Here is a 230,686-nt window from a genome sequence, read left to right on the forward strand (position 1 = left end):
TTTCTTTTATTTTATAACGCAAAGCATGGACGATTAAAGGAAATCATCCGCATGGTAAAGACAAAGCCAGGAAAAATGCTTGTGATCGGGTTCTTATTAGGCGGGCCGATCGCAAATGGGGCTTATCTTGTTGGTTTAGCAATGGCTGGCGCTTATGCGATCCCAATTTCCGCTACCTGTAGTTTGTTCGGCGCATTGTTCTCATGGATTTTCTTAAAGCAGAAGCCGACAGCAAGAATTGTTTTGGGAATGGTGGTTTGTGTGATGGGGGCGATCGTGATCAATATGGTCAAACCAGAAGGCGCACCGAATTTTACATTAGGAATTATCTGTGCGTTGATTGCAGCTGTTTCTTGGGGCTTAGAAGGAGTCTTTTCAAGTTTCGGCGGTGCGATGATCGATACAGATGTAGCAGTCAACTTACGTGAATTAGTATCTGGTTTATTCGTGATGATCTTGGTTTTGCCGTTTGTTGGTGGTGTAGGCTTATTATTTAAGACGTTAGCTGCTGGGACACCAGTGATGTGGTTGTTATTATCTGGACTAAGTGCAGGAATTTCTTTCTTGACTTGGTATAAAGCGAATGCAATGGTGGGGACTGCTGTTGGGATGTCGCTGAATGTAACGTATGCATTTTGGGGCGTGATCTTCAGTGTGATCTTCTTAGGCCAAACAGTTACACCGACCATGGTCATCGGTTCGATCGTAATCGTGATCGGAGCGATTTTAGTTACCATGAATCCGTTGGACTTCTTTAGAAAGGGGGAAGCGTAAATGCTTTTACCTAGCCGGACAGCAGTACTGAATCAAATGTATGATCAACGAGAATTAGACGTAAAAAAGATCATGGAGGAATTGAGACCTCAGTATGGGCATGAGAAGCAGTTCAATGAGAAATTGTATTTAGAGCATTTAATGGCTTTAGAAGCCAATGGTCTAGTTGAATTGACGAATTATTGTTTAGATGATCAGGAAGAATTGATTATGTCGTATACGATCACAGAGGAAGGCCGAACGACAGTTGAGAAATATGTAGATAAAGTATATAGAGTGATGTAATGATTTAGCTTGTTATGTAGAGAAATTTCTCTGAGAGAATGTGAATTGTGAATGAGCCAAAGGTGTCTCAGTTGGGATTTACTATTTTCTTTTGAAATTATTGAGTCAGCTTGGCTCTTTGATTGTTCAGCTTCATGGGCTAGCTCTTCGGAAAAAAGAGAAAATTGGTTAGTGACAAAGAGAGTCACGATCAAATTTTTCTATTTTTCGGTCAGAGCTGAATGAGCCCATTCAGCTTTTATTTTATCTAGTTTCGTAGGCTAAACTCTCGGAAAAAAGATAAATTTGAAATGAGCCAAAAAACGACTCAGTTAAAATTTCCTATTTTTCAGTCGAGTTTTATTGAGCCTACTTAACCTTTATTTTATCTAGCTTCATGGGCTAGCTCTTCGGAAAAAAGACAAAATTGGTTAGTGACAAAGAGAGTCACAATCAAATTTTTCTATTTTTCAGTCAGAGCTGAATGAGCCCATTCAGCTTTTATTTTAGAAATGGGGGATTGTATTTGGTTTATCGTGGTGAAGAGGCGTTGGGGCTTATTGAGACTGTTGGTCTGGTTCCGGCGTTGAAAGCGTGTGATGAAATGTTGAAAGCAGCAGATGTTGAGCTGGTTTCCTATGAAAATATTGGTTCTACTTTAGTTACGATCATGGTCAAAGGGGATGTTGCTGCTGTTGAAGCTTCGGTTTTAGCAGGTACTCGGGCAGCTGAAGCGATCGGCACTTTGACTGCGCAAAATGTGATGGCAAGACCGATTCCGTCTGTTGGGGGCATTGTTTCTGTCCATGCAATAGATGTGTAGATTGAGGGGGAAATAAATGAAAACCTTTGAAGCGATTGGAGCCATTGAAACTTTTGGCTTAGTGTTTGTCTTAGAAGCGTGTGATGCGATGTGTAAAGCGGCGGATGTTGAATTAGTTGGTTATGAGAATGTCGCATCCGGCTATATTTCAGTCATTGTGCAAGGAGATGTAGCTGCTTGTCAATCTGCTGTTGATGCAGGGATCAAAGCAGTAGAAAACTTAGGTGCGGAGGTATACAGCTCAGTTGTGATCGCTGGTCCGCATATCGATTTGAACAAAATAATCAACCGTTATCAGCTAAATAACCTTTTAACTGAAGAGGAGGGAGATGCAGTTTAGATGCAACAAATAGATAAGGATCTGCTATCGATACAAGAAGCGCGAATTTTAGTGGAAACAGCCAGAGATGCACATTATTTGATCAAAGATTACGGACAAAAGCATTTTGATCAAATCCTCAAACAGCTACTGGAACAAATAAAACCTGAAATCAGTAAGTTCGTAGCATCTGAAATGAATGAAACAAATTTAGGTAATTCAAAAGATAAGGAAGCATTGATCAATCAATTTCTAGAAGCGTTGACTGAAGATTTGCCAAAACAACAATGTATTGGAGCACTTGCGAAAGATTCTGCGGGGAATATTTTACAAGTGGGTGTACCAGTCGGTGTGATTCCTGTCATTTTATCAAATGAAAATGTTGTATTAAATACATTATATAGCTTGATCATCGGTATTAAATCAGGAAATGCACTAGTGGTGATTCCTCATTCGAATGCATGTAAGACAACGTATCAGATCGTCAGAAAAGTGAAGCAAATTTGTGAATCAAACGGTTTACCAAAAGGCTGTTTAACTTGTTTAGAGCAAGTGACGGAAAATAGTGTACAAGAAGTGTTGAACCATCAAGATACTGCGATGATTTTGGTTATCGGAAATTCAAAATATACAAACGCGACCACCAACCAAAAACCAATTATTTATGGCAGTTCGGGCGCAACACCTGTTTTTATCGAACGCTCAGCTCCGATCCAAACAGCTGTGAACGCGATTATTCAAAGTCGTTCTTTTGATGGCGGCTTATTACCTGGTGCAGAACAATATTTGATTGCTGAAAGTGTGATCGCCTCAGAAGTAAAAACGAAGATGAAACAATCAGGTGCTCATTTTTTATCTAAAGAAGAAGAGCTTAAACTTTTACATTTACTTCAGCCAAAAGAGAATCAGATCAATCCAGAGTGCATTGGGAAAAGTGCATTTTGGTTAGCACAAAAAGCTGGCTTCTCTGTTGACTCACAAATCAAAGTGTTAGTTTCGGAACAACAATACCTTCATGAAGAAGACCCGTTTACTAATGAAATGAAATGTCCAGTTTTAGCCTTTTATTTGGAACCAGATTGGATCCATGCTTGTGAAAAATCTATTCGTCTATTGAAAGAGAAAAATCATGGTCACTCTTTAGCGATTCATTCCCAAAATACGACAATTTTAAATGAATTTGCTTTAAAAAAACCTGTCGGGCGAATGATTGTCAATGCACCAGCTGGATTTGCCAGTCTTGGGCTGAACTCTAACTTACCGTTATCAGTTATCTTAGGCGGGTTTACGACAGGGCGAGGGATCAGTGCTAAAAATATCACAGCAGCTGATTTAACTTACAAACGGCAAATCAGTTATCCGATTCAGATCGCTGAGTCAACAGTAACAGCAGAATCTGTTGATAAACAATTATTAGAAAAAGTATTGAGGAAAATATTGGAAAAATAAAATGGCGTAAAGTGAGGGAATAAAATGGATATCAAAGAGTTTTCAGCAAAATTAGCTGAAGCAACAAAAGAATTAAGTCCGGAAGAACAAACAGCTTTAATGAAGATGTTTGCAACCGTTTCAGATGACTTAAATACTCCAAGCTCAACGAGCGGTGGATTTGCATCTGCTGGTCAAACGACGATCCCAGCAGGAATCACACCTCGTTTAGAGGCACTAAAAGAAAACTACTTAAAGCAAGTGCCGACGATCACTACACATAGAGCAAGAGTGATCACTGAGATCGCTAAAGAAAATCCGGGAATGCCTAAGAATATTTTAAGAGCAAAATCATTCAAACGCTGCTGCGAAACAGCACCTTTAGTGATCCAGGACAATGAACTGATCGTTGGTGCTCCTAATGGTGCTCCTCGTGCGGGTTCATTTTCACCAGACATCGCATGGCGCTGGATGGAAGAAGAAATCGAAACGATTTCCAGCCGTCCGCAAGATCCATTTTTCATTTCTGATGAAGACAAGAAAATCATGAGAGAAGAACTATTTCCATTCTGGAAAGGAAAATCGATCGACGAATATTGTGAAGATCAGTTTCGTGAAGCAGGAGTTTGGGAACTATCAGGAGAGTCTTTTGTCTCTGATTGTTCCTACCATCAATTAAATGGCGGTGGTGACTCAAATCCAGGGTATGACGTGATCTTGATGAAAAAAGGGATGCTGGATATTCAAAAGGAAGCGCAAGAACAGCTTGAAAAAATGGATTATGAAAACCCAGACGATATCGAAAAAATTTATTTTTATAAATCTATCATTGAGACAGCAGAGGGTGTCATGATCTATGCACGCAGAATGTCAGAGTACGCAGCACAGTTAGCACAAAGAGAAACGGATCCTAAACGTAAAGCAGAGCTTCAAAAGATTTCTGAAGTCAATGCAAAAGTTCCTGCACATAAACCAGAAACCTTCTGGGAAGCGATCCAGGCTGTTTGGACGATCGAGTCATTATTAGTCGTTGAAGAAAATCAAACAGGGATGTCGATCGGTCGCGTGGATCAATACATGTATCCATTTTTCAAAAATGATTTAGCAACAGGCAAAATGAATGAGTTTGAAGCTTTTGAATTGGCAGGCTGTATGCTGATCAAGATGTCTGAAATGATGTGGATCACAAGTGAAGGCGGTTCTAAATTCTTTGCTGGCTATCAGCCATTTGTCAATATGTGTGTCGGCGGTGTGACGCGTGAAGGACATGATGCGACGAATGAGTTGACCTATTTATTGATGGATGCTGTCCGCCATGTCAAAGTCTATCAACCATCCTTGGCTTGCCGAATCCATAATCGCTCACCGAGAGAATATTTGAAAAAAATCGTTGATGTTGTTCGAGCAGGAATCGGGTTCCCAGCTTGTCACTTTGATGATACACATATCAAAATGATGCTGGCTAAAGGTGTATCGATCGAAGATGCCCGAGATTATTGTTTAATGGGCTGTGTAGAGCCGCAAAAATCTGGACGTTTATATCAATGGACATCAACTGCCTATACGCAATGGCCGATTTGTATCGAGTTAGTGCTAAATAAAGGCGTACCGCTATGGTATGGTAAAAAAGTTTGTCCTGATACAGGCGACTTAGCGAATTTCAAAACATTTGAACAGTTTGAAGATGCAGTCAAAGAGCAAATCAAATACATCACGAAATGGTCATCGGTAGCAACCGTCATCACGCAACGAGTACATCGTGATTTAGCACCTAAACCGTTGATGTCATTGATGTATGAAGGCTGTATGGAAAGTGGAAAAGATGTTTCAAGCGGTGGTGCGATGTATAACTTTGGTCCGGGAGTTGTCTGGTCAGGCTTAGCAACTTACGCTGATTCAATGGCTGCCATCAAAAAACTGGTTTTCGATGAGAAAAAATATACGTTAGAAGAATTGAATCGTGCATTGAAAGCTGATTTTGTTGGTTACGAGCAAATTCGTACAGACTGCTTAAATGCACCTAAATATGGGAATGATGATGATTATGCTGACTTGATCGCAGCAGACTTGATTCATTTTACAGAAAAAGAGCACAGACAATACAAAACCTTGTATTCAGAATTGTGTCACGGAACATTATCGATCTCAAATAATACCCCACTAGGTCAAATGACTGGTGCCTCTGCCAATGGACGTAAAGCGTGGATTCCATTATCAGATGGAATCAGCCCGACGCAAGGAGCCGATTTCAAAGGACCGACAGCGATCATCAAATCGATCTCAAAAATGGCGAACGATACGATGAATATGGGGATGGTCCACAACTTCAAGATCATGTCAGGTTTGTTAAGTACACCTGAAGGGGAAGAAAGTCTGATCACGTTATTGAAGACTGCCAGTGTTCTGGGCAATGGCGAAATGCAGTTTAACTATTTAGATAATGAAACATTGTTGGAAGCACAAAAACATCCGGAAGAATATCGTGATTTGATCGTTCGAGTAGCAGGCTACAGTGCCTTCTTCGTTGAATTATGTCAGGATGTACAGGATGAAATCATCAGCCGGACAATGTTGACCAAGTTTTAACTCTGGAGGATGAAAAATGAATAACCCAAGCACGGAAACAATAGAAAGACAAGTCATGATTTTTAATGTACAAAAATATAGCTTATACGACGGTCCTGGCATTAGAACGATCGTATTTTTTAAAGGCTGTCCACTGCGTTGTCAGTGGTGTGCGAATCCAGAAGGTTTGGAGCGCAAGTTTGAAGTAATGTATAAAAAAAGTGTTTGTAGTGACTGTCGAGCATGCGTCGATGTGTGTCCAGTGGGGATTCATTATATGGATGAAAATGGCGATCATCAAGTGAATCGGGATATCGCCTGCACAGGCTGCCGCGCTTGTTCAGATGTCTGTCCAATGGCTGCCTTGAACATTACAGGTGAAATCAAATCGATTTCAGAAGTCATGGAAATCGTTCATGAAGATGATGAATTTTATGAACAATCTGGTGGCGGTGTGACACTTAGCGGAGGTGAATGTACGGCTCAGCCAGAAGCAGCGCTTGCATTACTACAAGCTTGTAAAGCGGATGGGATCAATACAGCAATTGAAACCTGTGGACATTCTAGAATGGAACGATTGCTCAAAATCGCTGAATATGTAGATCTTTTCTTGTTTGATTTAAAACATATGGACCCTGTCCGACACAATGAATTGACTGGAATCAGTAATGAAAAAATTTTGGCAAATTTAAAAGAAGTTTTAGAACTGGGGCATGACGTGCAAATTCGGATGCCGATACTAAAAATGATTAATGACAGCCAACAAGAAATTCAGGCGATCATCGAATTTTTACTGCCGTATAAAGATTATCCTAATTTTCATGGGATCGATTTGCTACCTTATCATAAATTAGGGGTGAATAAATACGGACAACTCGGTATGGAATATCCTGTTGCTGGAGATCCTTCGTTGACAGATCCTGAACTGGATCAAATCGAACGCTGGATCAAAGACTATGATTTTCCGGTGAAGGTGGTTCGTCATTAGAAAAGTGAGAAAGGAAGCGATCTGATGCTGGAAAGTAATGCACAGCGGGTGATAGAAGAATCTGTTCCAGGAAAGCAAGTAACCTTGGCTCACGTCATTGCTTCGCCGATCACAGAAGTATATGAGTCACTAGGCGTCGAAGATACGGGAGCAATCGGTATCTTAACCATTTCTCCATTTGAGACAGCGATCATCGCTGCGGATATCGCTGGAAAAAGTGCAGACGTAACAGTCGGTTTCCTTGATCGCTTTACTGGTTCAGTGTTGTTGACGGGCGATGTTCAAAGTGTAGAAGTAGCTTTAGGGGCTGTCGTGACTATTTTAAAAGAACGGCTGGATTATGAAGTTGTTCAGGTCACAAAGACATGAATAAACGTTTGTTGATCATAGGCCCAAAGGGAAGCGGCAGTCGTATCATTGCCCAAGCAGTCGAGCAAACAGACAAGCCGATTCGGAAAGTTGCTAATCTACTTTATACCCAAAAAACGATCATTGTTCCAAGTCAGTATCTTGAGAGTCCTTGGATGCATAAACATATCATTGCATTGCAGCAAGAAGCTCATCAAGCCTTGTTTCTATTACCTATTCAGAGTATGAAAAAAAGTTATCCACCTAATTTTGCTCAAGTTTTTAGAATACCGTTAGCGGGTGTCATTACTTATAAAACTAGCGACTACTCCGAAGAAAGAGTACTAAAAGCACAGCGATCATTAAAAGAAATAGGGATCAAAAGAAGACACATTCAAGTTGATTTGACTGATAAAAACGATTTATTAACCGTTGAAAAGTATTTGAACATGAAATAAGTAAGAAAGGAGGCTATTTTTTGTTTAATCAATTTAAAATGCCGACCAAAATCATTACAGGAGCAGGAAGTTTAGCAGAACTACAAGCACTATCCTTAAAGAAAGTCTTGATCATCTGTGATCCATTTATGGAACAAAATGGAACTGCTGAAAAAATTGGAAAGCTGCTGAAAGAAAAAAAGATTGGCTATAGTATTTTTTCTGAAATCATTCCAGATCCAACGATTGATGTCGTAACGAAAGGGCTGATTGCAGCAATTAAGTCAAAACCTGATGGAATGATTGCTTTAGGCGGCGGCTCAGCGATGGATGCAGCAAAAGTGATTCGACAAATGTATATCACAGCTGAAAAAGAAAGCTCCGTTCAGTTGATCTGTATTCCTACAACGAGTGGTACGGGTAGTGAAGTGACCGCTTTTGCAGTGATATCTGATCCTGTTGTACAAAGCAAATATGCTTTGGTCGATGATCAGATGATTCCTGATTATGCAATATTAGATCCCCTGTTAACGATGAGTGTTCCCAAAAATGTCACAGCAGATACAGGGATCGATGTTTTTACTCATTGTATGGAAGCTTTAGCTTCAACAAATGCTACTGACTTTACCGATGCTTGTGCTGAAAAAGCAATGAAAATCATTTGGAATGACTTGGTTTCAGTTTTTAATGATGGCGAAAATAGTATGCTGCGTGAAAAAATCCATAATGCTTCATGCCTAGCTGGAATCGCATTCAGCGAAGCTTCTTTAGGAATTTGTCATAGCTTAGCACATGCTCTAGGCGGTCGTTTCCATATTCCGCATGGTCGAGCGAATGCGATGCTACTGCCTCATGTGATCAGTTACAATGCCGGTCTAGAGATAGAAAAAGAAATTCCGCTGTTACTGATTTATAAAAATATAGCGGAGCTTTTAGGCTTTAAAGCTGGGACCTCAAAGGCAACCGTTCATGCGATGAATACAGGGATTCAGCGTCAGTTTAAACAAATGGGTATTCCAAAGACCATCAATGAATGCGGGATCGATCCAGAAGAATTTATTACGGCGATTCCTGAAATGGCTGAGAAAGCTTTAGAAGATAAATGTACGCTGACTAACCCAAGAACACCGAAAAAAGCAGAACTAGAATCGATTTATCAGAGGCTGTTAAGAGGTGGTTATTGATGCACTTTATTACTGAAAGTGAATTACGAACCCATTTCCGCAAGGAGCCTTTTACACATATGACATTGGCAGAAACAGAGCGATTAACACCAGGAGCAAAGCAATTTTTGCAGGATAAACGAATCGAATTGGTTCTTACAAACAAACAGTCAGCAAAAGAAAAAAAAGAGAGAGACACACGGTCTAGTTTGATCGCCTACCAGGAGATTCTTTCTGCAGAATTACTTGAAGCTGCTATTTTAGCTAAGGAAAAGCAAATAATACTTGGACAAAAGTTACTCGTATTACAAAAAAAAATCATGACCGTTTTTTCTAATGACTGTTCAGGCTCAGAAGAATCAATAGAATCAGTGGAATCATCATTATTTCAATTTGATGCTATTCATATTTTTAGTGAACAAGGTCTGTTGTTGATCAAACTCAAGAAAATCTATGGTCTCATTACTCTGATTTCAATTGAAAATCCACAATACGAATCTGGGCTAACAGCTGTTGCTCAAGAACTTAGTGTGTTAGTCAAACAACTAGTAGGGGATGCCGATGAATAAACAAATGCTAAAGAAATGCAATCAATTTATTGCCGATTTTGAAAAAGTGATCCAAAAACCAAAAAAACATCCTTCGAACGTTTACTATACAGGAGTTGATCTGGGAACAGCATGTATTGTATTAGCAGTCTTAGATGAACAGTATCAGCCTGTTGCGGGAGCGTATCGCTATGCCGATGTTGTTCGAGATGGCATGGTGGTTGATTACATTGGCGCAGTTGAAATCGTCAGTGAGCTAAAAGCAGAGCTGGAACAACAACTGAAAACAGAACTAGTCTATGCAGCGGCTTCGTTGCCTCCTGGAACGGATGAATTAGATGGTGGTGCGATCAAAAACGTTGTTCAAAGTGCAGGTTTTGAACTGACCAACTTGCTGGACGAGCCGACAGCAGCCAATCAATTGCTGAAAATAGCTGACGGAGCGGTTGTTGATATTGGTGGAGGAACAACAGGTATTTCGATCATCGAAGCAGGAAAAGTGGTCAAAGTTGCAGACGAGGCGACTGGTGGTACTCATCTATCTTTAGTTTTGGCCGGTGCATATAAATTTTCCTTTGACGAAGCTGAGCAGTATAAGCGAGAAGCTAAACACCATGATGAGTTATTACCAGTCCTAAAACCAGTGATCGAAAAAATTTCATCGATCATTATACAGCAAACTTCCGGGTTTACTGTCAACGGTATTTATCTGGTTGGCGGTACAGCTTGTCTGAAAAATATCGAAACAATCATAGAAAAAACGACAGGCATCCCAACATTCAAGCCAATCAATCCGATGTTTGCAACACCTTTAGGAATTGCCTTAAGTTGTACAGATGAAGTATTAAAGTAGGAGGTAAGGTCATGGATTGCCGCATTATCAAATCACCAGGGGAAAATACATTAGCGATTTTAAATCGCCGAAAGGGCTCAAAGGAAGAATTAGGTACACCAGATGCAGTCGGATTAGTACAAGGAAAATTGATTGAGATGATTTGTGCCACAGATGTTGCTGAAAAAGCAGTCGGTGTAACGATCGAAGATATTCGGGGCAGCTGTCCGCAGAATATGATCTTGTTAGCAATTTTTGGTGATACCGCTTCGGTCACAGCTGCAATCGAAGAAATCAAACGAAGAGAGAAGAATGGCCAATGGTAACTGCAACCTTGATGGATAATATTTGGGCTACGCGCAAATCAGAAAAATTAAATGGCTTAAAGTTGATGCTGGCGCAAGTCACTGGCGGTTCTAGAGATGGCGAACGGATGGTAGTCTGCGACGTGATCGGTGCCGGGATCGGTGATCGCGTGATTATCGCTACAGGATCGGCTGCCAGACGGATGCTGGAAGATGACCTGATTCCGATCGATGCAGCTGTTGTCGGGATCATTGATGAAAGTTGTGAGTCTGTATAAAAGAGAGTGTGGCAAAATGAAAAAATTAATTTGTGCAGAAGATATCGAAACCCTTTATAAAGAGGGAAAACAGTGTCTGACAGTAACAAAACAAACAATTATTACACCTTCTGCAAAAGATTTAGCAGAAGAGTACAACATTGTATTTCAAATGCAAACAAAACCTGTAAGAACGATGAATCCAGCTGCCTGTGAAACGATTTCTAAAGAAGGATTGGTCTCCTTATTAAGGCAATTATTAAATGATGCTGGAATCGATAGTTTTTCAGACGTTCCTTTTTCATATGAAAAACATAGCAGTGGATTGAAGATCATCAAAGGTTCTACTGTAAAGCTTAGTCCTTTGAATCTAGATGATCCCAAAATTCGTTATCAAGAATTGATCACACCAGCGGAAAGTCGATTCAGTTGCGGAATCATGGAAATACAAGATAGTTGCTTTTATGATGATCAAACGCTGGAGTCATTCAATTACATCATTGAAGGCGAACTTCAATTGACGATCGGCGGAGCAACTTTTACAGCAACTAAAGGGGATACGATTTTCATTCCAGAGAATCAAGCAGTCAGCTGGTCTACACCAAACAAGGTCACGATGTTCTGTGGAAAATCGAAAGGTGTTGGTAAAGAATGAATCAAGCGATCGGAATGATTGAGACAAGAGGCTTACTTGCGATGATCGAAGCAGCTGATGTCATGCTTAAATCATCAGAAGTACAACTTCTAGGTAAAAATAAAGTCGGTGGTGGGTTGAATACTGTGCTGATCACAGGGGATGTAGCGGCAGTTACCACAGCTGTTCAAGCAGCTGCAGCAAGTGTGGAGCGTTTAGGACCAGGTTTGTTAGCGGGTACGCATGTGATTGCCCGTCCGGAAATTGCTCCTGAACAGTTTATCCAAACGAAAATGCTCGAAGAGCCGATCACTGAAACTGTCGATGTGATCGAAGTCATTGAGGCAGAACCTATCGAAGAAGCTTATGACATAGAAACAAATGAAGTCGATAAAAAAGAATCGCTGCTACAAGAGCTTAGTCAAATGAAGGTCGTTGATTTAAGAAAATTAGCGAAAGAGCAAACCAACTTTAGCATTGCAAAAAAAGAAATCTACCGCACCAGTAAAGAAACACTGATTGCAGCGTTGATTGACTTTTTAATAACAAATGAATAGAGGATCAGGAATGGAAACTTTTGACAAAGATTTACGTTCTGTCCAAGAAGCGCGCGATTTAGCCCGCAAAGGTCAAATCGCTGCAGAACAAATCGCGACTTTCTCGGAAGAACAAATCGATAAAATTTTATGTAATATGAAAGAAACGGCAAGCAAGCACGCAGCTTGTTTAGCTGAGCGGGCAGTTAAAGAAACTGGTTTTGGAAAAGTATTAGACAAAACGTATAAAAATCATGCGGCATCAACCTTACTTTATGAAGAAATCAAAAATGAAAAGACAGTCGGCATTGTTGCCGAAGATCCGGCTAAAGGGACCTTTGATGTTGCTGAACCTGTTGGCTTAGTTTTGGGGATCATTCCCTCAACCAATCCAACATCTACTGTGATCTTTAAAGCAATGATCGCGATCAAATCAAGAAATGCGATCGTCTTTTCACCACATCCAGCGGCTCTTGAGTGTACGAAAAAAACAGCAGAAATGTTGAATCGTGCAGCTGTTGCTGCTGGTGCACCAGAAGGGATCATCAGCTGTTCAGCGATTCCAACAATGGCTGGAACCAATGAATTACTACATGCTCCAGAGGTAAGTTTGATCATTGCCACTGGCGGTCCAGGTATGGTCAAAGCAGCGTACAGTTCTGGCAAGCCTGCTTTAGGTGTCGGCGCGGGAAATTCGCCGGCCTATATTGAACGAACAGCTGATGTAAAAAGCGCTGTCGCAAAAATCATGGCATCAAAAACCTTTGACAACGGAACGATTTGTGCCTCTGAGCAATCGATCATTTGTGAAGAAGGCAATAAAGAAGCAGTTATTCGCGAACTAAAAGCTCAGGGCGGCTATTTTATGTCTAAAGAGGAAACAGATAAGGTTTGTCAGCTGTTATTCAAAAATGGATATGCAATGAATGCTAAATTTGTCGGGCGTTCTGCCGATGTGATTGCTGAAGCAGCTGGAATAACAATTCCAGTGGATACAAAAGTTTTGATCGGTGCACAAGACGGCGTAGGTGCCGGCTATCCGTTATCTTTTGAGAAGCTGACAACGGTATTGGCATTTTATGTGGTCAATGACTGGGAAGAAGCTTGTCACTTGAGTATCGAGCTATTACAAAATGGTATTGGACATACCATGAGTATCCATACGAATGACCGTGATATTGTGATGAAATTTGCAGCAAAACCGGCTTCAAGAATCTTAGTCAATACTGGCGGCAGTCAAGGCGGTACAGGGATCAGCACTGGCTTGCCGATATCCTTTACCTTAGGTTGTGGAACATTTGGCGGTAGTTCAGTCTCAGAAAATGTTGGACCGAAACACCTATTAAATATCAAAAAAGTAGCGTACGGCTTAAAAGATGTCACTACTTTGATTGAAAACGATCCAACCTTTACGTTTGAAAAAACAATTGATGATCAGACTTGTCCAACAACTTCTGTACCGGATACAAAGGTGACTGGAGGAAGTCAGATAGCTAATGATGATCTAGAAACATTAGCCAAAGTTGTTCGTCAAGTGTTGGCTGGGATGAATCAATAAAGAAATGAGCTGAATCAATGAATAATTATGAAGAGTTATTAGGCCTAATACTAGAGAAACTGGCAGAAGGCGGACTAAAAGAAACAACCTCTAACAGCAATGCAATTCCTTTAGGGATTTCCAACCGCCATATCCATTTATCGCAAAAAGACGTGGATAAACTATTTGGTCAAGGATACCAATTGACCAAATTAAAAGACCTATCTCAGCCAGGGCAGTATGCGTGTAAAGAGACACTAATGATCTGCGGTCCTAAGGGGATGATCGAAAATGTCCGAATTTTAGGACCGGTCAGAAAACAGACACAAGTCGAAATTTTACAAAGTGATTCGTTCAAAGTTGGTGTCAAAGCTCCTTTGCGCTTGTCTGGTGACTTGGCTGGAACGGCTGGCATCACATTGATTGGACCGCATGGTTCAGTTGAATTGACCGAAGGTGTTGTTGTAGCAAAGCGACACATCCATATGCTGCCAGCTGATGCTGTGCGTTTAGGTGTACGTGATGGTGAAGCTGTAACGATCACCTTTACTGGCGAGCGTGGCGGAACACTGAGCAATGTTATTATTCGAGCGGTTGAAAATTCTGGCTTAGAGTGTCATATCGATACAGAAGAAGCAAATGCTCTTGGGGTAAAACCCGGCGCAACGATTGTTATCCAAAAAAATTAATATATATCTTTAGGAGGAAATTATAATGAAATCTGATGCTTTAGGAATGATCGAAACAAAAGGACTAATTGGTTCTATTGAGGCGGCTGATGCAATGGTCAAGGCTGCAAATGTTTCACTAGTAGGAAAAGAATTAGTTGGTGGCGGAATCGTGACAGTGATGGTACGTGGGGATGTAGGTGCTGTTAAAGCGGCGACGGATGCTGGCGCTGCCGCTGCTCAGCGTGTTGGTGAGCTATTATCTGTTCACGTGATTCCGCGTCCGCATTCAGAAGTAGAAAATATTTTACCGACAGAAGCATAATCCATAAAGTTGAAAAGGTGAAGCATAGAAGTCAATTGTGCCTCACCTTTTTATTTAGCAGTAACGGGAAAGGGAGGAAAAAATGAATAAAACAGTGATCATTGGTTCAAATCATGCAGGAATCGCAGCGGCAAATACATTGCTGGATCAGTACCCAAACCAAGAAGTAGTGATGATCGAAAAAAATTCTAATCTTAGCTATTTAGGCTGCGGCACAGCGCTTTGGGTCGGTCGACAAATCGATTCTTATGAAGGGCTATTTTATACAAAGAAAGAAGACTTTGAAGCGAAAGGAGCTAAAATCTATACCGAAACAACTGTAGAGAAGATCGATTTTCAACAAAAGAACATTCAATGTCAGTCCAGTACAGGAGAACGTTTTTGTGAAAGTTATGATACGCTGGTTTTAGCGACAGGTTCTAAACCGATCGCACCAAATATTCCAGGAGCTGATTTAGAAAATATCCATTTTTTAAAACGATTCCAAGATGGTCAGGCAGTAGATAAACGAATGTCAGAACCAAATATCAAAACAGTTGCGGTGATCGGTGCCGGTTATATTGGTGTAGAAATTGCTGAAGCGGCAAAACGCAGAGGGAAACACGTTCTACTTTTTGACGGAGCTGACCGTTCACTTCCTAGCTACTATGACAGAGAATTTACCGAAAAAATGGATAAAAATTTGTCAGAAAATGGCATTGAGCTGCATTTTGGTGAGTTAGCAAAAGAATACAGAGGAAGGAAGGCTGTTGAAGCGATCGTAACGAATAAAGGATGCTACAACGTTGACCTAGTGATCAATGCGATCGGTTTTTTGCCAAACAATGAACTTGGAAAAGAGCATTTAGAGTTATTTCATAATGGCGCTTACGTAGTAGACGAATATCAACAAACGAGTGATCCTTCTGTGTATGCTGTTGGAGATTGTGCCACGATCTATTCAAACGCACTTAAGAAGATCAGCTATATTGCATTGGCAACAAATGCTGTCAGAACAGGCTTGGTTGCAGGCCATAATATTGGTGGAACCAAGCTTGCTTCTTCAGGTGTTCAAGGCTCAAACGGGATCTCGATATTTGGACTGAATATGGTGTCAACAGGACTTTCAGTAGAGGCTGCGAAAAAAAATGGAATCGACGTATTGCATACAGATTATGAAGATTTGCAAAAACCTGGATTTATGGCTGATAATGCTCAAGTGAAAATCCGAATTGTCTATGAAAAAAGCTCACGTAGGATCATCGGAGCACAAATGTGTTCACGAGCAGAGATTTCAATGGGGATCCATTTATTTTCATTAGCGATCGAGCAAAATGTAACGATCGATGAATTAAAATTATTAGATATTTTCTTTTTGCCGCATTTTAATCAGCCCTATAACTACATTACGATGGCGGCTTTAACAGCAGAATAATCAACAAGACACTGACGTATTTTACGTTCAGTGTCTTGTTATTTGCTAGAATGACGAGCCTGGTTCTTTTAAAAAGGCGATCTCTTCTGCCGTAGAAGTTCTACCTAAAATGTCGTTTCGATGCGGATAGCGACCAAATCGGACTAAAATGTCACGGTGTTTCTGTTCAAAATCAAAATTTTGTTCCATTCCTTTTTCTGCAAAGCGTTTGACTGCTTCTTCATGAATCACCAAAGATTCAGAATGCATCAAAGGCATATAGAGAAAGCTGCGTTCTTGAGTAGTCAACTCATCTAGTTTGCCTGAAGTCATTGCTTCTTGAGCTAAAACAAGCGCCATTTCGTCATAAGCAAAAGATTGAGGCTGCTCTCTAAACAAATTGCGGGAAAACTGATCTAAAACAATGATCTCAGCTAAACGCCCGTGAATGGTTTTTCGCCAGTCTGATTTTTCTCCTTGAGCTACCTGTTCGTGAATAGCAGAAAACCGTTCTTTGATCAACGCATCAAAAGCCAAATCCTTTTTGAACCACTGGCTGGGTTCAGTTTCTTCGAACCAAAAATGTAAAATATCGTGAGCGTTCATGTGTCATACCTCCAGAACTGAGTGATATCTTTTATTGTAGCATATATAATGAAGCTGAGACAAAAGTGTCTAGCTTCGAGAAATAAGAAGAAACTGCTTTTATCTCGGTGTTTATTCGGAATAAAAGCCCTGGACAAAACTGTTTTTAAGTTTTGTCCAGGGCTCAATATCATCGACTGATTATTTTAATTTAAATTTTACTTTTGTATTATCATTGAATTGTCCTTGGAATTGGAATTGTTTGTAGTTTGAACCATTTCCTAGTTTGTTTAAGATATGAGTAGTTACTTCTTTTTGACTAGCTGTTTTCAAATCCAAGCCTGCAATGATTCCTTCGATCTTTGTTTGTGCTGCGCTGCCTTGCAATTGAATTTTCTTTGATTTGTCCTGATATTGTGCTTTCACTGTTCCATTAGATTTTACTTCGTATTGTAGCTCAACTTCTTGACCATTTTTGTAATCTACTTCTATTTCAAGTTTTTTCAAATCAGACTGTTCAGGAGCTTCTGGTGTTTCAGGGGTTTCTGGTTCCTCAGGTGTTTCAGGAACCTCTGGCGTTTCTGGTGTTTCACCAACATAGTAAGATTGTAAACCAAACTCAGCTTTCACATAGCCTTTTGTAATTAAGATCACTTTTAAATGCAAGTCATCTTGATAAGTCATTTTTTTCAAAAGGTTGATCGACTTAGAATAGTACAAACCAAAATCACGAGCGATCACACTTGCCTCAGAAGCACTATAACCTGCAGCTTCCCATGTATCAGCCTTTTTCAATTCGTTGTATACCTCAGTTACATTTTTACTTGTCAAAGACAAACCAGTGTACTCTAATAGATCTGCTTTGTTAAATAGAGTGATTGTTTTCGCGTAGTTTGACTCAACAACAGTTGCTGCGTCGACAGAATGTACTGCTGTTCCTAAACTTGCTGCACAAAAACTCATTGCTAAACTTGCTGCTACGATACCTTTAAAAAATTCCTCCTTTTTCTAGCTACTATTTTATGAATAATAGCTTGATTACATTATTGGACAGATAGATCATAAAGTAAAGGGTTATTAATCAATTCTCATAATTTTAAGTAAAATTTAATGTTCTTAGAGAAATGAATGTATGACTATTATTTATTTATAATACTAGATAAGTGATACATTTTATGATTGGCATCAAACGTTAAAAAAGATATGGAATGCATTTATTTGCATTTTTTTTATTAATTTTAATAGATTATTGCAAAACAATGCATTTGATGTTACCTTTAAATAAAGGAAGTGATGATAATGCTGATGGAAGAACGGCTAGTGAAAATCAAAGAACACATTGATGAACATAAAAGTGCGACGATTGAACAGTTAGCGGACAAACTTCATGTGTCAAAAGACACGATCAGAAGAGATTTGATCAAATTAGAACAACAAAATGTTATTCGCAGAACGCATGGTGGCGCAATAGCTGCCAATCGTGAGGCGTTGATCTTGAATTATGAAGAGCGCTCAAGTAAATTCACCATAATCAAAGAAAAGATCGCGCAAAAAGCAGCAATGCTCATTAAAGATAATACAAGTGTGTTATTCGATTCCTCAACGACAATTGAAGCGGTCATCAGAGAGTTGAGCAATCAGACAATGTACGCAATTACTAATTCATTGACCCATGCGACGCTTTTAGCGAAATATGATAAAACTCAAATCAGCATACTGCCGGGCAAACTTCACAAACAACAACTTTTTTTATATGGCGCTGAAACTGTAAAGAAGATCGAAGAATATCAGGTCGATTATACGATCTTAGGCATTTTTGCTATTTCTAAAGAAGGTCTTTTTATCCACACAGAAGAAGAAGGGCTGGTCAAACGCCAAATGATTGCGCAAGGTCAAAAAGTCATTGCTCTTGCAGATCATACAAAAATAAATACTACTGGTTTTTTCAAGATTTGTTCGTTAGCTGATATAGATATATTGGTCACAGACGAGCCTTTGGAGAAAGCCTTTATGCAGAAGTTAGAGGAAAATGATGTCGATGTAGTCATAATAGCAGAATGAAAAGGAGCAAAAAAAGATGGACAAAAAAATTGTACTTGGGCAGGTAAAAGAGCCGACTCTCTTTGAACATGTCGCACCTGTTTTTTTAACAGATGATACGATCAATGAACGGAAAGAAAAATTGCTGAAAGAAATGAAAAAATCAAATTTTGATGCGGTCGTCATTTATGCAGATAAAGAACACGGCGGAAATTTTGAGTACCTGACAGGTTTTATTCCGCGCTTTGAAGAAGGGCTGTTAGTGGTTGAGGCTTCAGGAAAAAGTACAGTCATTTTAGGAAATGAAAATCTAAAGATGGCAGCAGTTTCCCGTATTGAAGTGACACTAAAACATAGCCCACTTTTTTCATTGCCGAACCAACCTATGGATAATGATGCTGATTTAGAAGATATCTTTAAGGAAATCGGTCTGGCTGATCAACAAAAGATCGGGCTAGTTGGCTGGAAAATGTTTACCACAACACTTCATGATCCGAAAGGATTCTTTGATATTCCATATTTTATTGTGTCAGCGTTGTTGAATTGTTTAACAGAAAATAGTGAAGTAGTCAATGCAGCTCATCTATTTATCGGTGGAGATTCCGGTGTACGTACGATCAATAATGCCAATGAAATCGCTCATTATGAATATGGAGCAAATTTAGCCTCTTCGTGTATTTTGAATGCGATGAACGCAGTAGATGTTGGTGTAACGGAGGCTGAACTTGGTGCATGTCTGACGGCAGAAGGTCAGACAAATACAGTGGTAACGATCGCGGCGACAGGCCAGCGTTTTGAAAAAGCAAATGTGTATCCTACACATAAAAAAGTCCAATTAGGTGATCCACTATCGATGACGACTGCCTTTAAGGGTGGCTTGTCAAGTCGCACAGGCTTTGTTGTCGAAACACAAAATCAGCTCCCAACGAATCAAAGAGATTATCTGGAACGAGTAGCAAAACCTTACTATAATGCTGTTGTACATTGGTTAGAAGAGATCAAGATCGGAATGAAAGGACGCGTATTATATGATAAAATTGAAGCTGTTTTTCCTAAAGAAAAGTATCACTGGCATTTAAATCCGGGCCACTTAGTTTCAGATGAAGAATGGATGTCTTCGCCAATTTATGCTGATTCAAGAGAAACGATCAAGAGTGGAATGATTTTCCAAATCGATATCATTCCTTCCATCAAAGGCTATACAGGAGTTAGTGCAGAAGAGTGTATTGCGATTGCAGATGTCAAGCTTCAACAAACAATGGAAAAGCAGTACCCAGAACTATGGAAACGTATCATAGCTAGAAGAGCATATATAAAAAATGAATTAAATATTGAACTTGCTGATGAAGTATTGCCATTATCAAATACGGTTGCTTATTTACGTCCGTTTTACTTGGCAAAAGAACAGGCTCTACTTGTGAGTAAAAGGAAAAACTGATATTTAATAATGCTGAAACTTTTGCTATAATAACAATGAAAATGTCTATTTATGTGCAGGAGGAAGGATCTTTAAATATGAAAAATGCAACGATCACCAAAACAGTCGATTTATTAGATGGCGGCTGTAATGTTTGTGGAATAATCGAAAATGAAAATTATATCTTGGTTATCGATGAACAAGCAATCCCGTTAGAGGAATTGACAGTGAATGCTTTGGTCACAGGAATCGTTTTACAAGAAGGATTCAAAAGAAGTTATGAGTCGGACGAAGTAGATGACTTTGTATTGTATAAAAAAGAGCAGCAGGTAGTCAGATTGAAAGAAGAATATGATTTTCTGACCTATTCTAATGATAAAACCACTATTTCTACAAACGATCAATTAATAGATAAAGTGAAATTAGTCGAAAAAGTAAACGAAATTTTGAGTACTATTTTTAATTTAGAAGAATTAGACATTCATTTTTGAATAAAATCTTGGACGATAACATAACTTTTTGCTTTAAAAAAGAGAGTTCTTATAACGTATCTCACATGAAAAATGCTGAAGATAGATATAGGAGCTCTCTTTTTGTTTTTTTTGATTAGTTAATTCGTTGGATTAGTTATTTTTATTGATATTATTTTTGTAAAAACACCTGTGCATTCGTATAAGCGTTGGTATCCCCAGGGAACCAGCGTTTCAATTTAGTTGCCAATTCAACGGCGCGTTCATTATTTTCGATATTGATGATTTGTAGATAAAATTTGCCATCGCTTTGTTTGCCATAAGAAACACGAGTTGATAGAAAATATTGGCAGAATTTCTCACGTAAGTTACCACGCAAACGATTACTAATGGCTTGCCAGTCTTTTGGTAAATTATCGATTTCGACCCAGTTGTATTTTTTATCTGCTTGAGGGACGACTTTCATGTCACGCTGGTCGTAAGTAGGGATTTGTCCTTTTGTTAATCGTAGACACTCAGACGTCATGTAGTCTGTCCATTCCGGTTTGATACCGACGACTTTGACCATTAAATGTGTAGGGTATTCGATCAAAAAGACATTGCCGTTGGTCAACATCGGGCAAGTGTTTTGACGGACGAATTCAGCCATGCTTTTTGCGCCGGATTCCAGTGGAATATCATTGATGATCGTTTTGTACAAGGACCCGTTTTTGACTTCCAGATTTTGGTTGTGCCCCTGATTCATAAAGGGTTCATTAGTGATGAACCAAATCGTCCGATCCATTAGATCCTGTTCTAAGACCCAGAGGTTTCCTAATGTGGGACTACTGATCAGGTATTGATAAGGACTGCGGGATTCAGCGGTAGGTGCGACTTGACTGATCGTGTATTCTTGTCCCAAGTATTTTTTCTCTAATACGCGTCTGCTCCAATGGATACTGGCATTCGTTGCAGCAGTGCTTAGTCGAACTTTTAGCCCAACGTTGAATTTAGCTGCTGGAGCCAGAGATAGGTCTTGTTCGTAGATCCATTTGCGGTAGCTTGTTTCATTGGAGCTGATCAAGACTTCATATTCGGAGCTTTCCCATTTTGAGCTAAGAGCATGTATTTCTTCAACTTTGTAATATTGATTGACACGATTAGCTGGGATCGGTTCGTTAGAAGACCATGGAGACGTGATTTTTGCGCCGCCGGATAACAACACGATATTTCCAACTTTTACTTTGCAAGGTCTGCTTGGAAAAGGTGCTTCTAAAAAAAGTGCTGCTTCTGCAGCTCTACGATTCACTAAGCCTTGTAAAATTTGTCCATTACTGTAAACATATCGCTTCATCTCAGTTGCGGCTGCTTGCCATTGTTGACTATTTAGATAAGAAAGCAGCGCTGAATTATATAAAATATCAGGTCCTAAATTAAAGTGAAAGCTCGCAAGTGCATCAAATTGATTTTGATTCAATTGAACTTTTACATATTTAAAGATTCCAGAAGCATGAGTCAATAGATCTTCTTTCAAGAAAGCTTCTGCTTGCGCTTGTGTAATCGACATGCCTGCGTAGACCCCCTTAGTATGTCCGTAACCGATCGTCCAGACACCAGCTGAATCTTGATAGGCAGTTAAACGAAGCCCTTCAAATTGTTTTACTAAAGTAACTCCTTTTTGTGAAATAGTCATTCCTTCATTTGCCATAATATTGTTCCTCCATTTAATATAGTTGGTTGTATCTCAAAACTAGATTTAAGATCATTTGAATCGATAGCACGTCTGCTAGAGTGGAATTCCTAAATACAGTTTATATTTTTTTAATAGAGCAGAACTATCGAGAATCTGTCGTTTTTCTTTGTGTATTCCGTTTAAAAAAATAGAAAGTAGTTATTTTGAGCGGTTTTATAAGAAAATGTAAAGAGGATTTATACAGTAACTTTTGTTATTATTTGTTGTGGAAAGGATAGTGGTGAGCATAATCAAGTTTTGTTACAAAAAGGGTAGTAAAATGAAATATTTTTTATAAAATTTAATTTGACTTTGTGAAGCGATACGCTTATAGTTTTAAATGAAATAAATACTTGTTAGGTGAGGCTCCTATGTAAACACAGGCTGCTGCTCAGAAATGTCGAAAGACAGGTACGGGTAGGACAAAAATCGTCGAATTAAGGCGTTTTTCTAAGCAGCTAAAAGCAATGCTTTTTACGTTATATAGTGCTAAAACTCAACGAAGAGAAGAACTAGGTCGATCTGTCTGCGTTTATTCAGTTCTCAGATAATTATCCAAGTACTTTATCCCCTTCGCTGAGTGTTCTTGGTGAAGGATTTTTCTTTTCCAAAGGAATACATGTGAGCTGTAGAAAGGAATGTACAATGAAGAAACCGATACGAATATTGATCATCACGCTGTTATCTATCCTTCTTGTGATCGTAAGTGCGGGCTGTTATGCGGCAATCTCATTTCAGTCAGCAAGAGAAGAAAGTGAAGCAAAACTATCCCCGATCAATCAAAATTTTACTGGTGATGAACAAACAAGTGATAAAGAACTGACTGTTATGGTCGTAGGAAATGATTCGCGCGACGATGATGAGGATCAAGGACGTTCTGATACGTTGATGGTGGGTCATTATGACGGTAAAACGAAGCAACCAAAATTGATTTCTATTATGAGAGATAGTTATATGACATTTCCAGATGGCAGCCTCGATAAAATCAATGCAGCATATGCCTATGGTGGAGCGCAGATGACAAAAGAAGTCCTCAATACTAATTTTGATCTACCGATCAACTATTACGTTGTGATGGATTTTAAAGAGTTTAGTGATATCATTGATGAACTTTATCCAAAAGGTGTGAAAATAGATGCTGAGAAGGATATTAATTTAGATGGTGTCGATATTCTAAAAGGAGAACAAGTCATGGACGGCAATACTTTATTGCAATATGCCCGCTTTAGAATGGATGAAGAAGGCGATTTTGGCCGAATCAGACGACAACAGCAAGTAATGGATGCGTTGATCGACCAATCGAAAGATTTGATCCCAATTTGGGAACTGCCTCAGGTCGCAGGAAAAATCGTCGGGAAAATCGACACCAATGTTCCGACAAGCTTGTTTATTGATCTAGCGAAGGATTTTCTGACAGGAAAAGTCAAACCATTAGAATCACTTTCAGTTCCGATAGAAGGCAGCTGGAATTTCAATGATGATACTCCTTCAGGCAGTGTGATCGAGCTGGATGCACCTAAAAATGCCGATGCGATCCAGGAATTTTTGAAAGATACTAAATAGAACTATTTAAAAGGAGCAGTATATAACTCTATGAGTTATGTTCTGCTCTTTTTTTCGTTTTAGTTTATTTTCATGCGTTTTGGTTACGCATATGCTATTCTTTAAGAAAACGGTTTAGTAATTTTTGAAAGAAGGTCATGCAGTGAAAGTTGTGATTATTGGTGCATCATTCGCAGGAGTTTCAGCAGCTCTTACGATTCGAAAAAAATACCCTGAAGCTGTGATTTATCTTGTTGAAAAACAAGCGACAGTCGGTTATCTGCCAGGTGGATTGACTCTCTATTATAACGAAGCTGTAGATACGGTCGAAGAGCTTCGCTTTGTTTCAGAACAGCAATTGAAAGAAAACAGGATCGAGTTATTGTTGAATGCAAAAGTAGTGAGCATGGATTCAAATCAGCAGGTCATCCACTATCAACGATCAGACGAGCTCAATATCTTATCCTTTGATAAGTTGATTTTAGCTACAGGTTCTAGCCAATGGTCAACGAAAATCATGGGGAGCGATTCTGAGAAGGTGCTCAAGTATAAATTTTTACCTGGCGTCAAGCAAGCGATCGCTCAGCTGGAAAATTGCAAAGAAGTTGCATTGATCGGCGGTGGTCAAATTGGTGCAGAAGCTGCTGATACGCTGTTAAGTAAAGGGATAAGTGTTCATTTATATGAACGAATGGACTATCTATTATTTAAATATTTTGATCAAGAGATGATTTTACCTGTGCAACAGGAGATGGAAAAAAGAGGGGTAGTGTTTCATTTTGATGAAACGGTTGAAAAAATAGTAGAGAAGGACGATGGATTACAGATAGAAACGCAACATTCTCGTCGAACGGTCGATCGAGCTGTTTTTGCGATGAATGTCCGGCCAGACTTAAGTTATTTGGATGAAAAAATCGATAGCCACACAGACCAAACTGTTTATGTGGATCACTATTTACAAACATCTCATCAAAATATCTTTGCAATAGGTGATTGTATTCAAGTACCATATAGCTTAACAAATGATTCTTTCTATATACCCTTAGTGAATAATGCAGTTAGAGCTGGAGCTGTAGTTGCTCAAAATCTACTAGAACCTACGACAAAATTTATTGGCTCGATTCGTACGATCGGTACGAAGCTTGTTGATTATTATGTGGCAAGTACAGGTTTGACTGAAGCAGAAGGCCTTTTTCATGATCAGCCGATTGAAGTTGCTCATTTAAAGCAAACGAGTTCTTTATTCTCTGGAGAAAAAGAGATTTCCGGGAAAATTATTTTTGAAAAGGAAAGTCATCGAATTTTGGGTGCTCAGCTGGTATCAAAAGCTGATATTCTGGATAAGATCAACACGCTTGCGTTAGGCATTCAGACAGAGCAAACATTAGAGCAATTTTATCAAAAAGATTTTCTGTACCATCCTTATTTTTCGACAGTTATGGATATCACAAATCAACTCGCGTTTACTGCTTTATGGAGTGATGCCGATGAAAACTGAAGAATTACTAGACAAAAAAGAAGCAAGAGAAATCCAAATCCTGAAGAAAGTGATCTTAGCCGGCGGTCGTATGGAAGACACTGAGCTGTTGAATCATTTAGGTGTATCAAAGGCATCTTTTGAAAGTGATTTAAAAGAATTAGGTTATTATTTAAATCCATATAGTAAAGACTGTCGCTTATTTTATGATGGACAATGGGTTTCTGTAGAAATGTCCGATCGATTTTCAGTCAGTAAAGTCGTTGATGATTATATACGGGCATCGATCAAGTTTCAGCTGATCGACCATCTGTTTCATTATCGAGAGTTTACGATGGCTCAGTTGACAACAAAATTTATGATCAGTGAATCTTCCTTATTTCGAAAAATCAAAGAGTTGAACCAGCTGCTGACTGAATTCGGTCTGAAAATCCGAAATGGACAGCTAAAAGGTGAAGAACTGCAGATTCGATATTTTTATTTTCAAGTTTATTGGTTTTTGACACCATACGAACAGCACAGGGAGCGCACCTTGACACAGCAGAATATCCGAATTATCGAAGCGCTGGAAAAAGCCCTGTCGCTCTCCTTTGAGGAATATGGAAAACTGAAGATCAGTCTGTGGTTGACGATCAGCAAAAAAAGGTTGGCAGTTCAGTCTAAAACATTTAAAGAAGTCCGAAATAAAAGCCTGAACCTTGAGCAGGATCCTTTTTTTAAAACGATTCGTTCGTTCGTATTGCGTTTTTTTAGTCGTTATCCGCTTGAGATCGATGAAGAAGAAAGTATGCTGCATTTTATTTTTTTAACAAGTATGTCTGTTTTAACTGAAACTGATTTTATCCAGTATAGCTTGGTACGCGGACGGCGGACACCGTCTTCACTAGCGGACACATTTGTTTTGGAACACGTGATTTTATACTATCGTCCACAAAAATTTTATCCTGAATTGGAAAAAAAGATCTTTTATTACTTCTCACAGATTCATAGCAGGCTTTATTTTTTTAAAGGAGAATTAGAGCTGTTCGACAAGGAGAATATTTGGCAAAAAGAGCAACAATTATCCAGTCATCGTTTAGGTGAATTTGCCCATGTTCTTTTGGATAAAAGTCTTAGTTACTTGGGTGAACGTTATGAGCCTGGAAATAGTCTGCATGAATGGTCGTTGGTGAAATATTTAAGTGTGCTTTCGATCATTGATTTTGAAATCATTGGAGAAGTTCGTGTAGGCATCGATTTAAAAATGGATTTGCTATACAAAGAAGCAATGACTCAAGTATTGGTTTTAAGCTTGAAAAATTTGAACGGCTTAACGATCGAACCGTATGATCCGAAGTATACTTATGATCTTTTGATAACTAATGTAATGAACCCGCCAGTTTACCGATCTGTTGGAGAGATTTATATATTATCCGAACTTGGATCAACGTATGACATCGAGCAAATTCGTAAGAAAATCCGAGGGTATCACGGAAATAGGAAAAAAGAAGGCTGAGTGAAGTTGAGGAAAATTTTTCAGCTTCTTCCTTGTCCTTAGTGGATTTTTAGTAAAAACATTCATTTATTTTAAAAATAAAAAAAAAGATGACATTTTTAGGAATCAATTTGCGTATATTATAAGTTCATGAAATATAAAGCGTTTTCAATTTTGTTTAGGATTACATTTTGATTCTGAACGAGCCCATTACACTTTTATTATTATCTAGTTCCACGGGCTTGTCTCTCGGAAAAAAGATAAAAAATAGAAGCGGCGAAAAGCACCGCTTAGATTTTTTCCTATTTTTCTGTCGAGCCAGGACGAGCCCACTACACTTTTATTATTTAGGAGGAATTACAATGTCAGAACAAAAGTACATCATGGCGATCGATCAAGGGACTACTTCATCACGAGCAATTATTTTTGACAAAAAAGGGAACAATGTTGGAAGTTCACAGAAGGAATTTACACAGTATTTTCCAAAAGCAGGTTGGGTCGAACATAATGCAAATGAAATTTGGAATTCAGTACAATCGGTTATCGCAGGCGCTTTGATCGAATCTGGCGTTCGTCCAACAGACATTGCTGGTATTGGGATCACTAATCAACGTGAAACAACCGTTGTTTGGGATAAACAGACTGGTCTTCCCATTCATAATGCAGTGGTTTGGCAGTCACGTCAATCTTCGCCGATCGCAGATCAGCTAAAAGAGGATGGACATGGTGACATGATCCATGAAAAAACTGGTTTGATCGTAGATGCTTACTTTTCTGCCACAAAAATTCGTTGGATCCTAGATAATGTCGAAGGTGCTCAAGAGCGTGCTGAAAAAGGTGAATTGCTTTTTGGAACGATCGATACATGGCTAGTTTGGAAGCTGACAGGCGGAGAAACACACGTAACAGATTACTCGAACGCCAGCAGAACAATGCTATTTAATATCCATGACTTAGATTGGGATCAAGATATTTTAGATATTTTAAATATTCCGCGTGTGATGCTGCCAAAAGCAACTTCTAACTCTGAAGTATATGGCTTAACGAAGAATTACCATTTTTATGGTAGCGAAATTCCGATTTCTGGTATGGCTGGAGACCAACAAGCTGCATTATTCGGTCAAATGGCTTTTGAACCTGGAATGGTCAAAAATACGTACGGTACAGGCTCATTTATTGTAATGAATACAGGAGAAAAACCACAGCTTTCAGATAATAACTTACTAACAACGATCGGTTATGGAATCAATGGAAAAGTCTATTATGCTTTAGAAGGAAGTATTTTTGTCGCTGGTTCAGCTGTTCAATGGCTGAGAGATGGCTTAAAAATGATCCAAACAGCTGCAGAATCAGAAGCAGTCGCAAATGAATCTCATAATAAAAATGAAGTATACGTAGTGCCTGCATTTACCGGACTGGGCGCTCCTTACTGGGATTCTGATGCTAGAGGAGCGGTCTTCGGTTTGACTCGCGGGACAACGAGAGAAGATTTTGTTAAAGCGACACTACAATCAGTGGCTTATCAGGTACGAGATATCATTGATACGATGAAAAATGATACAGGCATCGATATCCCGATCTTAAAGGTAGATGGCGGTGCAGCCAATAACGATTTATTGATGCAATTTCAAGCAGATATTTTAAATACCTCTGTTCAAAAAGCTCAAAATCTTGAAACAACTGCTTTAGGTGCAGCTTTCTTGGCAGGCTTAGCAGTTGGCTTCTGGAAAGATCTGGATGAATTAAAAGCGTTCTATGAAGAAGGACAAATTTTTGAGACAAAAATGTCAGATGCTGAACGCGATGATTTGTATGAAGGCTGGCAGCAGGCCGTTGCAGCAACACAAATGTTTAAGCATAAATCGAAATAGAAGGAAGAGGTGAAAAGTGATGACATTTTCAATAAAAACAAGAGAAAAATCGATCGAAACCTTGAAAAACGAACAATTAGACTTGTTGATTATTGGCGGAGGAATTACAGGAGCAGGTGTTGCGCTGCAAGCAAGTGCTACTGGAATGAAGACCGGTTTGATCGAAATGCAGGATTTTGCTGAAGGAACCTCTTCACGTTCTACGAAATTAGTTCATGGCGGGATTCGTTATTTGAAAAATTTCGATGTCGAAGTTGTGGCGGATACAGTACAGGAGCGGGCGGTTGTTCAAGCCATTGCTCCTCATATCCCCAAACCTGATCCTATGCTTTTACCGATTTATGATGAGCCGAAGGCGACTTTCAACATGTTTTCAGTCAAGGTTGCAATGGATCTATATGATCGTTTAGCGAACGTGATCGGCACCAAATATGAAAACTATACATTAACAAAAGAAGAAGTCTTAGAGCGTGAGCCCCAACTTAAACGTGAAGGGCTGCAAGGTGGCGGTGTCTATCTAGATTTTAGAAACAATGATGCTAGACTAGTGATCGAAAATATCAAACGCGCATCTCAAGATGGCGGAGCAATGGTCAGTAAAGTCAAAGCAGTCGGATTTATTTATGATCATGGGAAAATCAGTGGAGTCAAAGCAAAAGACTTATTAACAGGTGAAGAGTTTGAGATCAAAGCCAATATCGTGATCAATACAACTGGCCCATGGTCTGATAAAGTTCGCGGACTGGATACGAAGGAAAAATTGACTCCGCAAATGCGTCCGACTAAAGGTGTTCACTTAGTTGTCGACAGCAGTAAGCTGTTTGTGCCCCAACCAACATATTTTGATACAGGGAAGCATGATGGCCGAATGGTCTTCGTTGTTCCAAGAGAAAAGAAAACGTATTTTGGTACGACGGATACGGACTATACAGGTGATTATGAACATCCAACAGTGACTCAGGAAGATGTAGATTACTTGCTGGAAATCGTCAACAATCGCTATCCTGAAGCAAATGTGACGATCGATGATATCGAATCAAGCTGGGCTGGACTGCGTCCGCTGATTTCTGAAAATGGTGGTTCAGATTATAATGGCGGGAATAATGGAAAGGTCTCTGACCAAAGTTTTGATCAGGTCATTGATATCGTTGAAAAATATCAGCAAAAAACAGCCACTCGTTTTGATGTAGAAAATGTCTTGAATCACTTAGAAGATTCCTTGTCTGAAAGCAAAGAAAACCCATCAGCTGTTTCTAGAGGAAGCTTGCTGGAGCGTTCTGAGGATGGTTTGTTGACCTTATCTGGCGGGAAAATCACTGATTACCGTAAAATGGCTGAAGGTGCACTTAAAGAAATTCAACGTATCCTAAAAGACGAATTTAATAAAACTATTGAGCTGATCGATTCGAAAACATATGCAGTCTCTGGTGGAGATATCGATGCTGCCAATGCTGAAGCAGAATTGAAAGCGTTAGCAAGATATGGCGTTGAGCAAGGATTATCTGAGGAGGATGCAGAATATCTCGCTCATTTATATGGCTCAAATGTGACACAGCTCTTTGAAAAAATCTCTGAGACAACACCAGTTGAAGGATTGACTTTAGCAGAAACATTGGGCTTGCATTATGCCCTTGAAAACGAAATGACGTTGACTCCTTCCGATTATCTCATTCGCAGAACGAATCATGTATTGTTTATGCGAGATACACTGGACACAGTCAAACAAGGGGTTATTTCTGAAATGGCCAATTACTATGATTGGTCTGAACAACAAAAAGCAGACTATGAACAAGAATTGAATCAATTAATAGCGGAATCTGATTTAACGACATTGAAAGAAGGAGCGAAGTAAAATGGATACTTCTAGTATGACACAGATTTTTAGTGAGTTTTTAGGAACAATGATTTTGATTCTTTTAGGGGATGGTGTGTGTGCTGCTGTTAATCTGAAAAAAAGCAAAGCAGAAGCTTCCGGCTGGATCGTGATTGCTTTTGGTTGGGCAATGGCGGTAACGATGGCGGTTTATATCTCTGGCTTTATGGGACCGGCACATTTGAATCCTGCTGTAACGATAGCGATGGCTATGGCCGGCAATTTTGAATGGGGATTAGTTGTTCCATTCATCATTGCACAGGTTCTAGGAGCTGTTGTTGGCGCGTTCTTAGTTTGGTTGGCTTATTTGCCTCACTGGAATCAAACAGAAGATCAAGGAGCTGTGTTAGGGACATTCGCGACAGGACCTGCGATTCGTAACTATCCAGCAAATATGATCACAGAAATCATTGGTACATTCGTTTTAGTTTTAGGACTGCTGTCATTTTCACAAAATACTATCACTGATGGTTTGACTCCTCTGATCGTTGGTGCATTGATTTTAGCGATCGGTCTATCTCTTGGTGGACCAACAGGCTATGCGATCAATCCAGCTCGTGATTTTGGTCCACGTTTAGCCCATCAATTACTACCGATCTCAACAAAAGGAACCTCTGACTGGGCGTATTCATGGGTACCGATCGTCGGACCTGTTATCGGGGCAGTGATCGCTGCTGGTGTGTATATGTTGATGGTTTAATGAAGGAATAAAATGAAAAGCCTGAGACAAAACTAAAAAACAGTTTTGCTTCAGGCTTTGATTTTGAATAAACGGCGAGAAAAAAGCAACTCCTTCTTAATTTATCGGAGCTAAACGCTTTTTATCTCAGCCTTTTTTCATGTAGAGTATTTCAGTGGCTTGCAGAAAATGAAGAACCATGAATTTTTAATGAAAATAACAATATTTTATTTACAACTTATGGATTTTTCTGTACTCTTAAAAGTGAAAACGTTTTTGTGTAATGCGTAACAAAGTAAGAAGTCAAGGTAAGAGGAGGAACACGTGTGTCCTATCAAGAGGTTTTATTTCCTTTTCTAGGCGGTTTAGGAATATTTTTGTTCGGTATGAAGTATATGGGAGATGGTTTGCAAAAGTCTGCTGGAGATTCGTTGCGGGAAATTTTAAATACATTTACTTCGACACCTTTACGTTCTGTTTTAGCAGGTTTGATTGTGACAGCAATTATTCAAAGTAGCTCGGGAACAACGGTTTTGACCGTTGGTTTGGTCAGTGTCGGCTTTATGTCTTTACGTCAGGCGATCGGTGTGATCATGGGAGCGAATGTCGGTACGACGGTCACCGCATTTATTATTGGATTCAATTTAAGCTCATATGCCTTACCGATCATTGGCGTCGGTTCGATATTACTTTTCTTTTCAAAACGGGAGACAGTCAATACGATCGGTCAAATCCTTTTTGGTTTTGGTTGTTTATTTTACGGATTGAAACTGATGGGAGATGGAATGGCGCCGTTAAGTGATTTGCCGCAGTTTTCTGAGCTGATGGTCAATGTGTCTCATCATCCAGTTTTAGGGGTAGGAATCGGGACGTTATTGACAATGGTGTTGCAAAGCTCCAGTGCGACGATCGGAATTTTACAACAGCTCTATAGTCAAGGGAGTTTAGCGATCGGTTCAGTGCTGCCGATTCTATTTGGTGACAATATTGGTACGACGATCACGGCGGTCATTGCTGCTTTAGGTGTCAGCGTGGCTGCAAAGAGAACTGCCGCAGCGCATGTGATTTTCAATTTGATCGGGGCGATTATTTTTACGACATTGTTGACACCATTCACAGCTGTTGTTGTTCGTATTTCAGATGTGTTTAATCTTCAGCCGGCAATGCAAATCGCTGTTGCTCATGGTCTATTCAATGTATCGAATTTATTGATCCAATTTTGGTTTATCGACAAAATAGAGTTACTTGTGCGAAAAATCATTCCAGGAAAAGATAAGAGTATTGATTTCAAACCATCGAATCTGAATGAATCCATTATTCAAAGCTCAACAACTTTAGCACTTAATCAAGCGAAGATCGAATTGTTGCAAATGGGTGATTATGTTCTTGGCGCTTTCGATGCAACGAAAGCCTATTATGAAAATCAACATGAGATCGATAAAGAAAATGCTGGTCAATATGAAACAGCTATCAATGACATCGACAACCGTTTAACGGAATATCTCGTTCAGCTTTCTGCTGTAGAATTATCGATAGCTGAAAGTCATGAACAAACGATGATGCTGGAGCTGACGAAAGATCTTGAACGGATCGGTGATCATTGCCGAAACATTATCCAAAATCTTACAGAAGCCATTCAGCTTGAAAAGAAGCAAAAAGCAAAAGACAAGAAGGCTGGAAAAGTGTCTGAACGGGACTCTCTGATTTTATATGATGAAGATGTGGTCGACCTATTTGAAAAAGTCATGAAAAATATTCGTGATTCTTTGGTTGCCTTTGAAAATGATGACAAAGAGATGGCTGCTCACATGCTGGATCGAGAGGAACAAATCGATCAAATGGTCAAAAAGCTCCGGAAAAAATATATTTCAACAATGAACAGTGGTAAAGGTCGTGCCGCAGATGGCGTTTTATTTATTGACATTGCGTCGAATTTGGAACGAATGAGTGATCGGACGATCCATATTGCGAAATACATTTTAGGGGAACGATACGGGACCGAGGAGATCGTGGTCGATCAATCAGTCAACCCTGTGATCACGCTGCAATCAGAATGAGATCGAATAAAGGAAGAAGCTGATACCAACAACATGTAGCTCGGTATCAGTTTCTTCTTTTATATTGCTTGTGAAATGCGTCAATGATTAAGTGATGTAATGTTTCTAAGGAATTATCACTATTCAGCTTTAGCACCGGACTTGCTGAATGTTCAATTTGGTAGCGGTGCTCAGCATAGGTTCCGATATCTGAAGGCTTCTGAGCAGTATAGTAGGTTTTGCACCATTCTATAAACTCATTTGTTTGCTCACCATTTTCATCAAGGATCAGTGCAGAATCACCGCCTCTTTCGATTTCTCTTTTTTTCAGGCGCTCCATTCGCAGATCTTCATCGAGAAAAAGAAAAACCAATAGGTCACGATCCATAAAGCCTTCAGGATTCCAGCCAAAGACGGAGCCGGAAGCAATGAAGTCTTTAAATAATTTGCGGTCATTTTGATAGCGTTTCAAACGTTCAGGGATAGCATAATCCTTTGTGAAGGTGTCGTCTTGCCAAATGTAGCGGTCAGTATCGATCCATTTCACTAGTTCTTTTTCAGCAATATATTGGCCCAAAGTACTTTTTCCGGTGCCGGAAGCACCAATGATTTGAATTTTCATCATGTCACTCCTTTCTTTAAAGGCACTGCCTGTATTTTTTGTAGCTAAAACTAAAGATGGGTAGTAATTCGCTCAGTGCTAACATATAATATATAGTATCAATCGAGAAGAGGGATGGCAATGGAACATCAAACTTTTTTGTCAGCAGATCAGAAGACAGACAATCATTTGATTTACTGGACAACAGAGAAAACACCGGTCGCAACGATCCAACTGATTCATGGGATGGCAGAATATATCGAGCGTTATCATGATTTTGCCGTTTACTTAAATGATCTAGGCTTTATCGTTGTTGGTCATGACCATTTAGGACATGGAGAATCGATTTCTGCAGAACATTCAACGCATGGTTATTTCGGCAAGGGTGATTCGATCGGATTCGTGCTAGAGGATATCGATCAGGTCAACAGCTGGATCGCAGAGAAATATCCTGAACTTCCGCATTTTATGCTTGGTCACAGCATGGGCTCGTTTGCTTTGCGGACGTATTTACAGGAATATAACCCTCAAATCAACGGGGCTATTTTCATGGGAACGGGCCAAAAAGCTGCAATGCTGCCGCTTGCATTATCCTTAACAGGCGGATTAAACAAGACATTTCCTAAAAAAATCAATAAAAAATTGGATCAGCTAGCATTTGGTTCATTCAATAAACATTTCCCAGAACCAGGATTTTTTAACTGGTTAAGTAAAAATCAGGAAAATGTTCGACGATATGAGCAAGACCCTTTGACAGGTTTTACTTTTACCAACAACGGCTTTTATACACTATTTCGATTGGTCGATAAGGCAAATCGAAAAGGCTGGGCTGAAAACATTGAGAAAAACATCCCGATATTGGTTATTAGCGGAGAACAAGATCCAGTCGGTGACTTTGGTAAAGGACCTAGAAAAGTTGCCAAAGAATTAGACCAAGCAACTATCGATGTAGCGTTGGTTCTCTTTGCTGAGCTGCGGCATGAAATTTTGCTGGAAGAAGAGAAAAAGGAAGTTTATAAAGCGATCAGCAGCTGGCTGCAAAAAAAGTTGCTTGATTCTAAAAATCACTAAGCATCTGTTTGCTATTTCGGATATTTTTCTATAAACTTATAAGGTAAGTCAAAAATTGAGATAAGAAGTATTGGAATACTGTACTTTAGGGAATTTTCTATCTAGGAGGGGTTGGATGGAGAAGGCACGTTTAAGAACATTAGGCTTGGCGAATTTGACATGGCTCCATGATCATCCAGCACTAAAAGAACAAAAGGAATACTTGATCAGTCAACAGTTATTCAACGATCCTCTCTGGCAAAAAGCGCAAACGATCGCAATCACGAAGCCGATGGATTTTGAATTTGATACGCATATTTTGTTAAAGCAGGGCTGGGCAGAAGGCAAGTTGATGCTGATGCCTGTTACAAATACTGAGCGGCGTCTGTCCTTTCATTCAGTTGGGCCGGAAACCAAATTTACAAAGACTGCTTTTGGTGTCGAAGAGCCCGTTGATGAACCTGAGGTAGGGCGTGAGGCGATCGATTTATTGATTGTACCGGGAATCGTGTTTACTCGTTCGGGGTTTCGGATTGGTTTTGGCGGCGGATTTTATGATCGATTTTTGCTGCAGTTCCAAGGAGAAACATGTAGTTTGGTATTCAGTGAACAAATTCAAGAGCACTGGCCGATCGAGTCTTTTGATCAGCCGGTAAAACGATTATTTATCAGCTAGGAGGAATACATGAATTATCAAACTCAAATGAAATTAAAACGACTATTCAATCAGCCGTTGGTGACATATCTATTGCTTGGTATCACGACACTGGTATTTTTGGGGATGGAGCTTTCGGGTGGTTCGACGAGCAGTCAGGTATTGATCGGTTGGGGCGCGATGTCTCGCGCTGAAATTATTTATTTGCATGAATATTGGCGTCTTTTCACTCCTATGTTTTTGCATATTGGCTGGCTGCATTTTGTCGTAAACATGGTTACCTTGTATTATGTCGGTTCTCAGGTTGAAAGCATTTATGGACATTGGCGTTATTTAGCAATTTATCTGCTTAGCGGAGTGGCAGGAAATATTGCCAGCTTTGCTTTTGGTTCACAAAATGCAATTTCAGCAGGTGCTAGTACGTCATTGTTTGGATTATTTGGGGCATTTGTTATTTTAGGTCGCCATTTTAGAAACAATCCTGCGATTTCCTTTATGGTACAACGCTATGCAACGTTTATCGGTATCAATCTGATTTTTAATTTGTTTAGTAGTCAAGTAGATATCATGGGCCATATTGGCGGATTGATCGGTGGTTTTTTGACTGCCACGGCGTTATCGGTACCGGATCGTTCAGATGAATTCAATATCCATGAACGAATTATTTCAGGAATCTTTTTTGTATTTTTACTAGGCGTATGCTTCGTCTTGGGTTTTAAAAAATACAGTTAGCTTGTATAATGATTGAGTGGATCAATAGATGTATGGTGGTCGATCTGCTCTAGTTTTTATAAGGAAGTGCAGGTAAAATGGAAACGTTATACGATGTGCAGCAGTTATTTAAACAATTCGGGATCTATATTTATGTTGGTGCGAGAATCTATGATATCGAGCTGATGATGATCGAATTGAAAAATATTTATGAAAGTCGTTTGATCGACAAAGACACCTATCTTCATGCAAGAAGTGTCTTGCAAAGAGAACATCGAATTGAAGAAAGCAGAGCAACTGAGAAAGGAACCGAGTAAATGGACAAGAAACTGATAGGGATTGATTTAGGCGGGACAACGATTAAGTTTGCGATTTTGACTGTAGACGGTGAGATTCAGCAAAAATGGAGCATCGAAACAAATATTCAAGAAGAAGGCAGTCATATCGTGCCGGATATTATTGAATCGATCAATCATCGTCTGTCGCTTTATGGAATGAAACATGAAGATTTTGTTGGCATCGGCATGGGAACTCCAGGCAGTGTCGACATTGAAAAAGGAACAGTTGTAGGGGCTTATAATCTCAACTGGACCAAAAAACAGATGGTCAAAACACAGATTGAAGAAGCAACAGGAATCCCTTTTGTTTTAGATAATGATGCCAATGTAGCTGCTTTAGGCGAACGTTGGAAGGGAGCCGGCGAAAATAATCCTGATGTTGTGTTTATCACACTTGGAACTGGCGTCGGTGGCGGAATCATCGCAGAAGGTAACTTACTGCATGGGGTGAACGGCTGTGCTGGTGAAATCGGACATGTTACCGTAGATCCTGGTGGTTTTGAATGTACATGTGGAAAACGCGGCTGTTTAGAAACTGTTTCAAGTGCAACTGGAGTTGTGCGTGTTGCCCGCCATATGTCGGAAGAATATGCAGGTGATTCTAAGCTGAAACAAGCAATCGACGATGGACAAGATGTCTCAAGTAAAGATGTCTTTGATTATGCACAGGCGGATGATCCTTTTGGTCTGATGGTCGTTGATCGTGTTTGTTACTTTTTAGGGCTAGCGGTTGGAAATGTCGGAAATACCTTGAATCCATCTAGTGTTGTTATTGGCGGTGGTGTTTCTGCGGCAGGGGAATTTTTACGTAGCCGCGTCCAAGCCTATTTTGAAGAATTTACTTTTCCTGAGGTTCGCAACAGCACACAGGTCAAACTAGCACAATTAGGGAATGAAGCCGGTGTTATCGGAGCAGCTTCTTTAGCTTTACAATTTATGGAGAAACAGTAAGAAAGGGATTTTGGAATGAACGTTTTATGGATTATTAATATTGTTTTAGCAACGATTTTACTAGCAATGGGATTAAATGAGTTATATCTGCGAATTATGGCAAAACGTTCTGCCAAAACGATCACAGAAGCAGAATTTAAAGAAGGCATGAGAAAAGCACAGATCATTGATGTCCGCGAAAAAGATTCTTTCGATGCAGGTCATATTCTTGGTGCGCGTAATATGCCTTATACAACGATCAAAACGACATTGAATTCGATTCGTAAAGACCAACCAGTTTATCTTTATGATCAGAAAAAATCATTGAGTATCCGTACAGCGAACCAATTACGTAAAAATGGCTTTAGCGATGTCTATATTTTAAAGGGCGGCTATGAAGGCTGGACTGGTAAAACGAAGAAGAAAAATATGTAATGAATCAAAACACAGCAGAAATAAACGGTGACTCTATTCAGAACGGCGTTTGTTTCTCTGTGTTTTTTCTTTTTAGTGAACAGCATAATCATTTCTTTTTTTAGCAATTAAGATAAAATAAGAATGAGGTGATTAAAATGATTCAATTGAAGCGAGCCTATGAACCAGCTGGAAAAGAAGATGGTTTTCGAATATTGGTCGATCGATTATGGCCACGAGGAATGTCAAAGGAAAAAGAGCATCTGGATTTATGGTTGAAGGAAGTTGCACCTAGTAAAGAGTTAAGACAGTGGTTTAATCACGAACAAAATAAATTTCCAGAATTTGTAGAAAAATACCAAGTAGAATTACAGAACGGTGACGCCAAAACAGCCTTACAAACGCTTTTGAGGATCGTACAGAATTATCCGGTCGTGACATTTATTTATGGTGCGAAAGATCAAACGCACAATAATGCCGTTGCATTGAAAGACATTATAGAAAATAGGTTGGACTAAAAAATTGTATTCAGGGAAGGGAGGGATAAGATGAAAATAGCAATCGTTGGCGGAGGACCGCGTGGACTTTCAGCGTTGGAACGAATCATTGAATGGTCCAGAGATGAACAGGTAGTCCAAATTACAATGTTTGATCCTTATGGTCCAGGAGGAAAAGTGTGGCGTATAGATCAATCAACGGCACTATTGATGAACTCAGTCGTTTCACATGTCACTCTATTTACCGATGAAACTTTAAGTACAGCAGGTCCAATAGCAAAAGGCCCTAATTTATTTGAGTGGCTAAAGCAGGAAGCAATACCATTTATCAGAAAACTAAATAGTGAAAATAGTGCTTTCTTCATCGAAGAATGTGAAAGATTAGGTCCGAACGATCATTGTTCCCGAGCTTTATATGGCGTATACCAGCAATGGTTTTATGAGTATGTTCAAACACGAATGACAGAACAAACGTCTGTAAAATTTTTCAAAGATACTGTACGTGCAGTCCGAAGAGATGGTGAACTTTTCCAAGTATACACCAAAGCTGTTGAGACAACTGCGGATAAGGTGATTTTGGCATTAGGTCATCAAGAAAATGAACTGACAGGGGAAATGAATAATTTAGCAGCATATGCCAGTGAACACCGCTTGTATTATTCTGCTCCTAAAAATGCTGCTGATGCTCATCTAGAAGCGGTCAAAGAGCAAAAACCGCTTTTGATAAGGGGACTAGGCTTGGCTTTTTTTGACTATCTTACCTTACTGACAAGTGATAGAGGTGGTACCTACACCGAAAAATCAGGAAAATTAGTTTATCATCCTTCTGGAAAAGAACCGAAAATCATTGCAGGAGCAAGACGGGGAATCCCATATCATGCCAGAGGATTAAATCAAAAAGGGTATGGGGAAGAATATCGTCCTCGTTTCTTAAAAGAGAAAAGCTTGAATCGATTCAAGCGTAAACAAAACCTATCTGCAGAGCAATTTTTCTTTTTGTTGAAAAAGGAAGTTGAATTTGCCTATTATTCGGTATTGCTCAAAGAACACTATCCAAAGGTAAATAGGAGTAAGTTTACAGACGATTTTATTCGGACCAAAGGGCATGAAACTGTTCTTCAGAAATTTGGGATCAAGGAAGAAGAGTGGTGGGATTGGTCTTTTCTTGAACAACCAAAACAAGCAATCAAAAAGAAGGAGTCTTTCAAAAAATTTATACAGGACTATTTATTATGGGATGTTGAAGCAGCTAAAAAAGGAAATGTCTTCGGGCCATTTGCAGCAGCTTTGGATAGTCTGAAGGATTTGCGGGATGAAGTGCGCTTTATGCTGGATCATGACCTTTTTACAGATGACGAAACGAAAGAATGGCTATGGGATTGGTTTACGCCGTTGAATGCTTTTTTGTCGATCGGTCCGCCGCTTGAGCGGATTGCTGAGTTAGAAGCATTGATCGAAGCAGGGATCGTGAATATTTTAGCCGGAGAAATGCAAATAGAAATGCGAAATGAAACATTTATCGCATTTTCTAAAGACGATCCAGAAAATGAATATGCGGCTCATTTTCTGATCGAAGCTCGTCTGCAAAAAACTGAAAATCAGCTGAGTTTAAATCCGTTAGTACAGCAACTTCTAAAAGATGGTTTAGGAACGATTCATTATTTGACCTTATCCTCTGGAGATATTTCTCACACGGGTGCTCTTTTAGTAGATAAAAAAAACAGTCAAATGATCGGAGCGGATAAAAAGGTCATCAACGGTCTGTTCTGTTATGGGATTCCAACAGAGGGACTTCATTGGCTGACTGCGGCGACAGCTAGACCAGGTACAGATCCCTGGAATTTAAGGGAAGCTGATAGAATTGCCGAAACGATTTTTAACTGATATAGTAATAAAGCATGTGATTCGATTGATGAAAAAGGAGAGAAAGCTTATGCATAGCGGACAACAGAAATTTTTAGCGTTTTTCTTAGAAAATACATTATCAGAAAAACAAGAAGAAGCCAAAGCGATCCTTGTACAAAGTTTTGCTGATCAACAAACGAAAAAAATGACTTTAGAGGATTTCCATGCATTACAAGCAAAAGTACTGCCTTTGGTCAAACCTGAGAAACTGGATGAAGTCAAAGGAGCAATGGCGCATTTCTCAAGAAATTTATCCTAAAAAAGAGCAATACTAAAAGAGGTTGAGACAGAAGTGTTTAATCCCGAGAAATAAGAAAGAATTCACGAAAATTGTTTTGCAAATTTTTGTGAATTCTTTCTTATTTTCGAAGGGATTACTTCTGCTCTCACCGTTTATCCGGATTACAGGTGACTGGGATTTGACTCGCAGAGTTTTGTCTCAGTCACTTTTGTGATCCTAAAGACTCTCATTAGAGTATCAACTTCTATTTTTTGATTAGATGGGTAATAGGATAGGGTTTACCAAATCCATCACGTTCATCTTCAGATTCAATAGTGAATCCATGATGTAGGTAGAACGCTTTTGCCTGTTCATTTTGGGTGTTGACGTCGATTCTTTTTATCCCATCATTGTTGATCAAATGAGTGATTATTTTGCTGCCATATCCTTCTCCAATAAAATTCGGATCCAGAAATAATATCACTAACTCATCCTCATCGATTCCGCTAAAACCGATTACATGCTCATCATCGACCCATAAAGATAAATCGACACTTGCTAAACTTTCTGGAATGATTTTTTTATAAAAAGCCACATCTTCTTCTGATAAAAAATGGTGAGTCGCTTTTACAGATCGTTCCCACATTTCTATAATTAAATGATGATCACTATTATTTGCTGTTCGTTTTTTTAACATCGTACATCCTCCGTTATTTGATTTTTATCCTCTCCTTTCTGTTAGTAAAGTAATTATTTTCTGAGTATAGCCCCAATTAAAATAGCTGTTCATTATAGAATCTCCTGTCTCTCTTTTATTATAATGTCTATCTTAAAGCGGATTGACCGGTCTGTCAATTGATGTAAAGAATGGTAATGATTCGTTCCTATATTGGCTAATCAGGATAGACTGTCCAGAAAAAAAGAAACCCAGTAGCTGACGAAAGTCGTCCTTACTGAGTTTATCGTTCTTCACTCTAACGTGAAATACGTTTGCGCATTGCTTTTTTACGGTTTTCCTCGATCATATCTTCTTTTTCTTCAATCGGATCGATGACCGTTTTTTTGATCGTTGCAGCTAAGCCGGCTACTGCGGCACAAGTAACAGCAGTTCCTACTAGCATACCAGAAATAAATTTTTTCATAATGATAATGCTCCTTTCCATTCATTTAGACACTTCTATTATGAACTAAAAATCAAAAAAAATCCAATAGCTTGAAAAAATCAAGGTAATTAAAACTATTGATAAAATTTAGTAAATATTTTATAATAAATTTACTAAACGAAAAAGAAGGAGAATAGACATGAAAAAAGAGCTTGAGCAATTATTTCGATCCACCTTTGGAAAAGAAGCACAAGAGAATTACTTTGCTCCAGGACGAATCAACTTGATCGGTGAACATACGGATTATAACGGAGGACATGTTTTTCCTGCCGCGATCACGATCGGGACATATGGTTTGGCTGGAAAACGTGATGATCGATTGTTCCGCTTTTACTCAGAAAATTTTTCTGAGTTGGGGATCATTGAAGTTTCATTGGATGACTTGAGCTATGATAAAAGACATGATTGGACGAATTATCCGAAAGGAATGATCAAGTATTTGATCGATGCAGACTATCAAATCGATCAGGGAATGGATCTTTTATTTTATGGAACGATCCCAAATGGAGCCGGACTTTCCTCTTCTGCTTCTATAGAGCTTTTGACGGGTGTGATTGTAAACGATTTATTTCAACTGGAGGTACCGATGCTGGACTTAGTTAAAACGGGCCAAAAAGTGGAAAACCAATTTATCGGTGTCAATTCTGGGATCATGGATCAATTTGCGATCGGTATGGGACAAAAAGATCAGGCTATTTTGTTAGATACCAACACACTAGAATACGAAATGGTTCCAGCAGCTTTTGGTGATTATGTCATTGTGATCATGAATACCAACAAGCGTAGAGAGCTAGCTGATTCAAAATATAATGAGCGGCGTGCAGAGTGTGAGAAGGCGTTGCAGCTTTTACAGACACAGTTACCGATCGACTCATTAGGTGAGTTATCAGAAGAGACCTTTGAAGCAAATAAACAACTGATTTCTGATGAACGTTTGATTCGGCGGGCGAAACATGCAGTTACAGAGAATCAACGAACGATCAAAGCAAAGAATGCATTGGTCCAAAATGATTTAACTGCTTTTGGTCAATTGCTGAACGCTTCCCATGCTTCTTTAAGAGAGGATTATGAAGTAACTGGAGTAGAACTGGATACACTAGTTTTTGCTGCTCAAGATCAACCAGGTGTACTTGGCGCAAGAATGACTGGAGCAGGTTTTGGCGGATGCAGTATTGCTTTGGTACAGAAAGAAAATGTTGAAGCTTTTACTCAAAAAGTGGGGCAAATCTATTTAGACAAAGTAGGGTATTCGGCGGATTTTTACGTAGCAAAGATTGCTGATGGCGCAAAAAAGCAGTAAAATAGGAGCTATGTTAAAATGAAGAGGATAAGAAAATCCAAGGAGGCAATACCATGTCAATTTTAGTATTAGGCGGTGCCGGTTATATTGGTTCCCACGCAGTGGATCAATTAATTAATAAAAATTATGAAGTTATAGTCGTTGATAATCTTCAAACAGGTCATAAGCAGGCGGTTCATGAACAGGCTGTTTTCTACCAAGGAGATATTCGAGATAAAGCATTTATGCAGGATATTTTTAAGAAAGAATCGATTGACGGCGTCATTCATTTTGCAGCAAGTTCTCTTGTTGGTGAGTCGGTTGAAAAACCGTTGATTTATTTCAACAATAATGTCTATGGAACTCAGGTTGTATTAGAAGTGATGGCGGAGTTTGGTGTAAAACAAATCGTCTTTTCTTCAACCGCTGCAACCTATGGTGAACCTAAAGCAATGCCGATCGTAGAAACAATGCCTACGAATCCGGAAAATCCGTATGGGGAAAGTAAACTAATGATGGAAAAAATGATGAAGTGGTGTGATCAAGCATACGGAATGCGCTATGTTGCGTTACGCTATTTTAATGTGGCTGGGGCAAAAGCTGATGCATCGATCGGAGAAGATCATGATCCAGAGACCCATTTAGTGCCGATCATTTTACAAGCGGCGTTAGGTCAACGAGAATACTTAGGAATTTATGGCGATGATTATGATACGGCGGATGGGACGTGTATCCGTGATTATGTTTACATCGAAGATTTGATTGCTGCTCATATTGCTGCATTAGAGTATTTACAAAACGGCAACGAAAGCAATATCTTCAATCTTGGCAGCAATAATGGCTATTCAGTGAAGGAAATGCTGGAGGCAGCTCGTGAAGTGACAGGAAAAGAGATTCCAGCAAAAATTTTACCGCGCCGAGCTGGAGATCCTAGTAAATTGGTTGCTTCAAGTGAAAAAGCAAAAGAAATTTTAGGCTGGCAGCCTAAAGTAACAGATATCAAAGAAATCATCAAAACAGCTTGGGACTGGCATATCAGTCATCCGAAGGGCTATGAAGACTAGGAGGAACAATGATGTCGATGAGTCAAACGATTACCGACTTTGTAACACTTGCGATCCAAGCAGGCGGTTGGATGGACCTTGACCGTTTATATTTGCAAAATCGAATTCTCGGAATGATCGGAGCAGAATCTATAGAAACCGTTGCTCCTCAAGTGGTCAGTAAAAGCTCATTAGAGTTACTGGATGAATTAGTAAGCGAAGCAGTAAAAAATGGAGCTGTAGAAAATGACGTTTCTGCACGAGAGATTTTTGAAGCACAACTAATGGATTTTCTAACACCGCCGCCATCTGTTGTTAATGCACTTTTTGCTCAGCATTATGAGAAAGATCCTGCCGCAGCAACTGATTATTTTTATAAATTAAGTAAGGAAAATGACTACATCAAAACGCGCGCAATCGCTAAGAATATTCTTTTTCCGGCAAAAACAGAGTATGGCGATCTTGAAATCACGATCAATTTATCCCGACCGGAAAAAGATCCCAAACAGATTGCAGCAGAGCGCCAAGCAGTAAAAGTTGATTACCCTAAATGCCTATTATGCATGGAAAATGAAGGCTATAAAGGACGTATCGATCATCCGGCAAGAACGAATCATCGTATTATCCGAATGAACCTTGACGGAGAGAGCTGGGGATTTCAATATTCTCCATATGCATATTATAACGAGCATGCGATCATTTTGTCAGAGGAGCATCGGCCGATGGTGATTTCTAAAGATACTTTTCGTCGTTTGCTAAAAATCACAGAAGTGCTGCCTCATTATTTTGTTGGTTCAAATGCTGATTTGCCGATCGTTGGGGGTTCTATTTTAAGCCATGATCATTACCAGGCCGGCCGTCACGTGTTCCCTATGGAAAAAGCAGACATCGAATATTATTTTGAATTAAAAGAATTTCCATTGATGAATGCTGGAATCGTCAAATGGCCAATGTCAGTCATTCGGTTGCAAAGTCCCAACTCTGAGGATCTAATCGAAGCAGCAGCATATATTTTAGAAAAATGGCGTCATTATTCCGATGAAGATGTATTGATTCAAGCCTTTTCTGAGGATGGCACCCCTCATCATACGGTCACACCAATTGCTAGACGTAAAGGCCCGTTGTTTGAATTGGACTTAGTTTTACGTGATAATAATGTATCAGCTGAGTATCCAGATGGTATTTTTCATCCTCATCAGGACGTGCAGCATATCAAAAAAGAAAACATCGGTCTGATCGAGGTAATGGGACTAGCTGTTTTACCTCCGCGTTTAAATGAAGAATTGCATGAAGTCGAAAAATATGTTCTTGAACAAGACCATCAAATAGCGGATTATCATAAATTATGGGCAGAACAAATGAAAGAAAAGTATACGTTCGATGATCAGAATGCGAAAGAAATCATTCAAACAGAAGTGGGTCAAATTTTTGCTCGTGTCTTAGCAGATGCAGGTGTATATAAACGGACGATAGAAGGCCAGGCTGCCTTTAAGCGATTTATAGATATTTTATAAGAAGGCAGGTGAGAAAATGGCAACGATCAAAGATATCGCAGAGTTAGCGAACGTTTCACCAGCAACCGTGTCTAGAGTATTAAATTATGATCCTACGCTTTCAGTAGGACTTGAAACCAAACAGAAAATCTTTGAAGCAGCTGAAAAGTTGAACTACACCAAACATAAAAAAGTAAGTAAAAAAGCGAAGGCTAAGCTTCTATTTATTCAGTGGTACGACGAGGCTGAAGAGCTAGAAGATATTTATTATCTCTCGATTCGTTTAGGCATCGAAAAAAAAGCAGAAGAACTGGGGATCGATTTGATCAAGCGTTCAATGGAAGAGCTGAATGATGAAGCTGTTGATGGTATTTTAGCGTTGGGTAAGTTTGATCAAGAACAGGCTGATGCCTTATTTGAGTTAAACAGCAACCTGCTATTTGTTGATTTTGATGCGTTAGATTGGGGCTATAACTCGCTTGTCGTCGATTTTCAGCAAAGTGTATCCACTGTTTTGAATTATTTTATTCAGCAGGGACATCAAGAAATCGGTATTTTATCTGGTGAAGAACATACCAAAGCCTGTCTGACGCCTTTGGAAGATAAACGTCTAACGATCTTTAGAGAAATATTAGCATCCAAAGAGTTATTGAATGAAGCATATATCTTGAAAGCACAATTTACTGTCAGTAGTGGGTATGAAGTGATGAAAGAGTACTTAAAACAGCATCCGAAAGAGTATCCTTCTGCCTTTTTTGCTTCAAGTGATGCACTAGCGGTCGGTGCTTTAAAGGCGATTCAGGAACTGGGTTATCGAGTGCCGGAAGATATTTCACTGATTGGCTTTAATGACATCAGTGTAGCAAAATATGTGAGCCCAGCATTGACTACAGTGAAGATTCATACTGAATGGATGGGGGAACTGGCAGTAGAAACCATTTTTTCCATTATAGAAGAAGCAGCACCAGTGGCAAGAAAAATCACAGTTGCTACCGAATTGATCAAAAGAGCATCTACGAGATAATATTCGTAGATGCTCTTTCTTATTTATAAGCAATGACAAACAAATTCACATCATCATTGATACAGCTTTGTAAGGTGATTCGTTCACCACCACCAGTACCAACCGTGAAATCCCAGTAACTGGTTCCAGTACCAATTTCGTTGCCATAATCGTCCAGCTGCAATAACGTCTGTACAGTGTAAGTTGTTGGTGCACCATTTGCATCAGTCACAACGATTTGGCTGCCTGCGCCTAAAGAAAATACATTAGAGAAGATGCCGGGATTGTGTCCGATGAAGTGAGTATTTTGTCCGTCATCTCCTGATTGGACAGCCGCACCGCCCCAAGTGGAAGCAACTCCGCCGGGATTTGAATCGATAATACTTTGACCACTGCCTTGACCGCCATTTTGATAAGGAATCGTTTGTCCATTCATCGTCAATGTCATAGGTGCATAAGCAGGAGTTGACACTGGTTCAGGGGCTGCTGTGGCAGAAGCAGCGGTTGTTTGTGCTTCAGGAGTTGGTGCGATCGTGGTATCTTCGACAGGAGCTGGAGTAATAGCAATAAGTTCGTGTTTAGCAACAATATGATAGAGTCGATCAGCATGGCCGGTGTTTCCATTTTGATCTGTAACAGAAAAGTGAACCGTTTGATCGCCAATAATTGAAGTATCTAACGTATTTTCTGCTGACACTTTGGCTGTAAGATCACCATCATGATCGTCGGTTGCGCTAACGCCATCATAAATATCGATCTGTGCGTCTTGTTCGACTGTTACTTCTGAAACGTCGATCAAAGGAGCGATCGTATCTTTTTTTACATTGACTGCTACTATTTTTTCTTTCATTTGTTTTTTCTTAGGCGTTGTGACTAATTTCTTCATATCCTGGTCCGTCGGTACATTTTTTATAAGGTGGATTTTTGCTGTTTTAAATGAAGGGTTCGGAGTGTTTGCTCTACTGATAGTATCTGTCCAAATATAGCCGCCGATAAATAAGGCTACACCTAAAATAGTGATGAAACCAGCGATGATCGTTTGTTTTATTGTGTTTTTTTTCATGTCTAATCCCTCCAAAAAAGTGGTGAGATTTTCCATTTATCGATAAACTTTAAATCCTCGTTTTTTACACTTATATAATAAAAGCTGTTTTTGAATAATCCAATTGAGTTGCGCTTTCAATCGATTCAAAAAAGAGCAAAATAATGCTATACTTATTGTCAAATAAGGATTTCTTCAAAATATTCCTCATCATTGGAAAAATTTGAAGAAATGTACATTAAATTGAAAAGAGGGGGAAAAATGGAAAGATTATTGTCACCAGCAATGCACCGTAGAGTTCTGTTATTGAATTTATTGGATGAACCAAATGGATGGGTCACATCAGAAGAATTGGCTGAAAAAATCGATTGTTCCAAAAAAACAGTTATGCTGGATTGTCAGTACATAGAGGATCGTTGGTCAGACTATTTTACATTAGAAGTTTCAAGAAAATACGGTATTCGGTTGATTACATCACCGTACCATTCGATACATGATATCTATATAGAAATCATCAAAGAATCGAATGCGTTTACATTACTAGAAGCGATTTTCTTTCAACCGAATCAAGCTGCAGCGTATTGGGAGGAAAAATTTTATTTAAGTAATTCCAGCTTGTACCGTCTGTCGAATTCGATATTGTCTGCGCTGAAAGATCGAAAAATCAACATGAGCCGTTCGCCATATTATGTTTATGGAAAAGATGAACGAAAAGTTCGTTACTTTTTTACCTCGTATTTTATAGAAGTTTATGGAACCAGAGACTGGCCTTTTCCGTTTGACCGAGCAAAAATATTCGCTCTTGCGGATAAAATAGTTGCTAAATTTGATTTAGAATTGAATGATGGTCAGCTTGTTCATTTGGTCAACTCAATTGCAGTAACGATCATCCGTGAATCTCAGGGATTTTTGATCAAGAATAGAAGAGATCCCATCCACAGCTTTGTCAAAAAAACGATCGATATCAAAAAATATCAGAAAGATGTCGAAGAAATCTTAACGCCCTTAGAGATCGTTTTACCGGAGAATTGGTATGAAGATTTTTGCTATTCGATTTTTTGGTGGGATTTTGGTTGGGATAATTTACAGGAAAAAGAAAATATACTCAATCAAGGAAATGATTTAGTCGATACGATCAAGAATGCATTGAAGATCGAGATTTCAGCTGCGAGTAGAGCGAGCATCGTTAATTTAGTTGAACACATTTACGCAAAACATAAAATGTTTCCCTATAAAAAGTATATGGTATATGATCGTTTTTTATATTCGAGCAAAATAATTAGACAGACTTATGTAGTTTTAGGTGCTGTGGTAACGAAAGCATTGAGTGATTTGGAGAAAAAGACGAAATTTCCTTGGGAGTCGATGTATTTTAACGAAATGCTGCATGAAATATCGATTCGATGGGATCAGTTAACAGAGCAATCTGATGCAAAACGTCATCAAGTATCTGTTTTGGTTCTTAGTGATCTGGGAAAAGATCATGCGAAGCTGTTAGGCTCGATTTTACACGATAATTTTAGAGATAAAATTTCAATGACGATCCAAGAATATCATTATTATGATCAACCGCCACAAACAGAAGATAATACATTCGATCTGTACATTTCAAATTATGCACTAACTCACATAAACGAGGGAGTCAATATGATCGTAGAAGATATTCCTTCCTTTAAAAATATCATGGATCTAAGAAGTTTCATTGATAGAAAAAGATTAGTACTACCGAAAGATGTGCAATATTTGAATTCATAAGAACGATTATTTTTTTGATTTTAAAATAACGCGTGTTTGTTAATTGCTTATTAGAAAATGGTCTTGGCAGCTGGATCGGTTTAAGAGTAGGAACAAAGGACTCCAGAGAGGGACATAGGAAAACTATCTCAGCTTTAACATTTTTTTAATGCCTTATCTGTAAAAATCACGTATAATAGTAACTAGTGAAATTTCGAGGGAGGGGTAAATCATGGCTTATCAAGCTTTGTATCGTGTCTGGCGTTCGCAGCGCTTTGATGATGTAGTAGGACAAAAAGCAATTACTCAAACTTTAAAAAATGCCATCGTGCAAAAGAAAACCTCACATGCCTATTTATTTACCGGCCCCAGAGGAACAGGAAAAACTAGTGCGGCGAAAATTTTTGCAAAAGCCATCAACTGTAAGCACAGTGTGGATGGCGAGCCATGTAATGAATGTGAAACATGTATCGCGATCACTGAAGGTCGTTTAAATGATGTCATCGAAATCGATGCGGCCAGTAATAATGGTGTGGAAGAAATTCGTGATATTCGTGATAAAGCTAAATATGCGCCGACCCAAGCTGAATATAAAGTCTATATCATCGATGAGGTACATATGCTGTCAACGGGCGCTTTCAATGCACTATTGAAAACGCTAGAAGAACCGCCTCAAAATGTTATTTTCATTTTAGCGACGACAGAACCTCATAAAATCCCATTAACGATCATCTCTAGAACACAGCGTTTTGATTTTAAGCGTATTGGAACACAAGATATTGTCGATCATATGGCATACATTTTAAATCAAATCAATGTAGCGTTTGAAGAGCAGGCATTATATGTGATCGGTCGCGCAGCCGAAGGCGGGATGCGGGATGCATTGAGTATTTTAGATCAGACGATTTCCTTTAGTGACGAAAAGGTTACACTGACAGATGCGATGCAGGTCACAGGTAGTTTGACGTATGAAATGATGGATCAGTACATTTCAAGCTGTACCGCAGGTGACGTCGAAAAAGCGTTGGAAACGTTAGAAAGTATTCTGGGTTCAGGAAAAGAGGCCCGACGCTTTTTAGAAGATTTACTATTATATTGCCGTGATTTATTGATGTTCCAGCAAGCACCAAAGCTCTTGGCGGAAAAAGTCGGAAATCTGACGGATCAGTTTAAAGAATTGGCTGGGCAAACAGATGCTGAAAAAATTTATCAAATGATCCAAATTTTAAGTGAGACTCAAAACGATATTCGTTTTACAAATAATGCCAATATTTATTTAGAAGTCGCAACGGTCAAGCTGGCTAAAGCAGTCAAACCTGCGATCATGACAAATGAAAATATCCCGCAGGCAGCCACTGAAGATATCAATGGACTGCAACAACAAATCGAACAGCTGCAAAAAGAATTGATTGATTTGAAGAAAAACGGTGTTGCAGCTAAAGAAGCTGAGCCTGTTAAAACAACACGGGCCACAAGCAGTAAGAGTACCTTAAGGATCCCGACAGAAATGGTTTATAAGGTCTTGAATGAGGCAACTAAAGATCATTTGCTGAATGTTAAAAATGTGTGGGATGATCTGCTGCAAATGATGTCAGTAACACAACGGGCAATGCTGAAGGCTAGTGAACCGGTCGCAGCAGGTCCCAAAGGTTTAGTGATTGCTTTTGAATACGAAATCGTTTGTGGACGTGCTATGGAGGACGAAGAGTTGCAATTAGCATTGCATAATAATCTTAGTCGTTTAGCTAATTATGCACCGGAGATGGTCTGCATCACAAAAGAAAGCTGGCCAAAATTACGACAATCATTCATTAGTCAAAACAAAGACAGTGGTAATGATCAGACAGCAAACGAACAGGATGCATCAAGCGAAGGTGCTAATTTACTAACAGACGAAGAAGAATTACCGCAAGAAGTAAACAATCAAGTAGTAGACGAAGCGATTGCCATTTTTGGCTCAGAGCTCGTTGAAGTAATAAATGATTAAGAGGAGACGATAAATATGATGCGAGGCATGGGCAATATGCAAGGAATGATGAAGCAAGTCCAAAAAATGCAAAAGGACATGGAAAAAGCGCAAGCTGAATTAAACGAAAGAGAATTTATCGGTGCATCAACCAACGAATTAGTCACAGCAACTTTCACTGGTGACCGTAAAATGAAAGACATCTCTATCAAAGAAGATGTTGTAGATCCAGAAGATATCGATATGCTTCAAGATCTTGTGATCATGGCAGTCAATGATGCTTTAGCTAAAGTTGACAAGGAATCAGAAGCAACAATGGGTAAATACACTAAAGGATTACCAGGATTTTAAACGAAATAAAAACGTAGAGCCAATCGCATAACTGCATGGTTCTGCGTTTTTTTGTCTAGAAAAAGGGAATAAAAGGAGTGTTGAAGCGTGAGCTATGAGTATGTGATTTTTGATTTTGACGGAACGTTAGGAGACTCAAAAGAATGTGGGTTTAAAGCAACAGAAGAAGCGTTTAAAAAAATGGGACTGACGATCCCCAAAAAAGAAACGATTGAATATTATATGGGCATACCGATTGAAAAATCATTTAAGGAAATGTCGAACCGAGCTCTTTCACAAAATGAATTTGACGAACTGCTCGGCTTATTTCGAACCAGCTACAAAGAATACGAAAACGACTATTTAAAGATTTTTCCAGGGATCAAAGAGTTAATAACAACGTTAAAAACACATAAAAAAATGCTGTTTGTCGTATCGAGCAAAAAGACAGATGTACTAAAAAGAAATTTAGAGTCGTTGACTATTAGTGATTATTTTGTGGAAATCGTGGGTTCTGACAAAGTGTCTAACTATAAGCCCGACCCGGAAGGTATTCATTATTTACTAAAAAAATATTCGATGAATCCAGTTCAAACGCTAATGGTAGGCGATGCTATTTTTGATATCCAAATGGGCAAAGCAGCAAAAGTCGGAACTTGTGGAGTGACATGGGGTAGCCACGCGAAGGCAGAATTGGCGAAAGAACGACCTGAATTACTGATCGATGAACCAAAGGAACTTCTTTCTTGGATCGGTTAAAAATAGTTCATGAAATTTTCGAAATGCCGTGATAAAAAATAAAAAAGGATTTGTTTAAAGGTATTTTTTGATTTGAATCCATAAAATAATCTCCAAAGGTTGTACCTGAAAAATACAACTTTTAGAGATTATTTTAATTCACACTCTTTTTTTATTCATAGTTATTGTTTTGTTGTTCAAGATACATAGAAATTCGTTTTAAATGGTCAATCAAATCTACAAAATTTTTACTACCATCCTGTTCTTCTAAATAATTTTCTGTCGTTTCAATAGCTTTTCTCATGTCGATTACTAGCTGCTTACCAGAGTCACTAAGAAATAGATTATAAGAACTTTTCTTTTGTAAACTCTGTTTTTTTATGATATAGCCTTTTTCAGTATATGTTTTAACTATTCTAGCGACCAAACCTTTATCGACCATTCTTTTTTTTGCAAGAAAATTTTGAGTACAACCGGGATATTCTTCAATAGTGAGAAAATAATTGTAATCCGCTGGGCTAATATCAAATTCTTTGATTTTTGTTTTGTTTACATGTAAAAGTTGACGATAAACACGGTCAATCCATTTACCAAGGATAGCATCGTTATTCATTAGAGAAACCTCTTTTCCACTTATAGATTATGTTGCGAGCGGCAATTTTTGTTTTTCAAATTCCTTGAAAGCGTCCTCTATCCCAAAAATGACTTCTTTTATTTTAAAGTAGCTTTCAGCATAAAGATCTGTATCACGTATTTCTTCCCACATAAAATGGTAAGCTGCTAAATCGGTTGTTTCACAAATCGTAAAATCTGTGTAGTTAGCACCTGGAAAAGCTTCTGCGTCGAAGAACCGAACTGAAATAGCTGGATATCTATCAATAATAGAAAGTAATTTTTTAGCCTGTTCATTTCGAACTTTTCGAGAAAGCTTTAGCCATTTTGGGTAAAATTCTAATAAAACAATAAATGTATATTTCATAAAAAACATCCCTTCTCATTAATATATGATAATAATAAAACATTTAGTTGACTTAGTCAACTAAATGTTTTATTGAAGTAGAGTTAAGATCGATGAAAAATACTTATCAGTTTTTTAGTTACTTAAAGTGAATATTATCTATCTAAAAAAATAGGCTCATGATATTATTATTGCATGATATATTTTATAAAAAGGTGGATAATTTTATGACGATACAAAGTGATTTTACTGGAGCAAGCCAAAAGGCTACTGCTTTAAAGGGTGCAACAGATAAATTGATACAATCAGTTTCGATTATTAAAGATACTCAGACGACTGTGGCAGGCAATACAAATGCGCAGGAAGCAATCACTACAGCTCAAGAAACAGCTACAAAAATTGCACAAGCAGTTTTTCAAGCTTCTAGTAATCTTCAAAGCGTAGCAAAAGAGTTTGAAGCGCTGGATCAAAAAGTAGCGAACACGATGATTCGAGGTCTAGGCAAATGAAGGAACTTGAATTACTTCAACTAGAAGAACAGCAAATACAGACAAAAGAAGAATCGATTGCAAATGAAGAAAAGCAGGTAAGGCGGATAAAAGAAAGCTATGAACAACACTTTCATGAAGCACGTCATTTTTTAGATGATTTATGTTATCTATTCCATAAAAACGAGCAAGGCACATTTTATCAATCGTTGATGGATGAATATTCTCAAGAATCAGGGAAAATACTAGAGCATTTAGAAATAGATGAAACAGAACTCCATGATCAAAAGAAGAGAGTAGTAGATCAACTAGAGGATATCGATTATGAAAAGAGAAAATTATTAGTAGAGAAGGATACGAATGAGTGTTGATATGTATGTTTCATCGTCTCAAAGTCAAGCTTCTAGTGTGTCTTCCATGTGTAAGGCGCAAACAGAAGGGTATCAAGAATTACAAAAAGCAATCACTGATTTTGTAGTCGCAAGTCCTTTCTTGACGGGGAAAGCGTATGATTCGGCTAAAGCTTATTTTAATACGGTGCTATATCCTTTAGCACAAGGTGGCATATTATTATCGGAAGCCGTTGAACAAGCCGTTAAAAAATTTCCAGAAGAATATATTTCTCAAGTGGATAGTGGCGATCTGAAACAATCAGAATTGGAAGAAAATATTCGTAAAGCAGATCAATTATTGAGTCAGGCGGAAAATATTCGTAGAGAATTACATTCGTCCAAAACACCAGATGCAACCAAAGCATTTCAGTTATTAGGAAATGCAGCATTGATTGGTATGTATAGTGCGACAAAACAAAAGCTAGAAGAACAGCTACAAAAATTGTTGGCATTTAACGGAAGTTCCCCTTCTATTTTTTCTGAAATCGCTAGTTTACAGCAAGCGGTCAATCAAGGATTGGCACAAGCTAATACCGCTTGGAATGGGGCGACAGGAACGTTTATAGTGCCGAAAAATCTTTCGTGGAAAAATACGATCTCTGCGAAATGGGCAGAGTATGAAGAACGACATGCAGATAATTTAGAAGTGAAAAAAGTAACGCTTCAAAATGGCGAAACATTTTATGAAGTCTATAGAAACGGTAAGCTAGATAAAGATGCAACGAATGAATTAGCAGTTGAAATCGCAAAAGACGATTTAAAATCATTAAAATCTTTTCTAGCTGGAGCAAGCTATCAGGTTTTAGAAAACAATGGTGTGAAAGCATTGTTGGATGGTCTTTTTGGAGAAAGAGATGTAAAAGACTCCCTGCAACAGCATAAAGGGTATAATGAAGGTGTGTTTGTAGGGAACTTATTAGGTGTATTTCAAGCTGGAGCGGAATACGTCGGTGGTGCTATGTGGTTATTTGGTGGTACGGCTGGTAGTCTCGTAACCGCACCTGCAACTGGAGGGGCTAGTCTAGGTGCAATTCCAGCAGTGGGGGCAAATACATTAGCTGTTTGGGCTCATGCAACAGCAGTTGGTGGTATGAGTGTCCAAAATATATTGAGTGGTGATAACTACAACCATAAAGCAAAATCGGTTGAAAATATGGATGAATTTTTTAGAACTGAATTCGGTTCAAATGTTAAGAATAATGTATCAAAGATAAAAAAACGTGTTGATGGTCAGAATGTTTATAAAGTTGGGAACAAAAAACTTAAAGAATACGGATTAAAAAATGGAGATCAAATCTATTTGGACGGCTTACATAAAGATCATTTAGAAGTATTTAGCAGTAATGGTAAGTTTCAAAAGGTGCTAAATTTGGACGGATCATTGAATGTTGAAAAAACAGCAAAAGGGATAGGGAGAGTTTTAAAATGACAATAAATTCACAAATTTTTCTTGACTTATTGAAAATATATGAACAAATAAATAACAAGAATGGTAATAAAATTGATTTAACAGCCTTTAAAATAGATGATGATGTTGCTGAAGGAGAAAATGCTATTGTATCGGATTTAAAAGAAGATGTCATAGAGGATATCATTGAGGAGTTACAAAATTTGAGAGAGATAGTGAAAGAATTAAACAATGTAGATATGAGTAAAAGCTTAGATGAGCTTAATTACATGCATAAGTTTAAATTAAATATTGTAAAACTAAATAGTGTATACTTGAGTTTAAGTAATGATTTTGATGATTTATACGAGTTTCATAGTAAATTTATCCAAAGTTTACCAGAAGGACCAAAGGATGATTCTGAGCTTATCTAAAATATCGATTTTTTTTTACTTATTGGAAGGGAAGTGAAGTAACGGATGGTAATTAATTTAGAAGATCAAAATACAACTGAAATATATTTGTCTATTGTCTCTTTAGGACTATTGAAATGTATTGAGGAAGGAATATTAAATTATGATGATGCGATGGCATTGTTGTATCAGCCTTTTAATATAGAAAAATTAGAAGCTAAGTTTCCTGAATTAGGTTCAGCGATTCACTTAGGCAGTGAATTAGAAGATGTTGCAAGCTTAATTCCTGAAAAATTAGAAACATCAATTAGAGAAATTGAAAAAATGAACAAGGAATTGATAATAAGTAATATAAATAAATTTAGGGAAGATGATGGACTAAACTCACCTATTTATGATATTAATTGATTAGGTATACGGAAATCTTTAGCAAAAAAAGAGCTGAAAATTTTCGTATACCTTTACTATTAGTAAAAAAACTAACACTACTAGAATGTATAATTTAAGTGCAACACTATAATTTGAAGGTGCAAAAGCCTGTTATAATGGTGTTGACGATTTACATCGACTAGGAGGTATTTAGCTATGACTTCATATACTCACCTTACGATACGTGAGCGAGAAATGATTTTTCTCTATCATGGTTTTGGTTTTACTATTCGTAGAATTGGACGTTTGATCAAAAGAAGTCCTTCAACTGTTATGAGAGAGCTTAAGAGGAATACTACAAAGTTTAAACCCTATTCGCCTTCTCAAGCACAAAAATCGTATCATAAGAATAAGCAGAAATGTGGTCGAAAGAGAATGTTAGATCAGTCCCCCTATAAGGAAACCATTCGTAAACTACTTTTTGAAGACCAATGGTCTCCAGAACAGATAGCGAATAGAATTAACTTAGAGAGCAATGAATCGGTTGTCAGTTACCCGACGATTTATCGTTCTATTTACAATGGTCTATTTGATGAAGGTTTTCCTGTAGGTAGTCCAGGGGCACGAAAAATGTTAAGACGAAAAGGAAGAAAATCAGTGAACAAAAGAATTGGTGATCGCCGTGGACGATTTACTGATGTGAAAACGATTCATGAACGTCCGACAAAAGCTGAAACTAGAGAAGAACTTGGCCACTGGGAAGCGGATACTGTCTTGGGACACCGTGGAAAATCATGTCTCGTCACACTCGTTGATCGGAAATCTCGATTTTTATTAGCTGGAAGAATTCCTAAAAATGATTCAATTTGTGTAAGGAATATGATTGTAAAACTACTGTCACCTCTAAACAAAAGACATCGCAAAACCATTACACCAGATAGAGGACCAGAATTTGCTAAATACAAGTACTTCAGCAGATTATGTGGTATTGACTGTTACTTTGCAGACCCCTGGTCTCCATGGCAGCGCGGAACAAACGAAAATACAAATGGGCTGATACGAGAGTATTTGCCTAAACGGACGGAAATGACTCCAGTTTCAGAAGAGTATATTCGCTCAGTTGTTCATAAATTAAATAACCGACCAAGAAAGTGCTTAAATTGGAGAACACCGTATGAAATATTTTATGATAGATCATTAAATTTTATTTTGTGACAGTGATCACTTATTTAAGGTTCGTTTAAGTTTTTTTTGTTACTGTAATACAGTCAACAAGAAACTTAAGTATTATGAAAGACTAACTATAAGAAGTCAAGTAAAGAATAAAAGAATTAGTCCAAAATTTAATAACAAAAAAGTGCATAACAAATAAGAGAAAGCAAAGATGTTTTTTTGAGTTACATTCGTATTTCGTAAGGTTCGTTCTTTTTGAGAATCGCATGAACGATGTAACATAACTTTCTGGAAACTGCTCCAAGAGCTGTGAGGTGGTGTTTCCCTTCAGAACGTTTCTTTTCGTAGAAGGCTTTAAGAACAGGATCATGTTGTACTGCAATTAAAGCAGCTGAAAATAAGGCTTTTCTAAGATAAGGGGAACCACGTTTACTCATAACGTTATGTGTTGCTTGATATTGACCAGACTGAGAAACAGTCGCGTCTAGACCAGCGTATGCGACTAATTTTGTAGGATTGGAAAATTTACTAATGTCTCCAATTTCCCCAAGAATAGTAGCGCCATTGATTGGTCCGATCCCTGGGATCGTTTCAATGACAGAATGCAGAGTAACCATGATTTTTTTGATTTCAGTTTCAGTATCTTTAATTTGGGCTTCCAGAAATTTAAGTTGTTCAATCATTGATCGTAATTGGAAAGTAAAGGTCTCTTGAGCAAAAGTAATACCAAAAGATCGACTCGCAGCACTTTTTAAGGCATTGGCTTTATCTATCCCTAAACGATTGTGACTCGCTTCTTTAAGTAGTTTCGCAAGAGTATTCGCAGAGATATCATGGAGTGTTTCAGGAGAACTAAATTCAAGTAAAATTTCTTTTGATGCTTTACCAAAAACACCTGATTTACCGAATACTGAGTTATACTCAGGGAAAACTTGGTCTAATACGGCAATGATTTTACGTTTAAAGTCACTCGCTGTCCCAACTAGGTAAGTACGATAACGGGAAAGCTGTTTAAGAGAAAAAATATTTTCATCAGAGAGTGTCGTTTCAACAAAGGAACCGAAGCGAATCAGATCTGCAATTAAAACTGAATCAATAATATCATTCTTACGTTTACGAATTTCTGTCCCTTTACGCCACCCATCCGTTTGGATGGGGTTAAGAACATGAATTAAAAATTCTTTTTCATGTAAGTATGAAAAAACCGTTAACCAATAATGACCGGTAGCTTCCATACCTACAGTAAAATCATCTGATGAAGAAGAAAAATCATGAATTTTTCCAAGTAATTTTTCTCCACCTTCAATGGTATTCGGAAAAGAAAATCCTTTAAGAACAACCTTTCCTTCATCATTCATGATTGAAGCAACATGGGAACGTTTCCCAATATCAATTCCAATGTAGAACATAATTATACCACCTTCATAAGGATTTGGATTGAAATCCACTCAACTGAAAAGCGTTACTACCTTGTTCTAGATACGGAGTAAAGCCAGAAGGCTTTCAACATCTAACTCATTCGTAAACAGCTAAACAGAGAGAGGTGTCAGTCTTTCGATGACGAGCTCATAGACTCAAGCAGAAAACGACATAGCCTCTCAATCCAGTAATTATATTATCTCAAATTTATTGAGTTAATACCTAATGAAAAATAACAATGGTTCATAAGGTTATCCACTAAAATCGGAAGATTAAAACCTTAAATATAATATACAAGGAGATTAAATTTATGAAAAAAATTAGACTATTTACTGGCTTCGTTGCCATATCCTTATTACTTGTGGCATGTGGTGAAGAGGCTACGCAACATGCCAGTTCATCAACAGAGAATAACGCATTACAGGTAGAGCAAAATACCAGTCAAAGTACAGCTTTATCAGGCGATACTTCAGAATCATTGATCAAAACCAACACAGATGATCCTACTGAGGATCCATCTCTAGATATTGTATTGAATGAGGTTCAAAGTAAATTCAAACAGTTATCATACACTGATGAAGAAACTGGCGTAACGTTAGCATATAATCTTTATGTTCCAGAAGACTATGATGAAGATACTAAATATCCAATGGTTTCATTTATTCATGACGATTCTGTTGTAGGTAGCGGTGTAGCTGGGGCATTGACCCAAGGATATGGTGGTGCAATCTGGGCAACTGAGGCAGAACAGGCAAAACATGCTAGCTTTGTGTTAGTTCCATACTTTGAAACTTCGACAGTTGAAGGCGGAATGGGGCAAAGCGGCTCGTCAGTTGTAGAGGCGCAAGTCCAAACCTATTATGATCTTTTACAAGAGTTACAAAAAGAATACTCTATTGACACGAATCGATTATATCAAACTGGTCAATCAATGGGTGGAATGACTTCGTTCTACCTAAACGCAACGTATTCTGATTTATTTGCAGCAACTCTTTATGTTTCTTCTCAATGGGACGTGAATCAATTGAATGCACTCGAAAACCAAAAATTCTTTTATATAGTGGCTGGAGGAGATAATCAAGCAATGACTGGTCAAACAGACTTGATGAATTTATTAGAGAACGATGGAATTTCATACAGTACTGCTGAATGGGATGCCGTATGGTCCGCTGAGCAGAAAAACACTGCGGCTAATGAAATGATTGGTGAGAATACAGATCAAAACTTTGTTCACTGGGCAACTGGATCGGTATTAACAGATGGAGAAAATATGGAGCATATGGCATCATTTGATTATGGTTATACTGTTCCTGCTGTTCGAAATTGGTTATTTAATCAATCTAAAGCTGACGAAAGATAACTCAATTATTAAGAAAATTGTTTTATGGATTAATTGTAATCTTTGATTTTTAAAATCTACAGTGATTATTCTGATCTAGTTTTACTAAATAAAAGAATCGAACTACTATTATCAATTAAGTAGTTCGATTCTTTTATTCATTTTTTATCTTTAATCAATTTAACTAAGAATATATGCGAGCTAAAAAAAATTCAACAATCAACCCTCACATCTGTGATTTACTTAGACTTTATGAAGAAAAGATAGAAAGTTTCGCACAATAATCTTCTGAATAGATGTTCCGTTTCTATATTTAAAGAATCTTGCACCTATACTTAATAAATAGTGTTGCACTTAATTAGACAATTCTAGAATGCAATTAAAACGAAAGATGGAGCAAGAAAGGATATTCCACGATTACCGCAACAAGATTTGTTAAACATAGAAAAGTGTCTAGAAGTTTCTATTAAGCAAAACAAAGTTCTGAAAATACAGAAGTGAAAGTTAAATCAGGATGGAGTAATCCTTAGGAGGTATGGATATGGAATTAAAATTTAGTGTTATCAAAAAGAATGAAGCAGAGAGATTGATATTAGTTACGGCTATAGGACTTTTAGAATCTTTGGAAAATGAGTTGTTAACAATTGAGGATTGTGAAAATTATTTGTTCAGTCCGTATTCTGTGAGTATTCTAGAGGAAAAAGGATTAAGTGAAGATGTTATTGAAATTATAGAGTTAGGATGCGAATTAGAAGATATTCAATCTTTAAGACCAGCTAAATTAAAAGATGGAATACGAGAGTTGAAAGAGCAATCAAAAGAATGTTTGAAAAAAATAGCGCCGTTTGATGATCCGTGTAGTGTAAAGAAGTGGTTAGATAATAATTGAGGTAAGTAAAATTTTCATTTAGGTATACGAAAATTTTTAGCAAAAAAATGCTATGAATTTTCGTATACCTTTATTATTAGCAAAATATGTCGCCTTACTAGAATTCATCATTATTTAAACTAAACGAAAAATCACAGACAAAACTTCTCATTACAATGGTGTTGACTAATCATACTCAGCAGAGTATGTTAAAATGGAAAATATGAAAATAAAGAGATGTTAGTAGTAAAAGTAATTGAGAAATTATGGTAAAAAGATGGTACAATATACGTTCTGAGAAATAATGTAGAAAAAAACTGCTTGAAAAAATAAAGATCAATGAGTGATTTCCTAGATAGACTTCCTGAATATATAAGCGATATTCTTGATTCTTATTAGTTTTTTAATAAACGTTGTTACTGTTTTTGTTACCGCCTGAAATCATAGGCACTATCAACACTTGATGTGAAAGGAAGTTTAAAAAAATATGCATTATCCTGAACCTATTGCTAAACTAGTTGAAAGCTATATGAAATTACCTGGAATCGGGCAAAAAACGGCTGTCCGTTTAGCTTTTTATACCCTTGATATGAAAGAAGAAGATGTCAATGCTTTTGCTAAGGCGTTGATCAGTGTGAAGCGCGATTTACATTTTTGTAGTATATGCGGAAATATCACAGAAGAAGATCCGTGTGAGATTTGTCAGGATAAAACGCGTGACCGCAGTATTATTTTGGTAGTTGAAGAGCCCAAGGATGTCATGGCAATGGAAAAAATGCGTGAGTATCATGGTTTATATCATGTTTTACATGGAGTTTTATCACCGATGGAGGGAACTGGACCAGAAGATATCAACATTGCGCCATTGATCCAGCGTTTACATGATGATGAAGTCAAAGAAGTTATTATTGCAACGAATGCGACGACAGAGGGAGAAGCTACAGCCATGTATCTTTCCCGCTTGATCAAGCCTGCTGGAATTACTGTAACTCGTCTGGCACATGGACTATCTGTGGGTAGTGATATTGAGTATGCAGATGAAGTGACCCTATTAAAAGCAGTCGAAGGAAGACGAGAATTATAAAAAGGGTTAATATATTGTTGATAGAAAATCAAGCATTAGTTTCTCCTTTGTGTTACACTGTATAGGTAATCAATTTTGAAACGTAAATTATAGTGTTATACATAAATAATATAATTCTTTTTTTTGCTTATCAAACATTTTTTGCAATAGATAGCATATTTGATATGCAACAGGAGGAATATATATGAATAACGGTACAGTAAAATGGTTTAATGCAGACAAAGGCTTTGGTTTTATCACAGGAGAAGATGGTCAAGATGTGTTTGCCCACTTTTCAGCTATTCAAGCGGATGGATTTAAATCACTAGACGAAGGTCAAGCAGTAACTTTTGATACTGAAGAGGGTCAACGTGGAATGCAAGCTGTTAACATCCATAAAGCATAAAAAAAGCCGCCATTGTGTGGCTTTTTTTTATGTGAGATGATAATGTTATCGCAGAAGTCCAATGTGGACACAAACCATTAATATTTATAAAGTATAATTAGTTAAATGTCACAAGTTATTGTGGCTTTTTTTACTGAGAGTAAAATAATAAATGGGATTTGGATAATAGATAAAGGTCATTAGTAAAGTTTAGATGAAAGAATTGGTGATTGTTGCGCAATATTTCGGGTTGAATTTCAATTTTCCGATTCAATAAAACGAATAAAATCTGATACATAACTTTTTAAACTTACACATTTTAACGTGGAAAGGTGAATTCAAGCGAAAAAAAATATAGCTCTTTTCTGTTTTTTATGAGTATTCTCTTATAGATAATCGTATCATTTGTACCAAATAATTTTAGTCTTTATAGTAATAATTGTACAAATGGTTTGAATATTTTATGAAAGGATGGAAATTATGGAAAAGAACACAAGAAAAAGAGGACTTGTATCTTATTTGGCACCTGATGAAGGCGCGGGCGTGAATATTTCGTGGGGAGCAATCGTAGCTGGCTTAGTTTCATTCCTTGCAATCTTTATTACATTAAGTTTGATTGGTTCAGCAATTGGTTTTGGTATAGTTAAACCAACCTCTGATAATCCATTGGATGGTGTTGGTACTGGATTAACAATTTGGACAGTTGTAACGTTTATTTTAGCTCTATTTTGTAGCGGCTTTGTTGCCGGAGTAGCAGCGCGAAGAATAGGGTTACTCCATGGTTTTCTAACTTGGGCAACGAGTGTTTTAGTTTTAGTAGCTATTCTTTCGTATACAGCAATTGGAGCTTTTTCAGCAGTAGGATCTTTATTTGGCGATATCGTCTCAGCAACAGGAAGTGGCATACAGACAGTAGCGTCTGGGACTGCAGATACAATTGGTAAATCTTTCGATAAAGTTACTGAGAATGTTCAGTCAGTGAATACAGATGAACTTCAATCTCAAGTAAAAAAAGTATTGTCCGATACTGATGTCCCTGAACTACAACCAAATTATTTAGAAGATCAAATGAAAGAAGCAACTAATGAAATTACGGATGCAGGCAAAGAATTAGTAAAAGATCCAGAAAATGCTGATAAAATCTTTAAAGATACTGGGAACTCTTTAAAAGAAAGAGCAAAAAATATAGGTGATTCTGTTGATCGTGAAGCGATTGCAAATGCTGTCTCAGCAAATACGGAACTTTCAAAAGAAGAAGCTGATCAAGCAACAGAGAATATTTATAATGAATTACAAAAAGCCTCTGACGAAGCACAAAAACAAATTGAAACAGCCCAAACTAATCTTGAAAAAGCTAAGGATGATTTGGATGAAACGATCAAAGAAGCGAGAGAAAAAGCAGAAGATGCTTCAAATACGGTGGCAAAAGCTTCTATTTGGAGTTTTATAGCTATGGTCCTTGGAATGGTTATTACTTCTTTTGCAGGTATGTGGGGCGCTAATTTAGTAAAAAATCCAGAAACAGAAAGTAAACTGTGATTAATAAAAATATTTTAGAAAAAATATAACAGAATTCAAAACTGAAACTCCAGATACAAATCCGTGTGATTTGAGTCTGGAGTTTTTTATTAAAAGTTTTCTTTAGACATAATTTTAATGAGTAAATAATTTTTATTCGGTTTTTCTTAGAGAACGACTATCAAAATTCAACAATACTGATCGTGAAGCCGTCATATCCTTTAACACCAACGGTTTCTATGGCTGTTGAGCTCAATTCAGGATGGGCAGCAAGATCATCGATGAATGAGCGTACACCAATCACTCGGCCATCTGAGCTATTTGCGTCTAGAACAGCACCATCACGTACGACATTATCGCCAATGATGATTGTTCCTGATTTGGCTAATTTCAGTGCATATTCTAAGTAGACAGAGTTGTTTTCTTTATCCGCATCGATAAAGATCAAGTCAAATGGAACAGTTTCAGAGACTGCTAAGTAATCGAGATTTTCTGCAGCTGCGCCGATCAGAATCGTTACTTGCTCAGAAACATTTGCCATCATTAAATTTTCTTTGGCAACAGCCGCGTGTTTGGGATCAAACTCAAGAGAAATTATTTCCCCATCAGGTTCAAGAGCCTTAGCAAACCATAAGGTACTGTAACCGCCTAGGGTACCGATCTCTAGAATCCGTTTAGCTCCTTTGATTTTTGCAAGAAGATAGAGAAATTTTCCTTGACTGGGAGAGACATCGTGCGGCGGTAATCCATGCTTTGCGTTATTTTGTAGGAGTTTGTCAAAAAGTGGGTCGCTTCCTACCAATTTTTCACTAAAATAAGCATCTACATCAGAGAATGAATGTTCCAATGGATTCACTCCTTTTTCTTTATAGCATCAGTGTATCATGAAAGTAAATAAATGAAAGTCTATTCATCTCGGACAATTCAATTAGACTGATTGTGATAGATAAAGTATAATAGGTAGAAGGAATCAAAGTAAGTTAGGGGATTAGTAAAGTGCAAGGTATTTTTATAACGATCGAAGGACCAGATGGCGCTGGAAAAACAAGTGTCTTGAATGAATTATATCCAAGATTGGATTTGGCAGCAGAAAAAAGTATCATCAAAACAAGAGAACCAGGCGGCATTCCTATAGCTGAGAAGATCCGCAAAATCATTTTAGATCCAAAAAATCAAGAGATGGATGAACGAACAGAAGCGTTGCTTTACGCAGCAGCTAGACGTCAGCATCTGATGGAGAAAGTGTTGCCTGCGCTTGAAGCTGGCAAGATCGTTTTATGCGACAGGTTTGTAGACAGTTCATTAGCCTATCAAGGAGCTGGCCGCCGTATCGGCGTTGAAGCTATTGCCTCGATCAATGAGTTTGCGATCGAAGGAACAGTTCCTGATTTTACGATTTATTTGGATGTCGATTCTGATACAGGTTTGAACCGAATCAGGAATAATCGTCAACAGCAGATCGATCGATTGGATTCCGAGGGATTGGAATTTCATCAGCGTGTGCGTCATGAATACTTGAAGTTAGTTGAAGAAAATCCGCAGCGAATCACCAAGATCGATGCTAGAATGAGCTTAGAAAATGTTGTCGAAGCGACTTTTCAGGCAATTGTAACTCGTTACCCAGAATATTTTAGAATTTAGGAAGGTGTTTGACTATGAAAATTATTTTAGCGATCGTCCAAGACAAAGACAGTAACCGTTTAGCCAATGAGTTTATCGATGCGAATATTCGTGCAACGAAGTTGTCATCGACCGGGGGCTTTTTGAAAGCTGGAAATAGCACATTTATCGTTGGTATCGATGATGAGCGTGTAGAAGAAGCATTAGAGTTGATCAAACAAACCTGCCAGTCTCGTAAACAATATGTGTCAACACCAGTGACATTAGATATTACGATGGATGGTCAAGTACCTTATCCTGTAGAGGTCGAGGTTGGAGGAGCAACAGTCTTTGTACTCCCAGTAGAAGGATTCCACCAATATTAAGATGAACGAAGCACAATATTTAAGTGAGCAGCAGCCGTTGCTTTACCAACAACTTCAAAAAAGCTTTGAGCATGGTCGTCTTGCCCATGCTTATCTTTTTGAAGGGGATACAGGAACTGGTAAAAAAGAATTCGGGTTGTGGATGGCTAAACATGTTTTTTGTACCAATTTAATAGATAGTACTCCATGTAATCAATGCAATAATTGTTTGAGGATCAATGACAATGAACATCCTGATGTGTTGCGTGTAGCTCCTGAAGGTCAAACGATCAAGGTCGATCAGATCAGAGCATTAAAAGCAGAGTTCAGTAAAAGCGGTGTGGAAACAGCGCAAAAGGTTTTTTTGATCGAGCAGGCAGATAAGATGAGTATTGGCGCAGCGAATAGTTTGTTAAAATTTTTGGAAGAGCCGGAAGGGAAAATATTGGCGATTTTAGAAACAACTTCATTAGCAAAAATTTTACCAACCATTCAATCCCGTTGTCAGGTACTGCATTTTCAACCGCTTGTAAAAGAAAAATTGATTCATACATTGACAGAAACAGGTATCAGTAAAAATAGTGCAGCTCTTTTAGCAGAACTCACAAATAGTTTTGACAAAGCAGTTGAATTATCCAAGGATGAATGGTTTAATGAAGCTAGGGAAATTATGCAGCAATGGTTTGATTACTTGATCAAAGATGATCTGCAGGCCTTTGTATATGTTCAAAAAAAGATGGTCAAAGTCTTTAAAGAAAAAGAACAGCAAGCATTGAGTTTTGATTTACTACTTGCTTTTTACCGCAAACAACTCACTGACAGTGTCTCTAAGGAACAGCTCAAGCGTGTGATCGAACAACAGGCACAACGGCTCGAGCTGATTTTAAAAGCACGCCAAAAATGGGAAGCAAATGTCAGTTGGCAAAGTGTTTGTGAGCAATTAGTGATTCGAATGATCCACCCTAAAACATAAATAGGAGGAAGAAAATGGTAGAAGTAGTAGGAGTTCGTTTCCGTGAAGCTGGTCACATCTATTATTTTGCTCCTGGAAAATCAGAGTATTTTTACAATGATAAAGTTCTTGTGGAATCACAGCAGTCTAAACAGCTGGCCACAGTTGCGATACCTAAAAAAACGGTCGATCCGGAAGATTTGCCGGAAGAATTGAAGCCTATTTTAAATAAAGCATCAGAAACTGATTTAGAAAAAGAACAAAAAAATGTGGATGATGCACAAGCGGCACTAAGTGTGGCGAAAGAGAAGATTCGTGCGCATGAATTAGAGATGAAATTGATTCGTGTCGAGTATACATTTGACCGTAGCAAAATGATTTTCTATTTTACAGCAGATGGACGAATCGATTTTCGTGAACTAGTCAAAGATTTAGCTGCAATTTTCCGTACAAGGATCGAATTGCGTCAGATCGGTGTTAGAGATGAAGCGAAAATTTTAGGCGGAATCGGTCCATGCGGCAGACAATTATGCTGTTCAACTTTTTTAGGTGATTTTATGCCTGTTTCGATAAAAATGGCAAAAGATCAAGGACTATCTTTAAATCCTGTAAAAATTTCTGGCTTATGCGGGCGCTTGATGTGTTGCTTGAAATACGAAAATGATGAATATGAAGCAGCGAAAAAAGAATTGCCTGACTATGGAAAAGATGTCATGACACCAGATGGCAAAGGCCGAGTAGTCGGTTTGAATCTTTTAAGTAGAATTATCAAAGTTCGTTTAGTCGGACGTGAAACGGCCGTCGAATACGACTATGAAGAAATCAAAGAAGCAACAGAAAAAGCACAAGCTGAAAAAGGTGATCAGAATGGATAAGCGTTCTTTATACGATGGACTGAGTTCTCTTGAAACAGATTTACAGGGAACTTTGGGACAATTATCCGAAATCAAAGAAGCACTTCATGAGCTAGTCGAAAAAAATACAACGCTTGAGATAGAGAATCAGCGATTACGTGAGCATTTACAGGAAGTCACGAAGCTTTCAGAAAATACTGATGATCTTACTGATCCAGCAAAACAAGAGCTATCTAAATCTCGTATGAATTTAGAAAAGCTTTATGAAGAAGGGTTTCATGTGTGTAATATCTTATATGGTTCTCGTCGTGAAAACGATGAAGAGTGTGCTTTTTGTTTAGATGTTATTTATGGTGAACGATACAAATAAAGAGTTGACATGGAAAGTGTAGGACAGTGGTTATGTACATTTGTTTTGCACTTTTAGACTTTGAAGAGGCTGGGAGTGAAACATTTGTCCCACCTTTTTTGTGTAAAAGGAGAATGTATGCAAAAGCAAAAAAGTTTTGATTCAGCTAATCAGGGGCAGCTTTACTTAGTGCCGACCCCTATTGGAAATTTAGAAGATATGAGTGTTCGGTGTATCAATATTATGAAAGAAGCGACGATCATTGCGAGTGAGGATACCAGAAATACACAGAAGTTATTGAATCATTTTGAGATTTCTACTCCTCAGATCAGTTTTCATGAACATAATTATAAAGAACGAATTCCGCAATTCATTGAACGTTTAGCTTCTGGGGAAATGATCGCACAAGTGAGCGATGCAGGGATGCCATCCATCAGTGATCCGGGTCATGAATTAGTGACTGCTTGTATTGAAAATGACATTAAAGTCATTGCACTCCCTGGTCCAACAGCTGGCATCACAGCGCTGATCGCATCAGGATTATCTCCACAACCGTTCACTTTTTATGGTTTTTTGCCTAGAAAGAAAAAAGAACAGCTCGAGTGTTTAGAGCAGCTGAAGCAGGATCGTCCAACACAGATATTTTACGAATCTCCTCATCGAATCGCAACCACAGTGAAGCATGTTGCAGAAGTTTTTGGAGAGGAACGGAAGGCTGTGATTTGCCGTGAATTGACAAAGCTTCATGAAGAATATCTACGAGGAACGTTAGCTGAATTAAGAGATTATTTGGCTGATCACACCTTAAAAGGAGAATGCTGTCTATTAGTAGAAGGGTTTTCTGGAGAAACACTTGACCAAGAAGAGCTTCATTTATCGATCAAAGAACATATCGAACTTTTGATCGATGAAGGACTTTCTTCAAAAGAAGCGATCAAAGAAGTTGCGAAACAAAGAAACTTGAAAAAGCAAGAGGTCTATAAGGAATATCATATTAACTAAAATTTAGAAGAGTTTAATTAGTAGCGTGTCTTTTCTCTTCTTTTTCTATAATTTATGAAATGGAACAACGATCATTTTTTTGATTTTTGTCCCATTTTTTTCTCTTGAATTTATCATTTCTGAAAAAAATATGATACAATACGTCTTTTTTTTATTGTAAAATAGGGTATTAAGTTTTTTTAAAAGAAAAAAGCTTGATAAATATGCTGAGAATAACAAAGGAGAAGAAGGATGGACAAGAAAAGAATAGTTACTTTAATTCTAATGATTTTGGGCATTGTTGTGTTTGGGGAAACAACGGAAGCGGCTCAACTTGATTTACCAGTCAATACAATTACAGGTTCTGTTTATCAAGATATCAATGAAAATGGTGTGATGGAGCTGAAAAATTTTGAGATCACAGTTCCAAAACAACAGGTTCGTTTGTATCATTCATTGGTAGATGCACAACAAGATCAAAATGTCATTAGTGCGACTAATACGAATGCAGTAGGTATGTTTAGCTTTAGTAAACTAAAACGAGGAAATTATTATATCCGTTACGACTTTGACAAGGCTTATCGTCCGGTCAACTTTGCTCAAAATGTATTAGATGATGCTGGTATTCAAACCAGTGGTATCGCTAAAATAGATGCAACAAATCGTTCTAAATTATTATATACAATCGACCTTCCGCAAAAGCGTGTGACCAATTTAGAAATTTTACCTTTTGAAGATAAAAACTGGAACGGGTTAATGGATCCAGAAGAAGCAATTATGGATGGTAAAACAATAATCATTTTGAATGTTCGTCGTTTTTCTGAAGTTATCAAGAATAAAGAACTTGATGGTTTGGATGTATCCAAATTACTTTCGGGTGCTCTAGGAGGCAATCTCGACATCTCAGATGCGATTTATTTTAGAACGACAAAAAATGGTCAGCTCATAAATATGCCGGATGTCACTTCAGATTTATATATTATTATTCGCTCTCCATTCGATCTGACTTTGACCTCGATGGTTGGTAACATCACCAAGATCAATGCATTGTTGGCTATTATACAAGGTGGGGATATCGAGGCGATTTTGAATGATCCGGAATTGATCGCGGCAGGTGATATCGATACAAATTCAGATAATGAATATATCCATCTGTTAGCATCGATCTTACCAAAAATAGCTGATGAAGTGGATAAAATCAACTATAATGAGATCAGTGGAGAAGATAATGCTGCCGTGATCACGAAAACGACCAATCAGTTACGAGCAATTGAAACGTTACTTAATAAGATTCCTGCGATGCGCTTTGTCAAAGTAGATCATTTCGGAAATAGCTATGATTTGACAGGTCTGAAATTCAAACGTACAAATCAGTTTTTCTTTGGCATCAAAAAATATGCAACCTTATCAGGATATGCATTTAATGATAAGAATAAAAATGGTAAAAAAGATCTATTAGAAAGACTACAATCGACTGATCTAACTATTTATGATGCTAAAGGAAATGTTTTGAGCACTGTGAAAACACCAGCTAGCATCGGTGAATACAAATTGATCAACTTACCTTATGATCAAACTCTTTATCTAGGAATCCCTGAAAACCTAACGAGCACGACAGCAATGACTGTAGATAAACCAGCAGCATTAACAGACAAGAATATCATTGGTGAATACTATATAGAAGGAACTTCAGGAAACGCTAGTTTAAGACAAGATATCGGTATCATCAATTAATTAGAGAAATAAAATATCTCGGCACAAAAAAACAAGGACTGAAATCATTGTCATTTCAGTCCTTATTTTTGGTGAAATCGCTCTATTGGTATAGATGTCATTTTTCATCACGTGAATTGTCAGAAAAATCAAATTATTTTTTATTTTCAAGATATTTTCATAGGAAAATGAAAACAAGGATGCTAAAATACCGATAAAGCTAAATGAAGGTTGGCTTAATTTATTGATGGAGGGGTTTAATATGGAGGCAGGAAATATTGCGTTTATTTTGATATGTTCGGGTATGGTTTTTTTGATGACGCCTGCGTTGGCTTTTTTCTACGGAGGTTTGGAACGGCGCAAGAATATTTTGAATACGATGATGATGGTCATCTGTGTAATGGGACTGGCTTCAGTATTATGGGTGATGATCGGCTATTCTTTATCTTTTAGCGGCTCAAATGATTTTATTGGGAATCTTGACAAGCTATTCTTTAACCATGTATCGCTGACAGAAGGAGAAAAAATTCCGGAGGCATTATTCGCTGGTTTTCAAATGATGTTTGCTCTGATCACAACAGCAATTATTACTGGAGCGGTCGTTGGTCGAATGCGTTTTTCAGCAATTTTTTTATTTATTGGGATTTGGTCGCTTGTCGTTTATTATCCGATGGCTCACATGGTTTGGGGCGGAGGATTTTTAGATAAAATCGGATCGATCGACTTTGCTGGTGGAAATGTAGTTCATATCAGCTCGGGAATCTCTGGTTTAGTTTTAGCAATAGTTCTAGGGCAGCGTCGTGAATATCATCAAACGGAATATAGACCGCACAATATTCCTTTCGTTGTTTTAGGAGCCGGTTTACTTTGGTTTGGCTGGTTCGGATTCAATGCGGGTTCTGCTTTAGCAGCTGATAGTTTAGCTATTCATGCGATGTTGACAACTAATACTGCGGCGGCAAGCGGGATGCTGTCATGGATGCTTTTAGAGAAGTGGAAAATTGGTAAGCCAACAGTTGTTGGTGCTTGTACAGGAGCAGTCGTTGGTTTAGTTGCGATCACACCAGGAGCTGGCTTTGTTTCTCTTTGGAGTTCTTTTGTATTGGGCGCATTAGTTAGTCCATTTTGCTATTTTTTCATTTCTTTTGTCAAACATAAAATTGGGTATGATGATGCGTTGGATGCTTTTGGCTGTCATGGTGTTGGTGGTGTATTTGGCGGGATCATGACAGGAATTTTTGCTGATCCGGCGATTGGTGGCAAAACAGGCTTGCTTTATGGCGGAACAGAATTATTTATGGCACAGATTGCTAGTATCGTCTTCACGCTGATATTTGCAGGAGCAGCCAGCTTTTTGATCATCAAAGGAATTCAGCTGTTTATGCCGATTCGTGTTTCAGCTAAAGAAGAGGCATTGGGATTAGACCGGATCGAGCATGATGAAACAGCATATCCTACGTTTATGGGATTAGATTCATAGGAGGAAAAGAAATGAAAAAAGTGGAAGCCATCATTCAGCAAGAAAAGTTAGAAGAATTGAAACTCGCATTAGATCAGAAGTTGGATACGACAGGAATGACTGTCACACAAGTATTGGGATGCGGCAATCAAAAAGGATTAAAAGAGTATGTACGTGGACAAGAAATCATTACCACTCTTCTACCTAAAATAAATGTTAGCTTTGTTGTCTTCGATGAAAAAGTAGAAGACATCATTCAATTGATCTTGACTATTTGTCAGACAGGAGAAGTTGGGGATGGGAAAATTTTTATCTCTCCAATAGAAGAAGCTATTCGAATCAGAACAGGTGAGCGAGGAAAAGAAGCAATATAGTTTAAAAAACAGAGCATTCTGAAAAGATTGCTCTGTTTTTTTCCACTTATTAAGCAGTCGATTTTGACTAGAATGTATAATTTAAGTGCAACACCAGGAATTGAGGGTGGAAAATCTTGTTATAATGGTGTTGACGAATTATATCGACTAGGAGGTATTTAACAATGACTTCATATACATACCTTACGATACGTGAGCGTGAAATGATCTTTCTCTATCATGGTTTTGGTTTTACTATTCGTAGAATCGGACGCTTAATCAAAAGAAGCCCTTCTACTGTTATGAGAGAGCTTAAAAGGAATACTACTAAGTTTAAAGCATATTCACCTTCTCAAGCGCAAAAATCGTATCATATGAACAAGCAGAAATGCGGGCGAAAGAGAATCTTGGATCAATCACCTTATAAAGAAACCATTCGCAAACTCCTTAAATTATGCGGTATTGATTGTTACTTTGCAGATCCTTGGTCTCCATAGCAACGTGGGACTAATGATAATACGAATGGATTAATATACGGGAGTACTTATCGAAACGGACGGATATGACTCCAGTTTCAGAAGAGTATATTGAATCCGTCATTCATAAATTAAACAATCGTCCTAGAAAATGTTTGAACTGGAGAACGCCTTATGAGATATTTCATGATAAATCATTATGTTTAATTCAATAATACTAGTTAGATAAATTTTTCTCTTGCTATAAAGTGAACTTCAGAGTCTACAATAAGTGTACATGGAAGATATATTTAAGAAAGTAGTTGGTGGCATAGTGAAAACATTATATTTGATGAGACATGGTGAAACGCTGTTTAATCGACAGAAAAAAATCCAAGGTTGGTGTGACTCTCCTCTTACATCAATAGGAAAGAAACAAGCACTCATTGCAAGAAACTATTTTAAAGAGAATAATATCGTTTTTGATGATGCGTATTCCTCTACCTCTGAGCGGGCATGTGATACCTTGGAATTAGTTACTGATACCTCTTATAACCGTATAAAAGGGCTTAAAGAGTGGAATTTTGGTGATTTAGAAGCTGAGCATGAATATCTAAACCCACCACTTCCATATGGAGACTTCTTTGTTTCATATGGTGGAGAAAGTGAACAAGACTTTCAAGACAGGGTTTCTTCTAGTTTACTTACAATGATGAAACAGACTTCTGGAGAAATTATTTTAGGTGTCTCTCATGGAGCTTCTTGTCGTCAATTTATGCGGAAATGGCAACATACAAGCAACATAGATCAAAAAGAGCGAATCGGAAATTGTTGTATTTTGAAGTTCAATTTTGAAAAGGATACATTCTATTTAAAAGAAATCATTAATCATGATTTCTCTATGTTAAAGTAAAGGGGTCTATTAGAATGAATATAAAACAAGTGGCGGATATGTTCGATTTAACAGTTGAAACAATTCGCTATTATGAACGTGTAGGAGTGATTCCGCCAGTTAAAAGGGACAAAAATGGTTATCGCATATTTACAAAGCGAGACTTGAATTGGGTTTTTCTTGCTAGGAGTTTAAGAAATGCTGGGTTATCCATTGAATCATTGATTGAGTTTGCCACGCTGTCTCAATTGGAAGGCGATGAGCGACTCGCTCAAAAGGATATTCTAAAAGATCAATTAAAAGAGTTAGATGAGAAAATTGAAGAACTTACACAAGTTCGTAAGTTGCTTCAATATAAAATCACAACTTATGATGAACATATTGCAAAGTTTAGAGCTGGAAATATATCAGATGATGATATAGAGGAACTTTGGACAATGAAGCATATAAATAAGGACAATAAAAATGAAACGGAGGAAATAAATGATGCAAACAATTAAACTAAATAATGGAGTGGTTATTCCTGTATTAGGCTTTGGTACTTATCAGATAACAGATCCAAAAGAAGCAGAAGAAGCAGTTTATATGGCTATTCAAGCTGGTTATCGTCATATCGATACGGCGCAATCTTATATGAATGAAGAAGCCGTTGGTCGTGGTATTGCTAAGTCTGGAATTTCACGTGATAAGCTGTTTGTAACTACTAAAATTTGGGTCGAAAATGTATCGTATGAAGGTGTTATGAAATCCTTTCAAGAATCTTTAGATCGTCTGGGAATGGAATATATAGATTTACTGTTATTACACCAACCTTATAATGATGTATATGGTGCTTGGCGTGCAATGGAAGAATTACAAGCTAGCGGGAAAGTCAGAGCGATAGGCGTATCTAATTTTGCTGTTGATCGAGCAGTAGATCTATCCGAGTTCAACAAGATCACTCCACAGATAAATCAAATAGAAATCAACCCATTCAATCAACAGATTGAAAATATCCAAGCACTAAAGGAAGAAGGCATTCTTCCAGAAGCATGGGCTCCTTTTGCTGAAGGTAAAAACAATATATTTAAAAATGAACTTCTTATGAATATTGGAAATAAATATAATAAGACAGTGGCACAAGTAATCATTCGCTGGTTGTTAGAACAAGAAATTGTTGTTCTTGCTAAATCAATAAAACCTGAACGAATGATTGAAAATTTAAATGTTTTTGATTTCTCCCTATCTGATGATGATAAGCAAAAAATTGCAACCCTGAACGAAGGAGAAAGCCAATTTTTCTCACATGCAGATCCAAAAATGATCAAATGGATGGCAGGTAGAAAACTAGATAAATAAAAATATAAACATTTTTATTATTTTACATGTGTTGCACTTAATTGGACAATTCTAGTGATTGTAAATGAACAAACGTTCGTATATAATAAAGACATAAATGAAAATGTAGACAGGGGATAATTCATGAGAATCGGAGACGTTTTGTATGGACATTTTGAAGTAGAAGAAGTTCTAGAACAGCTGATTTTGTCAAATGAGGTTCAGCGTTTAAAAGATGTACATATGGCTGGCCCAGCCTATTTACAAAATCCATTGTGGAATGAGACACGTTATGAACATTCTGTTGGTGTAATGCTATTGATCAGAAAACTAGGAGGTACGTTGGAAGAACAGATAGCAGGATTACTTCACGATGTTTCGCATACAGCATTTTCTCACGTGATCGATCTTGCTTTGGAAAATGAATCAGATGATTATCATGAAAAAATCAAGGCAGATTTGGTGGAACATTCAGAATTACCTAAGTTATTGCAGGCATATGGTTTTGATTATGAACAGATTTTATTTGACGATCAAAAATGGACACTACTAGAGCAAGAAGCACCAAGACTGTGCTGTGATCGAATAGACTATACACTTAGGGAGGTACACCGTTATTTTGATGTTCCTCTTTATGAAATAAAACAATTCATCGAAGATATTCAGATCGATGACGGGCAAATCACCTTACGATCGATCGACTGGGCTGTTTGGTTTATCGATCAATACCATAAAGTTGTGATCGACTTTTTCTATGATCCTCGGAATATTTGCAGTTATGAATGGATGGCTCAGATCATTCGTATCGGTTTAGCCGAGGATATGATAACGATGATGGACTTGATGGTGACAGACACAGCGTTTATCGAAAAAATCAGAAGGATAGACTCTGAAGTGATTCAATCCTTGATAAAGCGAATGGAAGCACCAGCTTCTTATGTTGTTTGTAAGAAAGAAGATAATTATGATATCTATCAAAAAAAGAAGACACGAATCGTAGACCCTGTTCTTATAAGAGATAAGCAATTAGTTTCAGCATCCACTGTATCTGAAAAAGCAAGGAGCAAGGTAGAGCAGCTGCGTTCGGATAGTGAGCAGGGAATCTATCTTAAATTGATTTGATGATTGCTTGAGTGAATTTGACCAAAGGAGGATAGACTGATGATCAGTGAATTGCGTTTCCCTTTACGAAAAGATACATCACGTAAGATTATCCATATCGATATGGATGCTTTTTTCGCTTCAGTTGAAGAGCGTGATCATCCTGAATTAGTTGGTCATCCTCTCGTGATTGCCCGTCATCCCAGTGATACAGGAGGAAAAGGTGTAGTGACGACAGCCAATTATGAAGCAAGAAAATTTGGTATCCATTCAGCGATGAGTGCACAAAAAGCTTTTGAACTTTGCCCGCAGGCTATTTTTAAAGCAGGTGATCATCAAAAATATTCGGAAATTTCTCAGCAGATTCGTGCAATTTTCCGGAGATATACGGATGTCATTGAACCTGTTTCGATCGATGAGGCTTATCTTGATGTCACCGTCAATAAAATCAATAGTAAATCAGCGATCAAGATCGCGAAACTAATACAGTTTGATATTTGGAATGAGCTGCATTTAACTTGTTCGGCAGGTGTCAGTTACAATAAATTCTTAGCAAAACTAGCTTCAGATTTTCAAAAACCAAAAGGCTTGACTGTTGTGATGCCGGATGATGCAGAAGCTTTTTTAAAAGCACTGCCTATTGAAAAATTTCATGGTGTTGGCAAAAAGACAGTACCGAAAATGCATGAATTAGGTATTTTTACTGGAGCAGACTTATACGAAAAAGATGAGATGGAACTGATCAGCAAGTTTGGTAAAATGGGGTATTCACTCTATCGAAAAGTTCGTGGGATCCATGATTCACCTGTCAATGTCACGAGAGACCGTAAATCAGTTGGCAAAGAGCATACCTATGGCACGCCATTGACCACACAGGCGCAAGTGACAGCTCAATTGAGGCAGTTGGCAGAACGGGTGGAAGCGTCCTTGGAGCATGTTCAAAAGCATGGGAAAACGGTCGTTCTAAAAGTTCGTTATACTGATTATACAACCGTGACGAGAAGGCAAACATTACCTGAGTATATTTCAACAAAAGAAGAACTATTTTATCAAGCGAATTTGATATGGGAAGAAATTTTAGGCTTAGAACAAGGGATTCGATTATTGGGTATCACGCTAACCAATCTAGATCCTATGGCATATGAAAATATTATTTTACCTTTATGGGAAAAGAAAGAAGAATAAAGCGAAGCTTTCGTTTTACTCTTCTTTTTATGCTACACTCAAGAATAAAGGTAGGGGAAATAGATGAGCAAAACAATCATGTGGTTTAGAAAAGACCTGCGCTTAGATGACAATACAGCGTTTATCCAACTGTTAGAACAAACAGCTGCAACTGAAGAGCTTATTTGTATTTTTCAATTGAATCCAGCACAGTTTATCCCGAATAGCTATAATCATGATGCATTCTTTTCTAGTGTAAAAGCATTTCGTGAGCAGCTTAAAACAAAAGAAATTCCGCTTCATTTTTTATATGGTGATCCAGAAGAGAATTTTTCAGAGTCGAAGACTGCTTTTCATGATTGGCAAACTATTTTTTTTAATAAAGATGAGCGAGGCTTTGGTCGAAAGCGGGATCAAAAAATGACGGACTTCTTTAAAAAGCAGAAGATCCAAGTTCATGCTTATCAGGATAGCCATCTGCATGGTGTTGAGGAAATCAAAAAGCCTACGGGAGAAAAGTATAAAGTCTTCACACCTTATTATCGAAACTGGAAAAATCAACCAAAAAAAGCGTATGAAAAGGTATCGACAATCGATCGTACGTTTTCAAAAATATCCCATTCGTTATTTCTTGAGGGCGAAAATAGATTTAATGAAATAGTAGAAAAGATAGATTTACCCTTTACTTATGATTGTGGTGAAGCCAATGCAGAAAAAGTTTTGAAAGCATTCATCAAAAATGAATTACATGCATATGAAAAAAATAGAGATTATCCATTTATAGATCAGACAAGTAAGCTCTCACGATTTTTAAGAACAGGAGAATTATCTATTCGAAAAGTTTGGCAGGCAGTTATTGCTGAGCCAGATTCTGATGGTCGGCAAACATTTATTTCTGAACTTTGCTGGAGAGATTTTTATAATATGATTTATTTTGCGAACCCTGATCAAAAGAAACAAGAAATCAAGGAACAGTATCGTCAGCTCCAATGGCAGTACAATAAGCAGTTGTTTGAGCGTTGGCGAAAAGGTGAAACAGGTTATCCGATCGTAGATGCAGCTATGCGCCAATTGAATCAAACTGGCTGGATGCACAATCGTTTGAGGATGATCGTGGCATCATTCTTAACGAAAGATTTATTGATCGACTGGCGGTTAGGAGAGCAATATTTTCAAAAACAATTGATCGATTATGACGCAGCCAGCAATATTGGCGGTTGGCAGTGGGCCGCTTCAACTGGGACAGATGCGGTTCCATATTTTAGGATTTTCAATCCAACGACTCAGAGTGAAAAATTTGACTCTAAAGGAGAGTTTATCCGTAAATATCTACCAGAATTGAACAAAGTTCCTAATAAATTTATTCATGAACCGAGTAAAATGCCGAAAGAATTACAAGAATCACTCAATGTTTTCATCGGGAAAGACTACCCGAAACCGATTGTTGACCATAGTAAAATGCGGGCAGAGATCCTTACTTTCTTTAAGGAAAATCATTAAACGAGATGAAGGCTGGGACAGAAGTGTTCAACTTCAAAGGGACTGGGATATAACTCCACGAGTTACAACCCAGTCCCTTTGGAAAATCGCCAAAGAATCTGACTTTTGGCATCGATCATTGTGTTTTAAAGTGCGAAACAAAACCGATTTTTAGTTTTGTTCCGCACTTTTTTTAGCTAGAGTGAATTATATCAATTCAGATTTTTTGATTTGCTCATAGGCCTGTTCTCCATCATGGCATTTATCCCAAATGACTGCTTGGCCGCAAGCTAAGGATTTTTTTACATCGATGATTCGCTGGTTACTGCTTCCTCGGAATTGTAAGTTCAAATTCTTTTTTGATAGCTCAAAGCGTCCATCGACTAAAATATCGATTTTACTCAGTAACTCTAATTTATCAGGAGATTCCAGCAGCAGTTCTTCAAAGGTATAGCCGGACCAGGACCAAATATCTTTAGCTAAACCAAATTCTTTATGAACACGATCGACAACAGTTAAGCAAACCTGTGTATTTAAAAAAGGCTCCCCACCTAATAAAGTCAATCCCTGAACGTAATCGTGAGAGAGATCTTCAATAATTTTATCCTCTAACTCTTTTGTAAAAGGCTTTCCATACCGGAAACTTTGCACGGCTTGATTGAAGCATCCTTCACAAGCAAACAAACAGCCACTGACGTATAAGCTATTTCGAACTCCTTCGCCATCAACGAAATTGAATGCCTTGTAATCAGCAACATAGTTTTGACTAAGCTCATCTGCTAGCCACTCTTGAGGTTTAGGATTTCTCATGATAGTTCCTTCTTTCAAATAAAAGTAAACAACATTTCCATAGTAGTTCATCTAAATGACGATTATGAATAAGAAGTACAATAAATAGCTAAACAACTGAAAAGGTGAGACTATTTTTCCAATTGCTTAGCTGAATGGTTTATTTCATATGCTTCACTCGTGAAGAGATTTCTTTGTGTCGTCCATGAACCATCGGTCTTGCTTGTGGATTACCAAGATAGCCGCAAGTCCGTTTTACAACATCACAAGATTTTGGATCATGATTGCCGCATTGTGGACATTCAAAACCTCGTTCAGTTGGATTGAAATCTCCCTCAAAGCCGCATTCATAACAATGGTCGATCGGTGTATTTGTTCCGAGGTAACCAACTCGGTCATAAGCATAATCCCAAACTGATTCTAAAGCTTTAGGGTTTTGTTGTAAGACAGGATACTCACAATAATGAATGAAACCACCAGAACAATATTGAGGATAGTCTTTTTCAAAATCTAGTTTTTCAAATGGCGTTGGATTTTTACGTACATCATAATGGAAGCTATTTGTGTAATACTCTTTATCGGTGATATTCTCTACTACTCCAAATTTTTCAGCATCCAAGCGGCAGAAACGGTCAGTCAGACTTTCACTAGGCGTAGAATAGACACTGAAATGATAACCATAATCATTGCCCCATTGATCGGCATGGGCTTTTAGATCTTTCAAGATTGCAAGCGTGAAATCTTTTGCTTCAGGATCGTTTTCCCAATCGCCACCATAAAAAGCAGCAGCGACTTCATACAAACCAATGTAACCTAATGAAATGGTTGCACGTTTGTTTTTGAATAATTCATTGACTGATTCTTTTCTAGATAAACGTTTCCCAAAAGCGCCATACATATAAAGGATCGGTGCATTGGCTGGGATCGCTTCTTTACAGCGTTCCACACGATAGACTAAAGCGTCTTTCATGATACCTAAACGTTCTTCTAAAAGTGTCCAGAATTTATTTAAGTCGCCGTTTGCTTCCATTGCGATTCTTGGTAGATTCAACGTAACTACCCCAAGGTTCATACGCCCGACATTGATTTCTTCTCCATGTTCATCTTTCCAGCCCTGTAGGAAAGAACGACAACCCATAGGTACTTTGAAGCTGCCAGTCAATTCAACGATTTTATCGTAACTCAAAACATCTGGATACATCCGCTTCGTTGCACATTCCAGCGCTAATTGTTTTACATCATAGTTTGGATCAGTTTCATTTAGATTGACACCGCGTTTCAATGTGAAAATCAACTTAGGAAAGATCGCTGTTCGTTTTTCACTACCTAATCCATTGATCCTGATTTGTAAGATCGCTTTTTGAATTTCACGCTCAAACCAGTTTAATCCCAAACCAAAGCCCAAAGAAGTAAAAGGAGTTTGCCCGTTTGACGTAAACAGTGTATTGATCTCATATTCTAAACTTTGCATCGCATCGTAGATATCTTTTTGCGTTTTAGCTTTGGCAAATTCTTCTTGGCGTTCAGTGCCGTCGATCCATTCTTTCGCATCTGCCAAATGTTTTTCATAATTTAATTTTGCAAAAGGAGCAAGCAACTCATCTACACGGTCAGCTGAGCAGCCGCCGTACTGACTTGAGGCTACATTAGCGATGATTTGAGAAATTTGAGCAGTCGCTGTTTGGATCGATTTAGGCGATTCAACCTCTGCATTACCAATTTTAAAGCCGTTATTCAACATGCCCTTAAAGTCGATCAGGCAACAGTTTGTCATTGGGGTATATGGATGGTAATCTAAATCATGATAGTGGATATCTCCTTTTTGATGGGCATTTGCCACATGTGGAGGAAGCATCTTCAATCCAATCGATTTCCCAACGATCCCTGCAGTTAAATCACGCTGTGTATTGAATACATCGCTGTCTTTATTTGCATTTTCGTTGACGACCGTTTGATCCTTATTGATCAATTTACCGATCGTAAAATTGATATCTGTTGATTTGCTGCGTTCAAAATCACGGCGTGTACGGTAATTGATATATTCTTCTGCAAGCTCGTACTCATTTTTAGCAAGTAAAATATGTTCTACGATATTTTGAATTTCATAGATTTTGACATTATCTGCAAAACGTTCCGCAATTTCTTGATCGATTCGTTCCACGATTTCCTGAATGCGCTCATGAGCAAGGGGGTCTAATGAACCACGAATTTTTTGTTCAGCTTTGATCAAAGCATCATAAATTTTCTGGTCATTAAAATCAACTAGACGTCCATCTCTTTTGATAATTTTCATCGTATGCAAAGGTAAATCAGTAGCACCCACGTCATTTTTAGCTTGCTTAATCTCCATCATTTATAACCCATCTCCTCATAGATTTATTCCTTTCCTATCATAAATCAAATTATCGAAAGTTTCAACTATATATAGTGGCTATTTTTTATTTTTTATCAATTGAACAACTATATATAGTGTTTATTGAAAATGAAAAAAGTATGAAAACGACTGCCTAAAAGGTTTGTGGAAAGTGTCACAACTTTTTGTCAGGAAAAATAAATACTTCCTAAACATTTTATTATCATTACTTAATTGTAAGAGGAATCGATGTTCACCAGTTCAAAAAATTGGTAGAATAAGGACAATGAATAAACTGGAGCGAATCAGATGAAAAAAATTTTAGAAGTGAATCATCTAAGTAAATCTTATGGCTATCGAAATAATAAGGTTCAGGTCCTAAACAATATTTCCTTTTCTGTAGAACAAGGCGAATTTGTTGGGATCATGGGACCAAGCGGAGCGGGGAAGTCAACATTGCTGAATGCGATTTCGACTATCGCTTTGCCAACGACTGGCACAGTTAAGATCGATGGTCAGGATATTTTAAAAATGCGAAATAATCAAATCAGCGATTTTCGCCGCAAAGAATTAGGGTTTATTTTTCAGGATTTCAATTTGCTGGATACGTTGAATGTGAAAGACAACATTTTATTGCCGTTAGCGATCGATCGAATACCGCTTGAAAATATGGAGCAGCGTTTGAACCATGTGGCTACTATTTTGGGAATTGAGCAATTATTGGAAGAATATCCTAATACGATTTCGGTAGGTCAAAAGCAGCGGGTTGCTGCAGCTAGAGCATTGATCACAGAGCCCAAATTGATTTTTGCGGATGAACCTACCGGCGCACTAGATTCTAAGTCGGCTGCGGAGCTGCTCCAATATATGACGAATATGAATGTTGAAGATGATGCAACGATCATGATGGTGACGCATGATCCTTATACGGCAAGTTACTGTAATCGTATTTTATTTATCAAAGATGGGGTGATTTTTTCAGAAGTCGTACGCCAAGGATCGAGAAAGGAATTTTTCAATCGAGTGATCGATATGCAGGCCACGATTGGCGGAGGTGGTCGTGCCAATGATTTTTAACTTATCCTGGAAAAATTTTAAAGGGCAATTTTTGAATTATTTAGTTTATTTTGTCAGTATGACGTTTGCGGTAGTTGTTTATTATTGTTTTAGCGCAATTACATACAATCGTTCATTGACGAATCGGCTAGGGCAGGAAATCCATATAGATGGTGCAATGAATCTAGGTGGTGTCTTGATTGTTATCATGATTTTAGGTTTTATGTTTGCAGCAAATCATTTCTTCTTATTGAAACGTCGAAAAGAGATCGGGCTGTATCAGCTGGTTGGAATGAAAAAGGCGCAGATATCCTTATTGTTTTTTATTGAAACATTATTTTTAGGCGCTATTTCCTTGATCACCGGCTTGTTTTTAGGTGTGATTTTTTCGAAGCTCTTTTCGATGATTCTTGCCAAAGCGATGTTTATACAGGTAGAAAGCTTGTTTTCTATCTCGATTCCTTCGATGATTCAAACGAGCGTTGTATTCGTTTTTATGTTACTGGCCGTATCGATTCGAAGTACTTGGCTGATTTATCTGTATCAGGTGACCAATTTACTGACACCTGAAAATAAACGGTTCGCTACTTCTAGTCGATTATCCGGATTTAAAGCGGGGCTTGGTGTTTTCGGTGCGTTCTTGATTCTTTTGGGTTATTTTTTATCCTATAATATTGTGCGGTTCATTGCACTTTTGATGAAAACTTCACTGGGATTTAGCGGTTTTTTTATTGCTCCTCTAGTTATTTTAGCAATTTGCTGTATTGGTACTTTTCTATTTTTTAAATATACGATGCATCTAGTGGTTTATTTATTTACAAAAAATCGCTCAGCTTATTATCGAAATTTGAATATGGTTACTATTGGAAATACAAAGCTTCATATGACAAGAGTGGGCAATACGCTTTTTGCAGTCACGATTTTTATTGCCATTGCATTGGGTATGATCGGAGGCTCAGCCTCTGTTTATACGATCGGCATGAATTCTGTGAACATTGTTGCTCCAAATGACTATATCGTAGCGGAGGATGATCTTGATAAAATAGTGGGGGCAATCGAAAATGAGCCAGATGCCTCAATAAAATCGCAAGTAGAATTGAATTATAAGCTGATCGGCAGCCGATATAGTCTTAAGATTGGTCAAGATGCGAGTCAAAGTAATTTAAGCCCAGTCAATATAATGGCTCTTTCAAATTACCATGAATTTCAAAAATATAACCATTACTTAAAGAATATCGACTTGAAACATCCGACCGATCTGGTTGTTTTGGATAGTATTCAAAACACATTGGCTGGCGTTATTCGTTATGATTCTGACTTTATTTTTCCCGAGAATACCAGATTTCAGATTGCCGATGTTCGACCGGATTATTTAGGTCAGGATTTGCTTCGTTATGGTTTTCCAACAGTGATTATTTCAGACGAAGAGTTCAACAAAATCAATACAGGGCTCAGCTACTCATTATATGCGATAAATGTAGAGTCGAAAAATGAAGAGGCCCTCTCTGATAAAATAGCTGAAGAAATAAAACCAAAATGGATCGCACCTGTTTATTATAATTATCAGTGGAAAAATCAGAAAATTGAAGGTTACACTTCAAAAACAAGTCAGCCTGATTCAGACGAGCAAGAGTATTGGCAATTAAATTATACCAGTCGCTTTTCTGATTTGAGATACAAAAGAAGAGAGATGGGCTTATTTATCTATGTTGCTATGTTTTTGGGAATCTTAGCATTGATCATTACAGGGAGTATTCTGATGCTGCATCAGTTTTCGGAAGCTGAAAGAGAAAAGGAGCGCTATGAGCTATTAAAGAAAATCGGAATTTCTGAAAAAGAGATTCGAAAACTTGTCTATCAACAAAATAGCATCATCTTTTTTCCACCAATGATCATTGGCGTTCTCCATGCGAGCTTTGCTATTTATGTTTTTAGTAAAATCGTTACCAGTTCAGGCTATTGGTTAGCCTATTTATCTTGTGGTCTGTTGATTTTAATATATTTAGCGTATTATTTTTTAACTTCAGCGATTTATATTCGAATCGTACTTGAGAAAGATTAAATAAATGAATGTAGTAGAAGGTTAAAAAAGGATAATAAAATAAAACTGTGCTTCATTTTCTAGGCATTCAAGTATATAATAGGTAAATGTGTTTAATATAACTAAGAAAATTCGAATAACCTTAATGATTTCTTAAAAAAATGATGATGCTAAAAAATAAATTTCTAACGTTTCCAAATACTCAATCAAGGGTGGAGCAAAGCTTATGACTTTTGTCCACCCTTTTTTTATGGAAGTGACAAAACTGTTAGTAAAAAACAGTTATTTGTTAGCAAATTGGATTTCTTTTTTCATTTTACTTTATTACAATTACCTTACAAAAAAAGGTGATAGGTGACTGTTTAGGAGGGCTAAAAATTGAAAGAATTTTTGAATAGGACCAATGTCCAATATTGGAGCAAATTTATCGGAAAAACAATTTTTTATTTTGGCATACTATTGATGCTGATTTACTTGTATCATTATAAAAATATTGATGGTGGATCATTTATTTATAATGAGTTTTAGAAAGGAGAGACTTCAACATGATTACTGATATTATTGAAGCAGTCGATCGTTGGGGAATAAATGAGCCAAATCGACCTGTGTATATTGAAGCTGATCAAACATATACTTACGGAGAATTAAAAAGAGACTCCGATGCTGTTGCTGGATATTTACAGCAAAACATAGAACGCTCTCGTCCTGTTGTTGTTTATGGGGAACTAGAATTTGATATGTTAGCCTGCTTTCTTGGCGCCTCTAAAGCTGGTCATGCCTACATCCCGATCGAAGCTCATACACCGGCTGAACGGATCGAAATGATTTTAGATGTTGCGGAGCCAGCGTTGATCTTTTCTATAGCAGACTGGCCGGACATCGCGACCCAAGCTGAAATTATTTCTTTAGAAAAAGTGAAGGAAGAGCATACGATTTCTATTTCAGCAGACACGCTTCGACCAGTTGAAGGATCACAAACCTACTATATTATTTTTACCTCTGGAACGACAGGTATTCCTAAAGGGGTTCAAATCAGTCACACCAACTTATTGAGTTTTGTAAACTGGGAGCTGGCAGATTTTGGCATCACTGAAGGGATGCGCTTTTTATCGCAAGCGCCGTATTCCTTTGATTTGTCGGTGATGGACCTCTATCCTGCATTAGTTTCAGGAGGCTCTTTGACGCCAATGAAGAAAGAAATCATCACCGATTTTAAACAACTGTTCAAGGTTCTTCCGACTCTAGAGATAGAGGTTTGGGTTTCGACTCCTTCATTCATGGATATCTGTTTGATGGAACCAAATTTTGAACAAAAAAATGTAAAGAGTCTGAAAATTTTCTTATTCTGCGGAGAAGAGTTACCGAAAGCAACTGCGCAAAAATTACTGGAGCGTTTTCCAGATGCTCATATTTTTAATACCTATGGGCCAACGGAAGCAACTGTGGCTATTTCCGGAGTTGAGATTACACCAGAATTGTTAGAAAAGTATGATCGAATACCGATCGGATATGTAAAAGAAGACACACACGTATATATTATGGATGAAAATACTGAACTGCCAGAAGGCGAAGTAGGAGAAATCATCATTGCAGGACCAAGTGTTTCTAAAGGATATATGAACAACAAAGAAAAAACAGAAGCAGCCTTTTTTGAGTATCAAGGCCAGCCTGCATATCGTACAGGCGACGCTGGAAAGCTGGAAGAAAGCATGCTGATCTATGACGGACGAATCGATTTTCAGATAAAAATGCACGGTTACCGCATTGAGCTTGAAGATATCGATCACCATCTGGCTAACGTTTCCTACGTAAAACAAGCTGCAGTCGTACCAAAATATCATGAACATAAAGTCCAGCAGTTAGTTGCGTTTGTCGTTGCTCATCCAAATGAATTTGAAAAAGAATTCAAATTAACAAAAGCAATCAAAGAAGAACTAGGTCAAACGGTCATGGATTATATGATTCCACAAAAATTTGTTTACGTGGAGCAGTTGCCGCTGACTCCCAATGGAAAGATCGATCGTAAGGGATTGATGAATGAGGTGAATGTAACATGATGGGCTTTCCGCATATGATTCCCTACGCGAATCCGCTCTATTTTATTTATTTGCTAGTCGCACTGTTGCCAATGATTTTGACCTTATTGATCAAAGGAAAGCGCTGGTCATGGTATCAAGTGCTCGTTACACTATTTTTCTTGTATATGAGCTTTGGCGGAGAGGATTGGAAGCAAGGCGTTGCCTTGATCGGTTATGTGATTTGGCAAACGATTTTGGTTTGGTTCTATTTTCATTATCGACAAAAACAAAACGCCGCATGGGCTTTCTATTTAGCTGTTTTTCTGGCCATCTTACCATTAGTACTTGTTAAAGTAGTGCCGTTTGTATCAGGTCATGCCTCATTGTTGGGCTTTTTGGGAATTTCTTATTTGACATTTAAATCTGTTCAAATCATCATGGAAATGCGGGATGGTTCGATCAAGGAGTACAATGTGTTTCGATACATCCAATTCCTTTTGTTCTTCCCAACGATATCTTCTGGCCCTATTGACAGGTATCGCCGTTTTGAGAAAGATGTCGAAAATCCGCCAGCACCTGAAAAATATGTTGATTTTTTAGGAAAAGGAATCCATAATTTCTTCCTAGGCTTTTTATACAAATTTATTATCGGGTATTATTTTGGTCAGGTTTTGATGCCTGTTGCAGCTAAAATAGCTGAAAAAAATGGCGGCTTCTCCTGGGCATTGGTTGCGTACATGTATATTTATAGTATGTATCTATTTTTTGATTTTGCTGGTTATAGCCTGTTTGCAGTTGGGACAAGTTATTTGATGGGCTACGATACGCCAGTCAATTTTAATAAACCTTTCTTGAGCTGGAATATCAAAGAATTTTGGAATCGTTGGCATATGACTTTATCTTTTTGGTTCCGTGATTATATTTATATGCGCTTGATGTTTACACTGATAAAAAAGAAAGTGTTTAAGAGTCGGATCGTTGCTTCTAATGTCGGATACTTCGCTTTGTTTTTACTGATGGGCGTTTGGCATGGACTGACTTGGTATTATTTAGCTTATGGTATATATCATGCAACATTGATTTGTGTGACGGATGCTTGGCTGCGTTTTAAGAAAAAACACAAAGAAAATATCCCATCCAATAAGTTTACGCACGCATTGGCAGTATTTTTAACATTTAATGCAGTATGTTTCAGTTTCCTGATTTTTTCAGGATTTTTGGATACGTTATTTTTCAAATAAAATATGAGTTAAAGGAGAATGGATCATGAATGTAGAAGAAACAGTTTTAGATATTTTAGAAGAAATCACAGGTACGGATGAGGTAAAAGAAGATAAAGAGGTAAATTTATTCGACGAAGGACTGATGGATTCATTAGCAACGGTTCAATTGTTAGTCGAAATCGAAGGACAATTAGGTGTACAAGTCCCTGTTTCAGAATTTGACCGCGAATTGTGGAACACACCTAATAAAGTCATTGAACAAGTGAAAGCATTACAGTAATGACAATGAAAAAAAAGATTTTGGGAATCATTGGGCCGATTCTGGTTTCCGCGGTTCTTTTGGCTGTATTTTTCTTTGCGCCGTTCAAAATAGATGTAGATAGCAAGCATGTTTTAGCTGATGCATCTACATCGATGGCGACGAATGTTTTAAAAGGAGATGCAATCAAAAATAAAGCGATTGGCTCAAAGGAATACGTCCCATTTTTCGGTTCTTCTGAACTGAGCCGGATCAGTCCGTTTCATCCTTCTGTCTTGGCGGAAAAATATGACCGAGATTATCGGCCGTTTTTATTGGGAGCGCCAGGTACGCAGTCATTGACGCAAGCCATGATGATGCAGTCGATGGGAAAAAATCTTTCGCATAAAAAGGTAGTTTTTATCCTTTCTCCTCAATGGTTCGTTGAGCAAGGAGTGACGAATGACTATTTCAATGCTTATTATTCAGAACTACAGACGTATCAGTGGGTGAGTGATTTAAAGACAGTTACAGAAGATGATAAATATTTTGCGGAGCGTTTATTAGATTTCCCCAAGGTAAGAGATGATAAACGCTTAACAAGCGCATTGTCCGATATCCGAGCAGGAGAGTTGCCGGATACTTCTGATAAAAAATATATTGAATTGATGCTGAATATGTTCTCAAGAGAAGATGAATTGTTTAGTAAAATTGGGATGGTCAGCAAAAATCAAGCCATCGAAAAAGCAGAGAAACATCTGCCTAATGTCTATGATGAACAGGCACTTGATGATCTAGCGATTACGATCGGACGAAAAGCAACAAGTAATAACCCGTTTGAAATTGCTAATCCTTTTTATACAAAGCGCGTGAAGAAGAAATTAAATCATTTAGAAAATTCTCAAAAGAATTGGAACTACCTTTCCTCACCGGAATATTCAGACTTACAGTTAGCTTTGAGTCAATTGTCGCAAGACAATGCAGAGGTTTTATTCATTATTCCGCCAGTCAACAAACGCTGGACAGACTTTACTGGTTTGTCTCAGGAAATGCTGCAGGGCTTTTCTAAGAAAGTGAAATATCAGCTGGAAAGTCAGGGATTTACGAATATTGCTGATTTTTCAAAGGAATGCGACACACAATATTTCATGGCGGATACGATTCATTTAGGCTGGCGCGGCTGGTTAGCAGCAGATCAGCGGATTCGGCCATTTCTTGAAGACAAGAAAGTAACTACACCAAATTATCAGCTGAATCCAGCCTTTTATTCAAAGGAATGGCAGGAACAAGACCCAGCTGATTTATAGAAACAAATGTTAGGCTCCGAATAGAAAAGAACGAAGAATGAAACAACGCAGCAATGGCTCTGTTTCATTCTTCGTTCTTTTTTATAAGCAAAAGTAAGTTAAATCCAAACATCATTTTCTGCTGTCAGCTCGCCACTGTTATCGCCAGTGTTGACCACATCTTTTGGCTCGATCAGCAAAATTTGACATTCCTTTTCTGAGAAAGGTCGATGTTCCACTCCTTTTGGAATAACAAACATTTGTCCTTGCGCTAATTCAACTTTTCCATCTCGAAATTCAATAGTCATTTCTCCATCCAAAACTAAAAATACTTCATCTGTGTCCTCATGTTGATGCCACACAAAACGATCCAAGATTTTCACTAATTTAAATTGATAATCATTCATTTCTGCGATGACTTTTGGCGACCAATGTTCATTAAAAAGAGCTAATTTTTGTTTTAAATCAATAGCTGTATACTTCATACACTTGTTTTCCTTCCCTTATTCATTTTTCTTTTATTGAGTAAAGCCAACTAGTAAATTTGTATCATTATAGCATATCAAACGATGCTGAAAATGAATCATTTAAAGTAAAAACAAATAGTTTCTTTATTTTTATTTAAAAATGAATGGTATAATACTAGAGGAACTATTCAGGAAGGGAGTTTTATACTGTGGATCAAAAAGAAGAACAAATGCTGATCGAGCTTACAAATGCCAAAGGTGTACCCGGAAATGAAGGAGAGGTCAGAGATCTGTTCAAAAAATATGCGGAGCCTTTTGCAGATAAGATCATATATGACGGATTAGGCAGTATCATTGCTAAACGTATCGGTGATAAAGAAGGACCAAAAGTCTTTTTCTCAGGTCACTTGGATGAAGTTGGTTTTATGGTGACTCAAATCACGGATAAAGGTTTTATCAAATTTCAAACGCTTGGCGGCTGGTGGGGACAAGTGATGCTGGCACAACAAGTACAGATCAAAACTACAAAAGGCAAGCTGTTTCATGGAGTGATCGGATCGAAACCACCTCATGTATTAACACCGGATGCGCGAAAACAGCCATATGAAGTGGCGGATATGTTTATCGATATTGGTGCGTCAAGTTCAGAACAAGTTGCTGAATGGGGCATCAGACCTGGGGATATGATCACACCATATATTGAATATCGTCGAATGAATGATACAAAATTTATGTTGGCTAAAGCTTGGGATAATCGTATCGGGACAGCGGTATCATTGAAAGTGTTGGAAAATCTAGCTGAGCAAGGGCACCCTAATGTTATCTTTGCTGGAAGTGATGTACAAGAAGAGGTCGGTCTGCGTGGTGCTCAAACCAGTACTCATTTAGTTGATCCGGATATCGCATTCGCACTTGATACTGGAACAGCAGGAGATACACCGGGCATGACACCGAAGGAAGCTGATTCTGAATTAGGTAAGGGACCACAAATTTTGATTTTTGACGCATCGATGATCCCGCATAAAAAACTGCGTGATTTTGTGATTCAGGTAGCGGAGGAAAATGATATACCTTTCCAATATACAGTTATCACAGGCGGAGGAACGGATGCTGGCAGAATGCATTTGACTCGAAACGGTGTTCCTTCATTGGCGATTACAGTACCGGTTCGTTATTTACATTCACATACATCAATGATCCATGAAGATGATTATTTGAATACAGTTAAATTAGTAACAGAAGTGATCAAGCGATTGGATCAAGAAACGGTTGCGAAGATCCGTGAGTATTAATTAAGAAAGGTTTTTGTTTATGAAAAGTCAAATTACAAATGCTATGCATCGAGAGCAAGCACGGATTTCCTTGAAGAATCAATGGGGAACGATGGCTTGGATCACCTTTTTGGCGGTTTTTATTCGATTTATTATTGGTTCAGTCGTGGGAGGGATCGCTAACTTCCCGCAAGATAGTGCAGGAAATAATGTGATGTCTTTTTTACTGAATAATTTTCTGTTTTTTGCGATTACGTATGGTACGTATTTTTGTGCGCTGCAAGTCCTTCGCGGCAAGCGTGTGCAGGCAAATATGCTGACAGCGATTTTTCAAGGGAAGTTCTATTTGCCAATGCTATTGATCAATTTTACTCAGACTATTATTGAGCTTGTGTTGAACGTACTTGTGTTATTGCCGATTTTCATCTCATATGGTGCGACGATCTATTTTGGCTTGATGTTCAATACAGTGACAGTCGACCAATTTAGAACTGAAATGACTGGGGATATTTCCTTAGCTTTGTTATTGATCATTTTTGGTTTGTTGATGATCTTGATCAGTGTGTTTGTTAGCGGAGTGTTCCAATTCGCTGTTTGGGTGAAAATGGATGATCCTGAGCTGTCAGTTAGTGATGCACTTAAATACGCGCTGTTCTTGATGAAAGGCCGTTTTGGTCAATATTTACTTTTACAGCTTTCATTTATTGGGTGGTTTATTATTGGAACATTAGTGTTTGGTATCGGATTACTATGGGTGATCCCTTATCATGATGTAGCAATTGCAAGCTTTTATGATACATCCCGTGATGAAAAAGGAGCACCAAAAGTTATTGATTAATATAAACTAGAGCTGTCTTTCAATAGGCATGCTCTTTTTTTGTTTCCTCAGTTAATTCTTTCCCGTTATTTTCCATTTTTATGTTACCATAAGGATGAGAAGAATGAAGGAGGTCGATGGAGTTGAACATTACCGTTTTAGGCTGTTTAGGCGCATATCCATATAAAGGCGAAGGAACAAGTTCGTATTTGTTGGAATCGGATGGGTTTCAGCTTTTATTAGATGCAGGAAGTACAACGCTTGTAAATTTGGAGGAGCATATCGATCCTTTGACCCTTGATGCTGTGATTTTATCTCACTACCATCATGATCATATCGCTGATCTAGGTGTATTGCAGTATTACCGCCAATTATATCCGGTGATGGAACCGACACCTATTTTACCGATTTATGGACATACAGATGATCAAATTCATTTTGAGGCATTGAATATGCCGAATGTGTCAAAAGCGGTGCCTTATTTTGAGGCTGAAGAATTAAAAATAGGGCCATTTTTGATTACCTTTATGAAAACGATCCATCCAGTTCCTTGTTATGCTATGCGTTTTGTAGAGGAAAAAACAGGCAAGGTTTTTGTTTATACGGGAGACTCAGGTTACTTAGAAAGCTTTATTGATTTTGCTGAAAATGCGGATGTCTTTTTAGCGGATACGTATTTATTTGAAGGAAATGAACAACATCATGCTCATTTCACGTCCAAAGAATCAGGAGAAATCGCTAAAGCTGCTCATGTTAAAACGCTTGTTTTGACTCATTTGCCTCAACATGGCTCGTTAGAAGAGCTAAAAGAGCAAGCGCAAAAAGCAGCTGGAGATCAAGTAGAAGTTTGTTTAGCAGAGAAAAATTTAGTTATTACTATTTAAGGAGTGAGCGAGTGTGATTTTTGTACCAAATGAAAATAATGACCCAAGAGTAAACTTAGCAATCGAGACATATCTTCTAAAAGAAAAGCCATTGGATGAACCGATATTATTATTTTATATCAATGATCCATCGATCATCATTGGTCGTAATCAAAACACCATCGAAGAAATCAATAAAGAATATGTAGATGAAAAAGGGATCCATGTTGTTCGTCGTTTAAGCGGTGGTGGTGCGGTGTATCATGATCATGGCAATCTGAATTTCAGCTTCATCATGCCGGATGATGGCAATTCCTTCCGTGATTTTGCTAAAGTCACGCAGCCGATCATTCAAGCCTTGCATGAGCTTGGTGTTTCCGGAGCTGAATTAAAAGGTCGTAATGATTTAGTGATCGACGGCATGAAATTTTCAGGCAACGCGATGTACGCGACTGCCGGTAGAATGTTTGCTCATGGAACATTGATGTTTGATAGCGATATTGACGAAGTAGTCAACGCTTTAAAAGTTCGCAAAGATAAAATTGAATCAAAGGGAATCAAATCTGTTCGTTCACGTGTAACGAATATCAAACCATTCTTACCCGAAGAAAAACAAGGAATGACGACAGAAGAATTTCGTGAGGACATTCTATTGAAAATCTTTGGAGTAGATTCTGTGGATCAAGTAAAAACATACGAATTGACTGATGATGACTGGAAAAAAATCAATAAAATATCTGATGAATATTACCGTAATTGGGATTGGAACTACGGCAAATCTCCTGCATTCAACTTAGAACGCCGCCATCGCTTCCCAATTGGTGCAATCGATGCTCAAATGAATGTAGAAGACGGTGAAATCAAAGAAATCAAAATTTTCGGTGATTTCTTTGGCTTAGGTGAAATCAAAGATGTCGAAGAAATTCTAACTGGCACAAAATATGAAAAAGCAGCGATCGAAGAAGCTGTCGACAAAATCGATGTGAAGAAATATTTCGGTAATATCGAAAAAGCCGATCTAGTCTCATTGTTATACTAAATAGGACAACACAGAAAAGAAATCGACCTTATAAGCCAAGTAGAGGTCGCTTATCGACTGCTTTTTGTTAGCTGTTTACTTAAATTTAAAGAGTGTGGAACAAAACTGATTTTTGGTTTTGCTCTACATTCTTTTTTGACATCAATGCTATCTCTTCGTATAATAAAGAAGCGAAAAGGAGCGAAATGTATGCGAAATGAAATGATGCATCGACCAGTTGTCAAAAAGGAACTTGTCGATTTTATGCGAGATAAACAAAAGAAAATCGAAGGTGAATTAGGTGTGATCGAAGAAGAAGCTCACGAAGCTGGAGTTCCGGTCATTCCTCATGAAACAGTGGTTTTTTTACAATTTTTTTTAGATCAAATGAAGCCCAAAAATATTTTGGAAATCGGGACTGCGATCGGTTTTTCTTCTAGTTTGATGGCACAGTATGTCGGGGAAGAAGGACATGTCACGACGATCGATCGATTTGATGTCATGATCAGAAAAGCGAAAGCTACTTATGAACGCTTAGGTTTAGAGGAGAAAGTCACACTACTTGAAGGACAAGCTGCTGAGATTTTACCTACATTAACTGGTCCATATGATTTTATTTTTATGGATAGTGCAAAATCAAAGTACATTGAGTTTTTACCTGAATGTTTGCGTTTATTACGTGTTGGTGGTGTTTTAATGGTGGATGATGTGTTTCAGGCAGGAACGATCTTAGATCCAATCGAAGAGATCCCCCGCAGCCAGCGGACGATCCACAGAAAGCTAAATCAATTTTTAGATACTGTGATGACTCATCCAGATTTGACTTCAACTCTGTTACCGTTAGGTGATGGTGTGATCATGATCACTAAAAATAAAGAGCTAACTGAATAATTCATCTACTCAGATCAAAATAGCATCATTTGGTCTGAGTTTTTCTACATCCACAATCAAATAATAGGAGGAAAGAGGAATGAAAGCGGTTGTCATTTATGAAGCAGGAGGACCTGAAAATTTAGTTTATGAAACTGTTCCAACGCCAACACTTAAAGAAGGTTGGTCATTGATCAAGGTGATGGGGTTTGGCATCAATCATTCAGAAATTTTTACAAGAGAAGGAAAGTCTCCTTCAGTCAAGTTCCCTCGCATTTTAGGTATTGAATGTGTGGGTGTGATCGAAGAAACAACAGATCCAGTTAAGTTGCCGCTAGGGCAAAAAGTCGTTTCGATCATGGGAGAAATGGGCCGAGCCTATGATGGCAGTTACGCAGAATATGTGCTATTACCAAATGAACAGATTTATCCAGTCTGTACTAAGCTTTCTTGGGAAACCTTAGCAACGATCCCAGAAACCTATTACACAGCGTTTGGTTCTATGCAAAACTTAAATATACAGCCAACAGATAAGGTGCTCGTAAGAGGTGCAACAAGCGGAGTAGGCAATGCATTTCTTAAATTACTAAAAGGAAAATATCCTAAAATCGTGGTAGACGGGACCAGCAGACAGATGGATAAACAAACGAAATTGCTCGCAGCAGGTTTTGATCATGTGATCGAAGATCGAAATGGGTATTTACAAACAGCTAATTCTTACGACAAAATTTTAGAATTGATTGGTCCGGCAACGATCAAAGATAGTTTTAACTATCTTAACGAAGGCGGTATTTTATGCAGCACTGGTCAGTTAGGAGGAAAGTGGTTCCTTGAAAACTTTGATCCAATCATTGATCTGAAAAGGAACAGCTACTTAACAAGCTTTTATTCTGGGAATGTCGATAGTGAAAAATTAACTCAATTATTGACTTATATAGATAAAAATAAGATAAACATCAAACCAGAAAAAATTTTTCAACTCAAAGAATTATCAAAAGCACATGAATATTTACAAAGCAGCGGTAGCTTGGGGAAAGTGATTATCTTAAATGAAGGAATCGAAATTGATGAAAAATGATGAACAAAAAATAAAAATATTGAATAATTTAGTGGCTCATTACGGATATCAGTATTGGTGGGAACAGGAGAATCGAATCGCTGACTGGGTATCGATGATTTTGATCCAGCAAACAACTGAAAAAAATGCGAATAAAGCATTAGATAATCTGACACCTCATCTTACTGTGGAGTCTCTACTGATGATTGATCTAGACACGTTGCAGGAATTGATTCGTCCAGCAGGCTTTTACAAACAAAAAAGTAGCTATATCAAGGCGTTGATCGAGTGGTTTGCTTCACATGATGCTGATCTTGACAAATTTCGTTCTTATCCGACAGATATACTTAGAAAAGAACTTTTAGCAATCAAAGGTGTGGGAGGAGAAACCGCCGATGCGATGCTTTTATACATCTTTGAAAGAAATGTCTTTATTGCAGATCAATATGCTATGCGCTTGTTTGCCCGCTTTGGTTACGGTCCTTACAAAAATTATGAAGCGATGCGTAAAGAATTCAATCATTTGACTGAGCAAATTCCCCATCATTTATGTAAAGAATGGCATGCAGCAATTGATGTTCATGGAAAACAGTTCGCTAGAAATAAGAAGATGGATGAAAACTTCCTTTTAGCATAAAAAGAAGTTGTATCCTAGTATTTTAATGTTCATTTAAGTTTCAAGGTATATGCTCTTTTGGAACAGGAGGTATCGCAATGAAGCAGGAGAGAACAGTTAAAAGCTGGATGATTCAACTTTTTTCAATGGCAACGATCATGTTGCTGTTCATTTTTTTAGGACAAAAAAGTCTGACGGTATTTGCTGATAAATCACTAGAAAATAATCAGCCAATACCCATTCAAACACCAACGATCATGGTTCCTGGAACTAACAGAACAGTGGATCGCTTTGATGGCTTGATCAAAGCTTTAAAAGTAAATGAACAGTCAGAAGTTTTAAAAGTAACAGTAGCAACTGATGGAACAACTTCTTTCAGTGGAAAACTTTCACCATCATCTGAGCATCCGATCATTGTGATTGCTTTTGAAGATAGTAGTGACGACACATTAGCTGTTCAGGGAAAATGGTATCAACAAGCATTAACAGCTATTCAAAAGAAATATATCTTTAAGACCTATAATTATTTTGGGCATTCCAATGGCGGATTGGTGATCACTTCCTATTTAGAAAACTTTATTTTAACAGAAAATCCTAAATTGAATAAGCTGATCACTTTAGGAACACCGTATAATGGAACTTCTGATAAAGAGAATGATACAGTAACTAATGCTGGCGAAGTGAAGCAAGTTAGTCAGTTACTAAAGAGCTACGTCCAAAATCGTCATGAGATTCCTTCAACGATCGACATGTTGAACATTGCTGGAGAAATCGAAGATAGTGCCACAGATGGAACTGTTCCAGTTCAAAGTGTTTTTTCTGGAAGTATGATCTACCAAGAAAATGTGTCTGACTACCAAGAATTATTGATTCAGGGAGAAAGGACTAAACATAGCGAGCTGGTTGAAAATGAAGAATTCATCAAACAGCTACAAGCCTTCTTTTGGGAGACGTAATGCAGCAGAAGTAGAAATGAAAAAACGTTCATTTCTATTTCTGTTGTTTTTTTATTTAAGCCAAGAGAAATGGTTCATTACTTTATGTAAAAATCAATAGGATTCTGTTTAAGCTCCCTTTTTTGATGTTATTGAGAATGAAGCTTGTATATTCTCAAAGAGAAGCTTGAAATATCAAAGATAAAATAACTAAATTATAATAATTCTATTGACACAATTATTTCAAACTGATAGGCTAAGATTGTAGGAAAAAAAGTTTGCTGAAGTCAGTTTGTCTTTTAATTTTATAAGAGTCAAGCTTTCATTCAGTACATAAAAATTAGGAGGAAAAATAAATGAATTTAATCAACACAAAATTATTGGATTTTGAATGCGACGCGTACCAAGATGGAGACTTTATTAAAGTTAGTACAGCAGATGTTTTAGGCAAATGGAGCATTTTCTTCTTTTATCCAGCTGACTTTTCATTTGTTTGTCCAACAGAATTAGGGGATATGCAAGATCACTACGACCACTTAAAAGAGTTGAACTGTGAAGTCTATTCTGTATCAGAAGATAGCCATTTTGTCCACAAAGCATGGGCAGATGCAACAGACACGATCGGCAAAATCAAATACCCGATGTTAGCTGATCCAAACGGTAAAATCGCTCGTTTCTTCGGTGTTTTAAATGAAGAGTTAGGTCAAGCATACCGCGGCACATTCATCGTCAGCCCGGAAGGCGAAATCAAATCATACGAAATCAACGATATGGGAATCGGCCGTAACGCAGACGAATTAGTTCGTAAGCTGGAAGCTTCTCAATTTGTTGCTGAACACGGAGATAAAGTTTGTCCGGCAAACTGGAAACCAGGTGAAGAAACGATCGCGCCAAGCTTAGACTTAGTTGGTAAAATCTAATTTTTTAATAGTAAAACTTAGAGGCTGAGACAGAAGCGTACAAACTTCTGGTTCGGCTTCTTTTAAAAAAGGAGACAGGAGAAAATATATGAGTCAAGAAATTTATGATTTGATCGTTATTGGCGGAGGCTCTGCTGCTTTATCAGCTGGGATCTATGCTGGACGGGCGATGTTGGATACATTGATCATCGAAAAAGATAAAATCGGCGGACAAGTGACAACTACATCTGAAATCGTGAATTACCCAGCGATCAGAGCAACAACAGGTCCAGAATTAATGGAAGATATGCGGTTACAAGCTTTAGATTTTGGTGTGGATTTTACAACAGATGAAATCATTGATGTTGATTTGAGTCAGACAGTTAAAACAGTAAAGTCTGCAACTAAAACCTATCAAGCATATGCAGTGATCATTGCTACAGGGGCTTCTGCACGTAAAATCGGTTTTCCTGGAGAAGTCGAATTTACTGGACGTGGAATCGCTTATTGCTCAACCTGTGATGGTGAATTTTTCCAAGGACTAGACATTTTTGTTTTAGGCGGCGGTTATGCTGCGGCAGAAGAAGCCGTTTATCTAACTCGTTACGGGAAATCAGTAACGATGATCATTCGTGAGCCTGATTTTACTTGTGCAAAGCTGACAGCTGAAGCAGCAAAACAACATCCTGATATCAAGATCGTCTATAATACCGAGGTAAAAGAGATCACAGGAGATGATTTTGTCCGTAAAGCAGTCTTTTTCAATAATGAAACAGGTGAAGAAACAACCTATGAAGCACCAGAAGGCAGCACATTTGGCATGTTTGTCTTTGCTGGAAACAAACCTAGCACAGAAATCTTTGAAGGCAAAGTCGAATTAGATCGCGGCTATGTGCCAACCAATGAAAATATGGAAACAAATGTACCAGGCGTTTATGCAGCCGGAGATCTTAGAATCAAAGAATTACGCCAAATCGTCACAGCTGTTGCAGATGGTGCAATTGCAGCAACAAGTGCACAAAAATACGTGACAGAAGAAAAGACAAAAGCTGGTTTGCCAATCGTTAATGCACGTTTGGAAGCCCGTTTAGAAAAACAACGTGCTGAAAAGAAAGAAGTAAAACCTAAAGAGCAAAAGCCAGCAAAAACAAGCGGAAGCAGTACCTGGTTCCCAGATGCGATGAGAGAACAGCTTGGCGGAATCTTCGGCAAGCTAACAAAAAATGTAACATTGCTGCAAGTTATGGACAGCAGTGCAGAAAAATCACTTGAATTGAATTCATTCTTAACAGAGTTCGCTTCACTAAGTGACAAAATTCTTTTAGAAACGATCCAAAAAGGTGAGAAAACTGACCTAGAAGAGCAATACGGCATTGATAAATTACCAAGTGTAGTTGTTTTAGATGATCAAGGAAAATATACTGGTATCAAATTCAGTGGTATTCCAAGTGGTCATGAAGTCAACTCGATCGTGTTAGCTGTCTACAATGTAGGGAGCGAAGGGCAGCCGATAGAAGAATCGGTAGTTGCTAAAATAAAAGGATTGCCTAAGAAGAAAGTTCAAATTTTTGTCTCTTTGACTTGTCATTATTGCCCAGATGTCGTAGCTTCATGTCAGCGAATTGCATCACTGAATCACAATGTCGAAGCAGAAATGATTGACATCGGAGTTTTCCCAGAACTAAAAGAAGAGAAAAAAATCATGAGTGTACCAGCAATGATCATTGATGATAAAGACATTGTTTTTGGATCTAAAAACATGGAAGAAATCATTGAGATTTTAGAAAAATAGAGACTTCTGTATAGATAAAGAGTTCGGGAAATACCTTCTAAAGAAAAAATCCAGCTATCAATCATCAAAAGATTGGTAACTGGATTATTTATTGATTATGGATTAGATTTAAAAGTTTTATAAGATAACTTGTTTGATCGTAAAAATTTTTGTTTTTTTATCGTATACTAGTGTTTATTTGCATTATTAACTATATAATGAGTAAGGATTGACAAACATAGTCAGTGGAGGCAATAGACTAGAAGGAATAACATTTTTCTTCGATAAGTTGAGCCATCAAGGTGAGAGGAACATTAATTAATATAAGTTGAAGAATAGGAGGGGAATTATGAAACTATTTATCAATGATACCGATAATAGAAAAATAGAAGTACTTGCATATTTAATCAAGGAATTGAAAGAAGTAAAAATCTCAGATTTAGTTGCAGCTACAGGCTTGTCAGATAAAACAGTTAGAGGAATCGTTCTTTCTTTGAAAGATAATATGTATCTTGATGAAACAAAAATGACGATTAATTATAACGAGAATGGTAAAATAATTTCGATTATTGTATCTAATATTTCTTTAGCTGATACAGCGTTTTTTTATTTAGAAAAATCAATCATGTACATTATGATCAAAGAATTACTTTTACGAGGATACCTTGATAAAAATAAAATTTGTACTACTTATTTTATTAGTGAAGCAACGTTTACACGATATAAAAACCAGCTAAAAAAAATTTTGGAAACATTCAATTTTACACTGTCTAAAGAAAACGTCTTGATTGGGGAGGAATACCGAATTCGCAATTTCTATTTCTTATTTTTCTCATTTGCCCATTCAAAATGGTTATTTTCAGAAGAAAGCTATAGTGATATAGAGCGGTCCTTAACCAATTCTTTGTTTAAGAGTACGCAATTTGATAGGTCAAAAAAAAATATGATATGTTTGTTGATATTTATTTGTAAAATCAGAAATAGTCAAGGTTGTTACTTAGATCAAAAAACAGAGATCAAATTTAAAAAGGAGGGGATATATGAACGGATTTACAAAGGAATTTCTAATTATGTAGATACATATTGTCCTTATTTCAAAAATAAAACAGAGGAAATTCAGTTCCTTTTTTTCTTTTGTATCCGAGGACAACTAATTGTACCGCCCTCTTACTTAGAAGAAGCAATGGTCATTGATATCAAGCGATTTAAACATTTCAAAGAAACTAGAGATTACCTTGTTCAAAAGATACTATCGGAATTTTTCGATAATGATAGTGGTCGACACCAATTAATCAATCAAGATGTAACAACATTTCTGTTATATACTTATTTTAGTTTTATCGATTCCAGACTATTTCTATATGTATATGATGAGAACTACTATTCTCGTACACGTTATGAAAAAGAGTTACTAGGAAAAATTAAAGACTTTATGGACGCAAAGAAACAAAAAACTCCTAATAATTTATTTTTTGACAAATGGTTTCATGGGGAAAAAGGGGAAGTATTGGCAAACCAACTTTTCTTATTGGTGTATAGTCTTATATCTAGGGTTGAACTGGAAAACATTATCACAGTTCGCATACATGTTCAAGTTTCTAAAGTCTATGTAGCCGATATTTTAAAAGCAAAGATAAAGCAAGTGTTTGCTGAAAATGTAGAAATTGTTGCTGTTTATGATGAATCAACCGATATAATTGTTTCTGATAAAAATTACTTGAGCCAAGAAGATTATATACCGAAAATTTATGTACCAACATTTTCTGATCCGCAATATTTTGATATTTTATGCGAAGCAATATTGAAGGAAATAACAAAAAAAATCAGTAAGAATAAATCTTGGTCAAGAGTACTAAACGATAATATGAAATAAAATTATTATAGTATCACCTACTCAAAAAAAAATAAATCATTATTTCCTCTACGTAGAGGAAATAATGATTTATTTTTTGCGGAAAAAAAGTGTATAAATGAATTGTATCAAAAAAGATATAATATTGATAAAAATAACGGATAAAAGAGTCTTTCGATTTAGACTTACGTTATTTTATGATTGCGTATTTCATTTTTTACTCTTGGTAAAAATGGAAATAGATATGTATGATTTCTCTGAATTATACATAAAATTTAGAAAGAAAGGAGGGTGAAATGATTAATACTGTAAAGAAAAAGGGGACTAAAACCATTTTATTCTCAGTCATAAGTATCATATGTATCTTAGTTGTTGGTTTATTCATCTCAAAAAATGTAACACAAATCAAGGCAGAAAACCGTTCTACATCAAGAATTATTGAGAATACCAACTACAAAAACTGGGAAGTAGGGGACCTATCTACCGCTAAAAATGAAATCAAAAGCTTTTTAGATAAACAAAAAGGCGCAGATAAAAATAGACCATACAAAGAGAACAAGGTATGGACAGAGGGGGCGTTGGCGGCCTTAGACAAGGCATTTCAGTCAAGTTTGACTGCAGAATCTGGTGTTAGTTCAGATTTATCTCGAATGTTGCTTATAGAATCGGTGAGAAAACTAGAAACAGCTACTACGCTAGGAAAAACAGATCCTTGGGTTAAAGCGTTGAATAACTTTCCAAATGCTGCTGGTCAATATGATTTGGAATATAACTTGCCGACTGTATTGAGTTTACCAGAAAATAAGAAAGTGAAATATGATGTGATGTTTGTCTTGGACTGGTCAGGTTCGATGAATAGTCCAACACTTGCAGGGCTAGTTCCTGCCATACCTCGTTTTCACGGGAAAGAAATGATCATCAACTTGTCGAAGCTGGTGTTAAATGATTATAGTGGAAGCCGTATTCGAATATTTGGTCTAAATTCGCCTACGCGAAATAGTACAACCATCAATGATGATGTTAATCAAAAAGAATTTTTGGGAAATGTCGCTGGCTGGGAACAAATAATAGATAAATCCTTCGAAAAAGATAAGACCTATGATGAAGATAATCAAGTTGGTAACTTGGAGTATATCGTGCCAATCATGGAGAAGGAGAGGAATCCCGATGCCATTCCTGTTATTATCTATTTATCTGATTTTCAACTTTCAGCTCGACCAACGAATACTATCGCTAAAAATGTGGTCACTGACTACAAAGACATTTTGACAAGGTTTAACAACATACCTGTGCCGGGAGATCAAGGTCCGATTTATATTGCAGTTAGATACGATCACTCGGGAAATTATAATCCTAGAACAGGAGCACCACGTTGGGCTGGAGGAAATGTTGAAAGTCCAGGTCAAACTGGAACATATAATAGTTTACAAGATGATGTAACAAAAGGCAGAAAGTTCTGGAACTGGATGGCTGTAACGGCGACAAATAAGACAAGTACAGATCCACACGCAGTTCAGGCACCAAATGCAACAGCTCAATTTATGAAGCTTTTTACTGACTCACTGCCAATCAATCCGTCAAGAGCATATCAAGCAGATTTAAATTTTGGGAAATTTGGTTATGTAGCATCTTCGTTAACGTCAAAAAATAATCCAGTTCTAACATCACCTACGAAAAAGTCATTAACGATTGCAAATAAAAATGATGGAGATACGGACATTGTAGATTCAGGCTCATTTAAAGCAGTTTTTGATGATACGATTTCTTCTGTAATGGGAACAACAAGCACATTAGGAACGAAAACGAACGGAGTAACTTTTTCAGCAGTGGAATATCAAGCACATAATAGCCCATTCAAAACACTACCTAACTTGTTCCACCCTTATACAGAAGCAGCTGTAGAAGTCTATAAATATAAAGGAGCAGGCGCTGCTACTAGTGCGGATAATTATGAACTGAAACAAACGATTGTTGGTTCTAATTATCAATTATATAGTGGTAAAGACTATTCATTAAAAGATTCAGGTTTATCCTCATTAAAATATGGAGAAAATTTGACAAAAGCTAAAGCCTTAAAAATTGTTAGCGATCGACTAGGGGCAACCGAGTACAATAAATTAGATTTTAATGGATCGGGTGCTAGTTCTTTGACTGCTGCAACTCATAAGGTAACATTTGATGCTGCAAAAAATGTTTATAAATTATATGCAGAATCAAATGAATCAAGTGTGGTAGTTGAATATTATGATGATTCAACTGGCTTAAAGGTCAAAGAGAATAAAACGATTCCGGGTATTATTGGAGATTCCTATACAATTGATCCGCTTGATGAAGAAGTTACGGACTTTGATTATGTACGTTCAGAAGGAGCTCCGTTAGCAGGAAGCTTCAAAAAAGAGGCTCAGAAAGTCAAATTATTCTATCGTAAAAGTGAAGTCGAATTAAACATTTATTTTAAAGACGAAGATAACAGAGAGATCAAACCTGTCGTTACACTTTTAAAGAAACCAAAAGAATTTGTTGATTTAACTGCAGAAATAGAGGTTTCAAAAGTTTTAAAAGCAATCACTGACGATCTGTATGAACTAATAGCACCTCCAGCTGATGAAAAGGAAGTTGAAATACTTGTAGGAGAAAATGAAAGAACCTACATCTTCAAAGGACAAGTAGTCTTAGGTGCAACAGATGAAATGATTTTTAAAACAGGTGTGATTCAGTCTCGTGATCAAGAATTAGATTATGCTTCGACAGGTCCATTTAAATTGAATATAGCTGATAAGCGCGGAACTACAGCGCCGGGTGATGGTTTTAAGCGAGGGCAATTTACAATTAATGGTTTACTCTCGAAACCCTTTACCCATGAAATAAGTGGTGACGTATTAAAAGATGCCGAAATCATTTACAACAATGGAGAGACGGATCAAGCTATATCAAGTAAGGACAATGTCATCATTTATAAGAATAGAACAGCACGTCCACAAACGAATTATGAATTAGAATTGGCGAATCAAACAGATAAAAAAGAGGGTTTGAAACTACTTGTTCCTAAAGGAAGCGGAGCTATTAAAGGAAGTTACAAAGCTGAAATCACTTGGGAATTAGTTCAAGAACCATGAGACAAGGGGATCAAGAGATGAAAAAGAAAAGAATTTATTTACTGTTCCTTCTGTTGATTAGTATATTCGTTCTAAATAGTATGACGGTAATGGCTGCTCAAGAAAATGGGAAAACAGAGGGGCAAATCGGATTTATTGATGGCGGTAAGAAAAAGCCAAATAAACCCAAAGATCCAAAAGATCCTAGGAACCCCAAAAAGAAAAATAACGGACTGTTACCAAAAACCGGAGAAGTAGTTCTAAGATATATAACAATAATTGGAACGATTTCATTGGTCGCAACAGTGATTATCGTCTTAATAAAGAGACGAAACAAACAGGGTTTCTCGTAGACAACATGTCTAGTTTAACAATAATAAACATTAAAGAAGAGGAGTACAAAATGAAGAAAAGAATGTTAGCAAGTCTATTATTGAGTGCTATGGTTTTATCAGTTGGTGCACAAGTAGCTTCTGCTGAAGCCTTAGAAAGCAGCAAAACAACTGGGGAAGTTGGTTTTACTCATGGGGAAAAACCAGGAACAACGAAACCAGAAAAAGGTCCAAAGGATGGCGAAGATCTTGAAGATGATAAAGATAAGGACGGTAAGCCTATCCCATTACCAAATAGCAATGGGATTTATGTAACTCATTTACCGAACTTCGATTTTGGCAAGGATAATAAAACAAGTGTCAAAACGACTGAATATCCAGCTTACACAGAAAAGCGTACATTGAAAGCTGATGAGTCAGGCAATTCTGATTATTTCCATATGCCACATTCAGTTCAAGTAAGTGATGTTTCAGGTAATGAAAAAGCGACGTGGAGTTTATCAGTTGTACAAGATACACCGTTTACATCTGCTGACAACTCGACATTACCAAATTCGCGAATTCGTATTTTTGGGAACACCTTTACTAATTCACTGCATGATGATGTAACATTAGCAGAAAAAATTACTGGTGTTGGTTTAAATACAACAGATAAAGATTTCGGTAGCCATTCTGCTATTCCAGTAAAAGGGGCTGAAGAAGGAGAACTAACTGTATTGAAGAGTACGGTAGCTGGCTTTACCAATGCTTCAACAACATCAGCCGTTTTTAGCGATGGGTATTTAGCGGAAGATTATAATCCTGAAAAAACAAAAGAAACAGCAACGTATGATGGTGTAAAACTAAATGTACCAGCTGGTGACCAAGCAAAAGCGAAAGAATATACAACAAAATTAACTTGGACACTAATTGTAGAACCAGGAGCATCAGAATCAGAACCGTCTGAACAATAGCAAGTTGTTACAAACCAAGCGGTATTTATTTAAAGGAATTTTGAAATCAAGGAGGAAAAAATGAAAAAATCAATTATATATAGTGGAATTTGTGCAGTGGCATTAACTAGCTTAATTGCAACAGCGCAAACAGCATCAGCTGAGTCTGTAAAATCAGATGGAAAAGCAAACTTTGAGGTACCAACTACGATTCAAGATCCTGTCAAACCTGGAACGGATGAAGAGATCGTAATCGATGGTGAGAAAACACAAGTTAAAGGTGTGCAATTACTACATGCACCGACTTTTGATTTTGGAACAAATGAATTAAAAGCAAAAGGGGATGACTTAGAAGTTATCCATGAATCCTATGCACACAAAGGTGATGAAGAAACGAAGTACGCTGTACCGTTATTTGTCCAAGTTGGAGATTTTTCAGGTCAACGCCAAACAAATTGGAACGTTTCTGTGAGCCAAGATGCAATGTTCAAGGAAGCCGCTGGTCATACGTTGGCGAATTCACGTATTCGTATTTTTAATCAATCATTTACGAATAACTTAAATAATTCTAATGCTAGTAATATGGTAGCAGGTGTAGCAATTCCTGAAAATGGACATGCTGTGATTCCTGTAGCTAGTGAAACTCCAGATTCTTTAAACGTATTCTCTTCAAAAAAATTGGATACAAATGAGGGAACAACGAATGGTTCAATTTCATCTGTTGTTTTCAAAAAAGACTATGATGAAAGTCAGTATGGTTCAGGTGCAGCTTCAGCACCAGCTTTAGATACACGATATGATGATGTACAATTAAATGTTCCAGCATCAGATAAAGCACAAGCTAAAGCTTATTCAACAAAACTTACATGGTCTCTAACTGTAGAACCATAAAAAGAGAAGCACAAATAAAAGATTAAGAGGGCTGTGGTGAAACGTGAACGTGTTTCGCCGCACCCTCTAAATACGAATAAATAGTGGTGTAAAAGCAGTTCATTTCTTGTATCAATACAACATACAAGAAGTTTTAACCTTTTACACCTATCTTTTTCATTCATAAATCAAGCAACCGAGAGGAAAATAATCATGCAAAACCTAACTCTGAAAATACATACTTCTTTAATGAAGAAGAGCTTTTTTTTATTTTGTTTAATCACAGCCTTTTGCTCTTTTATTCCAGTAAATACCTATGCAGAAGGTGAAGAATCTAATCTATCTGTTAAAGCCGAATTACCAGATAATCAAGTGACCAAAGATGCGGGGTATTATGACTTAGAAGTAAAACCAGGCCAAACGCAAGAATTGACGTTGAAAGTCTACAATATGGGAGACAAAGAAACAACGGCAAAAATTGAAATCAATCCAGCTTATACAGGTGCGAGTGGTTCGTTTGTCTATGCTTTGGATGCTTCAAAACGAGATGAAAGCATGAAAATACCATTATCTGATATCGCTAAAACGGATGAATTCATAAGTATACCTGCTAAAAGTGAAGCCGATGTTAAAATTAATCTAACGATTCCGTCAGAACCTTTTGAAGGAATTATATATGGCGGGGTTCGAGTAACAGATGCTGAAGGAGAGAAAGACGATAAAACAAAAGCCGAAAAAGAAGATAGCGGTTTTAGCATATCAAATAAATATGCGTATACGATCGCTCTAAGACTGCGTGAAAATGAGAAACTTCCAAAATCAGATTTAAAAGTAAAGAAAATCCTAGCTTCCCAAGTGGTTGGAAGAAATGCGGTAAAAGTGAATCTACAAAACCCTACTCCAACAATTATTGATAAAGTAACATATGATGCAAAAATCATGAAGAAGGGGAGTTCTGATGTACTTCATGAACAAAAGGTCAACGATTACCGAGTAGCACCCAATACAAACTTTGACTACGCAATTTCATGGGAGAATAAACCATTTGAAGCAGGTAGCTATCAATTAGAAATGACAGCCAAATCAGAAGCTACCGGACAAACGTGGGAATTCAAACAAGACTTTACCATCAGTGCTAAAGAAGCTAAGGAATTAAACGAAAAAGCTGTTGACTTAGAAAAAGATTATATGAAGTACATTATCTATGGTGTGATTGTGTTCGGAATTTTGCTAATTATAATCGTTATTTTGTTAATTGTTTTATCAAAAAAACGGAAGAAAAAACAGCGTAGAAAAAAAGGAAATGGCAAGAGAAAACCTTCTAACGCTAAAACTAAAGGAAAGGAAATAAGAAATGGAGCCGGTAAAACAAAACGAAAACCACCTATCCAATCAACAAAACGAAAACCAAAGTAGTCCAAATGAGCAGGTGATAAAGACAACTTTCATTCAAGAGGAAGAAAATATTTTGGACGAGGATGGGTTTGAAGAAGTTAGTGTTAGATCGCGAAGTTTCTATTTTTTACTTGTCTTTTTAGGACTATTAATTATCTTACTAATGGTTGGAACTTATTTGGTCTATCCATTTTCAGGAAAAATCAGAGGAACATGGGAAAACACTACTATGGGAATGATTTTAACAAGTAAAGGTAATTTGTGGTCAGCGAAAATAGAAGATTTTCAAGGTGTATCTGGATATACACTTGTTTATAAAGGCGAATGGAAAGCTAACGGTGTAAATATATATGACAGCAAAAAAACAAAAGTACAAATTCACTTAGATAAACAAAAAATTCCAGCAGAAGAAATTAGTAAATTACAAAAAACAAATTCGCTTTATAAAAAAATTATAGACAATAAAACGCAATTACAACTAGAATATACAGAAGCGGGCATAAAAAAAATATACAATAAAAAGTCGATTGATAATTATTTCCATTTTTCACTTGAACCAATCACGTTGAATAAAGAAAAAAGAGTGCTCTATTTAAATCATTCTTATTTTTCGAATGAGCGAATTCCGTTTAAAGAAATTAAATAGTTTAAAAAATTTATGATAGCAATGAAATCAGGCTCACACTAATGGCCATTCTTTTAAGGAATGAAAAGCTAAGTAAGCTATCAAGCAAGGCTGAGTTCTCTCAGAAATAAAAAATAGAAGAGTGAAAATTAGATAAAGGATTTTCACTCTTCTATTTTTTGGTTTTAGGTGCTATAAACCAATCTGCTGTTTTTTTGTCAGTCCGTATTTATCTCCTAAATAATCGGAAAAAGGCTTTTCAATCGTCTGAAAAATTCTTTTTGCGATTTCTTCGTGTCCTTTTGTATTAGGATGCATATCTTTTTCAATTTCTTTTCTATCAATAATGTTCGGATACTTTTTTGGATCGATAGTATCCGTTTGAGTAGTCCATAGACCACGAATGTTTGCGACTGGAACACCATATTTTGCTCCTACTTTAAAAAGAACGTCATCATAGCGCTGGGATAGTTTTTGATCGCGATTCCAAGTAGTCACTAAAACGATAAAAATGTGTTCAGCCTGCAACTCTGTAACGATATGAGAAATATTTGCTTCAAACTGAAGTAAGCTTTGATCATCTTTATAAGCTAAAATATCATTGGTACCATATTCGATCGTTACCAAATCTGGTTTTTGTTCCTTTATGTCTTCGATGCTTGATATTCCTAGGCCGCTTGCTTTTTCGCCTGCTTTGAAAATGCCTTTCTGATCGATGTTTATATCAAACTCTTCTGAAAGTTTAGTTGCTAAAACAGAAGTAAATTTCTCGTCTTCTTTTTCAACGATCCAGCCAGCACTCAAGCTATCGCCCATCGGAGCATATATCAGTTTTTCTGGTAGGCTTGTTGAAACTTCATTGGTAGTTGACGTTGACTCGTTTGTTTCAAATGTGCTTGACTCGGCAGCTTCCATCGTTTTTTCTTTTGCAGGATTTGTGGCAAAGAAAAAATAGAGGATAAATATAATGATAGGGACAGCAGCACCAGCCAATGCATAACTAAATTTTTTCATCTAGAACATCCTTTTTTTGTAGTAGTCTAGAGTATACCAAAAAAAGACCGCTTCCTACAACTTGAAAATCAAGTGAACGAAGCGGAGAAAGCCGGATTATTTGATTGTTACTAATTTTTTCAAGGGTTCTACACCGAAATGTTTTTCCTGATAAAGTAAGATTTCAGCACAGGCACGACTATCTTCAAGGGCGTCGTGGTGATTGTTCAATTGAATATTTAAGTTCTCACAAACAGTATTCAACTTGTGATTTGGCATTTCGGGAAAAAGTTTGCGGCTTGTTTTAACTGTGCATAAGGATAAATAGTTCGGCTGATTTAATCCATAATAATCTAAACAGCCAGCAAGAACACCGCAGTCAAACGGAGCATTATGAGCAACAACTAAACTGTTTGGTTTGAAACAAGCTTGAATTTGCTGCCAAACATCTGGAAACTTGGGTGCATCAGCCACATCTTCTGGTTTGATTCCATGGATTTGAATATTTTTCCAGAAGAAATCTGTTTCTGGTTTGATCAGTGAATAATATTCATCAACGATCTTACTATTTTCTACTTTTACTAAAGCGATGGAACAGGCACTATGTTTAGCATAGCTGGCTGTTTCAAAGTCTATGGAATAAAAGTTCATGGTCATTATCCCTTTCGATTAACAAAATTAATTCATACATGCAGTATATCAAAAGATTAGACAGATGGTAAGGCAAATTGAAAAATATTAATAAAATTCGTTAAAGACTATGAAAAAGCTAAATCGACTTCGACTGGACAATGATCACTACCTATAATATCAGTATGGATTTTTGCATCAGTCAATTGCTCTTTTAAGCCATCAGAAACAACAAAATAGTCGATTCTCCATCCAGCATTATTTTTCCGCGCATTGAAGCGATAACTCCACCAAGAATATACACCTTCTTGATCTGGATTGAAATAACGGTAAGTGTCAATAAATCCACTGTCTAAAAGCTCAGTAAACTTCTGACGTTCTTCAGGCGTGAAGCCAGCATTTTTTTGATTCGTTTTCCAGTTTTTTAGATCGATATTTTGATGAGCTACATTTAAATCACCGCATAAGATCACAGGTTTTTCTTTGCTTAATTCATTCAAATACGCACGAAAAGCATCTTCCCAAGTCATGCGATAATCCAAACGTTTCAATTCGTTTTGAGAATTAGGCGTATAGCACGTGATCATAAAAAATTCTGGATACTCTAATGTGATCAGCCGACCTTCCTGATCGTGTTCTTCAAGCCCCATGCCGTAGCGAACGCTCAGCGCTTCTTTTTTCGCAAAAATCGCTGTGCCGGAATAGCCTTTTTTTTCAGCATAATTCCAGTATTGATAATAACCAGGAAGCTCCAAATCGATTTGCCCTTCTTGTAATTTTGTTTCTTGTAAGCAGAAAAAGTCCGCATCTAATTCATTGAAGACGTCCATAAAATTTTTCTTCACAACAGCCCTCAAGCCGTTGACATTCCATGAGATACATTTCATCTTTACAGCACCTTTCTAGAGTAATGATTTGATAGTCTTAGTTTAACATAAAGAAGAGGAATATCGAGAGAATAAAACTTTTTATATAAGGTATAAGTGTTGTTGTATTGAGAAAATATAGTATGATAGAGCTATCAATTAATGATTGTGAGGAAATCAGATGAAAATCGGAGTGATCGGTTTAGGGAATATTGCCCAAAAAGCTTATTTACCTGTATATGCTGAATTGAGAGATCAGGCAACCTTTATCTTATCTACCAGAAATGAGGCAACGCGTCGTGAAGTTAGTGAAAGATATGGATTTACGGAGACAGTATCATCCATCGAGGAATTGATCGAAAGAGGGATCGAAGCTTGTTTTGTCCATGTAGCGACTAAAGTGCATGGACAAGTAGTAAAGCAATTGCTTGAAGCGGGTGTCCATGTATTTGTTGATAAACCGTTAAGTGAAAATTTGGCTGAAGTGCAGGAAATCCAAACATTGGCAGTAGAAAAAAACTTACTTTTGATGGTGGGCTTCAATCGCCGGTTTGCACCTTTAGTAGATGAACTAAAGGCAGTGAAAAATAAAAATATGTTATTCATCCAAAAGAATCGGACCGCTGCACAGCAAACGACAGATTTTGTCATCTATGATCTATTTTTACATGTTGCAGATACACTAGTTTACTTACTGGATGATTCAATCCGCCAGGTTCAGACGAAGATCATCGAGGAAAAAGGGTTCTTAAAAAGAGCTGTTCTTCAGGTTGAAACAGAAACAACAACAGCGATTGCTTCGATGAATCTTTTTGCTGGAGCCAATACAGAAACGTATCAATTGATGAGTGATGAGGGAACGTATACTTTAGAAAATCTAACTGATTTGACAGTCAAAACTATTCAGGGGACAGAACAAAAAGGGTTTGGTGATTGGACGTCGACTTTAGAAAAAAGAGGATTTCAGCAAATGGTGACGACATTTATTGCTGCAATAGAAAACCAAGAAATAGAAACGTTACGGCAAGCGGACATTTTCACAAGTCATGAGTTATGCGCCAAAATGATTCGTCAGCATCAACAGCATATTTTATAGAATCGGACTAGAAAGTTTTCCTTAGGCATGCTAGAATAAATAGGATGTTTGAAAGAAAGGAACGACTTTCGATGAATAAAAATGAAATGATGACTAAATTAAAAGATATAAAACTACTATTTGATGAGCCTTTGATGAATTTTACTTTTACGAAAACGGGAGGCCCGGTCGATGTTTTGGCTTTCCCAAAATCAAAAGAAGAAGTCGCTTTATTAGTTGCTTATTGTAAAAATCATGACCTTCCTTGGCTTGTTTTAGGAAATGCCAGTAATTTGATCGTGCGTGATGGCGGGATTCGCGGAATGGTCATTATGTTGGAAGAAATGAAGCAAGTGTCGGTTTTGGATGATGGATTAGTGGTCGAAGCTGGAGCAAAATTGATCGATACGACCTACGTTGCGCTGGATCATGATTTGGCTGGTTTTGAATTTGCCTGCGGGATTCCGGGAAGTGTGGGTGGCGCTATTTATATGAATGCTGGCGCTTATGGTGGAGAGATCAAGGATGTTTTTACATCTGTCGATATTTTATTAGAAGACGGCACAATCAAGACTCTTACAAATGAAGAAATGGACTTTTCTTATCGCCACAGTGTGATCCAAACAATGCATTGTATCATTCTTGAAGCTAGATTTAGCCTGACGAAAGGTGACCATAAACTGATCAAAGCGAAAATGGATGAGCTGACAGAGCTGAGAGTTTCTAAACAACCGCTAGAATATCCTTCTTGTGGAAGTGTATTTAAACGTCCGGAAGGGCATTTTACTGGAAAGCTGATTCAAGATGCAGGTTTACAAGGACTAAAATGGGGCGGTGCGCAGATATCTGAAAAGCATGCCGGCTTCATTGTAAATATCGATCACGCCACTGCAACTGACTATGTGGAATTGATCGCACATATTCAAGCAGTCATTAAAGAAAAATTTGATGTTTCATTAGAAACAGAGGTTCGAATCATCGGGGAAGAAAACTAAAGAATGATCGAAGATAAAAAAAGAGCTTGCACCGTGCAAGCTCTTTTTTTATCTATTCTGCATTATTTGCTTTTAAATCTTCGATTTCAACAACTTTTAAGTTTTTACGCTCTAGATTTTCAACTATTTGAGCACAAGTTTCTTCAGTTGTTTCAGCTGGTAAAGTAATCAATGTACGGCGGATAAACTCATCTTCGCCAATATCTAAAGTGATACAGCTAGCAATACTACTGTGTTTAGCAATGATTTTCGTCATTGCAGCTAAATCGCCTTGTCTTCCAGTTGTTGCGATCGTCAAAACATAGCTTCCGCGTTCGATATTCCAAGATTGCGCCAAGATATTTAATAACGTACTATGTGTTAAAATGCCGTAAAAATAATTGTTTTCATCTAGAACTGCAATGTAAGGCAACTCTTTGATCGTGAAAAATACTTTGAAGAAAGAAGTATTCACAAAAATAAACTTAGTGGCATTCTTCAATAAATAAGTCACTGGTAGACTCATGTCTCCGCCGTTTGCTTTATGGCGATAGATATGCATTTTATAGATATTTCCTCGGAAGATTTTTTCTGATTCATCAAGAATCGGCACACAGCGGTAACCTGAATCTTCAAGGATGTTCAATGCTTCTTCTAATGTACAAGATTCATTGACAGTTGTAAGGTTTTTCTTTTTGATAACAACGGATTTTAATAACATGATAAGCCCCCCGTAGGATAAATTCTTCTGACAAGCTAATCATACCATAATTCCCTTGAAAACCATAGTTTATTGAGTATAGATTGACATTCTGTCAAAAGAATGATAATGTTAGTTAGTAAATTTTTGAATAGAGGAGGTTGAACAATGGCAACCAAAAAAGCAGCACTTGCATGTTCAGATTGTGGCTCCAGAAACTATTCTAAAGCCGTCAGTGAAGGAAAACGTGGAGAACGGTTAGAAATCAAAAAATTCTGTAAATACTGTCAAAAATACACGTTACATAAAGAGACGAAATAGATATTGGAGGGACTCAAATGAAGTTTTTACGTAGTGTTAAAGATGAGATGAAACAAGTAACTTGGCCATCAAAAAAACAATTACGCAAAGATACATTGGTCGTTATTGAAACGTCAATTATTTTCGCAGCATTGTTCTTTGTCATGGATACTGCAGTTCAAACAGTGTTTGGCTGGATTCTTAAATAATAAAACTAGTAATTTAGCAGAAACGATGCTATAATTGCAGTGGAGAAAAACTTCGGGGAACTGAGGTTTTTTTATTTTCACTTACAAAAGAAAATGAGTTTTAACTAGACGTTTACGATTCTTGAATGATCATTTTTACTATAAAATCAAAGGAGCTGCATCAAAATGGAATCATTTGAAAAAAATTGGTATGTACTTCATACATACTCTGGTTACGAGAATAAGGTCAAAGCAAACATTGAATCACGTGCGCAAAGCATGGGAATGGGTGATTTTATTTTCCGTGTTGTTGTTCCAGAAGAAACAGCCACAGAAATAAAAAATGGGAAAGAAAAAGAAATCGTCAATAAAACATTCCCAGGATATGTTTTAGTAGAAATGACGATGACGGATGATTCTTGGTACGTTGTCCGTAATACACCAGGTGTTACGGGATTTGTCGGCTCACATGGAGCGGGGAGTAAACCAGCACCGTTATTACAAGAAGAGATCAACCACATTTTGCGTTCGATCGGCATGAGTACTCGTCAGTCTGATCTAGATGTTTCTTTAGGAGACACAGTTCGAATCATTGAAGGAGCATTCTCTGGTCTTGAAGGAGAAGTGACTGAGGTAGATGAAGAACGCCAAAAACTGAAAGTAAATATCGATATGTTCGGTCGTGAAACAAGCACAGAGCTAGACTTTGAACAAGTAGATTCAATTTAAAAGATCCAATATACTAAAGCAGGTCAGGACTGGAGATTCGGTTTGGCTTGCTTTTTTGATTTTATTGTTATGGAGGTTCGGTTATGAAAAGAAAAAAGATGTTTTATACAGTTCTGATTTGTTTAGCGCTTCTTTTTACAGGCTGTACAAGTAAAAAAATAGTGGAGAAGCAGCCTTCATCAGACCCGACAAGTTCTAGTGTAACTGAGTCAAAATCAGCAGTTCCTACACTTTTTATTCATGGTTATAGTGGCGGCAGCGGTTCTTTTGGCGGAATGATCAAACGACTAGAAGCAGATCGCGTCACGAAGAAAGAACTTGTTCTAACGGTAAGTGTTGAAGGAGAAGTGAAAGCTTCAGGAAATCTTACGGGAAAACAGGACAATCCAAGTATTCAAGTATTATTTGAAGATAATAAAAATAATGAATGGAACCAAGCAGAGTGGATCAAGAATTGCCTGATTTATCTTCGAGATACATTTGACATCGATCAAGTCAATCTTGTCGGACATTCAATGGGCGGCATCAGTGCGTTAAGGTATTTGACGACATATGGCGATGATCCAAGCTTACCGGCAGTTCAAAAATTTGTTGCGATTGCCGCTCCTTTCAATAATTTTGTTGAATTGTCAGAAGGGGAGACGATTGATGGATTGCTTACAAATGGACCGTCTGTTCAAAGTGAACGCTATGCAGATTATGCAAACGGGATCAATAAAGTTTCAACAAGAATGCCTATACTGATTCTTGCCGGAGATATAGAGGACGGTAGTCTAAGTGATGAAATTGTTCCAGTAGCAGATGCACTAAGCGTAGTAGCCTTATTTAAAGCACATGGAAATAGTGTTCAAGAAAAAATTTTTTATGGGAAAAACGCACAGCATAGTCAGCTACATGAAAATAGAGAAGTAGATCAGACTGTTGCAAACTTTTTGTGGCTGTCTGAAAAATAAAACTGAAAAACTGTTGCACTCCAGATGAAACTCAATGGGGACTGCAACAGTTTTTCAGTTTATTTTGTTTGATTATTTGCGATTTCTTTTGTCAGCCGTTGAGCAGTTGGTGTCATCGCTAATCCGCCTTCGGCAGTTTCTTTGAAGATTTGAGGCATTTGACGTCCCACTTGATACATTGCTGCTACGACTTCATCTGGTGGTATGACACTGCGGATGCCGGCAAGTGCCATGTCTGCTGAGATAAATGCTTGTGAGGAACCTAAGGCATTGCGTTTCACACAGGGAACTTCAACAAGTCCAGCGACAGGATCACAAATTAACCCCATCATATTTTTTAAAGTGATCGCAACCGCTTGAGCAGACTGATCGGCGGAGCCGCCGGCAGCACTGACTAAAGCAGCACTGGCCATTGCACTGGCTGAACCAACTTCGGCCTGACAGCCGCCTTCTGCACCACTGATAGAGGAATTATTAGCAATCACTAAGCCAAAAGCACCAGCAGTAAATAAGAAATCCAGCTGTTGTTCATGTGTTAAATGTAATTTTTCAATAGCTGCCATCAAAACACCGGGAACGACCCCAGCACTTCCAGCTGTCGGAGTGGCGCAAATCAAGCCCATGTTGGCATTGACTTCGTTTACAGCAACCGCATTTCTAACAGCGGTTAAAATCGTTTCACCGCTTAAAAAATTTCCAGCTTGAATGTATGTATTTAATCGGGTTGCGTCCCCTCCCGTGATACCAGTGACTGATGTCACACCAGCGACACCTTCCTCGATCGACTGCTTCATAACTGCAAGGTTGCGTTCCATTGTCTCAATGATTTTTTCACGACTATGACCATGATTTTCGATTTCTGTTGCGATCATCAATTCAGCCACAGAAGGGTAAGCTGCTGCTTGTTCTACTAACTCTTCTATTGACAGAAACATATTTTTACTGCTCCTTTCGTTTAATCAAAATAATTTACACTGAAAATATGAGGGATCTGGACTAGTTTCATAGTAATGTCCCCAATATCTGCATGATCGATCTCAATGATCATGATAGCTTTTTCACCCTTCGATTCCCGTGTGACAGTCATTGTGCCAATATTGATATTTGTTTCAGAAAGAAGGTTGGTCACTTTAGCGATCATTCCAGGAACATCTTGATGGACGATGATAAATGTCGGAGTTCCCATAGTCAACGAAATCTTGAAACCATTCAGCTCGGAAATTTGAATATTACCGCCGCCGATCGAAATTCCAGTAACTGACAATTTACGATCTCCTTTAGAGACGAGTAATTTTACTGAATTGGGATGCTCTGCTTTTTCTTTGAGTGGCACAAATAGGACTTCCATATTTTGTTCATGAGCGATTTTTAATGAGTCTGCCAATCGTTCATCATCAGGCTCCATATCCAATAATCCTCCGACTAAAGCAATATCGGTCCCATGCCCGCGATAGGTTTTAGCAAACGATTCATATAAATAAATATCGACAGTATCAGGCTGTTCTCCGAAAATACTGCGGACGATTTTACCGATACGTGCTGCTCCTGCAGTATGGGAACTGCTAGGACCGATCATTACTGGACCAATAATGTCAAAGACACTTTTATAACGTAAATTTTCCATTTGATTATTTCACCTATTTTCTTAGTTAAACTCAGATTTTTACTAACGAAAGTCTATCATAATTATTCAAAGAAAACTAGTGAGTTGAAATGTTCCTTTTTTCAATTTTAATTTTTTCCTTAGGTACGTTGAAAAGTGATATATATATAAGCTATGAATTAAAAAAATAGTCTTAAAGAAAGTTTTTTCATTTATTTATCACACGAATAAAAAACTTGGTAAAACATTTAATTTATTTTTGGTAAAATGTAATGGACAGAAAGTTATTTACTTTCTAAAAACATAGAAGGAGTGACAAATGTATGGCAGGCGACAAAATTAAATTATCCCCACAGGAGCTACGCACTTCAGCAACAAAATACACAGATGGTTCAAATCAGGTAAATGATATTCTCCAAAAGTTACAATCAGAACAAGATACAATTCAAGGTAACTGGGAAGGTAGCGGTTTTGATAGCTTTAACAATCAATTCACTGCTTTAAAACCAAAAGTAACTGAATTTGCAGAGTTATTAGAGCAAATTAATAAACAGCTGAATGAAGTTGCAACTATTATGGAAGAAACAGATCAAAATATTTCTTCTGCAATTGGACGAGGTTTGTAATATAAAAGCAGTGAGACTCTCTTGGTCTTGCTGCTTTTTGTGTCTTTATTTCTACTTAGGAGGATTATAAATGGAAAAAACTGAATTTTTACCATTAGGTACAATTTGTATTGTCAAAGGAAATACGAAGAAATTGATGATCATTGCTCGAGGTCTTGCAACGGTGATTGAAGGGAGTACTGTCCATTTTGATTATGGTGCTTGCTTGTATCCAGAAGGTCTTTTAGGAGATAGTTTGATTTATTTTAACAGTGAGGATATTCAAAAAAAAGTACATGAAGGTTTTACAAATGATGAAAATGAATTAGCGCTAGAAAGTCTGAACGAAGCACTTACAGAAGCTGACTTGCCTAAAGGAAATGTTAAACAGCTACAACAAGCTCAACGAAATGGAGGATAATCATCATGGGCAAAAAAGATGCTGAGATTTCCCAGTTACAAGGTCAACAAAGAAGACAACAGTCTGAGCTAGATCAAGCTGAAATAGATAAAAAGAATATTGAGGAAAAATTGCAACGACTAGAGCAAGCAAAAAAAGATGTAAATGCTGTTCAGCGATCGATTGGTTCTATTAAGCCTGAAGTTGCAAAAAAGAAAGAGCAGGACCCATGGAAGGGTAAAAATAAAGAGAATTTTGAATCAATGATGACGGATTTAGATGGAAATTATAAAACATACTATAACGGTGTTGATGACCTTTATGACGCAATCTGTGATGAAATCACTCGATTAGAAAATGAGGCTAATGATGCTACTGGCGTTATCGGTTGGCTTCAAAACAGTTTAAATAATATTGGCAATGAACTAGAGAAACTATTTCACTTATAAGGAGGGAAAGAAAAAATGTTTGGTGTCATACAAATCAACCAACTAGAATTTCTATCAGCAATTAGCCAATTACAAGCGACTAGTTCAGAAATAACTTCTGGTCTGGAAGACTTTCCAGATTATCAATCAGATTCTCAAGCATTGACGCAATACAAAGAGGAATACCAAGCACTTAAAACAGCTCTATCGAACTACCAAGAGCTTTTAGCAAGAGACTTGACTATGATTTTACAAGCAGGAAATGCATTGCAACAGGCAGAAAATCAATTATTAAAATAAAGAAGGTGAAAAAATGGGTTATCGAATTCTTTTCGATGATTTAACTGTAGCACAGTCTGTAACCACACAATCCTTTAATGCTTGTGGCGAAACGCTTGGAAAGCTCTCAGAACATGTAAATTTCTTTGCAAATCTACCAAGCTTAAGCGGACAAGCTGCCGATCGAATGAAATCATACCTCGCTGAGGTTCACGGAACGCTTTTTGCAAGTATAGGTGAATTATTGACAGAATATCAGACACGCTTCATCCTTTATAAAGATGATACATTTCAGCTAGATAGTAATTTACATGCCGAACTGGATGAAGAAACGTTTAATTCGTTACTATCCTATCTCCCAGGTTCACAAGGAGATTTTCAAACAGAGGCTGAATCGTTAAAAAGTGCAGTAGATACGATCTCAGATTTAGTATCCAATTATGGACCAAATGATATGTCAATAAATAATAATTATGGGGAACTCATTCAATCAATTTCAGATATTCGAGAAAAAGTTGGTACAAATGAACATACGCATGCTTCAAATGATTTGACAGCTTTTAAAGAACTATTAACCTCATTTGAGGGGCTCATAGCTTCTTATATGAGTCAGAATAAATCAATTGCCATCGACTACCGTTCAGGTTCAATTGCTGAAATACCAGCAGCACAAGAACTTGTTGCTGCATTTGATAAGACTCAACAAGGACGTGCAGGATTAGAAGCAAAATTAGTAGAAGTTGGCAAACGTGAAGAACAGCGTTATGAAGCACTCACCGCTGAAGCGGCACAAGCAAGAGTTGATCAAGGAATTTGGCAAGCTATTGGAGCAACATTAGCAGTTGTTGCGGGAGTCGCAGCTATTGTACTTACAGCTGGAATGGCAACTCCCATTGTTGTAACAGCTTTTGTTGCGGGAAGTGCTTCAATGGCATATGGATATTCTAATCTATTTGAAGCAGGACAAAATATTGGCTATGGCTTAGCTGGAGATGCAACAAGTGCTGCCTTTAATCCTCTTAGAGACACGATATTTATGGGAAACCAAACAGCGTATGATGTTTTTGGGTTCACAGCAACATTTGTGGCGGGCTCAATGATTCCTATCGGAAATGCAGTGAATATTGCACAAAAATTTGGAGGATCTATCTCAAAAGCTGTTATAATGGGAACTGGACAAAGCGTTGCAACAGCAGGTGCTGGTTATTTCGGTGGTAAGCTAGGATCAGCTGCTGGCTACTCTATTAGCAAAGATTGGTTTGGTGTTGATGAGCGAACTGCTCGCAATATAGGCAATGCAACAGGAGTAGTAAGTGCTGTAAGTACTGGAATTGCTGCATACAAATTCTCTGGAAATATTGTGGCAAATTCAATCAAAAATAGTACATCTAGTCGTTTAGGAAGCGGGAAAGTAGGAGATTTTGGTGATTTAAACGGGATGAAAGTAAGGGAAATCTTATCTAGAATACCAAAAGATGCAACTAAACGGATTTTAAAACCACAGTCTGGAAAAGTTACAGAGGGATTTGAATATAAATGGACTGCTGATGATGGATCAACAATGCGAATACGAGTTCATGGTCCAGACCCATCAGCTCCAGCAGGTAGTTATGCATCTGAAAACTGGATTGTTAGAGTTCAAAAAGGAAAGAAATTCCTTGATTTTGTTTCAGGTGAGTTCCAGCCACCGGGTATAGTGAAACCCAATAGTCCCAACTATAACGAATCAGCTGCTAATAATACTCATATACCTATTCAGACACCAAAATAATCGGAGGACCGACTCATGGAAATCGAAAAGAAAATAGATCAAGTTCTTACTAATTTAAAAGTGACGAAAAGCACAAAAATGAAAACACTTGGTGAGATAAGTGACTATATCGAGTATGGAGATATACAAAAAGAAGAAGTTATTAAAGACTTAAATCTATTAATAAGTTTTTTAGTCACACAAACGGATGATGGAATAAAAGAAGAAGTATTAGATATTATTTTAAGAGGCGAAAACTGTCAAGGAGTTGATAAAGAAATAGATTTGTCTCCGATTATTTCGAATTTATCAACTTTCAATGAACAATCTATCAGCTATATATTGTCATTGCTGGGATATTCTGGAAAAAAAGAATACAAAACTTATATAGAACAGTTCAAAGATAATGCTAGTTTAAAAGAAGACGTTGAAGATGCGTTGTATGAGCTTAACTACAGAATGTCGCAACAATGAATGAAATTATAAAAATGCAATGAAAATATAATTTAAGAAAAGCAGCAGTCAATTGCTTTTTTCTTGAATCATATTTTTTTCTATTGAAGTTCAACTAAAAACAGTGTATACTATTTTAGTGTGCAATTTTGTACATCATAATTCTTTGCTCAAACAAAGAAGGACTGACGTGGGAGGAGAAATCTTCATCTCCAATTAACCACATCACGGACTCAAGGAGGTATGTCTCGTGGCAAAAAAAGTAGAAAAATTAGTTAAATTGCAAATTCCTGCAGGTAAAGCAACACCAGCTCCGCCAGTAGGTCCTGCACTAGGTCAAGCGGGTATCAACATCATGGGATTCACTAAAGAATTCAACGCTCGTACAGCTGATCAAGCTGGTTTGATCATTCCAGTAGTAATTTCTGTATATGAAGACCGTTCATTTACATTCATTACTAAAACACCACCAGCTGCAGTATTATTGAAAAAAGCTGCAAAAATCGACAAAGGTTCTGGTGAGCCAAACAAAACTAAAGTAGCTAAAGTAACTAGCGATCAAGTAAAAGAAATCGCTGAACTTAAAATGGCAGACCTAAACGCAGCTAACGTTGAGTCAGCAATGCGCATGGTTGAAGGAACTGCACGAAGCATGGGAATCACTGTAGAATAATTTTATTCTATCGTCCCGAAGAAGTAGCTTCTCAGTTTATTTCATATTTAAAGATATGAATTACGTGGGAGGTTCTACCGTTATAACCACAATCAAGGAGGAAACAAAATGGCTAAAAAGAGCAAAAAAATGCAAGAAGCATTGAAAAAAGTTGAATCAACAAAAGTTTACCCAGTAGCAGAAGCGATCGCTTTAGCTAAAGAAACAAATATTGCAAAATTCGACGCAACTGTTGAAGTTGCTTACCGTTTAAATGTAGACCCTAAAAAAGCAGACCAACAAATTCGTGGTGCTGTAGTATTACCTAACGGAACTGGTAAAACACAATCTGTTTTAGTTTTCGCTAAAGGCGAAAAAGCAAAAGAAGCTGAAGCAGCTGGTGCAGATTACGTAGGCGATGCTGACATGGTTCAAAAAATCCAAGGTGGATGGTTTGACTTTGACGTAGTTGTAGCAACTCCAGACATGATGGCTGAAGTTGGTAAATTAGGTCGTGTCTTAGGTCCTAAAGGTCTAATGCCTAACCCTAAAACTGGTACAGTAACAATGGACGTAACAAAAGCTGTCAACGAAGTAAAAGCTGGTAAAGTAACTTACCGTGTTGACAAAGCTGGTAACATCCACGTACCGATCGGTAAAGTATCATTTGATGATGCAAAATTAGTTGAAAACTTCAATACGATCAACGACGTATTGTTGAAAGCTAAACCATCAGCAGCAAAAGGTCAATACATCAAAAACATTTCAGTAACAACAACATTTGGACCTGGAATCCACGTTGACCAAGCTTCATTTTAATTAGAAAAGCTGAATGAACTCGTTCGAGACTGACAGAAAAATAGAAAATACTATTTGTGACGTTTTTTGTCACCAATAGTATTTGTCTTTTTTCCGAAGTTTCAGTTCATAAAGCTAGATCAATAGAAAAGCTGTATGATTTTTAAAATTATTCTTGACTCACTCACTTACCTTATGGTAAAGTGAGTGAGGTTAATAATTAACTGTACCGAAGACAGTAGGTGACGCAAGTCTTAATTTCCTACCGAGGACAATGATTGATGAAATAGATCAATGGTCCCTCTATGTCAACGGTGGCATGGAGTTTTGTTGTTTTACACGACTTTTTGAAAAAAAGACGATGTAAAACAATACTTGGCGAACAAAGTGAGCGAAGTTTCCGTTATTGTTACTAACTTTTTGTGGCAAAATAGATTTCTTTGCTACATATACGTCGAAACTCCACCATCACTATTCAGGAGGTGAAAATAAATGAGTGAAGCAGCAATCGCTAAAAAAGAAACCCTAGTTGAAGAAGCAGCAGCGAAATTCTCAGCAGCATCTTCAGTTGTTATTGTAGACTACCGTGGTTTAACAGTAGAAGAAGTAACAAACCTACGTAAACAATTACGTGATGCAAACGTTGAAATGAAAGTTATCAAAAATTCTATCCTTTCACGTGCAGCTAAAAAAGCAGGTCTAGAAGGTTTAGACGAAGTATTTACTGGTCCAACTGCTGTCGCTTTCAGTAATGAAGACGTAGTAGCACCAGCTAAAATCATCGACGAATTCGCGAAAGATGCGAAAGCATTGGAGATCAAAGGTGGCGTTATCGAAGGGAAAGTTTCTTCTATCGAAGAAATCACAGCTTTGGCAAAACTACCAAGTCGCGATGGATTACTTTCTATGCTATTATCTGTATTGCAAGCGCCAGTCAGAAACGTGGCTTACGCTGTCAAAGCAGTGGCAGAAAAACAAGAAGAAGTTGCTTAATCGCAGCCTAATTTACACAAACTAAAAAAACAATTTTAATTTAAATGGAGGAAATTCAAAATGGCATTAAACATTGAAAACATTATTGCTGAACTAGAAACAGCAACTATCTTAGAATTAAGCGAATTAGTTAAAGCTATCGAAGAAAAATTTGACGTATCAGCAGCAGCTCCTGTTGCAGCAGCAGCAGGTCCTGCAGCTGGCGGCGGCGAAGAACAAACTGAATTCACTGTAGAATTAACTGCAGCTGGAGATCAAAAAGTTAAAGTTATCAAAGCAGTTCGTGAAGCAACTGGTCTTGGCTTGAAAGAAGCTAAAGCTGTAGTTGATGGCGCTCCTGCACCAGTTAAAGAAGGCGTTTCTAAAGACGAAGCAGAAGCTTTAAAAGCTGCTTTAGAAGAAGTTGGCGCTTCAGTAACAGTAAAATAATTCATTTTGATTATTTAAAGTCAGAATCCTTAGTAATAAGGATTCTGACTTTTTTTGTTTTGATGAACTTGATTTTTTATTCTTTCATATAAATAAAGAAATATACTTCCAGTGTGTAACAATGATCGATTTATCTTGATGAATTTTTAGTGAGCAAACTTTTTACAGGATCATAGTATCTTTAAGCAATAAAGATGGCAGATAATAGTATTTATTTGAATTTTTCTATAAATGAAATATAGAAATTTAGCTTTATTGGAACAAGTTACTTGAAAAATTGTTGTTTTTACAATAAAAAAAGACCCGAAGGCCTTTCTTTATTGTAAGGATTCTTTCATACTCTTTGTCATCTCAGTTAAGCTATCTCTGTAAGAAATAAGGAAATCAACAAGCGTATCTTTTCCAGCTAGTTTCTTATTACCATAGCTAGAATATTGTTTCTTTTGTGATTCAAGAGCTTGGTCATATTGTTTTTTTTGTTCTTCAAAAGATGCTTGATCATAAAGCACAGTATCTTTTACAGCAGCTTCATATTCGGATAAGAAGTTATTGATGATCGCTTGATACATCACTAGATAATCTTCATAGGTTTTGATCGATTTAATTGTTTCATTAGACACATCAGTAGGCTTAAATGCAGTTGATTCAGATTTTTCAGAAGCTTTTGTCTCTTCTTTAGTGCTAGAAGGAGTACTTTCTTTAGAACTAGAAGAAGGAGCTTCTTTTGAACTAGAGCTTGAAGTATCCGTATCTTTACCGCCCATATATTTTTTGAAATCTGAATCATTTAAAAAGCTCACTGTCCAAGAGCTTGGAGAGTAATTATCATCAAAAGTGATCGTGTCACCTTCTTTTAAGATCAATCGTTGTTTGGCTCCTACATCTCTAAGCATTTCACTTTTTCTAGTATTACCACGAACATTCATGCTCACATAAGCATTTTTGTCAGTATCTCTTTCTCCATGGCTTAATTCAGTCAAAACAGCATAATAAGTTCCAGACTCAATATCAGTCCCTACGATATAGTCTCCTTTAGCGACAAATTCAACTGACTCAGGTTCATCTTTAGTTTTGCTCTCTTCTTTTGAAGAACTGGTCATTTCCGTAGTTTCTTTCGTCGAACTATTTGTTTTAACATTTTCTTTTTTTCCGCCAGAACTACATCCAGCTAAAAGACTGACCCCAACAGCTAACAAAATAAATTTTTTCATTTTACTCCCCTTTTCATTGTGTGATATTTTTTGGATATTCTCATAAAATCATGAGTAAAAACAAGTCAATAGCCAACTATTAACTTGTTTTTTATATTATATCAGTCATAGTAAGCGATAACAATATCATGAAAATGAGACTTATTTAGAATTTTATATTCTTTAGACATTTTAGTAGATTCGATTGACAATAGAACTAAAGTATTATATAAAATTGAAGCTTCTAATCATCTATTGCAATGGAAAATTTCATTATTTTCTCATTTTGATGCATATCTTTCGCATGAAATAATAGAATTTGTTAGCATAAATAAGTACTCATTTTTATTTTTAAATTTTATTGTGAAGGAGGACATGAATATGCATTGGTTATGGACATTAATCGTCGGTGGTGTGATCGGCGCAATTGCTGGCGCAATCACTAGTAAAGGCAAATCTATGGGCATAATTTTCAACATTATCGCAGGTTTAGTCGGTTCATCGATCGGTCAAGCTTTACTTGGTAGCTGGGGTCCTCAGCTTGCTGGAATGGCTTTGATTCCTTCAATCATCGGTGCGGTGATTTTAGTAGCAGTCGTTTCATTCTTTTTAGGTAAAAAATAAGTATTTTCAGTAAAAACCGCTTGGAAGCATTGTTTCCAAGCGGTTTTTTGTGCTAATCAAATAATTTTTCTATAAAAGCTTCATAATTTTGGACTAGTAACAATTGTTCTAGTTTTTCACTTGTAGAAAATGTATCTATCATAAAATCAAATAATTGCCGAAACTTTTTCATATCTCTTTGGTTCATGACGATCATTATGATGACTTGAACGTAATGAGTGCCCCACTGAACTGGCCGATCATTCAGAATGATCGAAATGCCCGTTTTTTTTGCGCTCATTTCAATTGCATGAGGTAATGCAACTGAGTTATTGAAAGAGGTTGCGGACATTTTCTCACGCTCTTTGATCAGCTCGATGAAAGAAGACTCGATATGCTGACTTTCAATCAACTTACTCCCTAGATAGTCGATATAGTCATATTCGGACGATAGATAAACATTTCGCTCAAAACGTTCTGAAGTTAGATACTTGCCAATACTTTCTTTCAAATCAGTAACAAGTTTTTGTTGTTTCAACCTATTGATCGCTTTTTGAACTTTATCAATATCTTTCCCAGACAAAAAAGGTGAGAGTTGAACTGTATTAGAAAATTCCTTGAGTTCGATCGTAGATAAAACTAAATCGGAATTGCTCATCTCTAAGCGACTCTGCTCATCTAAGAGATAGAATGCGCCTGTTATGTTTATACTTTTCTTAAAAATATCGCTGATCTTATAAACTAAGCGTTTGTGCATGTCATAGTATTCAGGTGTATAGATCACACAATTCAATTTATTCTCTGTTTCGAATTTTTCTTCAAAATAAGAACCAATATGAAGTGCAATAAACGTGATTTCATCATCAGAAATGGGAATATTGATTTGTTTTTGAATTTGTTTGGCAATAAAAATCGCTACTTCGTAAATAAAAGCATAAGACTGTTTGATTTCTTCGGAAAGAGGATTACTGACTTGTTTGCCTCTTTTTGCTCGTGAAATCAAATTTGAAACGTGTAAGGCTAAGTTCAAAATCAATTCTTCTGAGATATGAGTAATAAAATATTTTTCTGCAACAGTTTCCATTGTTTGGGAAATAAAGGCATAAATGCTGGTATCCATATACTCTCTTAAAAAGGTTTCATTTGCAGGAGAAATTTTTGTCATCAGTAAAAGAGCCAAGTTATGAATTTCATAAAGATCCATTTCGATAGATAGAGCTTGATGGAGGTCTTTTCCAATATCAGTGGCAATCTTATATTCTAACTGATCTTCTGAGAGAAGCTCTGAAGTCATTTCTATATCTGAGCGTTGATGATGTAAGAGACGATCGATAGCAATTGCAATATGTAGTAATAGACTATTGATTGCATAGCCGTTGACATAGAGATGCTGATTACTTAGACGCTCGACAACGATTTTTTGGATCGTTTCAATAGGAACATCTGGAAAAATCGTCTGAACATAATCAAGTGACTGGAAATTACGTAATGCTTCATCTTGCAGCAAATCACTCGTAAGCTTTCTAAAATCGATTTCCTCTCCGATCATCGTAAGATGCTGTCCGTTTTTAATGATTTTTAAACGATATTTTTCCATTTTTTTACGTAAACGAAGCAAGTCTTTTTCAATGGTCGGAATGCTGACAAACAATGTTTCAGCGGCCTCAAAATAATTTATAGTATGATGCTGGATCAATAAGTTCACCAAATAATTTATTCTGTCTTTAGGTGTATTGATTTCCTTTTTGCTTAGAGAGAGAATGTCATCGATTTGGACGGCATCATTGATTTTATAGCCTTGTCTGGAAGAACAGATTATTTCATGCTCAGTCAATTGATTGATTCGAGTAACGTAATTGCGGATCGTTCGAGTCGAAGTAGATAACGTTTCAGCTAAAAAAGCGGCAGATAACCAGTCATGATGCTGGGACAATAGTTTGATCAGTTCTGCTTCCTTTTTGTTTAACGACACATTTTTCACCTTCTTTCCCTTTTGTACTTCTTATTATTGAGATTTTCAAACGGCAAATCAAGTATAGTTGTTTCCGCTAAAACTCTTGTGAGAGGAAAGAAGTGTATTTGAAACTGTTTAAAAAAAAGTTGAAGATGAAAGTGTAGCAAAGAGCTGTTTCAATTAAGTGATATACCGTTTGTATGCAGCAGCCTAGTTACGTAAATACGTCGATCTTGAAAAATAGGAGGAATAAAGATGAGTGAATTGAATGTGTTATTAGTTTGTGGATCAGGTGCCAGCAGTGGATTTATGGCAGCAAATATGCGGAAGGCGGCTAAGTCCAAGGACCTGAATATGAATATTGTTGCTAGAAGTGAGTCGGAAATTGAAAATTATATTGAAGAAATCGATGCGTTGATGGTTGGGCCTCACCTTGAGTATATTATTGACGAAATCGACGAAATCATTCATGGATTTCCAGTAAAAGTAATTCTGATGAAGAAAGAATATTATGCAACACTTGACGGAGAAGCTGCAATCGAGCACTTATTAGCATCAATGAAAGAAGAAGAATAAAAAAGGAGGAGTAAATGATGAACAAATTGATTTTCTGGCTGGAAAATAGTTTTTCACCAAAGATGAATAAAGTGAACAACAATCCTTGGATCGTTAGTATCAAAGATTCGATCATGCAAACATTGCCGTTTATCTTTTTAGGATCAGTCTTTTCAATGCTGGCGATTCTAAATGATTACTTTCCGGCATTACCAAGTTTTTGGGTACCGTTTGGCTGGACTATGGGGAAAATTTCATTATTTGTTGCTTTTTTGATTCCATTTAATTTAATGGAGAAAAAAAGATTAAGAAAACAGCGGATCGTTGCTGGTATGAGTGGTTTGGTCTTATTTTTGATGATCATTTCACCGCAAGTGGAAAAAGATAGTGTCATTGGTTTTGGTCATGATGCTTTGGGCGCTGGTGGAATGTTTGTGGCGATCGTAGCTGGGCTGATCGCAGGATTTGTTTTGGTGACGCTAGGCAAATTCTCTTTCTTCAAAGAAGAATCGGTGATTCCGGATTTTGTTAGAGCGTGGTTTGATTCGATGCTGCCGATCGGAATCATTGTGATTTTCGGCTGGGTCGTTGTCTTGATCATGAAAGTCGATCTGTACAATATCGTTTTAAGTATTTTTATGCCATTATCAAGTTTTATGGAATCACCAGGCGGTTTTGTCGGTATGATGTTCTTGATTTGTTTCTTGTACTCAATGGGGATCTCAACGTGGGTCTTGACGCCAGTTGTACAGCCGGTTTTATTAAAAGCGATCGCTGAAAATATCACTCTTGTTCAAAATGGTACAGCAAGTGTTGACACATTGAATTTGGTAACTAGCAGTACGTTATATTCTGCGTATCTTTGGATTGGTGGAATCGGTTGTACGATGCCGCTTGTTTTGATGATGATGCGGGCGCGTTCAAAAAAAATCAGTGCTTTGGGGAAAGCCTGTATTGCACCTTCGATTTTTAACATCAATGAACCAGTGATTTTTGGTGCGGTTGCTTGGAACCCGCTTTTAATGATCCCAATGTGGCTTCAGGGGATTATTTTACCGATCGTGATTTATATTTTTACGAAAGTGATCCCATTTGCACCGATTCCTAAAGTTCAATTTGAACTGTGGTATTGTCCGTTTCCGTTTGCGACATGGTTTACCACTGGAACGATCACAGGTTTGATTTTGATGGTCGTGATTTTTATGCTCTCGGCTGCAATTTGGTATCCATTTTTCAAAGCATACGACGATCAAGAAGTAAAAGCAGAAAACCAATCATTGAAGGAGGCTTAAAAGGATGGATGATCTATTATCAGAGCAAGCCATGAAAATCATTTTATATGCTGGAGATGCCAGAGTCAATTGCCGAAATGCACTTGTTGCTATTGAGAAAAATGATTTTGATACAGCAAATGAAGAAATGAAGCTTGCAAAAAGCAATATCACACAAGCACATCAGGTACAGACAAAAGCGATTCAAAGTGAAATGGGAGAAGAAGCAGAAGAACATCCTCATTCACTACTGTTTACACACGCACAGGATACATTGATGACGATTTATAGTGAGATTAATATGGCGAATCATTTGATCAAGATAGCCAAGCAGATCGATGAAAGACTACAGCAACTTGAAAAACAATAAAGAAAAGAGGTAAGACGGATGTATCAAGTACCAAAAGGGTTTCCAAAAGATTTTTTATGGGGCGGCGCTGTTGCAGCAAATCAATGTGAAGGAGCCTATGAATATGAAGGCAAAGGCACAAGTGTTGCTGATATCAATGAATTTAGAGCAGATTTGCCTTTAGAAAAGCGCTCAAATGCAGAGATATCGACTAGTTATATTGAAGAAGCTTTGAACAGCAAGACGGGAGTATTTCCGAAAAGATGGGGGATCAACTTCAAAGAAACGTATCCTGATGACTTGAAGCTCTTAGGCGATATGGGCTTAAAATTGTTTAGAACATCGATTGACTGGTCACGGATTTTTCCAAATGGCGATGAGTTGGAGCCAAATGAGGCTGGACTCCGGTTTTATGACAAACTGATCGATGAAATCATTGCAAATGGAATGGAACCGATGATCACTCTTTCTCATTATGAGATTCCTTTGAACCTGACATTGAAGTATCAAGGTTGGTACTCACGGGAAGTTGCAGACTTTTTTATTCGTTATGCCAAGGTCATTTTAGATCGTTACAAGGGAAAAGTAAAATATTGGATCGTGATCAATCAGATCAATTTGATCGGGCATGAATCCTTCAATCACTTAGGAATTGCGGAGGATAAAGTAGATAATTTACTGGAGGCAAAATATCAAGGGGTGCATCATATGATGGTGGCTTCTGCTGCAGTTACTGAATATGCGCATCAAGTAGATGAAAATTATGAAGTTGGCATGATGCTATGTGGAGGACCGGAATACGCTGCGACTTGTCAGCCGGAAGATGTATTGGCAACATTAAAAATCAATCAAATGCAGTATTTCTTTGCGGATGTATTGTTGAGAGGATACTATCCAGGCTATGCGTTTCGCTATTTTGAAGAGCAGGGAATCAAGCTCACATTTGCTGAAGATGATGAAGCAGTTTTAAAAAATACAGCTGATTATATGTCCTTTTCATACTACTATACGCAAATTTGTGATGCAAAGCATGATGAACCTTACCGAAATAAAGAATTACCAGCAAATCCTTGGGGCTGGACGATCGATCCCTTAGGACTAAGAACCTTGCTGAATTCTTTTTATGACCGTTACCAGTGTCCGATCTACATTACTGAAAATGGGATCGGCTGTTATGACAAGCTGGAAGCAGATGGAACGATCCACGATGATTACCGAATCGATTATTATAAAGCGCATATCGAACAAATGAAAGAAGCAATCAAAGACGGTGTGGATCTTAGAGGCTATTGCGCGTGGGGGCCGATCGATATCATCAGCTGTTCTTCTTCAGAGATGAGTAAGCGTTATGGATTTATTTATGTGGATCAGGATGATTATGGTAAAGGCAGTCAAAAACGCTATTTGAAAGATAGCTATGACTGGATGAAACAAGTGATCAAGACGAATGGGGAAGCTTTATAATCGATTGGAGGAGTTCGATAGTGAAAAAGAGTTGGGTAGTATTTGTTGGTTTAGTATTTTTATTGAGCGGCTGCAGTACTGGAAAAACAACTGAGAAAACAAACGCATCTGAAACGAAAGCGGCACAAGAAACAACCTTATATTTTATCCGGCATGGCAAAACGATGTTCAATACAACAGGCCAAGTTCAGGGCTGGTCTGATACGCCGCTGACTGACGAAGGGGTGCAAGGAGCCAAGGAAATAGCGATAGGATTAAAAGAAACACCCTTTGTTTTAGCATACTCGAGTGATTTAGGCCGAGCGATGTCTACTGCAAATCATATACTCGATGAAGGCGATTGCAAAGGAGTAACGCTGGAGACCTTATCAGGATTAAGGGAATGGAATTATGGCGGTTATGAAGGTCGGGATAATGCAGATATGTGGATACCGATTTTTGAAAAAAATGGGCTGAAATTTGATGAGGAATGGACTCAATATGGAGAATTAACAAGAAAATTAAGTGATGAAGAGATCGCTGATGAAATTGCCGCAAATGATAAAACTGGCACTGCTGAAAATTACAAACAGATCGTTAAACGATCGAAAGAAGCAATGGACCAAATTTTAGTAGAAGCGAAAGTAAAAGGCGGCGGGAATGTGTTGATCGTGGCTCATGGTAGTGAAATCCCGACGATTTTGGAAATATTAGTTCCAGGAGGCTATCAAGGAGAAGACATCAAAAATTGTAGTGTAACAACAGTCAAAGTCAAAGATGATACATTTACGATTGATAAAATCGGTGACCTAAGCTATTTGGAAAAAGGAAAAGAATAGAACATACAGATGTAAAAGAATAGAGAAACCGTACGATGCATGCCTTGCATTGTACGGTTCTTAGTTTATTCTACTCTGAAAAAGCTGACTATTTTCTAGTCAATTTTACCACAGCTTCACAACGTGCTGTTTGCGGAAACATATCTACTGATTGTAAATAATCGATCTCAAAAACTTTAGCTAGATCAACTAGATCTTTTGCCAAGGTCGATACATTACAAGAAATATAGACCATTTTTTTAGGCGGCTGCTTCATGATCGCTTTGAGCAGCTTTTGATCTAATCCAGTTCTAGGTGGGTCAACGACGATCGCATCGGGTTTAAAGCCAGCCTGCAGCCATTTCGGCAACAATTCTTCTGCTGTGCCGACTTCATAATGCGTGTTGGTGAAACCTAAGCGCTCGGCATTGAGTTTGGCATCTTCGATCGCCGCAGGAATGATGTCCATTCCCCGAACTTCCTTAGCTTTTTTAGCAAGGCTTAAACCGATCGTACCTACACCGCAATAAGCATCGACAACGGTTTCGTTTTCCTGTAAATCTAATGCTTTGATCGCTTCATTATATAAAACCTCGGTCTGTTCCGGATTTAATTGGAAAAAGGCTCTTGGTGATAAATCAAAAGTGACCTCGTTGATTTTTTCTTCAATGCTTTCTTTGCCCCATAAATGGATCGTTTCGTCACCCATAACGATCGATGTCCGCTTGTTTTGAACGTTTTGCATAATGGACACAACTTCGGGAAGCTGCTGGGTGATTTCATCGATCAATACATGTTTTTGCGGGAACTTTTTTGATTGAGTGATAAAAACGACTTGAACTTCATTGGTTTTGATGCCGACACGAACCATCAATGTACGGAAGATGCCGCTATTTTTGCGTTCATTGTAGATCGGCAGTTGATATTTATTCAATAATTCGACTAAAGCGTTCATAACCTTTGTTGTAGCGGGTTGCTGTACGAGACAATCATCGATCGGAACTAAGTGGTGTGAATCCGCTTGATAGAGTCCCGCTTCAATTTCTCCGTCGATTTTCCGTAACTGAAATTGTGCTTTATTCCGATAATTCCAAGGATTTTTCATTCCGATTGTTTTTCGCAATGGATACTTCTCAAAATTTCTTGGTTTAAATTTGTTCAAGGCTTGTTTTAATAGATCCTTTTTAAACGTCAATTGAGCTGGATAAGCAAGGTGCTGTAATTGACAGCCGCCGCATTCTTCATAGACAGGACAAGGCGGTACCACACGTTCAGGTGCGGATTTAATGATCTTTGTTAGTTGTGCTTCCACGAAACGGGGAGCGACTTTTGTGATTTTCGCAGAAATGTCTTCTTTAGGTAGAGCACCTGGAACAAAAACGATCGTCTTTTTATAATACCCGATACCTTCTCCGTTGATACCTAAACGCTTTATCTTCAAAGAAATACTTTGGCCTTCTTTTAATTGATGTGTGGTCATGGTTTCATCCTTTTATTTCATGATTTTATTAAATACTGTGTAGTTGTTCTAAAACTTTGCTTTTTTACTTCATCCTATTTTAGCACAATTTGACTGGTTTAGCTTCTGTCATTTATATGTTATAGTAGAATATATGTTCTCACTAGAAAGGCGGAGGAAGATGGAAACAATCACGAAAATCACGAAGGACAAAGGGCAGTTTTATTTAGTCTGGCTGTCTTCGGGAGAAAAATTACGCGTATCAGAAGATACACTCGTCCGTCAGCGCTTATTAAAAGGACAAGAACTAACTGAAACAATGATCGAACAAATAAAAAAAGCTGGTTCGTATGACGTTGGTCTGCAGCTGTCTTTGAATTACCTGAGTTATCAATTACGTTCGAAAAAGGAAATCCTTGATCATTTGAAAGAGAAAGAGATTTTGCCGGAAGATCGGAAAAAAATCGTTACTCGGTTAGAAGAGATGAATCTGCTGGATGATAAATCTTTCAGTGAAAGTTATGTACGGACTTTGATGCGAACCAGTGATAAAGGACCTAAGATGATCGAACAGCAACTAAAACGCAAAGGGCTGAGCGATGAAGATATTCGGCATGGTTTGACTTTTTATGCAATGGAAGATCAAGTTGAAGTCGCTGCCGCTGCCGCTCAAAAGGCAATGAAACGCTATAGAACGAAAAGTTTTAGAGAGGCATTGCAGAAAGTTCAAATTCACCTGATGCAAAAAGGATTTAACCGTGAGGTGATCGATCTAGCGCTTGAAGGGTTAGCTTTTGAACGGGATGAGGAACAAGAGATAGACGCAATCAAAAAAGAAGGAGATAAGCTTTGGGAGAAACATCGTAAGCTTGATCCTTATAAACGCTCGATGAAGGTCAAACAAAGTCTGTTTCAAAAGCAGTTTGATTCCGAATTGATCCAGCAATATTTTGATGAAAAGGAATTAGAGGATGAAGAATGAAAAATATTGGGAGACGTGGAGCACAGAAAAACTTCAGTCTTTTCAAGAAGAATTTATTGATTGGTATGAAAAAGAAAAGCGTAACTTGCCATGGCGCGTCAATTTAGATCCATACCGTATTTGGATTTCAGAGATCATGCTGCAGCAGACACGTGTCGATACTGTGATCGATTATTATTATCGTTTTATGGAGTGGTTTCCGACGATCAAAGACCTGGCTGAAGCACCAGATGATCGTTTACTGAAAGCTTGGGAAGGGCTTGGCTATTATTCCCGAGCTAGAAATTTAAAAGTGGCAGCGCAACAGATCATGACAGAATTTGATGGCCAAATGCCCCAAACGATAGAGGAAATCAGGCAATTGAAAGGAATCGGACCGTATACGGCAGGAGCGATCGGCAGTATTGCCTTTCAACTGCCAGAACCAGCGATTGACGGAAATGTGATGCGTGTGGTCAGCCGTTTATTTGAAATCAGTGATGATATTGCAAAAGCTGGCAGCCGCAAAGTTTTTGAAGAAGCGATGTATAAAATCATTGATAAGGAGCGGCCGGGGGATTTCAATCAGGCAATGATGGATCTAGGCTCAGCAATCTGTACACCAACGTCGCCCAAGTGTGAGGAATGCCCAATTCAGCAATATTGTTTGAGTTATGAGATGAATACAATGACTGATTATCCAGTCAAATCAAAGAAACAAAAACCGAAAGATGTTTATTATGTAGGTGGGATCATCGAAAATAATCAACAGGAGTTCTTGCTGGAACAGCGTAGTGCTAAAGGGTTATTAGCGAATATGTGGCTATTTCCGATAGAGGAAGTCAGTAAGGAACGATTTGATTTTCTACAAAAATCACGGGTAAAAGAAGAACAACAGTTATCTCTTGAATTTGAAGAAACACTTTTTGTCGCAGAAGAAAATTCAGAGATTTTTGAAGAGTATCCTCAGGTTGTTTGGCAAAAGCGAAATTTGGGAGAAGTCGTTCATATTTTTAGCCATTTAAAATGGCATATCTTGGTGTTTTATGGAAGACAAACAGGTCCAATTTCTATCAATGACAATCAGAATTGGACAACTCCAGAAGAATTTTCAAACTATGTATTTCCAAAGCCGCAGCAAAAAATGGTAGAACTTTATCAAAAAGAATTTAAAATAAAGAAATAATTAGTTGGTGCGAACCTTAAGTGCCCATGAAATAGCTAGGAGATTCGCACCGAAATTTTTTAAGATTTCAGCTGTAAAAGGCTGTTTTCTCATTTATATTTAATGTTATAATTATTTTAGTCGTGGAATGGCTGAAATATGTCGGATATTTTAGCCAATTTCACAGTCTAGCTCTGTTTAGAGCTAGTGGATTGAAATGATCAAACTAAGCACGATCATGAAAATGATGGAACATGTCTAGCTCTGTTTAGAGCTAGTGGATTGAAATGATAAACACATTAGCAAAACAACCCGAATAAACTTGTCTAGCTCTGTTTAGAGCTAGTGGATTGAAATTGTTTTTGTGTAATACTCGGACGTAATTAACGCCGGTCTAGCTCTGTTTAGAGCTAGTGGATTGAAATGGTTAAAGGTTTAATGTGTTGCAAAACTCCCAAAACGTCTAGCTCTGTTTAGAGCTAGTGGATTGAAATTCATTAGTTTCAATAATTGATGAATCAAGTGTTTCCGTCTAGCTCTGTTTAGAGCTAGTGGATTGAAATCGAACTTCTTTTGAAGAAAGTTTCACTGGGGTCGGGTCTAGCTCTGTTTAGAGCTAGTGGATTGAAATTTCTTGCGTTAACCCAGAAGTTGCTTGTTTTAGTGTCTAGCTCTGTTTAGAGCTAGTGGATTGAAATTCTTTAGTTTGCGGTGTAGATTCTTTTGCTAGTGTCTAGCTCTGTTTAGAGCTAGTGGATTGAAATTATGGTCAACTAAATTACTAAGCTTAATTAAATACGTCTAGCTCTGTTTAGAGCTAGTGGATTGAAATGATTCCGAAAACCTTATTGCACATGAAGTGTCGACTGTCTAGCTCTGTTTAGAGCTAGTGGATTGAAATTAAGACCATAGCGTTGTTGGCTTCGTCGGCACTCTGTCTAGCTCTGTTTAGAGCTAGTGGATTGAAATATGCAATCACCTCTATCTGCGATGAAACGTAAGCGTCTAGCTCTGTTTAGAGCTAGTGGATTGAAATTTAAAATGTTAAGCTCCGGAGAAGTTGGGATGATGGCTAGCTCTGTTTAGAGCTAGTGGATTGAAATAGCAAGAGTAAAGCCACTGCCACTACTTCCACCGCGTCTAGCTCTGTTTAGAGCTAGTGGATTGAAATAAGTCCTTGCCTATTTGTTTAACCCAATAAAACGTCTAGCTCTGTTTAGAGCTAGTGGATTGAAATATAAACAAATGACACAACTTCATATATTTTCTTTGTCTAGCTCTGTTTAGAGCTAGTGGATTGAAATGCTCAAATCTTTGCCCATTTGTTTGATCCAGTAAAAGTCTAGCTCTGTTTAGAGCTAGTGGATTGAAATAGGCATTTCAAGTTTTGTTTCAGAAACATCTGTTGTCTAGCTCTGTTTAGAGCTAGTGGATTGAAATTCTCTATGAACCGTTGGTCTGTCATCACGATCCAAGTCTAGCTCTGTTTAGAGCTAGTGGATTGAAATATGAAAGTGATTGGGTCGATTTAAGAGCTAGTTATGTCTAGCTCTGTTTAGAGCTAGTGGATTGAAATAACATCTTTCACCGTTACTTTCTCTTTAACTTCGTCTAGCTCTGTTTAGAGCTAGTGGATTGAAATTCAAATTCTTCTGTTGTATATGGTTTACTCATTCGTCTAGCTCTGTTTAGAGCTAGTGGATTGAAATAGCCACCAAAAGAACGACAATTCGGGATGATAGCAGTCTAGCTCTGTTTAGAGCTAGTGGATTGAAATATCTATTTCATTTAATTCAAGACAGGAATATCTGGTCTAGCTCTGTTTAGAGCTAGTGGATTGAAATACCTCGACAGCATATTCAGGATGTTTCTGAAAAAGTCTAGCTCTGTTTAGAGCTAATGGATTGAAATAAAAAAAGTAAACCTCTCGTCACCGGCCGAAATTTCGTCTAGCTCTGTTTAGAGCTAGTGGATTGAAATCGATTTAAAATAATCTGACATGTATAAGCCATGTAGGTCTAGCTCTGTTTAGAGCTAGTGGATTGAAATACTGATATAAGACATATAATAGTTCATAACTATAAGTCTAGCTCTGTTTAGAGCTGGATTTTTTATTATGAAATATAATAAGACTAAAAGTTGTTTAAAAATAACTTTTAGTAGTTCTTTTGAAACAGTCGTAAGAAATCAAACTCCTTAGTATGCAAAGTTGAAAATTATGATATAATTATAGTGATATCGGTGTAATGAACACCCAAACGAAGCGCAATCAGCTTTGATATGCGATTTTTCGTACGAGGGAAAGTTGGGGGACTATGGCAATTCCAAAAGAAGGTGAATTTGTAACGATCCAAAGTTACAAACACGATGGACATTTGCATCGAACATGGCGCGATACTATGGTATTGAAAACAAGCGAGTATTCTTTGATCGGCGTTAACGATCATACTTTGGTGACAGAGTCTGATGGGCGTCGATGGGTTACTCGGGAACCAGCGATTGTTTATTTTCATAAAAAATACTGGTTCAACATAATAGCGATGATCAGAGAAAAGGGGGTTTCTTATTACTGCAATCTTGCGTCACCATATCTTTTAGATGATGAAGCATTGAAGTATATCGATTACGATTTGGATATCAAAGTTTTTCCTGATGGAGAGAAACGTTTGTTAGATGTAGACGAATACGAGTTTCACAGTAAAATCATGGAATATCCGGAAGATATCGATTTTATTCTAAAAGAAAATGTGAAGACATTAGTGGATTGGATTAATAGTGGAAAAGGTCCGTTCTCTGAAGACTATGTGAATATCTGGTACCAACGCTATCAGGAGCTATCTAGAAAATAGCGAATGTAAGATGTTAAGTGAATAATAAAACAGCAACTAAAACAAGTGATGTTTTGGCTGCTGTTTTATTATTTTTTTACTGTAGTGTTTTATTCATTTGATAATGCTCTATATTAGCATCAAGGAACATCTCGCCTTCTTTAACGTAACCCATCCGCTCATAAAATCCTAAAGCAGTGATTTGTGCACCTAAAGTGATCACTTTATATCCTTGCTCTTTTGCAAACTCTTCGGCTTTTTCTACAATGATCCGGCCATATTCTTTACCTCGATACTCTTTTCGAACAGCCATTCGTTGCAGTTTTATTCTATCATTTTCAAGTGGTAATAGGCGACAAGTAGCGATGGGTTTGTTATCATCACCATATAAAACAAAATGAATGCACATTGCTTCATATTTATCGATTTCTATCTCGCTAGGAACTCCTTGCTCCAGCATGAATACTTGATGACGGATTTGAACGGCATCTAAATAGATGTCACTCATCGTATCTCTTGTTTGAACGATTTTCATTTGGCACCTCTAACTCTTATTATTTTATTTATTATACCTTAAAATCACTGTTGAAATAAAGATTTGTAACTTTTTTAGTTATAGATCAGTTATAATGGAAATCTTAACTATTCTGTTGAATAAATGAAAAGGAGGGATAACCTTGAACGCAAAATTTGTGTATATTTTGGGGATATTTACTATTCTGTTTATCATTGTTGCTATTATTATCAATATCTCACCTTATCCCGTAATCTTTTTCGCAAAGCATACAGCGTTTAAAATTCCTAAGGAAACAAGAGCAAATCAATATGAGGATGGCAATGTAACAGTTTTTGTAAATGAGTCCTATACATCGGCTTATAAAAATAATCAATTTGATCTCTATTTGCCTAAAAAACAGATGGCAGGAAAGCCCGTTATTGCATGGGTACACGGCGGTGGCTTTGTTGGTGGAGATAAATTGGAAGAAAAAGAATTTGCAACAAAACTAGCTGAAGAAGGATATACAGTTGCTGTAATGAACTATGCACTTGTTCCAGAAACTAAATATCCTATACCAGTCGTTCAGACTTCAGAATTTTTAGCCTATTTAAAAAAGCATGCCAAAAACTATTCGATCAATTTGGATAATCTTTTTATTGCAGGTGATTCTGCCGGCGCTCAAATCGCAAGTCAATTTATCACAACACAAACGAACGAAGCATACCGTGAACTTATGAATATCGATCAAGTAATAAAAAAAGATCAAATTAAAGGTAGTTTACTTTATTGTGGAGTATACGATGTACCAGAGGTCGTCCACTCCTATTCAATACCGCCAGTTAAATTTATGTTTCAAAAAATCGGTTGGGGCTATGCACGGGATAAAAACTGGCTTCATGGTAAATTGGCAGAGAGTTCTGTAATATCCAATTTTGTTACTGCAGATTTTCCACCTGCCTATATCACAGACGGCAATACGCTATCCTTTGAGAACCAAGGTAAAAAGTTAGTCAGAACATTGGCTTCTAAAGATATTTCTGTCAGTCAACGATTCTTTCCAAAATCAGAATATAAAACAGCTCATGAGTACCAATTTGAAATGAAATCAGAACCTGCGAAAATTGCATTTAATGATACAGTGGCCTTTTTGAACAAGTATAAACAGAGGTGATTTTTATAGGTCCAAAGAAGTATTGCTATCTTATATAGGAAAAGGTATGCTAAAATCTATAGGTAAGAAATTGAACTTTTTCAGATATAAAATAGTACTAGATCTTCGTAAGAGAGTATTGATCATTTGCCGAGAATCACAACGAAAAAATTTGAGTTGATGATGAACAGTACAAGACTTTCGTAAGAAAGTGTTGATCATTTGTTTTATCTAGCTGCACAAATCAATCCTCAGGAAAATAGATAAATTGTCAGCGTGACAAAGGACGTTACAAAGCTAATTTCCTAATTTTGTACAGGATTAAGCGATTTGTTCCGCTTTTGCTGAGAATCACAACGAAAGAATTTGAGTTGATGATGAACAGTACAAGACTTTCGAAGAAAGTGTTGATCATTTATTTTATCCAGCTACACAGGTCAGCCTTTCTGGAAAAAGATAAAAATGAATTGTGGCAAAAAGCACCACATTTCATTTTTCCTATTTTCCTCTCAATGCTAAGCGACCTGTTCCGCTTTTGCTGAGAATCACAACGAAAGAATTTGAGTTGATGATGAACAGTACAAGACTTTCGAAGAAAGTGTTGATCATTTATTTTATCCAGCTGCACAAATCAATCCTTAGGAAAATAGATAAATTGCCAGTGTGACAAAGGGCGTCACAAAGTCAATTTCCTAATTTTCTACAGGATTAGACGATTTGTTCCGCTTTTATTTTAAGGAGGAGTATTTGTGTTTGAACGTTTAAGGCAATCTAAGTTATTTTTTTGGTCAGCGGAGTTATTGGTTATTGCTACGTTGATTTTTGTCTCTTCAAAAATCAATTTTATTTTTGCACCAGTAGGGACGTTTTTCTCGACATTATTTGCGCCAGTACTTGTGGCAGGGTTTCTTTATTACATTTTGAATCCGATCGTCAATTTATTGATGAAAACTAAGATGAAACGAATTTATGCGATTTTGATTGTGTTTTTGCTTTTGATTGCAGCAATCGTATTGCTTTTAGTCAGTGTTATTCCTAGTTTGGTTTCTCAATTATCTAGTTTAGCATCGAATATGCCTGAGGTATTCAAGGGTGTGGAGGCTTGGGTCACTCAGATGTCTGAGCTGCCGATCTTCAAAGAAGCAGAATTGACGAAATATATTGAGCAATTGGATATTTCATATGGCAATATCATCCAGCAGTTTTTGAGTGGTTTATCAAGTAGTTTAGGCTCGATCGTTTCAACGGTTGCCTCAACGACGATCATTATTGTGACAGCTCCATTCATCCTGTTTTATATGCTAAAAGATGGTGATCGCTTAGTTCCTGGGATCAAGCGTTTTTTACCGAAAAAACGTCAGGATGACATCGTTGAATTATTAAATAAATTAAACAAAACATTATCAAGTTATATTAGCGGACAAGCAATCGAATGTTTATTCGTTGCTACATTTACTGTGATTGGCTATTCTCTGATCGGTGTACGCTATGCCTTTTTATTCGGTGTTATCGCTGGTATAACCAATTTGATCCCATATTTAGGACCGTATTTAGGTTTAGCCCCAGCTGTATTTGTGACCGTTTTTGACGAGCCATTCAAAGCATTGCTTTGTTGTCTAGTCGTATTGGTTGTACAACAAATTGATGGAAACATCATTTATCCAAATGTGATCGGTAAATCGTTACAGATCCATCCTTTAACGATTATTATCATTTTACTTGTTGCTGGAAATATTGCCGGACTGTTAGGGATTTTCTTAGGTGTTCCATTTTATGCGATTTGTAAAACGATAGCAATTCATGTATATAGCATGGTGCGTAAGGATAAAATGGCTGAGGATTTAGTGCTGGATTTAAGTGGCGAAATAAATTCACCATCAAGTAAGGAAAAATAGGGTGAGAATATTGAAATCACTTTCTATTTGTGATACGATTTCATCGTGACTACATTGTGTAGTCACGTTTTTTAAAACGAAAGAGTGATCTTTCAAAATACTAAAATAGTTAAATGACCTGTTTAACTATTTTACAGACATTTAAGGAGAGAAAACATTATGAACAATGCTGACCCCGATAGTCAGTCGCTTATCGCACAAGTCTTATTATTGATCGTGTTAACCTTGATCAATGCATTTCTTGCGGCATCAGAAATTGCGGTAGTTTCTGTAAATAAGAATCGTGTTGAACAAAAGGCAGAAGAAGGAGATAAAAAAGCGATCAAGCTTTTAAAAGTCCTTAAAGATCCGACCAGTTTCCTATCAACGATCCAAGTTGGTATTACCTTAGTCAATATTTTATCTGGTGCATCTTTAGCTGATTCTTTGTCTGCAAAATTAGCCCCAATTTTAGGTGGAGGAGCTGCAGCAAAAAATCTTGCCAACATTATTATTTTAGCTTTACTGACATATGTTTCGATCGTTTTTGGTGAATTATATCCTAAACGAATCGCTATGAATAAATCTGAGGAAGTTGCTCAATTTACGTCTGGCTTTGTCCGTACGATCGGTGTTGTTGCTCGACCATTCGTTTGGTTGCTTTCTGCATCGACAGATTTACTTTCGAAGCTGACACCAATGAAGTTTGATGATGCTGATTCTAAAATGACGCGTGATGAAATGCGCTATATGCTGGAATCAGAAGGTGTGCTGGACAATGACGAATTGGAAATGCTCCAAGGAGTCTTTTCTCTAGATACAAAAGTTGCTCGTGAGGTCATGGTTCCACGAACAGATGCCTTTATGATCGATATCGAAGATGATATCCACGAGAATATCAATGCTGTTTTATCAGAAAACTTTTCAAGAATACCTGTTTACAACGAAGATAAAGATAAGATCGTAGGGATTCTTCATACGAAAAACTTATTGAAAGCTGCTCATAAGTTGGGCTTCGATAATGTTCAGCTAAAAAATATCATCCAAGAGCCATTGTTCGTACCTGAAACAATTTTTATTGATGATCTATTGTATGAGCTGAAAAGAACACAAAATCAAATGGCGATTTTGCTTGATGAATACGGTGGTGTCGTTGGACTAGCTACCTTAGAAGATTTATTAGAAGAAATCGTTGGAGAGATCGATGATGAATCTGATGAAGTCGAAAATCTATATACAAAGATCAATGAACATGAATACTTGATTCAAGGTAGAATGCTGATCGATGAGTTCAATGAAGCGTTTGAAACAGATCTTCATATGAGCGATGTTGATACGATGGCTGGCTACTTGATCACAGCTTTAGGAACGATTCCGGATGAGGGAGAGAAATTATCCTTTGATGTTGGGAATCTGACATTGACTTCTGAAGAAATGGAAGGAACTAGAGTGTTAGCTTTAAAAGTTGTTTTTCATGATGAAGAAGAGGTTGATGAAGAACCAGAAGAAAATCGTCGTTTTTTCCGTAAAGAACTGGAAGAAGATGAACCAAGAAGATAGAGTTAAAGAAGACTAACGTTAGATGTTAGTCTTCTTTTGTTGGATTAAATTACTTCCTTTTTGATTATGAACATCTTTGATTGCTTGATAGAGACTGAGATATTGTTCATCACTATTTACAGAAAAACGAAAGACAAATGAAGGTAAAGGACAATCTTCGGGAATCAAGAAAGAAGAAGTCGTTACCATAAAATCAAAAGAGGAAAATTCACCATATTTGTACGCGACTAACTGAACGAAAGGAATATCTTTTATGAATTGCGTCAATGGTTCAACCAAGAGATAGTTTGACTCTGCTACTAAAGCAATTCGAATAAGATTATTCCCTAAAAAAGATTCATAAAGTGGAACAAGTAAAGCCGATAGTGTGTCAGATAAAGCATCGATATTTGTTTTTAGCCAAGCGTAGTTTTTTCTGTTAGAAATTTTTTGAAATAATGCTTTGAATTCAGTAAATAATTGATAATAATATTTATTTTTTGAATAAATGTTATTATCAGTCAAGTGAAATAAGGTAGGAAATTTTTGCTGGATAATGCTATGAGAAAAAAGAATGTTGGCAACATTTCCAAAAAGGATTACCTCATTGTTCCAAGAAAAACCAACAGGCATAAACTTATCTCTAAAAAAAACAGTAAATTCTTCCAGTAATTTTGTAGCACTATTTGAATGTTCTTCCAAATAAGAATCTAGAAGTAATAATCGATGTTCACCTTCTCTAAAGAAATTAGGGGATGCGATCAATAAGAATGCTGCAAATTGAGCTTCAGCAGCTAAAGCATCTGGATCTTTTATCAGGTTACCAAAATGAGTAATAGTGTATACTTCAGGAACACTGATATACGGTTCGATTTCTGTTTTTTCTGTTAAAACATTTCCTTTTCGTATTCGTAAATAGACGATATCAAGCATTAAAGAAATCTGTTTGCGAGCGCCATAACTAAAAGTATCTGGAAAATAGGGGCTGACAATTTTGCTGACTTCGTCATAAGTGATTGGGTTACGCTTGATTTTTGGCAGGTTGGTTCCTTGAGTGGTCATCCAAATGAGATTATAAAATAAGATCCGAATGATACGTTCATCACCTGAGAGACTCAATTGAGAAATATTTACTCTGATTGCAAAGTGTTTGAAGTAATCGATCAACAGTTTTGATTTGCGAACGACGGTTGTTCTGCTTTGATAATGTTTATCGCAAAATCGATCTAGATTATCTTCAGGAAAATAGAGAAAAGAGATCAATAATTTGTATGGGATGCTTTGCGTGATCAAATATTGATAATACATATCATAAGTGATATTTTGCTTGTGATGGACACCACTTTTTGTGAGCAGATCGACTTTTTTACCAGTCATATCCGTTAAATCTTGCTGAATCAGTTCAAGAAGATAGACAACTCGACTATACGAATAATCAAGTTTACTCTCAAAAAATTTGATGCTATACCTCTTATCAGAGAAAAGGGTTAGTAGTCGAAAAAGAGTTAACTTACGTTTATCAGTGTTTTCCAACATCATTGCGTCTAACATTTCTTCACATCCTTGTATAAAATATTTATCAATAAAAACAAGTTAGTTAGTTTTTTTTGAACAATTTGAATAAAAGAGCGTCAATTAATAACGCACGTTCGAAATTAAGGCTTGAAAATCAAGATATTTTTGGATAAAATAACAAAAATTATTTTTAGATAACTAAAATAGTGTGTCTATGCGCTTATTTGCACAATTATAACTCTGACTTTATACTTGTTTTATGGTTACAAAGTAATTTCTATTTAAATTACTACTGTTTTTCCTAGGTAACTTATCAAGAGGTGTTTCTTCCCCTATTATGAAGTGTCAGGCATGGTCTTTAGACTTTGTCTGACTCTTTTTTTGAAACTTAGCTAAAGCCTTTGAAAACTAGGGTAATTACATGATATACTACACTAGTTGAATAATAAAGACCAAGGAGAATATTCCCATGTAGAAGGATTCTTAAAAAATAAATGATTGATCTGTTATACCTATTTAAGAAAAAACGATAGATTGGAGCAACAAATGAAAAATTCACATTTAAAAGAACAAGTTGACAGCCGCCGTACATTTGCGATCATTTCCCATCCGGATGCCGGGAAAACGACAATTACAGAGCAACTATTATTATTTGGCGGAGCGATTCGTCAAGCAGGGACTGTTAAAGGGAAAAAGACCGGAAACTTCGCTAAATCAGACTGGATGGAAATTGAAAAACAAAGAGGTATTTCCGTTACCAGTTCTGTGATGCAATTTGATTATGATGATAAACGTGTCAATATTCTAGATACCCCTGGGCATGAGGATTTCTCCGAGGACACGTATCGTACGTTGATGGCGGTAGATAGTGCTGTGATGGTCATTGATAGTGCAAAAGGGATCGAGGCGCAAACGAAGAAATTATTCCAAGTGGTCAAAAAACGTGGGATTCCGATTTTCACGTTCATTAATAAATTGGACCGTGATGGCCGTGAACCTTTAGAGTTACTGGAAGAGTTAGAAGAACTGCTTGATATCGAATCTTATCCAATGAATTGGCCGATCGGTATGGGGAAAGGTCTGGAAGGACTTTACGATATCTATAATAAACGTGTAGAAGTGTATCGACCTGAGACAAACAATGATGAGCGTTTTATCCCATTAGTAGATGGGGATATTCCAAGTGATCATCCACTGCATAAAGAAAGCGTGTACCAGCAAGTATTAGAAGAAGTCGAGCTATTGGTGGAAGCGGGAGATGAATTTGACACAGAAAAAATTGCCCGCGGAGATCAAACACCTGTCTTCTTTGGTTCAGCTTTAACGAATTTTGGTGTACAAACATTTTTAGAAACCTTTTTACAATTTGCGCCTTCACCGTACAGTCATAAAACAGAAGATGGACAAGAAGTCAGTCCTTATGAGGAAGAGTTCTCAGGTTTTGTTTTCAAGATTCAGGCGAATATGAATCCGGCTCACCGTGACCGTATCGCATTTGTTCGCATTTGTTCAGGAACTTTTGAGCGTGGGATGGATGTCATCTTAGGAAGAACTGGAAAGAAAATAAAATTAAGTAATGTGACGCAATTTATGGCGGATTCTAGAGAAAATGTGGAAGAAGCTGTTGCTGGTGATATCATCGGTATCTATGATACAGGAAATTATCAAATCGGTGACACATTATATGAAGGTAAATTGAAAGTCGAATATGAAGAGCTGCCTTCATTCACACCTGAGCTATTTATGAAAGTTGTCGCTAAAAATGTGATGAAACAAAAATCATTCCATAAAGGAATTTATCAGCTTGTACAAGAAGGTGCGATCCAATTATATAAAACCTATTTGACAGAAGAATATATCATTGGAGCAGTAGGACAATTGCAGTTTGAAGTGTTCCAGCATCGGATGCTGAATGAATATAATGCAGAAGTCGTTATGACGCCAATGGGTAGTAAAATCGCTCGCTGGATCAAGCCGGAAGACTTAGATGAACGGATGAGCTCAAGTCGAAATATTTTAGCAAGAGACCGTTTTGATCAACCATTGTTCCTATTTGAAAATCAATTTGCTGAACGTTGGTTTGCAGATAAGTATCCGGATGTAGAATTAAAGAGTTTATTATAAAATAGAAAAGGGACTGGGTCATAGCTCATAGAGTTATGACCCAGTCCTTTTTAAAACGAATAAACGTTGGAAGCAGAAGTAACTCCTACACTACACTTCGTTTCGATCTCATTAACTTCTACGCATGAAACATGCTAGAGTTAAAGGCCTTCGCTTCGATCACATCAGCTAACGCATACAGTTTCACTATTGTTCAAAGAACAAAGCGAAGCTAGCAAAATTCTAAGTGCTAAAGTACTAAGAGTTGAAGGCTTCGGAAATAAGCTGAATACTTCTGGCCCATCCTCTTTTAGTGTAGAAAGAACAAATCGCTGAAAGTCTAGACTTTGCGTTTGATCAACTCTCTCACATAGTTGATTCCAATGACCAAAAAGATGATGATCCCTGTAAAAATGAAGAAGAAACCAATTGGTAAAAGATAAAAATTTTCATGCAAAATGCCCGATTGGTCGATATATTCGACAGAGTTTGCTTTGATGAAGAAACAGGCAAAACCAAAAAACAATAAAAAAGCGCCAATCAATGTTGTGATCATATTGAATCTTGCCCGCCTTGTTTCACTACCATCCTGAATCAATTTTTCAGCTATATTATTCACAGTATTTCCTCCTAATATCAATTCATCAAGTGAAATATGAAATGAACGAGCAATGAGGATCAACATTTCGAGGTCTGGTAAATTTCGATTATTTTCCCAGTTTGAAACGGCTTGTCTTGTAACATTTAAACGTGAGGCAAATTGTTCTTGTGTTAATTGATTTTCTGTTCGTAATACTTTGATTTTAGCTCCAAATTCCATCGTCTAAATTCCTTTCACTGATGTTTCTTAAGCATAAAGAGGATCACATGAATTAGCAAGAAAGCAGTGCTTGCAAGAGGGAAAGCGTCACTTGCAGTTGTGATAATCACGTGTTTGGCAAAATAAAAAGACACATTCTACTCAAAAGAATAGAGTATGCCGTTTTATCTACTGTTCAACTAAACTAGAGGTTACAGGAATTGAAATTTCAGTCACATCTTTTAATTCGATGATCGAAATATCTTCTTGACGGTATTTTTCTTTAGGAATACGTTTTAAGAAGTAAGCTAAAATTTCGTTGATCTCAGTTTTGCGTACTGCACGTTTTTTATTGACGATCAATATTTCTGCATGCTTGGTTGCCTCAGAATAAACGACAGTGGTATTACCTGCTGAGTATACTTTAACAAAGTAGGCATCAGTATTTTCCAATTGTTTATTGACTAATTGCTTGTAGCTGTTGGTTACATTGACTAGCTTCATTTTTTTCACCCCGACTTATTTCTATATTTTAGATTGATACTTAAAATGTGCTAATTTCGCTTAAAATAGACATTTTTGACATTTGTTGTAGATTTACTCACTATTATTATAAATTTTTTTAGCCTAAATAAAAAGAATTTTGACTCAAAAAAACGAAAAAAAGACACTGAATAAACAAAAAAAGCAATCGTTTTCATCTTGTTTGTGCCATAAAAGACTAAAAATAGTTTGAAGTGAGGGGAATGCTACATCAGAGAAGGAAGCTACTAAAAACGACTATTTAGAGCGGAATTCTTTGACATATGCCCTCTGGAAATAAATATCGTTTGGCTGAACGATCGATCTAACCTCGGATAGATCATCAATTAGATGAAAGAGGCTGGCATGCTATGATGTGTCTAAACGTTTGTAGATGAAAAGCCAGAAGGTACAAAGATCAAGAAGATTATAGATTGGATTGAGCACAAGACCTTATTGATGATCTGAAAAAGCAATTGCGGAATTAGAGCAGGTACATGTGATTTTCCATGATGATGAAAGTAAAGAGACCTATGGCTTTCCCCATTAAAACAAAAAATGAGATCAGCGTTCATTCGCTGACCTCATTTTTTTATTCTTCTATTGTTTGTTCGCTATCAGGAGAATCAGATAAAGGAGCTTCTTCAGAAACAGTTTCAGTTGCACCAGTTACACTGATCTTCCCATCATCATCCAATTTAGCCACTAAATCATGATCTTCTGGATGATCCAAATAATATTCAGCAATTCCGTCTTCGATCTGTTCTTGGATCGTTCGACGCAATGGTCTTGCACCCATAGAAGGATCGTAGCCTAAATCAACTAATTTTTCTTTTACGTCTGTTGGAACTTCGATATGGATTTTTTGATGAGCAAGTAAGCCGTTCACTTCATCCAGCATCAAGCTGACAATATTCATCAAGTTTTCTTTGCTCAAAGCTTTGAATTCGATGATACCATCAAAACGATTCAAGAACTCAGGAGTAAAGAAGTTATTCAATTGTCCTAAAACAGATTTCGTCACGCCTTCACGGGCAGCGCCAAAACCAACGTTGGCTTCCACATTCCCAGTTCCAGCATTACTTGTCATAATGATGATCGTATCTTTGAAGCTGACTGTTCGACCTTGAGCATCTGTCAAACGTCCGTCATCAAGGATTTGCAAGAACATATGCAAAACATCTGGATGTGCTTTTTCGATTTCGTCAAGTAACACTAGGCTGTATGGATTGCGGCGCACTTTTTCAGTCAATTGTCCAGCTTCATCATATCCAACATAGCCAGGAGGTGAACCGATCAATTTAGAGACACTATGTTTTTCCATATATTCACTCATGTCAAAACGAATCATTGAATCTTCTGATCCAAATAGTTCAAAGGCCAATTGTTTTGCTAATTCCGTTTTACCAACACCAGTTGGCCCAACAAATAGGAAAGAACCGATTGGTCGATTTTGTTTACCCAAACCTACACGGTTACGGCGGATCGCTTTTGAGACTTTATCGACAGCATCATCTTGTCCGACAACATGAGCTTTCAAGTCGACTGCTAAGTTCTTCAATTGTGTTTGTTCTTTTTCTTTCAGATCACCAACTGGAATCCCGGTTTTTTGTTCAACGATCGCTTCGATATTTTTCTCATCGATCACAGGTGTTTCTTCATCGCTGATTTGTTTTTCCTTCATCGCTTGTAACTTATTGATTTGATCACGGTAGTAAGCCGCTTTTTCAAAATCTTCTTCAGCAGAGGCTTGTTGTTTTTGCTGTTCTGCTTCGGCTAATTTCTTTTCGATCGTTTTTGGATCGACGATTTGAATCGTCAAATTCATTTTAGAGCCTGATTCATCTAATAGGTCGATCGCTTTATCTGGTAAGAAACGGTCTTGGATATAACGATTAGATAAGGTTGCAGCCGCTTTGATCGCTTCATCTGTATATTTTACGTGATGATAATCTTCATAGCGTTTTTGCAAACCTTTCAAGATCTCGATCGTTTCATCGACAGTGGGTTCGTCTACACGAACGGGCTGCATCCGACGTTCTAAAGCAGCGTCTTTTTCGATGATGCGGTATTCATTCAATGTTGTTGCCCCAACCATTTGGAGTTCTCCACGAGCAAGCGCAGGTTTTAAAATGTTACCGGCATCCATATTGCCGTCACCAGCAGCACCGGCACCGACGATTTCATGGACTTCATCGATAAATAAGATAACATTTTCAGCTTGCTTGATTTCTTCGATCAATTTTTGCATGCGTTCTTCAAATTGTCCGCGAATGCCTGTTCCTTGAACTAATGAAACAACGTCTAAACGAATCACTTCTTTGTCCAATAGTTTCTGCGGAACATCACCATCGACGATTTTTTGAGCAAGTCCTTCGACAACGGCTGTTTTACCAACACCGGGTTCGCCGATCAAGACAGGATTGTTTTTTGTCCGGCGATTGAGGATTTCGATAACACGCTTGATTTCTTCATCACGACCGACAACAGGATCGATATCGCCATTGCGAGCTGCTTGAGTGATATTGATACCATATTCTCCAAGTAAGCCGTCCGCTTGTCCAGCACCACCGCGAGGAGGTTGTCCGCCATTGAAGCCGTTACCGTCACCAAACTGTGTTGGAGGGACTTGGCCATTCGGGTTACCTTGTTGTTCCTGCATTTGACGAGATAAAGAGCGGTAGAGATCATCTAAACTTCCAAAACCAAATGGATCTTGCTGAGACATTGTTGGTTGATTATCATTTGCTTGTGCTTTTAATTTTTGGTAGCAACTTTGGCAATAGTCTAACTGTTTTCTTTGACCATTGACATTCGCATATAAATGGATCGTTGCTGGATTTTGCTGACAATTTTGACAGATCATAGGATAAAACACGTCCTTTCAAAATAAGACTAATCATGTATCAAAGTCATTAATAAGAAAGTCAAAAACCAATTGACCATTTTTGACCTTTGAGAATATTATAGCATCTTTCTCAGAAGAATCAAGCAATTGAACTTTAAATAGAATCCGATCACACATATAAAAATCGAGAAATAGCTTAGACAAATACTTCATTTTGTCATACAATAACCTCAGTCTAAAAATATACAGAAAGCGGTGAATAAATAATGGTCGAAAATTCGTTTGAACAACAAATCAATGCGCTGAAGGAAGGAACGATCTCTGAGCTGATCGTCGATCCGCAGGATTTTCCTGCGTTTAGGGAAGCGTGGAAGAATTTACCAGATCGGATGTCGATTGTCGGAGAAGCTGGATTAAATGGACGAATTATATATCATTATATGAAAGAAGAAAATTAAGAGGGCCGTTCAATCAATAAAAAATAGGTGAAAAGTGTTGTATCTACCTTAAAAAAATGGTAATCTTAAAAATTGAAAGGGTCTTTTCTTGATGTCTGTTTTATTCGAATCAAGCAGAGAAAGGAAAACCCTAACATAAAAAATTATTTTACTTACGAAGGAGACCGATTCATATGGAAAAGAAAGATTTTCACATCGTAGCAGAAACAGGGATTCACGCTCGTCCAGCTACATTATTAGTACAAACTGCAAGTAAATTCAACTCAGATATCAACTTAGAATACAAAGGTAAATCTGTTAACCTTAAATCAATCATGGGCGTTATGTCTCTAGGCGTTGGCCAAGGTTCAGACGTTACTATCTCAGTTGATGGTGTAGACGAAGCTGATGCATTAGCAGCAATCGTTGACACAATGAAAAAAGAAGGATTGTCAGAATAATGTCTGATATGCTAAAAGGAATTGCCGCAAGTGATGGTGTCGCTATCGCTAAAGCTTACCTGTTAGTTCAACCTGATTTATCTTTCGACAAAAAATCTGTAGAAGATACTGCTGCGGAAGAAAGCCGTTTAGATGATGCTTTAGCAAAATCAACGACTGAACTGCAAGCAATCAGAGAAAAAGCAGCTCAAAGCCTTGGCGAAGAAGAAGCGCAAGTTTTTGATGCGCATTTGATGGTTTTATCTGACCCTGAAATGATTGGTCAAATCAAACAAAACATCCAAGATAATAAAGTAAATGCTGAAGCAGCATTAAAAGAAGTGACTGATATGTATATCGGTATGTTCGAAGCAATGGATGACAATGCCTACATGCAAGAACGTGCAGCAGATATTCGCGATGTTGCAAAACGTATTTTAGCTCACTTACTAGGGGTTACGCTTCCTAATCCTTCAATGATTAACGAAGAAGTGGTTGTGGTTGCTCATGACTTGACTCCAAGTGATACTGCTCAGTTAGACCGTACATATGTGAAAGCATTTGTAACGGATATCGGTGGACGTACGTCTCACTCTGCTATTATGGCGCGTTCTCTTGAAATTCCTGCGATCGTAGGAACAAAAGAAATCACTGCAAAAGTGAAAGAAGGCGATATTTTAGCGGTAAACGGGATCGATGGCGATGTGATCGTTCATCCAACGGACGCTGAAAAAGCTGATTTTGAAGCAAAAGGTAAAGCGTATGCTGACCTTAAAGCTGAATGGGATAAATTAAAACATGCTGAAACAGTGACTGCTGACGGCAAACATATCGAATTAGCTGCCAATATTGGTACACCTAAAGATTTAGAAGGCGTACACAACAATGGCGGAGAAGCTGTTGGTTTATACCGTACAGAATTCTTATACATGGATTCTCCGGACTTCCCGACAGAAGAAGATCAATATGTTGCATACAAAGCTGTACTAGAAGGCATGGACGGCAAACCTGTCGTGGTTCGTACAATGGATATCGGTGGAGACAAAGAATTACCTTATCTTCAATTACCGCATGAAATGAACCCGTTCTTAGGTTACCGTGCATTACGCATCAGCTTATCTGAACGCGGCGATGATATGTTCCGCACACAAATGCGTGCATTATTACGTGCTTCTGTTCATGGTAACTTACGTATCATGTTCCCAATGGTTGCTACATTGAAAGAATTCAGAGCAGCGAAGAAAATCTTCGATGAAGAAAAAGCAAAATTAGTTTCTGAAGGAACAAGCGTATCTGATACGATTCAAGTCGGTATCATGATCGAAATTCCTGCAGCAGCTGTGATTGCGGATAAATTCGCCAAAGAAGTTGACTTCTTTAGTATCGGAACAAATGACTTGATCCAATACACAATGGCAGCAGACCGTATGAACGAACGTGTTTCTTACCTATACCAACCATACAATCCTTCAATCTTACGTTTGATCAAAAACGTGATCGATGCATCTCATGCAGAAGGCAAATGGACTGGTATGTGTGGAGAAATGGCGGGTGACCAAACTGCAGTGCCTCTATTAGTAGGGATGGGCTTAGATGAGTTCTCTATGAGTGCAACATCTATTCTTAAAACACGCAGCTTGATGAAACGTCTAGATACTAAGAAAATGACTGAACTTGCGGATCGTGCGTTGAATGACTGCGATACAATGGAAGAAGTTATGGAATTGGTTGAAGAGTTCACAAAATAAGAATTTAAAGCTTCTGTTGTTTAGACATGTGTCTAAACAACAGAAGCTTTTTTTGTATAAGAACTCTTTTATGATTTGATATGCTGCTTGATCTTTTTTATTGCCCATTCGTAGTGACTGGAAGTTGCGGAAACACAGTAGCTTCCTAGTGTAGATGTTCCAGTCCAAGTCAATGTATTTTTAGCGAATAATTCTTCATTCGTGAATGTCTCAATCATTTTTAATACCTCAGCATGGCTATTTTTTAGAAGTTCCTTTGCCTCATTCAGAGAGGTATTTTGGTGTTTTTCTATAAATTCTTCATTGAGTTTACCGTAAGTTCGCCAATTATAGGGAGTGGGTATGAAAGGCTTTGCTTCGCCGTTTTGATTAGAGTCTACCCAATTTAAAAGCAATTGATGCCATTCATATAAATGAATCAGCACATCCCGCAAATTCTTATCACGTTGCCAGTGAGCTTCCTTTCTTTTTTCCAAAAAGGTTTCACTAAAGACAAATGATGCATTCTGTTTTTCAGCAGACATAGAATCGATCAGCTGCCATAATTTCGAAAACTGTTCGTCTGCTGTTGTGATCAAGTCTATTTTAGTTGTAGGTCTGGGCATAATATACACTCTCCTTTGCATTTATATTTTCATAGTAGCATAGGTAAGGTGACAGCTGTTTGTCACTTTATAGATTTAAATAATTTTTCTTTATCTCTTCGACCTGAGTCAGTAACTTTTTTTCTACATGTGCTGGTGAGAGGACTTTGACTGAAGCACCTAAAGATAAAAGAAAAGAGTATAGCCAATAATCTTCCGGTAATAGCGCATCTACAAGCAAAGAGCCGTCTTGATTGATCTGGATATCCTGCATATCAAATTCATCATACGCTCTGAAAGCAATCTCTTTTGTGAATAAAAGAGTTAAATGCAATAAAGTCGGGCTGTCTTTTTCTTCAAGAGCAGGAACGGTGTAGCTACTTCTAGAAAAAGCTTCGTCAAGTATTTCCAAATCAGTGATCCTATTGATTTTATAAGTTCTGTAATCTTGTTTTGAAATGCAGTAAGCTTGTAGATACCAGGCTTTAGATTTAAAGAGTAATTTTAATGGATAAACGATTTTTAAACTTGTTGATCCGTAAGAGGTTGCATAGGAAAAAGAAAGAGCTTTATCTGTAAGGACAGCATTTTTCAAAAGTTCAAATTTTTGATTGTCGGGATCTGTTTTCCCCCAACGGGAAAAGTCAACTTCGATCCAACTAGTGTCAGTCTTTTTAAAAAGAGTTTGAAGTTTTGATAAAGTCGTTGCAGCATTTAAATGATGTGTCACATCTAAGCTTTGAAGAGCAAAGAGAATTTGATCTTGTTCGTCAGCTGAAATCATCGATTTGTCTAACACGTAATGATCAAGCAGAGAGATCCCGCCGCCTTTTCCTTTAGTTGTGTAAATTGGAATACCAGCGATAGATAACGCTTCTATGTCACGTAAAATCGTCCGTTTAGAGACTTCGAAATGTTTTGCTAACTCCATTGTCGTCATCTTTTTTCTTTCGAGTAGAAGATAGACGATTTCAAACATTCTATTTAGTTTCATAATATATCACCCACTTATTTTGAATATACATAAAAAAACAACTATCCTACAGAGGAGAACAAATTTTTAAATTCAATAAAGGTAGTACTTTGAACAGAAAAGATAAAAATTACACAACGTTTATTGATGACTTATGAAAACTGCTGAAAAAATTGTTCTCCTAATCGAGTTAAAGTGACACTCCGGTTGTCTGAATTCTGATAAATATATTCCTTCCTAATAATCATCTCCAGAAAAGCTTTCCCTAAATTTCCGCCTAAGTGGAATGTTCGTTCAGTCCAATCTAAACAAGGTTTAGCGAAGATCCCAGCCCTTTTTTTCACTTCATTAGTGTCTATTTCAATACGATTTAAAAAGAGTAAACCTTCATGTGTGAGTTCGACTTGGTTATTTGCTAAGATCAGATAATTTTTTGCAATCAGAAAATCAAAAAATGTGACACCTAAAGCTCCTGCCAGATGGTGGTAACAGGTTCGACCACATTTTAATTCCTGAAACTCTTTATTTTGATTATAGGAGCTGATTTTTTTGACAGGACTGATCAGCATCAAGCTTTCCAGAAGCTCTGCTACCGCAGGATTTATCAATTGGTAGTAAACATGGCGGCCTTGTCTGTAATAAGTCACCCATTCCAAAGCTTCAAGTTTCTTCAAGTGGTAAGAAGCTGTTTGGTCTTTTATTTTCACTGCTTGCGCGATTTCATGGACCGTGTGAAATGTTCCGTCCATCAAAAGTGTCAAAATTTCTAAGCGTGACTGATCGGCTAATAGTTTCGTTGTCTGCTGTAAATCTGGAAAACCATTCATTTTTTTCTCCTTTAATAGTTCGATACGCATCGAGGTTTATCGTTAGTATACTATATTTAGAGGTGAAAGATATGTTTAAAAAAGTAGAAAAAACAAGTTTTTATTATGGATTTCCAGTCGTGTTGATGACAACGAAAGATTTAGAGACTGATCGAGACAACATCACTCCGATCAGTTCTACTTGGACATTAGGCAAGTCAATTGTTCTAGGGATCGGTTTGCATAACAAAGGATTTTTGAATCTCAAAGTAGGGAGTGAAGTGACACTTAATCTTGCTGATAAAACCCTTTGGAAAAATATTGAACGAATTGCGCAAGTTACAGGAACTAAACAGATTCCAGAGTATAAGAAGCAGGCAGGCTACTCATATTGTGCAGATAAATTTGATTTAGGGAACTTCACTAAGCTAGCTGGTCAAGAGGTTCAAACAGTAAGGATCAAGGAATGTCCGATTCAAATAGAAGCAATGGTCGCAACTATTTCCCTCAGAGAAGAGTTTGCAATCGTTGAGTGTACGATAAAAGGGATTTTTATTGATGAAAAAATCTTGCATGATGAGCGATACATAAATGTTGATCTGTGGCATCCGCTTATTTACAAATTTAGAGAATATACGACGACGACGCAAGGAATCGGGAAGAATTTTCGGTTCCAAGAATTTGATAGTACTATTTAGATGAAACCGATAATAATTAGAAATTAGTATAACAAAAACGCAAGATATCTCCTAAAATTTTCTTAAAACGGAGCCTCCTTAAAGCATATTGAAAAAGATTACTGTATAGTAATATGCAAGAACAAGTTTTTATAGGAGGATTTTTATGAAACATAAACAAAAAAAACTCGCACTTGCGATGACCTTACTTTTGATTTCAGCAGGTGTCTATAATGGAACCACAGCTTTTGCCACACAACAAACGTCAACTGATAGTACTGCAACTAGTGAATCAACGACAACAACAAGCAGCTCTGAAAAAGTACTTCAAATCAATGCAGTTGCGTTAGGAAATGCTTTGACTCAAGAACAAAAAGACTATACCTTGAAAGCACTTGGTGCAAAGGGCGAAACACCAACCTATACAACGAATGGATCAGATTTGATGAGCTTCATCCCAGATGGTGGTTTTAACGCAGAATGGGCAGTGTATAGCTCAGTTCGTATGGAAACTCAAAAGAAAGGTTCAGGAATCACAGTGGATATCGCGACAACTGAAAATATCACGAAAATCACTGCCGCTCAATACCAAAATGCCGCCTTGACGGCTGGTATCTCTGATGCCAAATTGACGGTTGCTTCCGCTGTACCGATCGATGGTTCTGGCGCATTGGCAGGTGTCTATAAGATCGTTGAAGAATCTGGCGGCATCATCAATCGTGACCGTGTTGGCGTAGCGCAAGATGAAATGGACGTTTTATCTAAGATCACAGAGGAAAATAAAGACAAGGAAGGTTATTCCGATGAAGCGCTAAATGCAGCTCAGGAAGAAGCCAAAAAAGAATTAGCAGCTAAAACAGCTGATGGCACAAAGTTAACCAAGGAAGATATCCAGCAAGCAGTTGATAATGCATTAAAAAGCCAAGGCATCCAAGATGTCATGACCTCAGATCAAGTCAATGAATTGACTACCTTGATGAGTGACATGAAAGATAAAAATATTTTTGATGATTTTGTGAACCAACTAGATTTAACCAAAACGAAAGAACAACTTCAAGAAAAATCTAAGGGACTTTGGGAAAATATCAAAAGCTTTTTCAGTGGTCTTTGGGATTCGATCACAGGGAAATAGTTTGGCGAATTAGTCTAGAAAATAATCTAAAACAGACATACAAATAAAAAGAGATGAAATGAAAGTGAAAACTTTTATTTCATCTCTTTTTTTGTTTTGATTTAAGTTGAAATAGGTTTATTGTTCTAACTTTCATAATGTAACATTAAAATTGCTTTTTAAATCATTTGTAGTGTGTGATATTTAGAACATAACCTGATTAAAAGATGGAAAGAATGTTTTAAAGATAGGAAGGATTGTATGAAGATTGGACAATTGATCAAAGAAAGTAGAGAAAGGAAAAACATGACGCAACAACAATTAGCTGATCAGTTTCACGTAACAAGACAAACAGTGTCACGATGGGAGAATGAACAGTCGTATCCGAATTTAGATACATTGGTCGAATTAAGTTTCTTTTTTGAATTTTCTTTGGACGAAATTTTAAAAGGAGAAGGAAAAGACTAGATGAAAAGGAAATAAACTGACTTAAAGCTTTGAATATAAAAGAGGATCATGGAAGAAGTTCTTTGGTTCTCTTTTTTGTGGTGCTTAGGAGATTTGAGGGGATGGAAGTAGAAAAGATGTTTTTTTATGAGACTTTAAAATGGAAAAACAGTAATCTTTCTGATTAAAAATGGGTTCTAATGAAAAAAATATTGTTCTATTAGTTATTTATTGATATCATTATAAAGTATGGTTTTAGGAAATGGATCATGAGTAGATCAAGTAATTTAAGTATCGGTGGCATTGTGAGTCAATCGACAGTGCTTTAAACAGTATCAAAATATCAATGACGAATTCCAGTACAATGTTGCAGAAAATAGGCATACGATGCAATTGATCAATGATTTTCAACGAGGTGAAGTTAATTGAAAGATACTGACATTAACAAACGAGAACTTTCAGAGATAAAAAAAATAAAACGGAGGACATTAGTTGCCTTTCTAGGGGTGTTTTTAATAATTGTTATTGGAATAGTAGGGAAACTATATATGGATAATAAAATGTTTCATAATGAGATGGTGAATGTGGTAAAAAGCGATCAAGCTAAAAAATTAATTGAAAAAGGATTGCGCAATTTAGATTCAAAAGCATTAACATATGAGGGAGTCATTAAATCATATGAAATAGATTATGAAAGTATAGAACAGAATCCTATGGGTGGGATTATGTTTGATGTGATTGTAAATGATGAGATGGAACTTAGAGTATATAATATTTTGGCTAAAGATGCTGCCAAAGGAACTTTAGAAAATTCTGGTGGTGGAAATACAGCTAAGTTAGAGGAGTTATTAACTTCCAGAGGGACATCCTATAAAAATAAATAATAATAGTAAAACAATAGGATACATGTCAAAAGTAGTCAATGAAAAAAACAGGCAAACAAGCATACCTTATTACAAATGATAGTCCCAAGGTATAAAGACCAAAAGAAGTGAAAATAACAAGCAAATCTTAAATAATACCTGGAAAATTTATGATAATACCAATATTTAGAAACATAACAGGAATCATTTTCCTTATAATCTACTTATAGAGGTGAAACTAAATGAATGACACAGAAAAGAATGAACAACAAGTTTCAGAGATAAAAAAAATAAAACAGAAAACAATAGTTACCTTTCTCGGAGTGTTTTTGATAATTATTATTGGAATAGGAGGGAAAATATACATGGATAACATAAGATTTCATGATGAAATGGTAAATGTAGTAAAAAGTGGGCAGGCAAAAGAAATAATTGAAGAAGGATTAAAAAATTTGGATTCAAAAGCATTAACATCGGAAGGGATCATCAAATCCTATAAAATTGATTATGAGAGTGTTGAACATAATCCTATGGGCGGGATCAATGGTAAGTTATATATAAATAGTACAGAAAATTTATATGTGACTTTTATTTTAGACGTGGATTCAGAAGGTAATTTAGACAGAAATCATGGGATTTCAAGTTATTCGTCTGAATTAGATAATATGCTGAAGGAGAGAAATAATGGGTAAAACATATACAGATGATGAACGTGTCCAAATTGCAAAAAAAGAGTATGATAATTTGAAAAAAATGATCCAGTTACTATTAATAATGGAAAAACAACAATAGGTTATGTTTCAAAAGTAGTAAATAACAAAAAAACAGGCGAACAAGCATATATCATTACAGACGGCAATCCAAAGGTACAAAGACCAGAAGAGGTAAATCATGTAACGGTACTGTTTCAAGGATCAACGGGGATAGATAAAATCGGTGAAAATCCAAAAGAAGTCAAAAGTGACTGGCTGGATAATAATGCCAAGATTTTAAACAATATTAATAAAAGCTACAGAGTATCGGATGCAATACTAGAACCTACCAAACAAATGAAATCTTCGGCTGAAACATTGAACAATGCGATGAATAAATATTCTAATGCAACATTTGATATATATGGACATTCTCAATCGTCAACTAATGGGCAGTACGCGCTAGGTTCTCTTGATTCAAAAAAGAAACTAAATCGGATAAATGGCGCATTCTTTTACCAAGGACCAAACGCTTATTGCATGATGGATAAAGAGCAACGAAAAATGGCAAATCAACTAAAAGATCGAATTTTTAATTTTGTTGATGATAAAGATCTAGTCCCAATTGGTTACGAACTTTACCCTAATCATATAGGAACGCTGATTTATGTGAATTCTAAAAAAGTTGGCAAAATTGATCAACATATGTGGGGTGGCTATCAGTTCAAAAATGGTGAGTTGAACGTGTCAAAAGAATCGCTAAAACAATTCAGACAAGCAAAACATGCGTATAATATGCGGGTAATAAAGGGGCAGCTGACTGCATTAGAACGATTGAAGAAGAAATTAACGAAAAGCGGAGGCGGTCTTTCTTCTGGAGAACGTATCTATTTAGAAGATAGCAGAGCCTTAGCCGTTGTCAGTCATGCGTCAGCGGAATTTGAAGCAGCCATGTTGTCTGTTGTCATGATCTATCAAAAAGGGATACAAGAAGCAGAAAAACTATGGACAGAAACACTGACAGATGCTCGCACAATTGGGGTCGATCTATCAGAAGGAGAAATTCTCTCTGCCCTAGAAAGTGTGGGCTGCTCGAAACAAAGTATTGTGGCAGAGCCGACGAATGACTATAAAGAAAAAATACATAAAGCGAAAACAATGAATGATAAGTTCCGGCAATTAGCACAAGAAATCCGAAGTAAAATCAATACATTCGTTCAAAAAGATCAAGAATTATCGAAACAATTAAAAGGGCTTGTTTCGTAAGCGTTAGGAGAAAGAAGATGGATACAGAAGAAGCCGTGCGACTAGAATGCCAAAGAAGTAGAGCAGATTTAGAAGAACAAGAAGATACAGTAAAATTCTTAATCCGTAACGGACAAGAGTACACGGAAGATATTTTCGCTCACACCCATCATTTGTTAAGCAAACGAGGATATTCGCAAGAGATAGTCCAAGATATGCAGCGGGCGTTACAATGGGATGAGGCCGATTATTTAGAAGAATTAGAACTAGAGCGCAGAGAACTTCTCATGCAACAAGAAGAAGTGGAGCAACAGTATCGGAAAAAGCGTCAAGAACTAGAGGAGTAGGAGGAATAAAGGGGTGTCAAAAAAGGGAAAAGAACGGGAAAGAAAAGAGCGAGAAAAAGCGTTTCGGAAAGAAAGTCAAAAAATAGCAGTGCAAGCTCTTGGAAGAAGTGCAAGTGAGCAGAAAATTTCAGATAAAAAGTCCATAAAAACAAAAGGAGAAAAAGAAATGAGTGAAGCAGCTGCTATGATTGGAAAAACAGGAAGCTCATTTCAAGAATCTGTGCAGGGACAATTTGGAACAAAAATAACCGAAGTATTTGACCAGCAGAAACAAATGTTAGATTCTTTCTAAAATTGAAGCATGTCAGGGCATGAACCTATATTTGATAACAAAGTTATTCAATAAAGGTAAATGAGATTCAGGAAAACAAAAAAATAGAAATCTTGAATTAATAAAAATAAGCTACTAAAATAAATCAACTTAACCGCTATTTATGGCGGTTATTTTTTTATGCAGAAATGAGATAGTAGGATAAGGTGAAAAACATTTTATAAAACTGTTTTAAATTGTAAAAAAGTATCGATTTAATAAGCCAGATAGTTAAATAAGAATAAATAGATAGAAAAATATTTTGATGTGGAATGATAGGCTGAGTTAGTTAATATAAAGTATAAAAGCTATTGTTAGAAATTACTTACTCATGATATACTTATATTGCAATATTTACGCTTGATTACTGCGTAAGTTAAATTATTAATGAATATAAGATAGTCATTTTTCAAAAAATGTATACATAATTAACGAAAGGAAGTATTTAATTGGCAGAGGCAAAATTTGAAGAAGCTCTAATTAAGAAACTTGAAGCAGAAGGCTGGACATATTGTAAAGATTTTTCCAATGTTAGTATAAAAAAACTTGAACAACATTGGCGTGATATTTTGAATGAAAAAAATGCCCATAAATTAAATGGAACACTATTATCTGACACTGAATTTAGTCTGATTCTTCAAGAAATACAACGCATCCGCACCCCCTATGATGCTCAACTTTTATTAGTAGGTGCTGGGGGAATTGGATCGATTCCAATTACTCGTGATGATGGTTCTAGTTTAGAAGTTGAAATTTTTTATGAAGATGATGTGGGAGCTGGGCGCTCAAAATATGAAATCGTCAATCAAATAAGGTTTGATGATTTACCTAAAGGTCTGACAACAAAACGAATAATTGATATAGCACTACTTATTAATGGTATTCCTGTTGTCCATATTGAAGAAAAAGATGAACATATTCAAAATCAATGGCAAGCTTTTGAGCAACTTAAAGGCTATCATGGTGATGGATTATATGAAGGCTTATTTGCATTTGTACAAGTACAATTTATAATGAGTCAACATTCAGCGCATTATTTTGCTCGACCAAATGCTTTTGAACATTACAACAAAACATTTGTTTTTGGTTGGCGAGATGAAAATAATAATGATATTACTGACGCATTTGAATTTGCTCAGCAAGTCATGGGGATTCCAAAACTTCATCGTTTGGTTACAGTCAATATGATTCCAGATGCATCAAATGACAACTTGATGGTGATGCGTAGTTATCAAATTCAAGCGACACGTGAAATCTTACAGCGTGTGCAAAATATGGAATCAAGTGGTCTGATTCAAAAGGAAGGTGGCTATATTTGGCATACAACTGGTTCTGGGAAAACTGTTACTTCTTTTAAAGTTGCTCAACTTTTGGCATCAGTAGGAAAGATTCGAAATGTATTATTTATCGTGGATCGCGTCGATTTAATTGACCAAACACTTGAAAATTTCAAGGATTTTGCTTATATGCACTTTAAAAAGCGTATTAAGAAAGTGGATGGTCGAGGATTAAAACAGGCATTAAAACATAAAGGAGCATCACAAATTTTGTTGATTTCTGTTCAAGGATTAACAAAAGCTGTTAAGCGAGGACTAGAAAACGATGATTGGAACGTCATTATTATGGATGAAGCTCATCGAAGTGCAAGTGGAGAGTCAGTACAGTTAATAAAACAGGCGTTTAAGAAAACGACATGGTTTGGTTTTACTGGTACGCCTAATTTTTATAGCGATGAAATAAACGATGTTAAAACTACTCGTGATATCTCAACACATGATATTTTTGGTAAACGTCTACATACATATACCATTAAAGACGCAATTGGAGATGGAAATGTTTTAGGTTTTGATGTGACGTATTTCAAACCTCATTGGGTTGTTGAACATCCACAAACTGATTTTTCTGAAAAAGATTACGAAAAGGAAGTTTATCAAAGTGATGTCTATCGTCAAGAAGTAGTGCAAGATATTCTTTCTAACTGGCGAAAAACTTCTAGTGGAGCATTGATTGCAGGAAGACGTGAAGAAAATACTTTTCAAGCAATGCTTGCGGTATCTGGTAAACAAGCGGTTGTACATTACTACAATATTTTTAAGGCGAAAGCTCCACATTTAAATGTGGCAATGACTTTTTCTCGTGATGAATCTAATGAGCATGGTACTAAAGAGCAAAATGAAGCACTTAAAAAGGCAATCAAAGAATATACAAGAAAATTCAATGTTCCGAGTATTTTGGATGCAAAAGATCCTGCTCGAGCGTATATGCAAGATATCTCTAAGCGACTAGCTCGTAAAAAGCCGTATAACCAAGGAAAAGAAGAAGATCGACTAGACTTAGTTATTGTTTCAGATCAATTATTGACCGGTTTTGACTCGAAGTATCTTAATATGATTTATATGGACAAAATGCTAAAAGAAGGAATGCTCATTCAGGCAATGTCTCGGACTAATCGAACATACGACCGTAATAGTAAACCTCATGGAAAAGTCCGTTTTTATCGTCAAGGGGATGAAATGCAAGAATTTGTTGAAAATGCATTACGCATTTATACAAGGGGAGGAAATGACACTCTTCAAGAGGCTGAAAAAGAAACCGAAAAGCAGCCACCAAAAGAGCTAGAGGATGATGATATCTTAGCTAAGCCACAAAGTCACCAAATAAATGATTTGGAAAAAGCAGTTTCTAGATTAAAAGAGCTTGCTGGAGTTGATTTTAGTCAAATTCCTCGTGGAGAAAACGATTTAAAAGAATTTGTAAATCTTGGATTAGCAACACAAAATAAAATTCAACGATTAGTGCAGCAAGGATACGAATTAGGTAGCGAAATTGAAGAATTAGATGAAAATCGCAAACCAACTGGAAAGAATGTTCAACTCGATATTTCAAGTATTGAAGAATTTGGCGCATTACAAGCTAGACTGAATGATGCTAGAGAGAAGCTACCGCCAAAAGATCGTCCCGACCTCACTGAAATCAAAATTGGCATCAAATTTTATGATCATCAAATTATCGATTATGATATGCTAGTGGAGCTTTTGAATGCGTTTATTGATGATAAAACTGAAACAAATAAAGAAGCAATCGATAAACATATTACGCCTATGGACGATGAAAGTCGTCAAGAAATCAATGAGATTGTTGAAGATATTGAATCTGGTGATATTACGGAACACTTCACGAGTGAATCTCTTCAAGAAACACGAAAAAAATATCGTACAGAACGACGGGAATTAAGAATTCGAAGATGGGCAGCAAACCAAGATGTGAATGGAAATCGGATTGTAGAAGCATTTGATTTATTTCTTCCAGGGCATACACTCATTGATAATCAAAGACTTGCAGATCTTGTGCATGCGATTGAAGAGGAAGAAAATATCGGATTCTTTGGAGCATCAGACTTCGAAGAATCTTTGATGACCTTTTTTAATTCATTATAAGTAAATAAGTACTTCTTATAAATAATAGAAAGTAGGAAAAATGTAATGGCACTTTCGAATGAACAGCAAACCAAGATGTGGGCAATGCTTAATCAAACACGAGGGCAAATTGGATTAACAGCGTACAAAGACTATATATTTGGTATTTTATTTTATAAATTTTTATCAGAAAAAGCAACTCATTGGTTAGAAGGTGTTTTGCGTGGTGAAACGTGGGAAAAGATTTATTCTCAAGATTCTACGAAGGCTCTAGATTATATGAAAAAAAATCTTGGCTATGCGATTCGACCAAATGATTTTTTTGAAGATTGGAAAAAGGCAATTGATGCAGATCGTTTCAATATTGGAATGATGACTGATACTTTTGGACATTTCAACCAGCAAATCGCACCAGCAGCTAAAGGAGATTTTGAAGGTATTTTTGATGGTATGCGTTTTGATAGTGCTGACTTAGGAGCGAATGCACAAGCTCGTGCTAGTGTAATGATTTCTATGATTGAGTTACTATCGGCTCCTGAATTTGATTTGTCTGGTAGCGACGATACTGTTTCAGATATTTATGAATATTTAGTTGCACAGTTTGCGACTGTATTGGCATCTGATATGGGACAATATTACACACCTAAAGAAATTTCGGATGTAATGGCACGTATTTTAACATTCGGTAAAGAGGATAGTGAACGATTTTCAATTTATGATCCGACAGTTGGTTCAGGTTCACTTTTACTTACAACAGCTAGCTATATGAAAAATTCGCATAAGCGTGGAATGATTAAGTACTATGGTCAAGAAAAAGATGCTACGCCGTACCGCTTAGCAAGAATGAACTTGATGATGCATGGTGTTGAATACAACGATATAAGTATTAACCATGCGGATACACTTGAAAGTGATTGGCCAGATGGGGTTGTAGAAGGAAAAGACACTCCGCGAATGTTTGATGCTGTAATGGCAAATCCACCTTATTCGGCTCATTGGGATAGCAAAGATCGTGAAGACGACCCTCGTTGGCGTGAATATGGTGTTGCGCCTAAAACAAAAGCTGATTACGGTTTCTTATTGCATTGCTTATATCATTTAGAAGACAGTGGACGTATGGCGATTATTTTACCACATGGGGTACTATTTCGTGGCGCAGCAGAAGGTCGTATTCGTAAGGCATTAATTGAAAAACACCAAATTGAAACTATAATAGGTTTTCCAGATAAACTATTTTTAAATGCATCTATTCCAGTGTGTGTCATAATTTTAAGGAAAAATCGAGCTGAATCAGATGTTCTATTTGTCGATGCAAGTAAAGATTTTGAGAAATTGAGAAGCCAAAAACAGTTACGTTCTGAAGATATTGAAAAGATTGTTAAGACAGTGATTGAACGGAAAAAAATTGAAAAATATTCTTATATTGCAACATTGAATGAGATTAAAGAGAATGATTATAACTTGAATATTCCTCGATATGTAGATACTTTTGAGGAAGAAGAACCTATTAACATCATCGAAGTTAGTAAAGATTTGATGAAGTTGAATGCTGAGATTAAACAAGCAGAAAATAATTTTTTGTCTATGTTAAATGATCTCGCAGTGACTCCCGAAACTAAAGATTTGATAGAAGCTACAAAAGGAGTCTTTTATGATGGATAAAAAAGATGCTCCAAAACTACGGTTTAAGGGCTTTTCCGACGCTTGGGAACAGCGTAAGTTGGAGAAAATTGCTAGCTTCTCTAAAGGTAATGGATATACTAAGAATGATTTAATTGAATCTGGAGACCCAATAATTTTATATGGCCGTTTGTATACAAATTATGAAACGGTTATTGAAAGTGTAGATACATTTGTATCAAAAAAAGATAAATCAGCTATAAGTGAAGGAAATGAAGTGATAGTCCCGGCTTCAGGAGAGTCATCGAAAGATATTTCAAGAGCTTCGGTTGTTGCTGCTCCAGGCATTATTTTAGGAGGAGATTTAAACATTATTAAGCCTGTAACTTATATAGATTCTACTTTTTTAGCTTTAACAATTTCTAATGGATCACAACAAAAAGAAATGTCTAAAAGAGCACAAGGTAAATCTGTAGTACATCTTCATAATTCTGATTTAAAACAAGTTAATTTATTATATCCAAAAATTGAAGAACAACAAAAAATTGGTGCTTTTTTTCAGAAACTCGACAACACTATCACTCTTCATCAACGTAAGTTAGAAACCTTAAAACAGATGAAGAAAGGGTTTCTACAGCAGATGTTCCCAGTAAATGATGGAAAAGTACCAAGGGTACGGTTCGCTCACTTTGAGGAAGAATGGGAACAGCGTAATATAAAAGTAATATCAAAAGTTTTTATTGGTTTGGTTACTTCGATGACTGAAAACTATCGTAATGAAGGAACTCTTTTAATTCGTAATTCGGATATTAAATCAGGAAAATTTGAATTTGCGGATAATCCTATCTATCTTGATGAAGCTTTTGCAGAAAGGAATGCTTCCCGACGCCTAGAATTAGGTGATGTTGTTACAGTACACACAGGTGATATTGGAACATCCACAGTTATTGGTGAACGAGAGCGCGGAGCAATTGGATTTGCCACAATTAATACTCGCCCGAATCAGGATGTACTAAATTCAGATTACTTAAGTACCTATTTCAACACAACAAAACACAAAGAATGGGCTATTAAGATGTCTACTGGCGATGGTCGAAGTAATTACAATCTATATGATTTTAATCGTTTGATGATCCCGCTACCAAATTTAGAAGAACAACAGAAGATCGGTACATTCTTCAAACAGCTCGATAGCACTATCACTTTTCATCAACAAAAACTAGAGCAACTTAAAACCTTAAAAAAATCCTACCTCCAGAACATGTTTATCTAATCAAACATTTACACCCACAACATCTCCCTAGATAATAAATAGAGATGATGAACTCATCTATCAATTATCTGGGAGGTTTTTTATGAAGACAAAAAGAAGAAAAGAGCAACTATTTCATGAGTACTTTAAAGAATGGGTGAATCTTTACAAAGTGGGGGCTATTCGTTCTATTACTTTGCAAAAATACTATGTAGCCGAACAAAAATTACAAGAACTTGCACCAAATCTAAAACTAAAAGAATTAGATCGATATAGCTATCAACAATTATTAAATGATTATGCGCTTACTCATGAAAAACAAACTACTATGGATTTTCATCATCATTTGAAAGGTGCTATTTTAGATGCAGTAGATGAAGGTGTTCTTACACAAAATCCTACAAGAAAAATTGTTATAAAAGGAAAAGCTCCCCGGCCTAAAAAAGCAAAATTTCTAAATCAATTTGAAGTTCAAGCCTTATTAAAAGAGTTGAATTTAACAGAAGAAATTAATTGGGATTGGTTTATCTTGTTAGTTGTTAAAACAGGTCTTCGCTTCTCAGAAGCATTAGCTTTAACACCTTTAGATTTTGATTTCTCCAAACAAAAAATAGAAATTAATAAAACTTGGAATTACAAAAAGGCAACTGGTTCTTTCCAACCAACAAAAAATGAATCTTCCAATAGAAAGGTTCAAATCGACTGGCAATTAGCTATGCAATTTTCACAATTAATCAAAGCGAAAGAATCAGATAAACCAATTTTTGTTAAAAGCAGAGTATTCAATTCCACTATTAATAATCGTTTGGGAGTATTGTGCACTCGTGCAAACATCCCAATCATTACAGTTCATAGTTTACGACACACCCATGCATCATTACTGTTATTTGCAGGTGTCTCAATTGCCAGCGTTGCAAATCGTTTGGGACATTCTAGTATGACGACAACACAAGAAACATACCTTCATATTATTCAGGAATTGGAAAATCAGGATAACGATAAAATTATCCGACATTTATCAATGTTGATGTAATAAATAAACCCCATTAAGCTAGCGGAAAAACTTGATGGGGTTTATTTTATATGAACATATTTTGTAAATAGGCTTTTTTTTAAATTTTGAGTTGATCTAATTTTTGTTGATGAAGGGTGATAGTTTTATCCATAGACTTGAAAAATTGTCCAAGTCTTCGCTGCTCAATAACATCTTGAGGTATCGAGAGCTGCAATTCACGCAAATCTTGAATTCCGACTGACTGACGAGTGGAGCCGTTACTAAAAGACTTAAACTGCTTTTGAAACGCTGGTGTATTCATTGTCGAATAAAGGAAATCAAGGACATTTGTATTATAAAATTGTATAACGGACATTGTTGGTGAAACCGCGTATTTCCCAATGTCAGAGCGGAGTCGAATAACTTTACCGAGAGATGCAACCCTTCCAATTCCGATAGAAGGCACGCTTAAATCATATCTAGCGTGATGTTCGTCATAAATATGTTCACTCACTATCCTCGCATAATTGTGGTTGATGTTTCCTAATTCATCAACATCACCAATTCCAATGAAAGGAATGCCTTCGTTAATTGCTTCTGGAGCTCTATGACTAGGGTGCGGGTCAATAACTTTTGAAATTTCCCCCAACTTACGCTGTTCCCATTCTTCCTCAAAGTGAGCGAACCGTACCCTTGGTACTTTTCCATCATTTACTGGGAACATCTGCTGTAGAAACCCTTTCTTCATCTGTTTTAAGGTTTCTAACTTACGTTGATGAAGAGTGATAGTGTTGTCGAGTTTCTGAAAAAAAGCACCAATTTTTTGCTGTTCCTTATTATTTGGCAATGCTATTTCTTGATTCCGTACTAACTCAGAATTTAAATTTACTTGGCTACCTGGTTGTCCATATTTTTGCCATTTTGGTCTAAACGCTTCAAGCCATTGAAACATACATTCTCTTTCAAATATAGGATTTAAAAATATTAAAAAACCATCATGAACACCAGTTTTAACATAATTTACCACTGGCTTTCCAACTGTTCCAGCAATACTTAACAATAAATGTGGTTCAGTTAAAACTCGTGTCTTTTCTTGACCTAATTTTGATATATTTTGTTCAAGATAATGTATCCTTCCGTCTTGCTCAGTAACATCAGCGATTCTTAACCAACCAACATCACTTTCAGTATCAAACCATTTTGGGTCTTGTATAGGTCTTGGACTTGCTCCACGAACAATAGTTGCTAAATCTCCTAACTTACGCTGTTCCCAAGCTTATCATAATATTGGGAACAGTGATATTGAAGTACTAATTTTCAAACCAGTATGTCATCTATTAACTTATTCTTCTTCGCGCATTGACTCAGGCAACTTTAGTTCAACCTGCAACACAAACGACTTTCATCTAATTCCCTCAAGCCTTGCTGTATCTGTGTTACCATCTGCTCAACATAAAACAAAAAAACGCTATTGGAGTTTGTGGACTACCAATACCGCCATCAATTCCTAGAAAAAACGCAAGAACTAACTAAAATACCTTCTTTAAACTAAAACTTTCCAAATGTGCTAGAAAATAAAAGAAAAATTAGGTACAATAAAAGAACTAGTGCGAAAGTGCTAGTAATTGGCAACTTGTATAGATAGTTTGCGCTGTCTATGCAAGGCTTCATCATTTGATTGCTGTCAGATGATGAAGTGCCTTTTTGTTTTATATTAAAAAATACCTCCTTTCATTAAATTGTAGAATAGAAAAAACGATACTAGGTAAACTCACCCAATATCGTTTGCAATAGTCCTCAAGAAACAACAATCACTTTTTTCTGTACACAAAAACAAGATCTCCATAAAAATAGACGGATTTTAGGTACGCTGAAAAAAGCTAGTATCTGCTGCTAGCACTATTGGCAACTTGTTTGGGCAGTTTGCGCTGTCATTACAAGACTTCATCTATCTGGTTGCTGCCGGACAGTGAAGTGCCAATTCAATTTTATATTCTGATTTCAACAGTTCATTTCCACATGAGCTGTTTTTTATTGCTGATCATAACATTTTTTTTAGCTGATGATTAGCAATCCTTGATGACAGAAGGGAGAAAGTTCTCCTTTCTATTCTACTTCCTCAGTATATACAAAAAGTACAAGAGAAATCTAGTCACTTTTGTAAAAAATAGTATTAAATAACAACTTGATTTGTTCTCTTATATATAAGGAAAAATAACAGAGAAATAATTTTTTGAAAGCTTCATTTTATAGATATAATCATGGCAAATGGAAATAAAATCGCGCGTTTAAAAGTTTAATTTAGTATGATATAATTAACTTATAGAAAAGTTATGACGGTGGCTACTTCTGAAAGGTGGTGGTGCTTATGGATGTAAGTACTGAAATCTATGGAGGGAGGATGCCTTTTTCCGCATTAGACACAATTAAACTGATATTAAGCTTTGGTATGTTTACCATTGCTTTGATCCGTTTAGTTGTAGAAATGCATAAAAACGACAAAAAGAAATAACCAGTCATCAACTTTAGCAAGTGAACTGGTTATTTTTTTAATAAAAAACTTTCCTACCGTCTTAAACGGTTCTATATAAGAGAGGTATGTTCGAGCATATCTCTCTTGCTCAATTTAATTATAGCATAGTATAAATGAGACTTGAAGTATTCTTCTCGTTTATTTTTTATATAACAATGGTACGTCATATTTTTTACACAAAAGGAGCAGACAAATGAAAAAAGTGATTTTACTGCTTATGTTTGTATTGGTTTTACTCGTTGGTTGCAACAGTAAACGATACCCAGCCGAGATAGAAGCCAATGGTCAACTGAATGAAAATAAAATCAACTATAATAAATTAGTAAGAGCGATCGATCAGTCAAATTTTAATCAAGCAAGAGAGACCATCTACAAAATGGAGCAGCGTTACCCGAATGACTATATGTTAAACAGAATATCAAACCAAGTAGAACACTATTTAAGTGCAGACTACAATTTTCATTACAATAGAGACTGGGAAGCAACATTAAAAGATGTAGATATTGTCGAGGAAAACGTTGGGTCAAAAAAATTAATAAAAGATGCAAAAGAACTCAGAAAACAAATCGATGTTACTAAAAAGACGTATGACGGTCATTCAACAGAACGTGAACGAATGTTTCAAGCTGGAGCAACGCCAGAGAATATTGACAAAGTATCAGATCAAGAAGTAAACAACATTCAAAAATTATCCAAAAACAAAGGGCAACCAGAGCCGCACAAAGGAGAATATCTTTTTATCCAAACAATGGCGGAAGAACATCCCGAATTGAACATGTCTATTAAAAAATATGAGGAATATTGGGGTAAGGAGTAATGAGGCAATTAGAAAGTTAAGAAGTTATTTCAAATAGATGAATGCCACGCAAATACGAATGATTAAGAAAAAACACCAATTTTGAGGAGAAATCGGTGAAAGGCTATTATTTGTGAAAAGGGGAGATCATGAGAGCCTCTTTATTCAGTCATTAAACTAGAAAAATCGAATATCATATTAACGGTTTGAGCAGTTTCTCCTAGTTCTTTCAGCGTTGCTCTTTCTATGAAGCGGACATTTCTTTCAGGAGCAGTAAAGTCAAATGTTTTAACTTGTAAAGGATTTATATGTCCTTTCACTTGGTGATCAGCGCTCAGTTCGATAAAATGACTTTTCACATTGATAGTTGATATTATCGGACAAACGGCAATCATTCCAGTCACGGCATTGTACTCGTCGCTGCTAATGACGATACCTGGTCGTTTCTTTTGGATTTCCCGACCAATACTAGGATCAAAATTGATGACTACGATATCTCCACGTTTAGGTGTGTATCCTTGAATGCTGAAAACCATTAAAGTTGTTCCTTTCCAACAGGGGTGTCGTCTGGAAACCCATCGCCGACTTCTATTTCTCGGTTATCTTCAAACGCTGTCTTAAATAAGTTGGCTTTCTTTTTAATGAAAGTAATGCTGTCATCATCACCCTTAATAGCGATATAATCAATATTTTCTTCTATTCCGAATTTTGCTGGAATCGTCAAGACAATTGCGTTCCCTTGTTTTCTAGTCTTCAAAATATCCCCTCCTGAAATTCTTTTCTGATACTATTATACAACAAGCAATTAGTAAATACAACGTAATTACTTTTTTCTTGTAGTCATTCCTTTACTTCTTTTAATTTCTGTCAAATCAGATAGTTTTTTTATCCAAAAAAAGAACCAATACATGATTGGTTCTTTTCGATTCTATTTCCAAATTTCAGTCATCGATTTGTTGATTACTGTATTTGATTTCGTCGTATAATTTATATAGCGTGCTGACATTCCCCAGCCATCAGCTAGAATGATGAAATCGTGATTTTTATTATTTTTCTTTCCAGTCCATGTTCCTTGAACCGACACCGAATGTCCTTTGGTACTACTAATAAAATAACTAAAAATGACATCGTGTTTATTTGATATTGCATTTCTTATTGTTGTAAAACTAGGGTTGCTAGCATCTTTATATTTGAGATTAACTTTTTTATCCTTACCCAAACTTACTAAGGCAGGACCGATTTTATTTACAGGTGTTCCACCGTAAATAATTGTTTTACCATTCTTAACCGTTCTACTTGTTTCTTTAGTCGATGATTTAGACCAAAGGTTATTGTATGTTGTTTTTAAATTAGATGGCACCCATGATTGACCAAGTCCATATCTATCTGCAACAATTGTCATTGCTGTTACTGCACATGCGTATTTCCCGGCAGCAGATTCTGATTGCCCTTGGGTCATCGAAATAAAATATGGCAACATATGGTTTGCTTGGAAAGAGTAATCACTAGGATAATTTTGCATAACGTCACCTGTGTGACCATATTGAGAGGCTGTTGTTATACTTTCTCCAATAACATCAAAAACTTCTTCTTGATACATTTCAAGTTCATCAGCATCCATCACTTTACCTGAACTTGTCAATGCTGTATCTTCTACAACAACTGAATATTCATTTGGTAAAGTTTCAATCAAAACTTGTTCTGATTCTGGAATATCATCTTTGTTCACATTTTCATTCGTTCTTTCGTCTACATTTTGTATCATTTGTTCATAAAAATCAGGTACATTTTTTTCTAAATTGAATTCAGAAATATAGTCACCATCTAAACTCATATCTACAATCACATATCCGTAATCCACATCATTTTCAGATAGTTTACAATCATAAGAAAGAATCTCATTTTCACTATTCAATATAGGTGTCATTGCAGTAACAGATAAATTTTTATCAGGTAAAATACCATTGGCAAAATCAAGTGCTACCCTAGCATAAACTTCTTGTGTAATTTTAGTTGTAGTTTCAATTTTGGCTGTATTTTCTTCTGTATAGAAAACTTCTGATGCATACGTAACCGTGTTACTTGAGAAAAGAATACCACTAAACAGTAAACCCAACATTTTCAATTTAAACATTTTTTTCATTTGTCCCATGAACCTCCAATTTTTAAATTTGACAACGAGTTTACTCTTAAAACATGATTAGACAATAGTTCATTTGAGTTGGATAACAGTTCTACATGATCGCCAACTTCAACAGTTTTCATATAATTAAATAGAATTTCTTCAGTGGCATCATTTCCATGTTGATCAAATGTTGCATTTCTAATATCGATTTTTAATAGTGAATCTGTTTTGATCTCCATAAATTCACTAGAGATAACTTTTATTGTGAAATCAAGTTCATTTTTAGAAGCGACATCCCCAATAATCAGTTCAGGAGGAATTGTATTTACAATCAAGTCTTGAGAAGGTACTTTCTTTTTTTGGTAGAAATATCCTCCAATACAAATAATAATAAAAACAATGATTAAAACTTTCCATTTCATGTTACTTTATCCCCAATCTTTTAAACTAAAATAATCATCATATATTAAAGAATAACTCATTTAACTAATGTTATTTTAATTTAAACTAAAAGTCAATATTTTTTTGTTTTAAGTAATTAATAGTGAGTGTGGATGGAAAAGTTAGATAATGAAAGAGAGAGGAGGTCGGGAAAATCGGGAAAAAGTGTTCAAATCGGAAAAATAAGAAGGAGACATTTCTGCTCCTAGGGCTTATTCGTTTTCTTCTATTCTGAATTTTACTGGAATCTTCAAAACAATCACTATAACCTTAAATAATTCTATATAGCAAATCGACCTAAACATATCTTCATATAAAAATCTTTCTAAAAATAACCCCCTCAAGCAAATTTATCACGGTTTTCCAACACAAACCTGTATAATAAAAAACAGCAAGCAATCGAAAGGAGAGCAGTAATGAAAGATGGTTTATACTACGCAAAACAATTCCGAGAAAAGAAGCTAAGTGTCACCGAATGGATCGATGAGCGAGATCAGCAAGTAAAAAAGCTTAATCCTGATCTAAACGCCTTTGTCGACTGGGATGCTGAAGCTGCCAAAAAGCACTTTGAAACGACTCAAATAGCTGATGGTCCTTTTTCTGGTCTACCAATTCCGTTGAAAATGTTAGGGCAAGACAAAGTGGGCATGAAATCGACTTTGGGATCTCGTTTATTCAAGGAGCATCGAGCAGCAGCAACGGATAATTTTGTTCAAGGGTTAGAACGTTTAGGTTTTATTCCGTTTGGAAAAACCAATGCACCTGAATTTGGATTTAAGAATATTTCTGATCCGACGATTTATGGTCCAGCGAGAAATCCGTGGAATTTGGCTTATTCTCCTGGTGGTTCTAGCGGTGGTGCGGCCGCTGCTGTGGCGAGCGGGTTGTTTCCAATCGCTGGTGCAAGTGATGGCGGTGGTTCGATTCGGATTCCTGCTTCGTTTAGTGGGTTGATCGGTTTAAAGCCGACAAGAGGAACGATGCCAGTTGGTCCCAATGGCTGGCGGGGGTGGCAAGGGGCTTCAATCGATTTTGCCTTGACTGTTTCGCTGAGAGATACGGAGACGCTTTTTTATCATCTGCGAGGGACAGAAAAAGCAGCACCGTATCAAGCGCCAAAGGTAGAATGGTCTCATCAAACGGCATCGGATAAAAAACGTTTGAAAATTGCCTTTTTGACTGAATCACCGGTTGGTACGCCTGTTTCATCAGAAGCTGTCAAAGCTGTGCGCAAGGCGGTTGCCTTTTTAGAGCAGCAAGGGCATGAAGTGACCGAAATTTCGTATCCAGTCAATGGACATCAATTGATCGACAGTTATTACGCAATGAACGGCGCAGAGACCGCGGCAATGTTTAGCGGTATCCAGGAAGCAATTCAACGTCCGTTAACGATTTCTGATATGGAGCTGATGACGTGGGGAATCTACCAATATGGACGACAATTACCTGCGAGCGAGTATGTTCAGTCACTGCAATTATGGGATCAGGCTGCCTATCAAATGGAGCAATTATTTGAAGAATATGATTTATTTTTAACACCAACGGCAGCAGATATTGCACCGAAAATCGATGCAGAGCTGCAAAGTGATCAGATTCGTCAAGACTTAGCTCAGGCAGAATCTTTATCAGTAAAACAGTTACAGAGGTTGATCTATGAGATGTTTGAAAAGAGTTTGACGATCACGCCTTTTACACAGCTGGCAAATTTAACTGGACAGCCGGCGATCAATTTACCTACCCATACCGCTGATTCTGGTTTACCGCTGGGGATTCAGTTTATGGCTTCAAAAGGCAGAGAGGATCTACTTTTCCAAGTAGGAGAACTTTTTGAGCAGGAACAGCAGTTTTTATTACCTAAATTTTATCGTGAATCATAGGAGGTTCTAATGAAAAAGATTATTACTAGTTTAAGTGTGATGGGCTTATTGTTTGTTTTAGCAGCGTGTGGGAGTTCGAAAGAATCATCTTCAGGTAAAGATCAAAGTTGGGAAAAAGTAGAAGAAGCGAAGAAGCTGACCGTTGCGACATCTGGTACCTTGTTTCCTTCGTCTTACTACAACGATCAAAATGAATTGACTGGCTACGATGTGGATGTGATCAAGGAAGTGGCTAAACGGTTGGATTTGAAGGTTGAATTTAAAGAGTACAATGTGGATGGACAGATCACATCTGTGGCAAAAGGAGAGTCAGATTTAGCAGCAAATGATTTTAGCTTGACGGGAGAAAGAAAAGAGAAGTTCAGGTTGTCTTCACCGATCAAATACTCTTTTGACAGCATGATCGTGCGGAAAAGTGATGATTCAGGTATCGCTTCTCTGGAAGATTTAAAAGGCAAAAAAGCAGCAGGTGAGCCAAACACAAATTATATGAAAATCGCAGAGAAATACGGAGCAAAACTAGTAACATATGATAATGCCACGAATGATCAATATTTGACAGATGTTGCCAATGGCCGGACAGATGTGATCTTGAATGATTATTACCTGCAAAAAATGTCTGTTGGGGCACTGCCGGATATTCCAGTGAAAATTTTAGAGGGTGTCTATTTTAACGCCAATTCAACCGGCTTTTTAATGAAAAAAGACAGTGTAGCGCTTAGTGAAAAGATCAATGAAACGCTAAAAAAAATGGCGAGTGATGGCACAATGAAAAAAATCTCTGAAACGTATTTCCAAACGGATGTTTCAGTAGAACCAAAGGAAAAGGTTGAAGAAAGTGTTTCGGTGGAGTAAATGTATATTCCAATGATCGATCTTCGTTTAATGGTTGACTCCATACCATTTTTACTGACGGGATTACCTTATACCATTGGCATCAGCGTGTTGACTTTTTTTGATCGGGAATATGTTAGGTATCATAATGACGATGCTCGGCATGTTGCCGTCAAAAATCGTAAAAGGGTTTGTTCGTTTTTATATTTCCTTTTTGCGTGGTGTGCCAGGGCTGGTTTTGCTTTTCCTACTGTATTTTGGTTTGCCCTATCAGTTAAATGCATTGACCGCGGCATGTATTTGCTTTAGTTTGACCAGCAGTGCCTTTATTGCTGAGATTTATCGCGGATCGATCGCGGGTGTAGGTACTGGACAATGGGATGCGGCGTATGCGTTAGGCTTACCTTTTGGACGAGTGATGCGTAAAATTATTTTACCGCAGGCGTTTCGAATCTCTATTCCGGCATTGGGCAATGTGGCGATGGATTTATTAAAAGGCACTTCGCTGGCGGCGATGATCACGATTCCGGATATTTTCCAAAAGGCTAAAATCGTCGGTGGTAGAACGTTTGACTATATGTCGATGTATATTTTAGTAGCTGTGATGTATTGGTTACTGTGTATTGGGATCGGTTGGGGACAAAATCGTTTGGAACAGTATTATGCAAAGCGGTATGAAGGGAAAAGTAGCGTTCGTATATAGTATGCTTAGCCAAAATAATACATTTTTTATAGATAGAATCAGTGATTGTTAAATCATTACTGCGAAAAGACAAATAGTGTTTAAGAAGCTATGCTAGCACAGTTTCTTAAACTTAACGCAGTTTACAATGATGACTTGAAAAATAAGATGATCATTGCACCGTTAACCATAAATCTTTTTTACTCCTTTTTTCAGAACAGTACAAAAATTACTTGAAAAAAATACTGACACAATGTAAACTATTGTAATGGAGAAAGGAGTATTTTATGAAAACTATTGAAGAAACAGGGAAAGTTTCATTTCCCCAAGCAGTAAAAGATTTTTGGAAAGGTTATGCTGATTTTAGAGGGCGCTCAACTCGTGCAGGTTTTTGGTGGGCGAATTTGTGTATTGCTATTATTTATGTTGTTTTATTTATCATCATAAGCACTAATTCTGCCAGTCGATCTTATTATGAGTCATCTGTGAGTCCTGTTCTATTATTTATCATTGTCATTTTTTCTCTGGCATTAGTTGTACCCATGTTGGCGCTGACAGTGAGAAGATTAAGAGATGTAGGATTAAAGAGCAAAGCGATACTTGCATTGATGGTCCTTTATTACGGATTATATCTTACATTTGTTTTGAGCTTTTATTCATCATTTTTAAGCTCGATCACAAGTATGCTTTATCAATATTCTGATAGTTATTCAGTACCTACTATTATGAGTAGCAGCTCACCATTGTTTATTTTCTTGTTTATGACATTAGCCACATTCGTCTCTGTATGTCCATTTTTACCGACAAATATGTTGGCGACTAAAAGCAATAATCCTATTTTAAAATCTATTTTTTCTAGTGCGCACGAAAATATCACAGAATAGTTTAGATCAAAGCAATAAGTTGAGAGCTATAAATGATAAAGTATGTAGCTTATTTCTGATTTTGATATTTATTTAAAGACAGGGCTGTCCCTGTCTTTTTTGCATATTATAGTCATTTATCCAAGGTTTTTTAGTACGTATTTTGATATATGTATGGTGAGGAAAACAGTAAATCGTATGAATCAAACAAATTTGAAGGTAAAAAAATTATCAATAGATTTCAACATTTATAAGTAGTAAACTAGATTTACAAATGTTTTAAAGAAGTTATTAGGAATAAGAAATTTTAAGAATGTGATAGAAAGGAAAATGATATGACAAAACATAATACAGAAATCAAAATCGTTAAGACAAACTCAGAAGACGAACATTTTCTTTATCTATGTCGATTGTTGGATGAAGACTTAGATCATCAAAGCTACAATGAAAAAGATAAAGAAGCTTACTCTCTTTTTAATGAGCCTCTTAAAAATCAATTGGTATTTATAGCATATGATCAAGAGCATCCTATTGGTTGCGCATCACTTAAAAGGTTTGACCAAGATCATGCAGAGGTCAAGCGAGTATTTGTCAAAAATGAATACCGTTCAAAGAAGATTTCTTGGCAATTGATAGATATTTTGGCTGATGAAGCGAAGAAACAGGGGTTTCAGAGGTTGATTTTGGAAACGGATATTTATTTTTTTGGTGCAATCAAATTTTATGAAAAATATGGCTTTACGAGAATTCCAAATTTCCCGCCTTATGAAGAGATGGAGACATCGATTTGTATGGAATATGAATTGTGATAAATAAAAAATACAGTTGACTGTTTATGTTGGTTTAAATAGAAAGCAACATGGTGCTTTAATTAGTGAAAACTTTTTCATTAGTTACGCTATGTTGCTATTTTTGATAGAAAGTACTGCTGCGTAAAGGATTATTTAGCGACAAAAGACATGGTCATTTTAGTTGCTAGAAGAAAACCTTTAGTATTTAAAGAAAGAGCCTGTTGATGATTAGGGATTTGTTGTCTATAATATGAATGACTTTACATATCTAAAGTGGGACTGAAATTTTTATCACCTATACTTTTGTTCCATTGAAAGCACTATAGATCATTTGATACAGAGAAGACAAAAAATATCTTTCTTTAACTGAAAGCTATGACTCATTTCAATCGGAGGGGAAAATGGAAAACGCACATCTGATTCAAAATAAATGTAAGACTTGCGGCGCGCCCATGGCTGATCCTAATGCACAAAGATGTTCTTACTGCATGATGCCGCAGCAGGAGAACAGTGATCAACAAGCATTTCTGTGTTCAAATTGCGGCTCTTATCTTGATCACTACATGGGGGGATTCAAGTGTGCCTATTGTAAATCTACGTTCTCTTTGAATGATCAAACGGGCTTAGACAAAGCTTTTTTTGGGAAACAAGAAAAGCTGGATTTAGAGGTTTCACAAGATCAGGCAAAAACGGCTTTTTATGAATGGTTGGCTAAGAATGATTTATCTCAAGGAGAAATAGAAAGTATAGAGATAAAGCCGTTATATGTTCCTTATATGATCGCGACTATTAAATATCAGGCAATATTTAGTGCGGATATCGGTCAGGAAACGTGGGGACCATACGTTGAGATAAATGGTGTTGAGAAGAAAAGAAAAGTGATGGAATGGCAAACCGTACAGGATCATTTTGAAAGTTCTTCGATCAAGAGTTATCTGATCACAACAGAGCTTTCTTTAGAAGTTCAAAGTTTTGCTAAAAAAGTTGAGTGCAAAAAATTCATGGAAAGAGCGAGAGCGCTCAAAAATGAAGAGCGGGAAAATGGTTCATACTTAACTGTATCACCAAAAAGTGTCGAAGCGATCACAAGAATAGTAAAAAAACATATTCCGATCTCTGCAAAGAAGCTAGCTAAATCCAAGCTATCGAGCAGTGAGGTAAAAGAGTTGAACATCGATTCTTTAAAATATGAAATGGCTTCCGATTATCTTTATGTCCCATTTTGGCAAGTTTTTTACAAATATAAAGGGAAAAATTTCCAAGTATTGATCACTGGAATGGATCGAACAGAGCTAGTTATAGACGGGAGTCGGCCAACGATTGAAAAAGCACGCACGATTGCCGAAAAAAAGGAAGTTCAGTCCTATAAAAATCCGTTCAGCTTTACTATTTTACTTATTTTTCTAGCAGCTATCGCTATATTTAAACCAATCAGATTGATCATCTCTGTTTTACTTGGTGTTTATCTGCTAGGGTGTCTAGCAACAGCTCTCAAGAACGCTAAAGCTAAAAAAAATAATCTATGAGAGAAAAAATACAAAAATCCGTGAATATTTTCGCTTCTTCCCGCCTAAAATGTTTACATTTAACTAGCTATAGTGTACTATTTAAAGGTATGCATAACATCAATTCATGTATAAAATTAAGTTATTCGGAGGGAAACAAATGTCTGCGAAATGGGAAAAAAAAGGCACCAACGATGGTGTGTTAACTTTTTCAGTTGATCAAACTCTAATTGAAAAAGGCTTGAAACAAGCATTTGATAAAGTCAAAAAAAATCTTAACGTTCCAGGATTCCGTAAAGGAAAAGTGTCACGTCAAGTATTTAACCGTATGTACGGTGAAGAAGCATTGTATGAAGATGCTTTGAACGCTGTATTACCAGAAGTTTACGAAGCAGCTGTGAAAGAAGCTGGGATCGATCCAGTATCACAACCAAAAATCGACGTTGAAAGCATGAACAAAGGCGAAGACTGGGTCGTAACTGCAGAAGTAACAGTAAAACCTGAAGTAAAATTAGGCGAATACAAAAACTTAACAGTTGAAAAACAAGATCGTGAAGTAACAGATGAAGACGTAGATGCTCGCATCCAACGCGAATTAGAAGCACAAGCAGAATTAGTGATCAAAGAAGACGAAGCTGCTGTTGAAGGTGACACAGTTGTCATCGACTTTGAAGGCTTCAAAGACGGCGTTGCTTTTGAAGGCGGCAAAGGTGAAAACTACTCTCTAGAATTAGGTTCTAATTCATTCATTCCAGGCTTTGAAGACCAATTAGTTGGTAAAAAAGCTGGCGAAGAAGTTGAAGTAAAAGTAACTTTCCCAGAAGATTATCAAGCGGAAGACTTAGCTGGTCAAGAAGCTGTTTTCCAAGTGAAAGTACACGAAGTAAAAGCAAAAGAATTACCAGAATTGGATGATGAATTTGCGAAAGACGTTGATGATTCAGTTGAATCATTAGACGAATTAAAAGAAAAATACCGTAAAGAATTAACAGAATCTAAAGAAGCTGCAGCAACAGAAGCTAAAGACGAAGCAGCAATCCGTCAAGCTGTTGATAATGCTGAGATCGTTGATCTTCCACATGTCATGGTACATGATGAAGTACACCGTTCAATGGATGAATTCTTGAATAACATGCAACGTCAAGGAATCGCGCCTGATATGTACTATCAATTAACTGGTACAACAGAAGCTGACTTGCACAAACAATTTGAAGCAGAAGCAGAAGTTCGTACGAAAACAAACCTTGTGATCGAAGCGATCGCTGCTGCTGAAGATATCGAAATTACTGAAGAAGAGATCGAAAACGAAATCAAAGATCTTTCAGAACAATATAACATGCCGATCGATCAAGTAAAACGTGTCTTAACAGAAGATATGTTGAAACATGATATTCGCATGAAAAAAGCAGTAGAAGTTATTACTGAAACAGCAACAGAAAAATAATTCAACTAAAAAAGGCATTCCTTTTCATGAGGAATGTCTTTTTTTGTTTTGCTGAAAATCATCATTTTGAGGTAATTTGATCTAACCAACCGATCAATAGTTGATAAATACGCAGCCCTTCTCCGTTGTTTAGGTCACGATCGAAATCATGTGGCAAATCTGAGACTTCTTCATAAGTCACTGCTGGGATAAGAGTAGCTGCTTTTCTAGATATTTCAACAGGTACATCCTGATCACCAGAGCTATGAGTTAAGAAAGCCGGTGGTAAGCTTGCTAAGTCTGTTTCAGATAAGCTAAAAGTATTTTTTTCACTAGGAGTTTTCACTAAATAATTTAACCAATTCCCAAATTGTCTACCTGATAAGTAAAGAGAAAAACGTTCGTTGATCGATATGGTTGCTTTGGGTTTAGGAGAGATCAACGCTTGTGCTGCTAGTGGTACTACTTTAGCAAACTGGTTATAATAACTACTAGGCTGGCTAAAACGAGGATCAGTCAAATCGTAGTACCCATAGAAGCTGATCATTCCTTTTTGTTCGGTTTTTTGGTATTTTGAAGAGAGTAAGTAAGCCAAATAGCCGCCAGCAGATCGCCCAAATAAAAAATAATCAGCGTTAGATAATCCCAATGTAGTTTGATGATTAGCCAAAAACCAATCGATTGCTTTTTGAAGATAAGAGTCGATCTCAGTAAGTTTACATTCTGGTGCTAACGGGTAATCAACAGTCAATAGATTGTAGCCATTTTCTACAAGTAGTTCACAATAAGAATTAGGTAGATCATCCCGTTCACCGTAAACTAGACCACCACCATGGAAATAGAGTAGTGTGGCTTTACTTTCAGTTGTGTGTTCATCAGAATAAAAGGTCATAGATAACAGTAAATCGTCTAATTGAGCATAGCAAAATTCTTGTTTTAGCATGAGAATTCCTCCGTAATTTTAAATAGTTTCACGAACTTATTTCTATTTTAACCCAAGTAAACCCAATATTTATGTTTAATGCGCACAAAGATAAGAGTTAATTTGTGAAGGTTGGATAGTGTGTGAAAATCAGGAACCGCTTACAATGAATATGATAACAAAAGAGGGAGATGTATCAAATGGATTTAAAGAAAGTGTTACAAGAAAATATCGATCACTTGTCTAGTATCGGCAATGATCCAACCGGCGGAATGACACGCTTGTTATATTCTGATTCATGGTTGGCAGCACAAACATCTGTAAAAGAAAAATTAGAAGCAATCGGTCTGACCGCTTCATTTGATGAGATCGGGAACCTCTTTGGCAGAATAGAAGGAACAGAGTTTCCAGAAGAAACGGTTCTATCAGGTTCACATATAGACACCGTTGTAAATGGAGGAAACTTAGATGGTCAGTTCGGTGTGATCGCAGCCTATGTAGCGATCCAGTATTTGTTAGAAACACACGGAAAGCCAAAACGTTCATTAGAAGTCATTTCGATGGCAGAAGAAGAAGGCAGTCGTTTCCCGACAGTTTTCTGGGGCAGTAAAAACTTTGTTGGTGAGGCAAAGAAAGAAGACGTCGTAGACATCGCTGATTTTGAAGGCTTGAAATTTGTGGAGGAGATGCGCCGCCATGGCTTTGACTTTAGAGATGAAACAAAAGCTGTGCGCAATGATATCAAAGCATTCGTAGAAATTCACATCGAGCAAGGAACAGTTCTTGAAAAAGAAAATCTTCAAATTGGTGTCGTCAATAATATTGCCGGACAAAGAAGATATACGATCGTCTTAAAAGGTGAAGCAAACCACGCTGGAACAACACCAATGGGCTACCGCAAAGACGCAGTCTACGGTTTTGCCAAAATTTGCTCACAAGCAATCGATCGTGCGCTTGAGGTCGGTGATCCTTTAGTGTTGACTTTCGGAAAAGTCGAACCAAAACCAAATACAGTGAACGTTGTTCCTGGTGAAGTCTTATTCACGATGGATTGTCGTCATACGGACAGTGGCGAACTACATGCATTTACGCAAGAAATCGAGGCGTTGATGAGAAAAATCGCTGCGGAGCATGAATTAGAAATCGATATCGATTTATGGATGGATGAAGCGCCAGTACCAATGGATCAAGAAATCGTAACAGCGATCGAAGCAGCTGCTAAAGCAGAACATATGGAGTATAAAGTCATGCACAGTGGTGCCGGTCATGATTCTCAAATCATCGCTCCTAATTTTCCAACTGCCATGATTTTTGTTCCAAGTATCAATGGAATCAGTCATAATCCAGCAGAAGCGACAGACATCGATGATTTAGTCAATGGCGTAAAAGTATTAGCAAGTACGTTGTACGAATTAGCATATAAATAAGAAAGTAGGCAAAATAAAATGGGATACAAAAATAATCAAACAGGCTATCTTGACGGTTTATTATCCTCAAGAGCAGTCATCAAAAAAAATAATTACGCACTGATTCCTCACGATGGATTAGTGAACAATGTGATTCCAGGTTTTGAAAATTGTGATTGTTCGATTTTAGGTTCAAAACAATTAGGCGCAAATTTTGTCGATTACATCATTACCCTTCATAAAGATGGTAAAAATGAACGTGGTTTTGGCGGTGAAGGAATCGAGACGATCGTCTACGTGATCGATGGTGTCCTAAAAGTCAGCGATGGCACTGAAACTCACGAGATAACTAAAGGCGGTTATGTTTATTTACCAGCAAGCACATTGATGTATTTAGAGAATGGTCAAGATGCTGATACAGAGATTTTCTTGTACAAAAAACGGTATCAACCATTAGAAGGCTATGAAGCACATAAAGTTGTAGGAAATGTCAATGACATTGAACCGATTGAATATGAAGGAATGAAAGATGTTTTATTATGGGATTTCTTACCGAAAGATTTAGGTTTCGACATGAATTTCCACATCCTTTCATTTGAACCTGGGGCTAGCCATGGGTATATCGAAACACATTACCAAGAACACGGAGCGTACTTACTTTCAGGACAAGGCATGTACAATTTGGATAATGAATGGATGCCGGTCGAAAAAGGGGATTACATCTTTATGAGTTCTTATGTACAGCAAGCGGCATATGCTGTTGGCCGTGATGAGCCTTTGATGTATGTCTATTCAAAAGATTGTAACCGTGATCCAGAAATTTAATTTAGTGAAGAGGAAGTTTAAGAATGAATGAAACTGTTGTAGTGAAACCAGAAGAATTGCATGCATTGATTGAAAATAAATTAGAAAAAGCAGGTCTGAAATCAGAGCATGCAGAGGAAGTGGCGACACACTTGGTATTTGCAGATGCTTGCGGTATCCATTCACATGGCGCCGTTAGAGTGGAGTATTACGCAGAACAAATCGACAAAGGCGGCGTAACCCTTGATCCAAAAATTGAATTTGAAGAAACTGGACCAAGCTCAGGAATCGTCCACGGAAAAAATGGAGCTGGACAATACGTAGCAGATGTCGGTCTCGGCTATGCGATCGATATGGCGAAAAAATCTGGCGTAGCTGTTGTCGGCATTTCTAAAATCAGTCATAGTGGTGCACTTTCTTATTACGTGAAAAAAGCTGCACAACACGATTTAGTTGCGATCGCAATGTGTCAGTCTGATCCAATGGTCGTACCGTTTGGCGGGAAAGAAAATTATTTTGGCACGAATCCGATTGCATTTGCTGCTCCTAGAAAAGGTCATGAGCCGGTCGTTTTTGATATGGCAACAACAGTTCAGGCATGGGGAAAAGTATTAGATGCTCGTTCTAAAAATAAAGACATTCCTGATACTTGGGCAGTCGACAAAGATGGGAAACCTACAACAAATCCGCATAAAGTAAATGGTCTATTACCGATCGCAGGACCAAAAGGATATGGACTGATGATGATGGTGGATATCTTATCCGGTATGCTTTTAGGCTTACCATTTGGGAAACATGTATCATCGATGTATGATGACATCACTAAAGGCCGAGATGTTGGTCAAATGTATATTTTGGTCGATCCAAGATGTTTCACAGATCTAGATATGTTTAAGAATTCTGTGAATGAGATGGTGGAAGAGCTTCATGAGATTCCAGCCGCTGATGGTTTTGATCAGGTCTATTATCCAGGTGAAATCAATCAAATCAATTATGAAAAATCAATGGCGAATGGTATTGAGATTGTCAAAGATATTTATGATTATCTGAAAAGTGATACGCTGCATTATGATCGGTATGAAAATACGAACGCTTTTGGCGAAAAGAAATAATTAGATTGAACTAATGTAAAAAAGTAAAAGGACTTTCACAAGAAAGTGTTAAATATTAATGTTATCCAGCTACACAGGCTAGCTTTTCGGAAAAAAGAAAAAAATAGAGTGAGACAAAAAGCGTCTCAATCGATTTTTCCTATTTTTCTGTCAGAGCTTGTCGAGCCTGTTCCGCTTTTAAATGTTATCCAGCTACACAAATCAATTCCTAGGAAAATAGATAAATTGCCAGTGAAACGAAAAGCGTCTCAATGTCAATTTCCTAATTTTCTACAGAATTAGGCGATTTGTTTCGCTTTAAATGTTATCTAGCTACACAAATCAATTCTTAGGAAAATAGATAAATTGCCAGTGAGACAGAAAGCGTCTCAATGTCAATTTCCTAATTTTCTACAGGATTAAGCGATTTGTTCCGCTTTTACTGTTATCCAGCTGTACAAGCCAACCTTTCGGAAAAAAGATAAAAATAAATTGTGGTAAAAAACACCACATTTTATTTTTCCTATTTTTCAGTCAAGGTTGAACGTCTTGTTCCGCTTTTATTAAAAGGAGGGATTCACTTATGAGAGTTACGAAAGCAGAGTTACATCAATTGATCCAAGACAAAATTGCAAAATCAGGGTTATCAAATGAGCATGCAGCGATCGTCAGCGATGTGTTGACTTTTGCCGATGCTAGAGGGATTCATTCGCACGGGGCAATGCGTGTAGAATATTATTCCGAAAGAATTGCAAAAGGCGGGATTACAAACGATCCAGCTTTCTCCTTTGAGCAGACTGCACCAAGTTGTGGAATGTTTGAAGGTGATAATGGCTCAGGTTTTGTGGCAGCGAAATTCGCTATGGATCATGCGATTGAAATGGCAAAAGAAAATGGCGTGGCAGTTGTTGGTGTGCGTAATATTTCTCATAGTGGAGCCCTCGCTTATTATGTGGAACGAGCGGCAGAACAAGATATGGTTGCTTTATCTGTTTGTCAATCTGATCCGATGGTCGTTCCTTTTGGCGGAAGTGAGCCTTATTTTGGTACAAATCCGATTGCCTTTGCAGCACCAAGTAGTGATGAACGCATCATCACGTTTGATATGGCAACGACTGTTCAGGCATGGGGCAAGATTTTGCATGCTCGTTCGAAAAAAGAAGCCATTCCAGATTCGTGGGCAGTCGATGAAAAAGGTAATCCAACAACGGATTCTACAGCAGTTAATGCTTTATTACCGATCGCAGGACCAAAAGGATATGGTTTGATGATGATGGTCGATGTCCTGTCTGGGATTTTATTAGGTGTACCATTCGGCAAACATGTTTCTTCAATGTATCATGATTTGTCTAAAGGACGTGAATTAGGACAGCTTCATATTGTGATCAATCCAGAATTTTTCATTGGAATAGATACATTCAAGGAAAATATTTCTGCAATGCTGGATGAAATCAAACAAATCAGTCCTAGTCCTGGATTTACAGAAGTAAATTATCCTGGTGAACGAGGACGGGCACGAGAAAAAAATTATGAAGAAAATGGAATTGAGATCGTCGATGATATTTACCAATATTTGATCAGCGATGATATTCATTATGATCGCTATGATCATAAAAATAAATTTGCTGAATAGCTTTTCAATTTTGCTGAAAATCACAGCGAAGATGCATGAGCTGATGATGAACAGTACAAGACTTTCGTAAGAAAGAGTTGAACCTTTTTTCGATAAAAGATGAATAAGCCTATTACACTCTTAAACGTATCCAGTTTCATAGGCTAACTCTTCAGAAAAAAGATAAAATCTGTATGTGACAGAAAGCGTCACAGACATATTTTTCTATTTTTCAATCAGAGTTGAACGAGCCTACTACACTTTTAAACAAATGGAGGAATTTCAATGCTGCATACTATAATCAAAGCGAACAGCTATCAGGATTCCATCGTATTGATGTTATTGACGAACAAATTAAATACGATTGATGGTGTTCATAATGTCTCTGTTATGATGGGGACTCCAGCGAATAAAGATATTTTTAAAACTGGTGGCCTATATACAGATGAATTAGAAAAAGCGTCATCAAATGATATGGTGATTGTTTTAGATATCGAAGATGATTCGTTGATCGATCAGGTATTATCAGAGATCGATGTATTTTTAGAAGAGCAAACAAAAGGCGGCGGAGATGGCGCTGGAGAAGAAGTTGCCAAAACTTGGGACAAAGCTTTTGAGTTAGGAAAAGAAGCTGGCGTAGCTGTATTCTCTATTCCTGGAACACATGCAGCACTTGAAATCGAACGAGCGTTAGATGAAGGGAAACATGTCTTTTGCTTTAGTGACAATGTAGCGATCGAAGATGAGAAGCGCTTGAAAGAAAAAGCGCATGAAGCTGGACTTTTACTAATGGGGCCAGATTGCGGTACGGGTATCATTAACGGTATTCCTGTAGCTTTCACAAATGCTGTACGTAAAGGAAAAATCGGTGTCGTTGGTGCTTCAGGTACAGGTATTCAAGAAGTAACAACGATTATCCATAAATTAGGCGGTGGTGTGACGAATGCGATCGGTACAGGAGGTCGCGATTTAAAAGAGGAAATTGGCGGTATCACGCTTAAAGACAGTATCATGACGTTGGAGAAAGATCCTAATACAGAAGTGATCGTAGTGATTTCTAAACCACCAGCAGCCCAAGTTCGTGATGAAGTACTGAACCTTTTAAGAAGTATTTCTAAGCCTGCAGTGACGATTTTCCTAGGAGAGAAACCAGGTGCACATGAAGAAAATCTCTACCGTGCATACACACTTGAAGAAGCTGCTCAAATCGCCGTTCAACTGTTGAATAAAGAAGCTGTTACACCAAGAGAAGAAAGCTTGAATGTACCAGCACATACGCTGAAACCTGAACAAAAATATGTGAAAGGTTTATACTCTGGCGGTACACTGGCTTATGAAGCAGCAATGCTCATTAAAGAAGGTTTACACTTATCAGAGGGAGAACATGCACCAGAAGGTTTCATTTTGAAAAATCAGGGGCACGAAATCATCGATCTAGGTGATGATATTTATACTCAAGGGAAACCGCATCCAATGATCGATCCAACAAAACGTAAAGAAATGCTGGAAGAAGTAGGAAAAGATCCCGAAACAGCTATTATTTTATTAGATGTTGTACTAGGTTATGGTTCCCATGCAAATATGGCACAAGAACTTGCTCCTACGATCAAGGAATTAAAAGTAGAAGCAAAAAATCAGGGAAGAGAATTGTTTGTCATTGGTACAGTTGTCGGCACTGACGAAGATCCTCAAGATATTCATGAACAAGAAACGATCATGAAAGAAGCTGGAGTGATACTTTGTGATAGTAATGCTCAAGCGGTTTGCATGGCGCTAGCAATTTTAGAGCACCCACTGACAGTAGAAGTAAAAGAAGTTTTACCGCAGTCAGCAGTGACTCCTGTTTCGATAGCACCATCTGAAGCAATGTTGGCGTTATTGACAAATCAAGGATTTATCAATATTGGCTTACGTAGTTTTTCTGAAGCAATCACAAATCATGGCGGTAAAGTCGTTCAATATGATTGGCAACCAATTGCAGGTGGAAATATCACACTACAAAAAGCATTACAATTTCTAAAAAAAGTAGAATTAGGCAAATAAGATTATCAAGCTATTCAAGCTATTAAAAGAAATACAGCTTGTTCAGCTTTAATGGAGGCTAACAAAAAATGTCATATAAAACAATCGATGAAGCAAATCAGGCAGTTGCAGCTAAAATCGTTGCCGGTTCTCCTTTTTTATTAGATGTAGTTCCGGCAAAATCAGTGATCAAAGAATTAAATCAAGGAAAAGTCTTGCTACATGCTGGACCGCCAATTACTTATGATAAGATGGTCGATCCTATTCAAGGCGCTTGCGTTGGCGCTGCCCTATTTGAAGAATGGTGCGATACTGAAGAAGAAGCTAGAGAAATGCTGGAATCAGGGGAAGTGAAGTTGATTCCTTGTCATCACGTAAATGCTGTAGGCCCAATGGGCGGTATCACATCTGCGAATATGGCGGTATTAGTCGTTGAAAACAAAACAGACGGTAATCGCGCATTCTGTACAATGAATGAAGGAATCGGTGCTGTATTGCGTTTTGGTGCCTATTCAGATGAAGTGATCACTCGTTTAAGATGGATGAGCGACACGTTGGCACCTGTCTTGAGTGCAGCCTTGAAAACAAAAGAAGATGGTTTGAATATCAACGTTTTAATAGCAAAAGCAATCGCTATGGGAGATGAATTTCATCAACGAAATATTGCAGCTTCATTGGCTTTCTTAAAAGAAATGGCGCCAATCATTGTTGGTTTAACAGATATCGATCAAGTGAAACGCGAAGAAGTTGTTCAGTTTTTAGCTGATACAGATCAGTTCTTCTTAAATGTGATGATGGCTTCGGCAAAAGCGGTGATGGATGGGGCTAGACAAATCCAAGAAGGAACGATCGTGACAGCTATGTGTCGAAATGGACATGAATTTGGGATTCGAATTGCTGGAATGGGTGATGAATGGTTTACAGGTCCAGTGAACACACCACAAGGATTATATTTCTCTGGTTTCAGTGAAACAGATGCAGCACCAGATATGGGCGATAGTGCGATAACGGAAACCTTCGGCGTTGGGGGCATGGCAATGATTGCAGCACCGGCAGTAACTCGTTTTGTCGGTTCAGGCGGCTTTTATGATGCATTGAATACAAGTGATGAAATGACAGAGATTTGTATCGACACGAATCCGAATTTCCCTGTTCCAACTTGGGATTTCAAAGGCATCTGTTTAGGAATCGATGCTAGAAAAGTTGTCGAAACAGGAATACTTCCTGTGATCAATACAGGAATTGCTAACAAAAAAGCTGGCTTAGGTCAAATTGGTGCAGGAACAGTCACACCGCCAATTGATTGTTTTGAAAAAGCCGTCTTAGCTTATGCGAAGAAGTTAGGTTTTACAGAATAATCCATTTAGAAGAGACTGGGACATAACTCTACAAGTTACAATCCAGTCCCTTTAAAAACGAATGAACGGTGGGAACAGAAGCTACTCCTTTTATTTCTAGGATCTGAACACTTCTGTCCCGACCTCTTCTAATGAAAAAGATAGATCAACTTAGACCACTTACTATTGTTGTTGAAAAGGAGGCAGCTTTAGCAAGCGTTATTTGTTATGCCTAAATATTCAATCTCGTTTAGTAAAATGACAATCAAGAAAATGGAGGAAGAAAAATGGCAAATCGTGTCGTGATCGCATTGGGAGGAAACGCGATCTTAAAACCAAATCAAGAAGCAACATTAGATGTACAATTAGAAAACGTAAAGCTTAGTGCAGAATTGATTGCTAAAATAGAAGAATTAGATTATCAAATTGTGTTGACCCATGGAAATGGTCCGCAAGTAGGAAATATTTTAAGACAAAATGAAGAAGCCAAAGATGTCGTTCCGCCATTCCCGTTAGATGTTTGTAATGCTGAATCTCAAGGGTTTATCGGATATATGTTGGAGCAAAGCTTGAAAAATTCTTTGGAAATAAAAGGTTTGACAAGTAATGTCGTTACTCTTTTGACACAAACAGAAGTTTCAGCAGAAGATGAGGCCTTTGAGCAGCCAAATAAACCAATTGGCATTTTCTATTCTGAAATAGAAGCCAAAAAGATGGAAAAAGAAAAGGGTTGGGTCATGATGGAAGATGCTGGTCGAGGCTATCGTCGTGTTGTACCATCACCGCAGCCAAAAGCGATTCATGGCGTAGACGCTATCGTTAAGTTATTAAATCAAAATACGATCGTGATTGCCGGAGGAGGCGGAGGGATTCCTGTGGTCCGCTGTCAAAATGGTTTACTGAAAGGAATCGAAGCTGTGATCGATAAAGATCGTACGGGTAAAAAATTAGCCGAGCAAATCGACGCAGATACATTCATGATGTTGACCGATGTAAGCAATGTTTATATCAATTACGGTAAAGAGAACCAAGAGAAGCTTGAAACGATTTCTGTCAGTCAAGCTCAGCAGTATATGGATGAAGGACATTTTGCTGATGGCAGTATGGGTCCGAAAATGGAAGCTGCGATTGCATTTGCTAAACAGGGAAAAACAGCGATCATTTGTTCATTAGAAGAGGCAGACCTAGCTTTATCAGGACAAGCAGGAACAAGAATCACAGGCTAAAAAAAGAAGTTGACCGAATCTTTCTGATAGGTCAACTTCTTTTTTTAATGTTGATTTGAACGTTCGGATAATTCTAATGCCAGGCGTAAGTTTAGGCTGTTGATAGGGTCTTGAATATTTTTGCCTAATAATTTAGCACAGTGATCGATCCTATATTTGATCGTATTTCGGTGTAGGTACATTTCTTTGGCTGTTTTAGAAATCTCACATTGAAAACTCAAGTAACATTTGAGTGTTTTTCTGAGCTCTATAAAGGAATCTTCAGTTGGATAAGCGAGCTCTTTCAAAGTCGTTTCGCAGAAATAATGAATGTCCTCGGCACTCATTTTTTCAAAAAGACTCTTCATTCCTTTAGGGTGATAGCGATGGATCAAAGGTGTCTCCGTCATCGCTAAAGTTTCTTCATAAGCGGTTTTTGCTTCAATAAATGAGCTGGCGATTTGTTCAGCCGTTTCATATATATTTCCTAAAGAAAAAGTAAGTGTGATCGGTAATTTATCAGAGAGTTCAAGCGAAATTTCCGGTAAGATCTGCTCCAAGTCATTGACTTTACTTTGGATCAGAATAGCAAGATGATTCGTGTTTTTTACTTTGAAAATACTTGTATGTTTTACTCTGTGCGGTAAACTTTCTTGAAGCCATTGAAAAGCAACATCACTTTCTTCCTGCTGGTACTTGATTTTTGTTGCGGTTGTGGTCGTTTGGCTACAGACGGCATAGACGATTTGGTATTGCGTGCTTTTCTTCAGTCCATAATTAGCACCTAAATCAAGCCAGTCACGTTGTACTTGGTGAGGTGTTTGCTGATGTTCGATCAGCTGACCTAAAAAATCACTCTTCAAAAGCTCAAGTGATTCTTGGACTTTTTGATTTTTGTACAGCATGAAAGACAGCACCAAGCAAGCCTGCTCCACTGCAAATTCAGACATTGGGTAAGGAACTTGTTCTGGGTTTAAAATCAATAAATAATGCGGAAAATAGGTATTGACTGTTACTGAAAAGCCTGCAATTTGAAGAGGGAGTTGATTTAAGTCATCGATAATAAATGAAGCATGACTATCTTCGTTCCAAGACTTGTATTTTTCAACTAATTGTTCAACGTAATATTCAGCAGGTTTAGACGTTTGGGTAAAGTGCTTAGAGTGTGCAATTACTTTACGATAAGGGCTCAGTAAAATCACTGGTGTGTTGATCATTTTTCCAAAGTCAGCAATGAATCGTGCGATACTGACATCATGGATCAGTAAGTCTGAAAAACGTTTTTGGATGTCTAACGCATAACTCAGTTGTTCTGTTTTTGTATCCCACAAATAATTCAAAAGTTGGTGCAACAGGGCGCCTAAAGGCTGTGTGCTAGGAACCTGAACGATTGGGAATTTGATTTTATCTGCATAAGCAACGACCTCAGGATCGATCGTTTCGATAAAACGCCCCACTTTGATTCCGATTCCTGCAGCTTCTTGTTCTTTCAAAGAATCGATCAAGGAAATGAGTGCTTGCTGATTGTCTTTATACACCATCGCAGTGGTTAGTAGAAAAATTCGTTTAGGGATAAAGTTAGCCACGTCAGGCGTTTCCGATATTTCAATACTTTCTACGATAGTATTTATCTGTGCTGGATGTGTCAATAGTTTTAAATCAGAAAAACGTGGTATTTTCAATAAATCTTCTAAAGTAGTCAATCAATTGCCTCCTAGAATATACAATAATGAGAATATCTCTATTGTAAATGATAGCGTATTCAGATTCAAGAATGGTTTGTGCATATTAACTGAATATTGTATGTTTTTGTTTAATAATGACAATGACTTTTGCGCATATAAGAGTACGATGGAAATAAAACGGAAAAGAGGAATAGTTATGTTTTCAGAAATATCAGTACCAAGTAGAACGATTATGACACCAGGGCCGGTAGAGGCACATCCCGTTGCTTTAAGGGCTATGTCAGCGTCTATTTTAGGTCAATTTGACCCATCTTTTCTTCAAATCATGGATGAAGTCAAGGAAATGATCAAAATTCCTTTTGGAACCAAAAATGAGCAGGCGTTTGCGATCGACGGTACTTCTCGATCTGGTTTAGAAGCGGCATTGATCGCATTGGTCGAACCAGGAGATAAAGTATTGATTCCTGTCTACGGTCGATTTGCTTATCTTTTAGGAGAGATATGCGAACGTGCTCAAGCAGAAATCCATTATCTTGAAAAAGAATGGGATGCGCCTTTTGAGCAGGATGAGGTCATTCAAGCAATAGCAGAATTTCAACCGAAAATAGTAGCAATGGTCCATGGTGAAACAGCTAACGGACAGATGCAGTCATTGGATAAAATCGGTCGATATTGTCGGGAAAATGATCTCTTTTTTGTCGTGGATATGGTTGCAACTTATGGTGGTGTACCTTTAGAAGTAGACGAATGGGCAGTCGATATCGCTATTGCAGGTACACAAAAATGTGTGAGCGTACCTTCTGGTTTAGCATTGATCACCTATAATAAACGTGTAGAAAAAGTATTGGATGCCCGTTATCAAAAAGAGCTAGGGCTAAGTAAAGATATTCGCAATGAAAATCATATCAGCAGCAATTATCTTGATCTAAGCCAACTGCAACGTTATTGGAGTGAGGAACGGATCAATCATCATACGGAGGCGACCAGTATGGTTTATGGACTGCATGAAGGTTTGAGAATGCTGATTCAAGAAGGCATGGAAAATGTTTATGCTAGGCATGCTTTGAATGATCAGGCAATCATTGCAGGCATAAAAGCGATGGGACTTGGATTTTATGGTCAATTGAGCACAAAGATGCCGACCGTCACACCGATCATGATTCCTGAAGGGATCGATGGCGAGAAAGTACGGGCATTGATGTTGGATGAGTTTGCTGTTGAGATTGCTTCTTCTTTTGGTGCTTTACAAGGAAAAGTATGGCGTATTGGAAATATGGGCTACAGCAGCCGTAAAAGTAATGTTCTTCATGTATTGTCGGCTTTAGAAGGTGCATTGAATTATTATGGCGCCGCTATTGCGAAAGGTGAAGCGGTAAAAGCTGCTTTGGCGATTTATAAAAAATAGCTTCACATAGTTTGTGTGAAAGAACAATTTATTGTTCGTTTTGCACAAACTTTTTGCTAAGTTTGTGAAAAGTAATGATGAACGAAAGATTGCTACCGCTTACAATTAAAGCGAATAAAGAAGTGATTTCTCTATATATTCCATAGCAAAATGCACAAACTTTGTCTAAAATCATATATAGAAAAATAACAGTTGGAGGAAAAGACATGGATGCAACGAATGAAAAAGTAAAGAGTTCAGGAATGGATTACTGGAAAAAGATTGTCATACTATTATGTGCCGGCTGGGTAACGATTTGGGTATACCGTTCGGCGTTATCACCTGCTTATCCGCAAATCAATGAGTCCCTTGGAGGGAATGTTTCTGATACTGCTTTAGGATTTATTTCTACTTGTTATTTCTTTGGTTATGTAGCGATGCAGATTCCAGCAGGATTTTTAGTAGATAAAATCGGAAAGAAAAAAGTCTTGATCCCTGGGTTTATCGTGTTTGGTATTGCAGCATTTTTGATTTCTCAAGCGACAAGCATCTCGATGATTTATTTTGGTAGTGTCTTAGCTGGTTTAGGTTGCGGATCATTTTATGGCTCAGCTTACTCATTGACTTCTCAAAATATTCCCCAAGATAAAAGAAGTTTTTCAACAGCGATCGTTAATAGCGGTTCTGCAGTAGGTTCGGGTTTAGGATTGATTTTATCAAGTTTCTTGGTTGTTCAATTACAATTTCCTTGGCAAACAATGATGTATATTTCTGTTGCGTTGATCGTAGTGATGTTGATCGCATTTATCGCAATTATTCGTAATAATAAAGAAGATGCTGAATTTTTAGCTCAATCTGCTGCAGCAGAAGCGAAAGTAAAAACGGAGACTGCAGAAGTGGTTGAAAAAGAACAAGTATCGATGAAAAAATTATTTTCACCAAAAATGCTATTTGCCTATATTCTATATTTCGCTACTTGTTATGCGTATTATATGACGGTTACTTGGCTGCCGAACTTTTTAGGTACAGAACGTGGCTTTGAAGGTGCAGCGATCGGATTTTCTGCTTCACTTGTAGCGTTTGCTTCCATTCCAGGGGCGTTGTTCTTCAGCCGTTTGGCAGATAAGTTTATGCATAAAAAAGTACAGTTTATTGTCGTTTTAGAATTTTTAGCAGCTGTCATGTTATTGTTGACAGTTCAAGCAACAAATTCAACATTGTTATTAGTCGGTTTGATTTTATATGGATTTTTAGGAAAGCTTGCAGTGGAGCCGATCATCATATCTTGGTTGGGTGAAAATGCTCCTAAAGTCGGCATCGGAACCACTCTTGGCGTATTCAACTTTTTCGGTATGATGTCTTCAGTCATTGCACCAACCTTGACGGGCTCTATCTCAGACGCAACGGGTTCAAAAGAAATGGGTTTTTATATTTCAGTTATCTTATTGGTAGCAGGAACAGCTTTATTCTTATTAGCGAATCTTAAGAAAAAAAAGGCTGAATAATTAAGTAAATAATGAAATGTGTTTAACTTCTGGAACTGAATAGTGCAAGGAATTTAGACACATCTTTTTATTATTGCTTACCATGCATCGTTCGATCGATTTTCTATTTTTATCCTACATTTTTTGAAAGCGCTTAAAAAGGAGGCGAAGAAATGACAAACCAAGATTATCAAATCACTGAATCCGAATTACAGGAATTTCGAAAGCGAGGATACAATGATGACCTATTGCCTAAGCCGTTATCTAAACGAATGATGGGCAAGCTGAATTACTTTACGCTATGGATGGGTTCTGTCCACAATATTCCAAACTATACAGCAGTTGGCGGCTTTTTATTTTTAGGCTTATCACCAATCAACATTATGCTGGCTTTAGTTTTAAGTGCACTGACGGTTGCGTTGTTTATGACATTCAATGGTCGTGCAGGTTCAAAATATGGGATTCCTTTTGCTATGCATTTACGTTCGACTTATGGCGATCTTGGCGCAAAATTACCAGGATTTCTTAGAGGCTGTGTCGCAGCGATTGCTTGGTTTGGTTTGCAAAATTACACTGGTTCATTAGCGTTACTGATTTTGATTGGAAAAATTTGGCCGGGCTTTTTAACATTAGGCGGAGGAACAACGATTTTAGGTATTTCAGTTCCAGGCTTGATCGCATTCACACTTTTTTGGGCGGTAAATATGTTGATCGGACTAGGTGGAGGAAAAATACTAAACAAGTTCACTGCGATTTTAAGTCCGTTGATCTATATTGTATTTGGCGGGATGGCGATTTGGGCAATTCGCGTCGCTGGAGGAATTGGTCCGATTTTATCTTATAATGTGGCTGGAGCAGCGCATAATATTTCGCCGATTTTTGTTTACTTCATGATCATGAATTCCGTTTTAGCAGTTTGGGCGGCACCGGGAGCTAGTGTTTCTGATTTTACACAAAATGCGAAATCGACCAAAGATCAAACGATCGGCCAAACTGCCAGCCTACTTGTAGGGTATGGAATTTTCGCTTTTTCCAGTGTAGCGATTTTGATCGGCGGTTCGATCCATTACGGGATTCAGGAATGGAATATCTTAAATATCGTTGATCGCTGGGAGAACTCATTTGCGATCATTGTGGCGATGCTGGTTTTCTTATTAACGACTGTTTCGACAAATGCCACAGGAAATATCATCCCGGCTGCGTACCAATTATGTGCATTATTTCCGAAAAAAATCGATTATAAAAAAGGTGTATTACTGGCAAGCATCATTAGTTTTCTGATCATGCCATGGAAGCTGATGGAAAATTCAGCAAGTATATTCATTTTCTTGAATACGATCGGTGCAGTTTTAGGACCTGTTGCCGGCACGATGATTGCGCATTATTATTTTGTTGAAAAGCAAACGATCGATTTGGATCTGCTTTATATGGATCAGTCGAAAGATAATAGCCATAATCGCTATAAGGGTCTAGATAAATCAGCATATGTCGCAACGATCGTAGCATTAGTTATTTGCTTGAGCGGTCATTTTATTCCAGCTTTTAAAGTGATTTCTGATATTTCTTGGTTAGCGGGTTTTGCTTCAGCGTTTTGTCTGTACCTTTTATTAAGAAAATTTTTGAAAAAATAAGTACGGTAAAGGTTAGAACAACTAGCTAAATGGATTGGATCGATTAGATGAAATTCTAACTGTTGAGCGTCATTTAGCTTTTAAAAATAGGAGGAACGAAGATGAGCTATGATTTATTGATTAAAAATGGGTTAGTGATTTTAGAGTCTGGTGAAGTCAAAACAGATGTTGCAGTGAAGGATGGTTTGATTGCCGCCATTGGTAATGATCTCGGTGAAGCTGAAAAAGTTATTGATGCATCTGGCTTGGTCGTAAGTCCAGGTATGGTGGATGCACATGTCCATATCACAGATCCAGGCGGTGGATATCGTGATCAATGGGAAGGATATATCACAGGAACAGCTGCTTGTGCAAAGGGCGGAGTGACTTCTTTTATGGAAATGCCGTTAAATCAAGTGCCTGCTACGGTCGATGGAAGGTCCTTAGAGATAAAATATGAATCAGGTAAAGAAAAATTAAAATCAGATGTCGGGTCATTCGGCGGATTAGTACCATTTAATTTGACGGGTGGCATTCAAGAATTAGATGATGGCGGCGTTGCAGCATATAAATGTTTTATGGCTACATGCGGTGATCGGAGTATCGATGGTGATTTTATGAATGTCGATGACTATTCTTTGTATGAAGGAATGAAGCAAATTGCTAAGACAGGAAAAGTGTTAGCAATTCATGCTGAAAATGCTGCGATTACTGATAGATTAGGAGAAATTGCTTATAAAAACGGAGAAACGACGTTAAAAGCGTACGTAGCAACTCGACCTGTATTTACAGAAGTTGAGCCGATCCGCCGAGCAATTTTGTTTGCGAAAGAAACAGGCTGCCGCATCCATATTTGCCATATTGCTTGTCCAGAAGGTGTGGAGGAAGTGACCAAAGCGAGACGAGAAGGTGTTGATGTGACGTGTGAAACATGTACGCATTATCTGTATTTTGATCTTGATGAGCTGGATGCGATTGGTCCTGTGGTCAAATGTTCACCACCGATTCGTGACAAAGAAAATCAAAAGGGCATGTGGGACAAGGTATTGGCTGGAGAAATTGATTTTGTGACATCCGACCATTCACCTTGTACGCCTGATTTAAAGGATAAAGAGAATGCTTTTGAAGCGTGGGGCGGTATTTCAGGTGTCCAAAACAATGTGGATGTCCTTTATGATGAAGGGGTTCAAAAAAGAGGAATGTCATTGAAACAATTTGCTGATATCATCGCTGCAAATCCAGCAGATCGCTATGATCTAACGCAAAAAGGACGGATCAGTGTTGGAAAAGATGCTGATTTCGTATTGATCAAACCGAATGCTCCGTACATGTTAAAGGCAGAAGACTTAGAGTATCGTAATAAAATCAGTCCATATATTGGTCGTGAAATCGGTGCACAAGTAATGCAGACAGTCTTGAGAGGACATGTTATTTATACTAAAGAAGAAGGAGTTTCATCAGGATTTGTTGGAGCTTTTATCAAAAAATAGAACTTTCAGTTTTTAAATGAATACTCAGTATAGGGTCAGACATTGTCATACTAGTTGTTAATGTCTGACCTCTCTTGTGTTTATCCTTGTGCAATATTTCTCAAGTAGTAAAGGTCGTGTTAGGCATGCTCGTTTAATAAAGGAGGCTGTGAATAATGAACGGAAAGAGCGAACGGAACGAAAGAGTACCTTACTGGAAGAAAATTATTTACATATTAACGATAGGCTGGATCGTTATTTGGATCTATCGAACGGTTTTGACACCGATTTATCCGATCATCAGTGACTATTTTGGCGGAGCAAGTGATGCACAGTTAGGGCACATTTCCAGCTTTTATTTTTTAGGCTATGTTTGTATGCAGATTCCTTCAGGGATATTAGTGGATCGAATCGGTAAAAAACAAATTTTGATTCCCGGCTTTTTATTGTTTGGACTGGGTGCATTGATCGTAGGAACGGCTCAAACGATCGGTATTGTCTTTTTAGGAAGTGTTTTGGCGGGGCTTGGTTGTGGCACTTATTATGGCGTCGCATATTCTCTCACAGCAGAGTATGTACCAGTGTCTAAGCGCAGCTTGGCAACAGCAGTTGTCAACAGTGGTACAGCGATCGGCAGCGGCTTAGGGTTGGTTTCTTCGAGTTATTTGGTTGGTACGGGAAAATTACCATGGCAGGCACTGATTTTTACAACGATCCTCTTGATTCTATTGGCAGTGCTCATGTTCAGTCGTTACATTCGAATGGAAAAACCTAAAAAATATACTGCAGTAAAAGACGAGCTTAAAATCAAAGAGCATCATTCAGTCAGGCAACTATTCAAACCAAGAATGATCTCTGCGTATATTTTGTATTTTGCGACCTTGTACACTTACTATTTGATCGATACATGGCTGCCTAATTTTTTAGAGACTGAAAAAGGGTTTGCTGGAACATCTGTTGGTTTGGCCTCCTCACTCGTATTTTTTACAGCAATTCCTGGGGCATTGGTCTTTAGTAGAGTTGCGGATGAAATGCCTAAGAAAAAAATCCAGTTGATCATTCTTTTGGAATTGTTAGCTGCATTTGTGTTATTTCTAACTGTGACGACAACAAATCAAACGGTTTTGGTGATTGGAATCATGGCGTATGGTTTTTTTGGTAAATTAGCAGTTGAGCCGATCATTATTTCATGGCTGGGAGAAGGGGCGCCTAAGGGAAGTATTGCTACTATGTATGGAGTGTTTAATTTTTTTGGAATGTCCTCTTCCGTGATCGTTCCATCGTTAACAGGAAAAATTTCTGATCTCACTGGAACAAAGCTATATGCTTTTTATCTTGCCATTCTCATTATTTGTATTGGAACCTTCCTATTTTATCTAATCAATCGGTTTGTAAAAAGCAAACCATAGTGAGAATATGCGATGGAATCAAAACTAGTTTTGTGTTTTTAGGAGTATATTAGATGAACTCTGACCTCATTTTCGTTATACTTGTTATAAGGAATGAGGTGGGCAAATGAAAAAGACAGAGAAAATCTATATGGTTCTTCAGCGTAAAACTCGTTCATTGGAAGAAATGAAGCAGGATATTATTGATTGGTTGAGCTTTTTACGGATCATGACAACGATTGAAAATTATTGTTTTGACAATGAAGAAGTACAAGCATTTAATTTAGCACTGATTACAAAGCGAATCCAAGGATGTACAGAAAAAGAGGATCTGTGGATCAAAATAAAAGGACAGGGTGGAGAATCCCAACTGCATATCTCTGAGCTTACCCTTCATGATCGAACAATTTTAGATAAGGATCTATTTTTTGCTTATCAGACGATGATCGAAGATTATCTTGATACTCGAATGGTCAAAAATGGTATTTACGGTTATATTCGATCTTTAGATGAATATTTGTATAATAATGTGGAAATGATCGAAAAGCGAACATTTGAAATGCCAGAGGAAATTGAGAAATTGCCGAAGCGTTATAATCGAAATAAAGAGGTCATCGTTGATTGTAACCAACTAGCGGGCTATGATATTTTCTTTAAAGGGTTGTGTTTAACTTCTTGCTGGAAGATGTACTATTCGGATCTTTTTTTTCAGATCATCCCTAAACCGATTTTTTTAGAGGTCCAGCAGGTACAGTCGATCACCGAGCTAGCGAATAATGTTCTTAAGATAACCTTATTCAATGATCCTTTTAACTGGGAGCTTTCGGTCAATCAAAAATATCAACGCTTATATCGAGATCAGATGGGGTATGATCAACTCGCGTGGAATAACGGGACTGGGGTTTTACGTCCGCCATACATTGAATATGCATTTGTTGAAGATGTTACACAAACCGTTCAGTATCAAAACCATTATTATCAGCCTGTTGAAAAAAAAGATGCCACATATTTTGTAACTAGAAGCTACGATGGTGTCCACCATAAATATGTTGAAAATCGTACAAAAGGAATTTTAAATGCGCAAGCTTATTTTCCTTGGATCGATGAAAAAAGCCGCAAGATGATGAATTATCGAGTGCTGAATCCTCAGATGGCGCTAGATGGTGGCCTTTCGGCGTATGAATTTTATATCCGACAGTTTTTAGAAATCAATGTTTTGGATCAGAAGTATGACGAATTCGTTTCTGTCTTACGTTTCTATTTACCGCAGGAAGCAATCAAAGAAGTTCCGTTAGAAGCATTGTGGGATAAACTGATCGATGTGAATATCAGTAATTTGAAACAAAAAGAGCGATCGACACGTTTTGATTTACAGAAGGCTAAAAATCATTTAAGAGTTGTCTTTTTAGATTACAGCTATCTAGAATCTGTCAACCAAACGATCGATATTAGTGAGTAAATAGAAAAGAGAGGTTGAGACAGAAGTGTTTAATCCCGAAAAATAAGAAAGAATTCACGAAAATTGTTTTCCAAATTTTTGTGAATTCTTTCTTATTTCCGAAGGGATTGCTTCTGCTCTCACCGTTTATCCGAATTACAGGTGTCTGAGATTTGACTCGCAGAGTTTTGGCCCAAACACTTTGATTCGTATAAACGATGAGAAAAAAAGCGGCTACTGTCCCATCCGCTTTTTTTAATGATGATCACTGAATGATTTGATCGCTATCAATGATGATTTCAGCTCCGGTGATGAAACTTGCTTCATCGCTAGCTAAATAAATGACCCATTTGGCTACATTTTCAGGGCTACCAAAATCAGGAAACTGAACATATTTTTTATAATAAGGTCTAGCAATAGGAAATGTTGTTTCTAATAATTGTGTGTTGACTACACTTGGACAAATTGAATTCACACGTATATTGTAGGGCGCATATTCATATGCTGCATCAAGTGTATATGAACGAAGGACCTCTTTGATTGCTGTGTAAGGATGGTGTTCATCTAAACCAACTAAGCCTTCGATCGTTGAAATATTTATAATTGAGCCGCAATTATTCGGCACCATCAAAGGAAGAATTTGCTTTGAGCCGTAAATAAAAGGATTGATGACTGTATTTTGTAAAGTATTAAAATCATCATTCGTTAAACTCAGAAGCATCTTAGGTGAAATAATACTGGCACAATTAACGAAGCAATCGATCTTACCATACGTTTTTATGATAAATGAAAGACTATTTTCCCAACTTTGTTGAGAATTGCTAGTATGCTCAAGAGCAATCGCTGTCCCGCCATTTTCTTTGATTTTAGAAATAATCGGAGTTAATTTCTCTAGATTTGTACTGGTACAGATAACGCAAGCTCCTTCTTTAGCAGTGGACAATGCGATGGCATTGCCGATAGTGCCTGCAGCTTCTGTAATCAATATGGTTTTACCTACTAATTTATTCATAAAAAAACCGCTATAATGAAGAACATTATAGTTATCCTTTCCGGTTATTTTAAACACATAATATTGGCATAAATTTATTAACTAGTATGGCTTAAGTGTAATATAATTTTTTTAGTTACGCCAATGATATAAACCGGAGAATTTTATAATAAAAAAAACGAATCAAAACGTTTTGTTTTGACTCATTTTTTTGTTTTAAGGATTAGTCTTGTGCAACGGGCTTTTTGACAATACCTAGAATAACGGCAGATACAACTGCACCGATTGCAATAAATACAAGATATAAAATAGGATGACTCAACAATAATGCGACAAAGATCCCGCCATGAGGTGCTAATAACCGAATCCCGAATCCGCCAACTAAACCACCAGCTAAAGCCGAGCCAACGACAAAGCTTGGAATGACTCTTAGTGGGTCAGCTGCGGCAAATGGAATCGCTCCTTCTGTGACAAAAGATAGCCCCATCACCAAATTCGTCAAGCCAGCATCTTTTTGATCTTGAGTAAATTTGTTTTTAAAGAGCAATGTTGCGATAAAGATCGCAAGAGGAGGAACCATCCCGCCGGCCATAACAGAAGCCATGATAATACTACCACCTTCTGTAACAGTTGCTGCGATCGATGCTGTACCAAATACATAAGCGGCTTTGTTGATTGGTCCGCCAAGGTCGATGGCCATCATTCCACCTAGTAAAACTCCAAGAAGAGCAGCATTTGTACCATCAAGACCTAATAAGAAACTGTTTAGCCCATCATTGATGATCTTCATCGGAATATTGATCAGTAACATCAAACCGCCAGTGATCAGTAAACCAAAGACTGGATAAAATAAGATTGTTTTGATCCCGTCTAGTGATTTAGGTAATCCTTTGAAGAGTTTTTTCAAGAAAATGATCACATAACCTGCTAAGAACCCACCGATCAATGCGCCTAAAAATCCAGCACCGCCAGTATTAGCTAAGGCACCAGCTGTGAAACCAACGATCAATCCAGGTCTGTCAGCAATACTAGAAGCGATAAAACCAGCTAAAACAGGTAGCATAAAGCCAAATGCGGCACCACCGATTTGATTGAACCAAGACGCAATTTCATTATAAGAACCTAAACTACTAAGTTGATCTTGAGGGACACCGATAAATTGATCGATCATAAAGGAAAGGGCAATTGCGATTCCGCCGCCGATAACAAATGGCAGCATATGAGAAACGCCGTTCATCAAGTCTTTATAAATTCGCGAGCCAACGGAACCATCGGCAGAGCTGTCTTCATCAGTAGCATCTGATTCTGTACCGTGAAAAATGGGAGCATTTCCACTAGTTGCAAGGTTGATCAATTCCTCTGTTTTACGAATACCATCACTAACAGGACGATTGACTAATTCTTTTCCGTCGAAGCGATTCATTTCAACTTTTTTATCTGCGGCAATAATGACACCATCTGCACGAGCGATATCTTCAGCAGTCAAACGATTTTTGATTCCTTCTGAACCATTCGTTTCAACTTTGATCTCAACACCCATTTGTTTTGCTTTTTTCTTCAATGCATCCTCAGCCATATAAGTATGAGCAATACCTGTTGGACAAGCCGTAACGGCAACCACAAATTTGCGAGTTGGATCTGCTGTTGCTTGATTCGATTCTGCAAGCTGTTCTTGTTTTTCTTCTGCCTCTTTTGCTTCTTCCGCAGATTGGAACAAGTTTTGTACGTCTTCTGGCGTTTTAGTTTCCTTCAATTTTGCAACAAAATCTGGATCGACCAGTAGACGAGATAAAGCTGCCAATGCTTGTAAGTGAGTATCATTTGCGCCTTCAGGGGCCGCGATCATGAAAAATAAGTAAGTCGGTTGACCATCGAGTGCTTCATAGTCAACACCTTTGCTGCTTCTTGCAAATAGAACAGTCGCTTCTTTAACTGCTTTGTTTTTCGCATGAGGCATTGCGATTCCATCACCTAAACCAGTAGAAGTTTGAGCCTCACGAGCTAAAATACCTTCTTTATACGTAGCGATATCAGAAATTCTGCCACCATCATACATCTTTTGAACCATTTCATCGATAGCGCCTTTTTTATCAGTCGCCTGTAGATCCATGATCATCACATCTTTGACAAGTAACTCTTTGATGTTCATAAAAATTCCTCCTTAATTTAAAAGCGGAACAAGCCGTTTAGCCTTGACAGAAAAATAGGAAAAAGAAAAGGTGGTGCTCTTTACCACAATTTCTTTTTATCTTTTTTCCGAAAGGCTGGCTTGTGCAGCTAGATAACAATAGATGCGGAACAGCTCGTTTAATCTTTTTCCCGAAAGGCTGACCTGTGCAGCACGTTTTCTTAAATATGTGTATCTTTTTAACAAATTCTTTTAATTGAATTTCAATAGTCAGCGGATTTTTTTCACTACAACTTCCGAAATCAATTCATTGATCAAATCAGCTGTTGCTAAATCATCTGAAAATGCTGTAGCACTTCCACAAGCGATTCCCCATTTAAAAGCTTCAACAGGGTCGTTGTTTTTAACAAAAGTACCAACGAATCCGGCGATCATAGAGTCTCCTGCACCAACAGAATTTTTCAAAGGACGTTTTAAGACATTTGACTGATAGATCCCATCTGAAGTAAAGAGTAAAGCTCCATCTCCAGCCATTGAAATAATGGCATGTTTGGCACCATCCTGTAATAAGCGTTCACCGAATGGCAAAATATCTTCAATCGATTGAAATTCAACATCGAAAAGCTCTGCTAATTCATGATTATTCGGCTTAACAAGCAACGGAGCTTGTGGCAAAGCATTAAGTAAATCAGCTCCAGTAGTGTCAATGATAAAGTCTGCCTCTTTTTCTTTGATGATTTGAACTAATTCTTCATAGAAACCTTGACGCAAAGAGGCTGGAGTACTGCCGGACAAAACAACGATGTCACCTGACTGAACATTTCCTAAAATCTGTTTCAATTCAAGCATTTCTTCGTTGCTGATCGTTGGTCCAAGTCCGTTGATCTCAGTTTCCTTTTCGGATTTTAGCTTGATGTTGATGCGAGTATCTTCTTCGACTGTTGTAAAATTAGTTTGAATGTTTTCTTTTTTTAGCCAGTCAGAGATGAAATTTCCTGTAAAGCCGCCAATGAAACCAAGAGCTGTAGATTCAGCTTGGATTCTTTTTAAAATACGTGAAACGTTGATTCCTTTTCCTCCAGGAAGCTTAAAGTCCGCTGTCATACGATTTAAATCACCCAATTTAAGATCATCGACATGAACGATATAATCAATTGAAGGATTTAGAGTTACTGTGTAGATCATTATTTTGCCTCCTTAATGGTTGTCTTTTTCTGAAATTGTTCCAAAATATCAGGTGAGCACTGGTTCGTCAGTAAACTCACTGCTTCAAGATCAGCAACCTTTGTGAAAGTTATTTTATTCAGCTTTGTTTGATCGATCAACACATATGCTTCTTCAGCATGAGTGATGGCCATATGTTTTAGTGCAGCTTCTTCAGGATCAGGAGTAGTCAAACCAAATTCTGGATGTGCCCCGTTCATGCCCATAAAAACTTTATTGAAGCGAAAACGACTGAGTTGTTCTAAAGCAGTCGAACCCACGATTGCTTTCGTTGATAATTTTAATGAGCCACCTAAGGTGATAGTGTTGACGTTTAAATCACCTAGTTTGGCGGCATGATGCACGGAGTTCGTAACAACAGTAATATTTTTGCCTGATAAAAAAGGCAGCATTTCTAAGGTCGTAGAACCAGCATCTAAATAAATGACGTCTCCATCTTGAACAAATGAACCAGCTAGTTTAGCGATTATCTGTTTTTCTTGCGTGTTTTTGACTGTTTTTTCCGTCATGTCTTGTTCGAAACCTAAATTTAAGATCCGCTTGGCGCCACCGTGAACGCGCTCCAATAATTCAACTTCTTCCAATTCTTTTAGATCCCGTCTAATCGTTGATTCTGATGCATCTAATAAAAGTGCTAAATCTTGTGATTTTACAATCGATTGTTGGTCAAGTAACCGTAAAATTGCTTGATGTCTCTCTTCTGTAAGCATTTTCACACCTCTTTCATTGACTATAATAGCATACTCAAATTCGTTTCGCAATCAAAAACGGTCAAAAACGGTCAAAAAAATTCTTGAACGTTCAAATGTTGCTAAGAGCAAATCTATTATTTGACAAGAGCACGCGTTCTTGGCTTAATGTAAATAACAAAATCGGAGGGATGAGTATGGGGAATCGTACGATATTACAAGGATTTGAATGGTATTTACCAGCAGATGGTCTTCATTGGCAGCGTGTGAAGGAGCTGGCAGAGAAACTACATAAATCGGGCTTTACTGGTATTTGGCTGCCGCCAGCTTATAAAGGAGCAAACGGGATCGATGATGTTGGTTATGCCCCTTATGATTTGTACGATTTAGGTGAATTTAATCAAAAAGGAACGATCTCAACAAAATATGGCACTAAGGATGATTATTTAGCGTGTATCAAATCACTAAAAGAAGCTGGGATCGATGTGTATGCTGATATTGTGTTTGATCATTTTATAGGAGCCGATGAGGAAGAAAACGTTTCTGCGGTCAAATACCGTCCAGAAAATCGTAATGAAAAAATCAGTGGAGAAGAAGAGATCACAGCATGGACGAAATTTACTTTTCCAGGAAGAAAACAAATGTATGACGATTATATCTGGACATGGAGAAATTTTTCGGGTGTGGATTTTGATGATCGCCGTAAAGACCACGGAATTTTTAATTTTGATGGGAAGGGCTGGAAAGACGATGTTGATAAGGAAAATGGGAATTATGATTACTTGATGGGCTGTAATTTAGACCTATCTTATCCTGAAACTGTTCAGCAGCTTAATAAATGGGGACAATGGTATCAAGAATTAACAGATGTTGACGGGTACCGTCTAGACGCAGTAAAGCATATTCAGTTTGACTACTTTGTTGATTGGTTACTAAATAGAAGAAAAGAAAAAGGTAGAGAATTGTTCGTAGTTGGTGAATATTGGAATGGCGACATAGAAAAATTACTCAAGTATATCGATCAATCTGGCGCATTGATTTCCTTATTCGATGTTCCATTACATTATCACTTATATGAAGCGGCCAATTCAAATGGTCAATACGATATGCGGAATATTTTTGAAGGAACGTTAGTAAAAGAACGACCAGAGTGGGCTGTGACATTTGTCGATAATCACGATACTCAAAAAGGTCAAAGTTTAGAGTCTTGGGTCGATGGATGGTTTAAAGTTCATGCCTATGCATTGATCCTCTTACGTAAGTCTGGAACACCTGTTGTCTTTTGGGGTGACCTTTTTGGTATTCCTAGTGAAAATGTAGAACCCGTTGGCACAAAACTGAACTTGCTGTTAAAAATCCGAGAATATTTAGCTTATGGAAATGAACTGGACTATTTTGACGATCCAAATGTCGTTGGTTGGGTCAGAACCGGGGTTTTTGAGAATGAACAATCAGGATTTGCTGTGATTATGACCAATGCTCAGTCTGGGCAAAAGAATATGACGATCAGTGCGATTCACGCTGGAAAAACCTTCATCGATATTCTAGGAAATAATACAGCAAAAATTATTTTAGATGAAAAAGGAGCTGGGGATTTTCCAGTCAATGGTGGAGAGGTCTCCATCTATGTGAATGAAGAAATGGCTAAAAAAATAATGAATAATGCATGAGCAAATGTATCAACTATACATTTCCTTTTACTAGTGAAACAATTTTGGCAAAAGTATTGTAGAAAAGGAGAAATTCCTCAAAATCAGATAGAATGTTTCTATAGAATATGCTAAAGTTAATAAGTACTAAAAAGTGTTTAAAAGGAGAATGGAAATGAAAAAAATGAAATTGGGGCTTGTTTTTGTTGTTATGGGAATGCTATTTATTAGCGGATGTGGAAACACAAGTAACAAATCAGCGAGTAGCGATACTAAGACTAGCAGTAGTAGTCAAAAAGAAAGTTCAGAGTCTTCTACTAGTGAGAAGCTAGAATCTTCTTCAAGTGAGAGTCTTGAAAAAACAGATGAGTCAGGCAACTCTAAAACATTTAAATTGATGATCGAAGGTGCTCAGTCTCAGGTTCCTAATTTGAAAAAACAATATGAGGGAATGTACTCAGATATTTCAATCACTGAAGGAGAAGACAGTACGATCGTTTATACGTACACATTTGCAGAACAATCTGTTGCAGACGTTGATGCAGAAGCGTTGAAGCCAACTTTGGTCAAAGGCTTGAAACCAGTGATCGATGGAGCAAAAGCAATCATCCCGGATGTCAAGATCCGAGCTATTTTCTTAAATCCTGATGGTAGTGAGGTTCTAAATTTGTTGATCACTCAAGAAGATACAGATAGTATTACTACGGAAGAGTAGCAAACATTATTACAACTTAATCCCTTTACATTTTGCTGAACTGATCAAAACCTATTGGTAATAATCAGTTCAGCTTTTGTGTTTTTTTTGGTATAATAGATAAGATTGAAAAAAGAGAGAGGACGTTGATGATGGCACAAGAAAACGCCTTGATCCAAGGTATGAATCCAAAGCAAAAAGAAGCTGTTTTGCATACAGAAGGCCCATTATTAGTTATGGCTGGAGCAGGAAGTGGAAAGACGAGAGTGTTGACCCATCGTATCGCTTACCTGATCGAAGAAAAAGATGTGAATCCCTGGAATATTTTAGCGATCACTTTTACCAATAAAGCCGCAAAAGAAATGCGTGAACGGGTAGGAAAACTACTTAAAACTGGCGGAGATGATGTATGGGTTTCAACATTTCACTCGATGTGTGTTCGGATTTTGCGAAGAGATGTAGATCATATCGGTTATAATCGTAATTTCACGATCATCGATACCTCTGAACAGCGAACATTGATGAAGCGAATTTTAAATGAATTGAATATCGATGTGAAAAAATACGATCCACGTTCGATCCTAGGAACTATCAGTAATGCCAAAAATGAATTACAGACTCCTGAAAAAGTCGAAGAATTGCAAGGCACACCCTATGAAGAGGTTGTGGCCAAATGTTATAAAATGTACCAAAAAGAACTTAGAAATAATCAATGCATGGATTTCGATGATTTGATCATGAATACCATTCGTCTTTTCAATGAACATCCAGATTCTCTCGCATATTATCAAAATAAGTTCCATTATATCCATGTCGATGAGTATCAAGATACGAACCATGCACAGTATACCTTAGTCAATATGCTGGCTGCCCGTTTTAAAAATCTGTGTGTCGTTGGTGATGCAGACCAAAGTATTTATGGCTGGCGTGGCGCTGATATGCAAAATATCTTGGATTTTGAAAAAGATTACCCAGATGCTAGTGTGATTTTACTTGAACAAAACTATCGTTCAACAAAAAAAATCCTTGATGCTGCAAATAATGTCATTAAAAATAACCGTAATCGTCGGGATAAAAATTTGTGGACGGAAAATACAGATGGTGAAAAAATCGTTTATTATCGAGGGGACAATGAACGAGATGAAACGCAATTCATCGTTGGTCAGATCCAAAAAGAAATGCGTGAAAAAGATCGAATCTATGGTGATTTTGCTGTATTATACCGCACGAATGCACAGTCGCGGGTCATGGAAGAAATGCTGTTGAAGTCGAATATTCCTTATACAATGGTTGGTGGACACAAGTTCTATGATCGTAAAGAAATCAAAGATATTCTAGGATATCTAAACATTATTTCTAATTCGATGGATTCACTTAGCTTTGAACGTGTGGTCAATGAACCAAAACGAGGCATTGGTAAAAGCTCAGTTGAAAAATTGAGAAGCTTTGCCCAAATGCATGGCTGGTCTTTACTAGAAGCTGCTCAAAATGTCGATTTAGCGAATATTACTGGTAAGGCTGGAAAAGAATTAGGTAATTTTGGCTTGATGATCCAGGATTTAACACAGATGATCCCTTACTTGACGATCACAGAATTAGTCAAAGAAGTCTTAGAACGCAGCGGCTATCGTGAAGAATTAGTGAGACAGAATAATTTAGAATCGCAAGCACGTCTTGAAAACTTGGATGAATTTTTGACCGTAACACAGGAATTTGATAAACGCTATGAACGCCAAAGTGAAGAAGAAGCGGATGCACCAGAAGAAAAATTAGCTGTTTTCTTGAATGATTTAGCGTTAGTTTCCGATTTAGATAATCTTGAAGAAAGCACTTCTCAAGTAACGTTGATGACCTTGCACGCAGCGAAAGGGTTAGAATTCCCAGTCGTCTTTCTGATTGGAATGGAAGAAGGCGTCTTTCCACTTTCCAGAGCGATGCTGGAAGAAAGTGAGCTTGAAGAAGAACGCCGTCTTGCGTATGTAGGGATTACGCGAGCAGAAGAAATTTTATATATTTCGAATGCCTTTTCTCGGACTTTATATGGTAAAACGCAATATAATCGTCCTAGTCGTTTTTTAGATGAAATCGATGAAGAATTGATGGACCAGCAAGGTTCGATCGCAGCACCAAAAGCGCCAGCAAGAACCTTTGAACCAAAAGTCTTTAAACCTGCTTATACGCAGCCGACGAGACAGCCGGTGACGGACAAAGTGGCAAGCGGCGGTGAAGCAATGGCGTGGAAAGCCGGCGACAAAGTAAAACATAAAGCTTGGGGCACAGGAACTGTGGTTCGAGTGGGCGGTACAGCGAAAGACTTGGAATTGGATGTGGCATTTCCGGAAAAAGGAATCAAACGATTACTGGCGGCATTTGCTCCGATTGAAAAAATATCTTAGGTTGTGCAAAATGGACATCAGGAAAAAGAGAGAGTCATTGTGAAAAAACGAGTCACGAAGTCAATTTTCTATTTTTCTGTCAGAGCTGAACAAGCTCATTCCACATCTATCGTTATCGAGCTGCACAAATCAATCCTTAGGAAAATAGACAAATTGCCAGTGAGGCAAAAAACACCTCAAAGTCAATTTCCTAATTTTCTACAGGATTAAGCGATTTGTTCCGCATCTATCGTTATCCAGCTACACAGGTCAGCCTTTTGGGAAAAAGATAAAAATGAATTGTGGCAAAAAGCACCACATTTCATTTTTCCTATTTTCCATTCAAGGCTAAGCGACCTGTTCTGCTTTTATCATTATCCAGCTGCACAAGCCAACCTCTCGGAAAAAAGACAAAAATAGAGTGAGACAAAAAGCGTCTCAATCTATTTTTCCTATTTTTCATTCAAGGTTAAACGGCTTGTTCCGCTTTTAAATTTAGGAGGGATCTACCATGGCAGAGGTGCCGTTGACATTAGCCGAAGCAACAGAGAGAGTAAAAGAATTGCGCGGTCAGTTGAATCAGTATGCTCATGAATATTATGTGGCAGATAAGCCAACTGTAGAAGACTATGTGTACGATCGCTTATACAAAGAATTAGTAGATATAGAAACAGAATATCCGGACTTGATCACTGCTGATTCACCAACGCAACGTGTGGGTGGTAAAATTTTATCTGGTTTTGAGAAGGTCACACATGAAGTTCAAATGTATAGCTTGAACGATGGGTTCAGCAAAGAGGATATTTATGATTTTGATGAACGTGTGCAAAAACTCGCTGGAAAACCGGTCAGTTATTGCTGCGAGTTGAAAATCGACGGGCTAGCGATTTCCTTGAAATATGAAAATGGAAAATTTGTTCAGGGGGCTACTCGAGGAGATGGTACGGTAGGGGAAAATATTACTGAAAACCTGAAAACAGTTAAATCGATTCCGTTAGAATTGAAGAAACCGATCTCTATCGAAGTGCGTGGCGAGTGTTACATGCCGAAGCAGTCTTTTGTTAATTTGAATAAAGAACGGGAAGAAGCAGGACAAGATGTCTTTGCGAATCCTAGAAATGCAGCTGCCGGAAGTTTACGTCAACTAGACACAAGTATGGTAGCAAAAAGAAATTTGAACACCTTTTTATATACGGTAGCAGACTTTGGACCAATGACGGCTCAGACACAGTTTGATGCACTTAATGAATTGTCTGAAATTGGTTTAAGAACAAATCCTGAGAAAAAGTTATGTAAGGATATTGATGAAGTTTGGGCTTATATTGAAGAGTATCATGAAAAACGAACAGAGCTTCCTTATGAAATCGATGGGATCGTGATCAAAACCAATGAGTTTACGATTCAGGATGAACTAGGCTTTACGGTCAAAGCTCCGCGTTGGGCGATCGCTTATAAATTCCCGCCGGAAGAAGCTCAAACGGTCGTGGAGGAAATTGAATGGACGATCGGACGAACGGGTGTTGTAACACCAACTGCTGTAATGCAGCCGGTACGAGTTGCTGGAACAACAGTCAGTCGTGCGAGTTTGCATAATGCAGACTTTATCGCGATGAAAGATATTCGTCTGAATGACACAGTGCTTATTTACAAAGCAGGAGATATCATTCCTGAGGTTGCTCAAGTCCTGACGGAAAATCGTGATGAAAATAGTCGACCTTACGAGATCCCAACACATTGTCCAGTTTGTGACAGCGAATTGGTCCATTTGGATGAAGAAGTTGCTTTACGTTGTATCAATCCAAAATGTCCTGCTCAAATCAAAGAAGGACTAAATCATTATGTTTCTAGAAATGCAATGAATATTGACGGTTTAGGGCCAAGAGTATTGGAGCAGATGTACGATACTGGTCTGGTTGCTGATGTAGCTGATTTGTACTTTTTAACAGAAGAGCAATTAATGACTTTAGAAAAGATCAAAGAAAAGTCAGCAAATAATATTTTTCAGGCGATCGCAGCCAGTCGGGAAAATTCTGTTGAGCGTCTGATCTTTGGTTTAGGGATTCGTCATGTGGGAGCGAAAGCAGCAAAAGTTTTAGCGGAGCATTTTGGCGATCTATGGGCAATCAGTAAAGCAACGAAAGAAGATGTTGTGGCGTTAGATTCCATTGGTGAAACAATTGCCGATAGTTTAGTCACTTACTTTGATAATGAAGAAGTTCATGAATTGATGGATGAACTGACAAAAGCCGGTGTGAATTTTGAATACAAAGGGATTCGTACGGCTCAATTAGCTGCAGTAGAATCTCCATTCAAAGACAAGACAGTCGTTTTAACTGGGAAGCTGACGCATTATAATCGTGAAGAAGCGAAAGAAAAAATCGAAAGTCTTGGTGGTAAGGTTACCGGCAGTGTTTCCAAGAAGACGGATATTGTGGTTGCTGGAGAAGATGCTGGAAGTAAATTGACCAAAGCTCAGGATCTTGGGATCGAAGTTTGGGATGAACAGCAAATGGTCACAGCCATTGATAACAGTACAACGGCTGATTCATAAGAGGGGCTATATCGCTAAATCATCACAATTTTTTTCAATTATAAGTGATTTTTTTGGTCTCTAGCCAATTTTCTTAGAATTTTATGATAGAATAAGGAAAAAGCTGTTTTATTGAATAAAAATGCTTCATTTAACAGTATAAATTTGAACGAAAGAACTCTAACAAGTCGGTCTTCTATTTTTGAGCAAGTCTCTTTATAGAATCAACTTGTCGGAGTTCTTCTAAAGGAAAGAAGGGTATCCATGGCAATTAGTGAAGAACAAGCGAAACATGTAGCAAAATTATCAAAACTATCATTTTCCGATGGAGAATTAAAAGATTTTACTGATCAATTAGGCAAGATCATTGATATGGTGGAATTATTAGAAGAAGTAGACACAGAGGGTGTCCCTTTTACTTCTAATGTTGCGCATTCGATCAATGTGATGCGTGAAGATCATGCCGTACCTGGCATGGATCGTGATGAGTTAATGAGAAACGTGCCTGAATCAGAAAATGGCTATATTAAAGTGCCAGCAATTATCGATAACGGGGAGGCTGGTGCATAATGGAGAAATTATACGATAAATCACTTACAGAGCTGCACAATCTTTTAGTATCAAAAGAAATCACCGCAACTGACTTAACACATGCAACCTTGGATCGCATCAAAGAAACAGAAAAAGATGTCGATTCATTCATTACAGTTAGTGAAGAAAAAGCGTTGGAGCTAGCGAAAGCGATCGACCTAAAAGGGATCACTGAATCTAATCCTTTAGCTGGAATCCCGATCGGTGTCAAAGACAATATTGTAACCAAAGATATTTTAACAACAGCAGCGTCAAAAATGCTGCATAATTTCAATCCGATTTATGATGCAACGGTAATGGATAAATTGTATCAAGCAGATATGATCCCAGTTGGAAAATTGAATATGGACGAATTTGCGATGGGTGCAAGTACAGAAACATCATATTTCAAACAAACAAAAAATGCTTGGGATCATTCAAAAGTTCCTGGTGGTTCTTCAGGTGGTTCGGCAGCAGCAGTTGCTGCTGGTCAAATTCCTGTTTCATTGGGAAGTGATACGGGTGGAAGTATTCGCCAACCAGCTTCATTCAACGGAATCGTCGGCATGAAGCCAACATATGGACGTGTATCTCGTTTTGGTTTGATCGCCTTTTCTTCAAGCTTAGATCAAATCGGTCCAATGACTAGAAACGTTCAAGACAATGCTTTAGCATTGAATGCCATCAGTGGCTTTGATGAAAAAGACGGCACTTCTGCCGGCGTATCTGTTCCTGATTTTACAGCGGGCTTAACAGGCGACATCAAAGGCATGAAAGTAGCTTTGCCAAAAGAATATCTTGGTGAAGGTGTGGATGCTGGAGTTCGTGAGGCTGTCCTTAAAGCGGCAGAAACATTTAAAGCATTAGGCGCAACGGTTGAAGAAGTCAGCTTACCACATTCAAAATACGGTGTAGCTGTTTACTATATCATCGCTTCATCAGAAGCAAGCTCAAACTTACAACGCTTTGACGGTATTCGCTATGGCTATCGTTCTGAAAATGTGAAGAATCTTGAAGACGTTTATGTAAATTCACGTTCAGAAGGTTTTGGTATTGAAGTAAAACGTCGTATTATGTTAGGGACATTTTCATTAAGTGCTGGCTATTATGATGCTTATTTCAAAAAAGCAGGACAAGTTAGAACTTTGATCAAACAAGATTTTGATAAAGTATTTGAATCGTATGATATTATTATCGGTCCAGCATCTCCAACTGTCGCTTTTGGGTTAGGTGAAAACATCAATGATCCAATCACGATGTATATGAATGACCTATTGACGATTCCAGTGAACTTAGCTGGATTACCAGGTATGTCCGTACCGGCTGGATTCTCAGAAGGATTGCCAGTAGGCTTACAAATCATTGGGAAAGCTTTCGATGAAAGCACGATGTATAAAGCAGCCTATGCATTTGAGCAAGCAACAGATTTCCACACGAAAAAACCTGTGATCTTAGGGGGGAATGACTAATGAACTTTGAAACTGTCATCGGACTTGAGGTCCATGTAGAATTAAAAACAAACTCTAAAATCTTTTCACCAGCGCCGGCTCATTTTGGTGCTGAGCCAAACAGCAACACAAATGTGATCGACTGGGGTTACCCAGGCGTCTTGCCAGTCATGAATAAAGAAGCGATTGCTTTTGGAATGAAAGCAGCACTTGCTTTAAATTGTGAAATTTCAAAAGACACACATTTTGACCGTAAAAACTATTTTTATCCAGATAATCCCAAAGCCTACCAAATTTCTCAATTCGACCAACCTATCGGTCATGATGGCTGGATCGATATTGAAGTAGAAGGCGAAACAAAACGTATTCGAATCGAACGTGTTCACTTAGAAGAAGATGCTGGTAAAAATATTCATGGAGAAGGTGGTTATTCTTACGTCGATTTAAACCGTCAAGGAACACCGCTGATCGAAATCGTATCAGAAGCGGATATGCGTTCACCAGAAGAAGCTTATGCTTATTTAGAAGCATTACGTTCGATCATTCTCTTTACAGATGTTTCTGATGTGAAGATGGAAGAAGGCTCAATGCGTTGTGACGCCAACATTTCATTACGTCCATACGGGCAAGAAGAATTCGGAACAAAAGCCGAGATCAAAAACTTGAACTCTATGAGCTTCGTTAAAAAAGGATTGGCCTTTGAAGAAAAACGCCAAGCGAAAGTATTACTATCAGGCGGCGAAATCCAACAAGAAACGCGTCGTTTTGATGAAACGACGAATAAAACATTATTGATGCGTGTCAAAGAAGGGTCAAGTGATTACCGTTACTTCCCAGAACCTGATGTACCGCGTTTTGTAATCGATGATGAATGGATCGAACAAGTACGCCAAAGCCTACCTGAAATGCCTGCTTCTCGCCGTGCACGATATACGAAAGAATTAGGATTACCAGAATACGATGCAATGGTCTTGACATTGACGAAAGAAATGTCTGATTTCTTCGAAGCTGCCTTAGCAGAGGGAGCAGATGCCAAACAAGTATCAAACTGGTTGATGGGTGAAGTTTCTGCTTACTTGAATAGCGAAAAAGTCGAGTTGGCTGATACAAAACTAACGCCTAAAAATCTAGCTGGAATGATCACGTTGATCGCAGATGGCACGATCAGTTCGAAAATCGCGAAAAAAGTCTTTAAAGAATTGATCGAAAATGGCGGAGATGCTAAAGAAGTTGTTGAAGCGAAAGGTCTAGTTCAACTTTCTGATCCTTCTCAATTGTTGCCGATCATCAATGATGTGTTGGATAACAATCAACAATCTGTCGATGATTTCAAAAATGGGAAAGACCGTGCAGTCGGCTTTTTAGTAGGTCAAATCATGAAAGCAACGAAAGGTCAAGCAAACCCAGGTGTTGTAAACAAACTGCTCCAAGAAGAATTGACAAAACGATAGAAAGCAGCAGATGCAGATGAAAAAAGCAAGAGTAATTTATAATCCAACTTCCGGTAAAGAACTAGTCAAGAAAAATCTAGCAGACATTCTTTCGATCTTGGAAGAATGTGGATATGAAGCTAGTGCTTTTGCCACAACTCCAGAAGAAAATTCCGCTAAAAATGAAGCCCGCCGTGTAGCCGAATCGGGATTTGACCTGATTGTTGCAGCGGGGGGAGATGGAACGATCAATGAAGTAGTGAACGGAATCGCTCCTTTAGAAAATCGTCCTAAGATGGCGATTATACCTGCTGGAACAACGAATGATTATGCAAGAGCATTGAAAATCCCTCGAGATAATATTGTCAAGGCAGCGGAAGTGATTCGCAAAAACCAAACAGTCAAAATGGACATTGGCCGTGCGCGCGAGAACTATTTTATCAATATCGCAGCAGGTGGTCATTTAACTGAGTTGACGTATGAAGTTCCTTCAGAACTGAAAAGTATTTTTGGCTACCTTGCTTATTTAGCTAAGGGTGCTGAAATGCTGCCGCGGGTCAAACCAATCAAGATGCGGATGGAATACGATGAAGGTGTATATGAAGGAAATGCATCCATGTTTTTCCTTGGGCTGACAAACTCAGTTGGAGGATTTGAAACGATCGTACCCGACGCCAAACTGGATGATGGCAAATTTTCTTTGATCATCGTTAAAACAGCAAATGTTTTTGAGATCCTTCATTTAGTTGCCTTGATGTTAAATGGTGGCAAGCATGTGGAAGATCCACGGTTGATTTATACGAAAACAAGCTATTTACATGCTGAAACTCTAGATCCCAAAGCGAAGATGATGATCAATTTAGACGGAGAATATGGCGGCGATGCTCCAATGGAATTTACGAATTTACATCAGCATATTGAAATGTTTGCCAATGCCGATGCGATTCCTTCAAATGCGATCATGGGATCGGTCCTAAGTGAATATAAGGATGAAGATGGTCAGGAAGAAGAAGATCAGTATCATGCAGCAAGCAAAGAGTTTGTAAAAGAAGTTGAGCGTTTGACCGAAGAAGATATTGATAACAATGGACAAATCGGTTGATTCTTTCATGAAAAAGAGGTTTCAGTCAAAACATCTTAGTTTTGACTGGGACCTCTTTTTAATTAGGAGGCTTGATTCAAAAATGAGAGAGTTTATCGGAAAAACACAATATATGGTTTCTGTATGATTAGCAAACACAATATATAGCATAAAAAAGCTCTCATAATTCATTGTTGAGAAGGATTCTCATTGACTTCTGATGCAAACAAGAGTAAATTAATGAAGTCGTCAATTCTGCAGAAGGTGATAATAACAGTCGCGAGAGGTTTGTTTGAGATGAGTGCAAATTTTATTATAAATGATTTTAAAGGCTGGCAAAGAAAAAGCTATTTATTTTTGATAATAATGATTTTAGTCCAATTGATCGCGTTTCTTTTTAATCCATCCAGTTGGATCACATTAGTTGGAGGCTTATCCGGAATTATTTGTGTCAATCTGATTGCTCAAGGAAAAGTAAGTAACTATATATTCGGTTTTATCAGTGCGTTGATCATTGGTTATTTTGGTCTAAAAACAAGAGTCTATGCAGAGGTACTGCTTCAAACGTTTTATATCATCATGGATATTACAGGATTATTTGCTTGGCTGAAAGCAAGTGAAGATGGAACTGGAAGTGTGACAGAGGTCAAAGTCTTAAGAGGAGTTCAATGGTTATATGCGGGGGTGATTTGGCTAGTGATCGGTCTGGCTGCTTATTATCTTCTAGGATTTGTCAACGATGCACAGCAAACACTTGATGCAGTAACTTTTAGTGTCTCAGCAACGGGAATGCTATTGATGATCAATCGGTATCAGTCACAATTTGTTTTTTGGTTATTAGGAAACTTATTTTCTATCATTTTGTGGTTTAAAGCCGGGACACATGCTGGCGGGGACTATGCATTGTTTGTTATGTATTGTATGTACACCTTTAACTCGATATATGGTATGATACATTGGTTGAAAATTAAAAAAAATAATTAATATAGGTAGGGAGTTCGATGGCAGTGATCGTTTTAGCAGGTACAATTGGTGCAGGAAAGTCCAGTTTGACAGAAATTATTTCAGAATATTTAGGTTCAGAGGCATTTTATGAATCTGTTGATGATAATGAAGTATTACCTTTGTTTTATGCAGATCCTCAAAAATATGCATTTCTATTACAAATTTATTTTTTAAACAAACGTTTTGATAGCATTAAACAAGCGTTATCTCATGAAAATAATGTATTAGATCGTTCGATCTACGAAGATTCATTGCTTTTCCATTTGAATGCTGACTTGGGCAGAGCAAATGAAACTGAGGTGAAGGTCTACGATTCGTTGTTAGAAAACATGCTGCAGGAACTACCGTATGCTGCACATAAAAAGCGTCCAGATCTATTAGTTCATATCAAGGTATCTTTTCCCAAAATGCTGGAACGAATCAAACGACGAGGACGTTCATACGAGCAGGTCGACGATGATCCAGAACTCTATGAATACTACAAAGAGCTAAATAGCCGCTATGAAAAATGGTTTGAAGACTATGATGAAAGTCCAAAAATTCAAATCGATGGAGATAAATATGATTTTATCGAAAATGATGAAGCAAAAAAAGAAGTGATTCAATTGATTGAAAATAAACTGGCTGAAATCAACTAGTTTAAATGAAATAATGAAAGATGAGGTAAAGAAGACCGTTTTTATCTCATCTTTTTACGTTCTGCATTAAAAATATAATTCTTTCACTGTAAATCCGAACTCTCTATTGCTTTTCCTGTACTTTTTCATTAGAATGAGTGAAGCGTATAAAAGAAGGAGCGACCTATGAATAATTTTCCAGTAAAAAAAAATGAAACGATCGAAGTAGAGATCATTGATTTGACTCATGAAGGAATGGGTGTAGCTAAAATCGATGGTTATCCGCTATTTATAGAAGATGCTTTACCAGGTGAGAAAATCGAAATCAAAGTCTTGAAAGTCGGTAAAAGCTTTGGCTATGGAAAAGTAGTGACTATTTTAAAATCGAGTGAAGACCGTGTACCAGTCAAAGATCGAAATTTTACCAAAGTCGGCATCAGCCCACTGCAGCATTTAGCTTATGGAGCCCAATTAAATTTCAAGACCAACCAAGTAAAAAACGTGATGCAGCGTGTAGCCAAATTGCCGGATGTGCCAGTTTTAGATACTTTAGGAATGAAAAACCCATGGGGCTATCGTAATAAAGCACAAATTCCAGTAAGAAAAATCGATAATCAATTACAAACAGGTTTCTTTAGAAAAAATAGCCATGATTTGATTCCATTGGAACATTTTTATATCCAAGATCCTAAGATCGATGAAGCAGTGATCAAGATTCGTGATATCATGAGACGTTACAGTGTGAAACCATATAATGAGTCTGATAACACTGGAAACTTACGACATATCGTTGTTCGTAGAGGCTATCATACTGGAGAAATGATGGTAGTTCTGATTACAAGAACACCAAAACTATTCCCGACAAGTAAAATCGTCCCGGATATTTTAGAGGCGCTTCCTGAAGTGGTTAGCATCGTACAGAATGTCAATCCGAAAAAAACAAATGTCATTTTTGGTGAGGAAACAATTTTACTTCATGGTGAAGATCAGATCATTGATACGATTTTTGATTTGAAATTTGAAATTTCTTCTCGTTCATTCTATCAAGTCAATCCACAGCAAACAGAAGTAATGTATAATAAAGTAAAAGAGTACGCAGCTTTAACAGGTAATGAAGTAGTCGTTGATGCCTATTGTGGTATCGGTACGATCGGTCTGACTTTAGCAAAAGATGCGAAACAGGTTTATGGTGTGGAAGTTATTGAAGAAGCCGTGAAAAATGCGGAAAGTAATGCTCAACTAAACGGTATTACAAATGCGACCTTTACTGCCGGACTTGTGGAAGAAGCGTTACCAAGATTATTGGAACAAGAGATCAAAGCAGATGTTGTGATCGTTGATCCTCCACGTAAAGGATTGGAAGCAAGCTTAGTCGATACCTTGATCGAAACAAAACCAGAGCGCATTGTTTACGTTAGCTGTAATCCTGCAACACTAGCAAGAGATCTTGCTTTGTTGGTAGAGGGTGGTTATGAAGTAAAAGAAGTTCAACCAGTAGACAATTTTCCTCAAACGACCCATATCGAGTCAGTGACGTTACTGACAAAGGTGGTGTAAAGATGGATACAAAAAAGAAAATGCTTGAGCTGATCAAAAAGAAACAAAGCGGTGGTAGATCTAAGCAGATGGAAGCACCGAAGAATGATCGTAGAAATATGCGAAAAGGACCAAAAATATACAATAAATAATAAAAAACCAATGCCGTTCCACATTTCTGTGAAGAATGGCATTGGTTTTTTACTATGATCGTGAATATGTCTCTTGATAATGAAGTGCTGCGCCAATCAAGTTGGCATCCTTTTTAAAGTGGCAAATTTTTATATTGGGTACCAATAATTCATGTTCTTTTTTTAATAAGCTTCGATAAATATCGATTTTAGGTTTTTGGCTCACTAATAATTCAGTGATCCTTTTATTTAGATTAGGTAATAACTCAGGATTATTACTGATTCCTCCGCCTAAACCAATGAATTCTGGAGAGAAGGCGTCATTTAGAAAAATCATGATCTCTGCAAGTGCTGAATACATGCGCTCGATTTCTTGACGAGCAACATGATTTCCTTGTTTTGCAAGCTCAAACACATCTTTTCCTTCGATCGTACTTGGCCATTTAAAATTTTTTAAAGAGACTGTTCTTCCTAGCTGAACAGGAGACACGTGTGAGTTATTCATCATTTTTATTGCATCGGCGATCAATTTCTCGACTGTATCGATTTTTTCAGCAGCGTTTTTAAGAATGCGTCCATCTTTTACGATGGATAAACCAACACCTGATCCAATAATCGTAAATAATGCATTTTGATGATTTTTACCGATCCCTAAAGTCGTCTCAGCTAATGCCGCACTATCTGCATCATTTTGTAATGAGACAGGTAAGCCCACGAATTCAGAAAACTCTTTTTGAAATTCACCTATGTGCAAAAAAGGAACATAGCTCAGTCCCCGAATCATTCCAGTCGATTCATCAGGTTCTCCCGGACAGCTGACAGCTACTCCGATGATCGAAAATTCATCTGAAAATCGTTCATATAATTGCTGTACAGATGCATAAAACTGTTTTCTAGTTCGCGGCGTAGGAAAAATACTTTGGTGATACAATGTTTTATGACACCAAATGCCATATTTAACAGCCGAACCTCCTATGTCAAGAACTAATAATGCTTGTTTACGAGTAATCATAACGTGAGATCCTTTCGATGGAATAGGTTTCTTACAATCTTTTTAGATATCTTGGAATTAAAAAAACAAATCACATCGTTCATTATCTTGGAACAGTGTGACATAACTATATTTTTATGCTATGATGAATATGAAAAGAGGTAGAAATTCCTACCTCTCTTGTAGACCCGTTCAAAAGACGGTGACTATAATTAAATGGAGCCATCTAATTACTGTCCAAGTGGAATTAGATGGTTATTTTTTTGGTTTATCTTGGTCTATGATCAGCACAACTAAAGTTGCAAATGCAACCATCAGCGTAAGTGCTTCAAAAACAGACATGTCTATTCCTTTCCAGGGATAAAGCAGAGAACCATAAGCATCACCCCTTTTTCTAGGAGTTAGCCACCATCTTTTTCACTTTTCTACTCATCGATCATAACACAGTTCATTTAATAAATCTGGCTCGTTTTTGTAATTAGGCAGAGAAAAAATCAAGTAACGGCTCTGCTAAGATATCGTTATCAATAATATAGCTACCGTGATCTTGGTTTTCCATGATTTTCAAATCAGAAGCTTCAATCAGTTGGTGCATTTGTTCAAATATCTCTATTTCGCATAGATCATCATCAGCAGCGATGATCAGTGTAGGGACTTCGATTTTACGTAATTCTTGCAAAGGGATACTTGGTTGTTCCATCATCAATTTAAATAAAGGATTTTTCGTTTCTTCATATTTTTCGACAATATGGTCAAATATTTCAGGTTTTAGCTGATCAGGGCTTGTATTAGCGCCTAAAAGAGCTAGTTTATTGAGACAAGATAATTTTTGGATGCCCATGATGATCGCTAAGATGGCACCATCACTGAAACCAACGATATTGACCTTTTCAAGCTTCAACACATCGATAAAATCAATGATATCATCAGCCATTCGTTCATAATCATACTGTTCTGTCTGGGCGCTTTTTCCGTGATTACGGCTATCGATCGCATACACTGTAAATTCTTTTTGTAATTTTTGACTTAGCCAATCGAAAATATGATGATCCTCTCCATTGCCGTGTAGTAATAGCATTGGTTCTCCGTGCCCTGATTTTGTATAAAAAAGTTCAGTACCGTTAACGTTGATCATTGTCATAATATGTTCCTCCTGGTGGTCATTTTTATTGTATTACTAAGAAGAAGTATAACAAATGAACCTTGACAGCATCATGTCAAGGTTGAAAAAATCGTATTTATTTTCTTCGACTAGTATCGACTTTCTTTTGGTATTTCTCGATCTTATAATCCAGCATATCGATTCCTTCTTGAATTTGTTTCATTTCATTTAAAGCAATTTGTTTCTGTTTTTGTAAAAGCGCCAATCGATTTTGATTGGTTGCATCTCCTTCGTGCCACCAGTCGATGTATTGTTTGAGATCTTCGATCGTCATACCAGTCTTTTTTAAGTGTAAGAAAAAATCGATCCATTCTTTATTCTGTTCATCATAAATTCGAATATTATTTTGGTCTCTATTTACGGTAATGAGACCTTCTTTTTCATAAAAACGTAAAGTATATGGACTCAGACCTGTGATTTGTGAAAATTCTTGGATTTTATAAGTCATTGCTTCATCCTCCTGAACAGTTTTCTCATTTCATTTTACCACGTAGAGTTGGCTCTAAGTCAAGCTTTGTAATTTTTTTAATAGTTCCTTGACTTTGAGTGTACTCTAAGAGGTATCCTGAAAAAGAAAAGAGCTTGAGGAGGGAAAAAAGTGGACAGTTTAAAAATGAGGAAAATTTCGATTTTAGCAGTATCATTGATAGTTGTTTCAGGTGCCGCGATTGGAGCAAATCTACCAGCGATCGCTCAAACATTTCCTGAGATTCCATTGCCATTGGTAGAGATGCTAACAACGATTCCAGCATTATTCATTATTCCAGCTGTATTATTGAGTACAAAGATTGCTAAATGTATAGGCTATAAAAAGTCAGTTTTGCTGGGATTAGGAATTGTTTTGATTTCAGGGATCATTCCAGCTATAGTGACTAACTTTGCAATCATATTTATTTCAAGAGCTTGTTTTGGTTTCGGTATAGGGATGTTCAATTCGCTGCTTATTTCAATTATTAGCTATTTTTATCATGGAAATGAACGAGCGGCAGCCATCGGATTTCAAAGTGCATTTGAAGGGATCGGCGGAATGTCATTGACGTTTGTTGTGGGGCAGTTACTGAAAATCAATTGGCAGGCATGCTTTTGGATTTATCTGATTGTAGTACCGATTTTTATTTTGTTTGCTCTATTTGTACCAGAGATTTCTCCAGACGAGCTAAGTCCAAAACGTGAAAATAAAAGCGATTCTGAGCAAGTAAAATTGATTGAAAAAATATTGTCCACTAAAGTATTTGTAAGCTATATTTGCTTATTGATCTTGGTTGTGTGTATGTATATGTCGATAACTGTTAAGGGCACTTTTTTGGTGACGACTTTAGGATATGGAAATGCAACTGATGGCAGTAACATTTTATCACTGATCGGAGTTGGCGCGATGATTGCTGGTTTTTTATTTGGGCCCATTTTTTCTGTGACCAAACAATGGACATTGCCGCTTTCATTTCTCATGATGAGTTTGGCAATGCTAGTGATTGGACTTTCTGATCGTGTATGGATTACGGGGATTGGAGCAATGATTTGTGGTTTTGCCTTCCGAACCTTTATTCCTTATATATTTAACAGAGTTAATAATGACTCAGGACAAAAGGCAGCTTCTCGAATGTCGTTATTGTTAGTAGGATTCAATCTAGGTTCGGCATTTTCGCCTTACGGGATTGCGTTGATTGAGAGAATATCTAATTTTTTGTCAATTCGGGGAATATTTTTTTTAGAGGCTGTTTTGTTATTACTTTTAGCGGTTATCACAATAGGAAATATATTTTGGAAAAGAATACGAATAAAAAAATTGTGATTGTCCCATTGATTTAAAGCTTAGTTTAAACGATATGCTATGAAATAAGGAGAGCTTAGTATGAATATTGGTACAGCAAGCAAGGAAACGAATGTATCAGCGGATACAATTCGTTATTATGAGCGGATTGGATTGATTCCGCCAGTCAAAAGGACCGAAAGCGGGATTCGTGAATTTAATGAGGAAGATCTACGTTGGATCATTTTTAGCAGACAAATGCGTAACGCAGGTCTTTCAATTGAATCCTTGATCGAGTATTTAAGTCTTTTTCAGGGAGGTGATCACACAGTTCCCGCACGTTTAGAGTTATTGAACGAGCAGAAAATCATTTTAGAAGAACGAGTGGATATGATGCAAAGCGCATTAGATCGTTTGAAGTTTAAGATTGAAAATTATGATAGTCACATGGTTCCTACTGAGAAAAAATTGAAGAAATTTAGTTGAAAACTATATAGACAAAAAAATGACGGTAAAAAAAGAGGAAAGTGAACTAAAGCTCACTTCCTCTTTTTTGTTTTAAAGCTTATTTAAACCAACCTAAAACACCTGAAACTGTATTTAAAATACCTTGTATAATATTGATAATGAACATACACATTTTCTCCTATTCTGTAATTAATTATTTAAAGAAATTGAAAAAGTTAGAAGTAACATCTAACCAATACTTAACGATATCCACCCACATGAATAATTCCTCCTTTCTTTTTTAACATATAGTAATATTAATATTTCTATATGAGTATAATAACACTCTTTTTTTGTTTTGTAAATAAAAAATTTATCTTT

The 230,686-nt window shown here is 37.3% G+C and carries 221 protein-coding genes, 3 pseudogenes, 1 CRISPR repeat array, 1 riboswitch and 1 other annotated feature (1 of these 227 running past the window's edge); of the genes and pseudogenes, 178 read left to right on the forward strand and 46 right to left on the reverse strand.

What is annotated here, in order from left to right; translation table 11 throughout:
- The 20 genes from IGI58_RS12210 to nox all read left to right on the forward strand — a co-directional run.
- Window positions 1-774, forward strand: partial view of a DMT family transporter gene (locus tag IGI58_RS12210; RefSeq protein ID WP_087639292.1) — the 3' portion only. 237 nt of this gene lie to the left of the window's left edge; 774 of the gene's 1,011 nt are visible here — the last part of the coding sequence; its start codon lies beyond the left edge, outside the window; the stop codon is at window positions 772-774.
- Window positions 775-1,059 carry a hypothetical protein gene (locus IGI58_RS12215; protein ID WP_429953195.1) on the forward strand — a complete coding sequence of 95 codons (285 nt, stop codon included), beginning with the start codon at window positions 775-777 and terminating at the stop codon, window positions 1,057-1,059. It begins immediately after the preceding gene.
- Between the two features lie 463 nt (window positions 1,060-1,522).
- On the forward strand, window positions 1,523-1,861 hold the full coding sequence (locus IGI58_RS12220) for a BMC domain-containing protein (protein WP_429956324.1): 339 nt from the start codon (window positions 1,523-1,525) through the stop codon (window positions 1,859-1,861).
- 16 nt (window positions 1,862-1,877) lie between these two features.
- Window positions 1,878-2,201 carry a BMC domain-containing protein gene (locus IGI58_RS12225; protein WP_429953193.1) on the forward strand — a complete coding sequence of 108 codons (324 nt, stop codon included), beginning with the start codon at window positions 1,878-1,880 and terminating at the stop codon, window positions 2,199-2,201.
- Window positions 2,202-3,629: an aldehyde dehydrogenase family protein gene (locus IGI58_RS12230; protein ID WP_429953191.1), complete on the forward strand. Its 1,428-nt coding sequence runs from the start codon at window positions 2,202-2,204 to the stop codon at window positions 3,627-3,629. It begins immediately after the preceding gene.
- Between the two features lie 24 nt (window positions 3,630-3,653).
- Complete coding sequence (gene cutC, locus IGI58_RS12235; RefSeq protein ID WP_429953190.1) at window positions 3,654-6,194, forward strand: choline trimethylamine-lyase; 2,541 nt, start codon at window positions 3,654-3,656, stop codon at window positions 6,192-6,194.
- 16 nt (window positions 6,195-6,210) lie between these two features.
- Window positions 6,211-7,161, forward strand: a complete 951-nt coding sequence (gene cutD / locus IGI58_RS12240) for a choline TMA-lyase-activating enzyme (RefSeq protein ID WP_429953189.1) — start codon at window positions 6,211-6,213, stop codon at window positions 7,159-7,161.
- 24 nt (window positions 7,162-7,185) lie between these two features.
- Window positions 7,186-7,530, forward strand: coding sequence for a BMC domain-containing protein (locus IGI58_RS12245; RefSeq protein WP_088271441.1), 345 nt, complete (start codon window positions 7,186-7,188; stop codon window positions 7,528-7,530).
- Window positions 7,527-7,967, forward strand: coding sequence for a EutP/PduV family microcompartment system protein (locus tag IGI58_RS12250; protein WP_429953188.1), 441 nt, complete (start codon window positions 7,527-7,529; stop codon window positions 7,965-7,967). The genes IGI58_RS12245 and IGI58_RS12250 overlap by 4 nt, the downstream gene beginning before the upstream one ends.
- A gap of 20 nt (window positions 7,968-7,987) precedes the next feature.
- Complete coding sequence (locus IGI58_RS12255) at window positions 7,988-9,130, forward strand: 1-propanol dehydrogenase PduQ (RefSeq protein ID WP_429953186.1); 1,143 nt, start codon at window positions 7,988-7,990, stop codon at window positions 9,128-9,130.
- On the forward strand, window positions 9,130-9,678 hold the full coding sequence (locus IGI58_RS12260) for a hypothetical protein (protein ID WP_429953185.1): 549 nt from the start codon (window positions 9,130-9,132) through the stop codon (window positions 9,676-9,678). Before IGI58_RS12255 ends, IGI58_RS12260 begins: the two co-directional genes overlap by 1 nt.
- A complete protein-coding gene (gene eutJ, locus IGI58_RS12265) occupies window positions 9,671-10,510 on the forward strand; it encodes an ethanolamine utilization protein EutJ (protein WP_429953184.1) in 840 nt (279 codons plus the stop codon). The genes IGI58_RS12260 and eutJ overlap by 8 nt, the downstream gene beginning before the upstream one ends.
- Before the next feature lie 11 nt (window positions 10,511-10,521).
- Complete coding sequence (locus IGI58_RS12270) at window positions 10,522-10,815, forward strand: BMC domain-containing protein (RefSeq protein ID WP_087639303.1); 294 nt, start codon at window positions 10,522-10,524, stop codon at window positions 10,813-10,815.
- On the forward strand, window positions 10,809-11,072 hold the full coding sequence (locus IGI58_RS12275; protein WP_087639304.1) for a EutN/CcmL family microcompartment protein: 264 nt from the start codon (window positions 10,809-10,811) through the stop codon (window positions 11,070-11,072). Before IGI58_RS12270 ends, IGI58_RS12275 begins: the two co-directional genes overlap by 7 nt.
- Window positions 11,073-11,088: 16 nt before the next feature.
- Window positions 11,089-11,706, forward strand: a complete 618-nt coding sequence (locus IGI58_RS12280) for a cupin domain-containing protein (protein WP_429953183.1) — start codon at window positions 11,089-11,091, stop codon at window positions 11,704-11,706.
- Window positions 11,703-12,242: a BMC domain-containing protein gene (locus tag IGI58_RS12285; protein WP_429953182.1), complete on the forward strand. Its 540-nt coding sequence runs from the start codon at window positions 11,703-11,705 to the stop codon at window positions 12,240-12,242. The genes IGI58_RS12280 and IGI58_RS12285 overlap by 4 nt, the downstream gene beginning before the upstream one ends.
- Before the next feature lie 10 nt (window positions 12,243-12,252).
- Window positions 12,253-13,779, forward strand: coding sequence for an acetaldehyde dehydrogenase (acetylating) (locus tag IGI58_RS12290; protein WP_429953181.1), 1,527 nt, complete (start codon window positions 12,253-12,255; stop codon window positions 13,777-13,779).
- A 17-nt stretch (window positions 13,780-13,796) separates the two neighbouring features.
- The gene (locus IGI58_RS12295) at window positions 13,797-14,447 is read left to right on the forward strand and encodes a phosphate propanoyltransferase (protein ID WP_429953180.1); all 651 of its coding nucleotides are present in this window, start codon (window positions 13,797-13,799) and stop codon (window positions 14,445-14,447) included.
- A 25-nt stretch (window positions 14,448-14,472) separates the two neighbouring features.
- Window positions 14,473-14,751 carry an ethanolamine utilization microcompartment protein EutM gene (eutM, locus tag IGI58_RS12300; RefSeq protein WP_069662185.1) on the forward strand — a complete coding sequence of 93 codons (279 nt, stop codon included), beginning with the start codon at window positions 14,473-14,475 and terminating at the stop codon, window positions 14,749-14,751.
- Window positions 14,752-14,833: 82 nt separating this feature from the next.
- A complete protein-coding gene (nox, locus tag IGI58_RS12305) occupies window positions 14,834-16,165 on the forward strand; it encodes a H2O-forming NADH oxidase (RefSeq protein ID WP_429953179.1) in 1,332 nt (443 codons plus the stop codon).
- Window positions 16,166-16,210: 45 nt separating this feature from the next.
- Here nox and IGI58_RS12310 read toward each other — a convergent pair whose 3' ends face one another.
- Together IGI58_RS12310 and IGI58_RS12315 are read right to left on the reverse strand one after the other, a co-directional pair.
- Window positions 16,211-16,750 carry a DUF924 family protein gene (locus IGI58_RS12310; protein WP_429953178.1) on the reverse strand — a complete coding sequence of 180 codons (540 nt, stop codon included), beginning with the start codon at window positions 16,748-16,750 and terminating at the stop codon, window positions 16,211-16,213.
- A gap of 180 nt (window positions 16,751-16,930) precedes the next feature.
- Window positions 16,931-17,692, reverse strand: a complete 762-nt coding sequence (locus IGI58_RS12315) for a YusW family protein (protein ID WP_429953177.1) — start codon at window positions 17,690-17,692, stop codon at window positions 16,931-16,933.
- Window positions 17,693-18,028: 336 nt separating this feature from the next.
- Here IGI58_RS12315 and IGI58_RS12320 point away from each other — a divergent pair, with 336 nt between their 5' ends.
- From IGI58_RS12320 to IGI58_RS12330, 3 genes are all read left to right on the forward strand, one after another.
- Window positions 18,029-18,790: a DeoR/GlpR family DNA-binding transcription regulator gene (locus IGI58_RS12320; RefSeq protein WP_429953175.1), complete on the forward strand. Its 762-nt coding sequence runs from the start codon at window positions 18,029-18,031 to the stop codon at window positions 18,788-18,790.
- A 16-nt stretch (window positions 18,791-18,806) separates the two neighbouring features.
- Window positions 18,807-20,207 carry a M24 family metallopeptidase gene (locus IGI58_RS12325; protein WP_429953174.1) on the forward strand — a complete coding sequence of 467 codons (1,401 nt, stop codon included), beginning with the start codon at window positions 18,807-18,809 and terminating at the stop codon, window positions 20,205-20,207.
- 77 nt (window positions 20,208-20,284) lie between these two features.
- Entirely contained in the window at window positions 20,285-20,677 is a 393-nt protein-coding gene (locus tag IGI58_RS12330; RefSeq protein WP_429953173.1) for a DUF4809 family protein, read from the forward strand.
- 151 nt (window positions 20,678-20,828) lie between these two features.
- On the opposite strand, the gene IGI58_RS12335 is transcribed toward IGI58_RS12330, so the two are convergent.
- Window positions 20,829-22,343 (reverse strand): lysozyme, encoded by a 1,515-nt coding sequence (locus IGI58_RS12335; RefSeq protein ID WP_429953172.1) that lies wholly within the window; start codon window positions 22,341-22,343, stop codon window positions 20,829-20,831.
- A gap of 369 nt (window positions 22,344-22,712) precedes the next feature.
- A riboswitch (M-box (ykoK) riboswitch) is annotated at window positions 22,713-22,881 on the forward strand.
- 131 nt (window positions 22,882-23,012) lie between these two features.
- On the opposite strand from IGI58_RS12335, the gene IGI58_RS12340 reads away from it, so the two are divergent.
- The 7 genes from IGI58_RS12340 (at window position 23,013) to IGI58_RS12370 (ending at window position 33,340) form a co-directional block, all read left to right on the forward strand.
- Window positions 23,013-23,930, forward strand: coding sequence for an LCP family protein (locus IGI58_RS12340; RefSeq protein ID WP_225532827.1), 918 nt, complete (start codon window positions 23,013-23,015; stop codon window positions 23,928-23,930).
- Window positions 23,931-24,072: 142 nt separating this feature from the next.
- Window positions 24,073-25,407: an FAD-dependent oxidoreductase gene (locus IGI58_RS12345; protein WP_429953171.1), complete on the forward strand. Its 1,335-nt coding sequence runs from the start codon at window positions 24,073-24,075 to the stop codon at window positions 25,405-25,407.
- The gene (locus tag IGI58_RS12350) at window positions 25,397-26,881 is read left to right on the forward strand and encodes a helix-turn-helix domain-containing protein (RefSeq protein ID WP_429953170.1); all 1,485 of its coding nucleotides are present in this window, start codon (window positions 25,397-25,399) and stop codon (window positions 26,879-26,881) included. The genes IGI58_RS12345 and IGI58_RS12350 overlap by 11 nt, the downstream gene beginning before the upstream one ends.
- 341 nt (window positions 26,882-27,222) lie before the next feature.
- Window positions 27,223-28,731, forward strand: coding sequence for a glycerol kinase GlpK (glpK, locus tag IGI58_RS12355; RefSeq protein WP_087639343.1), 1,509 nt, complete (start codon window positions 27,223-27,225; stop codon window positions 28,729-28,731).
- Between the two features lie 19 nt (window positions 28,732-28,750).
- Complete coding sequence (gene glpO / locus IGI58_RS12360) at window positions 28,751-30,583, forward strand: type 1 glycerol-3-phosphate oxidase (RefSeq protein WP_429953169.1); 1,833 nt, start codon at window positions 28,751-28,753, stop codon at window positions 30,581-30,583.
- A 1-nt stretch (window position 30,584) separates the two neighbouring features.
- On the forward strand, window positions 30,585-31,304 hold the full coding sequence (locus tag IGI58_RS12365; protein ID WP_088271459.1) for an MIP/aquaporin family protein: 720 nt from the start codon (window positions 30,585-30,587) through the stop codon (window positions 31,302-31,304).
- A gap of 305 nt (window positions 31,305-31,609) precedes the next feature.
- A complete protein-coding gene (locus tag IGI58_RS12370) occupies window positions 31,610-33,340 on the forward strand; it encodes a Na/Pi cotransporter family protein (RefSeq protein ID WP_429953168.1) in 1,731 nt (576 codons plus the stop codon).
- 46 nt (window positions 33,341-33,386) lie between these two features.
- On the opposite strand, the gene IGI58_RS12375 is transcribed toward IGI58_RS12370, so the two are convergent.
- The gene (locus tag IGI58_RS12375) at window positions 33,387-33,941 is read right to left on the reverse strand and encodes a hypothetical protein (RefSeq protein ID WP_429953167.1); all 555 of its coding nucleotides are present in this window, start codon (window positions 33,939-33,941) and stop codon (window positions 33,387-33,389) included.
- A gap of 120 nt (window positions 33,942-34,061) precedes the next feature.
- On the opposite strand from IGI58_RS12375, the gene IGI58_RS12380 reads away from it, so the two are divergent.
- From IGI58_RS12380 to IGI58_RS12420, 9 genes are all read left to right on the forward strand, one after another.
- Complete coding sequence (locus tag IGI58_RS12380; protein WP_429953166.1) at window positions 34,062-34,991, forward strand: alpha/beta fold hydrolase; 930 nt, start codon at window positions 34,062-34,064, stop codon at window positions 34,989-34,991.
- Window positions 34,992-35,106: 115 nt separating this feature from the next.
- The gene (locus tag IGI58_RS12385; protein WP_429953165.1) at window positions 35,107-35,646 is read left to right on the forward strand and encodes a 5-formyltetrahydrofolate cyclo-ligase; all 540 of its coding nucleotides are present in this window, start codon (window positions 35,107-35,109) and stop codon (window positions 35,644-35,646) included.
- A gap of 9 nt (window positions 35,647-35,655) precedes the next feature.
- Window positions 35,656-36,357, forward strand: a complete 702-nt coding sequence (locus tag IGI58_RS12390) for a rhomboid family intramembrane serine protease (RefSeq protein ID WP_429953164.1) — start codon at window positions 35,656-35,658, stop codon at window positions 36,355-36,357.
- A gap of 77 nt (window positions 36,358-36,434) precedes the next feature.
- Entirely contained in the window at window positions 36,435-36,653 is a 219-nt protein-coding gene (locus tag IGI58_RS12395; protein WP_087639351.1) for a YqgQ family protein, read from the forward strand.
- The gene (locus IGI58_RS12400; protein ID WP_087639352.1) at window positions 36,654-37,625 is read left to right on the forward strand and encodes an ROK family glucokinase; all 972 of its coding nucleotides are present in this window, start codon (window positions 36,654-36,656) and stop codon (window positions 37,623-37,625) included.
- 15 nt (window positions 37,626-37,640) lie between these two features.
- The gene (locus IGI58_RS12405; RefSeq protein ID WP_087639353.1) at window positions 37,641-38,039 is read left to right on the forward strand and encodes a rhodanese-like domain-containing protein; all 399 of its coding nucleotides are present in this window, start codon (window positions 37,641-37,643) and stop codon (window positions 38,037-38,039) included.
- 137 nt (window positions 38,040-38,176) lie between these two features.
- Window positions 38,177-38,536, forward strand: coding sequence for a DUF488 domain-containing protein (locus IGI58_RS12410; protein WP_429953163.1), 360 nt, complete (start codon window positions 38,177-38,179; stop codon window positions 38,534-38,536).
- Between the two features lie 30 nt (window positions 38,537-38,566).
- The gene (locus IGI58_RS12415; RefSeq protein WP_429953162.1) at window positions 38,567-40,399 is read left to right on the forward strand and encodes an FAD/NAD(P)-binding protein; all 1,833 of its coding nucleotides are present in this window, start codon (window positions 38,567-38,569) and stop codon (window positions 40,397-40,399) included.
- A gap of 49 nt (window positions 40,400-40,448) precedes the next feature.
- On the forward strand, window positions 40,449-40,679 hold the full coding sequence (locus tag IGI58_RS12420; RefSeq protein WP_225532838.1) for a hypothetical protein: 231 nt from the start codon (window positions 40,449-40,451) through the stop codon (window positions 40,677-40,679).
- Between the two features lie 226 nt (window positions 40,680-40,905).
- Here the strand turns inward: IGI58_RS12420 and IGI58_RS12425 are convergent, their stop codons facing one another.
- Both IGI58_RS12425 and IGI58_RS12430 read right to left on the reverse strand, forming a co-directional pair.
- Window positions 40,906-41,337 (reverse strand): GNAT family N-acetyltransferase, encoded by a 432-nt coding sequence (locus tag IGI58_RS12425; RefSeq protein WP_429953161.1) that lies wholly within the window; start codon window positions 41,335-41,337, stop codon window positions 40,906-40,908.
- Window positions 41,338-41,614: 277 nt separating this feature from the next.
- On the reverse strand, window positions 41,615-41,782 hold the full coding sequence (locus tag IGI58_RS12430; RefSeq protein WP_087639359.1) for a DUF3042 family protein: 168 nt from the start codon (window positions 41,780-41,782) through the stop codon (window positions 41,615-41,617).
- Between the two features lie 160 nt (window positions 41,783-41,942).
- On the opposite strand from IGI58_RS12430, the gene IGI58_RS12435 reads away from it, so the two are divergent.
- The 4 genes from IGI58_RS12435 to IGI58_RS12450 are packed head-to-tail and all read left to right on the forward strand — an operon-like array spanning window position 41,943 to window position 46,642.
- The gene (locus tag IGI58_RS12435; protein ID WP_429953160.1) at window positions 41,943-43,103 is read left to right on the forward strand and encodes a galactokinase; all 1,161 of its coding nucleotides are present in this window, start codon (window positions 41,943-41,945) and stop codon (window positions 43,101-43,103) included.
- A 53-nt stretch (window positions 43,104-43,156) separates the two neighbouring features.
- The gene (gene galE, locus IGI58_RS12440) at window positions 43,157-44,146 is read left to right on the forward strand and encodes a UDP-glucose 4-epimerase GalE (protein WP_429953159.1); all 990 of its coding nucleotides are present in this window, start codon (window positions 43,157-43,159) and stop codon (window positions 44,144-44,146) included.
- 11 nt (window positions 44,147-44,157) lie between these two features.
- Window positions 44,158-45,639: a UDP-glucose--hexose-1-phosphate uridylyltransferase gene (gene galT, locus IGI58_RS12445; RefSeq protein ID WP_429953158.1), complete on the forward strand. Its 1,482-nt coding sequence runs from the start codon at window positions 44,158-44,160 to the stop codon at window positions 45,637-45,639.
- A 16-nt stretch (window positions 45,640-45,655) separates the two neighbouring features.
- Entirely contained in the window at window positions 45,656-46,642 is a 987-nt protein-coding gene (locus tag IGI58_RS12450) for a LacI family DNA-binding transcriptional regulator (protein WP_429953157.1), read from the forward strand.
- A 19-nt stretch (window positions 46,643-46,661) separates the two neighbouring features.
- Here the strand turns inward: IGI58_RS12450 and IGI58_RS12455 are convergent, their stop codons facing one another.
- Window positions 46,662-47,684, reverse strand: a complete 1,023-nt coding sequence (locus tag IGI58_RS12455) for an immunoglobulin-like domain-containing protein (protein WP_429953156.1) — start codon at window positions 47,682-47,684, stop codon at window positions 46,662-46,664.
- Between the two features lie 240 nt (window positions 47,685-47,924).
- Here IGI58_RS12455 and IGI58_RS12460 point away from each other — a divergent pair, with 240 nt between their 5' ends.
- From IGI58_RS12460 to IGI58_RS12475, 4 genes are all read left to right on the forward strand, one after another.
- A complete protein-coding gene (locus tag IGI58_RS12460; RefSeq protein ID WP_429953155.1) occupies window positions 47,925-49,418 on the forward strand; it encodes a helix-turn-helix domain-containing protein in 1,494 nt (497 codons plus the stop codon).
- 211 nt (window positions 49,419-49,629) lie between these two features.
- Window positions 49,630-51,384 (forward strand): DNA polymerase III subunit gamma/tau, encoded by a 1,755-nt coding sequence (dnaX, locus tag IGI58_RS12465; protein WP_429953154.1) that lies wholly within the window; start codon window positions 49,630-49,632, stop codon window positions 51,382-51,384.
- Window positions 51,385-51,399: 15 nt separating this feature from the next.
- Window positions 51,400-51,714 carry a YbaB/EbfC family nucleoid-associated protein gene (locus IGI58_RS12470; RefSeq protein WP_087639367.1) on the forward strand — a complete coding sequence of 105 codons (315 nt, stop codon included), beginning with the start codon at window positions 51,400-51,402 and terminating at the stop codon, window positions 51,712-51,714.
- A gap of 87 nt (window positions 51,715-51,801) precedes the next feature.
- Complete coding sequence (locus IGI58_RS12475) at window positions 51,802-52,452, forward strand: HAD family hydrolase (protein WP_429953153.1); 651 nt, start codon at window positions 51,802-51,804, stop codon at window positions 52,450-52,452.
- A gap of 151 nt (window positions 52,453-52,603) precedes the next feature.
- Here IGI58_RS12475 and IGI58_RS12480 read toward each other — a convergent pair whose 3' ends face one another.
- Window positions 52,604-53,044, reverse strand: coding sequence for a MarR family winged helix-turn-helix transcriptional regulator (locus IGI58_RS12480; RefSeq protein ID WP_429953152.1), 441 nt, complete (start codon window positions 53,042-53,044; stop codon window positions 52,604-52,606).
- Window positions 53,045-53,071: 27 nt separating this feature from the next.
- The gene (locus IGI58_RS12485) at window positions 53,072-53,410 is read right to left on the reverse strand and encodes a darcynin family protein (protein WP_429953151.1); all 339 of its coding nucleotides are present in this window, start codon (window positions 53,408-53,410) and stop codon (window positions 53,072-53,074) included.
- Window positions 53,411-53,616: 206 nt separating this feature from the next.
- On the opposite strand from IGI58_RS12485, the gene IGI58_RS12490 reads away from it, so the two are divergent.
- The 6 genes from IGI58_RS12490 to IGI58_RS12515 all read left to right on the forward strand — a co-directional run bounded on the left by IGI58_RS12490 (window position 53,617) and on the right by IGI58_RS12515 (window position 57,653).
- The gene (locus IGI58_RS12490; RefSeq protein ID WP_429953150.1) at window positions 53,617-53,898 is read left to right on the forward strand and encodes a TIGR04197 family type VII secretion effector; all 282 of its coding nucleotides are present in this window, start codon (window positions 53,617-53,619) and stop codon (window positions 53,896-53,898) included.
- Window positions 53,895-54,248 carry a DUF3958 family protein gene (locus tag IGI58_RS12495; protein ID WP_429953149.1) on the forward strand — a complete coding sequence of 118 codons (354 nt, stop codon included), beginning with the start codon at window positions 53,895-53,897 and terminating at the stop codon, window positions 54,246-54,248. Before IGI58_RS12490 ends, IGI58_RS12495 begins: the two co-directional genes overlap by 4 nt.
- Entirely contained in the window at window positions 54,238-55,698 is a 1,461-nt protein-coding gene (locus IGI58_RS12500; RefSeq protein WP_429953148.1) for a T7SS effector LXG polymorphic toxin, read from the forward strand. The genes IGI58_RS12495 and IGI58_RS12500 overlap by 11 nt, the downstream gene beginning before the upstream one ends.
- A complete protein-coding gene (locus tag IGI58_RS12505) occupies window positions 55,695-56,090 on the forward strand; it encodes a hypothetical protein (RefSeq protein ID WP_429953147.1) in 396 nt (131 codons plus the stop codon). The genes IGI58_RS12500 and IGI58_RS12505 overlap by 4 nt, the downstream gene beginning before the upstream one ends.
- A 45-nt stretch (window positions 56,091-56,135) precedes the next feature.
- On the forward strand, window positions 56,136-56,477 hold the full coding sequence (locus tag IGI58_RS12510; protein WP_429953146.1) for a DUF3969 family protein: 342 nt from the start codon (window positions 56,136-56,138) through the stop codon (window positions 56,475-56,477).
- 177 nt (window positions 56,478-56,654) lie between these two features.
- A complete protein-coding gene (locus IGI58_RS12515) occupies window positions 56,655-57,653 on the forward strand; it encodes an IS30 family transposase (RefSeq protein WP_429953145.1) in 999 nt (332 codons plus the stop codon).
- Window positions 57,654-57,835: 182 nt separating this feature from the next.
- Here IGI58_RS12515 and IGI58_RS12520 read toward each other — a convergent pair whose 3' ends face one another.
- On the reverse strand, window positions 57,836-59,020 hold the full coding sequence (locus IGI58_RS12520; protein ID WP_429953144.1) for an IS110 family transposase: 1,185 nt from the start codon (window positions 59,018-59,020) through the stop codon (window positions 57,836-57,838).
- A 320-nt stretch (window positions 59,021-59,340) separates the two neighbouring features.
- Between IGI58_RS12520 and IGI58_RS12525 the strand changes: the two genes are divergently transcribed.
- The 5 genes from IGI58_RS12525 (at window position 59,341) to IGI58_RS12545 (ending at window position 64,224) form a co-directional block, all read left to right on the forward strand.
- Window positions 59,341-60,390: an alpha/beta hydrolase-fold protein gene (locus IGI58_RS12525; protein ID WP_429953142.1), complete on the forward strand. Its 1,050-nt coding sequence runs from the start codon at window positions 59,341-59,343 to the stop codon at window positions 60,388-60,390.
- A 520-nt stretch (window positions 60,391-60,910) separates the two neighbouring features.
- On the forward strand, window positions 60,911-61,258 hold the full coding sequence (locus tag IGI58_RS12530; protein ID WP_429953141.1) for a DUF3969 family protein: 348 nt from the start codon (window positions 60,911-60,913) through the stop codon (window positions 61,256-61,258).
- 466 nt (window positions 61,259-61,724) lie between these two features.
- Window positions 61,725-62,321: a recombination mediator RecR gene (gene recR, locus IGI58_RS12535; protein WP_087639393.1), complete on the forward strand. Its 597-nt coding sequence runs from the start codon at window positions 61,725-61,727 to the stop codon at window positions 62,319-62,321.
- A 184-nt stretch (window positions 62,322-62,505) separates the two neighbouring features.
- Window positions 62,506-62,706: a cold-shock protein gene (locus tag IGI58_RS12540; protein ID WP_087639394.1), complete on the forward strand. Its 201-nt coding sequence runs from the start codon at window positions 62,506-62,508 to the stop codon at window positions 62,704-62,706.
- Between the two features lie 459 nt (window positions 62,707-63,165).
- Window positions 63,166-64,224: a hypothetical protein gene (locus IGI58_RS12545; protein WP_429953140.1), complete on the forward strand. Its 1,059-nt coding sequence runs from the start codon at window positions 63,166-63,168 to the stop codon at window positions 64,222-64,224.
- A gap of 160 nt (window positions 64,225-64,384) precedes the next feature.
- Here the strand turns inward: IGI58_RS12545 and IGI58_RS12550 are convergent, their stop codons facing one another.
- Window positions 64,385-65,050, reverse strand: a complete 666-nt coding sequence (locus tag IGI58_RS12550; RefSeq protein ID WP_429953139.1) for an O-methyltransferase — start codon at window positions 65,048-65,050, stop codon at window positions 64,385-64,387.
- A gap of 149 nt (window positions 65,051-65,199) precedes the next feature.
- Between IGI58_RS12550 and tmk the strand changes: the two genes are divergently transcribed.
- The 16 genes and pseudogenes from tmk to IGI58_RS12630 all read left to right on the forward strand — a co-directional run bounded on the left by tmk (window position 65,200) and on the right by IGI58_RS12630 (window position 79,257).
- Window positions 65,200-65,844 carry a dTMP kinase gene (gene tmk, locus IGI58_RS12555; protein WP_087639378.1) on the forward strand — a complete coding sequence of 215 codons (645 nt, stop codon included), beginning with the start codon at window positions 65,200-65,202 and terminating at the stop codon, window positions 65,842-65,844.
- A 14-nt stretch (window positions 65,845-65,858) separates the two neighbouring features.
- The gene (locus IGI58_RS12560; protein WP_069662228.1) at window positions 65,859-66,188 is read left to right on the forward strand and encodes a cyclic-di-AMP receptor; all 330 of its coding nucleotides are present in this window, start codon (window positions 65,859-65,861) and stop codon (window positions 66,186-66,188) included.
- Between the two features lies 1 nt (window position 66,189).
- Window positions 66,190-67,140, forward strand: coding sequence for a DNA polymerase III subunit delta' (holB, locus tag IGI58_RS12565; RefSeq protein WP_429953138.1), 951 nt, complete (start codon window positions 66,190-66,192; stop codon window positions 67,138-67,140).
- 14 nt (window positions 67,141-67,154) lie between these two features.
- Entirely contained in the window at window positions 67,155-67,994 is an 840-nt protein-coding gene (locus IGI58_RS12570; RefSeq protein ID WP_087639380.1) for a PSP1 domain-containing protein, read from the forward strand.
- A complete protein-coding gene (locus tag IGI58_RS12575) occupies window positions 67,987-68,343 on the forward strand; it encodes a DNA replication initiation control protein YabA (protein WP_087639381.1) in 357 nt (118 codons plus the stop codon). The genes IGI58_RS12570 and IGI58_RS12575 overlap by 8 nt, the downstream gene beginning before the upstream one ends.
- Before the next feature lie 117 nt (window positions 68,344-68,460).
- A complete protein-coding gene (gene rsmI / locus IGI58_RS12580; RefSeq protein ID WP_225532861.1) occupies window positions 68,461-69,324 on the forward strand; it encodes a 16S rRNA (cytidine(1402)-2'-O)-methyltransferase in 864 nt (287 codons plus the stop codon).
- 231 nt (window positions 69,325-69,555) lie between these two features.
- A complete protein-coding gene (locus tag IGI58_RS12585; RefSeq protein ID WP_429953136.1) occupies window positions 69,556-71,037 on the forward strand; it encodes an SdrD B-like domain-containing protein in 1,482 nt (493 codons plus the stop codon).
- A gap of 241 nt (window positions 71,038-71,278) precedes the next feature.
- The gene (locus tag IGI58_RS12590; protein WP_429953135.1) at window positions 71,279-72,496 is read left to right on the forward strand and encodes an ammonium transporter; all 1,218 of its coding nucleotides are present in this window, start codon (window positions 71,279-71,281) and stop codon (window positions 72,494-72,496) included.
- A gap of 11 nt (window positions 72,497-72,507) precedes the next feature.
- The gene (locus tag IGI58_RS12595; RefSeq protein WP_225532864.1) at window positions 72,508-72,849 is read left to right on the forward strand and encodes a P-II family nitrogen regulator; all 342 of its coding nucleotides are present in this window, start codon (window positions 72,508-72,510) and stop codon (window positions 72,847-72,849) included.
- Between the two features lie 164 nt (window positions 72,850-73,013).
- Window positions 73,014-73,519, forward strand: a pseudogene (locus IGI58_RS12600) (transposase).
- A 95-nt stretch (window positions 73,520-73,614) separates the two neighbouring features.
- A complete protein-coding gene (locus IGI58_RS12605) occupies window positions 73,615-74,196 on the forward strand; it encodes a histidine phosphatase family protein (protein WP_429955298.1) in 582 nt (193 codons plus the stop codon).
- A gap of 14 nt (window positions 74,197-74,210) precedes the next feature.
- The gene (locus IGI58_RS12610) at window positions 74,211-74,675 is read left to right on the forward strand and encodes a MerR family transcriptional regulator (RefSeq protein WP_429953134.1); all 465 of its coding nucleotides are present in this window, start codon (window positions 74,211-74,213) and stop codon (window positions 74,673-74,675) included.
- On the forward strand, window positions 74,662-75,513 hold the full coding sequence (locus IGI58_RS12615) for an aldo/keto reductase (RefSeq protein ID WP_429955296.1): 852 nt from the start codon (window positions 74,662-74,664) through the stop codon (window positions 75,511-75,513). Before IGI58_RS12610 ends, IGI58_RS12615 begins: the two co-directional genes overlap by 14 nt.
- A gap of 123 nt (window positions 75,514-75,636) precedes the next feature.
- Entirely contained in the window at window positions 75,637-76,614 is a 978-nt protein-coding gene (locus IGI58_RS12620) for an HD domain-containing protein (protein ID WP_429953133.1), read from the forward strand.
- 39 nt (window positions 76,615-76,653) lie between these two features.
- The gene (dinB, locus tag IGI58_RS12625; protein WP_087639390.1) at window positions 76,654-77,778 is read left to right on the forward strand and encodes a DNA polymerase IV; all 1,125 of its coding nucleotides are present in this window, start codon (window positions 76,654-76,656) and stop codon (window positions 77,776-77,778) included.
- Between the two features lie 63 nt (window positions 77,779-77,841).
- On the forward strand, window positions 77,842-79,257 hold the full coding sequence (locus tag IGI58_RS12630; protein ID WP_429953132.1) for a cryptochrome/photolyase family protein: 1,416 nt from the start codon (window positions 77,842-77,844) through the stop codon (window positions 79,255-79,257).
- 186 nt (window positions 79,258-79,443) lie between these two features.
- Here the strand turns inward: IGI58_RS12630 and nrdG are convergent, their stop codons facing one another.
- Window positions 79,444-80,046, reverse strand: a complete 603-nt coding sequence (nrdG, locus tag IGI58_RS12635; RefSeq protein WP_429953131.1) for an anaerobic ribonucleoside-triphosphate reductase activating protein — start codon at window positions 80,044-80,046, stop codon at window positions 79,444-79,446.
- 139 nt (window positions 80,047-80,185) lie between these two features.
- Window positions 80,186-82,378 (reverse strand): anaerobic ribonucleoside-triphosphate reductase, encoded by a 2,193-nt coding sequence (gene nrdD / locus IGI58_RS12640; protein ID WP_087639397.1) that lies wholly within the window; start codon window positions 82,376-82,378, stop codon window positions 80,186-80,188.
- A gap of 309 nt (window positions 82,379-82,687) precedes the next feature.
- Between nrdD and IGI58_RS12645 the strand changes: the two genes are divergently transcribed.
- The 7 genes from IGI58_RS12645 (at window position 82,688) to dltD (ending at window position 90,261) form a co-directional block, all read left to right on the forward strand.
- Window positions 82,688-83,455 (forward strand): ABC transporter ATP-binding protein, encoded by a 768-nt coding sequence (locus IGI58_RS12645; protein WP_429953130.1) that lies wholly within the window; start codon window positions 82,688-82,690, stop codon window positions 83,453-83,455.
- Window positions 83,445-85,496: an FtsX-like permease family protein gene (locus IGI58_RS12650; protein WP_429953129.1), complete on the forward strand. Its 2,052-nt coding sequence runs from the start codon at window positions 83,445-83,447 to the stop codon at window positions 85,494-85,496. The genes IGI58_RS12645 and IGI58_RS12650 overlap by 11 nt, the downstream gene beginning before the upstream one ends.
- A 357-nt stretch (window positions 85,497-85,853) precedes the next feature.
- Complete coding sequence (locus tag IGI58_RS12655; protein ID WP_225532870.1) at window positions 85,854-86,003, forward strand: teichoic acid D-Ala incorporation-associated protein DltX; 150 nt, start codon at window positions 85,854-85,856, stop codon at window positions 86,001-86,003.
- Window positions 86,004-86,020: 17 nt separating this feature from the next.
- Window positions 86,021-87,532 carry a D-alanine--poly(phosphoribitol) ligase subunit DltA gene (dltA, locus tag IGI58_RS12660; protein WP_429953127.1) on the forward strand — a complete coding sequence of 504 codons (1,512 nt, stop codon included), beginning with the start codon at window positions 86,021-86,023 and terminating at the stop codon, window positions 87,530-87,532.
- Window positions 87,529-88,734 (forward strand): D-alanyl-lipoteichoic acid biosynthesis protein DltB, encoded by a 1,206-nt coding sequence (gene dltB / locus IGI58_RS12665; protein WP_429953126.1) that lies wholly within the window; start codon window positions 87,529-87,531, stop codon window positions 88,732-88,734. Before dltA ends, dltB begins: the two co-directional genes overlap by 4 nt.
- A gap of 25 nt (window positions 88,735-88,759) precedes the next feature.
- Window positions 88,760-88,996: a D-alanine--poly(phosphoribitol) ligase subunit DltC gene (gene dltC, locus IGI58_RS12670; protein WP_087639402.1), complete on the forward strand. Its 237-nt coding sequence runs from the start codon at window positions 88,760-88,762 to the stop codon at window positions 88,994-88,996.
- On the forward strand, window positions 88,996-90,261 hold the full coding sequence (gene dltD / locus IGI58_RS12675; protein ID WP_429953125.1) for a D-alanyl-lipoteichoic acid biosynthesis protein DltD: 1,266 nt from the start codon (window positions 88,996-88,998) through the stop codon (window positions 90,259-90,261). The genes dltC and dltD overlap by 1 nt, the downstream gene beginning before the upstream one ends.
- 98 nt (window positions 90,262-90,359) lie before the next feature.
- Here the strand turns inward: dltD and IGI58_RS12680 are convergent, their stop codons facing one another.
- A complete protein-coding gene (locus IGI58_RS12680; RefSeq protein ID WP_429953124.1) occupies window positions 90,360-90,725 on the reverse strand; it encodes a cupin domain-containing protein in 366 nt (121 codons plus the stop codon).
- Between the two features lie 191 nt (window positions 90,726-90,916).
- On the opposite strand from IGI58_RS12680, the gene IGI58_RS12685 reads away from it, so the two are divergent.
- From IGI58_RS12685 to IGI58_RS12765, 17 genes are all read left to right on the forward strand, one after another.
- Complete coding sequence (locus IGI58_RS12685; RefSeq protein ID WP_176372736.1) at window positions 90,917-91,999, forward strand: M42 family metallopeptidase; 1,083 nt, start codon at window positions 90,917-90,919, stop codon at window positions 91,997-91,999.
- A 19-nt stretch (window positions 92,000-92,018) separates the two neighbouring features.
- Window positions 92,019-92,816: a DUF975 family protein gene (locus IGI58_RS12690; protein ID WP_087639404.1), complete on the forward strand. Its 798-nt coding sequence runs from the start codon at window positions 92,019-92,021 to the stop codon at window positions 92,814-92,816.
- A gap of 122 nt (window positions 92,817-92,938) precedes the next feature.
- Window positions 92,939-93,679: an MBL fold metallo-hydrolase gene (locus tag IGI58_RS12695; RefSeq protein ID WP_225533221.1), complete on the forward strand. Its 741-nt coding sequence runs from the start codon at window positions 92,939-92,941 to the stop codon at window positions 93,677-93,679.
- Between the two features lie 13 nt (window positions 93,680-93,692).
- Window positions 93,693-94,697 (forward strand): lipoate--protein ligase, encoded by a 1,005-nt coding sequence (locus tag IGI58_RS12700; protein WP_429953123.1) that lies wholly within the window; start codon window positions 93,693-93,695, stop codon window positions 94,695-94,697.
- A gap of 189 nt (window positions 94,698-94,886) precedes the next feature.
- Entirely contained in the window at window positions 94,887-95,567 is a 681-nt protein-coding gene (locus tag IGI58_RS12705; RefSeq protein ID WP_429953122.1) for an O-methyltransferase, read from the forward strand.
- A 79-nt stretch (window positions 95,568-95,646) separates the two neighbouring features.
- Window positions 95,647-96,624 (forward strand): zinc-binding dehydrogenase, encoded by a 978-nt coding sequence (locus IGI58_RS12710; protein ID WP_429953121.1) that lies wholly within the window; start codon window positions 95,647-95,649, stop codon window positions 96,622-96,624.
- Window positions 96,614-97,240: an endonuclease III domain-containing protein gene (locus IGI58_RS12715; protein WP_429953120.1), complete on the forward strand. Its 627-nt coding sequence runs from the start codon at window positions 96,614-96,616 to the stop codon at window positions 97,238-97,240. Before IGI58_RS12710 ends, IGI58_RS12715 begins: the two co-directional genes overlap by 11 nt.
- Before the next feature lie 77 nt (window positions 97,241-97,317).
- A complete protein-coding gene (locus IGI58_RS12720; protein WP_429953119.1) occupies window positions 97,318-98,175 on the forward strand; it encodes an alpha/beta hydrolase in 858 nt (285 codons plus the stop codon).
- 335 nt (window positions 98,176-98,510) lie between these two features.
- A complete protein-coding gene (ahpC, locus tag IGI58_RS12725; RefSeq protein ID WP_087639415.1) occupies window positions 98,511-99,074 on the forward strand; it encodes an alkyl hydroperoxide reductase subunit C in 564 nt (187 codons plus the stop codon).
- Window positions 99,075-99,162: 88 nt separating this feature from the next.
- Window positions 99,163-100,845: an FAD-dependent oxidoreductase gene (locus IGI58_RS12730; RefSeq protein WP_429953118.1), complete on the forward strand. Its 1,683-nt coding sequence runs from the start codon at window positions 99,163-99,165 to the stop codon at window positions 100,843-100,845.
- A 328-nt stretch (window positions 100,846-101,173) separates the two neighbouring features.
- The gene (locus IGI58_RS12735) at window positions 101,174-102,697 is read left to right on the forward strand and encodes a helix-turn-helix domain-containing protein (protein WP_429953117.1); all 1,524 of its coding nucleotides are present in this window, start codon (window positions 101,174-101,176) and stop codon (window positions 102,695-102,697) included.
- Window positions 102,698-102,972: 275 nt separating this feature from the next.
- Window positions 102,973-105,792 carry a MucBP domain-containing protein gene (locus IGI58_RS12740; RefSeq protein ID WP_429953116.1) on the forward strand — a complete coding sequence of 940 codons (2,820 nt, stop codon included), beginning with the start codon at window positions 102,973-102,975 and terminating at the stop codon, window positions 105,790-105,792.
- A gap of 17 nt (window positions 105,793-105,809) precedes the next feature.
- Window positions 105,810-106,124: an LPXTG cell wall anchor domain-containing protein gene (locus IGI58_RS12745; RefSeq protein WP_429953115.1), complete on the forward strand. Its 315-nt coding sequence runs from the start codon at window positions 105,810-105,812 to the stop codon at window positions 106,122-106,124.
- Window positions 106,125-106,174: 50 nt separating this feature from the next.
- Window positions 106,175-107,056 (forward strand): WxL domain-containing protein, encoded by an 882-nt coding sequence (locus tag IGI58_RS12750; RefSeq protein WP_429953114.1) that lies wholly within the window; start codon window positions 106,175-106,177, stop codon window positions 107,054-107,056.
- Window positions 107,057-107,116: 60 nt separating this feature from the next.
- Window positions 107,117-107,926, forward strand: a complete 810-nt coding sequence (locus IGI58_RS12755; protein ID WP_429953113.1) for a WxL domain-containing protein — start codon at window positions 107,117-107,119, stop codon at window positions 107,924-107,926.
- Window positions 107,927-108,118: 192 nt separating this feature from the next.
- Complete coding sequence (locus tag IGI58_RS12760) at window positions 108,119-109,321, forward strand: DUF916 and DUF3324 domain-containing protein (RefSeq protein ID WP_429953112.1); 1,203 nt, start codon at window positions 108,119-108,121, stop codon at window positions 109,319-109,321.
- Window positions 109,260-109,946 carry a hypothetical protein gene (locus IGI58_RS12765; protein WP_429953111.1) on the forward strand — a complete coding sequence of 229 codons (687 nt, stop codon included), beginning with the start codon at window positions 109,260-109,262 and terminating at the stop codon, window positions 109,944-109,946. Before IGI58_RS12760 ends, IGI58_RS12765 begins: the two co-directional genes overlap by 62 nt.
- 171 nt (window positions 109,947-110,117) lie before the next feature.
- On the opposite strand, the gene IGI58_RS12770 is transcribed toward IGI58_RS12765, so the two are convergent.
- The 3 genes from IGI58_RS12770 to IGI58_RS12780 form a co-directional block, all read right to left on the reverse strand.
- Window positions 110,118-110,939 (reverse strand): SGNH/GDSL hydrolase family protein, encoded by an 822-nt coding sequence (locus IGI58_RS12770; protein ID WP_429953110.1) that lies wholly within the window; start codon window positions 110,937-110,939, stop codon window positions 110,118-110,120.
- A 96-nt stretch (window positions 110,940-111,035) separates the two neighbouring features.
- Window positions 111,036-111,569 carry a 3'-5' exonuclease gene (locus IGI58_RS12775; protein ID WP_087639418.1) on the reverse strand — a complete coding sequence of 178 codons (534 nt, stop codon included), beginning with the start codon at window positions 111,567-111,569 and terminating at the stop codon, window positions 111,036-111,038.
- A 107-nt stretch (window positions 111,570-111,676) separates the two neighbouring features.
- Window positions 111,677-112,435 carry an exodeoxyribonuclease III gene (locus IGI58_RS12780; RefSeq protein ID WP_087639419.1) on the reverse strand — a complete coding sequence of 253 codons (759 nt, stop codon included), beginning with the start codon at window positions 112,433-112,435 and terminating at the stop codon, window positions 111,677-111,679.
- Between the two features lie 160 nt (window positions 112,436-112,595).
- On the opposite strand from IGI58_RS12780, the gene IGI58_RS12785 reads away from it, so the two are divergent.
- Window positions 112,596-113,510: a Gfo/Idh/MocA family protein gene (locus tag IGI58_RS12785; protein WP_429953109.1), complete on the forward strand. Its 915-nt coding sequence runs from the start codon at window positions 112,596-112,598 to the stop codon at window positions 113,508-113,510.
- A gap of 71 nt (window positions 113,511-113,581) precedes the next feature.
- Complete coding sequence (murB, locus tag IGI58_RS12790; RefSeq protein ID WP_429953107.1) at window positions 113,582-114,484, forward strand: UDP-N-acetylmuramate dehydrogenase; 903 nt, start codon at window positions 113,582-113,584, stop codon at window positions 114,482-114,484.
- Between the two features lie 52 nt (window positions 114,485-114,536).
- On the opposite strand, the gene cbpA is transcribed toward murB, so the two are convergent.
- Window positions 114,537-115,184, reverse strand: a complete 648-nt coding sequence (gene cbpA, locus IGI58_RS12795; RefSeq protein ID WP_087639410.1) for a cyclic di-AMP binding protein CbpA — start codon at window positions 115,182-115,184, stop codon at window positions 114,537-114,539.
- Window positions 115,185-115,331: 147 nt separating this feature from the next.
- Here cbpA and rpmG point away from each other — a divergent pair, with 147 nt between their 5' ends.
- From rpmG to IGI58_RS12815, 4 genes are all read left to right on the forward strand, one after another.
- Complete coding sequence (rpmG, locus tag IGI58_RS12800; RefSeq protein ID WP_087639411.1) at window positions 115,332-115,484, forward strand: 50S ribosomal protein L33; 153 nt, start codon at window positions 115,332-115,334, stop codon at window positions 115,482-115,484.
- Between the two features lie 17 nt (window positions 115,485-115,501).
- Entirely contained in the window at window positions 115,502-115,672 is a 171-nt protein-coding gene (gene secE, locus IGI58_RS12805; protein WP_087639412.1) for a preprotein translocase subunit SecE, read from the forward strand.
- 165 nt (window positions 115,673-115,837) lie between these two features.
- Window positions 115,838-116,380, forward strand: a complete 543-nt coding sequence (gene nusG / locus IGI58_RS12810) for a transcription termination/antitermination protein NusG (protein WP_087639420.1) — start codon at window positions 115,838-115,840, stop codon at window positions 116,378-116,380.
- 83 nt (window positions 116,381-116,463) lie between these two features.
- Window positions 116,464-117,333, forward strand: coding sequence for an alpha/beta fold hydrolase (locus IGI58_RS12815; protein ID WP_429953106.1), 870 nt, complete (start codon window positions 116,464-116,466; stop codon window positions 117,331-117,333).
- Between the two features lie 59 nt (window positions 117,334-117,392).
- On the opposite strand, the gene sdaAA is transcribed toward IGI58_RS12815, so the two are convergent.
- Both sdaAA and sdaAB read right to left on the reverse strand, forming a co-directional pair.
- Window positions 117,393-118,268, reverse strand: a complete 876-nt coding sequence (gene sdaAA, locus IGI58_RS12820) for an L-serine ammonia-lyase, iron-sulfur-dependent, subunit alpha (RefSeq protein ID WP_087639422.1) — start codon at window positions 118,266-118,268, stop codon at window positions 117,393-117,395.
- A gap of 20 nt (window positions 118,269-118,288) precedes the next feature.
- On the reverse strand, window positions 118,289-118,957 hold the full coding sequence (sdaAB, locus tag IGI58_RS12825) for an L-serine ammonia-lyase, iron-sulfur-dependent subunit beta (RefSeq protein WP_087639423.1): 669 nt from the start codon (window positions 118,955-118,957) through the stop codon (window positions 118,289-118,291).
- 302 nt (window positions 118,958-119,259) lie between these two features.
- On the opposite strand from sdaAB, the gene IGI58_RS12830 reads away from it, so the two are divergent.
- The 10 genes from IGI58_RS12830 (at window position 119,260) to rplL (ending at window position 125,723) form a co-directional block, all read left to right on the forward strand.
- A complete protein-coding gene (locus IGI58_RS12830) occupies window positions 119,260-119,562 on the forward strand; it encodes a WXG100 family type VII secretion target (protein WP_429953105.1) in 303 nt (100 codons plus the stop codon).
- A gap of 70 nt (window positions 119,563-119,632) precedes the next feature.
- Complete coding sequence (locus IGI58_RS12835; RefSeq protein ID WP_429953104.1) at window positions 119,633-119,962, forward strand: DUF4176 domain-containing protein; 330 nt, start codon at window positions 119,633-119,635, stop codon at window positions 119,960-119,962.
- 5 nt (window positions 119,963-119,967) lie between these two features.
- Window positions 119,968-120,390 (forward strand): YwqH-like family protein, encoded by a 423-nt coding sequence (locus IGI58_RS12840; RefSeq protein ID WP_429953102.1) that lies wholly within the window; start codon window positions 119,968-119,970, stop codon window positions 120,388-120,390.
- A 15-nt stretch (window positions 120,391-120,405) separates the two neighbouring features.
- Window positions 120,406-120,669 carry a TIGR04197 family type VII secretion effector gene (locus IGI58_RS12845; protein ID WP_429953101.1) on the forward strand — a complete coding sequence of 88 codons (264 nt, stop codon included), beginning with the start codon at window positions 120,406-120,408 and terminating at the stop codon, window positions 120,667-120,669.
- A gap of 13 nt (window positions 120,670-120,682) precedes the next feature.
- Window positions 120,683-122,419, forward strand: coding sequence for a polymorphic toxin type 30 domain-containing protein (locus IGI58_RS12850; protein WP_429953100.1), 1,737 nt, complete (start codon window positions 120,683-120,685; stop codon window positions 122,417-122,419).
- Window positions 122,420-122,434: 15 nt separating this feature from the next.
- On the forward strand, window positions 122,435-122,872 hold the full coding sequence (locus tag IGI58_RS12855; protein WP_429953099.1) for a hypothetical protein: 438 nt from the start codon (window positions 122,435-122,437) through the stop codon (window positions 122,870-122,872).
- A gap of 229 nt (window positions 122,873-123,101) precedes the next feature.
- Complete coding sequence (gene rplK / locus IGI58_RS12860; RefSeq protein WP_087639425.1) at window positions 123,102-123,524, forward strand: 50S ribosomal protein L11; 423 nt, start codon at window positions 123,102-123,104, stop codon at window positions 123,522-123,524.
- A gap of 108 nt (window positions 123,525-123,632) precedes the next feature.
- Window positions 123,633-124,322: a 50S ribosomal protein L1 gene (gene rplA / locus IGI58_RS12865; RefSeq protein ID WP_087639426.1), complete on the forward strand. Its 690-nt coding sequence runs from the start codon at window positions 123,633-123,635 to the stop codon at window positions 124,320-124,322.
- A gap of 190 nt (window positions 124,323-124,512) precedes the next feature.
- Window positions 124,513-124,642 (forward strand) — a sequence feature (ribosomal protein L10 leader region).
- A gap of 151 nt (window positions 124,643-124,793) precedes the next feature.
- Entirely contained in the window at window positions 124,794-125,294 is a 501-nt protein-coding gene (rplJ, locus tag IGI58_RS12870; RefSeq protein WP_429953098.1) for a 50S ribosomal protein L10, read from the forward strand.
- A gap of 60 nt (window positions 125,295-125,354) precedes the next feature.
- Complete coding sequence (gene rplL, locus IGI58_RS12875; RefSeq protein ID WP_088271527.1) at window positions 125,355-125,723, forward strand: 50S ribosomal protein L7/L12; 369 nt, start codon at window positions 125,355-125,357, stop codon at window positions 125,721-125,723.
- Window positions 125,724-126,040: 317 nt separating this feature from the next.
- On the opposite strand, the gene IGI58_RS12880 is transcribed toward rplL, so the two are convergent.
- A complete protein-coding gene (locus IGI58_RS12880) occupies window positions 126,041-126,934 on the reverse strand; it encodes a hypothetical protein (RefSeq protein ID WP_429953097.1) in 894 nt (297 codons plus the stop codon).
- Between the two features lie 360 nt (window positions 126,935-127,294).
- On the opposite strand from IGI58_RS12880, the gene IGI58_RS12885 reads away from it, so the two are divergent.
- Window positions 127,295-127,537: a GlsB/YeaQ/YmgE family stress response membrane protein gene (locus tag IGI58_RS12885; RefSeq protein ID WP_087639430.1), complete on the forward strand. Its 243-nt coding sequence runs from the start codon at window positions 127,295-127,297 to the stop codon at window positions 127,535-127,537.
- A gap of 52 nt (window positions 127,538-127,589) precedes the next feature.
- Here IGI58_RS12885 and IGI58_RS12890 read toward each other — a convergent pair whose 3' ends face one another.
- Window positions 127,590-129,488, reverse strand: coding sequence for a BglG family transcription antiterminator (locus tag IGI58_RS12890; RefSeq protein ID WP_429953096.1), 1,899 nt, complete (start codon window positions 129,486-129,488; stop codon window positions 127,590-127,592).
- Window positions 129,489-129,725: 237 nt separating this feature from the next.
- On the opposite strand from IGI58_RS12890, the gene IGI58_RS12895 reads away from it, so the two are divergent.
- The 5 genes from IGI58_RS12895 to IGI58_RS12915 are packed head-to-tail and all read left to right on the forward strand — an operon-like array spanning window position 129,726 to window position 133,927.
- Window positions 129,726-130,046, forward strand: coding sequence for a PTS sugar transporter subunit IIB (locus tag IGI58_RS12895; RefSeq protein ID WP_087639432.1), 321 nt, complete (start codon window positions 129,726-129,728; stop codon window positions 130,044-130,046).
- A 17-nt stretch (window positions 130,047-130,063) separates the two neighbouring features.
- On the forward strand, window positions 130,064-131,317 hold the full coding sequence (locus IGI58_RS12900) for a PTS sugar transporter subunit IIC (protein ID WP_429953095.1): 1,254 nt from the start codon (window positions 130,064-130,066) through the stop codon (window positions 131,315-131,317).
- A gap of 4 nt (window positions 131,318-131,321) precedes the next feature.
- Window positions 131,322-131,666, forward strand: coding sequence for a PTS lactose/cellobiose transporter subunit IIA (locus IGI58_RS12905; protein WP_225532894.1), 345 nt, complete (start codon window positions 131,322-131,324; stop codon window positions 131,664-131,666).
- An 18-nt stretch (window positions 131,667-131,684) separates the two neighbouring features.
- Window positions 131,685-133,109: a glycoside hydrolase family 1 protein gene (locus tag IGI58_RS12910; RefSeq protein WP_429953094.1), complete on the forward strand. Its 1,425-nt coding sequence runs from the start codon at window positions 131,685-131,687 to the stop codon at window positions 133,107-133,109.
- Between the two features lie 20 nt (window positions 133,110-133,129).
- Entirely contained in the window at window positions 133,130-133,927 is a 798-nt protein-coding gene (locus IGI58_RS12915; RefSeq protein ID WP_429953093.1) for a histidine phosphatase family protein, read from the forward strand.
- Window positions 133,928-134,015: 88 nt separating this feature from the next.
- Here the strand turns inward: IGI58_RS12915 and rlmD (IGI58_RS12920) are convergent, their stop codons facing one another.
- The gene (gene rlmD / locus IGI58_RS12920) at window positions 134,016-135,386 is read right to left on the reverse strand and encodes a 23S rRNA (uracil(1939)-C(5))-methyltransferase RlmD (RefSeq protein WP_429953092.1); all 1,371 of its coding nucleotides are present in this window, start codon (window positions 135,384-135,386) and stop codon (window positions 134,016-134,018) included.
- 160 nt (window positions 135,387-135,546) lie between these two features.
- On the opposite strand from rlmD (IGI58_RS12920), the gene recX reads away from it, so the two are divergent.
- The 3 genes from recX to ntdP all read left to right on the forward strand — a co-directional run bounded on the left by recX (window position 135,547) and on the right by ntdP (window position 140,340).
- Window positions 135,547-136,347: a recombination regulator RecX gene (gene recX, locus IGI58_RS12925; protein WP_429953091.1), complete on the forward strand. Its 801-nt coding sequence runs from the start codon at window positions 135,547-135,549 to the stop codon at window positions 136,345-136,347.
- Entirely contained in the window at window positions 136,337-137,512 is a 1,176-nt protein-coding gene (gene mutY / locus IGI58_RS12930; protein WP_429953090.1) for an A/G-specific adenine glycosylase, read from the forward strand. The genes recX and mutY overlap by 11 nt, the downstream gene beginning before the upstream one ends.
- Before the next feature lie 165 nt (window positions 137,513-137,677).
- Window positions 137,678-139,540: a CRISPR direct-repeat array (repeat unit 33 nt; unit sequence GTCTAGCTCTGTTTAGAGCTAGTGGATTGAAAT).
- Window positions 139,541-139,806: 266 nt separating this feature from the next.
- A complete protein-coding gene (gene ntdP / locus IGI58_RS12935) occupies window positions 139,807-140,340 on the forward strand; it encodes a nucleoside tri-diphosphate phosphatase (protein WP_087639440.1) in 534 nt (177 codons plus the stop codon).
- A 76-nt stretch (window positions 140,341-140,416) separates the two neighbouring features.
- Here the strand turns inward: ntdP and IGI58_RS12940 are convergent, their stop codons facing one another.
- Window positions 140,417-140,854 (reverse strand): GNAT family N-acetyltransferase, encoded by a 438-nt coding sequence (locus IGI58_RS12940; protein ID WP_429953089.1) that lies wholly within the window; start codon window positions 140,852-140,854, stop codon window positions 140,417-140,419.
- A 142-nt stretch (window positions 140,855-140,996) separates the two neighbouring features.
- Here IGI58_RS12940 and IGI58_RS12945 point away from each other — a divergent pair, with 142 nt between their 5' ends.
- From IGI58_RS12945 to IGI58_RS12955, 3 genes are all read left to right on the forward strand, one after another.
- Window positions 140,997-141,989 carry an alpha/beta hydrolase gene (locus IGI58_RS12945; protein ID WP_429953088.1) on the forward strand — a complete coding sequence of 331 codons (993 nt, stop codon included), beginning with the start codon at window positions 140,997-140,999 and terminating at the stop codon, window positions 141,987-141,989.
- 728 nt (window positions 141,990-142,717) lie between these two features.
- Entirely contained in the window at window positions 142,718-143,863 is a 1,146-nt protein-coding gene (locus IGI58_RS12950) for an AI-2E family transporter (RefSeq protein WP_429953086.1), read from the forward strand.
- 159 nt (window positions 143,864-144,022) lie between these two features.
- Window positions 144,023-145,402, forward strand: coding sequence for a hemolysin family protein (locus IGI58_RS12955; protein WP_225532905.1), 1,380 nt, complete (start codon window positions 144,023-144,025; stop codon window positions 145,400-145,402).
- Window positions 145,403-145,420: 18 nt separating this feature from the next.
- Here IGI58_RS12955 and IGI58_RS12960 read toward each other — a convergent pair whose 3' ends face one another.
- Window positions 145,421-146,932 carry a helix-turn-helix domain-containing protein gene (locus IGI58_RS12960; protein WP_429953085.1) on the reverse strand — a complete coding sequence of 504 codons (1,512 nt, stop codon included), beginning with the start codon at window positions 146,930-146,932 and terminating at the stop codon, window positions 145,421-145,423.
- Between the two features lie 510 nt (window positions 146,933-147,442).
- Here IGI58_RS12960 and IGI58_RS12965 point away from each other — a divergent pair.
- A complete protein-coding gene (locus IGI58_RS12965) occupies window positions 147,443-149,020 on the forward strand; it encodes a peptide chain release factor 3 (protein ID WP_225532907.1) in 1,578 nt (525 codons plus the stop codon).
- 319 nt (window positions 149,021-149,339) lie between these two features.
- Here the strand turns inward: IGI58_RS12965 and IGI58_RS12970 are convergent, their stop codons facing one another.
- From IGI58_RS12970 to IGI58_RS12980, 3 genes are all read right to left on the reverse strand, one after another.
- Window positions 149,340-149,819: a DUF3955 domain-containing protein gene (locus tag IGI58_RS12970; RefSeq protein WP_429953084.1), complete on the reverse strand. Its 480-nt coding sequence runs from the start codon at window positions 149,817-149,819 to the stop codon at window positions 149,340-149,342.
- A gap of 168 nt (window positions 149,820-149,987) precedes the next feature.
- Window positions 149,988-150,302: a DUF1827 family protein gene (locus IGI58_RS12975; protein WP_087639448.1), complete on the reverse strand. Its 315-nt coding sequence runs from the start codon at window positions 150,300-150,302 to the stop codon at window positions 149,988-149,990.
- Between the two features lie 610 nt (window positions 150,303-150,912).
- On the reverse strand, window positions 150,913-153,186 hold the full coding sequence (locus IGI58_RS12980; protein WP_429953083.1) for an AAA family ATPase: 2,274 nt from the start codon (window positions 153,184-153,186) through the stop codon (window positions 150,913-150,915).
- Window positions 153,187-153,434: 248 nt separating this feature from the next.
- Here IGI58_RS12980 and IGI58_RS12985 point away from each other — a divergent pair, with 248 nt between their 5' ends.
- From IGI58_RS12985 to ptsP, 3 genes are all read left to right on the forward strand, one after another.
- Window positions 153,435-153,626 (forward strand): hypothetical protein, encoded by a 192-nt coding sequence (locus tag IGI58_RS12985; protein WP_429953082.1) that lies wholly within the window; start codon window positions 153,435-153,437, stop codon window positions 153,624-153,626.
- Window positions 153,627-153,799: 173 nt separating this feature from the next.
- Window positions 153,800-154,066, forward strand: coding sequence for a phosphocarrier protein HPr (locus tag IGI58_RS12990; RefSeq protein ID WP_010765749.1), 267 nt, complete (start codon window positions 153,800-153,802; stop codon window positions 154,064-154,066).
- Window positions 154,066-155,793 carry a phosphoenolpyruvate--protein phosphotransferase gene (gene ptsP / locus IGI58_RS12995; protein ID WP_225532910.1) on the forward strand — a complete coding sequence of 576 codons (1,728 nt, stop codon included), beginning with the start codon at window positions 154,066-154,068 and terminating at the stop codon, window positions 155,791-155,793. The genes IGI58_RS12990 and ptsP overlap by 1 nt, the downstream gene beginning before the upstream one ends.
- A 68-nt stretch (window positions 155,794-155,861) precedes the next feature.
- On the opposite strand, the gene IGI58_RS13000 is transcribed toward ptsP, so the two are convergent.
- From IGI58_RS13000 to IGI58_RS13010, 3 genes are all read right to left on the reverse strand, one after another.
- Window positions 155,862-156,398: a ClbS/DfsB family four-helix bundle protein gene (locus tag IGI58_RS13000; RefSeq protein WP_429953081.1), complete on the reverse strand. Its 537-nt coding sequence runs from the start codon at window positions 156,396-156,398 to the stop codon at window positions 155,862-155,864.
- Between the two features lie 67 nt (window positions 156,399-156,465).
- Window positions 156,466-157,371, reverse strand: coding sequence for a helix-turn-helix transcriptional regulator (locus IGI58_RS13005; RefSeq protein ID WP_429953080.1), 906 nt, complete (start codon window positions 157,369-157,371; stop codon window positions 156,466-156,468).
- Window positions 157,372-157,502: 131 nt separating this feature from the next.
- The gene (locus tag IGI58_RS13010) at window positions 157,503-158,177 is read right to left on the reverse strand and encodes an ArsR/SmtB family transcription factor (RefSeq protein ID WP_429953079.1); all 675 of its coding nucleotides are present in this window, start codon (window positions 158,175-158,177) and stop codon (window positions 157,503-157,505) included.
- A 71-nt stretch (window positions 158,178-158,248) separates the two neighbouring features.
- Here IGI58_RS13010 and IGI58_RS13015 point away from each other — a divergent pair, with 71 nt between their 5' ends.
- The 12 genes from IGI58_RS13015 to IGI58_RS13070 all read left to right on the forward strand — a co-directional run bounded on the left by IGI58_RS13015 (window position 158,249) and on the right by IGI58_RS13070 (window position 171,169).
- On the forward strand, window positions 158,249-158,854 hold the full coding sequence (locus IGI58_RS13015; RefSeq protein ID WP_429956325.1) for a flavin reductase: 606 nt from the start codon (window positions 158,249-158,251) through the stop codon (window positions 158,852-158,854).
- Window positions 158,855-158,999: 145 nt separating this feature from the next.
- Entirely contained in the window at window positions 159,000-159,965 is a 966-nt protein-coding gene (locus IGI58_RS13020) for a DUF1002 domain-containing protein (RefSeq protein WP_429953077.1), read from the forward strand.
- A gap of 240 nt (window positions 159,966-160,205) precedes the next feature.
- Window positions 160,206-160,412: a helix-turn-helix transcriptional regulator gene (locus tag IGI58_RS13025; protein ID WP_429953076.1), complete on the forward strand. Its 207-nt coding sequence runs from the start codon at window positions 160,206-160,208 to the stop codon at window positions 160,410-160,412.
- A gap of 404 nt (window positions 160,413-160,816) precedes the next feature.
- Entirely contained in the window at window positions 160,817-161,275 is a 459-nt protein-coding gene (locus tag IGI58_RS13030) for a DUF1310 family protein (protein WP_429953075.1), read from the forward strand.
- 221 nt (window positions 161,276-161,496) lie between these two features.
- Window positions 161,497-161,946, forward strand: a complete 450-nt coding sequence (locus IGI58_RS13035) for a DUF1310 family protein (RefSeq protein WP_429953074.1) — start codon at window positions 161,497-161,499, stop codon at window positions 161,944-161,946.
- A gap of 357 nt (window positions 161,947-162,303) precedes the next feature.
- Entirely contained in the window at window positions 162,304-163,212 is a 909-nt protein-coding gene (locus IGI58_RS13040; protein ID WP_429953073.1) for a hypothetical protein, read from the forward strand.
- 17 nt (window positions 163,213-163,229) lie between these two features.
- On the forward strand, window positions 163,230-163,538 hold the full coding sequence (locus IGI58_RS13045; RefSeq protein WP_429953072.1) for a hypothetical protein: 309 nt from the start codon (window positions 163,230-163,232) through the stop codon (window positions 163,536-163,538).
- A gap of 13 nt (window positions 163,539-163,551) precedes the next feature.
- A complete protein-coding gene (locus IGI58_RS13050; protein ID WP_429953071.1) occupies window positions 163,552-163,830 on the forward strand; it encodes a hypothetical protein in 279 nt (92 codons plus the stop codon).
- A gap of 467 nt (window positions 163,831-164,297) precedes the next feature.
- On the forward strand, window positions 164,298-167,285 hold the full coding sequence (locus IGI58_RS13055) for a type I restriction endonuclease subunit R (RefSeq protein WP_429953070.1): 2,988 nt from the start codon (window positions 164,298-164,300) through the stop codon (window positions 167,283-167,285).
- Window positions 167,286-167,330: 45 nt separating this feature from the next.
- Window positions 167,331-168,926 carry a type I restriction-modification system subunit M gene (locus IGI58_RS13060; protein ID WP_429953069.1) on the forward strand — a complete coding sequence of 532 codons (1,596 nt, stop codon included), beginning with the start codon at window positions 167,331-167,333 and terminating at the stop codon, window positions 168,924-168,926.
- Window positions 168,919-170,157 (forward strand): restriction endonuclease subunit S, encoded by a 1,239-nt coding sequence (locus IGI58_RS13065; RefSeq protein ID WP_429956326.1) that lies wholly within the window; start codon window positions 168,919-168,921, stop codon window positions 170,155-170,157. Before IGI58_RS13060 ends, IGI58_RS13065 begins: the two co-directional genes overlap by 8 nt.
- Before the next feature lie 82 nt (window positions 170,158-170,239).
- Window positions 170,240-171,169: a site-specific integrase gene (locus IGI58_RS13070; protein ID WP_429953067.1), complete on the forward strand. Its 930-nt coding sequence runs from the start codon at window positions 170,240-170,242 to the stop codon at window positions 171,167-171,169.
- 79 nt (window positions 171,170-171,248) lie between these two features.
- Here IGI58_RS13070 and IGI58_RS13075 read toward each other — a convergent pair.
- Window positions 171,249-172,403, reverse strand: a pseudogene (locus IGI58_RS13075) (restriction endonuclease subunit S); the annotation flags it as partial.
- Window positions 172,404-173,498: 1,095 nt separating this feature from the next.
- Between IGI58_RS13075 and IGI58_RS13080 the strand changes: the two are divergent.
- Together IGI58_RS13080 and IGI58_RS13085 are read left to right on the forward strand one after the other, a co-directional pair.
- Entirely contained in the window at window positions 173,499-173,642 is a 144-nt protein-coding gene (locus IGI58_RS13080) for a putative holin-like toxin (RefSeq protein ID WP_429953065.1), read from the forward strand.
- A 214-nt stretch (window positions 173,643-173,856) separates the two neighbouring features.
- Window positions 173,857-174,480, forward strand: coding sequence for a hypothetical protein (locus tag IGI58_RS13085; RefSeq protein WP_429953064.1), 624 nt, complete (start codon window positions 173,857-173,859; stop codon window positions 174,478-174,480).
- A 140-nt stretch (window positions 174,481-174,620) separates the two neighbouring features.
- Here IGI58_RS13085 and IGI58_RS13090 read toward each other — a convergent pair whose 3' ends face one another.
- The 4 genes from IGI58_RS13090 to IGI58_RS13105 all read right to left on the reverse strand — a co-directional run bounded on the left by IGI58_RS13090 (window position 174,621) and on the right by IGI58_RS13105 (window position 177,006).
- A complete protein-coding gene (locus IGI58_RS13090; RefSeq protein ID WP_429953063.1) occupies window positions 174,621-174,995 on the reverse strand; it encodes a type II toxin-antitoxin system PemK/MazF family toxin in 375 nt (124 codons plus the stop codon).
- On the reverse strand, window positions 174,995-175,216 hold the full coding sequence (mazE, locus tag IGI58_RS13095; RefSeq protein WP_429953062.1) for a type II toxin-antitoxin system PemI/MazE family antitoxin: 222 nt from the start codon (window positions 175,214-175,216) through the stop codon (window positions 174,995-174,997). The genes IGI58_RS13090 and mazE overlap by 1 nt, the downstream gene beginning before the upstream one ends.
- A gap of 171 nt (window positions 175,217-175,387) precedes the next feature.
- Window positions 175,388-176,584 (reverse strand): hypothetical protein, encoded by a 1,197-nt coding sequence (locus IGI58_RS13100; RefSeq protein ID WP_429956327.1) that lies wholly within the window; start codon window positions 176,582-176,584, stop codon window positions 175,388-175,390.
- A 14-nt stretch (window positions 176,585-176,598) separates the two neighbouring features.
- A complete protein-coding gene (locus tag IGI58_RS13105; protein WP_429953059.1) occupies window positions 176,599-177,006 on the reverse strand; it encodes a hypothetical protein in 408 nt (135 codons plus the stop codon).
- Window positions 177,007-177,441: 435 nt separating this feature from the next.
- On the opposite strand from IGI58_RS13105, the gene IGI58_RS13110 reads away from it, so the two are divergent.
- The 7 genes and pseudogenes from IGI58_RS13110 (at window position 177,442) to tig (ending at window position 185,021) form a co-directional block, all read left to right on the forward strand.
- Window positions 177,442-178,902, forward strand: coding sequence for an amidase (locus tag IGI58_RS13110; RefSeq protein WP_429953058.1), 1,461 nt, complete (start codon window positions 177,442-177,444; stop codon window positions 178,900-178,902).
- A gap of 9 nt (window positions 178,903-178,911) precedes the next feature.
- The gene (locus IGI58_RS13115; RefSeq protein WP_429953057.1) at window positions 178,912-179,757 is read left to right on the forward strand and encodes a transporter substrate-binding domain-containing protein; all 846 of its coding nucleotides are present in this window, start codon (window positions 178,912-178,914) and stop codon (window positions 179,755-179,757) included.
- A pseudogene (locus IGI58_RS13120) lies at window positions 179,758-180,439 on the forward strand (amino acid ABC transporter permease).
- A 266-nt stretch (window positions 180,440-180,705) separates the two neighbouring features.
- Complete coding sequence (locus IGI58_RS13125; protein WP_429953056.1) at window positions 180,706-181,302, forward strand: DUF805 domain-containing protein; 597 nt, start codon at window positions 180,706-180,708, stop codon at window positions 181,300-181,302.
- A gap of 314 nt (window positions 181,303-181,616) precedes the next feature.
- On the forward strand, window positions 181,617-182,090 hold the full coding sequence (locus IGI58_RS13130; RefSeq protein WP_429953055.1) for a GNAT family N-acetyltransferase: 474 nt from the start codon (window positions 181,617-181,619) through the stop codon (window positions 182,088-182,090).
- A gap of 383 nt (window positions 182,091-182,473) precedes the next feature.
- Window positions 182,474-183,598, forward strand: a complete 1,125-nt coding sequence (locus tag IGI58_RS13135) for a hypothetical protein (protein WP_429953054.1) — start codon at window positions 182,474-182,476, stop codon at window positions 183,596-183,598.
- A gap of 139 nt (window positions 183,599-183,737) precedes the next feature.
- Entirely contained in the window at window positions 183,738-185,021 is a 1,284-nt protein-coding gene (gene tig, locus IGI58_RS13140) for a trigger factor (RefSeq protein WP_087639485.1), read from the forward strand.
- Between the two features lie 61 nt (window positions 185,022-185,082).
- On the opposite strand, the gene IGI58_RS13145 is transcribed toward tig, so the two are convergent.
- Window positions 185,083-185,943: an alpha/beta hydrolase gene (locus IGI58_RS13145; RefSeq protein ID WP_429953053.1), complete on the reverse strand. Its 861-nt coding sequence runs from the start codon at window positions 185,941-185,943 to the stop codon at window positions 185,083-185,085.
- Between the two features lie 179 nt (window positions 185,944-186,122).
- Here IGI58_RS13145 and allC point away from each other — a divergent pair, with 179 nt between their 5' ends.
- The 7 genes from allC to arcC all read left to right on the forward strand — a co-directional run bounded on the left by allC (window position 186,123) and on the right by arcC (window position 195,420).
- On the forward strand, window positions 186,123-187,349 hold the full coding sequence (gene allC / locus IGI58_RS13150; RefSeq protein ID WP_429953052.1) for an allantoate deiminase: 1,227 nt from the start codon (window positions 186,123-186,125) through the stop codon (window positions 187,347-187,349).
- Between the two features lie 18 nt (window positions 187,350-187,367).
- Window positions 187,368-188,153 (forward strand): (S)-ureidoglycine aminohydrolase, encoded by a 786-nt coding sequence (gene allE / locus IGI58_RS13155; protein ID WP_429953051.1) that lies wholly within the window; start codon window positions 187,368-187,370, stop codon window positions 188,151-188,153.
- A gap of 23 nt (window positions 188,154-188,176) precedes the next feature.
- A complete protein-coding gene (gene allD / locus IGI58_RS13160) occupies window positions 188,177-189,244 on the forward strand; it encodes an ureidoglycolate dehydrogenase (RefSeq protein ID WP_429953050.1) in 1,068 nt (355 codons plus the stop codon).
- A gap of 562 nt (window positions 189,245-189,806) precedes the next feature.
- Window positions 189,807-190,856: an ureidoglycolate dehydrogenase gene (allD, locus tag IGI58_RS13165; protein ID WP_429953049.1), complete on the forward strand. Its 1,050-nt coding sequence runs from the start codon at window positions 189,807-189,809 to the stop codon at window positions 190,854-190,856.
- Window positions 190,857-191,120: 264 nt separating this feature from the next.
- Window positions 191,121-192,878 carry an acyl-CoA synthetase FdrA gene (gene fdrA, locus IGI58_RS13170; RefSeq protein WP_429953048.1) on the forward strand — a complete coding sequence of 586 codons (1,758 nt, stop codon included), beginning with the start codon at window positions 191,121-191,123 and terminating at the stop codon, window positions 192,876-192,878.
- A gap of 68 nt (window positions 192,879-192,946) precedes the next feature.
- Window positions 192,947-194,215 carry a DUF1116 domain-containing protein gene (locus IGI58_RS13175; protein WP_429953047.1) on the forward strand — a complete coding sequence of 423 codons (1,269 nt, stop codon included), beginning with the start codon at window positions 192,947-192,949 and terminating at the stop codon, window positions 194,213-194,215.
- Between the two features lie 266 nt (window positions 194,216-194,481).
- The gene (gene arcC / locus IGI58_RS13180; RefSeq protein WP_429953046.1) at window positions 194,482-195,420 is read left to right on the forward strand and encodes a carbamate kinase; all 939 of its coding nucleotides are present in this window, start codon (window positions 194,482-194,484) and stop codon (window positions 195,418-195,420) included.
- 44 nt (window positions 195,421-195,464) lie between these two features.
- Here arcC and IGI58_RS13185 read toward each other — a convergent pair whose 3' ends face one another.
- Window positions 195,465-197,102, reverse strand: a complete 1,638-nt coding sequence (locus IGI58_RS13185; RefSeq protein ID WP_429953045.1) for a PucR family transcriptional regulator — start codon at window positions 197,100-197,102, stop codon at window positions 195,465-195,467.
- Between the two features lie 178 nt (window positions 197,103-197,280).
- Between IGI58_RS13185 and IGI58_RS13190 the strand changes: the two genes are divergently transcribed.
- The 6 genes from IGI58_RS13190 to IGI58_RS13215 all read left to right on the forward strand — a co-directional run bounded on the left by IGI58_RS13190 (window position 197,281) and on the right by IGI58_RS13215 (window position 205,878).
- On the forward strand, window positions 197,281-198,489 hold the full coding sequence (locus IGI58_RS13190; protein WP_429953043.1) for a pyridoxal-phosphate-dependent aminotransferase family protein: 1,209 nt from the start codon (window positions 197,281-197,283) through the stop codon (window positions 198,487-198,489).
- Window positions 198,490-198,695: 206 nt separating this feature from the next.
- Window positions 198,696-199,973, forward strand: a complete 1,278-nt coding sequence (locus IGI58_RS13195; protein WP_429953042.1) for an MFS transporter — start codon at window positions 198,696-198,698, stop codon at window positions 199,971-199,973.
- Window positions 199,974-200,125: 152 nt separating this feature from the next.
- A complete protein-coding gene (allW, locus tag IGI58_RS13200) occupies window positions 200,126-201,583 on the forward strand; it encodes an allantoin permease (protein WP_087639498.1) in 1,458 nt (485 codons plus the stop codon).
- Between the two features lie 101 nt (window positions 201,584-201,684).
- Entirely contained in the window at window positions 201,685-203,052 is a 1,368-nt protein-coding gene (allB, locus tag IGI58_RS13205; protein WP_429953041.1) for an allantoinase AllB, read from the forward strand.
- A gap of 155 nt (window positions 203,053-203,207) precedes the next feature.
- Entirely contained in the window at window positions 203,208-204,440 is a 1,233-nt protein-coding gene (locus IGI58_RS13210; protein WP_429953040.1) for an MFS transporter, read from the forward strand.
- 106 nt (window positions 204,441-204,546) lie between these two features.
- Window positions 204,547-205,878 (forward strand): hypothetical protein, encoded by a 1,332-nt coding sequence (locus tag IGI58_RS13215; RefSeq protein WP_429953039.1) that lies wholly within the window; start codon window positions 204,547-204,549, stop codon window positions 205,876-205,878.
- A gap of 244 nt (window positions 205,879-206,122) precedes the next feature.
- Here IGI58_RS13215 and IGI58_RS13220 read toward each other — a convergent pair whose 3' ends face one another.
- The 4 genes from IGI58_RS13220 to IGI58_RS13235 all read right to left on the reverse strand — a co-directional run bounded on the left by IGI58_RS13220 (window position 206,123) and on the right by IGI58_RS13235 (window position 210,910).
- Window positions 206,123-206,869, reverse strand: coding sequence for an SDR family NAD(P)-dependent oxidoreductase (locus IGI58_RS13220; RefSeq protein WP_429953038.1), 747 nt, complete (start codon window positions 206,867-206,869; stop codon window positions 206,123-206,125).
- Between the two features lie 202 nt (window positions 206,870-207,071).
- Window positions 207,072-208,997, reverse strand: coding sequence for a PTS fructose transporter subunit IIABC (locus IGI58_RS13225; RefSeq protein ID WP_225532954.1), 1,926 nt, complete (start codon window positions 208,995-208,997; stop codon window positions 207,072-207,074).
- A 249-nt stretch (window positions 208,998-209,246) separates the two neighbouring features.
- Window positions 209,247-210,161 carry a 1-phosphofructokinase gene (gene pfkB, locus IGI58_RS13230; RefSeq protein ID WP_225532955.1) on the reverse strand — a complete coding sequence of 305 codons (915 nt, stop codon included), beginning with the start codon at window positions 210,159-210,161 and terminating at the stop codon, window positions 209,247-209,249.
- A complete protein-coding gene (locus IGI58_RS13235) occupies window positions 210,161-210,910 on the reverse strand; it encodes a DeoR/GlpR family DNA-binding transcription regulator (protein ID WP_429953037.1) in 750 nt (249 codons plus the stop codon). Before IGI58_RS13235 ends, pfkB begins: the two co-directional genes overlap by 1 nt.
- Before the next feature lie 176 nt (window positions 210,911-211,086).
- Here IGI58_RS13235 and IGI58_RS13240 point away from each other — a divergent pair, with 176 nt between their 5' ends.
- The 12 genes from IGI58_RS13240 (at window position 211,087) to IGI58_RS13295 (ending at window position 225,976) form a co-directional block, all read left to right on the forward strand.
- Complete coding sequence (locus IGI58_RS13240) at window positions 211,087-212,559, forward strand: alpha-amylase (RefSeq protein ID WP_429953035.1); 1,473 nt, start codon at window positions 211,087-211,089, stop codon at window positions 212,557-212,559.
- A gap of 154 nt (window positions 212,560-212,713) precedes the next feature.
- Window positions 212,714-213,253, forward strand: a complete 540-nt coding sequence (locus IGI58_RS13245) for a hypothetical protein (protein ID WP_429953034.1) — start codon at window positions 212,714-212,716, stop codon at window positions 213,251-213,253.
- A gap of 131 nt (window positions 213,254-213,384) precedes the next feature.
- Window positions 213,385-215,628, forward strand: a complete 2,244-nt coding sequence (gene pcrA, locus IGI58_RS13250) for a DNA helicase PcrA (RefSeq protein WP_429955292.1) — start codon at window positions 213,385-213,387, stop codon at window positions 215,626-215,628.
- Window positions 215,629-216,118: 490 nt separating this feature from the next.
- Window positions 216,119-218,158: an NAD-dependent DNA ligase LigA gene (gene ligA / locus IGI58_RS13255; protein WP_429953033.1), complete on the forward strand. Its 2,040-nt coding sequence runs from the start codon at window positions 216,119-216,121 to the stop codon at window positions 218,156-218,158.
- A gap of 243 nt (window positions 218,159-218,401) precedes the next feature.
- Window positions 218,402-218,707: an Asp-tRNA(Asn)/Glu-tRNA(Gln) amidotransferase subunit GatC gene (gene gatC / locus IGI58_RS13260; RefSeq protein WP_087639509.1), complete on the forward strand. Its 306-nt coding sequence runs from the start codon at window positions 218,402-218,404 to the stop codon at window positions 218,705-218,707.
- Window positions 218,707-220,176 (forward strand): Asp-tRNA(Asn)/Glu-tRNA(Gln) amidotransferase subunit GatA, encoded by a 1,470-nt coding sequence (gene gatA / locus IGI58_RS13265; protein ID WP_429953032.1) that lies wholly within the window; start codon window positions 218,707-218,709, stop codon window positions 220,174-220,176. The genes gatC and gatA overlap by 1 nt, the downstream gene beginning before the upstream one ends.
- A complete protein-coding gene (gene gatB / locus IGI58_RS13270) occupies window positions 220,176-221,606 on the forward strand; it encodes an Asp-tRNA(Asn)/Glu-tRNA(Gln) amidotransferase subunit GatB (protein WP_087639511.1) in 1,431 nt (476 codons plus the stop codon). The genes gatA and gatB overlap by 1 nt, the downstream gene beginning before the upstream one ends.
- Before the next feature lie 16 nt (window positions 221,607-221,622).
- A complete protein-coding gene (locus tag IGI58_RS13275; RefSeq protein ID WP_225532961.1) occupies window positions 221,623-222,687 on the forward strand; it encodes a diacylglycerol kinase in 1,065 nt (354 codons plus the stop codon).
- A gap of 276 nt (window positions 222,688-222,963) precedes the next feature.
- A complete protein-coding gene (gene pnuC, locus IGI58_RS13280; RefSeq protein ID WP_429953031.1) occupies window positions 222,964-223,650 on the forward strand; it encodes a nicotinamide riboside transporter PnuC in 687 nt (228 codons plus the stop codon).
- A 17-nt stretch (window positions 223,651-223,667) separates the two neighbouring features.
- Window positions 223,668-224,309 (forward strand): deoxynucleoside kinase, encoded by a 642-nt coding sequence (locus IGI58_RS13285; protein ID WP_429953030.1) that lies wholly within the window; start codon window positions 223,668-223,670, stop codon window positions 224,307-224,309.
- 165 nt (window positions 224,310-224,474) lie between these two features.
- Complete coding sequence (gene rlmD / locus IGI58_RS13290) at window positions 224,475-225,845, forward strand: 23S rRNA (uracil(1939)-C(5))-methyltransferase RlmD (protein WP_429953029.1); 1,371 nt, start codon at window positions 224,475-224,477, stop codon at window positions 225,843-225,845.
- Window positions 225,846-225,847: 2 nt separating this feature from the next.
- The gene (locus tag IGI58_RS13295; protein ID WP_254909537.1) at window positions 225,848-225,976 is read left to right on the forward strand and encodes a hypothetical protein; all 129 of its coding nucleotides are present in this window, start codon (window positions 225,848-225,850) and stop codon (window positions 225,974-225,976) included.
- A gap of 52 nt (window positions 225,977-226,028) precedes the next feature.
- Here the strand turns inward: IGI58_RS13295 and IGI58_RS13300 are convergent, their stop codons facing one another.
- The 4 genes from IGI58_RS13300 to IGI58_RS13315 all read right to left on the reverse strand — a co-directional run bounded on the left by IGI58_RS13300 (window position 226,029) and on the right by IGI58_RS13315 (window position 228,556).
- Window positions 226,029-226,967, reverse strand: a complete 939-nt coding sequence (locus IGI58_RS13300) for an ROK family protein (RefSeq protein ID WP_429953028.1) — start codon at window positions 226,965-226,967, stop codon at window positions 226,029-226,031.
- A gap of 234 nt (window positions 226,968-227,201) precedes the next feature.
- Window positions 227,202-227,288 (reverse strand): putative holin-like toxin, encoded by an 87-nt coding sequence (locus tag IGI58_RS13305; RefSeq protein ID WP_225533224.1) that lies wholly within the window; start codon window positions 227,286-227,288, stop codon window positions 227,202-227,204.
- 136 nt (window positions 227,289-227,424) lie between these two features.
- Window positions 227,425-228,087, reverse strand: coding sequence for an alpha/beta fold hydrolase (locus IGI58_RS13310; protein WP_429953027.1), 663 nt, complete (start codon window positions 228,085-228,087; stop codon window positions 227,425-227,427).
- Window positions 228,088-228,184: 97 nt separating this feature from the next.
- A complete protein-coding gene (locus IGI58_RS13315) occupies window positions 228,185-228,556 on the reverse strand; it encodes a MerR family transcriptional regulator (RefSeq protein WP_087639515.1) in 372 nt (123 codons plus the stop codon).
- A gap of 150 nt (window positions 228,557-228,706) precedes the next feature.
- Between IGI58_RS13315 and IGI58_RS13320 the strand changes: the two genes are divergently transcribed.
- On the forward strand, window positions 228,707-229,900 hold the full coding sequence (locus tag IGI58_RS13320; RefSeq protein ID WP_429953025.1) for an MFS transporter: 1,194 nt from the start codon (window positions 228,707-228,709) through the stop codon (window positions 229,898-229,900).
- Between the two features lie 60 nt (window positions 229,901-229,960).
- Window positions 229,961-230,344 (forward strand): MerR family transcriptional regulator, encoded by a 384-nt coding sequence (locus IGI58_RS13325; protein ID WP_429953024.1) that lies wholly within the window; start codon window positions 229,961-229,963, stop codon window positions 230,342-230,344.
- Window positions 230,345-230,686: the final 342 nt, after the last annotated feature.

It is taken from the genome of Enterococcus sp. AZ020 (assembly GCF_050499205.1).
Lineage (GTDB): Bacteria > Bacillota > Bacilli > Lactobacillales > Enterococcaceae > Enterococcus_L > Enterococcus_L dunnyi.

Excerpts from the sequence above, each read along its gene's own strand:
- IGI58_RS12215 (WP_429953195.1), top strand. The coding sequence starts at position 775 with ATGCTTTTACCTAGCCGGACAGCAGTACTGAATCAAATGTATGATCAA.
- IGI58_RS12220 (WP_429956324.1), top strand. The coding sequence starts at position 1,523 with ATGAGCCCATTCAGCTTTTATTTTAGAAATGGGGGATTGTATTTGGTT.
- IGI58_RS12225 (WP_429953193.1), top strand. The coding sequence starts at position 1,878 with ATGAAAACCTTTGAAGCGATTGGAGCCATTGAAACTTTTGGCTTAGTG.
- IGI58_RS12230 (WP_429953191.1), top strand. The coding sequence starts at position 2,202 with ATGCAACAAATAGATAAGGATCTGCTATCGATACAAGAAGCGCGAATT.
- cutC (WP_429953190.1), top strand. The coding sequence starts at position 3,654 with ATGGATATCAAAGAGTTTTCAGCAAAATTAGCTGAAGCAACAAAAGAA.
- cutD (WP_429953189.1), top strand. The coding sequence starts at position 6,211 with ATGAATAACCCAAGCACGGAAACAATAGAAAGACAAGTCATGATTTTT.
- IGI58_RS12245 (WP_088271441.1), top strand. The coding sequence starts at position 7,186 with ATGCTGGAAAGTAATGCACAGCGGGTGATAGAAGAATCTGTTCCAGGA.
- IGI58_RS12250 (WP_429953188.1), top strand. The coding sequence starts at position 7,527 with ATGAATAAACGTTTGTTGATCATAGGCCCAAAGGGAAGCGGCAGTCGT.
- IGI58_RS12260 (WP_429953185.1), top strand. The coding sequence starts at position 9,130 with ATGCACTTTATTACTGAAAGTGAATTACGAACCCATTTCCGCAAGGAG.
- eutJ (WP_429953184.1), top strand. The coding sequence starts at position 9,671 with ATGAATAAACAAATGCTAAAGAAATGCAATCAATTTATTGCCGATTTT.
- IGI58_RS12270 (WP_087639303.1), top strand. The coding sequence starts at position 10,522 with ATGGATTGCCGCATTATCAAATCACCAGGGGAAAATACATTAGCGATT.
- IGI58_RS12275 (WP_087639304.1), top strand. The coding sequence starts at position 10,809 with ATGGTAACTGCAACCTTGATGGATAATATTTGGGCTACGCGCAAATCA.
- IGI58_RS12280 (WP_429953183.1), top strand. The coding sequence starts at position 11,089 with ATGAAAAAATTAATTTGTGCAGAAGATATCGAAACCCTTTATAAAGAG.
- IGI58_RS12285 (WP_429953182.1), top strand. The coding sequence starts at position 11,703 with ATGAATCAAGCGATCGGAATGATTGAGACAAGAGGCTTACTTGCGATG.
- IGI58_RS12290 (WP_429953181.1), top strand. The coding sequence starts at position 12,253 with ATGGAAACTTTTGACAAAGATTTACGTTCTGTCCAAGAAGCGCGCGAT.
- IGI58_RS12295 (WP_429953180.1), top strand. The coding sequence starts at position 13,797 with ATGAATAATTATGAAGAGTTATTAGGCCTAATACTAGAGAAACTGGCA.
- eutM (WP_069662185.1), top strand. The coding sequence starts at position 14,473 with ATGAAATCTGATGCTTTAGGAATGATCGAAACAAAAGGACTAATTGGT.
- nox (WP_429953179.1), top strand. The coding sequence starts at position 14,834 with ATGAATAAAACAGTGATCATTGGTTCAAATCATGCAGGAATCGCAGCG.
- IGI58_RS12310 (WP_429953178.1), bottom strand. The coding sequence starts at position 16,750 with ATGAACGCTCACGATATTTTACATTTTTGGTTCGAAGAAACTGAACCC.
- IGI58_RS12315 (WP_429953177.1), bottom strand. The coding sequence starts at position 17,692 with ATGAGTTTTTGTGCAGCAAGTTTAGGAACAGCAGTACATTCTGTCGAC.
- IGI58_RS12320 (WP_429953175.1), top strand. The coding sequence starts at position 18,029 with ATGCTGATGGAAGAACGGCTAGTGAAAATCAAAGAACACATTGATGAA.
- IGI58_RS12325 (WP_429953174.1), top strand. The coding sequence starts at position 18,807 with ATGGACAAAAAAATTGTACTTGGGCAGGTAAAAGAGCCGACTCTCTTT.
- IGI58_RS12330 (WP_429953173.1), top strand. The coding sequence starts at position 20,285 with ATGAAAAATGCAACGATCACCAAAACAGTCGATTTATTAGATGGCGGC.
- IGI58_RS12335 (WP_429953172.1), bottom strand. The coding sequence starts at position 22,343 with ATGGCAAATGAAGGAATGACTATTTCACAAAAAGGAGTTACTTTAGTA.
- IGI58_RS12340 (WP_225532827.1), top strand. The coding sequence starts at position 23,013 with ATGAAGAAACCGATACGAATATTGATCATCACGCTGTTATCTATCCTT.
- IGI58_RS12350 (WP_429953170.1), top strand. The coding sequence starts at position 25,397 with ATGAAAACTGAAGAATTACTAGACAAAAAAGAAGCAAGAGAAATCCAA.
- glpK (WP_087639343.1), top strand. The coding sequence starts at position 27,223 with ATGTCAGAACAAAAGTACATCATGGCGATCGATCAAGGGACTACTTCA.
- glpO (WP_429953169.1), top strand. The coding sequence starts at position 28,751 with ATGACATTTTCAATAAAAACAAGAGAAAAATCGATCGAAACCTTGAAA.
- IGI58_RS12365 (WP_088271459.1), top strand. The coding sequence starts at position 30,585 with ATGGATACTTCTAGTATGACACAGATTTTTAGTGAGTTTTTAGGAACA.
- IGI58_RS12375 (WP_429953167.1), bottom strand. The coding sequence starts at position 33,941 with ATGAAAATTCAAATCATTGGTGCTTCCGGCACCGGAAAAAGTACTTTG.
- IGI58_RS12380 (WP_429953166.1), top strand. The coding sequence starts at position 34,062 with ATGGAACATCAAACTTTTTTGTCAGCAGATCAGAAGACAGACAATCAT.
- IGI58_RS12385 (WP_429953165.1), top strand. The coding sequence starts at position 35,107 with ATGGAGAAGGCACGTTTAAGAACATTAGGCTTGGCGAATTTGACATGG.
- IGI58_RS12390 (WP_429953164.1), top strand. The coding sequence starts at position 35,656 with ATGAATTATCAAACTCAAATGAAATTAAAACGACTATTCAATCAGCCG.
- IGI58_RS12395 (WP_087639351.1), top strand. The coding sequence starts at position 36,435 with ATGGAAACGTTATACGATGTGCAGCAGTTATTTAAACAATTCGGGATC.
- IGI58_RS12400 (WP_087639352.1), top strand. The coding sequence starts at position 36,654 with ATGGACAAGAAACTGATAGGGATTGATTTAGGCGGGACAACGATTAAG.
- IGI58_RS12405 (WP_087639353.1), top strand. The coding sequence starts at position 37,641 with ATGAACGTTTTATGGATTATTAATATTGTTTTAGCAACGATTTTACTA.
- IGI58_RS12410 (WP_429953163.1), top strand. The coding sequence starts at position 38,177 with ATGATTCAATTGAAGCGAGCCTATGAACCAGCTGGAAAAGAAGATGGT.
- IGI58_RS12415 (WP_429953162.1), top strand. The coding sequence starts at position 38,567 with ATGAAAATAGCAATCGTTGGCGGAGGACCGCGTGGACTTTCAGCGTTG.
- IGI58_RS12420 (WP_225532838.1), top strand. The coding sequence starts at position 40,449 with ATGCATAGCGGACAACAGAAATTTTTAGCGTTTTTCTTAGAAAATACA.
- IGI58_RS12425 (WP_429953161.1), bottom strand. The coding sequence starts at position 41,337 with ATGTTAAAAAAACGAACAGCAAATAATAGTGATCATCATTTAATTATA.
- IGI58_RS12430 (WP_087639359.1), bottom strand. The coding sequence starts at position 41,782 with ATGAAAAAATTTATTTCTGGTATGCTAGTAGGAACTGCTGTTACTTGT.
- IGI58_RS12435 (WP_429953160.1), top strand. The coding sequence starts at position 41,943 with ATGAAAAAAGAGCTTGAGCAATTATTTCGATCCACCTTTGGAAAAGAA.
- galE (WP_429953159.1), top strand. The coding sequence starts at position 43,157 with ATGTCAATTTTAGTATTAGGCGGTGCCGGTTATATTGGTTCCCACGCA.
- galT (WP_429953158.1), top strand. The coding sequence starts at position 44,158 with ATGTCGATGAGTCAAACGATTACCGACTTTGTAACACTTGCGATCCAA.
- IGI58_RS12450 (WP_429953157.1), top strand. The coding sequence starts at position 45,656 with ATGGCAACGATCAAAGATATCGCAGAGTTAGCGAACGTTTCACCAGCA.
- IGI58_RS12455 (WP_429953156.1), bottom strand. The coding sequence starts at position 47,684 with ATGAAAAAAAACACAATAAAACAAACGATCATCGCTGGTTTCATCACT.
- IGI58_RS12460 (WP_429953155.1), top strand. The coding sequence starts at position 47,925 with ATGGAAAGATTATTGTCACCAGCAATGCACCGTAGAGTTCTGTTATTG.
- dnaX (WP_429953154.1), top strand. The coding sequence starts at position 49,630 with ATGGCTTATCAAGCTTTGTATCGTGTCTGGCGTTCGCAGCGCTTTGAT.
- IGI58_RS12470 (WP_087639367.1), top strand. The coding sequence starts at position 51,400 with ATGATGCGAGGCATGGGCAATATGCAAGGAATGATGAAGCAAGTCCAA.
- IGI58_RS12480 (WP_429953152.1), bottom strand. The coding sequence starts at position 53,044 with ATGAATAACGATGCTATCCTTGGTAAATGGATTGACCGTGTTTATCGT.
- IGI58_RS12485 (WP_429953151.1), bottom strand. The coding sequence starts at position 53,410 with ATGAAATATACATTTATTGTTTTATTAGAATTTTACCCAAAATGGCTA.
- IGI58_RS12490 (WP_429953150.1), top strand. The coding sequence starts at position 53,617 with ATGACGATACAAAGTGATTTTACTGGAGCAAGCCAAAAGGCTACTGCT.
- IGI58_RS12495 (WP_429953149.1), top strand. The coding sequence starts at position 53,895 with ATGAAGGAACTTGAATTACTTCAACTAGAAGAACAGCAAATACAGACA.
- IGI58_RS12500 (WP_429953148.1), top strand. The coding sequence starts at position 54,238 with ATGAGTGTTGATATGTATGTTTCATCGTCTCAAAGTCAAGCTTCTAGT.
- IGI58_RS12505 (WP_429953147.1), top strand. The coding sequence starts at position 55,695 with ATGACAATAAATTCACAAATTTTTCTTGACTTATTGAAAATATATGAA.
- IGI58_RS12510 (WP_429953146.1), top strand. The coding sequence starts at position 56,136 with ATGGTAATTAATTTAGAAGATCAAAATACAACTGAAATATATTTGTCT.
- IGI58_RS12515 (WP_429953145.1), top strand. The coding sequence starts at position 56,655 with ATGACTTCATATACTCACCTTACGATACGTGAGCGAGAAATGATTTTT.
- IGI58_RS12520 (WP_429953144.1), bottom strand. The coding sequence starts at position 59,020 with ATGTTCTACATTGGAATTGATATTGGGAAACGTTCCCATGTTGCTTCA.
- IGI58_RS12525 (WP_429953142.1), top strand. The coding sequence starts at position 59,341 with ATGAAAAAAATTAGACTATTTACTGGCTTCGTTGCCATATCCTTATTA.
- IGI58_RS12530 (WP_429953141.1), top strand. The coding sequence starts at position 60,911 with ATGGAATTAAAATTTAGTGTTATCAAAAAGAATGAAGCAGAGAGATTG.
- recR (WP_087639393.1), top strand. The coding sequence starts at position 61,725 with ATGCATTATCCTGAACCTATTGCTAAACTAGTTGAAAGCTATATGAAA.
- IGI58_RS12540 (WP_087639394.1), top strand. The coding sequence starts at position 62,506 with ATGAATAACGGTACAGTAAAATGGTTTAATGCAGACAAAGGCTTTGGT.
- IGI58_RS12545 (WP_429953140.1), top strand. The coding sequence starts at position 63,166 with ATGGAAAAGAACACAAGAAAAAGAGGACTTGTATCTTATTTGGCACCT.
- IGI58_RS12560 (WP_069662228.1), top strand. The coding sequence starts at position 65,859 with ATGAAAATTATTTTAGCGATCGTCCAAGACAAAGACAGTAACCGTTTA.
- holB (WP_429953138.1), top strand. The coding sequence starts at position 66,190 with ATGAACGAAGCACAATATTTAAGTGAGCAGCAGCCGTTGCTTTACCAA.
- IGI58_RS12570 (WP_087639380.1), top strand. The coding sequence starts at position 67,155 with ATGGTAGAAGTAGTAGGAGTTCGTTTCCGTGAAGCTGGTCACATCTAT.
- IGI58_RS12575 (WP_087639381.1), top strand. The coding sequence starts at position 67,987 with ATGGATAAGCGTTCTTTATACGATGGACTGAGTTCTCTTGAAACAGAT.
- rsmI (WP_225532861.1), top strand. The coding sequence starts at position 68,461 with ATGCAAAAGCAAAAAAGTTTTGATTCAGCTAATCAGGGGCAGCTTTAC.
- IGI58_RS12585 (WP_429953136.1), top strand. The coding sequence starts at position 69,556 with ATGGACAAGAAAAGAATAGTTACTTTAATTCTAATGATTTTGGGCATT.
- IGI58_RS12590 (WP_429953135.1), top strand. The coding sequence starts at position 71,279 with ATGGAGGCAGGAAATATTGCGTTTATTTTGATATGTTCGGGTATGGTT.
- IGI58_RS12595 (WP_225532864.1), top strand. The coding sequence starts at position 72,508 with ATGAAAAAAGTGGAAGCCATCATTCAGCAAGAAAAGTTAGAAGAATTG.
- IGI58_RS12610 (WP_429953134.1), top strand. The coding sequence starts at position 74,211 with ATGAATATAAAACAAGTGGCGGATATGTTCGATTTAACAGTTGAAACA.
- IGI58_RS12615 (WP_429955296.1), top strand. The coding sequence starts at position 74,662 with ATGCAAACAATTAAACTAAATAATGGAGTGGTTATTCCTGTATTAGGC.
- IGI58_RS12620 (WP_429953133.1), top strand. The coding sequence starts at position 75,637 with ATGAGAATCGGAGACGTTTTGTATGGACATTTTGAAGTAGAAGAAGTT.
- dinB (WP_087639390.1), top strand. The coding sequence starts at position 76,654 with ATGATCAGTGAATTGCGTTTCCCTTTACGAAAAGATACATCACGTAAG.
- IGI58_RS12630 (WP_429953132.1), top strand. The coding sequence starts at position 77,842 with ATGAGCAAAACAATCATGTGGTTTAGAAAAGACCTGCGCTTAGATGAC.
- nrdG (WP_429953131.1), bottom strand. The coding sequence starts at position 80,046 with ATGAGAAATCCTAAACCTCAAGAGTGGCTAGCAGATGAGCTTAGTCAA.
- nrdD (WP_087639397.1), bottom strand. The coding sequence starts at position 82,378 with ATGATGGAGATTAAGCAAGCTAAAAATGACGTGGGTGCTACTGATTTA.
- IGI58_RS12645 (WP_429953130.1), top strand. The coding sequence starts at position 82,688 with ATGAAAAAAATTTTAGAAGTGAATCATCTAAGTAAATCTTATGGCTAT.
- IGI58_RS12650 (WP_429953129.1), top strand. The coding sequence starts at position 83,445 with ATGATTTTTAACTTATCCTGGAAAAATTTTAAAGGGCAATTTTTGAAT.
- dltA (WP_429953127.1), top strand. The coding sequence starts at position 86,021 with ATGATTACTGATATTATTGAAGCAGTCGATCGTTGGGGAATAAATGAG.
- dltB (WP_429953126.1), top strand. The coding sequence starts at position 87,529 with ATGATGGGCTTTCCGCATATGATTCCCTACGCGAATCCGCTCTATTTT.
- dltC (WP_087639402.1), top strand. The coding sequence starts at position 88,760 with ATGAATGTAGAAGAAACAGTTTTAGATATTTTAGAAGAAATCACAGGT.
- dltD (WP_429953125.1), top strand. The coding sequence starts at position 88,996 with ATGACAATGAAAAAAAAGATTTTGGGAATCATTGGGCCGATTCTGGTT.
- IGI58_RS12680 (WP_429953124.1), bottom strand. The coding sequence starts at position 90,725 with ATGAAGTATACAGCTATTGATTTAAAACAAAAATTAGCTCTTTTTAAT.
- IGI58_RS12690 (WP_087639404.1), top strand. The coding sequence starts at position 92,019 with ATGAAAAGTCAAATTACAAATGCTATGCATCGAGAGCAAGCACGGATT.
- IGI58_RS12705 (WP_429953122.1), top strand. The coding sequence starts at position 94,887 with ATGCGAAATGAAATGATGCATCGACCAGTTGTCAAAAAGGAACTTGTC.
- IGI58_RS12710 (WP_429953121.1), top strand. The coding sequence starts at position 95,647 with ATGAAAGCGGTTGTCATTTATGAAGCAGGAGGACCTGAAAATTTAGTT.
- IGI58_RS12715 (WP_429953120.1), top strand. The coding sequence starts at position 96,614 with ATGAAAAATGATGAACAAAAAATAAAAATATTGAATAATTTAGTGGCT.
- IGI58_RS12720 (WP_429953119.1), top strand. The coding sequence starts at position 97,318 with ATGAAGCAGGAGAGAACAGTTAAAAGCTGGATGATTCAACTTTTTTCA.
- ahpC (WP_087639415.1), top strand. The coding sequence starts at position 98,511 with ATGAATTTAATCAACACAAAATTATTGGATTTTGAATGCGACGCGTAC.
- IGI58_RS12730 (WP_429953118.1), top strand. The coding sequence starts at position 99,163 with ATGAGTCAAGAAATTTATGATTTGATCGTTATTGGCGGAGGCTCTGCT.
- IGI58_RS12735 (WP_429953117.1), top strand. The coding sequence starts at position 101,174 with ATGAAACTATTTATCAATGATACCGATAATAGAAAAATAGAAGTACTT.
- IGI58_RS12740 (WP_429953116.1), top strand. The coding sequence starts at position 102,973 with ATGATTAATACTGTAAAGAAAAAGGGGACTAAAACCATTTTATTCTCA.
- IGI58_RS12745 (WP_429953115.1), top strand. The coding sequence starts at position 105,810 with ATGAAAAAGAAAAGAATTTATTTACTGTTCCTTCTGTTGATTAGTATA.
- IGI58_RS12750 (WP_429953114.1), top strand. The coding sequence starts at position 106,175 with ATGAAGAAAAGAATGTTAGCAAGTCTATTATTGAGTGCTATGGTTTTA.
- IGI58_RS12755 (WP_429953113.1), top strand. The coding sequence starts at position 107,117 with ATGAAAAAATCAATTATATATAGTGGAATTTGTGCAGTGGCATTAACT.
- IGI58_RS12760 (WP_429953112.1), top strand. The coding sequence starts at position 108,119 with ATGCAAAACCTAACTCTGAAAATACATACTTCTTTAATGAAGAAGAGC.
- IGI58_RS12765 (WP_429953111.1), top strand. The coding sequence starts at position 109,260 with ATGGAGCCGGTAAAACAAAACGAAAACCACCTATCCAATCAACAAAAC.
- IGI58_RS12770 (WP_429953110.1), bottom strand. The coding sequence starts at position 110,939 with ATGAAAAAATTTAGTTATGCATTGGCTGGTGCTGCTGTCCCTATCATT.
- IGI58_RS12775 (WP_087639418.1), bottom strand. The coding sequence starts at position 111,569 with ATGAACTTTTATTCCATAGACTTTGAAACAGCCAGCTATGCTAAACAT.
- IGI58_RS12780 (WP_087639419.1), bottom strand. The coding sequence starts at position 112,435 with ATGAAATGTATCTCATGGAATGTCAACGGCTTGAGGGCTGTTGTGAAG.
- IGI58_RS12785 (WP_429953109.1), top strand. The coding sequence starts at position 112,596 with ATGAAAATCGGAGTGATCGGTTTAGGGAATATTGCCCAAAAAGCTTAT.
- murB (WP_429953107.1), top strand. The coding sequence starts at position 113,582 with ATGAATAAAAATGAAATGATGACTAAATTAAAAGATATAAAACTACTA.
- cbpA (WP_087639410.1), bottom strand. The coding sequence starts at position 115,184 with ATGTTATTAAAATCCGTTGTTATCAAAAAGAAAAACCTTACAACTGTC.
- rpmG (WP_087639411.1), top strand. The coding sequence starts at position 115,332 with ATGGCAACCAAAAAAGCAGCACTTGCATGTTCAGATTGTGGCTCCAGA.
- secE (WP_087639412.1), top strand. The coding sequence starts at position 115,502 with ATGAAGTTTTTACGTAGTGTTAAAGATGAGATGAAACAAGTAACTTGG.
- nusG (WP_087639420.1), top strand. The coding sequence starts at position 115,838 with ATGGAATCATTTGAAAAAAATTGGTATGTACTTCATACATACTCTGGT.
- IGI58_RS12815 (WP_429953106.1), top strand. The coding sequence starts at position 116,464 with ATGAAAAGAAAAAAGATGTTTTATACAGTTCTGATTTGTTTAGCGCTT.
- sdaAA (WP_087639422.1), bottom strand. The coding sequence starts at position 118,268 with ATGTTTCTGTCAATAGAAGAGTTAGTAGAACAAGCAGCAGCTTACCCT.
- sdaAB (WP_087639423.1), bottom strand. The coding sequence starts at position 118,957 with ATGGAAAATTTACGTTATAAAAGTGTCTTTGACATTATTGGTCCAGTA.
- IGI58_RS12830 (WP_429953105.1), top strand. The coding sequence starts at position 119,260 with ATGGCAGGCGACAAAATTAAATTATCCCCACAGGAGCTACGCACTTCA.
- IGI58_RS12835 (WP_429953104.1), top strand. The coding sequence starts at position 119,633 with ATGGAAAAAACTGAATTTTTACCATTAGGTACAATTTGTATTGTCAAA.
- IGI58_RS12840 (WP_429953102.1), top strand. The coding sequence starts at position 119,968 with ATGGGCAAAAAAGATGCTGAGATTTCCCAGTTACAAGGTCAACAAAGA.
- IGI58_RS12845 (WP_429953101.1), top strand. The coding sequence starts at position 120,406 with ATGTTTGGTGTCATACAAATCAACCAACTAGAATTTCTATCAGCAATT.
- IGI58_RS12850 (WP_429953100.1), top strand. The coding sequence starts at position 120,683 with ATGGGTTATCGAATTCTTTTCGATGATTTAACTGTAGCACAGTCTGTA.
- IGI58_RS12855 (WP_429953099.1), top strand. The coding sequence starts at position 122,435 with ATGGAAATCGAAAAGAAAATAGATCAAGTTCTTACTAATTTAAAAGTG.
- rplA (WP_087639426.1), top strand. The coding sequence starts at position 123,633 with ATGGCTAAAAAGAGCAAAAAAATGCAAGAAGCATTGAAAAAAGTTGAA.
- rplJ (WP_429953098.1), top strand. The coding sequence starts at position 124,794 with ATGAGTGAAGCAGCAATCGCTAAAAAAGAAACCCTAGTTGAAGAAGCA.
- rplL (WP_088271527.1), top strand. The coding sequence starts at position 125,355 with ATGGCATTAAACATTGAAAACATTATTGCTGAACTAGAAACAGCAACT.
- IGI58_RS12880 (WP_429953097.1), bottom strand. The coding sequence starts at position 126,934 with ATGAAAAAATTTATTTTGTTAGCTGTTGGGGTCAGTCTTTTAGCTGGA.
- IGI58_RS12885 (WP_087639430.1), top strand. The coding sequence starts at position 127,295 with ATGCATTGGTTATGGACATTAATCGTCGGTGGTGTGATCGGCGCAATT.
- IGI58_RS12895 (WP_087639432.1), top strand. The coding sequence starts at position 129,726 with ATGAGTGAATTGAATGTGTTATTAGTTTGTGGATCAGGTGCCAGCAGT.
- IGI58_RS12900 (WP_429953095.1), top strand. The coding sequence starts at position 130,064 with ATGAACAAATTGATTTTCTGGCTGGAAAATAGTTTTTCACCAAAGATG.
- IGI58_RS12905 (WP_225532894.1), top strand. The coding sequence starts at position 131,322 with ATGGATGATCTATTATCAGAGCAAGCCATGAAAATCATTTTATATGCT.
- IGI58_RS12910 (WP_429953094.1), top strand. The coding sequence starts at position 131,685 with ATGTATCAAGTACCAAAAGGGTTTCCAAAAGATTTTTTATGGGGCGGC.
- rlmD (WP_429953092.1), bottom strand. The coding sequence starts at position 135,386 with ATGACCACACATCAATTAAAAGAAGGCCAAAGTATTTCTTTGAAGATA.
- recX (WP_429953091.1), top strand. The coding sequence starts at position 135,547 with ATGGAAACAATCACGAAAATCACGAAGGACAAAGGGCAGTTTTATTTA.
- mutY (WP_429953090.1), top strand. The coding sequence starts at position 136,337 with ATGAAGAATGAAAAATATTGGGAGACGTGGAGCACAGAAAAACTTCAG.
- ntdP (WP_087639440.1), top strand. The coding sequence starts at position 139,807 with ATGGCAATTCCAAAAGAAGGTGAATTTGTAACGATCCAAAGTTACAAA.
- IGI58_RS12940 (WP_429953089.1), bottom strand. The coding sequence starts at position 140,854 with ATGAAAATCGTTCAAACAAGAGATACGATGAGTGACATCTATTTAGAT.
- IGI58_RS12955 (WP_225532905.1), top strand. The coding sequence starts at position 144,023 with ATGAACAATGCTGACCCCGATAGTCAGTCGCTTATCGCACAAGTCTTA.
- IGI58_RS12960 (WP_429953085.1), bottom strand. The coding sequence starts at position 146,932 with ATGTTAGACGCAATGATGTTGGAAAACACTGATAAACGTAAGTTAACT.
- IGI58_RS12965 (WP_225532907.1), top strand. The coding sequence starts at position 147,443 with ATGAAAAATTCACATTTAAAAGAACAAGTTGACAGCCGCCGTACATTT.
- IGI58_RS12970 (WP_429953084.1), bottom strand. The coding sequence starts at position 149,819 with ATGGAATTTGGAGCTAAAATCAAAGTATTACGAACAGAAAATCAATTA.
- IGI58_RS12975 (WP_087639448.1), bottom strand. The coding sequence starts at position 150,302 with ATGAAGCTAGTCAATGTAACCAACAGCTACAAGCAATTAGTCAATAAA.
- IGI58_RS12980 (WP_429953083.1), bottom strand. The coding sequence starts at position 153,186 with ATGATCTGTCAAAATTGTCAGCAAAATCCAGCAACGATCCATTTATAT.
- IGI58_RS12985 (WP_429953082.1), top strand. The coding sequence starts at position 153,435 with ATGGTCGAAAATTCGTTTGAACAACAAATCAATGCGCTGAAGGAAGGA.
- IGI58_RS12990 (WP_010765749.1), top strand. The coding sequence starts at position 153,800 with ATGGAAAAGAAAGATTTTCACATCGTAGCAGAAACAGGGATTCACGCT.
- ptsP (WP_225532910.1), top strand. The coding sequence starts at position 154,066 with ATGTCTGATATGCTAAAAGGAATTGCCGCAAGTGATGGTGTCGCTATC.
- IGI58_RS13000 (WP_429953081.1), bottom strand. The coding sequence starts at position 156,398 with ATGCCCAGACCTACAACTAAAATAGACTTGATCACAACAGCAGACGAA.
- IGI58_RS13005 (WP_429953080.1), bottom strand. The coding sequence starts at position 157,371 with ATGAAACTAAATAGAATGTTTGAAATCGTCTATCTTCTACTCGAAAGA.
- IGI58_RS13010 (WP_429953079.1), bottom strand. The coding sequence starts at position 158,177 with ATGAATGGTTTTCCAGATTTACAGCAGACAACGAAACTATTAGCCGAT.
- IGI58_RS13015 (WP_429956325.1), top strand. The coding sequence starts at position 158,249 with ATGTTTAAAAAAGTAGAAAAAACAAGTTTTTATTATGGATTTCCAGTC.
- IGI58_RS13020 (WP_429953077.1), top strand. The coding sequence starts at position 159,000 with ATGAAACATAAACAAAAAAAACTCGCACTTGCGATGACCTTACTTTTG.
- IGI58_RS13025 (WP_429953076.1), top strand. The coding sequence starts at position 160,206 with ATGAAGATTGGACAATTGATCAAAGAAAGTAGAGAAAGGAAAAACATG.
- IGI58_RS13035 (WP_429953074.1), top strand. The coding sequence starts at position 161,497 with ATGAATGACACAGAAAAGAATGAACAACAAGTTTCAGAGATAAAAAAA.
- IGI58_RS13040 (WP_429953073.1), top strand. The coding sequence starts at position 162,304 with ATGAAATCTTCGGCTGAAACATTGAACAATGCGATGAATAAATATTCT.
- IGI58_RS13045 (WP_429953072.1), top strand. The coding sequence starts at position 163,230 with ATGGATACAGAAGAAGCCGTGCGACTAGAATGCCAAAGAAGTAGAGCA.
- IGI58_RS13060 (WP_429953069.1), top strand. The coding sequence starts at position 167,331 with ATGGCACTTTCGAATGAACAGCAAACCAAGATGTGGGCAATGCTTAAT.
- IGI58_RS13065 (WP_429956326.1), top strand. The coding sequence starts at position 168,919 with ATGGATAAAAAAGATGCTCCAAAACTACGGTTTAAGGGCTTTTCCGAC.
- IGI58_RS13070 (WP_429953067.1), top strand. The coding sequence starts at position 170,240 with ATGAAGACAAAAAGAAGAAAAGAGCAACTATTTCATGAGTACTTTAAA.
- IGI58_RS13080 (WP_429953065.1), top strand. The coding sequence starts at position 173,499 with ATGGATGTAAGTACTGAAATCTATGGAGGGAGGATGCCTTTTTCCGCA.
- IGI58_RS13085 (WP_429953064.1), top strand. The coding sequence starts at position 173,857 with ATGAAAAAAGTGATTTTACTGCTTATGTTTGTATTGGTTTTACTCGTT.
- IGI58_RS13090 (WP_429953063.1), bottom strand. The coding sequence starts at position 174,995 with ATGGTTTTCAGCATTCAAGGATACACACCTAAACGTGGAGATATCGTA.
- IGI58_RS13105 (WP_429953059.1), bottom strand. The coding sequence starts at position 177,006 with ATGAAATGGAAAGTTTTAATCATTGTTTTTATTATTATTTGTATTGGA.
- IGI58_RS13110 (WP_429953058.1), top strand. The coding sequence starts at position 177,442 with ATGAAAGATGGTTTATACTACGCAAAACAATTCCGAGAAAAGAAGCTA.
- IGI58_RS13115 (WP_429953057.1), top strand. The coding sequence starts at position 178,912 with ATGAAAAAGATTATTACTAGTTTAAGTGTGATGGGCTTATTGTTTGTT.
- IGI58_RS13125 (WP_429953056.1), top strand. The coding sequence starts at position 180,706 with ATGAAAACTATTGAAGAAACAGGGAAAGTTTCATTTCCCCAAGCAGTA.
- IGI58_RS13130 (WP_429953055.1), top strand. The coding sequence starts at position 181,617 with ATGACAAAACATAATACAGAAATCAAAATCGTTAAGACAAACTCAGAA.
- IGI58_RS13135 (WP_429953054.1), top strand. The coding sequence starts at position 182,474 with ATGGAAAACGCACATCTGATTCAAAATAAATGTAAGACTTGCGGCGCG.
- tig (WP_087639485.1), top strand. The coding sequence starts at position 183,738 with ATGTCTGCGAAATGGGAAAAAAAAGGCACCAACGATGGTGTGTTAACT.
- IGI58_RS13145 (WP_429953053.1), bottom strand. The coding sequence starts at position 185,943 with ATGCTAAAACAAGAATTTTGCTATGCTCAATTAGACGATTTACTGTTA.
- allC (WP_429953052.1), top strand. The coding sequence starts at position 186,123 with ATGGATTTAAAGAAAGTGTTACAAGAAAATATCGATCACTTGTCTAGT.
- allE (WP_429953051.1), top strand. The coding sequence starts at position 187,368 with ATGGGATACAAAAATAATCAAACAGGCTATCTTGACGGTTTATTATCC.
- allD (WP_429953050.1), top strand. The coding sequence starts at position 188,177 with ATGAATGAAACTGTTGTAGTGAAACCAGAAGAATTGCATGCATTGATT.
- allD (WP_429953049.1), top strand. The coding sequence starts at position 189,807 with ATGAGAGTTACGAAAGCAGAGTTACATCAATTGATCCAAGACAAAATT.
- fdrA (WP_429953048.1), top strand. The coding sequence starts at position 191,121 with ATGCTGCATACTATAATCAAAGCGAACAGCTATCAGGATTCCATCGTA.
- IGI58_RS13175 (WP_429953047.1), top strand. The coding sequence starts at position 192,947 with ATGTCATATAAAACAATCGATGAAGCAAATCAGGCAGTTGCAGCTAAA.
- arcC (WP_429953046.1), top strand. The coding sequence starts at position 194,482 with ATGGCAAATCGTGTCGTGATCGCATTGGGAGGAAACGCGATCTTAAAA.
- IGI58_RS13190 (WP_429953043.1), top strand. The coding sequence starts at position 197,281 with ATGTTTTCAGAAATATCAGTACCAAGTAGAACGATTATGACACCAGGG.
- IGI58_RS13195 (WP_429953042.1), top strand. The coding sequence starts at position 198,696 with ATGGATGCAACGAATGAAAAAGTAAAGAGTTCAGGAATGGATTACTGG.
- allW (WP_087639498.1), top strand. The coding sequence starts at position 200,126 with ATGACAAACCAAGATTATCAAATCACTGAATCCGAATTACAGGAATTT.
- allB (WP_429953041.1), top strand. The coding sequence starts at position 201,685 with ATGAGCTATGATTTATTGATTAAAAATGGGTTAGTGATTTTAGAGTCT.
- IGI58_RS13210 (WP_429953040.1), top strand. The coding sequence starts at position 203,208 with ATGAACGGAAAGAGCGAACGGAACGAAAGAGTACCTTACTGGAAGAAA.
- IGI58_RS13215 (WP_429953039.1), top strand. The coding sequence starts at position 204,547 with ATGAAAAAGACAGAGAAAATCTATATGGTTCTTCAGCGTAAAACTCGT.
- IGI58_RS13220 (WP_429953038.1), bottom strand. The coding sequence starts at position 206,869 with ATGAATAAATTAGTAGGTAAAACCATATTGATTACAGAAGCTGCAGGC.
- IGI58_RS13225 (WP_225532954.1), bottom strand. The coding sequence starts at position 208,997 with ATGAACATCAAAGAGTTACTTGTCAAAGATGTGATGATCATGGATCTA.
- pfkB (WP_225532955.1), bottom strand. The coding sequence starts at position 210,161 with ATGATCTACACAGTAACTCTAAATCCTTCAATTGATTATATCGTTCAT.
- IGI58_RS13235 (WP_429953037.1), bottom strand. The coding sequence starts at position 210,910 with ATGCTTACAGAAGAGAGACATCAAGCAATTTTACGGTTACTTGACCAA.
- IGI58_RS13240 (WP_429953035.1), top strand. The coding sequence starts at position 211,087 with ATGGGGAATCGTACGATATTACAAGGATTTGAATGGTATTTACCAGCA.
- IGI58_RS13245 (WP_429953034.1), top strand. The coding sequence starts at position 212,714 with ATGAAAAAAATGAAATTGGGGCTTGTTTTTGTTGTTATGGGAATGCTA.
- pcrA (WP_429955292.1), top strand. The coding sequence starts at position 213,385 with ATGGCACAAGAAAACGCCTTGATCCAAGGTATGAATCCAAAGCAAAAA.
- ligA (WP_429953033.1), top strand. The coding sequence starts at position 216,119 with ATGGCAGAGGTGCCGTTGACATTAGCCGAAGCAACAGAGAGAGTAAAA.
- gatC (WP_087639509.1), top strand. The coding sequence starts at position 218,402 with ATGGCAATTAGTGAAGAACAAGCGAAACATGTAGCAAAATTATCAAAA.
- gatA (WP_429953032.1), top strand. The coding sequence starts at position 218,707 with ATGGAGAAATTATACGATAAATCACTTACAGAGCTGCACAATCTTTTA.
- gatB (WP_087639511.1), top strand. The coding sequence starts at position 220,176 with ATGAACTTTGAAACTGTCATCGGACTTGAGGTCCATGTAGAATTAAAA.
- IGI58_RS13275 (WP_225532961.1), top strand. The coding sequence starts at position 221,623 with ATGAAAAAAGCAAGAGTAATTTATAATCCAACTTCCGGTAAAGAACTA.
- pnuC (WP_429953031.1), top strand. The coding sequence starts at position 222,964 with ATGAGTGCAAATTTTATTATAAATGATTTTAAAGGCTGGCAAAGAAAA.
- IGI58_RS13285 (WP_429953030.1), top strand. The coding sequence starts at position 223,668 with ATGGCAGTGATCGTTTTAGCAGGTACAATTGGTGCAGGAAAGTCCAGT.
- rlmD (WP_429953029.1), top strand. The coding sequence starts at position 224,475 with ATGAATAATTTTCCAGTAAAAAAAAATGAAACGATCGAAGTAGAGATC.
- IGI58_RS13295 (WP_254909537.1), top strand. The coding sequence starts at position 225,848 with ATGGATACAAAAAAGAAAATGCTTGAGCTGATCAAAAAGAAACAAAGC.
- IGI58_RS13300 (WP_429953028.1), bottom strand. The coding sequence starts at position 226,967 with ATGATTACTCGTAAACAAGCATTATTAGTTCTTGACATAGGAGGTTCG.
- IGI58_RS13305 (WP_225533224.1), bottom strand. The coding sequence starts at position 227,288 with ATGTCTGTTTTTGAAGCACTTACGCTGATGGTTGCATTTGCAACTTTA.
- IGI58_RS13310 (WP_429953027.1), bottom strand. The coding sequence starts at position 228,087 with ATGACAATGATCAACGTTAACGGTACTGAACTTTTTTATACAAAATCA.
- IGI58_RS13315 (WP_087639515.1), bottom strand. The coding sequence starts at position 228,556 with ATGACTTATAAAATCCAAGAATTTTCACAAATCACAGGTCTGAGTCCA.
- IGI58_RS13325 (WP_429953024.1), top strand. The coding sequence starts at position 229,961 with ATGAATATTGGTACAGCAAGCAAGGAAACGAATGTATCAGCGGATACA.